This is a genomic window from Nocardia acididurans, assembly GCF_016741815.1.
Lineage (GTDB): Bacteria > Actinomycetota > Actinomycetes > Mycobacteriales > Mycobacteriaceae > Nocardia > Nocardia acididurans.
The window spans coordinates 55,918-286,603 of the sequence record NZ_JAERRJ010000011.1 but is presented as its reverse complement, the minus strand read 5'-3'; the positions used below and the strand labels follow the sequence as shown (position 1 = coordinate 286,603).

At 68.8% G+C, this 230,686-nt stretch carries 209 protein-coding genes and 1 tRNA gene (2 of these 210 running past the window's edge); 91 read left to right on the top strand and 119 right to left on the bottom strand.

The genetic code is table 11. From position 1 onward, the window contains the following. Positions 1–4 carry the 3' portion of an APA family fibronectin-binding glycoprotein gene (locus tag JK358_RS28485; protein WP_201953489.1) on the top strand. It extends 623 nt beyond the left edge of the window, so the window shows 4 of its 627 coding nt (coding positions 624–627); its start codon lies beyond the left edge, outside the window; the stop codon is at positions 2–4. A 34-nt stretch (positions 5–38) separates the two neighbouring features. Here JK358_RS28485 and JK358_RS28480 read toward each other — a convergent pair whose 3' ends face one another. Next, a complete protein-coding gene (locus JK358_RS28480) occupies positions 39–899 on the bottom strand; it encodes a GNAT family N-acetyltransferase (RefSeq protein ID WP_201953486.1) in 861 nt (286 codons plus the stop codon). Between the two features lie 138 nt (positions 900–1,037). Here JK358_RS28480 and JK358_RS28475 point away from each other — a divergent pair, with 138 nt between their 5' ends. After that, a complete protein-coding gene (locus JK358_RS28475) occupies positions 1,038–1,352 on the top strand; it encodes a hypothetical protein (RefSeq protein WP_201953483.1) in 315 nt (104 codons plus the stop codon). 39 nt (positions 1,353–1,391) lie between these two features. Continuing rightward, on the top strand, positions 1,392–2,426 hold the full coding sequence (locus JK358_RS28470; RefSeq protein WP_201953480.1) for a crotonase/enoyl-CoA hydratase family protein: 1,035 nt from the start codon (positions 1,392–1,394) through the stop codon (positions 2,424–2,426). Between the two features lie 60 nt (positions 2,427–2,486). On the opposite strand, the gene JK358_RS28465 is transcribed toward JK358_RS28470, so the two are convergent. Beyond that, positions 2,487–2,951, bottom strand: a complete 465-nt coding sequence (locus JK358_RS28465; RefSeq protein ID WP_201953477.1) for a MarR family winged helix-turn-helix transcriptional regulator — start codon at positions 2,949–2,951, stop codon at positions 2,487–2,489. Between the two features lie 79 nt (positions 2,952–3,030). Here JK358_RS28465 and JK358_RS28460 point away from each other — a divergent pair, with 79 nt between their 5' ends. Continuing rightward, positions 3,031–4,008: a pirin family protein gene (locus tag JK358_RS28460; protein WP_201953474.1), complete on the top strand. Its 978-nt coding sequence runs from the start codon at positions 3,031–3,033 to the stop codon at positions 4,006–4,008. 253 nt (positions 4,009–4,261) lie between these two features. Further along, positions 4,262–4,480, top strand: coding sequence for an excalibur calcium-binding domain-containing protein (locus JK358_RS28455; protein ID WP_307817781.1), 219 nt, complete (start codon positions 4,262–4,264; stop codon positions 4,478–4,480). Between the two features lie 61 nt (positions 4,481–4,541). Here the strand turns inward: JK358_RS28455 and JK358_RS28450 are convergent, their stop codons facing one another. Then, positions 4,542–4,766, bottom strand: a complete 225-nt coding sequence (locus JK358_RS28450; protein ID WP_201953468.1) for a DUF3618 domain-containing protein — start codon at positions 4,764–4,766, stop codon at positions 4,542–4,544. Positions 4,767–4,850: 84 nt separating this feature from the next. Between JK358_RS28450 and bcp the strand changes: the two genes are divergently transcribed. Continuing rightward, complete coding sequence (gene bcp / locus JK358_RS28445; protein ID WP_201953465.1) at positions 4,851–5,324, top strand: thioredoxin-dependent thiol peroxidase; 474 nt, start codon at positions 4,851–4,853, stop codon at positions 5,322–5,324. A gap of 107 nt (positions 5,325–5,431) precedes the next feature. Further along, positions 5,432–5,671 carry a hypothetical protein gene (locus JK358_RS28440; protein ID WP_201953461.1) on the top strand — a complete coding sequence of 80 codons (240 nt, stop codon included), beginning with the start codon at positions 5,432–5,434 and terminating at the stop codon, positions 5,669–5,671. Between the two features lie 160 nt (positions 5,672–5,831). Here JK358_RS28440 and JK358_RS28435 read toward each other — a convergent pair whose 3' ends face one another. After that, positions 5,832–7,205 (bottom strand): DUF7159 family protein, encoded by a 1,374-nt coding sequence (locus tag JK358_RS28435; RefSeq protein ID WP_201953458.1) that lies wholly within the window; start codon positions 7,203–7,205, stop codon positions 5,832–5,834. A gap of 255 nt (positions 7,206–7,460) precedes the next feature. Here JK358_RS28435 and JK358_RS28430 point away from each other — a divergent pair, with 255 nt between their 5' ends. Further along, positions 7,461–8,105 (top strand): TetR/AcrR family transcriptional regulator, encoded by a 645-nt coding sequence (locus tag JK358_RS28430; RefSeq protein WP_232852027.1) that lies wholly within the window; start codon positions 7,461–7,463, stop codon positions 8,103–8,105. Here JK358_RS28430 and acpS read toward each other — a convergent pair. Then, a complete protein-coding gene (acpS, locus tag JK358_RS28425) occupies positions 8,102–8,524 on the bottom strand; it encodes a holo-ACP synthase AcpS (RefSeq protein WP_181581643.1) in 423 nt (140 codons plus the stop codon). The genes JK358_RS28430 and acpS overlap by 4 nt on opposite strands. A gap of 170 nt (positions 8,525–8,694) precedes the next feature. Then, entirely contained in the window at positions 8,695–18,039 is a 9,345-nt protein-coding gene (locus JK358_RS28420) for a type I polyketide synthase (RefSeq protein ID WP_201953452.1), read from the bottom strand. Between the two features lie 389 nt (positions 18,040–18,428). On the opposite strand from JK358_RS28420, the gene JK358_RS28415 reads away from it, so the two are divergent. After that, a tRNA-Leu gene (locus JK358_RS28415) sits at positions 18,429–18,510 on the top strand. 197 nt (positions 18,511–18,707) lie between these two features. Further along, complete coding sequence (locus tag JK358_RS28410; protein ID WP_307817780.1) at positions 18,708–20,249, top strand: alpha/beta fold hydrolase; 1,542 nt, start codon at positions 18,708–18,710, stop codon at positions 20,247–20,249. 163 nt (positions 20,250–20,412) lie between these two features. Here the strand turns inward: JK358_RS28410 and JK358_RS28405 are convergent, their stop codons facing one another. From JK358_RS28405 to JK358_RS28395, 3 genes are all read right to left on the bottom strand, one after another. Beyond that, positions 20,413–21,207 (bottom strand): hypothetical protein, encoded by a 795-nt coding sequence (locus JK358_RS28405; RefSeq protein WP_201953449.1) that lies wholly within the window; start codon positions 21,205–21,207, stop codon positions 20,413–20,415. Between the two features lie 41 nt (positions 21,208–21,248). Further along, positions 21,249–21,719, bottom strand: coding sequence for a GtrA family protein (locus tag JK358_RS28400; RefSeq protein ID WP_201953641.1), 471 nt, complete (start codon positions 21,717–21,719; stop codon positions 21,249–21,251). A gap of 103 nt (positions 21,720–21,822) precedes the next feature. Then, a complete protein-coding gene (locus tag JK358_RS28395; RefSeq protein WP_201953446.1) occupies positions 21,823–22,005 on the bottom strand; it encodes a hypothetical protein in 183 nt (60 codons plus the stop codon). A gap of 372 nt (positions 22,006–22,377) precedes the next feature. Between JK358_RS28395 and JK358_RS28390 the strand changes: the two genes are divergently transcribed. Both JK358_RS28390 and JK358_RS28385 read left to right on the top strand, forming a co-directional pair. After that, entirely contained in the window at positions 22,378–23,403 is a 1,026-nt protein-coding gene (locus JK358_RS28390) for an AraC family transcriptional regulator (RefSeq protein WP_201953443.1), read from the top strand. Positions 23,404–23,508: 105 nt separating this feature from the next. Further along, positions 23,509–24,354: a 3-hydroxybutyryl-CoA dehydrogenase gene (locus JK358_RS28385; protein ID WP_201953439.1), complete on the top strand. Its 846-nt coding sequence runs from the start codon at positions 23,509–23,511 to the stop codon at positions 24,352–24,354. A 42-nt stretch (positions 24,355–24,396) separates the two neighbouring features. Here the strand turns inward: JK358_RS28385 and JK358_RS28380 are convergent, their stop codons facing one another. The 4 genes from JK358_RS28380 to JK358_RS28365 form a co-directional block, all read right to left on the bottom strand. Then, positions 24,397–25,686: a lipase family protein gene (locus JK358_RS28380; protein ID WP_201953436.1), complete on the bottom strand. Its 1,290-nt coding sequence runs from the start codon at positions 25,684–25,686 to the stop codon at positions 24,397–24,399. Between the two features lie 150 nt (positions 25,687–25,836). Continuing rightward, positions 25,837–26,316: a TetR/AcrR family transcriptional regulator gene (locus tag JK358_RS28375; RefSeq protein ID WP_307817779.1), complete on the bottom strand. Its 480-nt coding sequence runs from the start codon at positions 26,314–26,316 to the stop codon at positions 25,837–25,839. A gap of 11 nt (positions 26,317–26,327) precedes the next feature. Continuing rightward, positions 26,328–27,479: a DUF7802 domain-containing protein gene (locus tag JK358_RS28370; protein WP_201953431.1), complete on the bottom strand. Its 1,152-nt coding sequence runs from the start codon at positions 27,477–27,479 to the stop codon at positions 26,328–26,330. 11 nt (positions 27,480–27,490) lie between these two features. Next, positions 27,491–28,417: a metal-dependent hydrolase gene (locus JK358_RS28365; RefSeq protein WP_201953428.1), complete on the bottom strand. Its 927-nt coding sequence runs from the start codon at positions 28,415–28,417 to the stop codon at positions 27,491–27,493. Positions 28,418–28,515: 98 nt separating this feature from the next. On the opposite strand from JK358_RS28365, the gene JK358_RS28360 reads away from it, so the two are divergent. Further along, on the top strand, positions 28,516–29,118 hold the full coding sequence (locus tag JK358_RS28360; RefSeq protein WP_201953423.1) for a TetR/AcrR family transcriptional regulator: 603 nt from the start codon (positions 28,516–28,518) through the stop codon (positions 29,116–29,118). Positions 29,119–29,132: 14 nt separating this feature from the next. Here the strand turns inward: JK358_RS28360 and JK358_RS28355 are convergent, their stop codons facing one another. The 6 genes from JK358_RS28355 to JK358_RS28330 all read right to left on the bottom strand — a co-directional run bounded on the left by JK358_RS28355 (position 29,133) and on the right by JK358_RS28330 (position 36,612). Further along, positions 29,133–30,329 (bottom strand): family 2 encapsulin nanocompartment cargo protein terpene cyclase, encoded by a 1,197-nt coding sequence (locus JK358_RS28355; RefSeq protein WP_201953420.1) that lies wholly within the window; start codon positions 30,327–30,329, stop codon positions 29,133–29,135. Positions 30,330–30,423: 94 nt separating this feature from the next. Further along, a complete protein-coding gene (locus JK358_RS28350; RefSeq protein ID WP_201953416.1) occupies positions 30,424–30,741 on the bottom strand; it encodes a hypothetical protein in 318 nt (105 codons plus the stop codon). Between the two features lie 26 nt (positions 30,742–30,767). Then, entirely contained in the window at positions 30,768–32,264 is a 1,497-nt protein-coding gene (locus tag JK358_RS28345; RefSeq protein ID WP_201953413.1) for a class I adenylate-forming enzyme family protein, read from the bottom strand. Positions 32,265–32,276: 12 nt separating this feature from the next. Then, positions 32,277–33,143, bottom strand: coding sequence for an alpha/beta fold hydrolase (locus tag JK358_RS28340; RefSeq protein ID WP_201953411.1), 867 nt, complete (start codon positions 33,141–33,143; stop codon positions 32,277–32,279). Next, positions 33,143–34,252, bottom strand: coding sequence for an SDR family oxidoreductase (locus tag JK358_RS28335; RefSeq protein ID WP_201953408.1), 1,110 nt, complete (start codon positions 34,250–34,252; stop codon positions 33,143–33,145). The genes JK358_RS28340 and JK358_RS28335 overlap by 1 nt, the downstream gene beginning before the upstream one ends. A 17-nt stretch (positions 34,253–34,269) precedes the next feature. Continuing rightward, a complete protein-coding gene (locus JK358_RS28330; protein WP_201953405.1) occupies positions 34,270–36,612 on the bottom strand; it encodes an MMPL family transporter in 2,343 nt (780 codons plus the stop codon). A 350-nt stretch (positions 36,613–36,962) separates the two neighbouring features. Between JK358_RS28330 and JK358_RS28325 the strand changes: the two genes are divergently transcribed. Then, positions 36,963–37,823 (top strand): UbiA family prenyltransferase, encoded by an 861-nt coding sequence (locus JK358_RS28325; RefSeq protein ID WP_201953401.1) that lies wholly within the window; start codon positions 36,963–36,965, stop codon positions 37,821–37,823. On the opposite strand, the gene JK358_RS28320 is transcribed toward JK358_RS28325, so the two are convergent. From JK358_RS28320 to JK358_RS40450, 10 genes are all read right to left on the bottom strand, one after another. After that, on the bottom strand, positions 37,807–39,726 hold the full coding sequence (locus JK358_RS28320; RefSeq protein ID WP_201953398.1) for an FAD/NAD(P)-binding protein: 1,920 nt from the start codon (positions 39,724–39,726) through the stop codon (positions 37,807–37,809). The two genes, JK358_RS28325 and JK358_RS28320, sit on opposite strands and share 17 nt — an antisense overlap. A gap of 2 nt (positions 39,727–39,728) precedes the next feature. Further along, the gene (locus JK358_RS28315) at positions 39,729–40,457 is read right to left on the bottom strand and encodes a methyltransferase domain-containing protein (RefSeq protein ID WP_201953396.1); all 729 of its coding nucleotides are present in this window, start codon (positions 40,455–40,457) and stop codon (positions 39,729–39,731) included. After that, a complete protein-coding gene (locus JK358_RS28310; RefSeq protein ID WP_201953394.1) occupies positions 40,454–41,104 on the bottom strand; it encodes a GNAT family N-acetyltransferase in 651 nt (216 codons plus the stop codon). The genes JK358_RS28315 and JK358_RS28310 overlap by 4 nt, the downstream gene beginning before the upstream one ends. After that, positions 41,097–42,599, bottom strand: a complete 1,503-nt coding sequence (locus tag JK358_RS28305; protein WP_201953391.1) for an FAD/NAD(P)-binding protein — start codon at positions 42,597–42,599, stop codon at positions 41,097–41,099. The genes JK358_RS28310 and JK358_RS28305 overlap by 8 nt, the downstream gene beginning before the upstream one ends. Before the next feature lie 8 nt (positions 42,600–42,607). Continuing rightward, on the bottom strand, positions 42,608–43,993 hold the full coding sequence (locus tag JK358_RS28300) for a class I tRNA ligase family protein (protein WP_201953388.1): 1,386 nt from the start codon (positions 43,991–43,993) through the stop codon (positions 42,608–42,610). Next, the gene (locus JK358_RS28295; RefSeq protein ID WP_201953385.1) at positions 43,990–44,337 is read right to left on the bottom strand and encodes a cupin domain-containing protein; all 348 of its coding nucleotides are present in this window, start codon (positions 44,335–44,337) and stop codon (positions 43,990–43,992) included. The genes JK358_RS28300 and JK358_RS28295 overlap by 4 nt, the downstream gene beginning before the upstream one ends. Positions 44,338–44,399: 62 nt before the next feature. After that, positions 44,400–45,551 (bottom strand): aminotransferase class I/II-fold pyridoxal phosphate-dependent enzyme, encoded by a 1,152-nt coding sequence (locus JK358_RS28290; protein ID WP_201953383.1) that lies wholly within the window; start codon positions 45,549–45,551, stop codon positions 44,400–44,402. Positions 45,552–45,553: 2 nt separating this feature from the next. Beyond that, on the bottom strand, positions 45,554–46,522 hold the full coding sequence (locus JK358_RS28285) for a ParB/RepB/Spo0J family partition protein (protein WP_201953380.1): 969 nt from the start codon (positions 46,520–46,522) through the stop codon (positions 45,554–45,556). 120 nt (positions 46,523–46,642) lie between these two features. After that, a complete protein-coding gene (locus JK358_RS28280) occupies positions 46,643–47,287 on the bottom strand; it encodes a response regulator (protein WP_201953377.1) in 645 nt (214 codons plus the stop codon). Further along, a complete protein-coding gene (locus JK358_RS40450) occupies positions 47,284–48,333 on the bottom strand; it encodes a sensor histidine kinase (RefSeq protein WP_201953374.1) in 1,050 nt (349 codons plus the stop codon). Before JK358_RS40450 ends, JK358_RS28280 begins: the two co-directional genes overlap by 4 nt. Positions 48,334–48,650: 317 nt before the next feature. Here JK358_RS40450 and JK358_RS28270 point away from each other — a divergent pair, with 317 nt between their 5' ends. Then, a complete protein-coding gene (locus JK358_RS28270) occupies positions 48,651–48,923 on the top strand; it encodes a GlsB/YeaQ/YmgE family stress response membrane protein (protein WP_201953371.1) in 273 nt (90 codons plus the stop codon). A gap of 45 nt (positions 48,924–48,968) precedes the next feature. On the opposite strand, the gene JK358_RS28265 is transcribed toward JK358_RS28270, so the two are convergent. From JK358_RS28265 to JK358_RS28205, 13 genes are all read right to left on the bottom strand, one after another. Further along, positions 48,969–49,433, bottom strand: coding sequence for a hypothetical protein (locus JK358_RS28265; protein ID WP_201953368.1), 465 nt, complete (start codon positions 49,431–49,433; stop codon positions 48,969–48,971). A 311-nt stretch (positions 49,434–49,744) separates the two neighbouring features. Further along, entirely contained in the window at positions 49,745–51,124 is a 1,380-nt protein-coding gene (locus JK358_RS28260; protein WP_201953364.1) for a hypothetical protein, read from the bottom strand. 99 nt (positions 51,125–51,223) lie between these two features. Further along, positions 51,224–52,963, bottom strand: coding sequence for a fatty acyl-AMP ligase (locus JK358_RS28255; protein ID WP_201953361.1), 1,740 nt, complete (start codon positions 52,961–52,963; stop codon positions 51,224–51,226). Next, the gene (locus tag JK358_RS28250) at positions 52,960–54,411 is read right to left on the bottom strand and encodes a cytochrome P450 (protein WP_232852024.1); all 1,452 of its coding nucleotides are present in this window, start codon (positions 54,409–54,411) and stop codon (positions 52,960–52,962) included. Before JK358_RS28250 ends, JK358_RS28255 begins: the two co-directional genes overlap by 4 nt. Beyond that, a complete protein-coding gene (locus JK358_RS28245; protein WP_201953357.1) occupies positions 54,408–55,301 on the bottom strand; it encodes an SAM-dependent methyltransferase in 894 nt (297 codons plus the stop codon). Before JK358_RS28245 ends, JK358_RS28250 begins: the two co-directional genes overlap by 4 nt. 49 nt (positions 55,302–55,350) lie before the next feature. Beyond that, positions 55,351–55,557, bottom strand: coding sequence for an acyl carrier protein (locus tag JK358_RS28240; protein WP_232852023.1), 207 nt, complete (start codon positions 55,555–55,557; stop codon positions 55,351–55,353). A gap of 11 nt (positions 55,558–55,568) precedes the next feature. Further along, positions 55,569–56,504 (bottom strand): acyl-CoA desaturase, encoded by a 936-nt coding sequence (locus JK358_RS28235; RefSeq protein ID WP_201953353.1) that lies wholly within the window; start codon positions 56,502–56,504, stop codon positions 55,569–55,571. A 117-nt stretch (positions 56,505–56,621) separates the two neighbouring features. Beyond that, positions 56,622–57,887 carry a glycosyltransferase gene (locus JK358_RS28230; RefSeq protein WP_201953350.1) on the bottom strand — a complete coding sequence of 422 codons (1,266 nt, stop codon included), beginning with the start codon at positions 57,885–57,887 and terminating at the stop codon, positions 56,622–56,624. A gap of 55 nt (positions 57,888–57,942) precedes the next feature. After that, the gene (locus tag JK358_RS28225) at positions 57,943–59,193 is read right to left on the bottom strand and encodes a glycosyltransferase (protein ID WP_201953347.1); all 1,251 of its coding nucleotides are present in this window, start codon (positions 59,191–59,193) and stop codon (positions 57,943–57,945) included. Further along, positions 59,190–60,464, bottom strand: coding sequence for a condensation domain-containing protein (locus JK358_RS28220; RefSeq protein ID WP_201953344.1), 1,275 nt, complete (start codon positions 60,462–60,464; stop codon positions 59,190–59,192). The genes JK358_RS28225 and JK358_RS28220 overlap by 4 nt, the downstream gene beginning before the upstream one ends. 14 nt (positions 60,465–60,478) lie before the next feature. Continuing rightward, complete coding sequence (locus JK358_RS28215) at positions 60,479–61,690, bottom strand: GNAT family N-acetyltransferase (RefSeq protein ID WP_201953341.1); 1,212 nt, start codon at positions 61,688–61,690, stop codon at positions 60,479–60,481. Then, positions 61,687–62,973 (bottom strand): DegT/DnrJ/EryC1/StrS family aminotransferase, encoded by a 1,287-nt coding sequence (locus tag JK358_RS28210; protein WP_201953337.1) that lies wholly within the window; start codon positions 62,971–62,973, stop codon positions 61,687–61,689. Before JK358_RS28210 ends, JK358_RS28215 begins: the two co-directional genes overlap by 4 nt. Positions 62,974–62,979: 6 nt before the next feature. Further along, the gene (locus JK358_RS28205) at positions 62,980–64,179 is read right to left on the bottom strand and encodes a 2-deoxy-scyllo-inosose synthase (protein ID WP_201953334.1); all 1,200 of its coding nucleotides are present in this window, start codon (positions 64,177–64,179) and stop codon (positions 62,980–62,982) included. A 239-nt stretch (positions 64,180–64,418) separates the two neighbouring features. On the opposite strand from JK358_RS28205, the gene JK358_RS28200 reads away from it, so the two are divergent. After that, entirely contained in the window at positions 64,419–65,180 is a 762-nt protein-coding gene (locus tag JK358_RS28200; RefSeq protein WP_201953332.1) for a helix-turn-helix transcriptional regulator, read from the top strand. On the opposite strand, the gene JK358_RS28195 is transcribed toward JK358_RS28200, so the two are convergent. After that, positions 65,144–65,965, bottom strand: a complete 822-nt coding sequence (locus tag JK358_RS28195; protein WP_201953328.1) for an alpha/beta fold hydrolase — start codon at positions 65,963–65,965, stop codon at positions 65,144–65,146. The genes JK358_RS28200 and JK358_RS28195 overlap by 37 nt on opposite strands. A gap of 76 nt (positions 65,966–66,041) precedes the next feature. Continuing rightward, complete coding sequence (locus tag JK358_RS28190) at positions 66,042–67,100, bottom strand: alpha/beta hydrolase (protein WP_232852022.1); 1,059 nt, start codon at positions 67,098–67,100, stop codon at positions 66,042–66,044. A 183-nt stretch (positions 67,101–67,283) separates the two neighbouring features. Between JK358_RS28190 and JK358_RS28185 the strand changes: the two genes are divergently transcribed. Beyond that, complete coding sequence (locus JK358_RS28185) at positions 67,284–68,342, top strand: alpha/beta hydrolase (protein WP_201953322.1); 1,059 nt, start codon at positions 67,284–67,286, stop codon at positions 68,340–68,342. Here the strand turns inward: JK358_RS28185 and JK358_RS28180 are convergent. Further along, the gene (locus JK358_RS28180) at positions 68,339–68,824 is read right to left on the bottom strand and encodes a Dps family protein (protein WP_201953319.1); all 486 of its coding nucleotides are present in this window, start codon (positions 68,822–68,824) and stop codon (positions 68,339–68,341) included. The two genes, JK358_RS28185 and JK358_RS28180, sit on opposite strands and share 4 nt — an antisense overlap. Positions 68,825–68,969: 145 nt before the next feature. On the opposite strand from JK358_RS28180, the gene JK358_RS28175 reads away from it, so the two are divergent. The 5 genes from JK358_RS28175 to JK358_RS28155 all read left to right on the top strand — a co-directional run bounded on the left by JK358_RS28175 (position 68,970) and on the right by JK358_RS28155 (position 74,447). Beyond that, entirely contained in the window at positions 68,970–70,625 is a 1,656-nt protein-coding gene (locus JK358_RS28175; protein WP_269811924.1) for an FAD-binding protein, read from the top strand. A 356-nt stretch (positions 70,626–70,981) separates the two neighbouring features. Then, positions 70,982–71,554, top strand: a complete 573-nt coding sequence (locus JK358_RS28170; protein WP_201953316.1) for a TetR/AcrR family transcriptional regulator — start codon at positions 70,982–70,984, stop codon at positions 71,552–71,554. Continuing rightward, positions 71,551–72,768: an NADH:flavin oxidoreductase gene (locus JK358_RS28165; RefSeq protein ID WP_201953313.1), complete on the top strand. Its 1,218-nt coding sequence runs from the start codon at positions 71,551–71,553 to the stop codon at positions 72,766–72,768. Before JK358_RS28170 ends, JK358_RS28165 begins: the two co-directional genes overlap by 4 nt. Continuing rightward, positions 72,765–73,505 (top strand): SDR family oxidoreductase, encoded by a 741-nt coding sequence (locus tag JK358_RS28160; protein WP_201953310.1) that lies wholly within the window; start codon positions 72,765–72,767, stop codon positions 73,503–73,505. Before JK358_RS28165 ends, JK358_RS28160 begins: the two co-directional genes overlap by 4 nt. 105 nt (positions 73,506–73,610) lie before the next feature. Then, positions 73,611–74,447, top strand: a complete 837-nt coding sequence (locus JK358_RS28155; RefSeq protein WP_201953307.1) for an SDR family NAD(P)-dependent oxidoreductase — start codon at positions 73,611–73,613, stop codon at positions 74,445–74,447. Between the two features lie 2 nt (positions 74,448–74,449). On the opposite strand, the gene JK358_RS28150 is transcribed toward JK358_RS28155, so the two are convergent. Then, positions 74,450–75,181: a DJ-1/PfpI family protein gene (locus tag JK358_RS28150; RefSeq protein WP_201953305.1), complete on the bottom strand. Its 732-nt coding sequence runs from the start codon at positions 75,179–75,181 to the stop codon at positions 74,450–74,452. 25 nt (positions 75,182–75,206) lie between these two features. Next, complete coding sequence (locus tag JK358_RS28145; RefSeq protein WP_201953302.1) at positions 75,207–76,163, bottom strand: GlxA family transcriptional regulator; 957 nt, start codon at positions 76,161–76,163, stop codon at positions 75,207–75,209. Between the two features lie 189 nt (positions 76,164–76,352). Between JK358_RS28145 and JK358_RS28140 the strand changes: the two genes are divergently transcribed. Next, positions 76,353–76,871: a TrmH family RNA methyltransferase gene (locus JK358_RS28140; RefSeq protein WP_201953299.1), complete on the top strand. Its 519-nt coding sequence runs from the start codon at positions 76,353–76,355 to the stop codon at positions 76,869–76,871. Between the two features lie 48 nt (positions 76,872–76,919). On the opposite strand, the gene JK358_RS28135 is transcribed toward JK358_RS28140, so the two are convergent. The 3 genes from JK358_RS28135 to JK358_RS28125 form a co-directional block, all read right to left on the bottom strand. Then, complete coding sequence (locus tag JK358_RS28135; protein WP_201953296.1) at positions 76,920–78,131, bottom strand: PucR family transcriptional regulator; 1,212 nt, start codon at positions 78,129–78,131, stop codon at positions 76,920–76,922. A gap of 52 nt (positions 78,132–78,183) precedes the next feature. Next, positions 78,184–79,512 carry a lipase family protein gene (locus tag JK358_RS28130; protein ID WP_232852021.1) on the bottom strand — a complete coding sequence of 443 codons (1,329 nt, stop codon included), beginning with the start codon at positions 79,510–79,512 and terminating at the stop codon, positions 78,184–78,186. A gap of 144 nt (positions 79,513–79,656) precedes the next feature. Continuing rightward, positions 79,657–81,228: a 2OG-Fe(II) oxygenase gene (locus JK358_RS28125; RefSeq protein WP_201953293.1), complete on the bottom strand. Its 1,572-nt coding sequence runs from the start codon at positions 81,226–81,228 to the stop codon at positions 79,657–79,659. A gap of 66 nt (positions 81,229–81,294) precedes the next feature. Between JK358_RS28125 and JK358_RS28120 the strand changes: the two genes are divergently transcribed. The 3 genes from JK358_RS28120 (at position 81,295) to JK358_RS28110 (ending at position 83,798) form a co-directional block, all read left to right on the top strand. Further along, complete coding sequence (locus JK358_RS28120) at positions 81,295–81,915, top strand: phosphoribosylanthranilate isomerase (protein ID WP_201953291.1); 621 nt, start codon at positions 81,295–81,297, stop codon at positions 81,913–81,915. A 103-nt stretch (positions 81,916–82,018) separates the two neighbouring features. Beyond that, complete coding sequence (locus JK358_RS28115) at positions 82,019–83,398, top strand: cytochrome P450 (protein WP_201953288.1); 1,380 nt, start codon at positions 82,019–82,021, stop codon at positions 83,396–83,398. Between the two features lie 31 nt (positions 83,399–83,429). Beyond that, positions 83,430–83,798 (top strand): hypothetical protein, encoded by a 369-nt coding sequence (locus JK358_RS28110; RefSeq protein ID WP_201953272.1) that lies wholly within the window; start codon positions 83,430–83,432, stop codon positions 83,796–83,798. Positions 83,799–83,852: 54 nt separating this feature from the next. Here the strand turns inward: JK358_RS28110 and JK358_RS28105 are convergent, their stop codons facing one another. Then, on the bottom strand, positions 83,853–85,952 hold the full coding sequence (locus tag JK358_RS28105; RefSeq protein WP_201953269.1) for a catalase: 2,100 nt from the start codon (positions 85,950–85,952) through the stop codon (positions 83,853–83,855). Between the two features lie 137 nt (positions 85,953–86,089). Between JK358_RS28105 and rplL the strand changes: the two genes are divergently transcribed. Then, positions 86,090–86,476 carry a 50S ribosomal protein L7/L12 gene (gene rplL / locus JK358_RS28100; protein WP_201953266.1) on the top strand — a complete coding sequence of 129 codons (387 nt, stop codon included), beginning with the start codon at positions 86,090–86,092 and terminating at the stop codon, positions 86,474–86,476. A 19-nt stretch (positions 86,477–86,495) separates the two neighbouring features. Here rplL and JK358_RS28095 read toward each other — a convergent pair whose 3' ends face one another. Then, positions 86,496–87,068, bottom strand: coding sequence for a TetR/AcrR family transcriptional regulator (locus JK358_RS28095; RefSeq protein WP_201953263.1), 573 nt, complete (start codon positions 87,066–87,068; stop codon positions 86,496–86,498). Positions 87,069–87,168: 100 nt separating this feature from the next. Here JK358_RS28095 and JK358_RS28090 point away from each other — a divergent pair, with 100 nt between their 5' ends. The 3 genes from JK358_RS28090 to JK358_RS28080 all read left to right on the top strand — a co-directional run bounded on the left by JK358_RS28090 (position 87,169) and on the right by JK358_RS28080 (position 89,251). Further along, positions 87,169–87,600, top strand: coding sequence for a DoxX family protein (locus tag JK358_RS28090; RefSeq protein ID WP_201953259.1), 432 nt, complete (start codon positions 87,169–87,171; stop codon positions 87,598–87,600). 93 nt (positions 87,601–87,693) lie between these two features. Continuing rightward, a complete protein-coding gene (locus tag JK358_RS28085; protein WP_201953257.1) occupies positions 87,694–88,983 on the top strand; it encodes a KamA family radical SAM protein in 1,290 nt (429 codons plus the stop codon). 100 nt (positions 88,984–89,083) lie between these two features. After that, on the top strand, positions 89,084–89,251 hold the full coding sequence (locus tag JK358_RS28080) for a hypothetical protein (RefSeq protein ID WP_201953255.1): 168 nt from the start codon (positions 89,084–89,086) through the stop codon (positions 89,249–89,251). Positions 89,252–89,260: 9 nt separating this feature from the next. Here JK358_RS28080 and pcaD read toward each other — a convergent pair whose 3' ends face one another. The 4 genes from pcaD to JK358_RS28065 all read right to left on the bottom strand — a co-directional run bounded on the left by pcaD (position 89,261) and on the right by JK358_RS28065 (position 92,470). Further along, on the bottom strand, positions 89,261–90,034 hold the full coding sequence (gene pcaD, locus JK358_RS28075; RefSeq protein WP_307817778.1) for a 3-oxoadipate enol-lactonase: 774 nt from the start codon (positions 90,032–90,034) through the stop codon (positions 89,261–89,263). Between the two features lie 83 nt (positions 90,035–90,117). Continuing rightward, the gene (locus JK358_RS40130; RefSeq protein WP_307817777.1) at positions 90,118–90,480 is read right to left on the bottom strand and encodes a hypothetical protein; all 363 of its coding nucleotides are present in this window, start codon (positions 90,478–90,480) and stop codon (positions 90,118–90,120) included. Then, positions 90,414–91,622 (bottom strand): nicotinamide phosphoribosyltransferase domain-containing protein, encoded by a 1,209-nt coding sequence (locus tag JK358_RS28070; RefSeq protein WP_269811915.1) that lies wholly within the window; start codon positions 91,620–91,622, stop codon positions 90,414–90,416. The genes JK358_RS40130 and JK358_RS28070 overlap by 67 nt, the downstream gene beginning before the upstream one ends. Continuing rightward, positions 91,622–92,470, bottom strand: a complete 849-nt coding sequence (locus JK358_RS28065) for a phosphoribosyltransferase family protein (RefSeq protein WP_201953253.1) — start codon at positions 92,468–92,470, stop codon at positions 91,622–91,624. The genes JK358_RS28070 and JK358_RS28065 overlap by 1 nt, the downstream gene beginning before the upstream one ends. Before the next feature lie 83 nt (positions 92,471–92,553). Here JK358_RS28065 and JK358_RS28060 point away from each other — a divergent pair, with 83 nt between their 5' ends. Next, on the top strand, positions 92,554–93,915 hold the full coding sequence (locus JK358_RS28060; RefSeq protein ID WP_201953251.1) for an amidase: 1,362 nt from the start codon (positions 92,554–92,556) through the stop codon (positions 93,913–93,915). On the opposite strand, the gene JK358_RS28055 is transcribed toward JK358_RS28060, so the two are convergent. Beyond that, complete coding sequence (locus tag JK358_RS28055; RefSeq protein WP_232852020.1) at positions 93,880–94,968, bottom strand: LLM class flavin-dependent oxidoreductase; 1,089 nt, start codon at positions 94,966–94,968, stop codon at positions 93,880–93,882. The two genes, JK358_RS28060 and JK358_RS28055, sit on opposite strands and share 36 nt — an antisense overlap. An 11-nt stretch (positions 94,969–94,979) precedes the next feature. Here JK358_RS28055 and JK358_RS28050 point away from each other — a divergent pair, with 11 nt between their 5' ends. Then, positions 94,980–96,545 carry an adenylate/guanylate cyclase domain-containing protein gene (locus JK358_RS28050; RefSeq protein WP_201953249.1) on the top strand — a complete coding sequence of 522 codons (1,566 nt, stop codon included), beginning with the start codon at positions 94,980–94,982 and terminating at the stop codon, positions 96,543–96,545. Here the strand turns inward: JK358_RS28050 and JK358_RS28045 are convergent. Next, on the bottom strand, positions 96,542–97,900 hold the full coding sequence (locus tag JK358_RS28045) for a serine hydrolase domain-containing protein (protein ID WP_232852019.1): 1,359 nt from the start codon (positions 97,898–97,900) through the stop codon (positions 96,542–96,544). The genes JK358_RS28050 and JK358_RS28045 overlap by 4 nt on opposite strands. A 169-nt stretch (positions 97,901–98,069) precedes the next feature. Between JK358_RS28045 and JK358_RS28040 the strand changes: the two genes are divergently transcribed. From JK358_RS28040 to JK358_RS28025, 4 genes are read left to right on the top strand one after another with little or no spacing between them, the layout of a single operon-like run. Next, entirely contained in the window at positions 98,070–99,467 is a 1,398-nt protein-coding gene (locus tag JK358_RS28040) for a DUF8832 domain-containing protein (protein WP_201953247.1), read from the top strand. Then, the gene (locus JK358_RS28035; protein WP_201953245.1) at positions 99,464–99,868 is read left to right on the top strand and encodes a FixH family protein; all 405 of its coding nucleotides are present in this window, start codon (positions 99,464–99,466) and stop codon (positions 99,866–99,868) included. Before JK358_RS28040 ends, JK358_RS28035 begins: the two co-directional genes overlap by 4 nt. 39 nt (positions 99,869–99,907) lie before the next feature. Continuing rightward, on the top strand, positions 99,908–101,044 hold the full coding sequence (locus JK358_RS28030; protein WP_201953243.1) for a hypothetical protein: 1,137 nt from the start codon (positions 99,908–99,910) through the stop codon (positions 101,042–101,044). Next, entirely contained in the window at positions 101,041–101,574 is a 534-nt protein-coding gene (locus JK358_RS28025) for a hypothetical protein (RefSeq protein ID WP_232852018.1), read from the top strand. The genes JK358_RS28030 and JK358_RS28025 overlap by 4 nt, the downstream gene beginning before the upstream one ends. Positions 101,575–101,578: 4 nt before the next feature. Here JK358_RS28025 and JK358_RS28020 read toward each other — a convergent pair whose 3' ends face one another. Next, entirely contained in the window at positions 101,579–102,058 is a 480-nt protein-coding gene (locus tag JK358_RS28020; protein ID WP_307817776.1) for an arsenate reductase ArsC, read from the bottom strand. A 264-nt stretch (positions 102,059–102,322) separates the two neighbouring features. On the opposite strand from JK358_RS28020, the gene JK358_RS28015 reads away from it, so the two are divergent. Then, positions 102,323–103,594, top strand: a complete 1,272-nt coding sequence (locus JK358_RS28015; RefSeq protein ID WP_201953240.1) for a DUF5933 domain-containing protein — start codon at positions 102,323–102,325, stop codon at positions 103,592–103,594. Here JK358_RS28015 and JK358_RS28010 read toward each other — a convergent pair. Further along, positions 103,530–104,864 carry a putative glycoside hydrolase gene (locus JK358_RS28010; RefSeq protein ID WP_307817775.1) on the bottom strand — a complete coding sequence of 445 codons (1,335 nt, stop codon included), beginning with the start codon at positions 104,862–104,864 and terminating at the stop codon, positions 103,530–103,532. The two genes, JK358_RS28015 and JK358_RS28010, sit on opposite strands and share 65 nt — an antisense overlap. Before the next feature lie 112 nt (positions 104,865–104,976). On the opposite strand from JK358_RS28010, the gene JK358_RS28005 reads away from it, so the two are divergent. The 3 genes from JK358_RS28005 (at position 104,977) to JK358_RS27995 (ending at position 107,433) form a co-directional block, all read left to right on the top strand. Next, positions 104,977–105,975 (top strand): polysaccharide deacetylase family protein, encoded by a 999-nt coding sequence (locus JK358_RS28005; RefSeq protein WP_201953238.1) that lies wholly within the window; start codon positions 104,977–104,979, stop codon positions 105,973–105,975. Between the two features lie 69 nt (positions 105,976–106,044). After that, positions 106,045–106,914, top strand: coding sequence for an alpha/beta fold hydrolase (locus tag JK358_RS28000; protein ID WP_201953236.1), 870 nt, complete (start codon positions 106,045–106,047; stop codon positions 106,912–106,914). A gap of 81 nt (positions 106,915–106,995) precedes the next feature. Then, on the top strand, positions 106,996–107,433 hold the full coding sequence (locus tag JK358_RS27995; RefSeq protein WP_201953234.1) for a nitroreductase family deazaflavin-dependent oxidoreductase: 438 nt from the start codon (positions 106,996–106,998) through the stop codon (positions 107,431–107,433). On the opposite strand, the gene JK358_RS27990 is transcribed toward JK358_RS27995, so the two are convergent. After that, positions 107,354–108,244, bottom strand: a complete 891-nt coding sequence (locus JK358_RS27990) for a TetR/AcrR family transcriptional regulator (protein WP_201953231.1) — start codon at positions 108,242–108,244, stop codon at positions 107,354–107,356. The two genes, JK358_RS27995 and JK358_RS27990, sit on opposite strands and share 80 nt — an antisense overlap. Positions 108,245–108,335: 91 nt before the next feature. On the opposite strand from JK358_RS27990, the gene JK358_RS27985 reads away from it, so the two are divergent. The 5 genes from JK358_RS27985 to JK358_RS27965 all read left to right on the top strand — a co-directional run bounded on the left by JK358_RS27985 (position 108,336) and on the right by JK358_RS27965 (position 118,320). Then, on the top strand, positions 108,336–108,947 hold the full coding sequence (locus tag JK358_RS27985; protein ID WP_201953228.1) for a GNAT family N-acetyltransferase: 612 nt from the start codon (positions 108,336–108,338) through the stop codon (positions 108,945–108,947). 90 nt (positions 108,948–109,037) lie between these two features. Continuing rightward, entirely contained in the window at positions 109,038–109,556 is a 519-nt protein-coding gene (locus JK358_RS39480; protein WP_232852017.1) for an oxygenase MpaB family protein, read from the top strand. Positions 109,557–109,932: 376 nt separating this feature from the next. Continuing rightward, positions 109,933–110,403 carry a GNAT family N-acetyltransferase gene (locus JK358_RS27975; RefSeq protein ID WP_232852016.1) on the top strand — a complete coding sequence of 157 codons (471 nt, stop codon included), beginning with the start codon at positions 109,933–109,935 and terminating at the stop codon, positions 110,401–110,403. Between the two features lie 58 nt (positions 110,404–110,461). After that, on the top strand, positions 110,462–116,926 hold the full coding sequence (locus JK358_RS27970) for a type I polyketide synthase (RefSeq protein ID WP_201953225.1): 6,465 nt from the start codon (positions 110,462–110,464) through the stop codon (positions 116,924–116,926). Next, a complete protein-coding gene (locus JK358_RS27965) occupies positions 116,923–118,320 on the top strand; it encodes an aminotransferase class I/II-fold pyridoxal phosphate-dependent enzyme (RefSeq protein WP_201953221.1) in 1,398 nt (465 codons plus the stop codon). Before JK358_RS27970 ends, JK358_RS27965 begins: the two co-directional genes overlap by 4 nt. Here JK358_RS27965 and JK358_RS27960 read toward each other — a convergent pair. The 3 genes from JK358_RS27960 to JK358_RS27950 form a co-directional block, all read right to left on the bottom strand. Then, a complete protein-coding gene (locus JK358_RS27960) occupies positions 118,249–119,331 on the bottom strand; it encodes a PrsW family intramembrane metalloprotease (protein WP_201953218.1) in 1,083 nt (360 codons plus the stop codon). The two genes, JK358_RS27965 and JK358_RS27960, sit on opposite strands and share 72 nt — an antisense overlap. Continuing rightward, on the bottom strand, positions 119,328–119,870 hold the full coding sequence (locus JK358_RS27955) for a hypothetical protein (protein WP_201953216.1): 543 nt from the start codon (positions 119,868–119,870) through the stop codon (positions 119,328–119,330). Before JK358_RS27955 ends, JK358_RS27960 begins: the two co-directional genes overlap by 4 nt. A gap of 290 nt (positions 119,871–120,160) precedes the next feature. Then, complete coding sequence (locus tag JK358_RS27950; RefSeq protein WP_201953211.1) at positions 120,161–121,705, bottom strand: long-chain-fatty-acid--CoA ligase; 1,545 nt, start codon at positions 121,703–121,705, stop codon at positions 120,161–120,163. Here JK358_RS27950 and JK358_RS27945 point away from each other — a divergent pair. Further along, positions 121,664–122,995 carry a PucR family transcriptional regulator gene (locus tag JK358_RS27945; protein ID WP_504739725.1) on the top strand — a complete coding sequence of 444 codons (1,332 nt, stop codon included), beginning with the start codon at positions 121,664–121,666 and terminating at the stop codon, positions 122,993–122,995. The genes JK358_RS27950 and JK358_RS27945 overlap by 42 nt on opposite strands. A gap of 214 nt (positions 122,996–123,209) precedes the next feature. Here JK358_RS27945 and JK358_RS27940 read toward each other — a convergent pair whose 3' ends face one another. Next, complete coding sequence (locus tag JK358_RS27940; RefSeq protein WP_232852015.1) at positions 123,210–124,217, bottom strand: alpha/beta hydrolase; 1,008 nt, start codon at positions 124,215–124,217, stop codon at positions 123,210–123,212. Positions 124,218–124,308: 91 nt separating this feature from the next. Further along, positions 124,309–125,517 carry a lipase family protein gene (locus tag JK358_RS27935; RefSeq protein ID WP_201953206.1) on the bottom strand — a complete coding sequence of 403 codons (1,209 nt, stop codon included), beginning with the start codon at positions 125,515–125,517 and terminating at the stop codon, positions 124,309–124,311. Between the two features lie 317 nt (positions 125,518–125,834). Here JK358_RS27935 and JK358_RS27930 point away from each other — a divergent pair, with 317 nt between their 5' ends. Continuing rightward, the gene (locus JK358_RS27930) at positions 125,835–126,071 is read left to right on the top strand and encodes a hypothetical protein (RefSeq protein WP_201953203.1); all 237 of its coding nucleotides are present in this window, start codon (positions 125,835–125,837) and stop codon (positions 126,069–126,071) included. A 193-nt stretch (positions 126,072–126,264) separates the two neighbouring features. Next, the gene (locus JK358_RS27925) at positions 126,265–127,479 is read left to right on the top strand and encodes a PucR family transcriptional regulator (RefSeq protein ID WP_232852014.1); all 1,215 of its coding nucleotides are present in this window, start codon (positions 126,265–126,267) and stop codon (positions 127,477–127,479) included. On the opposite strand, the gene JK358_RS27920 is transcribed toward JK358_RS27925, so the two are convergent. Both JK358_RS27920 and JK358_RS27915 read right to left on the bottom strand, forming a co-directional pair. After that, entirely contained in the window at positions 127,464–129,551 is a 2,088-nt protein-coding gene (locus JK358_RS27920; protein WP_201953197.1) for an AMP-binding protein, read from the bottom strand. The genes JK358_RS27925 and JK358_RS27920 overlap by 16 nt on opposite strands. A gap of 100 nt (positions 129,552–129,651) precedes the next feature. Further along, complete coding sequence (locus tag JK358_RS27915) at positions 129,652–130,644, bottom strand: AraC-like ligand-binding domain-containing protein (protein WP_307817774.1); 993 nt, start codon at positions 130,642–130,644, stop codon at positions 129,652–129,654. Positions 130,645–130,752: 108 nt separating this feature from the next. On the opposite strand from JK358_RS27915, the gene JK358_RS27910 reads away from it, so the two are divergent. Together JK358_RS27910 and JK358_RS27905 are read left to right on the top strand one after the other, a co-directional pair. Continuing rightward, positions 130,753–131,394 (top strand): TetR/AcrR family transcriptional regulator, encoded by a 642-nt coding sequence (locus tag JK358_RS27910; protein ID WP_307817773.1) that lies wholly within the window; start codon positions 130,753–130,755, stop codon positions 131,392–131,394. Further along, complete coding sequence (locus JK358_RS27905; protein WP_201953188.1) at positions 131,391–132,248, top strand: 3-hydroxyacyl-CoA dehydrogenase; 858 nt, start codon at positions 131,391–131,393, stop codon at positions 132,246–132,248. The genes JK358_RS27910 and JK358_RS27905 overlap by 4 nt, the downstream gene beginning before the upstream one ends. 14 nt (positions 132,249–132,262) lie before the next feature. Here JK358_RS27905 and JK358_RS27900 read toward each other — a convergent pair whose 3' ends face one another. Next, entirely contained in the window at positions 132,263–133,426 is a 1,164-nt protein-coding gene (locus JK358_RS27900; RefSeq protein ID WP_201953185.1) for a lactate 2-monooxygenase, read from the bottom strand. 146 nt (positions 133,427–133,572) lie between these two features. On the opposite strand from JK358_RS27900, the gene JK358_RS27895 reads away from it, so the two are divergent. Beyond that, entirely contained in the window at positions 133,573–134,610 is a 1,038-nt protein-coding gene (locus JK358_RS27895) for an Lrp/AsnC family transcriptional regulator (protein WP_201953183.1), read from the top strand. Here JK358_RS27895 and JK358_RS27890 read toward each other — a convergent pair. Further along, complete coding sequence (locus JK358_RS27890; protein ID WP_201953181.1) at positions 134,563–136,116, bottom strand: MFS transporter; 1,554 nt, start codon at positions 136,114–136,116, stop codon at positions 134,563–134,565. The two genes, JK358_RS27895 and JK358_RS27890, sit on opposite strands and share 48 nt — an antisense overlap. 71 nt (positions 136,117–136,187) lie before the next feature. Between JK358_RS27890 and JK358_RS27885 the strand changes: the two genes are divergently transcribed. After that, on the top strand, positions 136,188–136,784 hold the full coding sequence (locus JK358_RS27885; protein WP_307817772.1) for a TetR/AcrR family transcriptional regulator: 597 nt from the start codon (positions 136,188–136,190) through the stop codon (positions 136,782–136,784). A 12-nt stretch (positions 136,785–136,796) separates the two neighbouring features. On the opposite strand, the gene ligD is transcribed toward JK358_RS27885, so the two are convergent. Continuing rightward, positions 136,797–137,753 carry a non-homologous end-joining DNA ligase gene (gene ligD / locus JK358_RS27880; RefSeq protein ID WP_201953179.1) on the bottom strand — a complete coding sequence of 319 codons (957 nt, stop codon included), beginning with the start codon at positions 137,751–137,753 and terminating at the stop codon, positions 136,797–136,799. Beyond that, positions 137,743–138,705, bottom strand: coding sequence for a LysR family transcriptional regulator (locus tag JK358_RS27875; RefSeq protein ID WP_232852013.1), 963 nt, complete (start codon positions 138,703–138,705; stop codon positions 137,743–137,745). Before JK358_RS27875 ends, ligD begins: the two co-directional genes overlap by 11 nt. Positions 138,706–138,825: 120 nt before the next feature. On the opposite strand from JK358_RS27875, the gene JK358_RS27870 reads away from it, so the two are divergent. From JK358_RS27870 to JK358_RS27850, 5 genes are all read left to right on the top strand, one after another. After that, positions 138,826–139,518: a type 1 glutamine amidotransferase domain-containing protein gene (locus JK358_RS27870; RefSeq protein ID WP_201953177.1), complete on the top strand. Its 693-nt coding sequence runs from the start codon at positions 138,826–138,828 to the stop codon at positions 139,516–139,518. Between the two features lie 31 nt (positions 139,519–139,549). Continuing rightward, positions 139,550–140,122: a TetR/AcrR family transcriptional regulator gene (locus JK358_RS27865; RefSeq protein WP_201953174.1), complete on the top strand. Its 573-nt coding sequence runs from the start codon at positions 139,550–139,552 to the stop codon at positions 140,120–140,122. Beyond that, positions 140,103–141,116, top strand: a complete 1,014-nt coding sequence (locus JK358_RS27860; RefSeq protein ID WP_201953171.1) for an NADP-dependent oxidoreductase — start codon at positions 140,103–140,105, stop codon at positions 141,114–141,116. Before JK358_RS27865 ends, JK358_RS27860 begins: the two co-directional genes overlap by 20 nt. Before the next feature lie 93 nt (positions 141,117–141,209). Further along, on the top strand, positions 141,210–142,013 hold the full coding sequence (locus JK358_RS27855) for an SGNH/GDSL hydrolase family protein (protein WP_307817771.1): 804 nt from the start codon (positions 141,210–141,212) through the stop codon (positions 142,011–142,013). A 102-nt stretch (positions 142,014–142,115) separates the two neighbouring features. Further along, on the top strand, positions 142,116–142,511 hold the full coding sequence (locus JK358_RS27850) for a hypothetical protein (protein ID WP_201953168.1): 396 nt from the start codon (positions 142,116–142,118) through the stop codon (positions 142,509–142,511). 36 nt (positions 142,512–142,547) lie between these two features. Here the strand turns inward: JK358_RS27850 and JK358_RS27845 are convergent, their stop codons facing one another. Next, positions 142,548–143,012, bottom strand: coding sequence for a PaaI family thioesterase (locus JK358_RS27845; protein WP_201953164.1), 465 nt, complete (start codon positions 143,010–143,012; stop codon positions 142,548–142,550). Positions 143,013–143,129: 117 nt separating this feature from the next. Between JK358_RS27845 and JK358_RS27840 the strand changes: the two genes are divergently transcribed. Both JK358_RS27840 and JK358_RS27835 read left to right on the top strand, forming a co-directional pair. Continuing rightward, positions 143,130–143,771 carry a GntR family transcriptional regulator gene (locus tag JK358_RS27840; RefSeq protein WP_201953162.1) on the top strand — a complete coding sequence of 214 codons (642 nt, stop codon included), beginning with the start codon at positions 143,130–143,132 and terminating at the stop codon, positions 143,769–143,771. Further along, a complete protein-coding gene (locus JK358_RS27835) occupies positions 143,771–145,033 on the top strand; it encodes an MFS transporter (RefSeq protein WP_201953159.1) in 1,263 nt (420 codons plus the stop codon). Before JK358_RS27840 ends, JK358_RS27835 begins: the two co-directional genes overlap by 1 nt. Here the strand turns inward: JK358_RS27835 and JK358_RS27830 are convergent. Continuing rightward, positions 144,995–145,684, bottom strand: a complete 690-nt coding sequence (locus JK358_RS27830) for a dienelactone hydrolase family protein (RefSeq protein ID WP_201953156.1) — start codon at positions 145,682–145,684, stop codon at positions 144,995–144,997. The two genes, JK358_RS27835 and JK358_RS27830, sit on opposite strands and share 39 nt — an antisense overlap. A gap of 185 nt (positions 145,685–145,869) precedes the next feature. Here JK358_RS27830 and JK358_RS27825 point away from each other — a divergent pair, with 185 nt between their 5' ends. The 3 genes from JK358_RS27825 to JK358_RS27815 all read left to right on the top strand — a co-directional run bounded on the left by JK358_RS27825 (position 145,870) and on the right by JK358_RS27815 (position 147,959). After that, complete coding sequence (locus tag JK358_RS27825; RefSeq protein WP_201953153.1) at positions 145,870–146,862, top strand: LLM class F420-dependent oxidoreductase; 993 nt, start codon at positions 145,870–145,872, stop codon at positions 146,860–146,862. An 81-nt stretch (positions 146,863–146,943) separates the two neighbouring features. After that, positions 146,944–147,447 carry a DUF3558 domain-containing protein gene (locus tag JK358_RS27820; protein ID WP_201953149.1) on the top strand — a complete coding sequence of 168 codons (504 nt, stop codon included), beginning with the start codon at positions 146,944–146,946 and terminating at the stop codon, positions 147,445–147,447. Further along, on the top strand, positions 147,444–147,959 hold the full coding sequence (locus tag JK358_RS27815; protein ID WP_201953146.1) for a DUF3558 domain-containing protein: 516 nt from the start codon (positions 147,444–147,446) through the stop codon (positions 147,957–147,959). Before JK358_RS27820 ends, JK358_RS27815 begins: the two co-directional genes overlap by 4 nt. Here JK358_RS27815 and JK358_RS27810 read toward each other — a convergent pair whose 3' ends face one another. The 5 genes from JK358_RS27810 to JK358_RS27790 are packed head-to-tail and all read right to left on the bottom strand — an operon-like array spanning position 147,960 to position 154,263. Beyond that, on the bottom strand, positions 147,960–149,492 hold the full coding sequence (locus JK358_RS27810) for a YfcC family protein (protein ID WP_201953142.1): 1,533 nt from the start codon (positions 149,490–149,492) through the stop codon (positions 147,960–147,962). Then, positions 149,489–150,838 (bottom strand): M20/M25/M40 family metallo-hydrolase, encoded by a 1,350-nt coding sequence (locus JK358_RS27805; protein ID WP_201953139.1) that lies wholly within the window; start codon positions 150,836–150,838, stop codon positions 149,489–149,491. The genes JK358_RS27810 and JK358_RS27805 overlap by 4 nt, the downstream gene beginning before the upstream one ends. Before the next feature lie 52 nt (positions 150,839–150,890). Continuing rightward, complete coding sequence (locus JK358_RS40445; RefSeq protein WP_201953137.1) at positions 150,891–151,832, bottom strand: Rossmann-fold NAD(P)-binding domain-containing protein; 942 nt, start codon at positions 151,830–151,832, stop codon at positions 150,891–150,893. Next, positions 151,829–153,253 (bottom strand): aminotransferase class I/II-fold pyridoxal phosphate-dependent enzyme, encoded by a 1,425-nt coding sequence (locus tag JK358_RS27795; protein WP_201953134.1) that lies wholly within the window; start codon positions 153,251–153,253, stop codon positions 151,829–151,831. The genes JK358_RS40445 and JK358_RS27795 overlap by 4 nt, the downstream gene beginning before the upstream one ends. Beyond that, complete coding sequence (locus JK358_RS27790) at positions 153,250–154,263, bottom strand: helix-turn-helix domain-containing protein (protein WP_201953131.1); 1,014 nt, start codon at positions 154,261–154,263, stop codon at positions 153,250–153,252. Before JK358_RS27790 ends, JK358_RS27795 begins: the two co-directional genes overlap by 4 nt. A 399-nt stretch (positions 154,264–154,662) precedes the next feature. Here JK358_RS27790 and JK358_RS27785 point away from each other — a divergent pair, with 399 nt between their 5' ends. Continuing rightward, complete coding sequence (locus tag JK358_RS27785) at positions 154,663–155,031, top strand: hypothetical protein (protein ID WP_201953128.1); 369 nt, start codon at positions 154,663–154,665, stop codon at positions 155,029–155,031. 77 nt (positions 155,032–155,108) lie between these two features. On the opposite strand, the gene JK358_RS27780 is transcribed toward JK358_RS27785, so the two are convergent. Continuing rightward, positions 155,109–156,365 (bottom strand): ROK family transcriptional regulator, encoded by a 1,257-nt coding sequence (locus tag JK358_RS27780; RefSeq protein ID WP_201953125.1) that lies wholly within the window; start codon positions 156,363–156,365, stop codon positions 155,109–155,111. 70 nt (positions 156,366–156,435) lie between these two features. On the opposite strand from JK358_RS27780, the gene JK358_RS27775 reads away from it, so the two are divergent. Together JK358_RS27775 and JK358_RS27770 are read left to right on the top strand one after the other, a co-directional pair. Beyond that, entirely contained in the window at positions 156,436–157,860 is a 1,425-nt protein-coding gene (locus JK358_RS27775) for a carboxylesterase/lipase family protein (protein WP_201953121.1), read from the top strand. 179 nt (positions 157,861–158,039) lie between these two features. Continuing rightward, positions 158,040–158,750, top strand: a complete 711-nt coding sequence (locus tag JK358_RS27770; protein ID WP_201953118.1) for a chymotrypsin family serine protease — start codon at positions 158,040–158,042, stop codon at positions 158,748–158,750. 96 nt (positions 158,751–158,846) lie between these two features. On the opposite strand, the gene JK358_RS27765 is transcribed toward JK358_RS27770, so the two are convergent. Beyond that, on the bottom strand, positions 158,847–159,488 hold the full coding sequence (locus JK358_RS27765) for a GNAT family N-acetyltransferase (RefSeq protein ID WP_201953115.1): 642 nt from the start codon (positions 159,486–159,488) through the stop codon (positions 158,847–158,849). Positions 159,489–159,492: 4 nt separating this feature from the next. Then, the gene (locus tag JK358_RS27760; protein WP_201953113.1) at positions 159,493–161,013 is read right to left on the bottom strand and encodes an HAL/PAL/TAL family ammonia-lyase; all 1,521 of its coding nucleotides are present in this window, start codon (positions 161,011–161,013) and stop codon (positions 159,493–159,495) included. Between the two features lie 95 nt (positions 161,014–161,108). Between JK358_RS27760 and JK358_RS27755 the strand changes: the two genes are divergently transcribed. Further along, a complete protein-coding gene (locus JK358_RS27755) occupies positions 161,109–163,409 on the top strand; it encodes an Rv1355c family protein (protein ID WP_201953110.1) in 2,301 nt (766 codons plus the stop codon). Positions 163,410–163,474: 65 nt separating this feature from the next. Here JK358_RS27755 and JK358_RS27750 read toward each other — a convergent pair whose 3' ends face one another. The 3 genes from JK358_RS27750 to JK358_RS27740 form a co-directional block, all read right to left on the bottom strand. Next, entirely contained in the window at positions 163,475–164,977 is a 1,503-nt protein-coding gene (locus JK358_RS27750; protein ID WP_201953107.1) for a flavin-containing monooxygenase, read from the bottom strand. A gap of 97 nt (positions 164,978–165,074) precedes the next feature. Next, the gene (locus JK358_RS27745; protein ID WP_201953105.1) at positions 165,075–166,082 is read right to left on the bottom strand and encodes an AurF N-oxygenase family protein; all 1,008 of its coding nucleotides are present in this window, start codon (positions 166,080–166,082) and stop codon (positions 165,075–165,077) included. A gap of 127 nt (positions 166,083–166,209) precedes the next feature. Continuing rightward, positions 166,210–166,410, bottom strand: a complete 201-nt coding sequence (locus JK358_RS27740; RefSeq protein ID WP_201953102.1) for a hypothetical protein — start codon at positions 166,408–166,410, stop codon at positions 166,210–166,212. A 141-nt stretch (positions 166,411–166,551) separates the two neighbouring features. Here JK358_RS27740 and JK358_RS27735 point away from each other — a divergent pair, with 141 nt between their 5' ends. Continuing rightward, a complete protein-coding gene (locus tag JK358_RS27735; protein WP_201953100.1) occupies positions 166,552–167,262 on the top strand; it encodes a Mut7-C RNAse domain-containing protein in 711 nt (236 codons plus the stop codon). On the opposite strand, the gene JK358_RS27730 is transcribed toward JK358_RS27735, so the two are convergent. The 5 genes from JK358_RS27730 to JK358_RS27710 are packed head-to-tail and all read right to left on the bottom strand — an operon-like array spanning position 167,263 to position 172,126. Beyond that, positions 167,263–167,775, bottom strand: a complete 513-nt coding sequence (locus JK358_RS27730; RefSeq protein WP_201953097.1) for a MarR family winged helix-turn-helix transcriptional regulator — start codon at positions 167,773–167,775, stop codon at positions 167,263–167,265. Then, positions 167,775–168,779, bottom strand: coding sequence for a pyridoxal phosphate-dependent aminotransferase (locus tag JK358_RS27725; RefSeq protein WP_201953080.1), 1,005 nt, complete (start codon positions 168,777–168,779; stop codon positions 167,775–167,777). The genes JK358_RS27730 and JK358_RS27725 overlap by 1 nt, the downstream gene beginning before the upstream one ends. Positions 168,780–168,783: 4 nt before the next feature. Beyond that, entirely contained in the window at positions 168,784–169,800 is a 1,017-nt protein-coding gene (locus tag JK358_RS27720) for a 3-oxoacyl-ACP synthase III family protein (protein ID WP_201953066.1), read from the bottom strand. Continuing rightward, a complete protein-coding gene (locus JK358_RS27715) occupies positions 169,800–170,459 on the bottom strand; it encodes an SRPBCC family protein (RefSeq protein ID WP_201953063.1) in 660 nt (219 codons plus the stop codon). The genes JK358_RS27720 and JK358_RS27715 overlap by 1 nt, the downstream gene beginning before the upstream one ends. Next, positions 170,456–172,126, bottom strand: a complete 1,671-nt coding sequence (locus tag JK358_RS27710) for a thiamine pyrophosphate-binding protein (RefSeq protein WP_232852010.1) — start codon at positions 172,124–172,126, stop codon at positions 170,456–170,458. Before JK358_RS27710 ends, JK358_RS27715 begins: the two co-directional genes overlap by 4 nt. Before the next feature lie 276 nt (positions 172,127–172,402). Between JK358_RS27710 and JK358_RS27705 the strand changes: the two genes are divergently transcribed. Further along, complete coding sequence (locus JK358_RS27705; protein ID WP_201953060.1) at positions 172,403–173,671, top strand: MFS transporter; 1,269 nt, start codon at positions 172,403–172,405, stop codon at positions 173,669–173,671. Here JK358_RS27705 and JK358_RS27700 read toward each other — a convergent pair. Genes JK358_RS27700 through JK358_RS27675 form a run of 6 tightly spaced genes read right to left on the bottom strand, consistent with a single transcriptional unit; the run spans position 173,563 to position 180,085 of the window. Beyond that, the gene (locus JK358_RS27700) at positions 173,563–174,774 is read right to left on the bottom strand and encodes a serine hydrolase domain-containing protein (RefSeq protein WP_201953058.1); all 1,212 of its coding nucleotides are present in this window, start codon (positions 174,772–174,774) and stop codon (positions 173,563–173,565) included. The two genes, JK358_RS27705 and JK358_RS27700, sit on opposite strands and share 109 nt — an antisense overlap. A gap of 12 nt (positions 174,775–174,786) precedes the next feature. Then, a complete protein-coding gene (locus JK358_RS27695) occupies positions 174,787–175,845 on the bottom strand; it encodes a ferredoxin--NADP reductase (protein ID WP_201953055.1) in 1,059 nt (352 codons plus the stop codon). After that, a complete protein-coding gene (locus JK358_RS27690; RefSeq protein ID WP_201953053.1) occupies positions 175,842–176,735 on the bottom strand; it encodes an SDR family NAD(P)-dependent oxidoreductase in 894 nt (297 codons plus the stop codon). Before JK358_RS27690 ends, JK358_RS27695 begins: the two co-directional genes overlap by 4 nt. Further along, a complete protein-coding gene (locus tag JK358_RS27685) occupies positions 176,732–178,303 on the bottom strand; it encodes a flavin-containing monooxygenase (protein ID WP_201953050.1) in 1,572 nt (523 codons plus the stop codon). Before JK358_RS27685 ends, JK358_RS27690 begins: the two co-directional genes overlap by 4 nt. Before the next feature lie 14 nt (positions 178,304–178,317). Then, positions 178,318–179,193 (bottom strand): metal-dependent hydrolase, encoded by an 876-nt coding sequence (locus JK358_RS27680; RefSeq protein ID WP_201953047.1) that lies wholly within the window; start codon positions 179,191–179,193, stop codon positions 178,318–178,320. A 37-nt stretch (positions 179,194–179,230) separates the two neighbouring features. Then, positions 179,231–180,085 carry a metal-dependent hydrolase gene (locus tag JK358_RS27675; protein ID WP_201953044.1) on the bottom strand — a complete coding sequence of 285 codons (855 nt, stop codon included), beginning with the start codon at positions 180,083–180,085 and terminating at the stop codon, positions 179,231–179,233. Positions 180,086–180,208: 123 nt separating this feature from the next. Here JK358_RS27675 and JK358_RS27670 point away from each other — a divergent pair, with 123 nt between their 5' ends. After that, the gene (locus JK358_RS27670; RefSeq protein ID WP_201953041.1) at positions 180,209–180,925 is read left to right on the top strand and encodes a TetR/AcrR family transcriptional regulator; all 717 of its coding nucleotides are present in this window, start codon (positions 180,209–180,211) and stop codon (positions 180,923–180,925) included. Between the two features lie 3 nt (positions 180,926–180,928). On the opposite strand, the gene JK358_RS27665 is transcribed toward JK358_RS27670, so the two are convergent. After that, a complete protein-coding gene (locus JK358_RS27665) occupies positions 180,929–181,402 on the bottom strand; it encodes a hypothetical protein (RefSeq protein ID WP_201953039.1) in 474 nt (157 codons plus the stop codon). Positions 181,403–181,607: 205 nt separating this feature from the next. Between JK358_RS27665 and JK358_RS27660 the strand changes: the two genes are divergently transcribed. Beyond that, positions 181,608–182,462, top strand: a complete 855-nt coding sequence (locus tag JK358_RS27660; protein ID WP_201953037.1) for an oxygenase MpaB family protein — start codon at positions 181,608–181,610, stop codon at positions 182,460–182,462. Positions 182,463–182,478: 16 nt separating this feature from the next. Here the strand turns inward: JK358_RS27660 and JK358_RS27655 are convergent, their stop codons facing one another. Beyond that, on the bottom strand, positions 182,479–183,147 hold the full coding sequence (locus JK358_RS27655; protein WP_201953035.1) for a TetR/AcrR family transcriptional regulator: 669 nt from the start codon (positions 183,145–183,147) through the stop codon (positions 182,479–182,481). A 106-nt stretch (positions 183,148–183,253) separates the two neighbouring features. On the opposite strand from JK358_RS27655, the gene JK358_RS27650 reads away from it, so the two are divergent. Together JK358_RS27650 and JK358_RS27645 are read left to right on the top strand one after the other, a co-directional pair. Beyond that, positions 183,254–184,507 (top strand): oxygenase MpaB family protein, encoded by a 1,254-nt coding sequence (locus JK358_RS27650; RefSeq protein WP_201953032.1) that lies wholly within the window; start codon positions 183,254–183,256, stop codon positions 184,505–184,507. Between the two features lie 87 nt (positions 184,508–184,594). After that, a complete protein-coding gene (locus JK358_RS27645; protein WP_201953030.1) occupies positions 184,595–185,566 on the top strand; it encodes an NAD(P)H-dependent flavin oxidoreductase in 972 nt (323 codons plus the stop codon). 54 nt (positions 185,567–185,620) lie between these two features. Here JK358_RS27645 and JK358_RS27640 read toward each other — a convergent pair whose 3' ends face one another. Then, positions 185,621–187,345 (bottom strand): GMC family oxidoreductase N-terminal domain-containing protein, encoded by a 1,725-nt coding sequence (locus JK358_RS27640; protein ID WP_201953028.1) that lies wholly within the window; start codon positions 187,343–187,345, stop codon positions 185,621–185,623. 10 nt (positions 187,346–187,355) lie between these two features. After that, complete coding sequence (locus JK358_RS27635; protein WP_201953025.1) at positions 187,356–188,822, bottom strand: flavin-containing monooxygenase; 1,467 nt, start codon at positions 188,820–188,822, stop codon at positions 187,356–187,358. A gap of 109 nt (positions 188,823–188,931) precedes the next feature. Between JK358_RS27635 and JK358_RS27630 the strand changes: the two genes are divergently transcribed. Then, positions 188,932–189,990, top strand: coding sequence for an AraC family transcriptional regulator (locus tag JK358_RS27630; protein WP_201953022.1), 1,059 nt, complete (start codon positions 188,932–188,934; stop codon positions 189,988–189,990). 83 nt (positions 189,991–190,073) lie between these two features. Here JK358_RS27630 and JK358_RS27625 read toward each other — a convergent pair whose 3' ends face one another. Next, on the bottom strand, positions 190,074–191,219 hold the full coding sequence (locus JK358_RS27625; RefSeq protein ID WP_232852009.1) for a lipase family protein: 1,146 nt from the start codon (positions 191,217–191,219) through the stop codon (positions 190,074–190,076). A gap of 300 nt (positions 191,220–191,519) precedes the next feature. Here JK358_RS27625 and JK358_RS27620 point away from each other — a divergent pair, with 300 nt between their 5' ends. Next, a complete protein-coding gene (locus JK358_RS27620; protein ID WP_201953019.1) occupies positions 191,520–192,953 on the top strand; it encodes an MFS transporter in 1,434 nt (477 codons plus the stop codon). A 53-nt stretch (positions 192,954–193,006) separates the two neighbouring features. On the opposite strand, the gene JK358_RS27615 is transcribed toward JK358_RS27620, so the two are convergent. Beyond that, positions 193,007–193,615 (bottom strand): TetR family transcriptional regulator, encoded by a 609-nt coding sequence (locus JK358_RS27615; protein ID WP_307817770.1) that lies wholly within the window; start codon positions 193,613–193,615, stop codon positions 193,007–193,009. 107 nt (positions 193,616–193,722) lie between these two features. On the opposite strand from JK358_RS27615, the gene JK358_RS27610 reads away from it, so the two are divergent. Genes JK358_RS27610 through JK358_RS27590 form a run of 5 tightly spaced genes read left to right on the top strand, consistent with a single transcriptional unit; the run spans position 193,723 to position 197,119 of the window. After that, positions 193,723–194,922: an alkane 1-monooxygenase gene (locus JK358_RS27610; protein WP_201953016.1), complete on the top strand. Its 1,200-nt coding sequence runs from the start codon at positions 193,723–193,725 to the stop codon at positions 194,920–194,922. After that, positions 194,922–195,101: a rubredoxin gene (locus JK358_RS27605; protein WP_201953013.1), complete on the top strand. Its 180-nt coding sequence runs from the start codon at positions 194,922–194,924 to the stop codon at positions 195,099–195,101. The genes JK358_RS27610 and JK358_RS27605 overlap by 1 nt, the downstream gene beginning before the upstream one ends. Before the next feature lie 3 nt (positions 195,102–195,104). Next, positions 195,105–195,287, top strand: coding sequence for a rubredoxin (locus JK358_RS27600; RefSeq protein ID WP_201953010.1), 183 nt, complete (start codon positions 195,105–195,107; stop codon positions 195,285–195,287). Beyond that, on the top strand, positions 195,284–196,456 hold the full coding sequence (locus tag JK358_RS27595; RefSeq protein WP_201953007.1) for an NAD(P)/FAD-dependent oxidoreductase: 1,173 nt from the start codon (positions 195,284–195,286) through the stop codon (positions 196,454–196,456). The genes JK358_RS27600 and JK358_RS27595 overlap by 4 nt, the downstream gene beginning before the upstream one ends. Before the next feature lie 54 nt (positions 196,457–196,510). Continuing rightward, on the top strand, positions 196,511–197,119 hold the full coding sequence (locus tag JK358_RS27590; protein ID WP_201953005.1) for an NADPH-dependent F420 reductase: 609 nt from the start codon (positions 196,511–196,513) through the stop codon (positions 197,117–197,119). Between the two features lie 47 nt (positions 197,120–197,166). Here the strand turns inward: JK358_RS27590 and JK358_RS27585 are convergent, their stop codons facing one another. After that, on the bottom strand, positions 197,167–197,973 hold the full coding sequence (locus JK358_RS27585; RefSeq protein WP_201953002.1) for an SAM-dependent methyltransferase: 807 nt from the start codon (positions 197,971–197,973) through the stop codon (positions 197,167–197,169). A gap of 134 nt (positions 197,974–198,107) precedes the next feature. Here JK358_RS27585 and JK358_RS27580 point away from each other — a divergent pair, with 134 nt between their 5' ends. Beyond that, positions 198,108–199,403, top strand: a complete 1,296-nt coding sequence (locus tag JK358_RS27580; RefSeq protein ID WP_201953000.1) for a GGDEF domain-containing protein — start codon at positions 198,108–198,110, stop codon at positions 199,401–199,403. A 122-nt stretch (positions 199,404–199,525) separates the two neighbouring features. Continuing rightward, positions 199,526–200,419 (top strand): STAS domain-containing protein, encoded by an 894-nt coding sequence (locus JK358_RS27575; RefSeq protein ID WP_232852008.1) that lies wholly within the window; start codon positions 199,526–199,528, stop codon positions 200,417–200,419. Between the two features lie 28 nt (positions 200,420–200,447). Here the strand turns inward: JK358_RS27575 and fadD32 are convergent, their stop codons facing one another. After that, on the bottom strand, positions 200,448–202,292 hold the full coding sequence (fadD32, locus tag JK358_RS27570) for a long-chain-fatty-acid--AMP ligase FadD32 (protein WP_201952987.1): 1,845 nt from the start codon (positions 202,290–202,292) through the stop codon (positions 200,448–200,450). Between the two features lie 121 nt (positions 202,293–202,413). Beyond that, complete coding sequence (locus tag JK358_RS27565; protein ID WP_201952984.1) at positions 202,414–203,658, bottom strand: KasA/KasB family beta-ketoacyl-ACP synthase; 1,245 nt, start codon at positions 203,656–203,658, stop codon at positions 202,414–202,416. Positions 203,659–203,971: 313 nt separating this feature from the next. On the opposite strand from JK358_RS27565, the gene JK358_RS27560 reads away from it, so the two are divergent. Next, positions 203,972–204,961: an acyl-ACP desaturase gene (locus JK358_RS27560; RefSeq protein WP_201952983.1), complete on the top strand. Its 990-nt coding sequence runs from the start codon at positions 203,972–203,974 to the stop codon at positions 204,959–204,961. Between the two features lie 40 nt (positions 204,962–205,001). Here the strand turns inward: JK358_RS27560 and JK358_RS27555 are convergent, their stop codons facing one another. The 3 genes from JK358_RS27555 to JK358_RS27545 all read right to left on the bottom strand — a co-directional run bounded on the left by JK358_RS27555 (position 205,002) and on the right by JK358_RS27545 (position 208,227). Then, the gene (locus JK358_RS27555) at positions 205,002–205,835 is read right to left on the bottom strand and encodes a DUF72 domain-containing protein (RefSeq protein WP_201952981.1); all 834 of its coding nucleotides are present in this window, start codon (positions 205,833–205,835) and stop codon (positions 205,002–205,004) included. Positions 205,836–205,919: 84 nt separating this feature from the next. Beyond that, complete coding sequence (gene glpK, locus JK358_RS27550; protein WP_201952978.1) at positions 205,920–207,434, bottom strand: glycerol kinase GlpK; 1,515 nt, start codon at positions 207,432–207,434, stop codon at positions 205,920–205,922. A 28-nt stretch (positions 207,435–207,462) separates the two neighbouring features. After that, positions 207,463–208,227 carry an IclR family transcriptional regulator gene (locus JK358_RS27545; RefSeq protein ID WP_201952975.1) on the bottom strand — a complete coding sequence of 255 codons (765 nt, stop codon included), beginning with the start codon at positions 208,225–208,227 and terminating at the stop codon, positions 207,463–207,465. Positions 208,228–208,377: 150 nt separating this feature from the next. Between JK358_RS27545 and glpK (JK358_RS27540) the strand changes: the two genes are divergently transcribed. The 6 genes from glpK (JK358_RS27540) (at position 208,378) to JK358_RS27515 (ending at position 216,146) form a co-directional block, all read left to right on the top strand. Next, positions 208,378–209,898 carry a glycerol kinase GlpK gene (glpK, locus tag JK358_RS27540; protein WP_201952970.1) on the top strand — a complete coding sequence of 507 codons (1,521 nt, stop codon included), beginning with the start codon at positions 208,378–208,380 and terminating at the stop codon, positions 209,896–209,898. A gap of 25 nt (positions 209,899–209,923) precedes the next feature. After that, positions 209,924–211,603, top strand: a complete 1,680-nt coding sequence (glpD, locus tag JK358_RS27535) for a glycerol-3-phosphate dehydrogenase (protein WP_201952967.1) — start codon at positions 209,924–209,926, stop codon at positions 211,601–211,603. Between the two features lie 179 nt (positions 211,604–211,782). After that, positions 211,783–212,604, top strand: coding sequence for an MIP/aquaporin family protein (locus tag JK358_RS27530; RefSeq protein WP_201952964.1), 822 nt, complete (start codon positions 211,783–211,785; stop codon positions 212,602–212,604). A 102-nt stretch (positions 212,605–212,706) separates the two neighbouring features. Continuing rightward, positions 212,707–213,606, top strand: a complete 900-nt coding sequence (locus JK358_RS27525; protein WP_201952960.1) for a LysR family transcriptional regulator — start codon at positions 212,707–212,709, stop codon at positions 213,604–213,606. Between the two features lie 109 nt (positions 213,607–213,715). Continuing rightward, positions 213,716–214,642 (top strand): DMT family transporter, encoded by a 927-nt coding sequence (locus JK358_RS27520; RefSeq protein WP_201952955.1) that lies wholly within the window; start codon positions 213,716–213,718, stop codon positions 214,640–214,642. Between the two features lie 79 nt (positions 214,643–214,721). Beyond that, the gene (locus tag JK358_RS27515) at positions 214,722–216,146 is read left to right on the top strand and encodes a WGR domain-containing protein (protein WP_201952954.1); all 1,425 of its coding nucleotides are present in this window, start codon (positions 214,722–214,724) and stop codon (positions 216,144–216,146) included. A gap of 4 nt (positions 216,147–216,150) precedes the next feature. Here JK358_RS27515 and JK358_RS27510 read toward each other — a convergent pair whose 3' ends face one another. The 3 genes from JK358_RS27510 to JK358_RS27500 form a co-directional block, all read right to left on the bottom strand. Next, complete coding sequence (locus JK358_RS27510; protein ID WP_201952950.1) at positions 216,151–216,654, bottom strand: PaaI family thioesterase; 504 nt, start codon at positions 216,652–216,654, stop codon at positions 216,151–216,153. A 103-nt stretch (positions 216,655–216,757) separates the two neighbouring features. Beyond that, positions 216,758–219,334: an ATP-dependent Clp protease ATP-binding subunit gene (locus JK358_RS27505; RefSeq protein WP_201952947.1), complete on the bottom strand. Its 2,577-nt coding sequence runs from the start codon at positions 219,332–219,334 to the stop codon at positions 216,758–216,760. A 102-nt stretch (positions 219,335–219,436) separates the two neighbouring features. Beyond that, entirely contained in the window at positions 219,437–219,688 is a 252-nt protein-coding gene (locus JK358_RS27500; RefSeq protein ID WP_201952944.1) for a hypothetical protein, read from the bottom strand. A gap of 263 nt (positions 219,689–219,951) precedes the next feature. On the opposite strand from JK358_RS27500, the gene JK358_RS27495 reads away from it, so the two are divergent. Further along, positions 219,952–223,464 carry an ATP-binding protein gene (locus JK358_RS27495; protein WP_201952942.1) on the top strand — a complete coding sequence of 1,171 codons (3,513 nt, stop codon included), beginning with the start codon at positions 219,952–219,954 and terminating at the stop codon, positions 223,462–223,464. Between the two features lie 89 nt (positions 223,465–223,553). Here JK358_RS27495 and JK358_RS27490 read toward each other — a convergent pair whose 3' ends face one another. From JK358_RS27490 to JK358_RS27475, 4 genes are all read right to left on the bottom strand, one after another. Next, a complete protein-coding gene (locus JK358_RS27490; RefSeq protein WP_201952938.1) occupies positions 223,554–223,901 on the bottom strand; it encodes a histone-like nucleoid-structuring protein Lsr2 in 348 nt (115 codons plus the stop codon). Between the two features lie 135 nt (positions 223,902–224,036). Then, positions 224,037–224,552 carry an Rv3235 family protein gene (locus JK358_RS39465; protein WP_232852007.1) on the bottom strand — a complete coding sequence of 172 codons (516 nt, stop codon included), beginning with the start codon at positions 224,550–224,552 and terminating at the stop codon, positions 224,037–224,039. Between the two features lie 92 nt (positions 224,553–224,644). Further along, a complete protein-coding gene (locus tag JK358_RS27480) occupies positions 224,645–225,301 on the bottom strand; it encodes a hypothetical protein (protein ID WP_232852006.1) in 657 nt (218 codons plus the stop codon). A gap of 26 nt (positions 225,302–225,327) precedes the next feature. Next, positions 225,328–226,824, bottom strand: a complete 1,497-nt coding sequence (locus tag JK358_RS27475) for a flavin-containing monooxygenase (protein ID WP_201952932.1) — start codon at positions 226,822–226,824, stop codon at positions 225,328–225,330. 70 nt (positions 226,825–226,894) lie between these two features. On the opposite strand from JK358_RS27475, the gene JK358_RS27470 reads away from it, so the two are divergent. Both JK358_RS27470 and JK358_RS40125 read left to right on the top strand, forming a co-directional pair. Next, positions 226,895–227,911: an AraC family transcriptional regulator gene (locus JK358_RS27470; RefSeq protein ID WP_201952929.1), complete on the top strand. Its 1,017-nt coding sequence runs from the start codon at positions 226,895–226,897 to the stop codon at positions 227,909–227,911. Between the two features lie 72 nt (positions 227,912–227,983). Then, positions 227,984–228,112: a hypothetical protein gene (locus JK358_RS40125; RefSeq protein WP_269811913.1), complete on the top strand. Its 129-nt coding sequence runs from the start codon at positions 227,984–227,986 to the stop codon at positions 228,110–228,112. A gap of 7 nt (positions 228,113–228,119) precedes the next feature. On the opposite strand, the gene JK358_RS40440 is transcribed toward JK358_RS40125, so the two are convergent. From JK358_RS40440 to JK358_RS27445, 4 genes are all read right to left on the bottom strand, one after another. Then, entirely contained in the window at positions 228,120–228,926 is an 807-nt protein-coding gene (locus JK358_RS40440; protein WP_201952923.1) for a nuclear transport factor 2 family protein, read from the bottom strand. Between the two features lie 82 nt (positions 228,927–229,008). Then, positions 229,009–229,617, bottom strand: coding sequence for a hypothetical protein (locus JK358_RS27455; protein WP_232852005.1), 609 nt, complete (start codon positions 229,615–229,617; stop codon positions 229,009–229,011). 25 nt (positions 229,618–229,642) lie between these two features. Further along, positions 229,643–230,599, bottom strand: coding sequence for an MlaD family protein (locus JK358_RS27450; protein ID WP_201952920.1), 957 nt, complete (start codon positions 230,597–230,599; stop codon positions 229,643–229,645). Further along, positions 230,596–230,686: the final stretch of an MlaD family protein gene (locus JK358_RS27445; RefSeq protein ID WP_201952918.1), read on the bottom strand. It continues 977 nt past the right edge of the window; only the last 91 of its 1,068 coding nucleotides appear in the window; the start codon falls outside the window, past its right edge — the gene reads right to left on this strand; it ends in the stop codon at positions 230,596–230,598. Before JK358_RS27445 ends, JK358_RS27450 begins: the two co-directional genes overlap by 4 nt.

The window sequence follows — 230,686 nt, the reverse complement described above, 5'->3', positions numbered from 1 at the left end:
GTAGTTCTCGGCCACGGTGGTTCTCGACTGCTGTGTGCTCAGCCCAGTTCCAGCGAGGTGACGCCGAAGACCTTGTCCTGGTGATGGATTCGGACGCGGCCGGTGTACATGCGGGCGGTCTCGAAACTCGGGGACAGGCCCGCCTCGGCCATGAGCTTCACGGCGGGCTCGTTGCGCAGCGGCACGTCGATGGCCAGCGGCGTGCCCGGCGCGAAATCACCCAGCGCCGAGAGCAATTGGCGGGCGTCGTCCACCTCGTCGGCGAACAGCGGACCGACCCGCAGGCCGTCGCGGGCGGGGCGCACCTGGGCGAATCCGGTGAGCTCGCCGTCGACGACGCGGACGATCGTGTGCCTGCCCGCGCCGCTGAGCCACTCGGCGAGGAATTCGGGCCGATCGGCGGGCAGGCAGGCGGAGTCGTAGCGGTAGACCGCCACAGCGTCGTCCGGGGCCATCGGGCGCACGGTGCGGTCGGCGGGCGGCAACTGCGGGACACCGGCGAATCGCGCACTGCGATAGGCGAGTTCGAAGCCGCTGCGACGATAGTTGTCCTGTTGATCGGGCACTCCGTCCAGGCCGACCACCCGGCCGCCGGCGTGCGCCAGCCCGGCCCGCCAGGTGGCCAGGCCCAGGCCGTGGCCGCGCAGATCCGCGCGCACCAGGTAGAAGCCGAGGAAGGCGTAGTCGCTGCCGTAGTTGACGACCGAGATCGCCGACACCGGCTCGCCGCCGATCCGGCCGAGGAAGAAGCCGTCGGAATCCTGGGCGAAGAAGGCGGCGGCATCGCCCGCGCCCGGGTTCCAGCCCTCCCCCGCCGCCCACTCGGTGACAGCCGACCATTCGGTGGGCGTGGCACGGTCGATGACGAGGTCCTCGGGGCGGCTCGATGCGTCCGGCATACGTTCACCGTAACCGCGGGCGGCGCGCGACTCGCGGAGTTGGCGGAGATCACGCCGCGCCCGAGCACCCGGAATTCGTGTCGGCGGCCGGGGGTAGGGTCGAGGCGAACATCGACCACTACCTGCGGAGTCAGCGATATGACCGACTACGCGCACTCCGATCACGCCAGCCGCAGCCGGGAAGAGAAGGCGCGCCGCCTGGCCGCCTACCTCTGGCAGCGCGAGATCACCGGCGCCGAACTGCTCGACATGCCCATGGCCCAGCGCCGCAAACTCGCGCGCGCCGCCGAAACCAATCCGCCGAGCACCGACGAGACCTGGCAGGCGGTCGCCCGCCTGCTCGACGAGAAGGACGCCTGGGCGGCCCGCCATCCGGCCCACCCCGCCGCACGCCGCGACCACGCCGACGAGAAGATCCTCTGGGTGAAGCCACCGGTCAAACCCTGGCAGTAACCCTTGACAGCAAGAAATGAACCGGGGTTCACTGCTTGAGTGTCTCCTGACTACGAGAACCACGCCGGAACGCGCCCCGCACCGTGGCGCGACGATCTCACCGGCGGCGACGATTCCCTCTTCAGCGGCCGACCGGAGCCGGAGAGCGAATTCACCGGTCGCACACTGACTTACGAGGTGACCGGCCGGATCGCCCGAATCACCTTCAACCGCCCCGAACAGGGCAACGCCATCACCGCCGACACCCCGATCGAGCTCGCGGCCGCCGTGGAACGCGCCGATCTGGATCCGCGCGTGCACGTGATCGTGGTGAGCGGGCGCGGCAAGGGCTTCTGCGGCGGCTACGACCTGTCGATCTTCGCCGAGAACAGCTTCGCGCCCGCCGAGGGCGCGCAACCCACCGAGGGCACCGTGCTCGACCCGGTGGTGCAGGCGCGCAACCACAACCCCTGGGGCACTTGGGATCCCGTCGTCGACTACGCCATGATGTCGCGGTTCAACCGTGGGTTCTCCAGCCTGCTGCACGCCAACAAGCCGACGGTGGCCAAGGTGCACGGGTTCGCCATCGCGGGCGGCACCGATATCGCGCTGTTCGCGGATCAGATCATCTGCGCCGAGGATGCCCGCTTCGGCTACCCGCCCACCCGTACCTGGGGCATCCCGGCGGCGGGCATGTGGGCGCATCGGGTCGGCGATCAGCGGGCCAAGCGGCTGCTGTTCACCGGTGACAGCCTCAGCGGCAAGCAGGCCGGGGAATGGGGTCTGGCCATCGAGGCGCCGCCCGCCGATCAGCTCGACGAGCGCACCGAGGATCTGCTGCACCGCATCTCGAATGTGCCGATCAATCAGCTGGTGATGGCGAAGCTGGCCCTCAACAGCGCACTGCTCGGCCAGGGTGTGGCGAACTCCGGCATGATCAGCACGGTCTTCGACGGCATCTCCCGCCACACCCGCGAGGGCTACGGCTTCCAATTGCGTGCCGCCACAGCGGGTTTCCGCGAGGCCGTGCGGGAGCGCGACGAACCCTTCGGCGACTGGAAGCGCGCACAGTTCGACCGGCCCGACAAGCCCTGAGCCGAGTCATCCCGGTGACCCGCCCCGTCATCCCGGCGCGGCATGACGGGGGTCCTCTCGTCAGATGCCGCCGGGCAGATCCGTGCGCTCGACCTCCGAGACGACCTTCGCCGACAGGCTGCGCAGCGCCCGCGCCTCGGCGTCGCTCATCTCGTCCATGAACAGCCGCCGCACCAGCTCGACGTGGTTGGGCGCGGCGGTTTCCAGCGCCTGCCGCCCCTCGTCGGTGAGCCGCACCTCACGCCCGCGCGCGTCCTCGGCGGCCTGGCAGCGGTCGACGAGTCCGCGCGCGGCCATGCGGGACAGGTGCTTGGACAGCCTGCTCTTGTCCCAGCAGATCTCCGCGCCGAGCTCTTTGGCCCGCATGGTTCCGCCCGCGGCCGAGAGCGCCACCAGCACTTCGTAGTCCGACATGGACAGTCCGTCCTCGCCCATTCCCGCGGCGAGTGCGGCATCGAGGCGCTGCCGCATGCGGATGTAGGACATCCAGGTCGTCTGTTCCTCGTCGGTCAACCAGCGCACCATGGAATACATACTAACCACTCTTGGTTGACATGGACACCAACGGCCCTCGGGAGTGTCCGAGCCCCAGCTAGGAGGAGCGATGCCCGCCATCACCGTCGACGACATCCTGGTACTACCCCGGCTGCCCCGGCCCGATGTCACCAGCGTGCAGCGGCCCGTGCGCACCGTCGTCACCGCGAACACCCAGCGCGAGGGCGCGGGTTTCGAAGTGCGGCGGCCCTTCCCGAGCGTATCGCTGCGCACGGCCGACCCGTTCATCCTCCTCGACGAGATGGGCCCGGTGACCTACCAGCCCTATGAGGCCAAGGGCGCGCCGTGGCATCCGCACCGCGGTTTCGAGACCGTCACCTACATGATGGACGGAACCGTCGAGCACCACGACTCGAACGGTGGCGGCGGCACCATCGCCGAGGGTGACACCCAGTGGATGACCGCCGGCTCCGGGATCCTGCACGACGAACTGCCCGCCGAGGAACTGGTCATGTCGGGCGGCACCTTCCACGGCATCCAGCTGTGGGTGAACCTGCCGCGGGCGCAGAAGATGGCGGCCCCGCGATACCAGGATCTGCGGGCCGGGGAGCTGACACTGGTCAGCTCGCACGACGGCGGCACGCTGGTGCGGCTCATCGCGGGCAGTGTCGGCGGCTTCGACGGCCCGGGTTCCACGCACACCCCGATCGCGTACGCCCACGCCTCGCTCACACCCGGCGGGCAGCTGGAAACCCTGTGGCCGCAACAGTTCACGGCAATGGTGTACGTGGTGTCCGGCAGCGGCACGGTCGGCCCGGAGCGCCGGCCGGTGTCCGCGGGGCAGCTGGTGGTGCTCGGCAAGGGCGATGCGCTGATGATTTCTTCGGATACGAAACAAGATTCGCGTACCGGCGATATGGAAGTGCTGCTGCTGGGCGGGCAACCCCTGCGGGAACCCGTCGTGCAGTACGGTCCGTTCGTCATGAATACGCGTCAGGAGATCATCGATGCCGTCGAAGATTTCCAAGCCGGGCGAATGGGACGTATTCCGGCGGAACACCTTTCCGGGAGACGCCTCGGCGAATAGCCTTCCACCTCGGTGGATAGCACATCCGGTTGACAATGCAACGTTCCGCCAGAACAGTAGACGCCGGACCCGGACCGGCCACCGTGTCGCGACCCCGCGGCAGCGGTGGCACTCCGCGCCGAACCGGGCCGCCGCCACCCCCACCTATTGCGCCGACATTGAGGAATACATGAACGTTCGCCGGCTTCTCGTCACCGCCAGCGTCGCGGGACTGACGACCTTCGCAGCCCCTTCTATGATCGCCCTTGCCAACGTGCCCACCGGTTCCTCCGGCACCGGCTCCTCCACCATCGACACCGGCTCGGGCGCGACCGGCTCGCAGAACCTGACCCAGACCGGGTCGGCGGGCGGCTCGTACCGCAACTGCGACGATGTGCGCAACGCCGGTAAGGCCCCGATCTTCCGCGGCGAGCCCGGCTACGGCCCGCACCTGGATCCGGACGGCGACGGATTCGCCTGCCCGACCGTCTGATTCACAGACGAACAAAAACACCCGGTGCGCCGATACGCACCGGGTGTTTTGCTGTTCGCTGCTACCGGCGGAAGATCTTGACCAGCACGAGCAGGCCGACGAGCGCGCCCGCGCCGATGAGGCTGTACTTGATCTTCGGCTCGTTCACCTTCGCTACGAACGCCTGCTTGGTGTTGTCGGCCAGCCGCTGCGGATCGGCCCGCACCGCGAGTTCGTCGAGGGTGTTCGCGAGCCGGTTACGCGCGGCCTCGATCTCCCGCTCGATCGCCTCGGTATCTCTCGCCACGTCACACTCCTGTCTAAGGGGGCATCTGCCTGCCTGGAGTGTATAGGCCGCGGGCCGTTCACCCCGTCGACTACGGTGCCATGCATGACCGAGAACCACCGACTCAGTCCCGGCGACACCGCCCCCGCCTTCACGCTCTCCGACGCCGACGGCAAGCAGGTGTCGCTGTCCGACTACCGCGGCCGCAAGGTGATCGTCTACTTCTACCCCGCCGCGAGCACCCCCGGCTGCACCAAGCAGGCCTGCGACTTCCGCGACAGCCTGGCCGAACTCAACGAGGCGGGCATCGACGTCCTGGGCATCTCCCCCGACAAGCCCGCCAAGCTGGCCAAGTTCCGCGACAACGAGAACCTCACCTTCCCGCTGCTGTCGGACCCGGACAAGGAAACCCTGTCCGCCTACGGCGCCTTCGGCGAGAAGACCATGTACGGCAAGACCGTCGTCGGCGTCATCCGCTCCACCTTCCTCATCGACGAGAAGGGGAAGATCGAAGTGGCCCAGTACAACGTCCGCGCCACAGGCCACGTCGCCAAACTCCGCCGCGAACTCTCGGTATGACCATGTCCCGGGGCCGGTGCGCCCCGGGAATTCCGGTCTGGCCCAGGCGGTCCCACTCCTGTTTCCTGATCTTCGGTCGGGGTCGCAGAGTGGAAGAGGACAGGTTTATGCGTATTCGTCAGGCGATGGCAGGTGCCCTGGTCGCCGGAGCACTCATAGCTCCGGCGCTGGCGGCCCCCGCGGCGACGGCCGACCCCGCCCCCGCAACGGGCACCACCGCCGTCGCGGACGGCCAGACTTCGGGCAGCGTCAGCCTGGGCGGCCTGGTGTGCATGTTCCACTGGGCCCTGGTGATCGGCGGCAGCTCGAACCAGCCCCCGGCGACGTGCCGCACCCCGATCGGATAGCCGGAAAACGACCGCGCCGGATGACTCGCAGGTGAGTCATCCGGCAACGGCACGATCCCGGGGCCCGGGATCGCCGGAGCGGGCCGGGTCGGTCTTCGAGGCGAAGCCCTGCCGCCCTCGGGGGTTCGGGGGCGAAGCCGCTGAGAGCTCCGAGAGTTGGTTACACCTTGGGCAGCATCTGCGCCGCCCACTGGAGCATCATGTGCCAGTGGTTGTCCCACCACTTGGCGAACTCGGGGGTGCCGAGTGGGGGTGGGGCCATCTCGCCCGGGAAGAGGCCGCCCTCGGTGGGTGCGCCGACCGGGTGGGTGGGGGCCGGGATGATGCCCGCGGGGGTGGTGCTCTCGGATTCGGTGTCGGGCTGGCTCTTGATCAGCGGCTTGGTGGGACGCCAATCGGCAAGCTGCGCATCGGAACTCGGGCCCCAGTTGTCGAGGGTGGCCGGGTCGACCGTGACCACGTCGGGTTCGGGGAGGGGCTCGGGGGCCGCTTGGCCCTCGGGCAGCTGCAGCCCCGCGTCGGTGGGGGTGGGCACGCCCTCGGGCGCGACACCGCCGGGGACGACGCCCTCCGGGAGACCTTCGGCGAGCTGACCAGCCGAGCCTGTGTCGGGCAGCGCGGGTGCCTGGTCGCCGATCTTCTGCTCGGGGTTGTTGTGCTTGTCGGCCGAGATGCGTGCGTCGGTGAGCATGGGCTCCTGCACGGTCTTGGTGTTGTTGCTCGCGGCGTAGACGCCGCCCGCCACCAGACCGCCCGCGAGCACACTGGCCGCGGCGAACAGTGCGGCCGTGCCGCGCGCCCGGCGGATGCGTTCGGCCGCCTCGCCCGCGTACTCGGTTTCCGGCAGGGCGGCCAGCGCCGCGCCCATGGCCGGGGCCACCGCCGCGATCGAGCACGGGATGACCGGTGCGCCGAAGCCCGCCTCCAGCGCCCCCACCACGGCGGATTCACTTGCGGCCGAGCCGATGAGCACCACGGCGTCGGGTTTCACCCCGGCGGCGTCGAACTGGTCCCAGGCGGCGGTGACGGCCGCGCGCATGGACTCCTCGGATTCGGTGCCGCCCGCGAGCGATACCGCCGCGAGCACCCGGCTGCGGTCGGAGTCGATGAGCGAGAACGCCTGATAGCCGGGCACCACCTCGCAGATGGCGAGATCCTCGAACTCGTCCACCCAGCTCATGGCGCGGGAGACGGCCAGATGCGCGGCCTTGGCCGACACGAGTGACGCCTCGTGCCACGGCCCGGCGGCGAGCTTGGTGACGATGGCGCGCCGTTCGGCGGCATCGCGGTAGGCGACCGCCGCGCCCACGATCTCGCGATCGGGCGCGATTTTGTCGGCGAGTTCCTCCAGCACCAGTTCGACCGCGGCGGCCAGATCCGCCTTGGTGTCGCCGGTGATCTTCTCGGTTCGTTCCATGACCACGCGGTCGGCCAGCTTGTCGCCGTCTTCGGCGAGTGCCACGGCGCGCACGGTGCCGCGTTCGGTGGCCACGCCGATGGTCACCGCGGAACGAACAACAGCAGAAGCAACCACAGATCAGCCTTCCAACGTCGTCGTACAGACAGCCCCCAGGGTGTGCAGCTGAGAAGCAGCTGCGATGAAGGTTCGGAGCCGTTCCCGGTGCGGATGGGTCGAAAGGGACGGCGAGATGGGGACACACGAAGCACCGCAGCGTGTCATCGGAGTGTCGCTACCAGTAGCCTGTTGAACGTGGAAGCGCGCACGGGAACCAGGTCGACTCGACGACCGGACCCTGCGTTGGAGCTGCAAGACGACCCGCAGGAGCTGATGCCCCGTCGCCGCCCCACGCAGGAACGGTCCAAGCGGAAATTCGACGCGCTCCTACAGTCGTCGCGAGAACTGCTGGTAGAGGTCGGTTTCGAATCCTTCACCTGTGAAGAGGTCGCGGCCCGTGCGGAAGTGCCGATCGGCACCCTGTACCAGTTCTTCGCCAACAAGTACGTGATCGTGTGCGAACTCAATCGTCAAGACCTGGTGGCGGTTTCGCAGGAGCTGTCCGACTTCCACGGCGAGATCCCGTCGATGGACTGGCTGCGGCACATGAACGCGCTCGTCGACCATCTGGCCGACCTGTGGATGACCGACCCGTCACGCCGCGAGGTGTGGCTGGCCATGCAGTCCACCCCGTCCACGCGGGCGACCGGGGCCATTCACGAGAAGGAATTCGCCGAGGCGGTGGCGCAGATGCTGCGCCCGCTGATGCCGCGCACCCCCCGCGGGCGTCGCTCCATGATGGCGCAGGTGCTGGTGCACGTCGTCTACTCGATGCTGAACTTCTCGGTGCAGGACGGCCTCAGCCACGAGGACGCGGTGGCGGAGTTGAAGCGGCTCATGGTCGCGTACCTGCTGATCGCCGAGAAGGAATCGCGTACGGGCGGCCAGCGGACGCCCGTCGAACCCGATGTGAACTAGTTCCCGATCAAGTCGGCTAGTTCACCGGGATCTTCCAGCACCACCATGGCGGCCGCCGTGTCGCCGTCGTGGGTGAGCGACAGATGCACCCGCACCCGGGGCAGGAATTCAGCTGCGAGACCGTGCAATTTGATGCTCGGCCTCCCCCACGCGTCGTTCACCACCTCGATCAGCGGGTACGGGTTGTCTCCGATCTGCGGGCTGCGTGCGAAGCGAGAGGAGGCCCACGCCTTGATGACCGCTTCTTTGGCGGCCCAGCGGGTGGCGTAACTGCGCGCCGGGTCGGTGCCCTTGCTCTGGCAGTAGCGCCGTTCTCCGGCGGTGAAACTCTCCCGGAGCATGGTGGTTCCGGTGCGTTCCAGTTGTTCGGCGAACTCGGAGATGGTGACCAAGTCCAGGCCGATACCAAGGATCGTCACTGTGCGGGACTCCTCGATTCCTCGTTGATGCGACTGAATGGCCGCAACATACCAGCGGATCCTACGACTCCGTAGCCTCCGCGGCCGTAGGTTGCGGTGCGCGCGAAAACGATTCGCCCCGCGCCGGGTACCGGCGCGGGGCGAATCGGGATCAATTCACCTGACCGCGGTTACTGGCAGGCCGGGCCCTTCGGGACCGCGACGTAGGTGGCGTCGGCGCCGAGGCGGGCCTGCTCGGACAGGAGCATGTCGGCCTCGAGCTGACGGACCTTCTTGGCCGGGGTGCCGTCGCCGCCGAGGCGGCGGTCGGCGGGGCGCTCGTAGAGCGGGGCTCCGCCGCACATGGCCTCGGCCAGGCGCTGGCGGCCGGCGAGCTGACGCTCCTCGGCCCGGCGCTGGTATTCCTCGCGCTTGTCGGCGTCGGTGATGGCCTCGACGAACGCCTGCGGGTGCACGACCGCGAGCAGACCGGACACGTGGCCGAAGCCGAGCGAGGTGACCAGACCGGCCTTGAGCGGGAAGCGATCTCCCAGTTCCAGCTTCTCGCGCAGCCACACCAGGTGCGGGTAGGCGAGCATCTTCTCGTCCACGCAGTCGAGGCTGCGGTTGGGCGGGATGACGCCGGTCTCGAGCACCTGGCACAGACCGATCAGCTGGAAGGCCGCCGCACCGCCCTTGGCGTGTCCGGTGAGGGTCTTCTGCGAGATCACGAACAGCGGTGCGCCGTCCGAGCGGCCGATGGCCGTGGCGAGGCGCTCGTGCAGCTCGGATTCGTTGGGATCGTTGGCCGCCGTGGAGGTGTCGTGCTTGGACACCACCGCGATCTCGTCGGGCGCGACACCCAGCTTGCGAAGTTCCTTGGCCAGCAGGGACTCCGGGCCGCCGCGGCCCGCGCCCAGCGCACCCAGGCCGGGGGCCGGGATGGAGGTGTGCACGCCGTCGGCGAAGGACTGCGCGTAGGCGACCACGCCCAGCACCGGCAGGCCCATCTCCAGCGCCACCGAGCCGCGAGCGAGCAGAACCGTTCCGCCGCCCTGCGATTCGACGAAGCCGCCGCGGCGGCGGTCGTTGGCGCGGGAGAAGTAGCGGTCGCTGATGCCCTTGGCGGCCATGGTGGCCGAGTCGGCGGTGGCGGACATGTCGCCGAAGCCGACGATGCCTTCGATGCCGAGGTCGTCGTAACCACCGGCGACCACGAGATCGGCCTTGCCCAAACGGATCTTGTCCACGCCCTCCTCGACGGAGACCGCCGCGGTGGCGCAGGCGGCCACCGGGTGGATCATGCCGCCGTAGGAGCCGACGTAGCTCTGAACCACATGGGCGAGAGCGACATTGGGCAGCGCCTCCTGCAGGATGTCGTTGGCGCGCGGCTCACCGAGCAGGTTGTCGATGTAGAGCGAGCGCATCGAGGACATGCCGCCCATACCGGTGCCCTGGGTGTTGGCGACCATGGCCGGGTGCACCCAGCTCATGAGCTCGGCGGGGCTGAAGCCCGACGACAGGAACGCGTCCACGGTGCAGACGATGTTCCACAGCGCGACGCGGTCGATGGAACTCGCCATATCGGCGGAGATGCCCCACCTGGTGGGATCCCAGCCGGTGGGGATCTGGCCGCCCACGAACCGCGACAGCTTGGCCTTGCGCGGAATGCGAATCTCGGTGCCCGCCTTGCGCGTCACCTGCCAATCGCCCGAACCCTCGACCGGCGTGATGACGGTCTGCTCGGGGCTGGAGGCGAAGAAGGCGCGCGCCTCGGCCTCGCTGTTCACCACGAAGGTCAGATCCTTGTCGAGGAAGACCGAGGTGAGCAGCGGGGCGGTGTTGTCGATCATCGCGCCGTCGTCGCCGTAGCGGCGCACGCCGCAGCGTTCGACCACGGTGTCGTGGTAGCGGTCCGCGACCTCGGATTCGTCGACGTAGTCACCGGTTTCGGCGTCGTACCAGCCGGGCTTGGGGTCGTTCTCCCAGGTGATCAGGCCGGTGGTCCAGGCCAGTTCCACCACGCCGGCGGCGGAGAGCTTGTCCTCGACCTCGATCTCGAAGCGGGTGCGCGCCGAACCGTAGGGGCCGAGTTCGCCCGCGCCGACGATGACGACCATGTCGTCGAGATCGGCGGTGACCGAACCCCATTCGGGGGTGGGCAGCTTGGCGGACAGGGTCGGCGGCGCGGGCAGGGCGGCAATGGTGCTGCTGTTCTTCGCCTTCGCCTCGGCTTCCTCGGCCTCGGCGTGCGCGTCCTTGGCCAGGGCGGCCAGATCCAGCTTGGCGTTGGCCAGGCCACCGGTCAGGTCGATCTGCTGCGGGCCCTGAGCCGTGACGCCGCGCGCCCGCTCGGTGCACCACTTGAGCAGTTCGTCGGCCATCTGCTGGGTGGACCAGGTCTGCACCCCGGCCTTCTCCACGGCGTCGACCAGCGGGTCGTTGTGGCCCATGAGCCCGGTGCCGCGCACCCAGCCGATGAGCGCGTGCACCAGCGTGACCCGCTGCGCCCACGACTTCTCCGCGCGCCACTTGGCGACGACGGCGTCGAGGGCGGCCTTGGACTCGCCGTAGGCGCCGTCACCGCCAAAGAGGCCGCGGTTGGGCGAACCCGGCAGCACCACATGCAGTTTCGCGTCCACGTCGTGATCCGCGCCCAGCTTGGACAGGCCGCCGATGAGGCGCTCGACCGACCACAGCAGGACCCGCATCTCCATTTCGGCGCGGGCGCCGGCGTCGGCCAGGTCGCCCGCGACGCGCGGCGCCGCGAACGGCAGCAGCAGCGTCGGGGTCATGGCCTCCTTGACGAGAACCTTCGCGCCACCGGCGTTGTCGGTCTGCTCGTTGCCGACCCAGTCGATGACGGCGTCGATATCGGTGTAGGAGGCCATATTCGCGGGGATCACCCACAGCGAGGCGCCGTGGCGGGCGTTCTCGCGGTAGAGCTTCTTGTAGAAGCCCAGGCGGGTGTCGTCCAGTTTGGAGGTGGTGACGACCACGGTCGCGCCACCCGCGAGCAGACGCCCGGCGGCGGCGGCCGCGATGGAACCCTTACTGGCGCCGGTGATCACGGCGATCTCGGCGGCCCAGGCGCCGGGTTCTTCCTGCGACAGCGCGGCCTCGGCGATGCGGCCGTACAGTCCGGCCAGCACCGAGCGGGCCTCGTGCTTGGCGCGCTCGCGCCACCAGTTGGCCTGCTGCGCAACGGCTTCGCCCGCACCCAGGTAGCCCTCGACGGACGGCTCACCGAGCGCGGCGTCGTCGCCCAGCCACAGCCGCGCGAGATCCTCACGGGCGGAAGCCCATCGGTCGTCGATCAGGACGGCCTTCTTGGCGTCGAAGGCGGGCGCGACGAGCCGCGGCCAGTCGGTGCCCAGTTCGGCCGACACCAGGTCGATGAGGGTGTTGTCGGTGGCCTCCGGCGCGGAGACCTCGTCCACGTGGCCGAGCGATTCCAGGATCACGCGGGCGGCCTGCGCGAGCACGCCGTCGCGGCCGGTGATCTGCTCGGTGAACTCGCCGAGCGCGGCGGCGTCGACGGTGGCCCCGCCACCGCCACCGCCACCGGCGGACGGCATGGAGACCGCGATGCCGCGGCGGGAGGCGACGGCCTGCACGGCGGTGTCGATCGCATTGTCCACGGCGGCACCGTCGTTCAGACCGCCGGAGACGAGCCCACCCAGGTCCCCGCCGCGCACCGAAGCGCCCTCACGGGTGCCGAGCGAGACTTCGGCGGTGACGTGGCTGGCCCAGCCGTCGCCCAGGCCCCAGACCTTCGTGACGCGTTCGGCGATGGCGGCGGGCCGCTTGCCGGACGGGCCGAACACCTTGCGCAGGTGATCGCCGATGGCGTCGGAGAGCACTGAGCCGAACGGCTTGTAGGTGCGGGCCAGGCGGTCGACAGTGCCTGCGAGAGCGCCCATGTCGGCATCGGCGGCACCGTCGATGGCGCCCAGCGAGAGTTCCGCGCCGAGGTCGACGAGCAGCTGGTTGCGGCGGGACGAGACGCCGTCGCACAGGCCCTCGATGGTGTCCACCGGGCCGATCTGGTCGAGGCGCAGCTTGGTCCACAGCGCGATGAGCACGCGGGTGGCGTCGGCGGCCACGAAGGCGATGTCGTCGGGACGCGGGCCACCGGCGGGCGCGGCCGCAGCGGCGGCGGGCGCGGCGGCAGCGACCGGAGCGGCGGCGTCTTTCGATGACTCGGTGGCGGCCGGGGTCTCCTCGGGCTCCTCCACCGGCGCGGGGTCGGTGTCGGTCGCGTAGACGATGCCGGATTCGCGCTCGATATTGAGCACCTCCACCACGGCGGTGCCGAACGCGGGCAGCTTCAGCGTGTTGGACGCCAGGTTCGCCACGGTGGGCGTTGCGGCCAAACCGATTTCGACGAACCGCTCGACGCCCAGGCCACCGTGCTCGACATCGGTGAACAGCAGGTCCTGGGTTTCGATCCAGCGCACCGGGCTGGCGAACTGCCAGGCCAGCAGTTCGACGAGCACCACGCGGCACAGTTCGACCTGGTCGGCGGAGCGCTCCTCCCAGTTCGCCAGTACGTCGGCCAGCGGCTCGGACGGCACCAGATCGGCGATCTCCTGGACGTATTCGCGTTCCAGGTTGAACAGGCGCGGCACCAGGTTCGGGATGTAGCGGCCGATGAGCAGGCTCGGGTCCAGATCCTCGGGCAGCAGTTCGAGCAGCTTGTTGCGGAACTCGGGCACACCGGCGCGCAGCACCGTCGAGTGGAACGGCACGTCGATGCCCGGGATGAGCACGAACGCCCGCTTGCCGCCGAATTCGGCACGGCGACGCTCGATTTCGGCTTCGAGCACCTCCAGGCCCTTGACCGTGCCCGCGATGGCGTACTGCGAGCCGCGCAGGTTCAGGTTGACGACCTCGAGGAATTCCCCGGCCTTCGCGCCGACGGTGGCCACGAAGTCCACGACCGCGGAGTCGGGCACGCCGATCTGCGACGGGCGGATGGCGGCCATCCGATAGTTGCTGCGGCCCTGGGCATCCCGGGGCACCAGCTCGTGCATGGCCGAGCCGCGCTGGAACACCACCTCGAGCACGGCGGGCAGCGGCAGCACCCCGGCGACGGCGGAGAGCGCGTTGTACTCACCGACGGAATGCCCGGCGAGCATGGCTCCTTCGATGAACGCTCCGGCCTCGCGCAGTTCGGCGACCTGGGCCACGCCGAGGGTCGCCATGGCGACCTGGGTGAACTGGGTCAGGTGCAGAACTCCCTGCGGGTGGCGGTATTCCACGCCGCGCGCCTTGAGGTAGGTCGGGTTGTCGCGCACCACGGCGAGGATCGAGAAGCCGAGCACCTCGCGGGTGTGCTTGTCCGCGGCGTCCCAGGCTTCCTTGGCCGCCTTGGACCGGGTGCGGGCGTCCAGACCCATCCCCTTGGCCTGAATGCCCTGTCCCGGGAAGGCGTACACGGTCTTGGGGGGCGCGACGCGGCCGGTGCCGGTCATCACCAGATCACCGTCGATGCGGCAGGAGACCTCGATGATCTCGCTGCCCTGATCCACGGCGACCCGCTCCACGCGCACATCGATCTGCGCGCCGGGGCGGACCATGCCGAGGAAGCGGGTGGTCCACGCGGTGAGGGTGCGCGGCGGCACCTTGTCGCCCGCGTCGATCGCCGAAACCGCGTGCTGGGCAGCGGCGGACAGCCACATGCCGTGCACGATCGGCTGTCCGAGGCCGGCCAGCTTGGCGGCGTTGTCGGAGGTGTGGATCGGGTTGTGGTCGCCGGACACCTGGGCGAAGGCGGCCATGGCGCGCGGCGCGGTCAGGGTGACGTCGCGGCGACGGCGGCGCGGGGTGTCGGTGGCCTGCTCGGAGAGCGTGCCCGCGGCGCGCGGCGGATCGGTGAGCTCGCCCGCGCCGGTGCGGCCGCGGATGGCGAACCGCTCGGTGAGGGTGGCGATGGTGGGCATGGACATGCCGGTTTCGGGCTTGTCCAGCATGCCGGTGATCTTCACCCGGACCTCGACGACGCGGCCGAGGTCGGTGTCGACGGTCTCGCCGGCGGTGGCGCGCACGGCGAGCACGCTTGCGCCGTCCGGCAATTGGCCGACCAGGTCGATCTGATGGTCGAGGTGGACCAGGTCCAGCATGCCCTCGATGACGCTCGCGCCGGATTCGGTGCGGGTCGCGCCGAGCACCGCGAACACGGCGGGCCAGCAGGCTCCCACCAGCACGTCGGGCACGGTGCGGCCCATGGTGGAGAGGTTGGCGGGCAGACCGGATCCGGTGACGCCGGCGTGGTCGGCGATGAGGTCGGGGCTCCAGGCCACATTGATGTGCGCGACCTTGGTGCCGTCGACGGTCTTGATCTCGGGCAGTTGCTGTCCGGCGGCGACGGCCAGCAGCGCCGACATGGCGGCCTCGGCGTCGTCCTCGGTGACGACCGGGGAGCCGCCGTTGTAGACCGACACCGGCACGGTGATGCGGATCTTGACCGCCTCGCGGCCGAGCAGCGGCACCGCCAATTCCACGTAGGCGTGGTCGGTTTCGGGGCCCTCGGTGGCGGACAGGGTGGAGCCGGTGCGGGTGTGGATCGCGCCCTTGCCGTTCATGGTCCACTCGTCGACATCGCCGAGGCGGTGGATCGGGTTGACGGTGGTGCGCCCGGCCCACTGCACATCCGGTGCGGCGAGCACGATGTCGAGCGCGCCGTTCGCGACGGCGGCGCGGCGGCGGCCGTCCACGGCGGCGGGGGTGACGCCCGCGCGCACCAGGGAGTAGGCGGTGTCCTGTTCGAAGCGGTCGAGGAGTTCACCGACCGGTTCGTCCACGCGGGTGATGCCGGCGACGGCCACGGTGCCCGGAATGATGCACACCTGATCGGCCGAATAGCGCGGATCGTGGGCCTGCCACAGCGAATCCGAACGCCACCAGCGGCGCACGTCCTGATCGACGACGGGCACGAAGTTGACCGGCTTGCCCGGGGTCTTGCACAGCGCGACGAAGAACGGCACGTCGGCCGGGTGCAGCACGGTGCTCGCGGCGGCCGGGTAGCGCTCCTTCAGCGCGCACAGGGCGCGCACGGGCTCCTCGAAGGCGGCGTCGTCGGCGAAAAGCGTTGCGATATCGCCGCGGTCGGCCTCGTTGAGGCGGGATTCGGTGCGGCGCACCATCTCCGCGAAGCGGTCGCGCCAGGTGATGTCGAGCCACACCGAGCGGGTGGCGTCGGCGATGGCGTCGGAGAAGTCGCCGCCGCAGTCGAAGTCCTTGCGGCGGTCCAGGCCGACGGCGAGTTCGACGTAGCGTTCCAGCCACTCCACGTAGGTCATGGTGGCGACGTCGCCGAAGTACGGCTTGGCGGTGCCGTCGAGCGCCTTGATGATCTCGGCGCGGCGCTCGGCCACGGCGTCGGCGTCACCGGCGACCTCGTCGAGCAGGCGGCCGGTACGAGAGGCGGCGTTGTCGATCTCGTGGATGTCCGCGCCCAATTGCGAACGGCCGGAAGCCATTCCGCCCGAGGCGGTGCCCGCGCCGACCCAGTCGGGGGTGCCGGGGGTGTCGACCAGCAGCTGCTTGACCTCGGGGGCGGTGGTGGCCTCGAGGGTGGCCATGGCGGCGGTGCCGACCAGCACGCCGTCCAGCGGCATGACCGGGAAGCCGTGCGGCTGCGACCAGGTGCCGGTGAGGTATTCGGTGGCGCGCTCGGGGGTGCCGATGCCGCCGCCGACGCAGACGATCACATTGTCGCGGTTGCGGAGTTCGGCGTAGGTCTCGAGCAGCAGGTCGTCGAGGTCCTCCCAGGAGTGGTGGCCTCCGGCCTTACCGCCCTCGATATGCATGATCACCGGGTATTCCGGTGCGGCGTCGGCGATTCGGAGCACGGCGCGGATCTGCGCGACGGTGCCCGGCTTGAACGCGACGTGGGTGATGCCGACCTCGGACAGCTCCTCGATCAGCGCGACGGCCTCTTCGAGCTCCGGGATACCGGCGGTGACGATGACGCCGTCGAAGGGCGCGCCCGCGGTGCGGGCCTTCTGCACCAGGCGCTTGCCGCCCAGCTGCAGCTTCCACAGGTAGGGGTCGAGGAACAGCGAGTTGAACTGCACAGCGCGGCCCGGGTGCAGCAGCGTCTTCAGCTCCGCCACGCGGTCGGCGAAGATCTGCTCGGTGACCTGGCCGCCACCGGCCAGCTCGGCCCAGTGGCCCGCATTGGCCGCGGCCGCAACGATTTTCGCGTCGACGGTGGTGGGGGTCATACCCGCCAGCAGGATGGGCGAGCGGCCGGTGAGGCGGGTGAAGGCGGTCTCGACCACGATGCGGCCGTTGGGCAGGCGCACCGGCTTGGGCGCGAATTCGGCCCAGGCGGGCGCGATGTCGGGGGCCGCGCCGGGGGTGAACAGGCTGCGCTGGCCGGGGCGGGTGGAGGCGGCGAGCACGCCGACGCCGGTGCCCTTGAGCGAACCGGCGGTCAGGCGGGTGAGCAGGTCGCCGGGGCCGAGGTCCAGAATCCACTGCGCGCCTTCGGCGACGGCCTCGTCGACGATGGTGACCCAGTCGATCGGATCGACCAGCACCTCCTGCGCGAGGCTCGCGGCGAGCTCGGCGTCGAGGCCGCACTGCTGAGCCCAGCCGCGCACCAGGTCGACGGTCTCGGCGAGGGCGGGGTGGTGGAAGGCGACCTCCACCGGAATGTCTTCGAACACCGGCGCGAACACGGAGCCGCCGCGCTTCTTGGCGTCCCGCTCGCGGGCCTGCTCCTCGTGGATCTCGGTGCAGCGCTGGCGAACTCGATCCATCTGCAGGACCGGTCCGGACAGCACCGCGCGGCGGCGGCCGTTGCGGATGGACAGCACGGCGGCCTTCTCCGGCTCGACGCCCTGCGACACCTGCTCGACGACGGCGCGCAGCTGTGCGGGGTCGACATTGGAGACCGCGACCATGGGCGAGCGGTCGCCGACCGGCATGAGCCCGCGGCGGCGCGCGACCAGTCCGGCGGCGGCGCCGATCAGCTGGGCGACGGCCAGCAACTCCGCGTCGCGCTGTCCGTGCACCTGCGCGGCGGTGGCGGCGATCCGCCCCTGCGAGTGGCCGATGACGGCGGCCGGGGCCTGCGCGGCGATATCCAGCCCCTGCAACCGCAGCGCCCGCAGTGCGGCGATCTGGGTCAGGAACACGCCGGGCATGGAGACGGCGGCCGAACGCAACACCTGCGCAGACGGCGCGGCCGACACCTCCCCCTGCTCGGTGTCGGTGATCTCGTCCTCGAGCATCCACGCGACCGGGTCGAATCCGACCGGGCGAACCACGAGTAGCTGTGCGGCAACCGGTTCCAGCTTCTCGGCAGCTTCGTTGACCAGGGCGGTCAGCTCCGGCTCCAGTGCGCTGTCGCGCCCGATCTCCTCGAGCTCGGACAGCCACGCAGCACCCTGACCGCCGAATGCGAGGGCGTACGGCGTCCCCGCCAGCAACCGGTCGAGCAGCGACGCCCGGACACCGGTATCCCCCTTCTTCCCCGCCAGCTTGCCCTTCGCTCCGGTCCCGGTGCTCTCGTTGATCGTCAAGACGTTCGACTTCCTTCTCTGGGCGACCCGCCCCCACAGGACTGGGCCGCGCTCACGGTGCGCAGGTGTTCCTCCGGCCAACTGGCCCTGGTGACGCCCGAGTATTGCCGAAAATCATGAGGATCTCCTCATGTTTGGTAACCGCTGCGTGGCCTACCCTCGAGTATTCCTGCACGGTGGTACCAGAACCATCAGAAACATGAGCCCTCCTCACGTTCAACCCCCCAGGTGAGCGCAGTTACACCAATGAAGGAAATGTGAGGCTCCCTCACATCCGCCTTGATCAAATCGTTATAATCCCAGGTAGGGTTACCGACCAGTACGCCACGCCAACCCGGTGCTTCGCGATCCTCGTTTCGCCCGGTAAAGTTTGGACGGTCGTACCATCAGCGCGAGTGGCGAAATTGGCAGACGCGCCAGATTTAGGTTCTGGTGTCCACGGACGTGGGGGTTCAAGTCCCCCCTCGCGCACAACCCGGGTGCACCGGCGAAGCCCCTGATCCACCACCCGGATCCCGTCGCGCAGCAGCGCATTTCACACCACAGGCAACAGCCCAGCGAACCCCCGCGCCCTCGTGCCGTATGGCAGGGTGATCCGGGCACGTGTTCTTCAGGTTCGAAAGGCTCTGGGGTTGGTTCTGCGGTTGGCGCGCAAGGGGTTTGGGTGGGTGCGGAGTTCGGTTCTGGTGGTGGGGCTGGTGGCCGGAGGGATGGGGGTGCCGGTGGCGGCGGCGGAGGGGGTGGAGGGGTATGTCGACGCGCTGGCGGAGGGGGCGACGACGCCGGTGCTGCGGTGGGCGGAGTGCGGGGACGGGTTTCAGTGCACGACGGCCGGGGTGCCGTTGGATTACCGGGCGCCGCAGGGGGATCGGATCGAGCTGGCGGTGATCAAATTGCCCGCCGCGGATCCGGGGAGTCGGATCGGGACGCTGTTCGTGAACTTCGGGGGGCCGGGGGCCTCGGGGGTGGATCGGTTACGGGAGCGAGGGCGGTGGCCGTTCTTGTTCTCGGAGGAGCTGCGGGCGCGGTTCGACATCGTGTCGTGGGATCCGCGGGCGGTGGGGCGCAGTGCGGGGGCGCGGTGCTTCGCGGACAGCGGGGAGCAACTGGCGTTTCTGGGGTCGATGCCGGATATGCCGGGGGATGCGGCGGGCGAGGGTGAATTCTTCGCGGCCAACCGGGAACTCGCCGATCGGTGCGGCGAACTGGCGGGGCCGATCCTGAATCATGCTTCGAGCGCCAACACCGCCCGGGATCTGGAGTTGCTGCGGCGGGCGGTGGGAGATTCGGCGCTGACGTATCACGGGATCTCGTATGGCACGCAGGTCGGGGCGATCTACGCGAACATGTTCCCGGGGCGGGTGCGAGCCATGACGTTCGACGGATCGATGGATTTCGAAGGTAGTGCGAACGGGCATGCGGGCCAAGGGGTTACGGTGCCGCTCGATGCGCGCCAGAATGTCGCCGGGGGGATCGCCGAGACGTTCGACGCCTTTCTGCGGCTGTGCGCGGAGGCCGGGCCGCGGTGCGCCTTCTCCGGCGGGGATCCCGTGCTGAAATGGCGGGTGATCGCCGAGCGCGCCCGTGTGGCCCCCATCCGGCTCGGCGGGGCGGAGTGGACGTACTCCGCGATAGTCAATGCGGCGGCGGACCTTTCGCAGCCCTCCACCTATCCCCGGCTGGCCGCGCTGCTGCAGGCGCTTTTCGATGCGGGAACGAATCCGGTCGGGCTGCTGCCCATCTCCGGGGCGGCGGAGTACACGGGGAACCGGACCGAAGCCTTCTTCACCATTCAGTGCAGCGACAGCGTGGTGCCCACCGATACCGCCGTGTACACGCGCACCGCGGTGTCGGAGGATGCGCGGGTGCCCTACTTCGGGCGTATCGGCGTCTTCGATGTGATGGCGTGCGCGTTCTGGAAGGGTGCGGATCCCGACCGGTATACCGGGCCGTGGAATCGGCGTACGGCCGCGCCGATTCTCGTGCTCAACAGCCGATTCGACCCCGCCACACCGCTTTCCGGCGCGTACGCGGGCGCGGCGCAGCTGGCCGCGGCGCGGGTCGTGGTCATCGAGGGAGCCGGGCACAGCAGTATGTATGTGCCCAGCACCTGCGCCGAAAAGGTGAAACGCGAATACCTCTTCACGTCCGAGCTCCCGGCCGAGGGAACGACCTGCGGAATCGACGCGTCACCGTTCCTGACGGAATGAGGTTCGGGCGGTGAACGACTGATCCGCCCTGTCAGTGCCCGTCCGGCTGTCCGGGCGCGAGGGCCACTCCTCGAAGCGGACGCAGCGCCCGGCCGAGTCGAAACGCAGGACCCACAGGTCGCGCCGGCGGGCGAATCTACCGGTTGCGCCGCTTCGATTCGGGCTACGCCCGGATATCGTTGAGGCAATAGCCTTCCGAGCCGATCGACAGCAGGAAGGTGGCCGGTTGGGTGACATTGGCCGAGTTGGTGAGGGACACCGTCACCTCGGCGTCGCCCAATCCGGTCGCGGTGGTGGTCAGCTCGCCGAAAGCGACTGTGCCGGTGAGCCTTCCGGGGTTGTTCGCCAGGGTGGAGCCGGGGCAGACGAGCGGGTAGTCGCCCTCCTTGTCGGCGGAGTTCACGGGTTTGCCGGTGAAGCGGGAGAGGTAGCGGTAGACCGCGTAGGCGGCGTCGGCGTCGTTGAACGTGGTGGTCGCGCCGGTGGGTGCGACGCGGGGGCAGGCGTAGCCGGAGGCGATCTCGGTGCGTTTCGCGCTCACCGTGACGACTGGCCCCTTCCAGAGGATCGCCCACTGACCGTCGATTCCCGGTTGCGCGAGGGTGGTCAGAATGGGGTCGCGGTCGGCGTACATGGCGCGGGCGTTGCCGGGGTCGATGGTCCAGCATTTGCGCACCAGGGCGTCGAGGTCTCCGGCGGCCAGGTCCGCAGCCCACGGGCGCAGGGCCGCGGCGGCAGCGGGAATGCCCGGAACCTCACCGACCTGGGCCGTCGTCGCGGGGGATGTCGTGCCGACTGTCGAACTCGCCTGCGGCGCACTGGATGTCGCGGGCTGTGCCGAACCGGTTGTCGCGGTGGTGTGCGCGGTGTGCTGGTCGTCGCCACCGCACGCCGTCAGCACGACGCTTCCGGCGAGCGCGGCCACGAACGACAGGGCGGCTACTCCACTCTTGGCCATGTGCACGACCCTAGCGATCACACGTGGTTTTGTGTCGAAACCTAGCGGGTGAAGACGAGCAGGCGCATCGCTATGTAGAGGTAGAGGCCCTCACCGAGGCCGCCGAGGATGCGGGCCAGGTGGTATTCGACGCCGAGGGCGGCCAGGCCGCTGGTCACGCCGAGAATGAAGACCAGGTAGTTCACCGTCACCACGACGATGTAGACGGCCAGTTGCGGTCCGACGGGTGCGTGGGAGGCGAAGTTGAGCGTGCGGTTGAGGACGTAACTCAGACCGAAGGCCGCCGCGTAGGCGAGGGTGACGGCGATGGGCAGCGGGATGCCGAACCCGCTGTGCAGCGCGCTGAGCAGCAGCAGGTCGAACAGGAAGGTGCAGGCGCTCACCATGAGATAGCCCACGAAGGTGGGCGCGACCAGCCGCCCGAGCCCGAACGGCAACCGGTCGGTCACCGCGACGCAGAGTCGGTGGAATCGCTGGACCGGTCCCGTCCGCGCGGATCCGGCGCCCGTCATGATCGGCACGAATCCACCGTGGCATCGGCACATGGCGGGCAGATGAGCAGTGGACCAACTTCATCCGCCCACCACCGTGACGCTCACCCCCGGATGCGGACCGTCACCCGAGGTTCATCGGGGTGGTCACCTCCGCCTGCGGCGTGTCGAGCCGGGGCAGTTCCATGGTCGGTGCGTCGATTTCGCGGCGGACCTGGGTGACGAAGGCGTCGAGGCTGCCGTATCGGTCCGCGATCTCCGTCCAGAGGTGCAGGGCCGTGCCGTGCCGGGTGGCCGGGGTGGTCATCGTCTCCGCCTTGTGCTCGAAACCCGGACGCGCACAGGCGTATCGGGTACAGGGTGTGCGGGCCTGCCGGCGGGCGGGACGGAGACGTAGCCGAGTATCGCGCCCGCCGGCAGGGGACTGCCGTACAGCGTCGGCCCCGGGTTCGAGGTCGGGACCGGGTGGGCCATCAGGGGCGGCGGCCCACCGGGCTCAGACTATGGCTCGCGGCGCGGCGCGGCGGGCGAAGTGGGCGGCCACGTTTCTGCGGATTTGGGCCAGCGCGACCGGCTCGATCGATCTCCTGCGAGTCGACACACCAGTACCGGCTCGAAGTTTGCTGCCAAATTGCCAACTTGCGGTCACGGCCCGCTTCCATGGGAGATCATTTGCTCCATGTCCGCCGATTCCTGGTGTGTGCGTTCGATTCACAGCGCCGCGACGCTCGTCGACTTCGCCGTTAGCCGATCCGTGACCAGAGCCGCCGCACTGGCGGACACCGGTCTGGACGACCGCGATCTGGAAGATCCGGACATCGAGATCGATCTCGCCCAGGAGTTCCGGATCATCGCCAATATCCTCGACGCCGTCGGCGACGAACCGGGAACGGGTCTGCTGGTGGGCTTTTCGGTGCGCCTGCCGATGCTGGGCACCCTCGGCATCGCCATGAGCAGTTGCTCGACCGTACGGGAGATGAGCGAGCTGTGGGTCCGCTACGTGGATCTGTCCTTCGCCTACAACCGATTCACCCTCACCGACGCCGGCAGCCGGGTCCTGGTGACCCTCGACCCCGAACCCGTGCCCGCGCCGCTGCGCCGCTTCGCCCTCGAACGAGATCTGGCCGCCCTGCGCATCATTCAGCGGGACCTGCTGAGCTGGGATGTCCCGGTGCGGCGGCTGGAACTGAGCCTGCCGTACGCGCCGGTCTACGAGGCGGTGGGCGTACTGCTCGGCGTCGACGACATCGTCTTCGACCGGCCCGTCGACACCCTGGTGATCGATGCCGCGGAGTTGGAACGCCCCATGCCGCAGGCGAACTCGATGCTGCGAAAACAGTACGAGAAGATGTGCGCCGACATCGTGGAGCGCCGCCGCGCCCGCGCCGGGCTCTCCGGCCAGGTCCGGGCGCTGCTGCTGCGCTACGGCGGTGCGGCCGACCAGCCCACGATCGCCGCCGACCTGCACACGAGCGTGCGGACGCTGCGCCGCCGCCTCGCCGAGGAGGGCACGACCTTCCGCGAACTGGCCTGTGAGACAACGGGAATCCTGGCCGAGGAGCTGCTCGCCACCGGTCTCACCGTGGATACGGTCGCCTCGCGGCTCGGCTACACCAGCGTGTCGGCCTTCGCCGCCGCCTTCCGGGACTGGAAGGGCCAGACCCCGGGCCGGTTCGCGCGCGAGAACCACGCGCGCTGGGGATAGCGGCGGCGCACCGTGGCGGGCCTCACAATGTCCGCCCAGGTGAGGGTGGGTTGGGCCGATCGAGCAAGATGACCCCGGAGACATTCGAGTTCGAGGAGAGTGCAAGTGGAACGCATCGGCGTGATCGGCGGCGGCACCATGGGTGCCGGTATCGCCGAGGTGGCGGCCCGCGCGGGCGGCTCGGTTCTGGTTCTGGAGCGCGATCAGCCCTCGGCCGACGCGGCCGCGGCGCGCATCGAGAAGTCGCTGGCCCGCGCGGTGAAGTCGGGACGGCTCGAGCAGTCGGCCGCCGACGAGGCCCGCGCCCGGGTGACCGTGACCACCTCGATCGACGATTTCGCGGACCGCGAGCTGGTCATCGAGGCCGCGCCGGAAATCGAGTCGCTGAAGGCCGATTTCTTCGCCAAGCTCGACGCCATCGTCTCGCCGGAGACCATTCTGGCCACCAACACCTCCTCCATCCCGGTGATCCGGTTGGCCAACGCCACCGTGAATCCGGGCCGCGTGGTGGGCGTGCACTTCTTCAATCCAGTGCCGGTGCTGCCGCTGGTCGAGATCGTGGTCACGCTCAAGACCGACCGCAAGGTCGTCGACGCGGTGACCGCCTACGCCCGCGACGTGCTGGGCAAGCGCACCATCGAATCCAAGGATCAGGCCGGGTTCATCGTGAACGCCCTGCTGATTCCCTACCTGTGCAATGCGATCCGCATGTTCGAGACCGGTTTCGCCAGCGCCGAGGACATCGACGAGGGCATGGTGAGCGGCTGCGCCCATCCGATGGGCCCGCTGCGCCTGACCGACACCGTCGGCCTGGACGTCACCCTCGCGGTGGCCGAGTCGCTGTTCGCCGAATTCGGTGAGCCGCAGTACGCGCCGCCGGTGCTGTTGCGCCGCATGGTGGATGCCGGTTACCTGGGCCGCAAGACCGGCCGCGGTTTCTACACCTACTGACCCGTTGGGCCCGGCCGGTGTTTCGCCGACCGGGCCACCCGGTCACAGCCCCGAGGTGAGCGAATTGCCCTCGGGGATGGCCCAGCAGTTCGATCCGGCCGGTATCCCGGCGAATCGGTCGTCGATCCAGGAGACGGCTCCGGTCATCCACGCGCCCATGGTGCCCACGTGGCTCAGCGCGTCGTACTGCACGTATTCGATCCGGGGATTGCCGGTGGCGCAGTACTGGCGGGCCAGGGTGCGCACGTCCCCGGCGACCATGACGCCGTCACCGGCGCCGATCCCGGGCAGGCTGCCGTCGGTGCCCTCGAGGAACCCGCCCCCGCCCTGGGCGATGTACAGCGGAACGGTCGGGGTGGGCGCGTAGCCGAGGTTGACCTGGTCGACCGTATCCACCAGCACCGCAACATTGTTCGGGTCGGCGTACTCCGGCTTGACCAGCTGCTGCCAGGTCAGGCCGGGATACTGGAACAGCACATTGGCGATCGACGCCGAGCGCAAGGCGGCGGCAACCTGTGCGCCGTACGGGCTCAGGTAGGGCGTGAAGTCCAGGTCGTAGGAGCGGGCCACGCCGATGATGGCCATGGGCGCGACCCCCGACCAGCCCACGCTGCCGCTGACATAGCGCAGGTTGCGGGCGGGGTTGACCAGCAGGCCGCCCTGGGTCGCGCCGACGATGCGCGCGTTGATCTCCGGCGCGTAGTCGGGGGCCAGGGCCGCGGCCCAGTTCGTGGCGATCGCGCCGCCGGAGTATCCGACCAGGCCGAACCGGGTTTCCGAATTCAGGCCCGTCGCAGGTGAATTGACGGCCGCGCGGATGGAATCCAGTGTGTTCATGCCGTATTCGGGTCCGGCGGCGAAGTTCGCCCGCTGTCCCTCGGTGTCGGCGACGATCACGGTGTAACCGCGCGCCAGGATATCGGCGAGCAGCACGGTCTCCGAGGTGTTCACCAGGCCGCCGAAGCTGACATCACCGGCGATGGCCCGCGAGGGGCCGTGCTCGGGATCGAGCGAGTCGTAGAACGACTGGTAGGCAATGGCTTTCGACGGATCGACCCCGCCCGGCGGCAGCAGGATGGAGGTGACGTTGGCGCTGGCCCGGTACTGGGCGTCGGTGGTGCGGTACAGCAGCTGGATCGCCGTGATCGGCGTCGAGATGCCGGCGACGTGGTAGGTCAGCGTCCGGGTGTCGAGGATGGTTCCCGGTTCCATGCCCGACAGTGGTGCGCCGCCCTGATAGGCGTAGAAGGAGTCGGCCGCCGCGTAGACCGGCGGCGCGGTGGCCGTGGTGGTCGCGAAGGCCATCGATAATGCCGCGATCGCCGACAGCATCGGGGCGATCGTGCGTGTTCTTTTCAACTGTTCCCCTAGAAATGTGCGCCGAGGCGCGTGCCCGACCGGTAACCGGACACTCGTATCCGGTTACCGGTGAGTAGTGTGCTGTGCACAACACGCGCCGTCAAGGGCTGTGCACCGACACGATCAGTGGCGCAGGCCCCGCAGCAGCAGCTTCCAGGACTTCTCCGCGACCGAATCCCGGTGCCGCTCCGGGGTTTTGTTCAGCAGCGCGCCCAGCATCCCGACCGCCAGGAAGATGTCCTCGGCGGTGGCATCGGCGCGAATGCTGCCCCGGCACGCCGCGTCCGAGAGCTTCTCGGTGAGTATGGCGTAGAGCCTGCCGATGATCTCCGTCAGGCGCGGATCACTGCTGTCGGCCGGTTGCAGCAGCTCGAAAAGCCCTGCGGCGGCGGTCAACTGATCGAAGATCTTCGACAGCAGTTCGTCCAGCGTGGAGTCGGCGTCGGCGACCAGTGCCTCCAGCTGCACGATGTTCTCGTCGAAGACCGCCAGAATGATCGCTTCCCGGGTCGGGAAATGCCGGTACAGACTGCCCTGCCCCACCCCCGCCGTGCGCGCGATGAGGTTCAGCGGGGCATCGAGCCCGTGCTCGGAGAAGGTCACTTTCGCCGCGGCTAGGAGAGCGGCACGGTTCCCGGCCGCTGCGGCGGGGCCTTTGTTGGCGCGGCGGGTTCCGGACACGACCTCAACGGTAGGACACACAGCACCGCGATCGCGAAACAGGCCAGCGTGTACCAGAGATTGCCGAGCGGGTCGCCGTTCGCGGTGACGCCGTCGGTGGCCCGCAGGAAGTCGGGCAGCGCCGCCGCCCAGAGCACGGCCATGACCACCAGGTAGACGATGCTGTACCGCCGGACGAACGGATTCGTGTAGCGCGCGGTGTCCGACGGCTCCCGCAGCCGCCGCCACTGCCGGTACAGCAGGACCACCGCGACGGCGCTCAGCACCACGAGTTCCAGTGCGTAGACCGTGCCGCGAACCACCGTGCTGCCCATGCCCAGCACCGTCGCCGGCAGTGGGAGCAGGAAGGTGCCCAGCGAGGCGGCCAGGCCGATGACGACTGTGCGCCAGATCAATTGGAGTCCGGTGAAGGTCTCGCCCCGGGCGACCGCCCGCCCGACGAAGTGGTACACGCACCAGGCCAGCGACATCGGCCACAGCGCCGCGAACACGACCACGCTGGGCAGCGGCACCGAGTCGAACATGGGCTGGTTCAACGGATTCGTGGTGGCCCACTCCCACCACCGCAGCTGCGGGCCGATCTGATCGAAGATCTCGTAGAACGCGTGATGCACGAATCCCACGCAGGCCGCACCCGCGAGGGCGCCGTACCGCTCGAAAACCCCGAACATGCGGACGATTTCGTAGGCGATGGTGGCCATGAACGGATAGATCGCGACGATGTAGAGCGGCAGTCGCCCCCACAGGAAGTCCACCGTGAACACATTGTGCGCGAACATGGTGTCCACGTGCTCGTCGATGCCGAAGGCCGCCGGGAAGTACAGCGGCGGTTCGATGACGAAAAGGTAGGCGGTGGCCCCGAACCAGAGCACCAGGTTGGTCGGATCGCCGTGACGGCGTAGTCGCAGGATCGCGTGGATCAGCGCCAGCACCGACCCGAGGATGATTGTCACCTCGAGGACGGGCAGCGTCCAATTCTCCAGGGCGAAGGGATTTCTCAGCTCGAGCAGCCCGCCGGCCTCCGCGCAGGAGAACCCGAGCGCGGTGGCGAGCTGTTCGAAGGTGGTCGAGCAGTGTGCAGCCATCGGTCCGCCTCCTAGACCCGGGCCGTACGCGCGGTGTACCAGTGCGTGACGTCGTAGCCCTCGTCGAACCGCTCGAACCAGATATCGGCCAGCGCGGGCAGATTCTCGTGTGCCGGATTGTGTTTGGGCAATTGGCTGCGCACGATCCCGGCCAGTGCGATGAGCTGTTCGGCCAGGGGCAGGTGGTCGAAGGCCCGCGTCATCGGCCCGAAGTCGCGCGCCCGCAGGAACGGCAGCCGCCTGCGCCAAGTCTGCGCGCGGCGGTGGGTGGCGAACATGGCCAGCGCGTCGATGCGCCGATCCTCCAGTGGCACATGCCGATTGAAGTCCTCGCAGGCGATGCGGATGACCTTCAGCACGTGCCGGAAGATCGACGGGGCCACCCGCATGCGGTAGAGATCGCTGCCCACCACCGAGTCGAAGATGATCAGCGCGGAGCTGCGGTGCTCGACCTCCTCCACGAAATGCCAGATGAACAGCGAGGCGACCCGGTCGTCACCGGGTTTGAACAGCGTCGCGTGATTGTCGAGCATGAGCTTGAACACCGGCGTGAAGGTGGCCTCCAGATCGGCCGTGTAGGCCAGGCGGTAGTCGAGAGATGTTCTGGCCGTGAGGTGATCGAATTCGGCGATCACCTTGTCGAGGGTCTCCTGCAGGCCCGGGTACGCCCGGATGAGCCCCTTCACATGCTGCCGATGTGCGGCCGAATGCTGGCCCTCCTGGCGCATGAAGGCGTCGGCCTCGGCGGCGACTTCCGGATCGCTGATCAGCGGTTTCGTCTGCAGGATCATTTTCACGATCATCTTCTCGAAACCGATGGCCAGGAACGAGACCGCGTTGGCCATGCTCGAGAACGCGGGGTTCTGCTCGTTCCAGAGGAAGGGGACGTCGTAGTCCTCGAAGGCGAAGTGCATCTTGCGGACGTGCAGGTCGGTCATGCCGAGTCACCATACACACTGAAGCTCATGTGTATGATTAGTTTGCCGTGATAGCCTCGAAAACCGGTCCGGGAGCTGGAGAAACGAGGAATCGCAGGGTGGCCAGGAGACGCGGTTGGGGCGGCAGCCCACCGGCCGACGACGCCGAGGCGGCACGCCGAATCGTCTCCGCCGCAGTCGATCTCATCGGCACGACCGGCGCGGTGGTCGGCATCGCCGACGTGGCCGAGTCACTCGGCGTCATCCGCCAGACCGTGTACCGCTACTTCCCCAGCTCCGAGGCGCTCATGCAGGCGGCCGCGCTGGCCTCGGTGGACGGCTTCCTCGATCGGCTGACCGCACAGGTCAAGGGCTTCGACGAGCCGGCCGAAGCCCTGGTCGAGGGCGTCGTCTACACCCTGGGCGAGGTGCGCCGGACCCCGCATCTGGGCCTGATCCTGTCCGGCTCCTACGCCAATACCGGCGCGCTCACCTCCGACGAGGCACAGGCCTTCGGCATGACCATGATTCGCCGCTTCGACGTCGACTGGGAACGCCACGGCTACGACGAGGCGGCGCTGCGGGAGCTGGTCGAGCACCTGCTGCGCACCATGCAGTCGTTCTTCCTCTCCCCCGGCAACCCGCCCCGCGCCGACGAGGAACTGCGACGCTACCTGCGCCGCTGGCTGGGCACCGCGATCAGCGCCCAGCCACGACAGTGACTACCCGGGAACGGCTAGCGATACCGCGGATTGGTGTTGTGCCATTCGAACGAGCCGCCCATCCAATTGCGGACGCCGTGCAGGAACATCTGCAATTCGGGTGACGGCACGGCCTTCAAGGCCCGCTGCCCCTCCTCGAAATCGCGCACCATCCGGTTGTGCAGATCCACGGTGATCTCCACGGCCTGCTCCACCGAGCAGCCGCGGTCGGCGGCGATCTGCAGCACCATATTGGCCACGGGCACCTCGTCGGCCGCGTCTTTCTTCACCGAGAACAGATCGTTGACCAGCACGCACGCCGTGCCCGCCTGGAACGCGGCCCGGCGCACACGCTCGTCGTAGAAGAGGTTGGCGGGCACCGCGAATCCGGCGACCGGATCGATCAGCGTCATGGAGGTGTAGAAGGTGTCGTGCTGGCGGGCGGCCAGGTACTCCCACGCCGTCGGCATCTCGTCGGTGTGCCGCCACGCGGCGTACGCGGTCCACGACACGAACATCGAGAAGGTCGCGTAGCAGGCGCGCTGCACCTGATCGGGTGTCGCGTGCTTGCGCAGATGCGCGATGGCCGAACCGAACGCGCGCAGCACCTTGTCCTCGCGCAGCACCGCGTCGAGCGGCTCGCTGAACTCGCCCGCGTCCGGCAGCGGGTCCAGCGCGGCCATGGCCAGCGTCAGCCGCTGCGGCAGCCGCGTCGGATCCGCGCCCAGCGCCGAATCGTCGGCGTAGTAGTCGTCGGCCATCCACCACGCGGTGTTCATCTGCGCGGCCACCAGCAGGTGATCGGGATCGTCGGAATCGGTGTGGGTCAACATGACCAGCCGCCCGTACCCTGTCTTGCGCAGCTTCTCCAGCTCCTCATCGGTGAAGCCGAGACCTTCCGCCCACGCGACCAGCCGATCGTCGATCTCCTCGGCGAGCCCGTCGTCGATCCGGGCCGCGGGCGGACAGTACAGCGGCGACGCCGAGCCGTCACCCCATTCCAGCAGTTGGCAGGGCTCGACATCCGCGGTCAACCGCCGTATCGGCAGCCGCAGCGCGCTCTCCCCCAGGCGGGGCACCCCGGGCGTGCAGTGATCGGTGGCGCCGAGTTCGGAGAAGGGCGGTTTCGCGTCCGGTGCGGGCGATTCCGGCGCAGGCACCGGCGCGAACCGCTTGGCGAGTTGAGTGCCGAGCCCGTTCGGCCCACGCAGATCGTTGTCGAGACTGGTCATCGTGCTTCTCCCGCCGTGCCGGTCATCAGGTAGAGCAACGCATAGATGGTGACTGCATCGACTATCGGACCTGCAACCCCTCCCGCGCAGCCGTTTACGCGATTCCGGTCGTGACGGCCCCGCCGCGCAGCGCCGACTCGCCCGGCCCACCCAGGAACAGTGCCCGGTAGGCGCTGCGGATGGTGAGACCGCCCAGTTCGGGCACCTCGTCGAGCTCGCGGTCACGCAGTCGCTCGATGAAACCCAGCAGCGCGATCAACTGGATCGAGTCCAGCCCCACGTCGGTGACGAGATCGCTGTCCGCCTCGACGGCGCCGTGCTCCGGACCGCGCAGGTCGTGCAGGAACGCGGTGACCGCGTCGATGAACTCGGCCTCGGAAATCCCTGCCCCGAGTGTGTTCTGGCTGTTCATTGCTTACTCCTTCGGTACGCGACAGGTCATTTCGACACGGACGCGAGGGCCGCCTCGGTTTCCCACAGTGCGGTGACCGCCCGGCGGTCGAGCTTGTTCTGTCCGGTTCGAGGCAGCGGATCGGCGATCGCGATCACGCGCCGCGGCGCGCGCTGCCGGCCGAGGTCGCGACGGATCGATTCGAGAACGTCGGCGGTGCCGACTGCGCTGGACTCGTCGAGGCGCACCAGCAGCCCGATGTCCTCGCCGTCGAGGAGCGAGAGTCCGACCGCCCCGGCCTCGAGGACATCGGGGATCGCGAGCGCGGCTTCCTCGACCTCGTTCAGGTACACGGCGAACCCGCCCTTCATGACCACGTCCTTGCTACGGCCGGCGATGCGGTAGACACCGTCGGTCTCGCGGCGCATGACGTCACCGGTGCGGAACCAGCGCCCGTCGAAGGCCGCGGCGGTGGCGGCGGGATTTCCGTAGTAGTGGTCGAGCAGCGTCGGACCCGCCAACTGCAACTCCCCCTCCCCCGCGCCGGCCACGACGACGCCGGCACTGTCGACGAGCCGCGCCTGCAGCAGCCAGGGCACACCGACGTCGTTCGTCGCCGAGCCGTCCCGGTCCCGGTGCCCGAAGAAGATGGCGCACATGGCTTCCGAGATGCCGTAGCAATTCACCAGGGGCAGGCCGAACTTCTGCGTGAAGCGCTGCTGGGTACGCGCCGGCAGCGGCGCGCTGCCGGTAAGGCACAGCGGAGCCGCGCCGCCGGCGACGCGCGGTCGAGCGACGTGATTGACGATTTCGACCAGCGAGGGAACGAGATAGGTCTGGTCGACGGCGAATTCGTCTATGCGACTCCAATAGTCGCGACCCGAGCGCAGGTCGAGCTCCGGGAGCACGACTACCGCGGCGTCGGTGAAGGCCGCCCAGACGTAGTGCATGTTCAGTGTTCCGGATCCGGAAAGCCTTGCACTACACGCAATCCGGGACGGCTCGCCGCCGCGCAGCGCCGCTCCCGCCGCCGCGGAGGCATGCATGGTCAGCGCCAGTTTCGAATGGGTGAACGGAATGCCCTTGGGGTCACCGGTGCTGCCCGAGGTGTAGCCGAGCATCGCCGTGCCGTCGGGGAGTGCGTGTGGGAACCCTTCGGAGGAGCCGATGCGCACCACCCGGAACTCGGGCAGAAGCTCCAGTCCGAAATCCGCGCCCGAGTGGCGCAATACGTTGTCCCGCAGTCGATTTCCCCATGCAGCGTCGATCAGCACGGCCGTGGCGTCGAGCCGCCACAGGGCCAGCAGGGCCGGCACCGTATCCGGATGATCGACGAGGGTCACGGCGCAGCGTGCGCCCGGCGCCATTCCCGCCAGCACGAAATGGGCCAGCAGTTTCTCACTGCGATCGGCGATATCCGCCCAGCTGAGCCGGATTCCCTCGAACGGCGCGCGCTGGAAGATCAGGGCGTCGGCGTCCGGTCGTTCCTGCGCCAATCGCAGATAGCGGTTCGCCAGTTCGCGAACCGGCAGGTCGTGTGCCACAGCGTTGGTTCCTTACTGGCGGGTCCGGCGGGCTTCCACGCCGCGGACGAAGTCGCGCAGCGATTCCTCGAATCGGTCGGTGTGTTCGAAGAAGGGCAGATGCCCGCACTCGTCGAAGATCTCGGCGGTCGCATCGGGCATGGTCTCGGCCAGCAATCGCAATCCGGAGGGGCTGATGCAGAAATCGTCGTCGCCACCGAGCAGCAGGGTCGGCGCCGCCACTCGCGTCAGCATCGCGACGTCCTCGCTGGGATCGAGGGCATCGGAGAGGTTGGCCCGCAGCTGCGCGGTGGAGTTGGTCGCCAGGAACCGCTCCCGCAGGGCCAGATACGTCGCGGTGCCGCCGATCGCCTGGGTGCGATCACCGAAGACGAGCGGATAGATCGCGTCGAACAGCGCACGGGGACCGCCGGATTCGAGTGCGGCGAGCCAGGATCGGGTGATGCGGGTGCGGCGCTTGGAGCCCCACGGGCTGATCGGCGGTCCGACCAGGATCAGACCCGAGACCCGGTCCGGATGCCGGACCGCGAAGTCGCGGCAGATGAGCGTCGAGATCGAGGATCCGACCAGGTGGGTCCGTTCGATCCCGAGGTGATCCAGCAGGGAGACGAGATCGTCCACATGCTGATCGAAGCCCTTGGGCTCCCCGGAGGACGCACCCTGGTTGCGGAGATCGTAGGTGAGGATCCGGTTCTCGGTCACCACCCGCCGGGTGAAATTGCGCCACGCCGTGCTGACCACGTAGATCGTGGAAACGAAAGTGACGCAGGGCCCTTCGCCCTCCAGCTCGTAGTAGAGCTCGCAGCCGTCGGCGGTCCGGTGCCGGGCCGTATCGCCCCGGTAGCCGAGGTCCCAGGTTTCGATGGTCGCCAGATCCATTACGCGGCCCCCCGATGCGCCAGGTACCAGGCGACGTACCGGCCGAGCTCCTGAGCCGACAGTTCGCACCGCAGTGCGCCCTCGCCGAGGATCTTCTCGACATTCGACACCGAGAAGTACTTCTCGTCGTTCATGTAGGACCGGTAGAAGTCCATCTGCTCATCGACCTTCTCGTCGATGAGCGTGAACTCGGAGCGGTCGTCGGTGAAGATCGGGTACTGCACGCCCAGCACGTCGACCGCGCCGTCCCACACCGTCTTCAACGCGGGCGGGGCGCTGTTGGCGAGGTGGTAGATCTCGCTGTCGGACGACCGCGCCGCGATGCCGACGGCGGCACGGACCACCTGGTCCACCGGGATGAAGTTGACCGGGGTGTCCCCGTTCGCCAGCAAGCGCAGGGGCCGGAACTTCAGCAGGTCGCCCAGCGAGGCGCGGACGAGATTGCGCGCGCGCTGCAGGCCGCGGACGAAACCGTACAGACCCGAGAACGTGGTGGCGGCGTAGGTCCGGCTGTGCCCGATGACGATGCTCGGCCGGAAGATCCGGATCGTGTCGAAACCCGAGTCCAGCACGGTGTTCTCGGCCGCGATCTTCGATCGTTCGTAGGCGTTGTTCGACTCCACCGACGCCGGGATCCGCGCCTCCGGAATGACTCCGTTGGTGCGTCCGGCGACATAGGCGGTGCTGATGTAGTTGAACGTCCGCACGCCCAAGCCGCGGGCCAGCTCGAGCACGTTCTCGGTGCCCTCGACATTCTGCTTCTCGATCTCGGCCGCGCGGTGCTCCTCGAAGGCCAGAGACGCTGCCGAATGCCAGAATTCGTCCACGCCGCCGGTGTGGGCGTCGAGGTCGACACCTGCCAGCGGCTCGGTGATATCACCCGCGACGGCCGTGCAGCGGGCCAGTTCCTCCGCCGACAGCGGGGTGCCGTAGGCCTGCGCGCTGAGGCGCAGCGAGTCCAGCAGACGCTGCTGGGCGGAGCTGCCCGGCCGGGTGCGGACCAGGCACAGTAGTTGTGCGTCGGTTTCTTTCAGCAATTCGATGGCGAGTGCGCCGCCGATGAGCCCCGTCACCCCTGTGAGCATTACTCGGGACGGTTTTTCCGTCATGGCAAAGCCCTCCTCTTTCAATTCTTGTCCATGGGAATCCGCAAGTGACAGGAAATTCGTCCGTCACCGGGAAGAGAATTCGTGGCGCCGATCTGCACCATTCGGATCGGTTCCGACAGTAGTAATCGCGAATCGAATTCGTCAATGGATTCGACCGCACCGGATTCACCATCGTGCTCCGTCAGGCCGACACGGCGATGCAGTGCCGCCAGCGGGCCGGGCAGCCACCAGTTCCCGGTGCTCATCAACCGCATGAGGGCCGGGGCCAGGCACAGCCGGATGATGGTGGCATCGGCCACCACCGCCAGCGCGAGACCGATTCCGAACATCTGCATCGACGACACCGCCGACGTGGCGATGGCCAGGAACACGACGGCCATCAGCGCCGCCGCCGCGGTGAAGATCCGCCCGGTCCGCGCGACGCCCATGGCGACGGCGTGGGTGTTGGCTCCGGCGCTGCGGTCGGAGGCGAGCCACTCCTCGCGGATCCGGGAGAGCAGGAAGACCTCGTAGTCCATGGACATGCCGAAGGCCAGACAGAACATCAGGGGCGGCATATTGGCGTTCAGGTATCCGGTGGCCGTGAATCCCAGCAGGCCGGACAGGTGGCCCTGCTGGAACACCCAGACCATGGCCCCGTAGGTCGCAGTGAGCGACAGCAGGTTCAGCAGCAACGCCTTGACCGGCAGTACGAGGCTCCCCGTGAACAGGAACAGCAGCACGAGACTGCTCAGCACGACGATCGCCAGCGCGATGGGCAGCCGGTCGTACATCTCGTCCAGTGCGTCCTTGTACACCGGGGCCGTACCGCCGAACAGCGGCGTAACCGGCGACGGCACCGCACGCAGGGCGGCGACGAGCTCGGCTCCCTGCTGCGACATCGGATCGATCCCGGTCCGCACGGCCAGCACCGTGCCCGCCGGCGCGGTCATCGGCAGGTGCGACGAATCGACCTGGCGGCCTTGGGAATACACGCCCTCCGGCGACAGCACCGCGGTCACCCCCGCGACGGCGGACAGCGCCGCGGCGTAGTCGCCGACCGGGCGCTGATGGTCCGGCAACGCGATGGAGACGGTCGCGGCCAGGTTCGCGTCGAAATCGTGGCGCAGGCTTTCGCCGACCTGGTAGCTGGGCGCCGCCTCCGGCATCACCCGGTAGTCGGGGTAGGCCAACTGGACGGAGAGGAACGGCAATCCGAGCAGCACCAGCACCGCGGTGGCCGTGATCGACACGGGCACAGCGCGTTTCATCACCGCCACGACCAGCCGGTACCAGCGGGTCCGTTCCGGGGCCGGGGCGGGCGCGGGTGCCCGGCGGATGAGCCGCAGCAGGGGAACGCGCAGATCCAGCGCATTCACCCGGGGCCCCAGCACCATGAGGCCGGCCGGCAGCACCAGCACCGACGCCGCGGTGGCGGCGACCACGACGGCGATACCCGCGTAGGCGAAGGAGCGCAGGAAGTAGGCGTCGAAGCAGGACAGTGCCGCGAGCGAGAGCGCCACCGTCAGCGCCGAGAACACCACGGTGCGACCGGCCGTCCGAATCGCCTTGACCACGGCGTCTTTCACCGCCGCCCCCTGGGCCAGCTCCTCGCGGTACCGGCTCACGATGAACAGGCTGTAGTCGATGGCCAGGGCCAGGCCGAGCGCGGTGGTCATGTTGAGCGCGAAGATCGAGACATCGGTGACCAGGGTCAGTGCCCGCAGGATGGCCAGGGTGGAGATGATTGAGAAGAGCCCGATCACGACCGGCAGCGCGGCGGCCACCACACTGCCGAACACGAGGATCAGCAGCAGCAGTGTCACCGGCAGCGCGATCGCCTCCGCGACGAGCAGCCCGTCCGCGATCTCGGTGCTGATGTCGTGGAATTCGGCGGCGGCTCCGCCGGTGCGGATGGTCACCCCGTCGGCGGAACCCGAGACCTGTTCCGATACCCGGCCCGCGCTGTCCTGCTGGGCGGTGTCGTCACCGGCCAGTCCGACCAGAATGAGCCCGCTGCGACCGTCCACGCTGCGCAGCGACCGGGACGGGCCGGTCTCGGAATCGGACCAGGCCTGGATACTGGTGACGTCCGCGCGGGCACGCAGCAGATCCAGCACCCGCCGGGTGGCGGCCTGCGCCGCCGGGCTGTCGATGGACTCCGAATCAGTCACCAGCACAACGACATTCGGGCTCGCGCCGGGGAAGTGCCGTTGAATGAATCGGTTCGCCGCCTCGACATCGGCCGAGGCGAAGCCGCCGGATTTCAGGGCCGCCTGCGCCGACCCGCCGAAGACACCGCACAGCAGTGCGACCAGGAGGGTTCCGACGAGCACCGGCCAGGGCCGCGCGACGGCGAACCGGGCGATTGTGGTCAACACAGCAGTACTCCATGTTCGAGAGGGTGGGTGGGGCCAGACCCCGGGATGGCGGTCGACTGCGGAAGTTCCGCACTCGAACGGGCGCTCCCGGGTGATCGCCGATATCAGATCGGCCGTCCGGATACCCGCCGATCCGGGATGTATCTTTAGAGGTAGAGGCCATTATTCGAATGGCACAACTTTCCGCGAAGTTCTACTGACGCACTGTTTCGCTCAGTAACTTCCAGAACATGCATTCAGGGAATGTCACGGCATCGGACGGCGCAACTTTCTATTTCTTCGATCGGCTCGGCCGTTCGAATTCTCGGCTCGATAACGCGGCGAATTCCGTTGCAATTCATTCTCGGTCGGTGCTGCTGTCTCTGCAAGAGGCTCGGCCCGCCGTTCAATTTCTTTTCGCGCTGCGATTCGTCGCGGGCTCCGTACTCGGCGTCGCCGCGCTCCCCGGGCCGCAGGACCTGGGCACCCTCGGCTATCTCACGAGTCTGCTCGGGTGGGTCGCGGCGATCGTGTTCGTCTATGTGCTGAACGGCGTCTGCGATATCGACAACGACTCGGTCAACGGGGTCGGCCGGCCGCTGTCCCGGGGAGCGTTGTCACGACCGGATGCCATCAGGGCGGCAATCGGTTTCGCGCTCGTCGCCATGCTGTCGGCGGTGCATCGCGGTCCGTGGATGATTCTCGCGGTCGTGGTGATCCTGGCGCTCGGCTGCGCCTACTCGCTGCCGCCGTTCCGATTCTGTGCGACACCGTTCGGATCCATCGCGGTGGTCGTCCTCGGCGGCTTCGTCACCTATATCGCGGGCATGCTCGCCGTCGGCGGTCGACCGACGCCACAGCTGCTCGCCCTCGCCCTCGCCATGTCCTGCTGGTCCGGCTTCGTCGGTGCGATCACGAAGGACTTCTCCGATATCGACGGTGATCGCGCGGCCGGGCGCGGGGTGCTGGCGGTGCGCATCGGCGAGCGCCGCCTCCGGGCGACCGTGGCGAGCGTCGCCGTCGCCATCGGCGTGCTGTTCTGCCTTGCCGCACAGGCGATCCCGCTGCTGTCCGGGGCGGCAGCGGTGGTCCTCGGCGGGGGCCTGCTGGTGGCGTACTCCGTGCTGACCACCCGGCATTCCGACCGGCGGGACACCACCAGGCTGCCCTATCGGATTCATCTCGGCGTGCAGTACCTCACCCACCTGACCGTCCTCACCGCGCCGGCGTGAGTCCCAGGATCGCGCGAGCGATCTGGTCGGACTGGGTGAGCAGCGGTGAGTTCACCCGGGGGCGCGCACCGGACGCGGTCACCCACTGCACACCCTCGAGCGGCGGGCCGAAGCAGTACACCTGCTCGTGTGCCCGCCCGTTCGCTTTGATCACCCGCAGTGTTCGCGGGTCGACATCGATGCCGCCGGACCGATAGCCGCCGCCCGCATCCGGAATGCGATAGGCCCGGCAATTGCCGCGTGCGAGAAGGTCCTTCAGGAACGGATCGGCTGCCCGCCGGATATCCGCCCCGGGCAGATAGGACTCGATGAGCGCCGGCGCGGTGCGCCGGGAGCCGTCGACCACCGCCGACTCCACGCTGAACAGCCCGATATCCGGATCGAACCGGGCCGGTGCGGCCGGTCCGACGAACTCTACCGCGCCCGCGCGCTGCAGCGCGATCAGTTCCGCGACACGGCTGTTCGGTGGGCCGGACGCCAGCATATTGTTCACCCCGTTGAACCAGAGTTCGATATCGCGGCGATAGGACTGCCCGCCGACGCCGCCGTGCGAAACGATTCTCCGCACCACACCGCGCAGATCGCGTACCGCGGCCGCCAGCGCCTTACCGGGATCTCGATCCGGCCCCCGCGCGGCGGCCGCGTAATCGTCTTCCAGCAGGCCGCGTAACCACTTTCCGAAGATCTCCGTGGAGGCGAAGCTGCGCCCGGCGCCGGGTGTCAGCAGTTCGCTCCAATCCAGGTGCCGGTTGCCGAGGCCGAGGGAACCCTCCAGCACCGCGGGCAACCGATCGATGTCGAAGCCGGGCGCGTCGAAGACCTCCCGGAGCACGGCCTCGTCGCCGGGATCCGCGTGCAGCAGGGTCCGGTAGTAGGCCCACGCCATCTCCTTGCGCAGTGTCGGCCAGACGTCGGCGCGGAAGTCGAGTCGCTCCGAGCGGGCAGCCAGCCGATCGGCGAACGCACCGGTGAAGTAGCGCGGCCGATAGGACGGCACCTCCTGCTCCCGGTACTCCGGGCGCGCCCGGTAGGGGACGCCCTGCCGGGACGCGGCATAGATCCTCGGCTCCGCGCCGGAGGGCAGATACTCGAGCTCACCGGCCCGTTCTTCGAATCTGCCGCCCCGGCCCGTGGTCAGCAGTGCCACATGGTCGAAGAAGGTCAACCCCAGCCCGTAGACGATCACCTCGGTGCCGGAACCGATCGCTCGCAGGTCGGCATCGGAGGCGTTTCCGGGCGGAACGTAGTGCCGACCGGCCCGCCGCGCGGCGTCCGCCAGCTCGCGGTTACGTTTGGAGGGCTCGAGATCGTAGTGGCCGACCGCCAGGACGACGGCTTCGGCCCGGATCCTCCTGCCGTCGCCGAGTGCGACGCGATAGCCGCCGCCGCGCTCCGCGTACGGCGTCAAATCCGTTGCCGCACTGCGGTACACCGTCACCATCACATGCTCCGGAGCCTGCCGCTCGATGCGGGTGAAGGCCCACCGCAGGTACTCCCCGTGCAGGGCGCGGCTGGGATAGGACCACGGGCGCATCGCCCGCGCCTCCGCGCGCAGCTCCATGGGCAGCACGCTGTCATTCTCCATCGCCACGGTTTTCGCCCACTCGTACTGGGTGGGACCGGTGGTGATCGGACCCGCGCACCGTACCGAGTCGTCCGGGAACGCGGTGATATCCGCCGCAACGCTGTTCATCAGCAGCTGACGCGGTTGATCCCGCCGCCAGACCCGGCCCGGGCCGTGCTCGTACGGATCGATCACATGGATGTGGATCGGGCGCTCGGGCCGCTGTGTCGCATTGGCGCACAATCGTTCCAAGGTGACCGTCCCACGCGGACCGGCGCCGATGATCGCCACGTTCAGGGCCCGCACCGGGATGCGGGCCGGGGATGTCGGACTGTTCATCGCTAGCCGAAGCTCACCGTGACGCACTGGCCGAGATGGTTCTGCGCGCTCGCCACCGCCTCGAGGCCGCAATCGTGCAGGAGGCGGTCGAAACAGGCGGCGCTGAACGACTGCGAGACGAATCCGTCGGCGCCGCGGAACCGGACGCCGCTGTACGGCGCCCGCTCCACGGCGGCGAGGGTGATTCCGCACGCCGTGTAGTAGTCCCGGCGCACCTCGGTGGTCCACACGTCGGAATTGAACGCCGAGATCAGGCCGTACCCGCCCGACCCGCGCAGGGCGTCGAAAACCGCCGCGGGGTCGGGCAGATTCCCGATGAGGTTGAACGGGAACACGTAGAGCGGCACCTCGCCGTGGACGTGCGCGCGCCACTGTTCCGGCCGCCCGGCGTCACCGGCCACAGCGTTCGCCGTGCGCTGCAGGCCCTCGCTGATGATGCGACGGCGCAGCAGTTCGACCGCGTCGTCGTTGATGTCGATCCCCAGGTAGGGGATCCCCGCCGAACGGGCGACCTCGATGGCTCGCCCGTCGTAACAACCCATTTCGACGAGCATGTCGCAGTGGAACTGCCGCACGCTCTGCAGCACCGCCAGGGATTCCAGTTGCAGGAAGGCGAGCAGGTCGTCGGGGAAGTTGGCGGCCCGCATGATCGCGGACGCCCCCCGGGCGCGATAGAAGTCGCCGCTGGTGGCGAATTCGCCCGTCTGGGTGTCGAATTCGATCGACGTCATGCTGTCTCCTGTTTCGAGAATCGGTCCGTCCCGGGCGCGGCGGCCGGAACGCGGCCGGTGGGCTCCGAGCGACGGCGCACCAGATCGGCCAGGCGCTCACGAACCACCGGCCATTCGGAGTCGACGATGGAGTAGACGATCGTCGTGCGCCACGATCCGTCACGGCGGCGGGCGTGCCGGCGCAGGCTGCCCTCTTCGGTCGCGCCGATCGCCAGGACGGCCCGCCGCGACCGGGTATTCAGATCGTCCACGTTGAATTCGGCGCGGGCGGCGCGCAATGTGCCGAAGACGTGGTCCAGCACAAGCAGTTTCGACTCCGGATTGCAGGCCGAGCCGCGCACTCCGGCCGACAGCCAGGTGTATCCCACGGTCACCCGGCGATGGTGTTCGCTCATGTTGTAGATAGAGGTCGTGCCGATCACCTCGGCACCGCGCGCGTCGACGATGGTGAGGGTCTGCCGGCCGGACTCCAGTGCGTGGGAGACGGTTTCGGCCGAGGGGGGCGCGGATTCGATGCCGTACGGGAAGTACCTGAGGGTCTCCGGATCATCGTGCGCGCGGGCCAGGCCGGCCGCGTCCGACAGCACGGTCGGCCGCAGCAGCACGAATTCGCCTCGCAGCGTGGGTATCTCGCTCCAGTCACGCATTCTCACCGGTTCCTCCCACTCGGGTCAGTACCTCGCCCGATCCCGCCCCGCCCCGGACCGCGGCGGTGGTGCGGGCGTGCTGTATCTGTGCCGCAATGCCTTTGACGTTCCACGTCGCCTGAAACAGCGATGAGGAATACAGCAGCGAACCACGGGTGGCGAAGCCGATCGCCGCTACCCGGGACGGACGCCCGTCGGGCCGGACCAGTCCGCCGGTCCGGCGATCGACGCGGACGCCGCCGTACTGCTCGGCCACCGCCCAGCCGTTCGCCACCAGGGTGTTCTCGAATCGTTCCTGCCCGGCGCTGGTCGTAGCCCCGGTCCCGTCGACGATCGCGTCGTAGGTCGCGATGCCGTCGGGTGTGCGGATGCCCGGCGCGTCCGCCGTGCGCTCGAGGGTGCCGACCAGTACCCGGACTCGCCCGGCATCGATCGCCGTCCGCAGAATCCTGGCGGTGTGCGGCGGGATCGGGCTGCATATCGCCTGCAGGAGGCGGTAATACCGGTCGTCGAAGGCTTTCCGGTCGGCCTCGGACATGCCGTACCAGTACACCGGCAGATCTCGGTTGGCCATCGAGATGGCGATGTTCTGGATCCGCCGCTGCGCCTCCGGGATCCGATCGGGGGCAACGAAGCCACCTACCCCCGCGACCAGCCGATCCAGATACTCGCGCAGGTCCTCCGGTGTGACCTGCTGCGCGGCCAGCTCCGTCAGGAAGCGGGTGCGCAATTCGGCGAGGGACGCACCTCGGTGGTCATCGCGCGCGGGCAGCGTGAGGGGTAGATCCTCCGCGAAATCCGCACGGACGTCGGGCAGGATGCCCGACCGGGAGAACATCGAGACCTCGATATCGGGATGGCCGGACAGCAGCGCCAGCGTGCAATCGACAGCGGTGAGCCCCGATCCCAGCACGGCCACTCGCCGCGCCCCACGGGTCCGCTCGACCAGTTCACGTAAGGGGTAGGGGCGCAACGGATCACCGTCGCCCGGTGGCGGCTCGTCCTGCCGCCCGTGCCCGGTGCACAGAATGAGATGGTCGGCCTCGATGACATCACCCGCGACAGTGACGAGCACCTTCCCCTCGATCTCCTCGAACCCCTCGGCATAGGACGCGTGCCGCTCCAGCAGCCGGCCCGCCTCCCGCCACCGTCGTTCGATGGCCTCGTACCGGCACTCGAGATAGCGGCCGAAGTACGCGCGGGTGAAGTACTCGCCGTCCCCGTCCGCGGGGAGGGCCCCGCCCTGTTCGGCCACCCAGTCGAGGAAATCGTGCTGGTTGTCGTATACCACCGACATGTGGCGCGCCTGCCGATTGACCAGTGCGCAGCCCAGATCGTCGCGGTACACGGTGCCCACGCCCGGGCGCTCGCCGCCGTCGATGAGGACGACATCGGGCAGGTCGGCAGCCAGTACCCGGTGCAATTCGTACAGGGCGGCCAGCCCGGACGCCCCCGCGCCGACGATGGCGATCCGCGTATTCTCGTGCGTTCTCACGTTTTCCATCAGATGTCCAAACTTGCGCACAGATAGGCGACCATCTGTGCGATCTCTTCGCTTTCGCGATATCCGGCACGGCTCGAATTCGCGAATTCCATTGCCTTGTCCAGCCGATTGAGGAGATCCCCGACGGAGAACTCCGCCGGGTCGGCGAGATCGATCAGATTGGCCCGGAACAACTTTCCGATCTCGGTGCGCGGACTCTCGAAAATATCGCGCGATTTCCCGGTGGCAGAACGCCATGAGGACCGTTCGGTCAGCATGCTCTCCCGGAAATCCGCTTCGGAGTACTCCGGACAGGCCGAGGACAACGCACCGCGCAGCACTGTCGCGGAATGCGTTCCGGCAATCTCGCGAGCCCAGATGACATTGTTCCGGCTCGACGACACCTTGCGCCCGTTGAGTTTCAGGAAACGATTGGCCTTCAGCGCCGCGGGCAGCATCGCGGTCATGCCCGTGATCCGGGCCAGCACCGGGAACAGCACGCTGTAGTAGTAGCTGTTGTCCACACCGAAGTAGTAGGTGACCCGCAGCTCGGGGTGCCGCGACAGCTCGTCGCGCACCCGATCGGGCGTCACGTCGGCGGGCAGGCCGAGCATGCGCGCCAGCGCGTAGGCGTGCGCGAAGAAGATATCGATCCACGGATTCACCACGCGCCCCGGACCGACGGCGTATCCGTAGTCGCCGCGCATGGTCAAGGTCACCGTGTGCGCGCCCAGACGGCCGGTCAGCGCGTCGATGAACCGGTTGTCGATCGCGATCGACCGGTTCCGGTCGCGCAGCCAGGTCAGATCCTGCTCGGTGATTTCGAGGACGGTGGGCGCGGGCCCGGCCGGGAGCTCGGTGAAGACCGCGGCGCCCGACGGCTCCTCGACGGGGTGGATCATGCGCGTCACATCGAGCGGCGAACCGCAGTTCTCGCACACGTTCGCGAAGGCGTGCTGGAAGCACACCGGGCAGGTTCCGGAGACGAAGGCTTCGACAGCGCTGCGGTTCTCGTCGCTGCCCACGAATTCCGCACGGGCGACGGCACGCTCGTCAAGGAACAGCTCGTCGAGGCAGGCCGCCAGATACGCCCGGTAGGCGGGTGTGGTGTTGTCGACGCGCTGATCGAATCCGATACCGAAGCAGGCGTAGTCCCGGTCTATCTGGTCGATCATGGACCGCCGGAACTCCTCGACCTCCCGGCCCACCTCCTGCGCCTTCTTGGCGACGTAGGTCTGGTAGTTGTCGATGTGCGAACTGTGCTGTGCCCGGCCGCCGAGCAGATTGAGCAGCTTCGTGTGCAGATCGGCCCGCAGGTAGGGGCCCGCGACATGGCCGATGTGCAATCCGCCGTTCGGTGTGGGCGGTGGGGTGAAGACGATGTCGCGATACTGGTCGATCGTCACTGCCGGACCCCCTCGCTCCACCAGAAGCTGAACAGCCGGAAGGGCTCACTCCCGGTATTCGACACCGAATGCAGCTTGTCGGGCTCGAGGACGACGACATCGCCCTCGGTCAGCACCTGAGTCTCGCCCTCGACCCACACCGTGGCCTCACCGTTTATCAGATAGAGGAATTCGGTCACCGGATGCTGATGCTTCTCGATCGATTCGCCGGGGCGAATGTAGGAGACCGCCGATCCGAGTTGGGTGTGCACGGGACCGGTGGCCTTCAGGAGGTCGGTGAACCTCCGGATCATCACGGTGTATTCCGGCTTGTAATCGTTCGCGGTCTGCGGCTCGTAGCGCATACCACTCCCCTTCCGAGAATTGTTCATACTTCACAAACGAGGGCTGTGAACCGAAGTCCGGTCTAGCGTCCGGAATGCACCAGACGCGCGGCTGCGGCCCGTAATGTCTCGTCGCGCTTGCAGAATGCGAAGCGCACGAATGTGTTCCAGCGAGTCGTGTCCGCGAGTGCTGCCACGGGTATCGCGGCCGTTCCGTGCGTCACCGGCAACCGCCGGCAGAATTCGATCCCGTCACCGCCGACGTCAGCGCAGACGAAATATCCTCCGGCACTGCGCTTGACGTCGTATCCGGCCTCGCGCAGCGCCGTGGACAGCAGGGAGTACTTGTGCCACAGTGCATCCCGCTGCCCGGCCACCCAGACATCCTCGTACTCCAGGGCATACGCGACCGCCGGCTGGAAAGGCGTGGCCGGGACGAAGCTCAGATACTGCTTGGTGGCCCGCAGCGCGTCGATCAGGCGCTCGGGCGCCAATGCCCAGCCGATCTTCCAGCCGGTCACGTTGAAGGTCTTGGCGGCGCCGGACACCACGATGGTGCGCTCCCGCATGCCCGGCAGCGACGCGATCGAGGTATGCGTTCCGCCCGGGAAGACCAGCCGCTCGTAGACCTCGTCCGAAAGCACCAGAAGATCGTGCTCACACGCGATGTCGGCAATGGCGGCGAGATCGCCGGTCGACAACACCAGCCCGGTCGGATTGTGCGGCGAGTTGACGACGAGCAGGCTGGTGCGCGAGGTGACGGCGGCGCGCAGCGCGTCGAGATCCACCGCGAATCCGGCGCCGTCGGGAGTCAGGGATACGGTGCGCCGCCGTGCGCCCGCGAGCGCGACCGCCGCGGCATAGGAGTCGTAGTAGGGCTCGATCAGCACCACCTCGTCGCCGGGCTCGACGAGCGCCAGGATCGCCGCGGTCAGGGCTTCGGTCGCGCCCGCGGTCACCAGCGCCTCGCCGGACGGGTCGTAATCCGACCCGAGCCGCCGTGCGCGCTCGCCGGTGACGGCCCGCAGCAGGGCGGGATGACCGTCGGCCGGCGAATACTGATTCATGCCCTCGGCGATAGCGGATCTCGCGAGATCCAGCATGGCCTCCGGACCGTCGTAGTCGGGAAAGCCCTGCCCCAGATCGATCGCGCCCCGCGCGAGCGCCACCGCCGATATCTCGCCGAACACCGAGGAGGTGAACGGCCGCATCCGTCCCACCAGTGCTGATCTCATGGTCAGGACGCCGACTTCACGCGCTGATCGAGCAGTTCGGCGAAACGGAGCCAATCCTCGGCGCAGTTCCTGGCCAGCTCGGCCAGCGCCGAGACCGCGTGCGCGGGAAGGCTTTCCGCGATCCGGTGCCACACCTGGTCATCGGCGCCGGATGCTTCCAGCCAGCGCAACAGCGTCCGACCGGATTCGGAGAACCGCAGCGAGGGATCATTTCTCACCTGCGCGAGCGATGTCGTCCGGTCGGCGCCCCGGGTCCGGCGGAACAGCACCCGCAGCGCCGCCTGCGGCACTCCGCTCGCGGCGTGTACCTGCCTGGGCCGCAACGGATCCTCACTGCGTCCGAGGCGATCCCGGACGTCCTTGGCCGTCGCCACGGAGATGCCCGCGCTGCGTGCCACCGCACGGGAGGACAGCGCCGGATTCGCACGGAACACCTCGGCCGCGCGCAGGCGCCCCGCAGCCGGATCGACCGGGCGCACACCCCCGTCGCGTCCGATCCGGCCTTCCGGCCCGGTGAGCTCGGTGGTGGACCGGCGAATCGCCGCCACGGTCTTGTCCGACACCCCGCTCAGCGCCGCGACCGCCCGATCGGATCGCTCCGGGAAATAGGACAGGATGCGCCGGGCGGCGTTCTTGCGTTCGGCCAGCGACAGCGGCAGTCCGTGGGCGCTGTTGAGCCGCACCGCCAGCAGGAAGGCCTCCTGCTCGTCACCGTCGAAGAAGCGCACCGAGATCCGCTGCGCGCCAAGCAGTTCCGCCGCGTACAACCGGTGCATCCCGTCGATGACCCGCATGCTCGCCCGGTGCACGAGCAGCGGCGGAAGCAGCTCCGCGGATTCCGCGAGCAGCCGCACGTGCTCGTCGTTGCGCCCGCTGCGCGGTGTGTCGGCGGGCCGCAGCGCGGCGATCGCGATCTCGACCGGGTCACCGGCTCCGGCCTCGGCCGGGTCGTATTCGGCAGCGGTACCCACGTGAATCCCCTTCGCTCGGCCCGTGATTCCTTCCTCTCGAATCCAAGCCGATGTGCGATGGTGCGCGGAATACGTCCATTTGCGGATCCGCATGTATCGGAAGACACATGCGGGGCCGGGCTACCCGCGCCTGGCACCCGTCGGCCGGGGCAGGGTGCGCGCTCGGTTCACCGCGTCCAGACGTGAGACCGCGCCCAGCTTGTCGAAGATATTGCGCAGGTGCCGCTTCACGGTGCCCTCGGTAATGCCGAGCTCCACCGAAATCTGCCGATTGGTCTTGGCCCCGGCGACCAGATCGATGACCTCGAACTCCCGCAGGGTCAGCACCTCCTCGGCCGCGGACCGGTGCTCCCCGACCGGCTCCGGCGCGCCCGCGACCACCACGGCATCGCCCGAATCGGTTGCGACACTTCTGATGACGGACAGCAGATCGGCCCGGGTCGCGCTCTTGTGCACATAGCCCGCCGCACCGCCGGCCAGCAGCTCCCGGATCAGCTGGCGGTCACCGTGCATGCTCAGGATCAGCACGCGGGTCGCAGGCGACGCTTCGAACAGCGCGGCCAGCGTGACGGATACGTCCTCGCCCGGGATCTCCACATCGAGCAGGACCAGATGGGGGCGATGTCGCGCGACCAGCTTGACCCCGAGCGCCCCGCTGGACGTATCGGCGACCACGCGGAGATCGTCCTCCATGAGCAGGCTTTCGCAGAGAGCTCCGCGCAGCATGGTGTGGTCGTCGATCACCACAATGTCGATGCGGTTCACCGCGAGCCCGCCACGATCGGAACACGCAGCGAGACCTGGGTACCCTTGCGGTCGCCGGAGCAGATGGCCAGCACCCCCGACATGATCTCGGCGCGTTCGGTGATCGAGCTCAATCCGTTGTTCCGCACCACCCTGCCGGGATCGAATCCCTTGCCGTCATCCTGGACCATGGCCGAGATCTCGTACGGCGCGATGTCCACATTGACGGTCACGGTGGTGGCCTCCGCGTGCGCGATCGCGTTGCGCAGACACTCCCGCAGGATGAGGAAGACCTCGTCGATGACTTCCGGATCGGCCCAGGTCTGTACCCCGTTCACCCGAATCGCCACGGAAGGTGTTGTCAGCCGCATCGATTCGACGAACGCGGCCAGGGCGGTGCGCAGACAGCCGTCCGCCACACTGCCGCGAAGTTCCGTGGTCAGCGCCGACAGCTGGAACATCGCGTCGGTCAGCGCGGACACCGCGGCCGGAACCGCTGTCACATCGTCGGGGCGGACGGCGGCCAGTTCGATACGGCGCATGGCCAGACTGATGCTGTTGCCGATGCGATCGTGGATATCGCGCGCGAGCTTGCGGCGATCGGCGTCGATCATGGCGCGGACTTCGTTCAGCAGAAACGAATCATGGCCCTTGGCACCGGCTTCGAGACGAATGTGCACACCCCGGTTCAGGGTCGCAGCCGCCAGCTCGAGCAGTTCGAACGCGCCCGGATGCCCGCGCAGCAGTGCCGCGGCCTCCGCGAGGACGATCTCGACCAGGAGCATGCCGGCGCGCACCGAGTTGTGCGGGCGGATCCCGCGATCGCTGCGGCCCTCCGACATCCGGAAGACCGCGTTCATCGGATGATCCGGATCCACCACCCGACCGCTCTCGATCGCCGTCGCACAATCCGCGATGATCCGTTCCCCCTGTAGCGAGCATTCGGTCCAGGTCCGCTCATCGGCGGTCAGCGGACTGTCGATCGCCTGCAGTTCCTTGCGATACCGTTCGAGCAGCACCCGCCGCGCGGCCCGCAGACCCGCCGCGACGGCGGGATCCGGCGCCACACCTGTGCCTGCCCCAGCCCCCGTATCCGAATCGGCCTCACACGGAGTTCCTTCCGGCCGCCGCCACAACCCCCGGCGCTCGTCCACGCACTCCCCTACATCTTGTGCGAGCCAGCACAATTCCCTCTACCAAGGCTCCGAGCGAGGCTAGCAGGGCGGGATCACAGGGTTCGCGCCGAAGTGATCCACCTAACAGCCCGCGAGCGCGTCGCGTACCGATTCGGCGCGGATGTGCATCGACCGCACGAGAGCGGGTACGCCCTGGTCGGAGCGTCGGCTTTTCGCGGCGCCGTACCTCTGGCAAAAGGAGACGGATCATGCTCGGCCTCGGCATCATCGGTTGGATCATCATCGGCGGACTGGCCGGTTGGATCGCCAGCAAGATCATGAAGACCGACGCGCAGCAGGGCATCCTGCTCAATATCGTCGTCGGCGTCGTCGGTGGGCTGCTCGGCGGATTCCTGTTGAAACTGTTCGGTGTGGACGTCGAAGGCGGCGGCCTGTGGTTCAGCTTCTTCACCTGTCTCGGCGGCGCGGTGATCCTGCTGTTCCTGGTCAACCTGGTGACCGGACGGCGCGCCGTGCGCTGACGCGGGACCGGCCACAGCGCACACCCCATTCCCGCCTGAACGGGTTCAGGCGGGAATGGGGTCGGCCCGCTGCAGGATCGAGAGGCGGGCGGCGGCCAAAACCACCGCGCGAGGCGGGAGGCGCAGTGCCCCGGATTCGGGTTCGCTGACCCAGTGCCATTCGCTCGGGTGGTCGGAGACGGGCAGCATGATGCGGCTGCCGGGCAGCGGGATCGTCACCCCGTTGGCGTGCAGGAAACGCCGGAGTCGTTGCGGGACAGGGCGATACGGCATCGGCGGAGCGAGCAGGAAGGTCCGGCGGCGATCGCGGGGATCAGCCACCGCGGGGGTGGCGGGCAGCCAGGCCAGGCGGGCGTGCAGGCCCCGCGCCAGGGGTTCGGGAACGGTCAGCGCCTCGATCGCCGCGCCGACGGTGATCAGCGGCCGGTCGGCGAACAATTCCACCGGCAGGCCGTAGCGCGCCCGCAGCAGATGCGCTGATTCGTAAGGGGAGCAGCAGGATTCGAACATCGGGACCTCCGGGCACGCGACGATGCGGGGTATCCGGCGCCAGGGGCGCCCCGGACTGTGACAGACGCGAGAGACGGAGGGTCTGACCATGCCTTGCCCGGGAGCGCCCGTAGGAGGCGGCGTCACGACTGGCGCCGGATACGGAAAGTATTCTGCGCCTGCGAGTTTGCCGGTTCGATGACGCGCGGATGGCATTCCGGTGACCGCCGGTGACGATGTCTTGCCGATCGGCGAACGACAGGTGGTGAGGACCCTCTCGGCGCACCGGGGGCAACGGTCGGATGTGCGGTGCGAGCCGTGCCGGGGCGCGGTCACTTCTCCGCGCGGTACTCCTCGGCGGCCGGGACGAGATCACCGGGCAGGACGCGGTAGCGCCGGGGCCGCGTCGACGCGGCCTGCATGCGGGCCCACGCGCCGCGGATCGCCTCCTTCGTGGTGGGGCGGATGCGGTACAGCGCCGCGATGCCGAGCGCGCATCCGGCCGTGATGGCGAGTGCGACGACTCCGGGGGCGAGGGCGCGGGCGGGTTCGGTGGGCCGATACCAGGCCTCCGAGTAGCCGACCCGCTCGAAATCCCTGCCCCACAGGGCGACCGCGGCCGACGGTACGAACAGCACCGCCACGCACAGCGGCGGAATGGTGGGGAACAGCGGGGTGGCCGCGCCGAGGCAGTACCCGCCGACGAAGGCCACCGCGGTGCCGCTCGCCACCGCGAGCAGTGCGCCGTGCGCGCCGGTGAGCACGGTCGCGAGCGAGGCCACCGCCAGCGCGCCGGTGAGCGCGGCCGCCAGCAGCGGCAGCCCGCGGCGGTATCCGGCGAACAGGCCCACGGCGACCGCGGCCAGGAAGATCAGGATGGTCCAGTCCGGGCGCGGCACGGTGATCGGTGTACTGCCCGCCGCCGCGAACGCCACCATGAGCAGCAGCAGCATGCCGTCGCGGCCGGGCAGCACCAGCGCACCGGCGAAGGCGGCCAGCACGATCAGTACCACGCCGACGACCAGGACCGGCAGCGCGCGCCCCGAGCGGGCGAACCATTCGGAGGTGAGCAGGATGGTCGGGAAGACGAGCCCGGCCACCAGTGCGGGCCGCAGCGGAACCACATCGACCAGTTTGCGCACGGTCGCCGGCTGCCGCCGGTGAGTGAACGCGCAGGCGGCGGCCAGGACGACGAGCAGTCCGGCCACCGGGAGCGTCGGCGAATCGAGGACGAAGCGCTGGACCGCCGACAGCTGTTCCCCCGGTGCGGGCGCCGGGGTGAAGTCACCGAGCAGGACCCCGCTCATCGCGCCCAGCAGGAAGGCGCTCGCGGTGGGCCGCCGATACCAGGCCAGCGTGCCGACCGCGCCCATGAGCATGCCCGCCAGCACCGAGTCGACGTAGATCAGCACCGATTGCGATCCGATCTCGCCGCTCCACAGCACCTGGTCGACGAACAGCCCGGCCGAGACCAGGGTGGCCACCGCCCATCCGGCGGAGACGCTCATCATGACCGTGAACACCGCGCCGAGCACGACGACGAAGGCGGCGGCCATGGTCGCGCGGGGTACGTCGAAGACCACGAGTTCGACCCAGCCAGGTGCCCGGACCGTCTCGCCCACGGTGGGGTCGATCGGCACCATCACGGTCAGTCCGGCGACGGCGGCCGCCAGGCACACCGTTACCACTTCGAGCGCCTCACGCAGCCGCACTCCACCACAATGGCCCACTCGCGACATTTCGGCAATTGCATGAATGACGCGACTACCAGCACAAATAGATATCAAGCGAATAACTGGTAACCATTGCGGCTAGCGGCTTCGCGGGAAGCCGTCCCCCAGGTATCGTGCGCGCGCGGCGGTGCGCATGAGTTTGCCGCTGCTGGTCTTCGGGATCTCCCCGGGCAGGGTGAGAACCAGATCGGCGAGCGCGAGATCGTGCTCGCGCAGCACGGCCGCCCGGATGGCCGCGGCGAGGGCGGCCGGGTCGGCCGTCTCGAGGTGATCGCGGTGGATCTCCTGGACGACGATCAGGCGCTCGGGAGCGTCCACGGTGAAGGCCGTGCCGCAGCCGGGCCGCAGCGCCGGGTGGGCGGTGTGCACGGTGTGCTCGATATCGTGCGGGTAGTGGTTGCGGCCGCGGACGATGATCATGTCCTTGCGGCGGCCGGTCACGTAGAGCTCGCCGTCCACCAGCGCGCCGAGGTCGCCGGTGCGCAGGTAGCGGTGGCCGGGACGGTCCGGGCAACGCGCCCCGAAGGCGTCCGCGGTCGCGGCGGGGTTCTCCCAATACCCGTGCGCGACTTGGTCTCCCGCGATCCAGATCTCGCCGACGCGGTCCGGTGCGCAGAGCCCGCCGGTATCCGGGTCGACAATGGCCACGTCCTCGTTCGGCAGGACGCGCCCGGAGCCGACGAGGGTCCGGCTCGCGGTGTTCGCCCCGGCGGACACCACCCGGCCCGCGTGCAGGGCCTCGGTATCGATCGTCAGGGTGCGCGGTCCGGCCCCCGGCACGCTGCCGGTGACGAGCAGGGTCGCCTCGGCCAGGCCGTAGCACGGGTACAGCGCGCGACCGTCGAATCCCCGCGGCGCAAAGGTTTCCGCGAATCGAGCCAGGGTGTCGGCGCGCAACGGCTCGGCCCCGTTGTAGGCGACCCGCCAGCTGCTCAGATCGATATCCGGCACCCCCGCCAGGGCCGCGTGGTTGACGCAGGCCGCGAAGGCGAAGTCGGGGCCGCCGCTGGTGTGGGCACGGTAGCGGGCGATGGCGTGCAGCCACAGCAGCGGTTTGCGGATGAAGGTGGCGGGAGCCATGAGGACGCTGGTGGCCCCGATGTACAAGGGCTGCAGCACATTCCCGATGAGGCCCTGGTCGTGGAAGAGCGGGGTCCAGCCGACGAAGGTGGAGTGCTCGTCGTGGTCGAAGGCGTGCCGGATCATCTCCTGATTGGCGGCCAGATTGCCATGGGACACCATGACGCCCTTGGGATTCGCGGTGGAACCCGAGGTGTACTGGAGGAAGGCGAGGGCCTCCGGGGTGAGCGGTTCCGCGTCGAAACCACCGTCTCCCATGGGCAGAGCGTCCACGGCCAGCCAGCGCGCGTCCGAGCAGAGCGGATCCACCGCGGGGCGCAGGGCCTCGATCCGCTCCGCGACGGTCAGCGCGGCGGCCGGGCGGCAGTCGCGCACAATGGATTTGGTGGACTCCTGCAGCTGCCCCCGGCGCGGCGGCTGCACGGGCACCGCGAGCACTCGCGCGTACAGGCAGCCGAAGTACGCGACGATGAAGTCCAGGCTCTGCGGGAAGATCAGCAGCGCGCGATCACCCGGAACACAGTGCGCCCGAAGCACTCCGGCCACGGTGTGTGCGCGCCGGTACAGCTCGCGGTAGGTCAGCGAATCCGTCTCCGCGCCCGACTCGTCCAGGAAGATGTACGCGGTCCGGTCCGGTTCGGTTTCCGCCCGCTGCCGCAGGACGTCCGGCAGCAGGGCCGGGCGCAGCAGGGCCTCCCAGCCGGGGGCGACGGGCGGGCGGGCCGGTGTGCTGGTCATCGGGTACTCCCGCGCAGGGTGACGGGCAGCCGGTTCGGGCCGCGAAGTATGAAACTGTCGTCCTGCCAGTCGATATCGGTGCCGAGGAGGTCCACGTCGGCGGGGAGCAGCAGCTCCAGGGCGATCTCGGCCTGCAGGGTGGCCAGTGCGCCGCCGAGGCAGCCGTGCATGCCGTGGCCGAAGGCCAGGTGATCACCGGCGGTCCGGGTGATGTCGAATTCGTCCGGCCGATCGAACGCCTCGGGATCGCGGTTGGCCGCGCCCAGGCACAGCAGCACCTGATCGCCCGCGCTGATCCGCGCCCCGCCGATCTCGAGCTCGCGGGTGGCGAGCCGTTTGGTCAGCTGCAGCGGGCAGTCGTACCGCAGCGCCTCGGCGACGGCGGCGGGCACGAGCGCGGGGTCCGCCCGCAGCCGCGCGGCCTGCTCCGGATGCCGCAGCAGTGCCAGCACGGCATTGCCGATCAGGTATTTCGTGGTCTCGGTACCCGCGACGAAGCACATGACGCACAGCGCCGCCACCTCGTCGTCGGTCAGGACGCCGCCGGTGGACGCGGTGGCCAGCAGGCTGATCAGGTCATCGCCCGGGGTGGCGCGGCGCGCGACGATCAGCGGGCGCAGGGTCTCGGTGAAGGCAGCCACCGCCGCGTTGGCGCGGGCCAGATCGGCGGGCTTCATGAGGCCCGGCTCGAGCAGGAAGCGAATGTCGCGGGTCCGGGGTCCGGCCTCGGCGCGGCTGTCCTCGGGCAGGGCCATCCACTCGCAGAGCACCGCGACCGGCAGCGGCGCGGCGAAATCCGCGATGAGATCGAGGGGTTCGCCACCGTCGACCCGGCCGAGTAGCTCTTCCGCCACGCGGGTGACAGTCGGCCGCAACTCCGCGATGGCACGGGCGGTGAAGGCCCGGTTGACGAGTGCGCGCAGCCGCGCGTGCTCCGGGTTGTCGGTGAAGACGAGCGAGGTGCGCCCCAGCCGTTCGATCTGCGTCTCCGCCCGCGCGATCCGTGTTTCCCCATGCGCCACCGCGTCCATGGGCCGCGCTGCCCCGCTGGCCCCTGCCGCGTCGCCGGACCGCATCGCTTCGCGCACCTCGCCGGACCGCGCCGCCTCTGCCGCGCCTCCGGCCTGCGCTGCCTCGCCCACCCCGTCGGACCGCGAACCCGACGCGAAACGCTCTGTCTGCGTACTGATCTGGCTGGGGATCAGTGCCGCGCTGAACGAGCGGTCGTGCAGGACCGCGCGTACGTCGGCGTGGTGGGTGAGCACCCACATGCCGAGGGTCTTGTGCACCGGCTGTTCCTCGCGGAGCTGGCGGTAGTGCGGGTACGGGTCACGCCGGAAGCCGGATCCGAAGGGACGGAACGTGATCGGTGCGGGCGGATCCTCACCCGCGTCGCCAGGTCGCCGGGGCTCGGCGGCCGGCCGCTGACTGTGTGCGGTGGTGCTCATCGCGTGCCCCCGCGATCGAAATGCCCACGGCCGTAGGGTGTGAGCACGAGGCGGAGCAGGCCGATCTTGCCCATCCGGAAGCCGAGCGCGGACATGCGCAGGTAGCGCAGGTAGCGGTCGACGACGTCGCCGCCGACCAGGGCGGTGGCGGCCGCGCGCTCGCGGCGCAGCCGGGCCGCCCATTGCTCGCAGGTCCAGGCGTAGTCGAGACGCCCGTTGGACAGCGCGCGCACCTCGAAGACGCCCTCGGCCGCCGCCGTGATCTCGGCGAAGGTGGGCAGGTCGGCGTCCGGGAAGATCTCCTGCTGGATGAACGAATTCGCCTGCCCCGGATCCATATCGGCGTAGCAGATGGTCTGCAGCGACAGTGCGCCGTCGTCGGTCAGCCACTCCCGGCAGCGTTCGAAGAAGTGGGTGTACACCCGGATCTTCACGGCGGGCGAGTCGTCGGGCCGGGCGAAGTGTTCGAAGGCCCCGATGGAGATGATGCCGTCGAAGCGGGTGTCCGGCTGGTAGTGCATCCAGTTCTCGGTGCGCACCTCCACGCCCGGATATGCCGCGGCCCGGATGAATTCGGCCTGCTGCGGGCTGAGGGTGAGCCCGACGGCGCGGGCCACCCGATGGTCGGCGGACAGCCGCCGCAGGATCGATCCCCACCCGCAGCCGATATCGAGTACGGCCCGCGCGCTCTCGGCTCCGATGGCGTCGCAGTGGTACCGCAGTTTGCGGTCCTGCGCGATGTCCAGTGTGTCGGTGTCGTTTTCCCGGATCGCGCACGAGTAGGTCAGCGACGGGTCCAGCCACAGCCGGTAGAACTCGGTGTCGACGTCGTAGTGGTGCCGGATCGCCGCCGCGGCCGATTCCGCGCGATCATCGGTGGCCGAGGTCATGGCCGGGCCACGGTCCCGGCGTTGGCCCGCACGTAATCCGCGACGGCGTTCAGCGTCGGATGCCGGTACAGCTCCTCGGGCGACAGTCGACCCCGTAGCGTTCCTCGACCTCCATCAGCAGGGCGACGGCCACCGCCGAATCCACGCCGAGCTTGTCGAAATCCAGGGTGGGGTCGATCTCCGCGGCCGGTACCTCGAGCAGGTTGCCCAGGTACTCCCGGCACCAGGTGGCGATGGCTTCTTTGCTGGTATCCATGGTTGTTCTCCCTATGCGTCCGGTGCAGCGCTGTACCGCTGCCGAATTCGCCTGGATTCGATGCGGGCCTCGCCGGGAACCTTGAGATCCCAGGCGAGTCCGAGCAGGGCGAGCGTCTTGATCAGCCAGTAGCCGGGGTCGAGCCGGTACCACTGCAATCCGAAGGACGGCGATTCCGGGAAGGCGTGATGGTTGTTGTGCCAGGCCTCGCCGAAGGTGAGCAGCGCGAAGATGCCGCCGTTGTGACTGTTCTCGCGGGATTCGTAGGGCCGGGTGCCGAACATGTGCAGGAACGAATTGATCGCCCACACAATGTGTTCCAGCACGAAGATGCGCACCAGGCCGCCCCAGAGCAGCCCGCTCACGGCACCGGTCCAGCTCAGCGTGACGAGGCCGCCGATGACGGCCGGAACGACGAGCCCGAGGGTGACCCACCAGTAGTACAGTCGCGAAATCCGCACCAGACTGCGGTCTTTCAGCAGATCGGGCGCGTAGTGCACGACGTTGGGATATTCGTGCCGTCGCATCCACAGGTAGTGCGAGTGCGCCAGGCCGCGCACCGCGCCCCGCCAGCCGGGTCCGTGCAGGTTGGGCGAGTGCGGATCGCCTTCGCGGTCGCTGAATTCGTGGTGCCGCCGGTGCAGCGCCACCCAGGAGATGGCGGGCCCCTGACAGGCCATGGAGCCGGCGATGGCCAGCATGCCGGTCACCCAGGGCGTCGCCTTGAAGGTGCGGTGTGTCAGCTGCCGGTGGTAGCCGGTGGTCACGCCGAGTCCGGTCACCACCCACATGCCGAACAGCAGGCCGAATTCGAGCGGGCCGAACGGCCGCACGAAGAGAAATCCGACGGCGGCGACGACCCCGAAGATCGGCAGCACGTCGAAGAGCACGAAATGCCGCATCTGCAGCCGGTGGATATAGGGATTGCTGATGGTCTTCGCGGTCATCTCACCCGAACTCCTCACGGTTTCGAAATCGAGTGCACCGCAAGGCTATCCAGGGGAAACCCCGGCCCGGCCGATCGATTGCCCATCGCAATGGGTCGATTCGGCCGGGGGCGGGGGCTAGCGTTTCGCGAGGTTCTCCAGGCGCGCCTCGATGGCCTCGACGGCGGTTCCCGCACCGTCCTCCCGCACGATCCGTGAGGCCAGGGCGGCGGCGCGGTCTCGATAGGAGTCGTCGGTGGTGAGGGCGCGCAGGGCATTCAGCAGTGCGTCCACCGACAGCTTCGCGAGCGGGATGGTGGCGGGACTGACGCCGAGGTCGCGCATGCGCCGCGCCCAGAAGCCCTGGTCGGCCTGCCCGGGTACCGCGGCGAAGGGGACGCCCGCGCGCAGACTGGCCGACGTCGTTCCGGCCCCGGCGTGGTGGATGGCCGCCGAGATGCGCGGGAACAGCCAGTCGTAGGGCACGCTGCCGATGGTGTGGACGTTGTCGCCGCCGACATCCAGCTGCATCCACCCGGCCTGCACCAGCGCGCGGCCGCCGTAGCGGCGCAGCGCCTCGTCGACGATCGCCGAGAATTCCGCCTGCCGCGAGATGCCCTCGGTGGTGCTGCCGAAGCCGATGAAAACCGGCGGCGGTCCGGCGGCGAGGAAGTCCACCAGGTCGGCGGGCGGCTCCCAGTCGTCCGGGCGCGGCGGCCACCAGTATCCGGTGACCTCCAGACCGGCCCGCCAGTCCAGCGGACGCGGTGACACGCTCGGTGAATAGCCGTGCAGCACAAGCCATTGCGAGTCGGTGCGCTGTCGGCGCAGTTCCCGGGCGGAGCGCTTGGGCAGGCCCAGATCCCGCCGGAACTCCGCGACGGGTTTGCGGTACAGGGTGTCGAAGAACCACGCGCCGAAATCGGCGGCGAGCCGGTTGCCCAGGCCGCCGAAGTCGTTGCCGCCGTAGAGGCTCGGCGGATGCTGCGCCGTCGCCGAGAGCGGGAACAGCCGCAATCCGATGGCCGGGATGCCCTTGGCCTCGGCGAGCTGGAGGCCCGCGTATTCGGTGATCGGGCTGAGCAGCAGCGCGTCGGCGGGTTCGTCGGCCAGCGCGTCCAGCAGGCCGTTGCCCAGGAACCGCTGCCCCACCGGCCAGGTGAGCTTGTCCGCCTCGACGACGTCGTGACCGCTGAGGTCGAGTCCGAAGGGATCGGACATATCACCCTGGATATCCAGGCCCATGAGCCGGAAGTCGAGACCGGCTTCGGTGACCAGGTCGCGGAAGAGGCAGTGCGCGGCCACCACCACCTCGTGCCCGGCATCCCGCAGTCGCAGGGCCACATCCAGCAGCGGCGCGACATCACCGCGCGTGCCCATGGCGGCTATGACCAGTCTGCTCACGACAACTCCTCTGCTGGACGCACTCCCGCGCATCCCGGCGCGGCACCGAACCCGGTCACGGCTGTCCTCCCGCCAGGCGGGCCTCGATCGCCTTCACGGCGTGGCCGACGCCGTCCTCGGCGGCGAGGCGCGCCGCGAGCCGGATGGCGTTGTCGCGCAACGTGGTATCGGTGACGGCGCGGTGGATCGCGGCGGCGAGGCGATCCACGGTGAGCTTGCCGTGCGGAATGGTCGCGGCGCTGACGCCGAGATCGAGCAGCCGCTGCGCCCAGAACGGCTGATCCGAATAGACGGGCGCGCCGACGGCGGGCACGCCCGCGCGCAGACCGGCGGCGACGGTTCCCGCACCGCAGTGGTGCACCACCGCGGACACCTGCGGGAACAGCCAGTCGTGCGGGACCTCGTCGACGGTCAGGACATCGTCCCCGGCGACATCCAGTCGCAGCCAACCGGATTGGACGATGCCGCGCACCCCGGCCCGGCGCAGTGCCGCGCCCACCATCGTGGACACCTCGGCGCTGCGGGCCGAGCTGTCCACGATGCTGCCGAAGCCGAGGAAGACCGGGGGCGGACCGGCGGCCAGAAATTCGACCAGTTCGGCGGACGGTTCCCAGCCGACCGGGCGGGGCGGCCACCAGTAGCCGGTCACCTCGAGACCGGGCCGCCAGTCGGCCGGACGCGGCAGGATCTCCGGTGAATAGCCGTGCAGGACCAGCCAATCCGATTCGGTGCGGCGACGGCGCAGCTCTCGCGACGAGACCTCGGGCAGCCCCAGGTCCCGCCGGAATCCGGCGACCACATCGGCGTAGATGCGGTCCACCAGCCACGTCCCGGCCTCGGCGGCGAACCGATTGCCCGCCGCACCGAACGAGCGCGCGCCCATCATGGCGGGCGGATGCGCGGCGGTGGCGGACATGGGCTGGAAGCGCAGCCCGATGGCCGGAATGTCCCGGCTCTCCGCGAGCTGGAAGCCGGCGATCTCGGTGAGCTGTCCGAGCAGCAGCGCATCGGCGGGCACCTCGCGCAGGGTGTCGATCAGCCCCTGTCCCATGGCCCGCACCCCGCGTGGCGAGGCGATGGTCCACTCGACCTTGCGCTTGTCGGTGACGTTCGGATCGGTCATGTCGATGTCGAGATTGGTGGGCATCGGCAGGAATTCGAACCCGCAGCCGGTGACCAGGTCGGCGAAGAAATCGTGCGCGGCCACGCTGACCTCGTGTCCGGCATCGCGCAGCCCGGCCCCGAGACCGAGCAGCGGGGCGAGATCGCCCCGGCTGCCGATGACGGCGATGACCAGCCGGCTCATCCGATCTCCACCGTCTCGATGACGGCCCGCCAGCGCGCCACGATCTCGCCGACGCATTCCTCACCGAGACCGCCCGTCGGCGAATGCACCGAATAGTGCACCTGCTCAACGCCTTCCGGCTTGCTGGTGCCGAGGAACAGGCTCAGGTCGAACATGGTCAGCCGGGCCTGCTCGCGCGAGTGCGCGCCCGGAATCCACACGCCCACGTCACCGAGGAAGTTGAAGTAGAACTTCGGGAAGTTGAATGTCGTGAAATGCGGCCAGCTTTCGGGATGATGCCAGCACAGCAGGGAGAAGTCCTCCGGATGGGCCGGATAGGTCGCGATGGCGTCGCGCAGGCGCGCGCCGAGCGTGCCCGCCACCGGGCGCACCAGCCAGGGGTAGTCGTCGGAGAGCCAGGCCACCGTATGCGACAGGTCGGTGCCGGGTCGCAGGCGGCTGTAGCGGCCGTGCTTCTGCACCTGGATGGGCCGGGCCACCCCGGTCACGTCCTCGATGGCCAAACCCAGTGAGACGAGCAGGATCCGGGTGTAGCTGGCATCGAAGGCGGCGGGCAGCTCCGTGAGCAGCCGGTGCGCGAGCACGCCGTCCATGACGCCGTCGAGATGCACGGAATCCGGTGTGGCCGCACGGCCGGTCAGCAGGTTCGGCTCGGAATCGCTTGCCGCCAGCCAGTAGTCGAGCTCCCCGGCGCGGCTCGGCGCGAGTCCGTCCAGGAATTCCGCCCACTCCGACCCGGTGACGGCCTCGGGTGTGAGAGAGATCGGTTCGCCCGCTTCCCACTGCCGCACATAGGTGGCGACGTCATCCCACAGCACCCACATGGCGACACCGTCGATGGCGATGTGGTGGGCGGTGAGCAGCAGGATGTTCACGTCGTAGGAGCGGGTGAGCAGGACCGCCGTCACGATTTTCCCGGCGGGCGGATCCAGCCGCAGATTGCTCTTGACCGACTCCTCCTCGATCAGCGCGGGGAACTCGTTGTGATCGAGGGTCTCGATATCGATGGCACGCACGTCGACGCGCTCCGCGTCGACGACACCGCCGGATTCGGGTTCGATGAGGCAGGCCGCCCGTTCACCGTAGGTGTACCGGCTGCGCAAGGCCTCGTGGTTGTCGATCAGGGCGTTGACCAGCCGCCTCGCGTCCTCGAGACCCATGCCGACGGGCACCGGGCAGGGGATGGTGATGCCGAAACCCGCCGGATTGGCGTCCCAGGTGAGGAATCTCTTGGCGGCGGCCGTCAGCCGTCCCGGGCGAAGCTCTGTCATGCGTGTCCTCGAAATCAGAAGGGGGTGATGTTGAACGGGCGGCGCGCCGGGGCCAGCGCGGCGTCCAGGGCGGTCAGCGCGCCGGGGGTGAGCTCCTCGACGCGTCCGGCCCGATGCAGTTCCAGCGGGGTGTGCGCACCGAAGTAGATGCTCGACAGTTCGACCGGACCGAACCGCAGATCCGGGCGAGCGCCCTCGGGCGCGGGACGCCAACTCCCCTGCCCCGCGGACACTTCGAGGGTGAACAGGCCAGGCATCAGGCCGTACGGGTCGGCGATCTCGACGACGCCGTGGAAGTCGGCCCGGTAGTCCCGTCGTTGGAAAGCATTGGCCGGGTTGAGAATCCACATCCACACGCCGGGGTCGACGGCGGTGACGGCCGCCGCGCGCGGGTCCTCCAGCAGCAGCGGCGTGGGATCGTCGGCGGCGGTGTCCAGCAGGATCTCGGTGTACTCGCCGTGGCCGAGCAGACAGCACAGCAGTTCCCGGTGCGCGGCGACGGTCACCGCGCAGAAGTCGTGCACCAGCACCGTTTTGCCGACCAGGTCGTAGAGCACGTACCCGTCCGGATGGACGATCGCGAAGGAGTCGTCGTCATAGGTGGCGGGCCAGTAGTGCTCGCCGCGACTGAGCGCACCCGGCGTCGCGTGCTGCCAGCGGTCGTAGATCTCGCGCATCAGCGGCCGCGCCGCGCCCGGCCGCATCTCCCGGGCCTGCGCCGTGTCGTCCACTCGGACAAGCAGTTTCGCGCGTGCACGATCGATGCGCAGGCGGCGGGTGTGGCCCGCGACGCCGACATAGCTGTAGGTCGCGCCCGGACCGGGCATGGCGGCGAAGACGTCCGCACCGGCCGCCATCGCGATGGTCATGCACTCGGCCTGGAGTTTGGCGTAGAGGCCGCGCTTCTGATGGGTTGTCACGACCAGGGCCTGGGCGCAGGCCGCGACCCGCAACTGTGCGCCGCCGGGGGCGGACACCGTCATGCGCAGCACCGCCATGGTGCCGGCCACAAAGGGAGCGTCGGGGTCCGAGACGTCCTCGGCCACCACGAGATCCTCGAGCAGGAACTGCCGCTTCCAGGCATCGACGTCCTTGGCGCGGACGCCGCCGAAGGCGCGCTGGTAGCAGTCGTACAGGGTGTCCCAGTCGTCCTCGCGGGCGCGGCGCAGGCGGATGTCGTCCACGGCCCGCTGCTCCCAGCGGGTCATCAGATCGGAAGTGGTCACAGGGCAACGTCTTTCGTGAGGAGGGCGGGCGAGTGGGCGCGCACTTTGTCCAGCGCGGTCAGGATGTCGTCGATATCGGCGGGCTCGCCGAGCAGCACGCTGTGGTGCAGCAGCAGGGTGTGCGCGCGGTAGTGGTCGGCTCCGCCGAAGTCGCGGCCGGTCATCCGGTCCACCGACGCGGCGGGCAGGCGCGCGAAGCGCGGTTTGGTGTGGGGCCGCAGCAGCAGGCTGCGGTGCAGGGGATCTCGCGGTGGATAGACCCGGGTGCCGAGTTCGGCGGTCAGTGCGGCCGCCACCGCTTCGATCGGCGCGGCACCGAAAGTGCCCGGCTGGAAACGGATTCCGTACTCGTATACGGCGCGCCGGTCGACCTGGCGGGGCACGGGGATCGGGGCCAGACCGGGTACGGCCGCCAATCCGGCCTCGAGTTCCTTGGCCCGGCGCTCCCGGTGCTCGTGCTGGGCATCGAGCCGGGGCAACTGGTCCAGCAGCACCGCCGCCGTCATTTCCGGCATGCAGTAGTTCGCGCCCATGATGTCGCCGCGTTCGACCAGCTCGTATTCACCCGGTCCGGGAGCGTCGGCGGTGTAGCCGCGAGAATCCGCGCGCAACAACAGCATTCGCTGATACAGGTGCTGCCGGTCGGTGATCACCGCGCCGCCCTCGCCGCCCGCCAGCGTCTTGGCCGCGCCGAGGCTGAACACCCCGGCGCATCCGACGGTGCCGACCGCACGCCCGGCCCACCGCGCCCCGTGCGCCTGTGAGCAGTCCTCGATCAGGGCGATCCCGGCCGCGTCGGCGACCGCGCCCACCTCGTCCAGATCGACCGTGGTGCAGGCCAGATGGACCGCGATCACCGCCCGCGTCCGCGCCGAGAGCCCGCCCCGCACGGATTCGCCCGTGAGACAGCCGGATTCGGGATGCACATCCACCAGCACCGGAATCGCGCCGACCCGCAGCACCGCCGTGGCGGGGGCCACCCAGGTGAGCGCGGGCACGATCACCTCGTCCCCGGGCCCGACGCCCAGGGCCTCCAGGGCGATCACCAGCGCACTGGACCCGTGGTCCACGCTCACCCCGTAGGCCGCGCCGTTGTAGCGCGCGAACGCCTCGCCGAACAGCCGCTCCCGCGATTTGCCGCCGTCGCGTCCGGGCCAGGTCACCGACCAGCGATCGGATCGCAAGGCCGCCAGCACCTCTCGTTCGGTGCGGTCGTCGTAGTGCGGCCAGCGCGGCCAGGGCGCGTCACCCCGGACCGGAGCGCCGCCGTGCAGAGCCAGCATCGCGGCCTACCTTCCGGCCCGCTGGTGGATATTCGCCGTCGCGGTCTCCGCGGATCCGCGCGCGACCACCTCGAGCGCTGCCCGCAACTCCGCTGTGGAGACCGGCACCAGGGGGAGTCCCTCGGTCATGGCCGGGCGGCCCGGCGCGCGCAGCAGCACGAAGGGCAGCGCGTCCGGGTCGGGGTCCAGATAGCCGCGTTTGTTGTCGTCGGCGGCCACGCGCAGCACGTCCTCGGGGCGTACGGTGCGCGGCAGGTACGGTTCCACGCCGAGGCCGGTCACCAGCTCGTAGTGCAGGCTCACCGCGTCGTCGGAGAGCCAGCCGCGCGCATGCGAGATATGCGCGGCCACCAGCATTCCCACCGCGATGGCGGCCCCGTGAGAGAGTCCGGCCGCACCCCGGGCGCGGTGATCGCACAGTTCGATGGCGTGCCCGGCCGTGTGCCCGTATTCGAGGACCAGGCCGCGCCGCCGTTCGTAGGTGTCGTCGCGGGTCACCTCGGTCTTGGCGGTGATGCTCGCCTCCAGCAGCCAGTGCAGGGCGGCCGGAGCGGCCAGGTCGCCGCCCGCGATCACCGCGCGCAATCCGGGTATCGCGTCGGGGCGAATGGCCAGGCAATTCTTGGCCATTTCGCAGAGGCCGGAACGTAATTCGCGCACCGGCAGGGTTCCGAAGAATCGCACATCGGTGTAGACGGCGGTCGGCGCGTAATACGTGCCGAGGCCGTTCTTTCCCACCGGGGTGTTTATCGCCTGTTTCAGCGACAGCACCGAATCCATGGCGGCGATGGTCGTGGTGGGTATGTGCACCAGGCGCGCGCCCCGGAAGAGCAGGCTCGCCATCAGCCCGGCCAGGTTCCCGGGCACGCCGCCGCCGAAGGACACCACCACCGAGCGCCGGGTCGCACCGGCCCGCAGGGCGGTATCGAGATGGCTGGTCAGGCAGGTCATCGTCTTCATGGACTCACCGACCGGATGGGTGAGCACCAGGTGCGGCGTCCGCCCGGACAACCGGGCGGGCACCTCGGGGTACAGCTCCCGGAGGCGGTCGTCGGTGACGAATATCAGGAGGTCGGCATTCAGCTGTGCGAGCCCGTCCGCGATTTCCCCGGCGCAATCGTCGCCGAATACGTACGGAAAGGCGCTGTCGCCGATTCGGATGGTGCGCGAATGCAATCTCCCATGCCCCGGCCGCGTCGAATTCACCCTGCAAATATCGAATGCGGATGTGGCGCTTGGCAACTGCTCGGATACCCCAGTCATGGGCGCGGTCCCGGGCCGCCACCACCGGGCGTATACCCGGGGTGTCCCGGTACCACCGCCGGGGGCACCGAGATGTGAAACACATACTTTCACTATCCGACCGGGCACGGACTGTCACCGCGCGTGCCTATCCTGGCGAGGCACCAGAGAAAGGACATTCGTTGGCAGACAACAGTGTTGACATGTCCACCGGCCCGCTGCGCCCGCCCACGCTGGCCGAGTTCATCCGCGAGCGCCGATCCCGCGTCACCGTCGCGCATCCGGCCGGGCTCACCCGCAAGGAGCTCGCCGAGGCCACCCACGCCAGCCTCGGCTACATCGCCAAGATCGAACAGGGCGAGGCGCTCAATCCCGGTGCGGCCATTCTGGATTCACTGGCCGAGGTGCTGGAGCTCGACACCGCGGACCGGGTGCACCTGTATCACCTTGCCCAGCAACGACCTTCGTCCCCGATCCGGACGCCGCTGCGCGAGCCGGACCCGGCGCTGCGCGCCACCCTGGACGGCCTGCTGCCGCATCTGGCCGCAGTCCTGGACGACGGCTGGCGAATCGTGGACCGCAACAGCGCTTTCGACGAGGCCCTGCCCGGCCTGGCGAGCACCGGCCACGTCCTGCGCTGGATGTTCACCGATCCGCGCGCCCGCATCGTGGTCGAGGAATGGGAGCGCGAAGCACAGCTGATGGTCGGCCGCTTCCGCGCCTACGCCACCCACACCCACGACCGCGCGGAGGTGGAATCGGTGCTGCGCGATCTCAGCGAACACTCCGACTTCCGCCGCATGTGGACCGAGGGACATGTGCGCATCGGCCGCAGCGATCCGGCCTTCCTGCTCCGGAATCCGCGCACCGCAACGATTTTCGCGGTCCGGGTGCAGCGCTACCGCAGCACCGCGCCCGGACCGTCGCATCAGTTGTTCATCGGGCTCACCGGTCCGCCGGCCTGAGCCCGCGGCAGCTGTTCGAGGAAGGTGCGCAGCAGCGCGTTGAACACCTCGGGGTGGGTCAGATTCGGCGTCATGGCCGCACCCGCGATGGTGTGCACCGGCACCCCGAAGGCCGCGGCCAGCTCGGCCGATTCCACGGCACTGGTGTCGTGGTCGCCCTCACCGCGGATCACCAGCACCGGGCAGTCGACGGCATCCAGCAGCTCGAGCACCGAATCCCGGTTGACCACGCATTCCCCGGCCGCCCGCATCCGGCTGCGATCCTCGGTCCGCCACCGGTCCCGCCACGGCTGCACCTGCGCCAGATCATTGCCGATGATCAGCGACGACACCATGCGCGCGATCGGCGTGAACGGCTCCCCGTCGGTCCACGCCGTGATCACCTCCCGATACCCGGTGCGACGCTCGGCGGTCATGGCGGTGGCCGCCGAACCCACCAGCACCAGCCCCGCCACCCGCCGCTGCGCCAGCAGCGCCATCCGCACCGCGGTGGACGCACCGTGGGACACCCCGCCCACCACCACCCGGTCCAGGCCCAGCGCGTCCACTACCGCCCACTCGTCGCGGGCCAGATCCCAGTAGCTGTACGGGGTTCCGTCGTCCGAGCCGGGGCCGTGCCCGCGCGAATCGATCCGGATGATCCGATACTCCGGCGCGAACTCCGCCACCTGCGCCTCGAACATCCCCTGATCCAGGAACATCGTGTGCGCCAGCACGATCGGCCGACCGTTTCCCCCGCTGTCGCTGTAGTGAATCCGCACGCCCCCACGCGTGACAAACGGCATGACTCGGTGAATCTCCTGTCTCACTGACCAAGCCCCACGGTAGCGAAGTCCGTGCGGGACAGGACCCGTGAGTGGATCAGGCGGGCAGGCCCAGGCCGTCGGCCAGCACCGGCCACGACCGCACCAGGGCGTCCTGCCAATAACCCCAGGAGTGCGTGCCGGTCGAGGTGAGATCCCAGGTGGCGGGGATGGCGAGGTCGGCTAGGCGGGTCTGCAGATTGCGGGTGCAGGTGTTCACGGCGGATTCGATGATGCCGCCGAGAATCAGCTGATTCGCCAGGCCGCCCACGCCGGGCTGGGTGTAGGGGCCGTCCAGGGTGTCCCACGCGCCAGGAGCTCCGGTGCCGGAGGAGATGAACAGGTTGGTGCCGCGCAGTTGATCGGCGTGCACGTACGGATCGTTGGCCGCCCACAGCGGATCACCCTGCGGGCCGTACATATTGTCGGGATCGCCGCGGCCGTTGCGGACCACCAGCGCGGCGTAGGCGTATCCGGTCGGATCGCTGATCTGCGCACAACCGCTGTAGGAGGCGACCGATCGGAACAAACCCGGTGCGGCGACGGCCAATTGGAGCACCGAGGTGCCCGACATGGACATACCCACCAGGGCGTTGCGGCCGTTCGTGCCCAGCGCCGCGTCCACCAGGGGCGGCAGTTCCCGCGTGAAGAAGGTCTTCCACATATTGACGCCGAGCACGGGATCCGGTGCGCGCCAATCGGTGTAGTAGCTGGCCATGCCGCCCACCGGTTGCACGATGTTCGCGTTCTTGTCGGCCAGCCAGTTCAGCGCGGTGGTGCGTTTGCGCCAGGTGGTCTCGTCCTGGCCGCCGCCCGCTCCGGAGAACAGATACAGCACGGGTCGCGGCTGCGAGGTGTCCGCGGGGCGCTGCACATCGATCTGGATGGCCTTGCGCATGGCCGCCGAGTAGACCAACAACCGGACATTGCGGTCATCGATCACGCGGAAGTCCTCGATCCGGGAACCGTCGGCGGTCACCGGGGTGGCGAGTGGCGCGCCCCGGGCGATGATCGGGTCGGCCGCGGCGCTCACCGGGTCAGCGTCCGCCGCGCCGCTCCCGGCGACCGCCACCCCGCACAGCATCGCCGCGATCGCGGCCGCCGCTCTCGATCTCATCCAGCTCGCCACCATGGCCCCGACCCTACCCACCGACCCCCGGGGTGTTCACCTGCGGAGACGGCGGTCAGTGAGGGTCGTCACATTCCTGGTCGCAAATTCTTAGCAACACTATTGGACGATCGAACGATAGACAGGACCAGTAAGCGCGGCAACGCCTTCCGAGCGAAAGGATCTGCGTCGATGCGATCGAATCGCAGTGCGTCCACCTCGTCCAGACCCACCGGCGGGTGGCTTCGCCGTCTCACCCTGGGGGTAACGCTGTCATTGCTGGCCTCCCTGGCAGTGGTCGTCACCGGAGGCGCGACCGCCTCCGCGGCCTTCAATCCGGCCGCCTTCGACTTCTGGGTCGACTCCCCCGCCATGGGCCCGATCAAGACCCGGGTGCTGCGCGCCGCCGACGGCAACACCAACCGCGTGGTGTACGTCCTCGACGGCATGCGCGCCCGCGAGGACCTCAGCGGCTGGGAGATCGAGACCAATGTGCCCGAGGTGCTGGCCTCCTGGAACATCAATGTGGTCATGCCGGTCGGCGGGCAGTCCAGCTGGTACGCCGACTGGAACGCGCCGAGCGAATTCTTCGGCATCCCAGCGGGAACCGGCTCGGCCAACACCGGATCCGGTGCGACCGACGCGCTGTCGGGCGGGCCGGGCAAGAGCTACCGCTACGAGTGGGAAACCTTCCTGACCAACCAGCTGCGCTGGGCGCTGCGAGATCGCCTGGGCTTCAACCCCTATCGCAACGGCGTCTTCGGCCTGTCCACCGGCGGCAGCGCGGCCCTGACGGTGGCCGCCTACCATCCGGATCAGTTCAGCTTCGCCGGATCCTTCTCCGGCTATCTCAACAATTCGGCTCCGGGCATGCGGGAGGCCATCCGCCTCGGCATGATCGACGCGGGCGGTTACAACGTGGATTCCATGGCGCCGCCGTGGGGACCGCAGTGGCTGCACATGGATCCATTCGTGTTCGCCCCCAACCTGATCGGGAACAACACCCGCGTCTACATCGCCGCCGCCAGCGGACGGCCCACCGCAAGCGACGGCCCGAACTTCGGCACGGTGAACGGCATGGCGCTGGAAGCGCTGGCCCTGGTCAACACTCGCGCCTTCCAGGTGCGCATGGCCACGCTGGGCGCGACCAATGTCACCTACTCCTTCCCCGCGTTCGGCATCCACGCCTGGAACACCTGGCAGGACGAGGCCTACCGGATGATTCCGGACCTGTCCGCGAATATCGGTTAGCCGACGAGCTGGGCCCGGAACATCCACCGGGCCTTCTCCAGCTCGGCGATGATGCCGATGAACAGGTCCTCGGTGACCGGATCGGCGGTGCCCGCGGCCACCATGTGCCCGCGCAGGCGGTCGACCACGGCGTCCAGGCGGGCCGAGATCAGCTCCACCACCTGCTGGTCGGGCAGATAGCCGGACGGGAAGGCCGCGGCGGCGGACGCCACGGTCGCGGCCCGGCCGTCGGGTGAGATACCCAGCGCGGCAGCGCGTTCGGCCACATCGTCGGAGAAGTTCCGGGCGCTGTCGACCAATTCGTCCAGCTGCAGGTGCAATTCGCGGAAGTTGCGGCCGATGACGTTCCAGTGCGCCTGTTTGGCGACGAGGGACAGATCGATCAGATCGGCCAGCGCCTCCTGCAGGACGACCCCGAGGGCGTTGGTCTGCGGCGCGGGCAGCGTGCTGGTGATGGGGCTGCCGGAAAGTGCGGTGGTCATGAGTTGGTCTCCTCTCGACCTAGGTGAACCTCTCGCTTTCTGGAATGATTCCAGTTTAGCAGCTAATCTTCGGCGACTTCCAGCGGATTCGACGAGCGGGCGATCACACCCGTCGCCGAGTGTTTTAGAACACGTTATAGTTTTGCTGCTCGGCAAGGACGCCGAGGACACCCCCGCGCGGAAGGCGGTTGCGAGAATGCGGACCTGGGACGCCTCGGCCGATGTCGTTGTAGTCGGATACGGCGGAGCGGGGGTGGCGGCGGCGCTGACCGCGCGCACCGCCGGGGCCGATGTGCTCGCCCTCGACCGGTACCTGGGCGGCGGAGCGACCGCGCTGTCCGGCGGCATCGTGTACGCGGGCGGCGGCACCTGGGTGCAGCGCGCGGCGGGCGTCGAGGACGATGCCGAGAACATGCTCGCCTATCTGCGCGCCGAGGTCGGCGACGCGGTGAGCGAACGGACGCTGCGGCAGTTCTGCGCGGACTCCCCCGCCATGATCGACTGGCTGTCCTCGCACGGGGTTCCGTTCGAGGCGTCGCTGTGCCCGTACAAGACCTCCTACCCCACCGACGACTACTACCTGTACTACTCGGGCAGCGAGAACTCCGGCGACTTCCGGGAATTGGCGACACCGAGGCAGCGCGGGCACCGCGCGCACGGGCGCGGCGTCTCCGGCAAGAAACTGTTCGGACCGCTCGCCGAATCGGCCGCCGGGCACGGGGTGCGCGTCCACACCGGTACCAGGGCAACGAAACTGATCGTCGAGGACGGCCGGGTGATCGGCGTGGAGGCGACCACGCTGGCGGACGCGCCCGCCGCGGTCCGGCGACGCTTCGCCGCACTGGCCCGCATCTCGGCGAAACCCGGTGTCTACCACAAGGGTTTGCGGCGCGCGGTGCAGGCGCTGCTGGACCGCATCGAGCGCCGCCACGGCCGGCCGACGCGCATCGAGGCGCGCTCCGGCGTCATCCTCACCACCGGCGGCTTCATCGCCAACGAGGCCATGGTGGCCCGGCACGCGCCGGACTACCCGTGGGCCGAGGGCCTGCCGCTGGGCACCGCGGGCGACGACGGCAGCGGGATCGCCATGGCCGAGGCGCTGGGCGCGGCCACCGGCAAGATGGACACCATCTCGACCTGGCGGTTCATCGCGCCGCCGAGCGCCTTCTTCGGCTCGCTCGCGGTGAACGCGCAGGGGCGGCGCATGGTCGACGAATCCCGCTACGGCGCGGCGCTGGGCGCGGCCATCGCCACCACACCCGGCAACCGGGCCTGGCTGCTCATCGACGCGGATCTGGAGGCGGAGGCGCGCAAGCAGATCGGACCGCAGTCGGTGTGGTTCCAGCGCATGCAGACCGAGATGCTGCTGCGCGCCGGGCGCACCTCGGGCCGAACCATCGAGGAACTCGCGGCACGCGCGGGCATCGATCCGGCCGCACTGCGCGAAACCGTGGACGCGCACAACCACGCCATCGACGAGAACCGCCCCGACCCCCAGGGCAAACCCGACGACATCCGCCGCCCGATCCGCACCCGCCCCTTCGCCCTGCTGGACATCTCCTTCAAAGCCCGCCTCACCTACCCGACCCCGATGCTCACCCTCGGCGGCCTGCTCGTCGACGAGGACACCGGCGCGGTGCGCACCACCGACGGCGGCACCATCCCGGGCCTGTTCGCCGCCGGCCGCGCCTCGGTCGGCATCGCCTCCAACGGATACGTCAGCGGCCTGTCCCTGGCCGATTGCATCTACTCCGGCCGCCGCGCGGGCACCCACAGCGTCCAATTGAGCCGCGCGGCATAGGAAAACCACGCCGCACACGCACCGAACCACACAGTGCGAGCGCCGGACCGTGCGCAGTGTGAGCGCCGGACCGTGCGCAGTGTGAGCGCCGGACCGTGCGCGGCGTGAGCGCCGGACCGTGCGCGGCGTGAGCGCCGGACCGTGCGCGGCGTGAGCGCCGGACCGTGCGCGGCGTGGCCGCCGGACCGTGCACGATGTGAGCGCCGGACCGTGCGGTGTCAGCACCCGCCTGAGCCGACGGCGTCGAAACCTGTTCAGCATGTGAGCCCCCGGCGGCAGCCGGGGGCTCACTCTTTTCTCACCCACTTTTCAATCACTGATTGAACAACTGATTGAAACGTGTTCTACTGGCGTGCGTGGTCGAGAAGGTGAGTACCCGCGAGCGTCTGCTGGCGGCGGCCGAGGAACTGCTGCTCTCCGAGCCGTACGACGACGTGTCGGTGCGGGCGGTCTGCGCGGCGGCGGGTGCGAATCCCGCCGCGGTGCACTATCACTTCGGTTCCAAGGAGGCGCTGGTCGGCGCACTGGTCGAGGATCGGCTCGGCCCGCGCTGGGCCGGTGGCCTGAAAGGCGCTCCCGCCGGGCGGGATTCGATCCCGGGCGTGATCGACGCGATTCTCGCGCCGTTCACCGAACTGGCCTCGGATCCGCTGGGCCGCTTACATCTTCGCCTGCTGGCCCGGCTGGTGATCGGCCGGCACCGCACCGTCTGGCAGGGCCCCTGGTTCCAGATGGACGCCTGGGCCGCCCTGCTGCCGGAACTGGACGCGCGCGCGGCCCGGCGGCGCTGGATGCTGGCCTTCGACCTGATCATCATGAGATTCGGCAGCCCCGAGATCGACGAGAACGGCATGGGCGCACGGTCATTGGAAACCCTGCGGGATTTCGTGGTGGCCGGATTGATCGCCCCGGCGGGAGAACAACCATGAACGACGTATTCACACCGGCCCGGCTCGGCCCGATCACCCTGCGCAACCGGGTGATCAAGGCCGCGACCTTCGAGGGCCGCACCCCCGACGCCCTGGCCACCGACGACCTGACCGCCTTCCACCGGGAGGTCGCCGCGGGCGGCGTGGGCATGACCACCGTCGCCTACTGCGCGGTCGCGCCGGGCGGGCGCACCGACCGCCACCAGATCTGGATGCGCCCGGAAGCCGTTGCGGGACTGCGGAAATTGACCGACGCCGTACACGCCGAGGGCGCGGCGGCGAGCGCGCAGATCGGCCATGCCGGTCCGGTGGCCAATGCCGCCTCCAATCGCGCACCCGCCCTCGCGCCCAGCCCCCTGTTCAGCCCGCTGGGTATGCGGGCGGCGAAAGTCCCCGACGCACACGACCTGCGCGAACTCGTTGCGGCACACGCGAATGCGGCCCGCCTGGCCGAGCAGGCCGGATTCGACGCCCTCGAAATCCACTTCGGGCACAACTATCTGGTGAGCTCGTTCCTGAGCCCCCTGCTGAACCGGCGCAAGGACGCCTACGGCGGCTCCCTCGCCAACCGTGCCCGCCTGGCCCGCGAAATCGCCTGCGCCGTACGGGAAGCCGTAGGCGACCGGCTCGCGGTGACCGCGAAGCTCAATATGGAGGACGGCCGTCGCGGCGGCCTGACCGTGCCGGATTCCTTGCAGGTGGCGGCCTGGCTGGAAGCCGACGGCGCACTGGACGCCCTCGAATTGACCGCGGGCAGTTCCCTGTTGAATCCGATGCTGCTGTTCCACGGCGACGCCCCGCGCCGATCCTTCGCCAATGCCCTGCCGGTCCCCGTGCGCTGGGGCTTCCGCTTGGCGGGCCGCGCCTTCCTGAAGGAATACCCGTACCGCGACGCCTACCTGCTCGAGCGCGCCCGCCACTTCCGCCGCGAGCTCACCATGCCCCTCATCCTGCTGGGCGGCATCACCGATCTCGACACCATGGTGCGCGCCCGCACCGAGGGTTTCGACTTCGTGGCCATGGGCCGCGCCCTGCTGCGGGAACCGAATCTGTTGCGCCGCATCCAGTCCGATGCCTCCACTCGCTCGGCGTGCGTGCACTGCAACGAGTGCATGCCGACCATCTACACCGGCACCCGCTGCGTGTACCGCCCCAGCCGGCCTGCCGAACCCCTCCACCTGCCCCTGCTCTCCCCGAAGGAATCCACCCGATGACCGGACGTCTGACCGACCGCGTAGCCCTGATCAGCGGCGCGGCCTCCGGCATGGGCGCCTCCCATGCCCGTGCCTTCGTCGCCGAGGGCGCGGCGGTCGTCCTCGGGGACATCGCCGACGAGGCCGGTGCGCGGCTGGCCGCGGAACTCGGCGAGCAGGCGGTGTTCACGCATCTCGACGTCACCAGCCTCGCAGACTGGGAGACCGCGGTCGCCACCGCGCTCGACACCTTCGGCAAGCTGAACGTCCTGGTCAACAATGCCGGAATCCTGGACGGCGGCCCGATCGGCAGCTACACCGAAAAGCAGTGGCAGAACGTGCTTTCCATCAATTTGACCGGCCCGTTCCTGGGCCTCACGGCGGCCAGGGACGCGCTGGTGGCCGCCCGGCCCGCCGCCGTCGTGAACATTTCCTCCGCCGCCGGAATCCAGGGCGTCCCCGGCGTGCACGCCTACACCGCCTCCAAATTCGGGCTGCGCGGCCTCACCAAATCCGCCGCCCTGGAACTGGCGGCGCACGGCGTCCGGGTGAATTCGGTGCACCCGGGCGGCATTCTGACACCCATGCTGGGCGTCAACGACCCCGTCGCGGTCGATCGCGGCGAGAACCCGCTCGCCCGGCTGGGGCTTCCCGAGGAGGTCACCCCCATGGTGGTGTTCCTGGCGAGCGAGGAGTCCAGCTACTGCAACGGCGCGGAATTCGTGGTCGACGGAGGTATGACGGCGGGTCGCGCCTGAGCACCCCTATTCGGTCCCCTACCCGTCGGACCACCGCGCACCGACGTCGGGCGACGTGGTTTCGAGAGCGGTTGGGCGGGAATGCGTCTGGCAGGGTGATGCGCCATGAAGACGATCCTGATCACGGGGGCCACATCGGGTATCGGGCTGGCGGCCGCACAGCAGATCGCCGCGGGGGGCGATCGGCTGGTGCTGGTCGGACGGAATCCGGACAAGCTCGAACATTCGGCCGAGCTGGTGCGCGCGGCGGGAGCGGGTGAAGTCGACACGCTGGAATGCGATTTCGCCTCGCAGGCCGCCGTGCGGCGACTGGCCAAGACCGTACGCGCCGACTACGACCGCCTCGACGTCCTGGCCAACAACGCGGGCGGATACTTCGACGTGCGCACCGAGACCGAGGAAGGGATCGAGGCCACCTTCGCGGTCAACCATCTCGGCGGCTTCCTGCTCACCGAACTGCTGCTGGACCTGCTGACCACCAGCGCGCCCGCCCGCATCCTGTTCACCTCCTCGGTGATGAACTACAGCGGCACCATGGATTTCGACGACCTGGGCTTCCGCGACGGGTATTCGGGCGAGAAGGCCTACAACAGGTCCAAGCTCGCGAATATCCTTTACACCCGGGCACTTTCGCGCCGACTGGCCGGAAGCGGCGTCACCGTCAACGCCTTTCACCCGGGCGCGGTGGCGACCCACATCTGGGATGCACTGCCCTGGTACGGCAAACCCCTCGCCGAGATCGCCAAACTGCTGTTCTTCATCTCCCCCGAACGCGGTGGCCGCACCCTCACCTACCTGGCCACCGCACCCGAGGTCGCGGAGATCTCCGGCTGCTACTTCCAGCACAATCGGGTCCGGACGCCTTCGCGCCGGGCGCTCGACGACGCGGTGGGACGGGAACTGTGTGAGATCAGCGCGGAACTGGTCGGGCTGCCCGGCTAGCGTCAGCGCTTCGCGGCGGCCCGGTCGCGAATGCGGTTGAGGGTGAGACGCCAAGCGACGGTGGCGACTTCGAGCGGTACGCGGGGTGTCGCGCCCCGCTTGGTCATCTCCACCCGAGCGCGCCGCAGCAGCTCGCCGGGGGCTTTGTCGGGGTGGCCGGTGTCGAACGGCGGATGCGGATCGTATTCGATGAGCAGCTGTGTCATGCGGGCCCGATCCGTGCCCGCGATCTCGCCGACCAGCCACAGCCCGAGGTCGATGCCCGCGGAAACTCCTGCGGCGGTGACGATTTTGCCGCTGCGCACGATCCGATCGTGCGGGCGCGATTCCGCGCCGAAGGCGGCGAGCGCGGGTTGCGCCATCCAGTGTGTGGTGGCGGGATGCCCGCGCAGGATGTCCGCGGCGGCCAGCACCAGCGCACCGGAGCACACCGAGGTGGTCCAGGTGGTGCCGGGATGCACCGCGCGCAGCCACTCGATGAGCTCACCGTCGGCCATGGCGGCGGTGGTCGAGGCCTCCGATCCCGGCACCAGAACCAGGTCCGGGGACGGGGTTTCGGCGAAGGTGTGCGTCGCGCCGAGGGCCAGCACACCGCTGTCCGACACGATCGGGCCGACCTCGTTGGAGACGAAGCGCAGTTCACTGTCGGGCAGGGTGCGCAGGCTCTCGTAGGGCCCGATGGCGTCCAGTACCGTCATGCCGGGATACAGCACGATCGCGATCTGAAAAGTCATGGGGGACTCTCTCTTTCAACGGCGTTCAACAGCGGGTGAACCGGGCGCGGTACTCGCCCGGCGGAATGCCCAGGTGGCGGTGGAAGATTCGATACAGGGTCTCCGGACTGCCCAGTCCCACCGCGGCGGCGACCCGGTCCATGGGCGCGTCGGTGTTCTCCAGCAGCCGCCGGGCCGCGCCGATCCGCACCTGTTCGACGTACCGCGCCGGCGTGGTGCCGGTTTCGTGGGTGAACACCCGGGAGAAGTGCCGGGTGCTCATGCCCGCGCGATCGGCGAGGGCGGGCAGCGACAGGTCGCCGGTGAGGTTCTCCTCCATCCAGACCTGCAGTGCCCGCAGCGAATCCCGCTGCACCGGCCCGGCGGACAGCGGTGCGCTGAACTGGCTCTGACCGCCCGGCCGGTGCAGGTACACCACCAGCCAGCGCGCCACCTCCCGCGCCAGCTCGGTGCCGTGGTCGGCGGCCACGATGGCCAGCGCGAGATCGATGCCCGCGGTCACCCCGGCCGAGGTCCACACCGGCCCGTCCTGCACGTAGATGCGATCCGGTTCGGTGCGCACCAGCGGGAACTGCTGCGCCATGATCTCACCGCCCGCCCAGTGCGTGGTCGCGCGGCGGCCGTCCAGCAGTCCGGCGCGGGCCAGCAGGAAACTGCCCGAGCACACCGAACCGATCCGCTCGGCACGACCGGCCGCCTCCCGGATCCCGGTCACCACGGCGTCGTCCCGGCTCGCCGCCCAGGCGGTGAGCCCGCCCGCGACCAGCAGCAGATCCACCGGTTCGGTCCACGCGCCGAGCGTGTGCGCCGCATGGACCTCGATCCCGCTCGCGGACCGCACCGGCCCGGCCGTCGCCGCGGCGATCTCCACCCGGTACCCGGGATCGGCCCCGACCATGGTGGCGGTGGTGAACACGTCGGCGGGCCCGGCGAGATCCAGCATCTGGAACCCGTCGTACACCACCATCAGCACCACTCGCATGCCCTCAGCCTGCGTCGCGCGCGCCATGTCGTCAACGACACGACTCTTGCAGATTCGGCCATGGGGCCGCCCCCGACGGCTGCGTATAGTTGTCGGCGAAGCATTTCCCGTCGATGGCCCCGATGCGCCGCCAAGCATCGTTCACATGAATTACTTTCTCCCCCTTGGGAAGGGCATTTCCCGCCCGTCATGACGGCCGCGCGGCTGCGCACCCGCACCGAATTGCGCGGGCAGCGCCGCCCCCGAGCCCACGGTTGCTGGAATCACCTGATCGCGGCCCCGCTGTGGCCCAAGCACGGCGTGAATCTGGGGACGCTGCTGCGCACCTGCGATGCCACCGGAGCCTGCCTGGCCGTCCCCCGCCTGCCCTGGGTGCCGGAGGCCCTGGCCATCGGCAATACGCTGCGGCACCGGCAGTGCGTGCACTGGGTGCAGGGCCGGGTGGACACCTGGCTGGACCGGCAGCGCGCCGGTGGGTCGGCGGTGCTGGGCGTGGAGTTGACCGACGAATCCATTCGGCTCGCGGATCTGCCCGCGGCGCGGCGGCGCACGATCATGGTGCTGGGCAACGAGGGCTACGGCATTCCGCCGGAGGGCCTGGAACGCCTGGATGTCGCCGTGGAGATACCCATGGTCGGATCGGGCGCGAGTCTCAATGTGGCGGTGGCGGGTTCGCTGGTGCTGTACAAGCTGGCGGGGCTGAGCTGAAGGGCCGCACGGGAGTTCGCCCGTTCGGGCGCGAAATGCCGCCTTGCCTCAGGCGCGAAAAGCCTTGGCGCGCAGCCTGCGGGCCACCCGGGCGGCCAGCAGGGTGGACATGCCGGTGGGATCCTGCGGATCGAATCCGGTCAGGTCGGTGATGCGGGAGAGCCGGTAGGTCACCGTGTTCCGATGGATGAACAGCGACCGGGCCACCGCGTTGTGGTTGAACTGGTTGTCGATGTAGGCGTCCAGGGTGTCGACCAGCAGCGGCTGCTCGTCGAGCGGGTCGAGGACGGCGGCCAGGGTGGGCAGGGCCGCGCCACCGGAGGCGATGGCGTACTCGAACATCATGTCCTGACGGCGGCATACGGTTTCGGGCCGGACCAGGCAGCGGGCCGTCTCGGCCACGATGCGGGCCTCGGCGTGCGCCGCGGGAACACCGGCGTGCGTCGGCGCCGCGGCGACGCCGATCCAGAACTCCGGATGAGAGCGGTTGTCGCGCAACGCCAGCCGCGACAGCAGCGCCCGGACCGGGTCGGCGGCGTCCTGCGGGCGCATGGGGACCAGCGCCGTCCAGCCGCCCGGATCCCGGTGCAGCAGGGTGCCGGCCAGCCCGCCGATGCGGGTGCGCAGCCCGGTGAGGGTGCCGGGACTGGGCTCGCCCAGCCGGATGACCGCGACCAGGAACGCGTCCGCGATGGGGATCTCGGGGTCGCGCGCCCAGCCGCCGGGATCCCGCCCGGCGAGCAGGTCGGCCGCGATCTCGCTCTGGCGCACCAGCAGATCCCAGCGCGGCTGCCGGGCATCGCCGACCAGAGCGCTCGCGATGTGGGAGATGACCAGTCCGGTGTGGTTGGTGACGCGCAGCCCGAGTTCGGGCAGCAGCGCGTACTCGTGGCGGTCGAGCATCGGAATCAGCTGGGACCAGAAGAACGCGACCCCGTGCCGATAGTTGGTGAGGATCTCCTCGATCGACATGCCGTCGCGCACCAGCCGCACCGCCCGATCGACCAGCGGACGCAGATCGTCCTCGGTGGGTTCGGTGCCGTCGGCGAGACACCGGAAGAACAGTTCGATGTTCAGCTGCACGGCCGGCATGAAGTCCGCGTCCAGCATGGAGTGGGGCAGCACGTTGTAGGGCGGAACCTCGATATTGAACTGCCCGGCCAGCTGGGTGGCCCGGGCGCGGATCCGCTCGATCACCACCGGCCACAGCCAGCGTTCGTCGTCGGTGTTGGCGCTGTCGGCCAGCGAGTAGTTCGTCATCGAAGTTCCACCTCGTTGTGGTACTGCGTGGTCAGCCCACCCTATGCGGGGTTCAGCGGCCCGGGAAACCCTCCGGCAGCAGCTGGTAGCCGGCGTTGAAGGTCGGGCCGGGGCCGAGGCCGCGCAGCAGGGCGCTGGTCCAGGCGACCGCCGGGATCCAGCCGGTGACCGCGTTGGTGATGTGCTCGGGCACGGGCACGGTGTAGAAGCGCAGGTCCGCGCCGCTGTTCCAGTACTTGTTCACGGTCGGAAGCACGGTCGAGGGCGGGATCAGCTCGTCCCACATGCCGTGCCACCACAGGATCGGGGTGTCGGGGATGTAGTGGCCGAGGCTGTTGTCCTCGAGCACCTTCATCACCTCGGGCGCGCTCTCCAGCGATTTGCCCGGTTGGAAGTACTCGCTGATGGGGCGGTACACGCCCGACATGGCGATGGTGGCGTAGCAGCGGTTCGCGAAATCCTTGACCAGGGTCTGCCCTTCCTCGGTCAGGAATTCCTCGGGTCGGAAGGCGTCCGGGTACTCGCGGGCCAGCGCCGCCCAGCCCAGCCACATGGTGAAGTTGGAGGTGCCGGCCAGACCCGGCTGTTCCTGGATGGCGTAGCGCGCGATGGCGGTCAGGTCGCCGGGGGTGCCGCCGATGGAGGTGCCCAGGATGCGCACGTCGGGCGCGTAGGTGGCGCGCAGTTCGGCGGCGCGGATGGAACCCGAGCCGCCGCCGGAGTAGCCGTACAGCGCGATACCGGAATCGGTGAGCCCCAGTCCCGCATCGTTTTTCATGGCGCGCAGGCTGTCCAGCACCATCTTGCCCTCGGCATAGGTGTTGAAGGTGTTGAACTTGCCGTCGAAGTCGGGGACGTTGATGGCGAAGCCCTGCATCAGCCAGTAGACGGCGAGCGCCGACTCCTTCATGGTGCCGACCTGCAGCGTGTAGGACGGATTGCAGGCCGAGCTGGTGGAGTCGATGGCCTCCTGGAAGGACACCACGGGCCGCGCGCTGCCCTGCCACGGAATGCCGGGGACGATGACGGTGGTGGCGGTGACGATCGGATTGTCGTGCACATCGTTGGACCGGTACAGCAGCTGCTTGGTGTAGACCGGGAACGGCAGGCCGAGCAGCCGGGTCTGCACCTCGCGCGAGCGCACGATCTGGCCGGGCGCGTAGGCGGCGATGTCGTCGGGATCGTCGTACCAGGGGTCCTCGGACGGCATCGGGATCGGCAGCAGGTCGTAGATCTGCGGCTCCGAGGGCAGCTGCGGCAGTTGGTTCTGATCGGGCGGGAAGGACGGGTATCCGGGTTCGGCCGCGGCCACTCCGGCCCCGCCGACCGCCAGGAACGCCGCCATGCTCAGCACGAACGGGCGCATCCGGGACTTGCGCATTGGTCCTCCAGCATCATTGCCCAGTGACCGGCTCCACACTGATTCGGTCATTGGGGTTCAGCTCACCGCATTTGTGCGCTGTGCACTATCGGCAGACCGCCGACTGTCCGAGACAGCGATTGTGCATATGCACTAATCCGCCGCTCACCAGACCCGGACAGTGCCATCGTAGGAGGCGCTGGCCACCCGGCCATCGGGCAAAGTAGCCAGACCGCGCACGAAATCGTCATGCCGGTGCACACCCAGCCGGCCGACGCCCCGCCACAGGCGGACCGCGCCGTCCTCGCCGCCGGAGGCCAGGCGGCCGCCGGGCAGCGGGGCGACGGCGCAGACCGCGCCGGTGTGGGCGCGCCAGGCGATGTGGTCGCGCGGGCCGGAAGTGGTTGTCTCCCACTGCCGTAACCAGCCTCCGGCGTCCCCGGTGAACACGGTGCCGTTCGCGTCGAGGGTGAGGGCGCGCAGCGGGTGCGGCGTCGCGGCCGCGCCCGTGTGGCCGGTGCGGTCGCGCCAGCGCAGGGTGCCGTCCTCACAGGCGGCGACGATGCGGCCGTTCACCGCGGCCAGACCCCACACCCAGCTGCCCACCTGCCATTCGTCGCGGAGCTCGCCCGGAGCTTCGCCCTGGCCCGCACCCGAACCGCCCGACCCGACGGGGCCGCCCACACCATCCGAGCCGCCCGACCCGACCGAGCCGCCCGACCCGACGGGGCCGCCGGAGTTCCCCGGGCCGGTCCACCAGCGCACCCGCCCGTCGGCCCCGCCGCTGAGAATTCCGTTGTCCGGCAACTCGTTCAGGCTCAGGACCGCGCCGTCGTGGCGGCCGATGACGCGGGGCGCGTCGGCACGCCAGGCGTGAATCGCGCCGTCGCGGGAACCGCTCACCAGGGTGCCGTCGGCCAGGGCCAGCAGTGCGGTGACCGAACTGTCGTGGCCGCGCAGCACCCGCCGCGTCGCATAGCCGTTCGCGGCCGGTTCCCAGATCCGGATGGTGCGATCGCGCGAGGCCGAGGCCAGCGCACCGCCGGGCAGGGCGACCACGCTCCAGACGTAGCCGTCGTGGCCGCGCAGCACCCGGCTCGAATCCGGTTCCACCGCGGCGTCTTCCCGCTCGTAGAGCACATCGGTGCGCATCACCCACTTGGTGCCGGAGGTGACCGGTTCCCCGGTGTGCCACAGGGCGTGGTCGAAGACCACGATGGTGCCGCGCTCGGGCCGCACCTCACCCAGCGTGGCCGAGCGCCGATCGCCGTTCACCAGGAATCGTGTTGCGCCCCCGGTGAATTCGGTGTCGTCGTTGAGGTACACCATGCAGGTGAGCCGGGAGACCACGGTGGCGCTGCGGGCGTGCGCGCCGTCGCGGTGGATGCCGAAGCGCTGGCCGTCACGGTAGCGGCAGTAGCGGAACCGCTCGTTGAGCCCGCGCAGCCGCCAGCGCGTGCCGTCGGCCTCGATCTCCTGCGGCAGCAGATCCGCGATGCGGGTGAACAGCAGGTGCGCCAGCGCCCGGTCGTCGCGCACCAGGCGGTCGTTGTCGCGGTACGACGGCGGGTAGTGCGCTCCGGTCGGCCCGAATCCGGCCCGGGTGGCGGTGTCGATGATGCGGGCGCACTCCCCGGCGTCCAGTGCGCCGCGCAGCAGGAAGCAGGTCCGGCCGCTCGCGGCGCCGATCCCGTTCTGCAGCTTGATGATCGGACGGATCGGTATACCAGACAACATCAATTAATTCAGCCCGGGGCGGACAGCGATGTCAACGGTCGAGTCCAGGTTGCGTAGGGTTTCGCTATGTTCGTGAAGCTGTGCGGTCTGCGCACCGAGGAGGATGTGGCCACCGCCGTCGCGGCGGGAGCCGACGCGGTGGGGTTCGTCTTCACCACCAGCCCGCGGCAGATCGAGGTCGCCGAGGTGCGGCGACTGCTGGCGGGCGTGCCGCCCACCGTGCTGTCGGTGGGCGTGGTGCACGGCATCCCGGCCGCCGAGGCGGGCGCACTGGCGCGCGCCGCCGGGGTGGACGCGCTGCAACTGCACGGCGCGTATCCGAAGGCCGCGTTCGAGGAGCTGGCGGGCTTGCGCCTGCTGCGCGCCACCGCGCTCACCGCCGAGACCGATGTGCGCACGGGCGCGTACGGCGAGGAGTGGCTGCTGCTGGACTCCCCCGTCGCCGGGTCCGGGGAGCGCTGGGACCTCGCGGGCCTGGACAGTGCGCGGCCCAGCGGGCAGTGGCTGCTGGCGGGTGGCCTGTCCCCCGGCAACGTGGCCGGAGCCATCGCGGCCGTGCGGCCCTGGGGCGTGGATGTGTCCAGCGGTGTGGAATCCAGTCGCGGCGTGAAGGATCACGGGCTCATGCGGGAGTTCGTGGCGGCGGCGCGCGGTCAGGCCGGTGTGGAACCGCTCACTCGGACGTAAACCTTTCCGGCACAGGGGTTACCGTCGAAGCGCGCGGGGTCGATACCCGTGTGAGACCGGGCGCGTTCCCGCCGCCCGGCCACGATCCACCGGCGGAGATCCCATGCCTGCACAGCCCGTCGCGACCCGCCCCGCGGTCGATCCGAACGCCACCGCGCTGGCCGCGCCGCCGCCGGGCAGCGGGCTGGATCCGGTGCTCGGCGATCCGGGAATCCTGTTCGTGGGCAAGGGTGTTCAGTTCCTGCGTGGCGGTCCGCAGGTGCACACCGAACTGCATCGCCGCTTCGGCGAGGTGAGCTGGACCCGCATGTTCGGCATCCCCGTGGTCTGCGTCAGCGGGCCGGGTGCGGCGCGAGAAGTGCTGGTCAACAAGGACAAGGCGTTCGTGAGCGCCTGGCGCGACATCATCGGGCCGTGGTTCGACGGCGGGCCGCTGGTGCGCGACGGGGCCGAGCATCTGCGGCATCGCCGCCTGCTGCAACCCGCCTACCGGCCCGAGGCCCTGCACGGATATCTGCCGGATATGGTCGCGCAGGCCCGCGAGATCGTCGCGGAATGGCCTGCCGCACAGGCGCTGCCGCTGCTGCCGCGGCTGCGGGAGCTGTCGGCCGCGATGACCTCCCGCACGCTGCTCGGCCGCGGCTACGATGCCCGCGCCCGTCGGGTCGTCGCCGATGTCGAGACCTGTATCCGTGCCGAAGGCTGGCCGCTGCGGTTGCCGGTTCCGGGAACGCCGTGGGCGGCAGCGCATTCCGCTCGCCACCGCCTGCTCGAATACTTCACCGATGCCGCGCGTCGCGCCCGGATCGAACCCGGTTCCGGTTTCCTGTCGGTGCTGTGCCGGGCCGAGAGCGCGGACGGCGATCGGTTCAGCGATACCGAGATCGCCGAGCACATGATCTTCACTCTGATTGCCGCGCACGATACTTCGGTCGCGGCCGCGACCTCCGCCGCCTACTTCCTCGGCGCGCATCCGGGGTGGCAGGAGCGGGCGCGGGCGGAATCGCTGGCGCGCGGCGAGGCCGACCTCACCGCGCACACCGCCGCGGGGCTGCGTGTTCTCGACCGTGTGGTGCGCGAGAGTATGCGCATCGTCCCGCCCTCTCCCAACTATGCGCGCCGCGCCGTCGCCGACACCGCGATCGGGAACCGTTTCGTTCCCGCGGGCACGCTCGTGGTGGTGAACAGCTGGGCCACCCACATGATCGCCGAACATTGGCCCGACCCGGGCCGCTTCGACCCGGACCGCTTCCTGGATCCGGCCGGGAGCGGGCCGCGCTCGGCATGGCTGCCGTTCGGCGCGGGCGCGCACAAGTGCGCCGGTATGGACTTCGGCATGCTGAAGACCCTCGTCATCCTCGACGCCATGCTGCGGGCCCAGGACTGGCGCGTCCCCGACGGGTACCGTCCGCGCTGGCGCTTCACCACGCTGCCGGTCCCCGCTGACGGATTGCCCGTGCGGCTGCGGCGGCGCGTCGATTGACACGCCCCGGCACGCCGAGAACCATTGCCTCATGGCAGGGTTCGATCGCACGCTCGATCAACTGATCGACACCTACTGTGCGGCATGGAGCAGTTCCGATCCGGCGCACCGCCGACTGCTGCTGAGCGAGGTGCTCACCGAGGACGCGAGCTACATCGATCCGACCGTGCACACCGTCGGGATCGGCGAACTGCTCGGTCACATCGATATCGTGCTGGCGCGGCGGCCGGGCGCGAAGGTGGAGCGCACCAGCCGAATCGACGCGCACCACGGGTTCGTCCGCTTCGCCTGGCATGTGGTGCAGGCCGACGGCACGGCGCTGCCCGACGGCCTGGATCTGGTCGAGCTCTCCGACGACGGGCGGATCCAGCGCATCGTCGGGTTCTTCGGCCCGCTGTGATCGCCGGGCGGGGCGGCACTCTCCCGGGCCGGTAAACGGGTCGGCGAACGGCGCTCAAGCCGGGACGTGGTCGGTGGCGCGCTGCCAGATGCGGTGGCGCGCAAGCAAACCGGCGAAGGTAACCACGAAGTCGTCCAGCGTGTCCGCGCCGTCGGATCCGGCCAGCACCACGCCGTCCGCCTCGGTGAGGTGACCGTAGGGCGGGATGTCGTCGGCCAGGCGCGCGCCGCGCAGCACCGCCGCGCCCGCGCCGAGCGCGCCGACGGGCTTGCCGTGCTTGTACGCCTCGAGCAGGAAGTGCAGTACGAAACCATTGGCGGACAGGGCTTTCGCGGCCTCGTCCCCGCCCGCCACGATGACGGCGTCGTAGAGCACCGACGCGGTGGTGGGCAGTGCGCGATCCACCGTCAGGTCCCCGCCCTCGGCCCCGCGCACCTGACCACCGTGGGGTGCCAGCACTTCCGCGATGGCCTCGCGTTCGCTCAGCAGCGAGCGCAGCCGCTCGACCCCGGCGGCGTCCACCCCGTCCGCGACGAGCACGGCGACCTTCCGGGTGGCGATGGTGTCCATACTCCCGGTGAGCTGCGACAGCGCCGCCGAGACCGGCCCCTGCACCGCCTCGCCGTTCGAGGGCGGCTGTGGCATACCGAGTTTCGCGGCTACCCGGGCGGCGAGCCGGGGATCGACGCGCTCCAGGTGTTCGAGCACCCGCGCCCGGATGACCGGGACCTCCACCTTGCCGAGCTCGAATCCGAAGGCGTCGACGATATGGTCGGCCTCGGGCACGGACATGCTGCGCCAGAACATGCGCGGCTGCGAGTAGTGGTCGGCGAAACTCTCGGCGCGCTTGCGGATCACGGTGCCGGACACCTCCCGCACGTAGTGCCGGAATCCGCCGTCCCCCAGCGCCGGACAGCCGCCGCCGAGGGTATTGACGATGTAGCTCGCCCGCCCCTGCGGAATCGCGTGCTGCCCGTAGCCGTCCTGCTGATGATTGCGTACGTCGGCGACCGGCCGATTGATCGGCAGCTGCGCGAAATTCGGCCCGCCGAGCCGGATCAGCTGGGTGTCGAGGTAGGAGAAGTTGCGCAGTTGCAGCAGCGGATCGTCGCTGAAGTCGATGCCCGGCACCAGATTCGCGGTGTGGAAGGCGACCTGCTCGGTCTCGGCGAAGAAGTTGTCGGGATTGCGGTCCAGCACCAGCCGCCCCACCGGCCGCACCGGAACCTGCTCCTCGGGAACGATTTTGGTGGCGTCGAGCAGATCGAAGTCGAAGTCGTGCTCGTGTTCCTCGTCGATGAGCTGTACCCCCAGCTCCCACTCCGGATACTGTCCGGCCTCGATGCTGTCCCACAGATCGCGCCGGTTGAAGTCCGGGTCGCGTCCGGCGATCTGCTGGCATTCGTCCCAGATCAGCGAGTGCACACCGAGTTTCGGCGTCCAGTGGAATTTCACGAAGGTGCTCTTGCCCGCGGCGTTCACCAGCCGGAAGGTGTGCACGCCGAAGCCCTGCATCATGCGGTAGCTGCGCGGCAGCGCCCGATCCGACATGAGCCACAGGATGGCGTGCAGCGTCTCGGGCTGCTGGGCCACGAAGTCCCACAGGGTGTCGTGGGCGGAGGCGGCCTGCGGAATCTCGTTGTGCGGCTCGGGTTTCACCGCGTGCACGAAGTCGGGGAACTTGATGCCGTCCTGAATGAAGAACACCGGGAAGTTGTTTCCGACGAGATCGTAATTCCCCTGTGCGGTATAGAACTTGGTGGCGAATCCGCGCACGTCGCGCACGGTGTCGGCGGAGCCGCGCGAGCCCGCGACGGTGGAGAAGCGAACGAACACCGGGGTGCGCACGTCCGGTTCGATCAGGAATTCCGCGACGGTGTGCGCGGCCAGCCACCCGTCGTAGGGCTGAAAATATCCGTACGCTCCCGCGCCACGGGCGTGCACCACCCGCTCCGGGATCCGCTCGTGGTCGAAATGCGTGATCTTCTCCCGCGCGTGGAAGTCGTCGAGCAGCGTGGGCCCGCGCTCCCCCACTCGCAGCGCGTTGTCGGTGTCGTCCACCCGGACGCCCTGCTGGGTGGTGAGCCGACCGTGTTCGCGGTCGACGCGATGCGCGTCCAGCTGCTCCTGCTTGGGATCGCGATCCGTGGTCATACCCTTACCTCCATCGGTCACCGGTGGCTACCTCACACCGGCCGCGTACCCGGGCAGCCGGAACCCAATCACCGCACCGACCTGGCCGGGGGCGCGTAGCCTGGAGTTATCCCGGTTCGGCTCGCAGGGGAATGATCATGGCCAAGATGACGATCGATGAGTTGCTCGATGTGTTCAAAGAGATGACCCTGCTCGAGCTATCGGAGTTCCTGAAGGCGTTCGAGGAACAGTTCGGGGTCACCGCCGCCGCGCCGGTGGCCACCACGGTGATCGCGGACGCCGGTCCCGCCACGGCGGAGGCCGAGGAGCAGTCCGAGTTCGATGTGATCCTGGAATCCTTCGGGGACAAGAAGATTCAGGTCATCAAGGCGATGCGGGAGGTCATCCCGGGCCTGGGCCTGAAGGAGGCCAAGGATCTCGTCGAATCCGCGCCCAAGGCGGTGCTGGAGAAGGTGGAGGCCGGCCCGGCCGAGACCGCCAAGCTCAAGCTGGAGGCGGCCGGGGCCCGGGTCTCGGTGAAGTAGTGCCGCTTCGGCGGGACAGCTAGTCGACGGCGGGGATCAGCTCGACCGCGTCGAGCATGCGGCGCGCGAGCTCCTCCGGATCGGCTCCGCCCAGTTCGGAGCCCTCCAGCGCGCCTTCGCGCCAGAGTGCGGCGAAGCCGTGCACCAGTGACCACGCGGCCAGCTGAGCGGACCGCGCCTCCTCGGCGGAGACGCCCAATTGCGCGATACCGCCACGCAATTCACGCCCGGACTGGGCACGGGCGGCGGTCAGCCGCGCATCGTCGGCGCGCAGCAGCTCGCGCCGGAACATGACGTCGAAGTGCCCGGGATGGCGGCGGGCGAATCGAATGTAGGCCAGCGCCACCTCGCGGAAATCGCCTGCGGCGGACTGTAGTTCGTCGGCGAGCAGGGTGTGCCCCTGGATGGCGAGCTCGGTCAGCAGGCCCTGCCGGTTGCCGAAGTGGTGCGCGGGCGCCGCGTGCGAGACGCCGGCGCGCTGCGCCAGGGCGCGCAGGGAGATGGAGTCCACCCCCTCGGCGGCCACCTGTTCGGCGGCCGCGTTCAGCAGGGTGGCTCGCAGATCGCCGTGGTGGTACGCGCTCTTCGCCATGGCCCCATCCTCGATCACAATCTAGACGTTGACAAGTTTCGCAGGTCAACCTAATCTTGCCACTGTCAAGATTCACCGAAGGGCCTCAGGAGATCCGCTCATGGCACCGCTCATCGTTCTTCTCGTCGTCACGGGATCGGCTCGCCTGGCGGGCCTGCTCGGGCTCGACTGGCTCGACTCGTGGCCGCACGCCACCCGCATCGGCCTGGCGGCCATGTTCGCGCTCACCGCGAGCGCGCACTTCCTCCCGCCGCGCCGTAACGCCCTCATCGCCATGCTGCCGCCGCGGGTTCCGGCCCCCGCCGCACTGGTCACGCTCACCGGCGTGCTCGAAACAGCCGGTGCGGTCGGGCTTTTGATCCCGTTCTTCGCTCCGGCGGCCGCGATCTGCCTGGCGGCGCTGCTGGTCACGATGTTCCCCGCCAATGTGTACGCGGCCCGTTCCGGTCAGGGCATCAAGACCATGCCGCTACCGTGGCGCACCCTTGTCCAGATCGTGTTCATCGCCGCGTGCGTCCTGGCCGCGTTCTGAGTTTTTCCGGCGGCGGGCACGCCACAATGGAGTGCGGATCGCTTCGCCGCGACCGGAATCGGCACGTGCGCAAGGGCAAAGGGGTCGATGCTCATGGCACCGGTCAGCTCCCGTCCCCGCTTCTACCATGCGGCACACCTGGACGCGCTGACCGCGCGCGCCGGACTCTCCGCCCGGGAACGGCTCAGAACCCGGGCGGTGGCCGCCGTACTCCCCTTCCACGTCAGCGATTACGTGATCGACCAACTCATCGACTGGGATTCGGCCCCGGACGACCCCATCTATCGCCTGGTCTTCCCGCAGCCCGATATGCTGCCGGACGAGTACACCGAACTGCTCGTCCGGCTGCTGCGCCGCAATGCCTCTGCCGACGAGATCCACAGCGCCGCACGGGCTATCCTGGCCAAACTGGACTCCCACCCGATCCCCCGGCCGGAACAGCACAGCCCGACGCTCGATGGCCTACGGCTGCAAGGGATCACGCACAAGTACCCGGAGACCGTCCTCTACTGCCCGAGCGGGGGCCGCAGATACGCCACCCACGACGTGGACCGCCTCACCGCCTACCTGCGCGCGCATCCGGCCGTCACCGATCTGCTGCTCACCGGCGACGACCCCCTGTTCCTCACCGCGAATGCCCTGTCCCGCAGGATAACTCCGCTGCTGTCCGCCCCCGGCCTGCGGCACATCGAGTCCATCCGCATCGCCACCGCGACACTGGCCCGCTGGCCCGCCCGCTTCCTCACCGCCCCCGACGCGGGTGAACTGCTGACCCTGTTCGAGCGCATCGTGCGCGGCGGCCGGAACCTCGCGCTCATGGCGCACTTCACCCATCCGCGGGAACTGCGCACCGACCACGCCGCACAGGCCGCCCGCCGGGTGCTGGACACCGGAGCGAGCATCCGAACCCAGGGCCCGATCATCCGGTCCGTCAACGACTCCCCCGATATCTGGGCCGAACTGTGGCGCACCCAGACCCGCATGGGCATGGTGCCCTACTACGCCTTCGTGGAACGCGAATCCGGTCCGCGCGAGTACTTCGAGGTGCCGCTGGTGCGCGCGCACCAGATCTTCACCACCGCCTACCGCGCCGTCTCCGGTCTGTGCCGCACGGTGCGCGGCCCGGTCATGTCGGCCGAGCCGGGCAAGGTTGTGCTGGACGGGATTCCGTGGATCCACGGCCACCGCTACCTGTCGCTGCGGCTGCTGCAGTGCCGCGATCCGAGTCTGGTGAACCTGCCGTTCCTGGCCCGCTACGACCCGGCCGCGCGCTGGCTCGACGACCTGGAACCCGCGCTCGGGACGGCGCATCAGCCGCCGTGGCCGCTGCTACTCGGCACGCGGCCCTCATCAGCGCGTAACAATCCGGCGGCATCGTGGTGAGTGGATGGATACATCGCGCTGAAACGCCCCCAAAAGGGGAACACAGCCCGTACGAGATGTGCGAGTGGCGTGCACAGCGTGAAGGACCGAGGAGGCCGTCATGGACGAGCGGGTATGCGTCGATTGCTGGCGACGTGAGAACCTCACTTTCGCGCAGCGCCTGGACCCGGCCTTCGTGAAGCCCGGACCGGTGCACCGCTGCGCCATCCACCAGGCCGGCCACGACGCCCTGCACGGCGGTGGCGATTCCACCCCGCAGGCGGCGTGAGCGCACCGGTCACCGATGGGCGGTGCGCAGGTGCGCCAGGATCAGCGCGTTCACCTCGTCGGCCGCCTCCACAGTGGCCAGATGCGCGGCGGGGTCCACGATGTCGAAGCGCGCCCCGGGTATCGCGGCCGCGATCAGCTTGCCGTGCGCGGGCGGCGTCCCCACGTCCTGCGCACCGGAGATCACCAGGGTCGGCGCGGTGATGCCGGGCAGCCCGGCCGCGATATCCATGGATCCGATTGCGGCGCAGCAGGACACGTAGCCCTCGACCGGCTGCCCGGCGATCATGTCGGCGTAGTGCCGTTCGAGTTCCGGGTGCGCCGTGCGCCATTCGGGGGTGAACCAGCGGCCCAGGGAGGATTCGGCGGTGGCGCGCATTCCGCCGGCCCGCACCATCCGCCCGCGTTCGTCCCAGCGCACGGCGGACAGATCCGCCGAGGTGCACACCAGCGTGAGCGAGCGCAGCCGGTCGGCAGCGTGCTGGGCCACCCACATGCCGGTCATACCGCCCAGGGACAACCCCACCCAGTGCGCGCGCTCGATGCCCAGCCGGTCGAGCAGGGCCAGCGCGTCCCCGGCGATATCGCTCAGGGTGTACGGCCCCTCCGGCACGGGTGAACCCCCGTGCCCGCGGTGGTCGTAGCGCACCACCCGGTATCCGGCGGCGGTCAACGGCCCCACCTGTGGATCCCACATGCGCAGGTCGCTGCCGATGGAACCGCTGAGCAGCACCGGCACGCCGTCCGGCGGGCCCTCGATCCGATAGTTCACCGAAACGCCCACCGCACCACTCCTGTTCGTCGTCCCGACGCCGCCTGCTCGGCCCGGCGCGCCGCGGTCATCGTGACACGCGGCGGCCTCCAGCACTACCGCTGGACTCCCGCCGTGGCGGCGATGCGGACGCGCGGCGCGGCCGCGGCCCGCAGCCGCGCCCGGATCTCCGCGAAACCCTCGCGGCGCAGGAAGGTTCCGTCGCGCCACACCTCCACCAGTTCACTGGCCGCCTCCTGCTCGGGGGTGGCCTGCTGCTGGACGTACAGTTCCCCGTCGCCGTCGCGCAGCACCGCCAGGCGGCCCCGCGCCGAACGCTTGGTGCCCGAGTCGGTGACCGGATCCTTGAAAATGTCGCGGCCCGACCCGGCCACCTCGACGTAGGTGGCCTTCACCGCCGAGGAGAAGGTGTCACGGGTGACGTACTGGTAGGTGTAGGAGCCCACCCCGAAAACCACTGTGGTGGAGGCGAATCCCATTCGCGCCAGGCGCGCGGTGATGGCGTCGGCGCGGTCGTGGTGATCGAATCCCCGTAGATCACACCGACATGCGGATCCAGCACCCGGTATCCGGCCTCGTTCACGGTGCCGCCGAAGGCCTCCCACAGCAGCCGCACCACCCCGCGCCCGGCGGGCGTGTCGTCCGCGCCGGTGCCGCACAGGATGGTCTCCGGGTCGCCGGAGTCGGGCCGGATCACCAGCGTCCCGTCCCGCCCCAGAATGCGTTCGCGCAGTGCGGGCAGGGTGGCGGTCAGCACCCGCCACAGGTCGAAGGTGTCGCTCACCACCGACACGATGCCGCTGGGGTACAGCTCGAGCAGTCGCCGGTAGGTGTCGTCCTCCGATTCCCTGGTGCCCGCGCACATGACCGAATGTTCGGTCGCCGCAACGGAAGCCAGGATCGGCTGTCCCGAGTCGTCCGGGTAGAAGTAGCGGATCCAATCCTCGGACACCAGCGAATCCGAGCCGGTGAACGACAGCAGGTGCCCCGCGCCCGAGGCCGCGGCCGCCTCGATGCCGGGCATGCCGCGGAAGGAGAAGTCGTGGCCCTGGAAGTCGACCGCCTCGATCGGCGCGCCGGTGGCCCGCGCCCGCTCCTCCAGCAGCCGGCGCAGCCGCCAGGCCGTGGTGGCCGAGGTGGACGGCTGCCAGATGGCCGCCGACAGCGCGGTCTCGATGTAGTTGGTCAGCCAGAAGAAATCCGGGTGGGTGTTCTCCACCGTCAGCACCGGCACCTTGATCGGCGCCGGGGTGCCCTCGGGCAGCGAGCGGATCGACAGTGGCAGGTAGCCCAGGGCGTGCAGCGCGCGAATGTGGTCGCTGCCGATGACATTCGGGCCGACGATGGCGGTGACGCGCCGCTCGTATTCGGCGCACACCTGCGCCACGTCGGCGGCGAAGAAGCGGCCGAAGGCGTCGGTCAGCACATCCTTCAGGAAGGCCTGCACCCCGAAGTGCACGACGTGGTCGACGCCGGGAATGCGCGAGGCGCGGTGGGTCAGGTTGGAGTACACGCGGGTGGTGCCGGGCGGGTACTGGCGGCGGTGGTCCAGCTTGTAGGCGTCGGTCAGGAACAGCGGGTCGACGGTAGTGCGAAACATCACAGGATTCCTTGCGTGAGAACGTGTTCGACGAGGTTGACGACGGTGATCCGGTCGCTGTTCGCGACGGCGGCGAGTGCGCCCGGATGCGAGTCGGTGGTGTAGACGCGCGCATAGGGCGCGAGGTTGGCGGCCAGGCGCGGACCGCCGGAGAAGACGCCGTGGGTGACCCACAGGTCCACCCGGTCGGCGGCCGAGAAGTCGGCTGCCGCAGCCAATCCGGCGAAGGTGCCGCCGCCGTCGCAGACGTCGTCGACGACGACCGCGCGCCGACCCGCCACCAGGGCCGGATCGAATTCGAAGCCGCCGAGCCGCCCGGTGGCGGGATCGCGGCGCTTGCGGCCGTAGCCGACCGGCAATCCGCCGAGCGCCGCCGCGACCGCCTCGGCCCGGTGCCGCGCACCGGCGTCCGGGGCGATCACCAGGTCGTAGTCACCGGGCAGGACGGCGGAAGCCAATGTCCCCAGCGGGATCTCGGCCGTCTTCGGACCGCTCAGCTGCCGTTCGGCCAGCGGCGAGTGGATGTCGGCGTAGACGAGTTCATCCGCGAACGCGTTGATGAGTGTGGCGTAAACCTTTGCGCCACAGGGCACATCCCGATCCGTGCGCGCGGCGGGGAGGTAGGGCATGAGGACCCGCACCGCCTGACCGTGATGGCGGACCAGGTCCGCCCACATGCCCAGGGCCAGCAGGTCGTCCGGCGTTCCCCCGCGCACCACCGCGAACCGCGCGGCGGACGGATCGAATTCCGGTCCCGGTTTCACGAACCACTCCCCACCCGGGAAGCGCATGAACTCGACCTCGTCGGGCCGGGCCCCGGAGGCGGTTCGCACCATCGCTTCGATCATGCGACCACCGTAGCATAGTTTTAGTTGATCTGACTAAAACAATTTTTCCGTGGACCGACCGGCCGGGGAGAGACACTGTAGGCGTGGATACCGCCCAGCTCGGCATCTCCGAGATCCGCCGTTCCCTGACCGCCGGACAGCTGACCGCCACCCGGCTCGCCGCCGAAACACTGGATCGGGTCGAGGCTTCGCAGCCACGGCTCAACGCCTTTCGCCGCATTCGCCGGGACGCCGCGCTCGCCGACGCGGCGGCAGCCGATCGCGGCATCGCGGCCGGCGCGTCCGGCCCCCTGCTGGGGGTACCGCTGGCCATCAAGGACGATGTCGACATCGACGGTGAGCCAACGGCTTTCGGCTGCGGCGGCGATCTGCCCCGCAAGACCGCGGACTCCGAGGTGGTGCGCAGGCTGCGGGCCGCCGGCGCCGTCATCGTCGGCAAGACCAACACCCCCGAACTCGGCGAATGGCCCTTCACGCACGGAAACGCGTTCGGGCACACCGCGAATCCGTGGCACACCGGGCACACGCCGGGCGGTTCCTCCGGTGGGAGCGCGGCGGCGGTGAGCGCGGGCCTGGTTCCGGCCGCCCTCGGCTCCGACACCGGCGGTTCCATCCGGATTCCCGCCGCCTGGACCAATCTGGTGGGCATCAAACCCGGACGCGGCGTGGTGCCCGCGCCCCCGGTCGACGCCTACGGGCTGACGGCCATCGGCCCACTGGCCCGCACGGTGCGCGATGCCGCCCGGATCCTCGACGTACTCGCCGATTCCGCCGAAACCTTCACCACCGCAGCTACTCTCGATCCGGGTCGGCGCAGGATCGCGCTCTCGCTGGCGGTTCCGTTCGTCCCCGTACCCGCCAGGCTCTCCCCGCAGGTGCGCAGCGGCGTCGAAGCCGTCGCCGACGCGCTGCGCGGCCTCGGGCACGACCTCGTCGACGCCGATCCCGCCTATGAGCCCGGCCTGATGCTGTGCTGGGCCGCGCGCTGCGGGCGCGGCGTGACCGAGGCGCTGGACAGTCTCGGCCCCGCGGCCCGCGCCGACGCGCACACCCGCTGGAACGCCCGCATCGGCCGCCCCACCGCACCGGCCGCGCGCGCGGCCCGGGACCTGCTCGAACCCGTTCTGGCCCGCCGCATCGGCCGGCTCTTCGACCGGGTCGAGGTGATCCTGGCACCCGCCACCGCGACACCCCCGCCGCCGATCGATGTCCTCGACCGGGCGGGCGCGTTCACCGCGTACCGGCTGTCCATGGCCGCCGGCCCCTACACCTATCCGTGGAATGCCCTGGGCTGGCCGACCGTCAGCGTCCCCGCCGGGTTCACTCCCGAGGGGCTACCGGTGGGCGCTCAGCTGATGGGCGGACCGGGCAGTGAGGCGCTGCTGATTTCCCTTGCCGCCCAACTGGAATCACACCTGCTGTGGCATGAGCACCGCCCCGGCTAGGCGGCGGTGCGACTCCAGTTTGGCGGCGCGGTCGTAGGTGCTGGTGTGCACCAGGATCTCATCGGCTCCGGTGCGTTCGACCAGGCTTTCCAGCGCGGGCAGCACGACGGTTTCCGGGCCGTGGAGGTGGCCGCGCAGGGATTCGCCGAAGATGCGGCGCTGCCGATCGGTCATGGTGAGCGCGTCGATGCGCTCGGGCGAGAGCAGCGGCGGGAACTCGCCCTGAGTGCGGGCGTAGGCCGCGGACCACGCCTCCGGCAGGAGCAGACGGTGCGCCTGCTCGACGGTGTCGGCGATGACCACCGAGGTGGAGACGATCACGTACGGCACCGGGGCCCAGGGGCCGGGCCGGAACTCGTCGCGGTACCGCGTGATCGAGCGAATCATCGACTCCTCGTCCGGGAACGGCGCGATCACCAGAGGCAGCCCGAAGTGGGCCGCGCGCAGCGCACCGGATGCCGTGGCCAGCAGGAAGGGCGGAATGTGCAGTCCCTCGGCGGGCCAGGCGTGTACGCCGCCGCGGCCCCGGGTGATGAAGTCCAGCAGTTCGCCCAGCCGGTCGTCGAAGTCCTCGGCATCGTCCTTGCCGTGGCCGAGGGCGCGGCGCACGCCGTCGGTGAATCCGACCGAACGGCCCAGACCCATGTCGATCCGCCCGGGGTACAGCGCTTCGAGTACGCCGAACTGTTCGGCCACCACCAGCGGCTGATGGTTCGGCAGCATCACGCCGCCGGTGCCCACCCGGATCCGGCTGGTGGCGGCGGCGACCCCGGCGGCCAGCACGGTGGGGGCCGACCCCGCCACGCCCGGCACGCTGTGATGCTCGGACACCCAGAAGCGGTGGTAGCCCCACTCCTCCGCGAGGCGAGCGAATTCCACGGTCTCGCGCAGCGCCTCCGGGTAGGGCTGATCCTGCCGGACCCGGGAGCGGTCGAGGATCGAGAACGGAATCGACTGGAGTGCCGCGGTCATGTCGAGTGCCAACGCCGCCGGGCGTGGTTGATTCCGCGCCGCGCTGACCAGGCATGCGGCGAGCCCACCCCGCCGACCCATAGGCTTCGATCATGGTCGACCGTGATGTGACGTCCGCCGCACTGGGTGCCGCCCCGTTCGGGTCGCGTCTGCTCGGGCCCGCGAACGAGGGCGCGATGACGCGGCGGGTGCGTCTGCAGCTGCTGCTGACCGTGCCGCTGCTGCTGGCGAATCTGACCGGTGTCGCGGTGGCCGCGGTGCTGATCGGCGTGGTGCTGCCCGGACCGACCATCTTCACCCGCGAGCTGGTGTGGCTGAACTTCGTGGCCACCCCGATCTACGTGAGCGCGGCCATGCTGGCCGGATTCGCGGGCGGCACCGTGTGGGGTATCCGCACGCTGCGCTGGGCCACCGATCCGGACCGGGTGCCCACCGAGGCCGAGCAGGCCGCCGCCACCAGCGTGCCCCGCAAGCTGGTGGTGCAGCAGGCGCTGCTGTGGTTCGGCGGCATGGCGGTGCTGACGCCGCTGTACGGGCTGCACGACGCGGTGTTCGTGCCGAAACTCATGCTGGGCATCGGGTTCAGCGCGATCGTGGTGTGCGCCAACAGCTATCTGATCGCCGAGTTCGCGCTGCGGCTGGTGACCGCGCGGGTGCTCACGGCGGGCGCCACGCGGCGGCGGCGCGGGCTGGGCGTGTTCGGGCGGTCGCTGCTGGTGTGGATGCTGGGGTCGGGCACCCCGATCGCGCTGCTCATGACCATCGCGGTGCTGGCGCTGTCCGGGATGGACGTGAGCATGGAACGTCTCGCGGTGTGCGTGCTGTCGCTGGGCGGGGCCACCCTCGTCTTCGGGCTGCTGCTGATGATGCAAACCCTCTCGGCGGCGGTCGCGCCGATCCGCGGCGTGCGCAATGCCATGCGGCGGGTGGAGGACGGCGATCTGGAGGTCGCCGTCACCGTGTACGACGGCACCGAATTGGGGGAACTGCAAAGCGGTTTCAACCACATGGTCACGGGATTGCGGGAGCGCGAGCGGATCCGGGACCTGTTCGGCCGCCATGTCGGCGACGAGGTGGCCGCGGCGGCGCTGGCCCGCAATCCGGAACTCGGCGGCGAAGAGGTCGAGGCCGCAGCCCTTTTCATCGACATCATCGGCTCCACCACCATGGCCGCCACCCGCCCCGCCCCCGAAATCGTAGCAACCCTCAACGAGTTCTTCGGCATCGTGGTCGACGAGGTGGAGCGACACGGCGGACTGGTCAACAAGTTCGAGGGCGACGCCGCCCTGGCCATCTTCGGCACCCCCGCTCCGCTGCCCGATTTCGCGGGCTCCGCACTGGCGGCAAGCCGCGCCATCCGCCGCCGATTGTCCACCGCGACAGTCGAATTGGACGCCGGTATCGGCATCGCGGCCGGACGGGTGGTGGCCGGGAACGTCGGCGCGCACAGCCGCTACGAGTTCACCGTCATCGGCGATGCGGTGAACGAGGCCGCACGGCTGTGCGAACTCGCCAAACGCGACGAGGGCAGGGTGCTGGCGGCCGCGGGCGCGGTGCAGACTGCCCGCGAAAAGGAAAGCGACAACTGGAAACTCGGCGAATCGGTGCTACTGCGCGGGCGGCTGCGCGAGACCAGGCTGGCCCGCCCGCGAACCTAGCGGTCGCGGATGGCGGGGGCGGTGGGGATGGCGGGGATGCAGACCTGGATGAAGCAGCCGAGTGGCCAGCCGCTCAGCGGCGCGCCGAGGGTGTGGCCCAGGCAGGCGATGACGGAGCAGCCCGGGTAGGCCGCGCGGCCGATTCCCAGTGCGCCCAGTGCGATTTCGGTATCCACCAGCTTGCCGAGGTCGGGCAGCGCGGAGGCTTCCGGGGAGGGGGCGCGGGGGGCGGTCGGGGGCAGGCCGAGGGCGTCGCCGAGCATGCGGAAGAAGGTCTGCTGGAGTTCGCCGTCGTCTTCCAGGGCGCCGGCGATGCCCTGGCTGGGGGTGCCGCCACCGAGGCCGGTCCACGAAACCATCAGGCCCAGTTCGGGAATCATGTAGTTGGTCTGGAGGAGCCAGCCGGCCATGGCGGTGATCTCACCGGGGTAGCCGTCGAAGTCGCCGGAACAGTCGTTGCCGCCGAGGGCCAGCAGGAAGCCGTAGCACTGCTGGCGGTCGGCGGTGCGGGCCATCGTCAGGTAGTCGGCGGAGATGACGGTCTCGTCGTTCCAGCTGCCGTCGTTGAGGGTGAGCAGGCCCAGTTTGGCGAAGTCGTCGGGCGGCATGAGCAGGTGCGCGTAGCCGTAGGTGTTGCCGGATCTGTCCCGCGCCCAGTGGTAGTCGCCGGCCTGGATGCCGAGCGGCCCGAAGACGCGGCGCTGCGCGTAGTCCTGGAAGTCGACGCCCACCGCCCGCTGGACGACGTAGACGAGCAGGTCCACGGCGCGCTGCGAGTAGGTGGACTTGGTGCCGGGCGGAAAGGCGAAGGGCACGGCCAGGGCCTGGGCGACGATATCCGGATCCACCGGCAGCGTCAGGCCCTCGGCGATCACCGAGTTGCGCAGCCCGGAGGTTTCGGTGAGCAGATCGCGCACGGTGATGCCGCGATGCTGGATATCGCCGAGGCCGTGCGGCAGGTACAGGTCGATGGGCGCGTCGATATCGAGCAGGCCGTCGGTGTAGGCCGCGCCCGCGACGAGGGAGACGACGCCCTTCGTGGCGCTCCACAGATTCCAGGCGGTGCCGCCGTCGCGATCGTGGGTGGGGCCCACCGCGATCAGGCAGTTGTTGCGATAGATCTGGACGTCGAGGCGCTGGCGAGCGGCGGCGAAGGCGACGGCGTCGGCCACCAGCTGTGGATTGAGGCCCACCTCCTCCGGTGTCGCGGTCTCCGGTGCGCGTCCACTGCTTACGGCACAACGCTTTTCACCGAACGGCGGATCGATCGGATCGGCGGATGCCTGCGGCGCGGCCGCGGCGACCGCGAGCAGCATGGTGACCACCGACAGCAGAACCGCGCGCATTCCCCCCATGGGTTCCCTCCCTCGCACGGTGGCAGGCTATCAGTCGTTCGCATCGAAAACATGTTGTGCGGTCGGTCGATACGCGCGGTCACGGATTTTCGGTAGGTTCGGAACAGTGCAGCCGCCGTCGACAATTCGCCTCCGGAGCAGGTGCCGCCGGGCGGGCGTGCTCGCGGCCGTGGTGTTCGCAGTATTTCTGCTGGCAGGAGTCCCGGCCCGCGCCGACGGCGTGGCGGCTGGAGCCGATCTCATGGTGGCGCAGTCCCTCGGTGATCGCGAACTGACGGTGATCATCCGCCGCGCCGAACCCGTGCCCGGCCCGCTGCGGGTGGAGATCGTCAACCATCAGGGCTCGCCACCCGGCAGGCTCACGCTGACCGCACTGCCGACCGATCGTGTCGGCGAGAGCGTCTCGGCCGCAGTCGATCTCACCGATCGCACCGGGATCTATCCGGCACTGCTGCGGGTCGACGCCGCCGGACCGTGGGAACTGACCGTCGCCGACGGCGAGCGCACCGCGCGCATCCCCTTCCTGGTCGCGGCCCCGCTCGTAATGCCTTGGGAGAAAGCCGCTTACGGTGGCTTCTTCGCGGCGGGCGTCCTGCTGGTGGTGTCGCTCGGCACCGCGTTGACCGCCAGGCGCGGCCGGATCACCCTGCTCCCGGTGGGGGCGATGGTGGCGGCGGTGGCGGTCGGCGTCACCGGGTCCGTGCTCTCCGGCCAGGCTCCCGCACCCCGCGCCGCGGGCACGCTGATCGATCCGACCTCCGGCAATATCGGCACGCCGTACCCGGAACGGGAGCTTCCTCTGACCACGGATTACTCACGCCCACCGGTGAATTGGACGGTGCGGGGCGACGGGGCCGAGGTCGCGCTGTCGCTCACCGACGCCGCCACCGGCAGACCGGTCGACGATCTGCTCGTGCACGATGACGCGCTGCTGCACCTCATGGTGGTCGGTCCCTCCGGCCGCTTCTGGCACCGGCACCCGATCCGGGTCGCGCCCGGCGAGTATCGAGTTCGACTGCCGTTCAGCGAATCCGGTGACTACGCCTTCGCCGCGGAGATCGCGCGCCGGGGTGGCGGCACCCAACTGCTGCGCTCGGCGCTGCGGGTCGCCGACACATCGGGCTCGGGCGCGCCGCCGCCCGCCACCTCCCCCATCCCCATCACCACCACCGGCACCGGCACCGGCACCGGCGAGGTGACCACCACCGATCTGATCGCGGGCAAACCCGGCACTCTCACAGCGCATTTCGGCGGCAACGCGGACCTCCAACCCTGGCTGGGCATGATCGGCCATCTCATCGCCGTCGGCCCGCTGCCCGCCGATACAGCCACCGGCACGGCGGCCGCCGCCGCTCCCATCTGGGTGCACGCGCACGCCATGCCGCCGCCGCCCGCGCCGGGCGCACAGGCACCCGACGAGACGGTCGCCGCCTACGGCCCGGATGTGTCGTTCACCCATACGTTTCCGCAGCCCGGCCGATACCTGGTCTGGGCCCAGGCCGAACGCGCATACTCCGTGCTGACTGTGCCCGCCACGGTCGAAGTCCGAGCGGAAGGATTGAAATGACCTTGCGACGAGGGGTTCTCGCGGTCGCCCTCGCCGTGATCGCGGTGATGGCGGCGTGGTGGCTGTGGCCGAACGCCACCAAGGACGCGCCACAGATGACGGCCGGGCCGTACCTGGTGCGGATGACCGTCGGCGACGGCGCGGCACGCACCGGTGACAATCCGGTCGAGCTCGAAATCACCGACCGCAGTGGCAATCCCGTCGCACCGGAGCAGGTGGTGGTCGAGCCCGCCATGCCGCAGATGGGCCATGCCGTGCCACCGGCCACCGCCGACGCCGTCGAGGTCGGGCGCTATCGCGCGACGGTCGAGTTGCCCATGCCCGGCCAGTGGGAGATCGCGGTGGACCTGTCCGGCCCGGCGGGCACCGGGCGGGCCACCTTCGCCGTTCGGGCCGGCTGAGTTCGCGGCACCGGCCGCACAGAGAAGTCAGGAGCAGCAATGGATCTCACCGCATCCGGGGACGGCGTCACCGCCCCGGTGGCCCGTTCGAACATCGTCGTGCAGCCGTGGGTGCCCGCGTCGATCCTGTTCGCCGCCAACATCATCTGGGCCGTCGGCGCGACCTGGGACATCCAGTGGCACGCCGATGTCGGACCGGACACCTTCTTCACTGTTCCCCATCTGTTCATCTACGCCAGTGCCGCCATCGCCGGATTCACCGCGCTGGCAGTCATTCTCGGCACCACGGCGGCCGGTCGGGCGGGCCGCGCCGTCGATCCGGAACTGGGCGGGCCGGGTATCGGCGTCTTCGGGCGCGCGTTCACCGCGCCGCTCGGATACCTCGTCGCGAGCCTGGGCGCGGCGGCCTTCCTGCTGTACGGGCTGTGGGATCTGTGGTGGCACACCATCTACGGCTTCGACGCGGTCATCGACTCGCCGCCGCACATCGGCCTGTTCCTGTCCAGCACGCTCACCTCGGTGGGCTCGGTGATCGTCTTCGCCTCGGCCCGCGCGCACCACTGGGGCGCGCTGGGCACACCGCTCAGCCTGGGCCTGCTGCTGGTCTCGAGCACGGTGACCGCGCTGGCGGTCTCGCAGCTCAATGCCGGGACGGTGCGCTGGACGACCGTGGTGACGGCGTTCATGGCGCTCATGCTGCTGGTCACCGGTGCGGCATTCCGCGCCTTCGGCGCGACCCTGGTGGCCATGACCGCGAGTGTCGTACAGGGCGTGTTCTGGTGGTTCGCGCCGTGGGCCGCGCACGTCTACGCCGACGCGGTCGGCCTGCCGGTGCGCGACAACCTGCGCGGGATCCCGGTGACCCCGGCCCTGGTTCCGCTGGTGCTGATCCCGCTGGGCCTTGCGCTGGACCTGCTGCTGCGCCGGGCTCGGCCCACCGCCCGCGTACTGCCCACGCTGGCAGGCGGTTTCGGTGGTGCGGTGATCGCGCTGTGCGCGCCCTTCCAGACCGATCTCATCTACGGTTCGCGGCCCCTGGTGGTGGAGGTCATCGTGAACACCGCCCTGTTCGCCACGCTGTTCGGTTGCGCCGGCGGCATTCTCGGCTGGGGATTCGGCCGCATGCTGCGCCTGGCCGCACCGGAATCCGCTGCCGCCCAGGAGGTTCGCGCATGATCGCCCGTCTTTCCGTGGTCGCCGCAGCGCTTTTCGCGGTGCTCGGACTGCTGGTGGCCTCGGCCGGTACGGCGGCGGCCTATCAGCCGGTCACCATCGTGCACACCGAGCACGTGCAGGCGGGGCCCTACGCTCTCACCGTCGGATTCAGCGAATGGCCGCTGCGGGCAATGCAATCCCTGGATTTCACGTTCACACCGGACGGGGGCATCGAGGGCAAATCCGGTGAGCTGGTGCAGATCCAGCCCGACGGCCGCGCCTACAGGGGTGAGCCGCTGTCCCGGCACCCGCGTAAACGCGAAGTGTGGGGCCTGGATGTGAGATCGCTGGAGAAGCAGGGCACCTGGACCTTCCGCTTCACCATCGACGGCCCGCAGGGCGAGGCCACCGGCGAGCTGCGCGATCTGGCGGTGCTGGAGCAGCCCGGTCCGCCGCTGGCGCTGAGCTGGGCGCTGAGCACACTGCCGCTGATCGGCCTGGTGGTGTTCCTGGGCTACGCCTGGCGGCGCACCCACCCGCTGCGGAGGTAGGCGCTCAGGCCCGATCCCGCACGGGCAGAGCGAGATTCACGACCAGTCGCCGCACCCGCTGCTCGATGTCGTCACGGATCCGCCGGATCTCGTCCATACCCTGATCCGCGGGATCCGGCAGCGGCCACATCTCGAAGCGATGCCCGAACATGAGCGGATCGGTGTCCTCGCAACCCATATCGATGACCACGTCCGCGGCCTGCAGCAGTTCATCGGTCCACTGTGTCGGCGAGGCCGCGGCGATATCTATCCCCCGCTCGGCCATGGCCGACACCACCAGCGGATTGACTTCGTCCGCCGGTTGCGAGCCACCGGAGAGCCCGATCGCCCGGTCGCCCACCAGATGGTTGAAGAACCCCACCGCCATCTGTGAGCGTCCCGCGTTGTGCGTGCACACGAACAGCACCGCCGGGCCGCTGGGCGCGAAGTCCAGCGCGTCGTCCCCTACCTCGGCCGGCACCGTGCCGACATGGTGTTCGGTCATGAGCACTCTCCGTCCACCGCCTGCGCCTGAATCGGCGTTCTCCCCCATGAGCACATCAAGGATATGCCGGTCGGCCCGATCCGGCAGGACGAGACCCGGCCTCGGTGTGTCCGATTGCGAGCCGCTGTTCATCGGCCGGTGATATCACGTTCAAGTCCTGTTTACGATGTCCGAATGCTTGTCGACGACGCGAGAGGGAGCTCGGGCCCACCGGCCGGGCCCGTGGGGAGCCAATTCGAACAACCGCGTCGGCTACCGCCCTGGATGCTCTGGACCGCTGCCGTGGCGGCGGTGTTCGCCCTGGTCGGTGGGGAGATCATGGCCGCACACCTGAATGCCCTCGGTCCGCTCACCAGCCTGTGGCGCGACTATGCGGGCGTGCCGAAATCGGCGACCACGCCGTGGGCCGGTTTCCTGCTCGCACTGGTCGGTATCACCATGCGGGAGCGAGTCATAGCCGTTTCGGCTGCTGTGGCACTGGATGTGGTGTACGTCGCTGTCCGGGCCGTCGAGGGCGAGAAGTTCACGGTCGGAAACGGTCCGGCGATCGTGCTCACCGTCATGGCCGCTCTGGTCGCGCTGCGCTGGACCGGGCAGCGGCGGCGCACCGCCCTGCACGCCATCGCACTCGGGGCGCTGTTGATCCTGGCGACCAAGGTCGGCGAGATCTGGCTGGACATCACCGCGTGGGCGCGGCCCATGGTGCTGGATCCGTATGTGCAGCTGGCCGATCGGGCGCTGGGCAATCCGTCCTGGGTGGTCGGCCACGCGCTGGAGGCGGCCGGGCCGGTGCCGCTGAACATCGTGCGCTGGGTGTATTTCGAACTGCCGGTGGCGGCGATCGTGGTGGCGGCCTATCAGCTGCGGCACGTGACGATCGCGGCGTGGCCGCGGCACTATCTGGTGCGCACCTTCCTGACCCTCGGCCTGATCGGGCCGATCTGGTACGTCTTCTTCCCCGTGGTGGGCCCGATCCTGGCGTTCGGACCGTGGGGCCAGGGCTACGAATTGGCCGATGTGTGGCCGAATGTGGTTCCGCCGGTGCCGTCCTCGGTGGAGGCCATGCCGTTCGACACCATCACGCCGCGCAATTGCATGCCGTCGCTGCACACGGCGTGGGCGCTGTCACTGTTCATCCACTCCCGGCGCGGGCCGCTGTGGCTGCGCTGGGGTGGCGCGTTCTGGCTGGTGTGCACGCTGCTGGCCACGCTGGGCCTGGGCGCGCACTACGGCGTCGACCTCATCGCGGGCGCGGCGCTGTGCCTGACGGTGGAATCCGCGCTGCGGGATCCGGATCGCGGCTGGGACACCGCCCGGATCCGGGTGGTGGCCATGGGCATCGCGGTCTTCGCGGGCGTGCTGATCGCCTCCCGCTATCTCGCCATGACCATGGCGCACAATCCGATTCCGTTCGGCATCGCCCTGCTCGGCGCGCTGGCCGTGCTGAGCTACACCTTCTATGTCACCTGGTTCACGCCGGATCCAGCGCCCCGCCGTGATACCGCACCGATGGATTCCACAGGATCCAGGAGTTGATGCCCTGCGCGGCGGCGGCGTCGATCTGGGCGCGCACCTCGGCGTCGCCGTAGCTGACGCCGAGGCTGAAGTCCTGGAGCCACGGGACGACGGTGGCTCCGGTGCCGGCCGTCTGCTTCTGGAAGTCCACCAGCGAGGCGAAGATGATGTCGTAGGGCTGGGCGTTCGGATTGGACACGTTGTACTCGCCCGAACCCCAGTGCGACGGATACAGCATGGGCGCAACGTAATCCAGATGCTTGGACATGGCCGGGATGTCCTGGGCGATCTCGTCGGGGCGGGTGGAGGCGATGCCGAACACCGCCGCGCTCTGGAACGCGCCCGCACTCCGTACGGGATCGCGGCTCTCCCTGAGGAATTCGGCGATGGACGCGCTCGGCGTATCGGTGAGGCCGGGGAAGACCATGCTCGACATCGAACCGTCGGGCCGCCGGATGTAGTCGTACATGATCTCGTCGAAGCCGAGTTTCGCGGCCTCGACGGCGAGATCGATGTTGTACTGCCGCATTTCGGGGCTGGCGAAGTTGGTGAAGGCGATGGCGCCGTACTTGCTGGAGTACGGTCCGCCGCCGGGATTCTGGATCACCCAGTCGCGGCGGCCGGTATTCCAGGCCCATTCGGCCATGGTGGCGTCGCGGAAGGCGACGATCCGGCCGATGACCCGCAATCCCATGTCGTGCAGGGTCTTCAGCGCTTCGCGGGCGTCGTAGATACCGGCGGAGGCTCCCGATTCCCGGGCCAGCGGCACCTCGGAGTCGTAGCCGACGACGCCGTCCTCGTCCTTGATGTCGAGCTGCACGGAGTCGATGCGGCCCTGGCGCGCCAGATCCAGCACGCCTTCGCGCAGCGGCTCGTAGGACCAGGCGTGCGCGGTCACGTGCACGGCCCGGATGCGCGGCACCTGCACGGTGGCGGCCAGCGGCAGCGTGGTGGCATTGCCCGCGGCGTCGGTGGCGACGATGGTCGTGCCGAGCGGCGGCGCGGGCAGTGTGAGCTCGAAGACCCCGTCCGCACCGACCTGCGCGGTGACGCCGTCGGCGGTGACGGTCGCGGCCCCGGACGCCTTGCCGCGCACCGTGACCGGACCGCGATAGGAGTGCACCGGTTGTAGCGGATCGATCTCGAGTGCGGGTGGTTCGGTATCGGGTGCGGCCACCACCTTGCCCCGCACCATTCCGACCACGACCCCGGCCACCACCAGCGCCACCACCGCGACGACCGCCACCACGATCAGGCGCAATCGACCGGCACGCGGGACCCTCTTCAGCACGCGCACACCATCTCTCGTTCGAAGTCTCCCCACTATGAACCTCCGGCACGCCCGCCGGGCGATCTTCACGACTCTTCTCCGTAACAGCTTGGACGACAGTAGAGTTCGGCGAATGGCCAAGATCGCGGTCACGACCCTGCGAACCGCCGGGTCGGTACTCCTGCTGTGTTTCGCCGCCGCCTGCGGATCCCCCGAACCCACCGCCGCCACCCCGGCCGCCGCGGTCACCACGACCACGCCGCCACCCGATCCGGCGGCCGTCGGCGCGAACGAACTGGGCCAGGTCCCGGTGCTCATGTACCACCGGGTCGACCGGACGGGACTCGGCGAATACGACCAGACGCCGGAGAAGTTCCGCGCCGAACTGGATCGGCTGTACCGCGAGAACTACCGGCCGATCACGGTGTCCCAGTACGCATCCGGCGAGTTCGACCTGCCCGCGGGCACGCATCCGGTGGTGCTCACCTTCGACGACTCCACCACCAGCCAGGTCGCCTTCACCCCCGACGGCGCGCCCGTGCCCGACACCGCCGTCGCCATCCTGGAGCAGTTCCGCGCCCAGCACCCCGATTTCGGCACCACCGCAACGTTTTTCGTCAACAACGAGCCGTTCGCGAACGACGCCCGCGCCCTGCCCTGGCTGACCGCGCACGGCTACGAGATCGGTTCGCACACCGCCACCCACGCCAACCTGGCCCGCCTGGACAGCGCCGGGGTCCAGCGCGAACTGGTCGAGAACATCCGCGCCATCACCGCCGCCACCGGGCGGCCGGTGCGCACACTGGCTCTCCCCCTTGGTATTTCGCCCGCCGACAAGGCCCTGTCCACCGCCGGAAGCTGGGACGGCACCGCCTACGCCTTCGACGCCGTCATGCTCGTCGGCTCCAATCCCGCGCCCTCCCCCTTCGGGCAGGTCGACCTCACGGCCGTGCCGCGCATCCGTTCCGGCCGCGACGACATCCCCTTCACCTCCGGCTACTGGCTCGACGCACTCGCCGCCGCCCCCGCCGACCGCTACACCTCCGACGGCGACCGCACCCGAATCTCGTTCCCGCGCGCCCGCACCGCCGAGTTGACCGCCCGCTGGACCGCGCAGGCCAACCCGTACTGATCCCGCGTTACTTCCGGCCGGGCCCGGGCACCCCGATACCGACCCGGATCCCACTCGGAGGTGAACGCCATGCACGTCAAACCACGTCATCACACCCTGGACGTGGACGGACTCGAGATCTTCTACCGCGAGACCGGCACCCCGGACCAGCCGTGCGTCCTACTGCTGCACGGTTTTCCGAGCTCGTCCCACACCTTCCGCAATGTGCTCGCTCCGCTGGGCGAGGTGAGCCGCGTCATCGCTCCCGATCTGCCCGGCTTCGGCTTCTCCTCCGCGCCCGACCCCGAGAAGTGGGAGTACACCTATGCCCATCAGGCCGACGCCATCGAAACTCTCCTGGACCGGATCGGCGTCGACAAGTTCTTCGTCTACCTGCACGACTACGGCGCTCCGGTGGGCTACCACCTCGCCACGCGGCATCCCGAACGGGTCCTGGGCCTGATCGTGCAGAACGGCAACGCCCACGAGGAGGGGCTCGGCCCGCAGTGGGACACCAGCCGCGACTTCTGGGCCGACCCGTCCGAGGAGAACCGCGCCCGCCTGCCCGAATGGCTGAATTTCGAAGGCACCCGCTACCAGTATCTGGAGGGCCTGCCCGACCGCGTCCTGCCCTACCAGTCACCCGAGCCCTGGCATCTGGACTGGGAGCGCATGACCCGCCCCGGCGTCATCGACGCCCACTTCCGGCTCTTCCAGGACTACGCCACCCACGTCGCCCGCTTCGACGAACTGGCCGACTACCACCGCACCTGGAAGCCGCCCTGTCTGGTGCTGTGGGGCCGCCACGACCCGTTCTTCGATCTCGCGGAGATCATGGGCTACGCCCGCACCGTCGACCAGCTCGAGATCCACGTCTTCGACGGCGGTCACCTGCTGCTGGAAACCCACGCCCCGGAATGCGCCGCGGCCATGCGTGAGTTCGTCGCGAACCTGAGCTGACCGATCAGGAATCGAGAAGCGCTGGCCGAGGGGCCGGACCTACCGTCGGAGGGAGAGCGGATCCAGGAAACGGAGGTTGGGATGTCGCAGAACAGGAAGCGTGGAGCCCTGTCGCTGTGGTGGCAGCGAACGATGAACGCCCGCACCACCACTCGGATCAGGCGTAAGGGCGGGCAGTTCTGGGGAATGGACATGCTCGTGCTGCACACCGTGGGCCGGCGCACCGGACAGGAGCGGGAGACGCCGCTGTCCTGGTTCGCCGACGGTGACGACTGGCTGATCGTGGCCTCGGGGGGCGGCAGCGGCTATCCGGACTGGTATCGGAATCTGGAGGCGCATCCGGATCGGACGGCGGTGGAGCTGCACGGGCAGCAGCCGGTGGCGGTGACGCCGACGACGCTCGGCGGGTCCGAGCGGGAGCAGGCGTGGAAGCAGATCATCACCGCGCAGCCGCGCTATCAGAAGTATCAGAGCAAGGCGCGTCGGGAGTATCCGGTGGTTCGGCTGGCGACGCACTGAAGTGCCGGGCGGCGATGCCGTCCAGCAGCAGGTCGACGCAGTCGGTGAGCAGGCGGTCCAGGTCCAGGTCGAAACCGGCCGCGGCGTCGGCGAAGCGCCGGGTGAGGGTCGGGTGCGCCCGCGGGCTCAGCATTTCGAGGGGATCGGTTGCGCCACTGTCGAATTGGACGCGTTCGGGGCGGTGGTCGCCGGTGTCCTCGCCGAGGTATCCGCGTTCCGCGCCCGGGAGCAGGGCCAGGCCCTGCACCAGACCGGAGACCGCGAGATAGATCGTGAGCATGGTGTCCCGGTCCAGCGCGGGATGGTCCAGCGCCGCGAAGGACCGCTCCAGGACATCGAGCAGCGCCGGGCCCAGGGGCGGGCGGGAGCGGGCCAGGACCGGCAGCATCCACGGATGTCGTTGGTAGAGCTGCCATTCCGTCCGCGCCTCCGCGCCCAGGCGGGCTCGCCAGTCGCCGGTGACCGCTGCCGGTTCATTGGCGGAGATGACGTACTCCGCCATATCGGCCAGCAGCGCGTCACGGTCGGGGAAGCGCCGGTACAGCCCGGCGGTGGCCACGCCGAGTTCGGTGGCCAGCCGCCGCATGGTGAGCCCGTCGAGGCCGGACCGATCCGCCAGGTCGACGGCGGCGCGGATGATGCCCACCGTGGTCAGGCGCTCCGGGCGGGCGGGCCGACGCGTCGGCGCGGGCTGTTTCCGGGCGCGGTAGGCGCGGGCCTGGCAGGCGCGCGAGCAGTAGCTGCGCTTGCGGCCCCGGCCGGGCTGGTCGATCGTCTCCCCGCACACCGTGCAGGGAGTTCCCGATTTCATCACACTCCCCAGTGTGACGAAATTGTCGTAAACGTGCTTTCAGGCTCCTACTTTGGCTGTCGGAACGGTGTTCACGAACAGGGAGGCAGTCATGGGTACGCAGTTGGTGGTTCGTCGCGCGGAGCTGTCGGAGGCCGCGGAGGTGGCCCGGGTGTTCACCCTCGCGGGAGCCGATGAGGTGGTGACGAACTGGGTGATGGAAGGCGATGACGAGATCGCCGAGCAGTACAAGGCGCAATACATCCCCGAGCTGATCGACAAGGCGCTGCGCGAGGACGAGATCTGGCTCGCGGGCACCGAATCGGAGATCTGGGCGGTGTCGCTGTGGCAGCAGGTGAGTTCGCTCGACCGCGCGACCGCCGAGGCCGCGCAGCTCCGCGAACTGGCCGAGCAGTTCCCGGACTCGCGCCCCTTCCGCCGGATGGCCACCGTCACGGCGGCCACCGCCGCACACCATCCGACCGAATTCCCGCACCGCTACCTGCACGTCATCGTGACACTGCCGGAGCATCGCGGGAAGGGCGCGGGCGCGGCCATCATCACCGATCGGATGAAAGCCGAACCGAGCCTGCCCGCCTACCTCGAGGCCAGCACCGAACGTTCGGCCCGCCTCTACGAACGCTGCGGTTTCGCGCACACCGGCACGCCCATCGCACTGCCCGACGGCGGCCCCACCCTGCGCCCCATGTGGTTCCGCGGCTGACCGGCAGGCCGGACACCGCGTCGGCGGGCGATGCCGAGTTCACGCTCGCCGCGAGTGAGTCCTACTACTGTTTGCGGAGGTGCGTCACCGATGGTGGCGCACACCGCCGACACCCCGGCTCCGAAAGGAGTTCCGCATGAGGAGCTGGATCCGGCGCTGGTGGCGGCGGTGGACAAGATTCACTCCAAGGCCATCGGGACCGAGCCGTACAGCGGGCAGCCCTACGACGCCAACGATCCGGCCTCGCAACTGTGGATTCATCTGACGGCCTGGCATTCGATTCTCTACGCCTACGAGAAGTACGGGCCGCTGTGGCTGAAGCTCGCCTTTCGCGTCATCCACCTGAATCGGCGCGCGGAACTGCTTTTACTGCAACTACTTTCACCCATGACCTTTCCGGTGGTGCGGCCGATTCTGCTCGAGGTGCCGCCGGTGACGCGCGAGGTCGTCTCGCCGCACGACGCCCGAGGGCGCTACGGCTTCGACAAACCCGCCGAGGCACACCTTTCGCTACGAGCGAAACAGCACAGCCGCGTCTTCGGTGAGGGCGCGGCGCCGAGCGACGTCGGATTGCTCGAATCCCAGGACATCCTGGGCTCTTTGGGCTGAGTGCACGATCGCGCAACCATAGGCGATGGTCCATCGGCAGGCAATAGTGTGGCGAATTGGCATATGCCACAAGAATCTTCGGGTGGCGAGAATGACGTCGGCGTGTAACCTACTGTCCAGTAGCCTGTTTCAGGCTAGCGTCCAGTAGGGCAGCTGGGCGACCCGGCACCGAGGCCGGGCACTCGGGTACGAATGTTTAAGAGGGACCGTTTTGGCGCAGTCGGCTGTACCGGTTATCCGGCGCGCGACCGAGCACGATATCGACGCGATTGTGAAGGTCGTCGCAGACGCTTTCGCGACGGACGATCCAATAGAGGAGTACGTTTTCCCGGACCCCGAGATCCGGCACCGCCGGTCCCGGGACATGCTGCGGATCATGATTCGCCACCGCTTCCTGCCGTCCGGCGGCGCGGCCGTGGCCGACCTCGACGGAAAGGTGGCCGGAGCCCTGCTCTGGTACCCCGCGGGCTACCGCAGAACCCTGTGGCGAGAAGCCATCTCGGGTCCACAACTGCTATGGGCCATGGGTCCGCGGGCCACCGTCCGCGGCCTGGCCATCGATGCCGCCAACGCCGAGGTCGCACCGCGGGAACCACACCATTTCCTCGTGTATCTCGGCACCGATCCCAGCCTGCAACGCACCGCGGGCGTGGGCCGGGCACTGGTCCGCTGGGTCCTCGCCCAGGGCAGTGCGCAGCAGGCTCCGGTCTGCGGAATCTGCAAGGACGCGAATGTCCCCTATTACGCGGCATTCGGTTTCGAAGTACAGCGCACGGTGCGCATCGGGCGGGACGGTCCGGAAATGAACTTCACCCTGGCTCAGCCGGTTCCGGTCGAATCGGTCTGACCTTCTTCTGCCTTCTCGGGGGGAACACCAGGTATTTCTGAGTTGCCGAGGAGTCGTCATGTCGGATATTGCCATTGTCGGCATCGGATGCCGTTACGCCGGCGGTATCGATTCCCCAGAATCGTTCTGGGACTTCATCATCAACAAGCGAGACGGCGTCGTCGACATTCCCGCGCAGCGGTGGGACTACCGCCGCTACTACGACCCCGACCGGCGCACGCCCGGTCGCATGTACACCAAACGCGCCGCGTTCCTGACCGGCGATCCGTGGGCCTTCGACCCGGACTTCTTCGGCATCTCGCCGCGCGAGGCCGCGGCCATGGATCCGCAGCAGCGACTCGTGCTCGAAGTCGCCTGGGAGGCACTGGATGACGCGGGATTCGCGGGCCGGGTGACGGGTGCGCCGATCGGCGTGTACGTGGGAGCGTTCACCCTGGATCAGCTCGCGGTGTCGACCACCAACGCGGCGCTGCCGTACGTGGACATGCACACCGCGGTGGGCGCGTCCTACACCATGCTGTCGAATCGAATCGCGTACGCGCTCAATATGGTCGGACCCGCCATGACGGTGGACACCGCCTGCTCGTCGTCGCTGGTCGCGCTGCATCTGGCCTGTCAGGCGCTCGACGCCGGGGACTGCACGGTCGCACTGGCGGGCGGGGTCACCATGCTCATGCAGCCGGAGCCGTTCGTCTCCATGTGCAAGGGCGGATTCCTCGCCGCGGACGGGCGGTCCAAGCCGTTCGACGCCTCCGCGGACGGGTACGGCCGGGGCGAGGGGTCGGGCATGGTCGTGCTCAAGAAGCTCGAGGACGCCGAGCGCGACGGGGATCGGGTCTACGCGGTCATCAAGGCGACCGGGTCCAATCAGGACGGGCGCACCACCGCGATCACCGTGCCGAACGCGGATCTGCAAGAGGCGCTTGCCAAGTCGGTGACCGAGCGGGCGGGAATCGGCGCGCACGAGGTCACCTATGTGGAGGCGCACGGCACCGGAACCCCGGTCGGCGATCCGCTGGAACTCCGCGCGATCGGGCGGGCCTACGGGCAGGTCGAGGGGCGCACCGCGCCGGTGGGCGTCGGATCGGTGAAGGCACAGCTCGGGCATACCGAGGCGGCGTCGGGCATTGCCGGGATCATCAAGTCGGCCCTTGCCATTTCGAAGCGCACCCTGGCTCCGCAGGGATGGCTGGAGACGCCCAATCCCGATATCCCGTTCGAGGAGCTGGGGATCCGGCTGCAGCTCGAGGCCGAGGAGATCGGGGCCGAGATCGAGCGAATCACCATCGCGGTCAACGGATTCGGATACGGGGGTACGAACGCGCACGCCATCCTGCAGGAGCACGTTCCCGCTGTCGGCTCACCCTTGGACCAGGGTGGGGTAGAAGGGGGGCTCCGCCCCCAGACCCCCGTGTGGGGGCAGAGCCCCCAAACCCCCATCCCCGGGCAGAGCCCCCAAGCCCCCATCCCCGGGCAGAGCACTCAGGCCGCGACTGGGTCGCGGGAGCCGAGGAATTTTGGTGTGCTGCCGCTTTCGGCGCGCAGTGAGAACGCGGCGCGGGAGATTGCGCGGGGGTATGCGGAGCTCATTGCGGCGGGGGCTGAGCCCGCGTGGCTGGCCGAGGGAGCGTGGACTCGGCGTCAGCATCATCAGTTCCGGACGGCGGTGACGTTCGCCGACGATGCCGAGCTGGTGGAGGCGCTGGTCGAATTCGCCGCTGGGAGCGGGCGGGGGGCGAGCAAGGTGGTGGCGCGGAAGGCGCCGGAGCCGGTGTTCGTGTTCACTGGGATGGGGCCGCAGTGGTGGGGTATGGGGCGGGAGCTGCTGCGGGGTGGGGGGACTTTCGCGGCGGAGGCCGAACGGATCGATGCGGTGTTCCGGGAGATCTCGGGGTGGTCGATCGTGGCGGAGCTGTTGCGGCCGGAGGAGGAGTCGCGGGTTACCTCGACGGCTGTCGCGCAGCCTGCCAACTTCCTGGTGCAGGTCGCGCTGTACGCCATGCTGGGCGAACTCGGGATTCGACCGGCGGCGGTGGTCGGGCACAGTGTGGGCGAGGTGTCGGCGGCGTATGTGACGGGGATGCTGTCGCTGCGGGACGCCCTCACCGTGAGCTACCATCGCGCCCGGTTGCAGGCGACCACCGCGGGGTCCGGCGGAATGCTGGCCGTGGGCCTGTCCCCCGCCGCCGCACTGGAATTGATCGACGGTGACGAACTGGTCGACATCGCCGCCATCAACAGCCCGAGCGCCGTCACCCTCGCCGGGGCGCAGGCGCGTCTCGACGAGATCGCCGAAACGCTCACCGCTGACGGCGTTTTCGCCAAACGGTTGTTCGTGGAGGTGCCGTATCACAGCTACCTCATGGAGCCGATCCTCGGCGAATTGCGCACGGCGCTGGCCGATCTGACGCTCGCCGAGCCGACCCTGCCGCTGTGGTCGACGGTCACCGGGCAGCGGGTCACCGCGGGTGACTGGAATGCCGAGTACTGGTGCGCCAATGTGCGGCAGCCGGTGCGGTTCGCCGACGCGCTCACCGATCTGGTCGGTGCGGGTCATCGGGTCTACCTGGAGGTGGGGCCGCATCCGGTGCTGGGCGCGAATATTCGCGAAATCCTCATCGGCGCAGGCGAATCCGGCACCAGTGTGGCCACCCTCAACCGCAAGCAGAACGACGCGGAGAGCCTGCGCCAGACCGTCGCCGGGCTGTACACGGCGGGTGCGCTCGATATCGACGCCCTGTTCGCGGATACCGTGACCCCGCATGTGGAGCTGCCGCGCTACCCGTGGCAGCGCACTCCGCTGCGCAATGCCAATCCGGTGTTCCAGCAGCGCAAGTACGGTAGCCCGGAGATCTACGCCATGCTCGGCGACCCGGATCTGGACAGCCCGTCGAACTCCTGGCGAATCCAGCTCAGCGTCGGAGCCATGCCGTGGCTGGCCGATCACGTGGTCGGCGGGGCGCGCATCCTGCCCGGAGCGGGCTACCTGGACGCCGCGCTGAGCGCGGTGGCGCTGCGCACCGAGTCGACGCGGGTAGCGGTGGAGGATGTCCGGTTCATCGCGCCGCTCATCATCGACGAGGGCAATGCGCCGCTGGCCGAACTCCAGGTCGAGGAGTCCACGGGCCGCTTCACCATCCGCTCGCGGAGTGTGGCCGACGCGCCCTGGACCACGCACGCCACCGGCCGGCTCATCGAGGGCAGCTTCGAATCCGGCAAGGTCGAGGTGCCCGACGTGGACGAGATGCATGTCATCGACCCGGCCGCCTTCTACGCCGGATTGGCCGCGCGCGGGCTCGAATACGGGCCGGCCTTCCAGCGCGCGACCGCCGTGCGCATCTCGGGTGCCACCGTGGTAGCCACCCTGGACGGCGGGATCGCCCAGGATTCCGGTCATCTCGCGCACCCCTGCGTCGTGGACGCCGCGCTGCAGAGCGTGGCGGCGCTGCTGGCCGGATCCGGGAGCGCGGACGACGGGGCCATGGTGCCCGTCGCGGTGGCCGGGGTGCGGGCGTTCGCGCCGATCCCGGAGCAGGTGACCGTGGTGGCACGGCTGTCCACCGATGGTGCGCCCACCGCCGATATCGATCTGCTCGACGCCGAACAGAATGTGGTGCTGCAGCTGATCGGCATGCGCTTCGGTTCCATCGCGCCGGGACGCGGTGCGCTGCAACGCATGACGGACATCTTCTACGAGGACCGCTGGGAGATGCGGGAACCGGTGGACCGCAGCGGCCTGCCCGCGACGGGCCCCGCCTACACGCTGGTCGTCGAATTCGGTTCGGCGGCAAGCGCTCGCGCCACCACCGTCGCGGCCACCACACCGCGCTCGGAGATCCTCGTCCTCGGCGATCCGCAGCGCACGGATCTGGAAGACGCTGTGCGCGAACGCCTCCGGGCCGCAGTGGCCGAGGAAGGTGTCGAGCGGCTGCATATCGCGCTCGTCGCCGGAACCGAATACGCGGATCTGGACAGCCTGTGGACGCTGCGCCGGCTGGCGGTGACCTTCGACGAATTCCTCGACGAATGGCTGGAGCGGCGCGGGGCCGAAATCCCCATGACCGGTGACGGATCGATGCACGTCAGCCTGATCACCGAGCACGCCTACGCCCATCCCGACGAGGATGCCGCGCCGAATCCGGCGCACGCCGCGCTGGCCGGCGCACGCCGGGTGCTGCTGAACGAGCAGCCGCGCCTGCGCTGGCGGCTGGTCGACGTCGAGGCCGACGTGGACGCCACCGATCTCGCCGCCGAACTGGCGGTTCCGGGCGCGTTCGCCTACGACAACTCCGACGAGGTGTTCCTGCGCAACGGCCTGCGCTGGGTGACCGTGGTCGAGGCCACCCTGCAGGGCCGGCTCGACGCGCTGGAACAGGCTGTGCCACTGGAGGATCCGGAGGCCAACTTCACCCTCGAACTGCCGAAGTCGCGGACGCTGTCCCGGCTGGGCTGGCGGCGCACCGCGCGGCGGGAGCCGGGCCCGAACGAGGTCGAGGTCCGGATGCGGGCGGTCGGGCTCAACTACAAGGATCCGCTCAAGGTCATCGGCGTGCTCGCCGAGGAGGAGATGGCCGGAACCTTCTTCGGCACCCTGCCGGGTATGGAGGGTGACGGCGTGGTGGTCCGGGTCGGCGCGGACGTGCACGATCTCGCCGCCGGCGACCACGTGACGCTCACCTCCAAGGGCATGATCAGCCGCTTCCACACCACCGATCGCGATCTGCTCATCAAGACGCCGGACGACTCGGAGGCCGGATTCTGCACCAGCGGAACGGCATTCTCCACCGCCGAGTACTCACTGCTGGAGCTGGCGCGGGTGCGTGCCGGGGATGTCGTGCTGGTGCACGGTGCGGCGGGCGGCGTGGGTTCGGCGGCCGTGCAGATCGCGAAACTGCGCGGGGCGAGCGTGATCGGCACCGCGAGCACCGATGAGCGGCGCGCCTACGTGCTGGAGCAGGGTGCGGATCACGTCCTCGATTCACGCTCGCTGAACTTCGCCGACGATGTGCTCGGGCTGACCGACGGGCGGGGCGCGGATGTGATCATCAGTACCGCGCCGGGTGAGATCCTGCGCCGGAACTTCAAGGCGGTGGCCGAGTTCGGGCGCATCGTGGAGATCGGCAAGGCCGATATCTACGGTGGCGGACTGCTCGATCTGCGGTACTTCGACAAGAACATCTCCTACCACTCCTTCGACCTGGACCGCATGCTGCGGCTGCGGCGGCGCGAGACCATCGAGCTCATCACCCGGGTGAACGCGGCGCTCGCCGCCGGTACCTACCGGCGGCTGCCGTTCGAGGTGTACGAGACCGATGACGTGGCACGGGCATTCGAGGATGTGGCGCGTTCGGCGCAGCTCGGCCGGATCGCGGTGAGCCTGGAATCGGCCGCACCGCTGGTGCGTCCGAGCACCCGTGCGGTGACGGTCGATCCCGCCGCGCAGTATGTGATCACCGGCGGTTTCGGCGCGTTCGGCCTGGCGGTCGGGCGCTGGCTGGTCGGTAAGGGCGCGCGCAGGCTCACCCTGCTCGGGCGCAGTGGTGCGAGCACCGACGAAGCACGGAATCTGCTGTCCGAGTGGGAAACCCAGGGTGTCACGGTCACCACCGAGCGGGTGGACGTCACCGATGCCGAGGCGATCACCGCGGTGATCGGGCGGGCGCACTCCCCCGAACATCCGCTGCGCGGGGTCTTCCACACCGCCGGCGTGGTGGACGACAAGCGCGTCTCGGTGATGGATCGGGACTCGCTCGCCTCGGTCTATCGGCCGAAGATCGAGGGCGTGCGGGCGCTGCGGCGCGGAATCGCCTCCGCCGGTGCGGAATTGGATATGTTCGTGCTGTTCTCCTCCGGTAGCGCGATCTTCGGCGGCGTCGGGCAGTACTCCTACACGGCCGCCAACCTCGCGTTGCAGGCCGTCGCGGATCAGGTGGCCCGCGACGGCGGCGAGGTCCTCGCCGTCGGGTGGGGTCATATGGCGGGCGGTATGGCCGCCGACGAGAACGTGGCACGGTACCTGCGCACCACGGGATTCGACTCCATCGATATGGATGAGGGCACCGAGTTCCTGGAGCAGGCGCTGACCCTGGACATCCACCATCAGGCGGCCATCATTCCCATCGATTGGAAGCAGGTCGCGGCCTCCGTGCCGTTCTTCACGCAGACCGGGCGGGTGCAGGAGCGCATCGCCGCCGCGGCCGAGGATGATTCGGCTGCTTCGCATCTCGTGGTCGCCCTGCGCGAACTCGAGGAGGCGCAGCGCAATGACGTGGTCGCGCATATGCTCGCCGAGCAGTTGGCGGCGGTCATGGGCGTGGACGCCGAGTCGATCGATCTGACCGTGCCGGTGACCGACCTCGGCCTCGATTCGCTCATGGCGGTGGAATTCGGTGCGCTGGTGGGCAAATCGCTCGGGGTCGATCTGTCCGCGCTGCGGCTCGGACGGTCGTTCACGCTCGCCCAGGCCGGCGCCCGAGCCGCCGAATTCCTGATCGGCGCTCCCGCCGCAGAGGTGACCGCGTGAGCGAGTCGGCGCGGGATCTGGCGCGGAAACTGCTCTCCGGCAGCGGAAATGGAGTGAAGCCGCCGGTACCCGCGACGCGGGGGGCCGGGGCCGCTGCCGCGCCGCCTCCGTCCGCCGCACGTGCCGGGCACACGCGCCCGGCACGCGGCCCGGGGCGGCAGTTCGCCGACCATCCGGAGGTGGCCTCGACGGTGGCAAAGCAGGCGGCCATCGCGGCCATCAGTGCGCAGTCCGGGTTGGCCAATCCGCTGTTCCTGCCGCGAAACAGCCCCAATGACACGGTGATTCGCGCGTTGGACAGTGAGCTGGTGAACTTCAGCGCCTACAACTATCTGGGGCTGTCGAGTCATCCCCGGGTGGTGCGCGCCGCCAAGGACGCGCTCGATCAGTACGGCGCCTCGGCGTCGGCGAGCCGGATCGTATCGGGTGAGATCCCGCTGTACGGGGAGATCGAGCAGCGGCTGGCCGGGATCTACGGGGTCGGCGATGCCATGGTCACCACCAGCGGATACCTCACCAATGCGGGGGTGATCGGGTTCCTGCTGCGGGAGGGCGATGTGGCGTTCTGCGACTCGCTCATCCACGGCAGCGTGGTGTCGGGGACGCAGTGGGCCGGATGCCGGCGGATCAACTTCCGGCACAACGATCCGGAGTCGCTGCGGTCGGTGCTGCGCATGTCGCGGTCGGGATTCGACCGCGCCATGGTGGTGCTGGAAGGGCACTACAGCATGGACGGGACCGTGGGCCGGGTGGCCGAATTAGCGGCCATCGCACGGGAATTCGACTGCGCGGTCATGGTCGACGAGGCGCATTCGTTCGGGGTGTTCGGGGCGCGCGGGCACGGGATCCGCGAGCACTACGACATGGCCGGCACGGATGTGGACATCTGGATGGGCACGCTGTCCAAGGCGCTGGGCAGTGTCGGCGGATTCATCGCCGCCGACGCCGATCTGATCGCCGCCATGAAGGCCAGTGCGCCGGGCGTCGCCATGCTCACCGGCGCTCCGGCGCCGTCCGCCATCGGGGCGGCGCTGGCCGGGCTGGATGTGCTGGAGGCCGAGCCCGAGCGGGTCTCGCGGCTGTGGGACAACGCGCGGCTGTTCGATACCGCGCTGCGGGATCGCGACCTGGATCTCGGTGAGTCCCACGGGACTCCGATCGTTCCGGTGATCGTGCCGGGTGAGATCCGGGCCGGGTTCGTCTCCGGCACGCTGCTGCGGCGCGGAGTGTATGCCGGGGCCATTTCGGCCCCGGCGGTTCCGGTGGGCAAGGAACGGTTGCGATTCTTCATCACCTCCGAACACACCGGGGCGCAACTGGTCTCAGCCGCCGACCTGCTGGCCGAAACCATAGAGCTGGCCGGGAACCTGCCCACTTCGGCCGTACCCGCCTGACCGCTGCACCACCTCGGTGAGCTGCCGTTGCCGCTGGGTGATCCAGCGCTTCGGCGGCCCACCCTGGTGGATCAGGGCGGTGCGGGCGCGGCGGCGGGACCGTCGCGTCACCAGGGTGTTCAGCTCCTCGATCGGGGCGACACCCTGGGCCGCGACAACTTTCGCCTGCTCCAGGAACCAGCCGCGCTCACTGCGCAGTACCCGGAGGTAGACGGCCAGGAACACGGCGATGTAGATGATCATCTTGCCGCCCATGCCGAACCATTCCGCACCCTGCGGCGTCGGGGAGTCCCACGCGAAATGCATGGCGGCGCCGAGCAGATAGCAGGCGGCGAAGACCGCGAACCGGCGGCCCGCGGACCAATCCCTGCGGGCGAGGGCCAGCACGATGCCGATACCCGCGAGGGCGGTGAACATCCAGTGCGAGGTGACGCCGACCGCGAAGCGCAGCAGCGCGGTGACGATGGTCGAGCCGGGGCCGCCCTGCGCGGAGGAGAGCGGGGCGTTGGCGTTGTACGTAATGTCTTCCACCACTTGGAATCCCAGGCCGGTGCAGCCGCCGAGCAGCAGACCGTGCATGGCGCGGGTCAGCAGTGGGCGGGCCAGCCAGGCGACGGTGAAGACGCCCAGGCCCTTGATGCCCTCCTCCACGATGGAGGCGGAGATGGGGGCCGCCCAGTTGGTGGCGAAGGCGTCGCCCGCGAGGTTCTGGATGGCGCGCATATTGTCGTCGTTGGCGAAGATGGCGATGCCGGGGCCGGCCAGTGCGCCCCACAGGAATCCGAGCACCAGGGGCGTCCGGATCGTGGTGCGGGCGCGCAGGCGGTCCAGGTAGATCAGCAGGCCGCCGTAGACGACCAGGGTCAGCAGGGTGACCGGCATGCCGACCAGCACGTCGGGCAGGGTGAGCGACAGGGTGCTCGCCAGCTGCGCGAGCAGGGCGATGCCGCCGCCGATCAGGAGCAGCCAGTAGACCCAGAACAGCAGGGAGCCGCCGCGGAAGCCGGTCACGAGGCGACCTCCAGGGATTCCAGGATGGGGGCGAGCTGTTCGAAGGTGGCGCGCTCGCCGCCCAGTGCGAGGGTCACCACCAGGTTCTGGTTGCCCACGATGGCGCAGACGCCGGGGTCGCTGGCGCCGCGGCAGGTGAAGCCGTGGAAGCCGTGGGGGTTGGCGACCTGGCCGCCGTCGAATTCGGCTTCGAAGCCTTGGACGTCGAGGACTTGCAGGCGCCATTCCGCGGCTTCGGTGAGGTTGTCGACACCGTTGGCCACGGTGACGATGAGGACGGTGTCTTCGGGGCTCTGGAGGACGGCGGTGGAGGGGTCGCCGGTGGGGCGCTGCTGCCAGCCGCCTACTCCTGCGAAGGAGACGGTATCCGGGGATTCGCCTGCGGCTTCGACCTCGATTCTGGTGGTGGGGGGGATCAGGGTTTCGCGGGGTGGCACCTGGCTGGCTATCAGGGCTGGGATGCCGATGATCGCCGCCGCGATGGTCAGGACCAGCGCCGCCTGCTTGCCGTCGTGCCTGGTCCGAGGCGGGGCGGTCATGAGGGTGCTCCCTTCGTTGCCGAGGTTCGGCCGTGGCTCGATCTTCTGCGACGGGTGGGATGAATACCAGCGACACACCGGCTTATTCGGTGGGCGGGGCATGAATTCACCTGGATGAGGTGAAGGGAAAAGAAGTTTGAGGCTGGGTGCGGCTGGCGCCGCACCCAGCCTCGGTGTGGGCGCCCGGCTTCGCCGCCGCATCGCTGACAGGCGGTGCCGCTCGGGCAAGCCCGAGGCGCGGCGCCGCTAGACCGGTCGCGGAGTCGCCTCGAGACCAGCGTCCGGCCGGACTAGTGGACCTGGCGGTCGGAGTCGGGCCAGTGCTGTTTGCGGAGTTCTCGTTTGAGGATTTTGCCTGCGCCGGAGAGGGGGAGGGATTCGGCTATTTCTATGGTGCGGGGGGCTTTGTAGGTGGCTATGCGGGATTTGGTGTGGGTGCGGATTTCTTCGAGGGTGACGGTGGTGCCGGGGTGGCAGACGAGGACGGCGTGGACTCGTTCGCCCCAGTCGTGGTCGGGGACACCGATTACGGCGCAGGCGGCGATGGCGGGGTGGGCTGCGAGGGCGTTTTCCACTTCGGCGGAGTAGACGTTCTCGCCGCCGGTGACGATCATGTCTTTGACGCGGTCGACTATGTGGAGGTAGCCGTCTCCGTCGAGGTAGCCGCCGTCTCCGGTGCGGAGCCAGCCGTCGGGGATGGTGGCGGCGGTTTCTTCGGGGTTGTTCCAGTAGCCGAGCATGACGTGGCCGCCTCGGACGGCCACTTCGCCCACGGTGCCGCGGGGGACCTCGACGCCTTCGGGGTCGAGGACTCGGATTTCGGAGTGGGGGACGGCGCGGCCTGCGGAGCGGAGGCGACCGGCCAGGTGGTCTTCGGGGCTGAGGAGGGTGGCGATGGGGGCTAGTTCGGTCATGCCGTAGGCCTGGACGAAACCGGCTTCGGGGAAGACCTTCATGGCGCGTTCGAGGACGGGCTGCGCGATAGGGGAGGCGCCGTACATGATGCCGCGGATGCTCGACAGGTCGTGGTTCGCCACCTCCGGGTGGTCGACGAGCATTTGGATCATGACCGGGACCAGGACCGATTCGGTGACCCGATGCGTCTCGATCGCCCGCATGGTCGCGACCGGATCGAAGGCCGGGATCATGACGTGGGTGCCGCCGAGCATGAGCTGACCGTGCCAGCCCGCCAGGTCGGCGAGGTGGAACATGGGCGCGGCGTGCAGGAAGCGCGCACCCGGGCGGAAGACGAATCCGGTGCCCAGCGCGCCGAGCGCCGAGACCGCCAGATTCGCGTGGCTGAGCATGACGCCCTTGGGATGCCCGGTGGTGCCGCCGGTGTAGAAGATGCCCGCCAGCTGGTCGCCGCCGCGCCGGGCGTCCGGCACCGGCTCCGAGGCGGCGATCAATTCCTCGTGGCCGACCGCGTGCTCGGGCGTGGGCCCGTCACCGCAGTGGACGACCGCCCGCAGTTCCGGCACGGCGGCGCGCAGGGCGGGCAGCATGGGCGCGAAGGCGTCGTCCACGAACAGCACCGAGGTGCCCGAATCCACCAGGGAGTAGGCGATTTCGGCCGGACTCCACCGAATGTTCGCCGGATTCAGCACCGCGTCCGCCCATGGCACGGCCAGCAGATATTCGTGATACCGATCGGAGTTCAACGCGAGAATCGCGACCCGATCCCCCGGCTCGACCCCGAGCCCGCGCAGCCCGCCCGCGAGCCGCGCGACCCGATCGGCCACCTCCGCGAATGTCCGCGTCCGTTCGCCACAGATGGTCATGATGCCGTCGGGATGCTGCTGCACAGCCCTGTGCAGCCCCTGCGTGAGATACATGCCGACGAGTGTTCTGCGTCACGCCCCCGATCGCCATGGAGCCCGCACCGAACTCACCGCGCCCGTTCTTGTTGGAAACTCCAACTCCTGGGCTTATGGTCGATCGCAATGAGTACGCACCCGGCCTCGCCCGATCTCGATCCGCGCCGGAACCTGTTCGAGCAAATGCACTCTGAGCTGGCAAGATTGGCCACCGCCATTGTCGACCGGACCAGGTCCGAGATCCCCGAATACAAGGACACCCGGTCGAGCTCGTTGTTACCAACAACAACGAGCATGTTGGATCAACTGGTTACCGCGCTGGCCGAGCAGCGCGCAGCCTCTGCCGCCGAACTCGCCGCGTACACCGATTACGGCCGGACCCGCGCCCGCGACGGCATCTCCCTCGAAGGCGTCATGCGGGCCTGGCGGCTGGCCACCCGCACCCTCGTCGACGAACTCGTCGCGGCCGCACCCGCTCACGGTGTCGACGACCACCTGCTTCTGAACCTCACCCGCGAGGTGCTCGACCTGGTGGACAACGCCATCCTCGCCTACTCCACCGGCCACCGTGAGGTGGAGATCGAACTCGCCGGGCGCGACAGCGAGCGGCGGGCCGACTTCATCCGCGCCCTGCTGACCGGCACCCTCCCGCCAACCGAATTGCGCCGAGCCGCACCACAGTTCGGGCTCGACACCACCACCGAATACGTCACGTTCAAAGCCCCCACCGACACCTCCGAGCAGATTCTCGAGCGCATGACCCGACCGAACCGCTGTGCCGCGATCGCCGACAGCGGTTCTCCGCTCGTGGTTTTCCTCACCACGATCGACGGCGACTCGGCCGGTTTCGCCAACAAGTCTTTCCGGCTGCCGGACGAAGGGCTGATCGCCTTCGGCCCGGCCGCCCCGCCGGACGGGTTGCATCATTCGTTCCGGGTGGCCTGCCGCACGTTGACCACCGCCGCGGTATTCGGCCGCACCGACAGCGTCTGGTTCGACGATCTGGGCTTGCTGCCCGCCGTGCTCGCCGACCCGGAGCTCGGGCAGCAATTCCACCGGCGCTTCATTGCCCCCGTCCTGCGCGCCGACAATCACTTCCTCATCAATACCGTTGCGGCGTATATCGAATCGGGCATGAATGTGGAGATCACCGCGCGCGAGGTTTTCGTCCACCCGAATACCGTCCGCTACCGCATCGACCGCTTCCACCGTATCGCCGACTGCGATCTGCGCGAGCCGCATACTGCCACCAAAGTTTGGTGGGCCATCCAGTACGCCCGCATCGCGGCACCCGACGCATCCCGCTGAGAGCGCCGCCGGAGCAGAAGACGACCGGCCGGACGCACGCTGCGGAGAATGGCGTGCGCCCGGCCGGGTTCCGCTGTGACCGGGGCAGTGCGGCGGACGGGTCGCGAGGGTGACGGCAGCCTCGTCCGGCGCGGGTGATCACAGCGGGGGTGTGCCTGGCGGGTGGCGCTGGGTGCAGGGTGCGCGACACCCGCCGGGGCACACGTTCGGGGGGTCAGTCGGCGGGCACGTTCAGGGCCGGGGCGAGGGTGCGCCAGGCGGGGCCCAGGGCGTCGGCGAAGTCGGGCCAGGTGTGCATGCCGGTGGGGGTCAGGTGGACGGTGGCGGGGATGCCCAGTTGGGTGAGGCGCTGGGCGAAACGTTCTGTGCAGGTGCGGGTTCCGGCCTCGAGCGACGAGCCGCCGCCTGCCATGCGGGCGGCGTCGAAGATATTGGGGGCCTGGGTGATGGCGGCCAGGTCGGCGGGTGTGGGCAGGCCGGTACCCGCGGAGAGGTGGATCACTGTGCCGCGCAGGTGATCCGCGCCCAGGAAACTGTCGTGGGCGGCCCATTCCGGGGAACCCGGTGGGCCCCAGAGGTTCACCACGTCGCCGCCGCGGGAGCCGACCGTCATGCGGGTGACGGTGTGGCCGAATTCGTCTGCGGTGGAATAGCATCCGCTCATTCCGGCCACCGCGGCGTAGCGGCCGGGATGCCGCTGGGCGAGCATCATCGCGCCCTGCGCGCCCATGGAGACGCCCGCGATGGCGCGCCGCCCGCTGGACTCCAGATACGCCTCCACGACCGGCGGCAGTTCATCGGTCAGGAAGGTCTCCCAGCGGTTGAGCCCGAGCATGGCGTCGTAGCGCTGCCAGTCGGTGTACATGCTGCCGACACCGCCGCTGGTGAGCACCACGTCCACCGGTTTGCCGGTGAAGTATTCGGCGGCACGGCCTTTGGTGAGCCAGCCGGAGGTGTCCTCGGCCTCGACGCCGTCGAGCAGGTACAGCGTCGGTCGCGGTTCGGAACCGCTGCCACGTAGCACATCCACCGGGACGATCCGGTGCATCGACGCCGAGGCCACATAGAGCCGCTCCCAGTTCCCGAGCCGAATCTCACTGGCCACCAGCTCCGTTCGATCGATACTCGGATCGATGACCGGGGCCGGATTGCCCGCCTCTTCGGCGTGGGCGCTCGCCGTCGCGACGGCGAGCGCCACGATCGACGCTGCGGCGCAGAACAATTCGACGCACCGGTGCGGAGCGCGGCGCCGACCGCGCACTGTCCGGCGCCGCGCCTCCGTCTCCACTCGGATCACCTCCTACATACCGCGATCAGCAGTTTCCGGACGCGGTCTCGCCGCGGAAACGTGCTTCGATCCACTGGAGCGCCAGCGGAAGTCCGAGAACGGCGGCCGTCAGATGGTCGGGCACGCCGATGGTCGCCGACTGCACCTCGACCCCCGCCTGACACCAGCGTTGCGTGGTGTTCACGATGGCGTCCACCGGAACTAGCCCGTCGATGGGCGAATGCCATTCGAACACCGGCATATTGGGTGTTCCGTCGAACAGTTCGAGACTGTTCTCCTCCACCACGGCGCGCGCGTCGGCATCGTTCATCATGGTGGTGGATTTGGCGAAGTCCAGGGCCCCGCGGCCCGCGCCGGTGGCGATCAGGTCGTTGGTGCAGCTGTTGGCCATGTTCTGCCGGGCGACCAGCCCGCGGTCGTTGAGCTGCTCGCTGAGCGGGAACCGGTCCGGGTACTCGCGCTCGAGCCCGAGCCCGGCGGCCAGTGCCAGCCCGAACACCGGATGCGATCCGAGGCCCAGGCTTTCGAGCATCTTCACCAGGTTCATGGGCACCCCGCCCGCCGCCGCGCCGGCGATCTTCAGCTCGGGCGCGTAGCTGTCGGCCAGGGCGGCCGCCCAGGCGGTGGCCATGCCGCCGCCGGAGTATCCGGCCATCACCACCGGGCTCTCGGCGAGCCGCAGGTCGTCCAGCCGCTGCACGGCGCGTATGCCGTCGAGGGTGATCTGTCCGCCCAATTTGGCTGCGCCGTACGCGAATTGCGGCCCGAGGTGGTCGGGCATGGCGAGGCTCCAGCCGCGCTGCAAGGCCACGTTGTAGGCGGGGGCCTCGCGCACCATGAGGTTCGGGTCGCTGGTGTAGAGCACATGCGACACCGAGCACTGCGCGCCGAGCCCGTTGATGATGTGCTGGTAGGACAGCAGCGGCCCGTTCGGCTGCCGGTTGCGCGGGGTGAGCACCGTGGTGGTGGCCGCGATCGCCTTGCCCTGCGAGTTGGTGGACCGGAATTTCACGAGGGTGACGTCGGTGTCCGGGAAGATGGCCAGGGCGGGCATCGCCTTGTGCGCCAGCACGTCTCCGGGTGCGTAGGACGCGATGTCCTCCGGCGCGGCGTAGAAGGGATCCGGATCGGCGGCCGGGTACATGGGTAGCGCGTGCGCGCCGGGTACGGCCGCCAGCGCCATCAGGCACCCGGCGAACAGGCTCGCCGCGCGCCACAAAGAACGTCGATACATGATCCCGTCGGCCTCCAGTTCTGCGGTTGCAGAGGAGGTTAGGGAGATCGGCGGCGAAAGTTACCCCAGAGTTCGCAATCCCTGATATCTCACAGTGCCGAATGGGCCCGCGCTGTCGCAGCTCCAATCCGGCCTGCGCGAACCGCATTCCACCACCGTGAATCATCCACAGGTGTTACCGGGGGTTACTGTGAGATCTCCAGTCCCGTCCTGAAACCTGTTCTGACGAGTATCCGAAACCTACTGTCGGGTAATCCTCGCGGCCCATCCCACCGGCCCGGAGCGGCCCGGGGAGCCAGGAAAGGAGTTCGGGCGATATGACCCCTCTCGCCGACACCGCGCACCACGACCGCGGTGAGACACCGACTCGCAGGGTGACCGTCTACTTCGAAGGCCCAGGGCCGGGCGACGAGGTGGTTCTCGAATACGCCGCGACCAATGCCGAAGCCTGGGAATTCGCCACCGCCGCGGTGCATTCCGGTCTGGCGGTGACGGTCGACGGAAAGGTGCGGCCGGACCTCCGCCGGCTGCCCTGCCGGAGCCTGTGGCGGTAACCAGTGTTGTGAACTGTCACAGGCAGTTTCGGGTCGTTCTGTCGCCACTGCACAGAACGACCCGAAACCGGCCACCCGGTGCGGCAACCTGACTACCGTGGTCCGTCCGCAGAAATCGTTTCTCAGACGGAAGGAGTAGTTCATGGCCGTCGAGAACACCGCGAGGTCCGGCCTCACATTCTCAGGTCAGCCGATGTCGTCTCCGCTCAAGGATGTCTGGGCCCTGTCCCGGCAGATGGTCGGGCATTTCGTCGAGAACGTCGCCCCCTGCGGCACGTTGCCGGGCGATGCCATCTACGGCGATATCACCGCCATCACCCGCACCTGCCTGGAGATCGCGGTCAGCATGCTCGACGGCGAGGACATCCCCGCCAAGATCGGGCGCTTGCAGGAGGCTTCGGCCCAGTGGGCGCGCGAGGGCGTTCCCATCGACACCATCCATCACGCCATCCACGAGGGCTTCCAGATCGGCTTCGATCTCGTGGTCGACACCGCCACCGCCAAATACGGGATGCCGGGCGGCGCGCCCCAGCTCGTCGTGAGCCCCGACGACTACGACAATCTCATCGACGCGGTGAAACTCGTGGTCGCCATGCTCGACCGGATGACCACCGCGGTCTCGCTGGCCTATGTGCGCGAATTGCGCTCGGTGGTGGGCGAACACCACACCGCCGTGCACACGCTCACCTCCGCCCTGCTGGGCGGGCATCCCACCTCCACCATGGCCCGCGAATGCGGGATCGAGATCGCGGACTCGTATGTCGTTGTGGCGCTGTCGATTCCACAGCACGCCGAGGAATCCGATCCGGGCCTGGACGGCAAGGTGGTGGCCCGGCGCAAACTGCGGCGGGTACAGGCCGAACTCGCCACCCGCTGCGGCGACGCGGCGCTCTCGCTGCTCAGCGTGGACGGCGGCACCGTGCTGATCCCCTGCACCACAGCGGCTTCCGGCGCACTGGAGGAACTGATCACCCAGCTGTCGCGCGCGGCCCGGGTGCCGGTCACCGCCACCGCGGTCACCACCACGCCCGAGGGTGTGCCCAATGCCGCCGATCAGGCGCACGAACTGCTCGATATGGTGCACCGGCTCGACAGCCTGCCCGGCCTCTACCGCTTCGACGATCTCGCCCTCGAATTCCAGCTCACCCGGCCCGGACCCGGCCGCGAGTATCTCGGCTCGCTGCTCGATCCGCTCGACGAACATCCCGAACTCCTGGAAACCCTGCAGCGCCATATCAGCAACAACCTCAATCGCCAGCGCACCGCGCGCGTCCTGCACGTGCACACCAATACCGTGGACTACCGGCTCAAACGCATCGGCCAGCTGACCGGCTTCGATCCGGCGCAGTCCTCGGGCCTGTGGTACCTGCGGTCGGCCCTGGTGGCGCGCACCTATCGCGCCTCCTGACGGTGCGCGCCCAGCAGGCGCTTGAGGATCTTGCCGGTCTCACCGCGCGGCAGGTCGTCGATGAAGGCCACGTCGCGCGGTACCGACACCCGGCCCAGCCGATGCCGGATGTAGGTGCGCACCATCTCCGAATCCAGCCCGGCTCCTTCACGTTTCACCACGAAGGCGGCCAGGCGCTGGCCGAACTCGTGATCGGGGACGCCGACCACGGCCACCTCGCTCACCTGCGGCAGCTGGGCGAGGGCCTCCTCCACCGGACGCGGGAAGACGTTCTCGCCGCCGGAGATGATCATCTCGTCGTCGCGGCCGGCGATGAACAGCCGTCCGGTGGCGTCCAGGTAGCCGACATCGCCGGTGTCCAGCATGCCGTCGGCCTCGTCCGGCGGCGCGGCGTTGACGTACCCGTCGAACAGCATCTGATTGCCGACGAAGATCCGGCCGGTGGCGCCGACCGGCACCGGCCGCCGATCCGGGCCCAGCACAGCCAGTTTCGTACCCAGCGGCGGCCGTCCCGCCGTGGTCGGCGAGATCCGCAGATCGTCCGGGGTGGCGATGGTCGCCCAGGACACCTCGGTGGAGCCGTACACGTTGTAGAGGATGTCACCGAAGGCGTCGAAGAAGCGCAGCACGGTCGCACCGGCCAGGGGCGCACCGCAACTGGCCACCACCCGCAGGCTCGAGGTGTCGTAGCGGGTGCGCACGGCGACCGGCAGATCCAGGATGCGCTGCACCATGGTCGGCACGGCGAGCAGCGTGGTGATCCGGTGCTCGGCGATCAGCCGCAGCGTGTCCTCGGCGTCGAACTGTTCGGGCAGGACGGTCGTGGCGCGCAGCGCGGTGCCCAGCTGCAGACCCGCCAGCCCCCAGGTGTGGAACAGCGGGCACGGGATGAGCACGATCTCGTTGATGCGCAACGGTATTCGGGAGAGCAGTGCGGCCGCCGCGCCGAATCCGCGCGGCTGCGGGCGGCGCGCGCCCTTGGGCGTTCCGGTGGTGCCGGAGGTGAGCACGACCAGTCGTCCGGGGCGGGACGGCCGGCGAAAGTCGGTGGCCTCCAGTGCGATCAGATCGTCGACGGCGATCCGCGCCGGTGCGGCGAGGCGGCCGTCCGCAGGCGCGGCGACCGGCTTCCCGATGTGAATGCGCGGTATGCCGTCGTGCAGGTACTGGACCAGATCCTCCAGATCGCTGTCCACGAACAGCGCCGACAGCCGGTCCCGCTGCACGATCTCCTCGAGATTGCGCCCGGACAGTCCCGCGTTGAGCAGCACCACGTCGAGCCCGAGTTTGCCTGCGGCGACCATGGTTTCGACGGTGCCGGCGTGATTGCGCGCCAGCAGCCCGACGGTGTCCCCGTGTGCCAGGCCGAGGGTGGCCATCCCACCCGCCAGCGCGGTCGTACGCGCGTCGATCTCCGCGAAACTGCGGCTGATCCGGTCGTCCACCACGGCGGTGCGGTCCGGTGAGTGCGCGGCCCCGGCCGCGTACCCGCCCGCGAGATTGAAGCCCCACCGCACCACCCCGCGCAGCTGCCGCACTCCGACGGCGGGCCGCGTGGTGATCACGCCGCTGGACAGGATCTGCCGCGCCACTCCGACGCCGTGCCGCACCGGTGACCCCTCCGCGTTCACCGCGACCGAATTCCGCGCTCCCCGAGCGATATCCGCCGCCCGCCCGAGCCCGTTCTCCACCCACCGCACCACCGCGGATTTGGGCAGCCCGGCCACCATCGGGTGCACCCGGCCCACCGCGAAGCAGGTGACCGTGACGACGGTGCGTTCCTCGGCCCCGCGCAGGCGGATGGAGGCGAACGCGCCCACCGCGCCGCAGTGCAGTTCCAGTCGTTCGTACCAGCGCCCCACGATCATTCGGACATCGAGCACCTGGATGCCGGTCTGCGGTGTGCCGATCCGGAAGCGCACCAGCGGACGGTCGTCGAGGGATTCCAGCGGGTCGCAGGCGCCTATGCCGGGGAAGATGCGCGGATAGGTCTGCGGATCGAGGAGCAGCGCCCACAGCGCGTTTCGCGAGATCGCCAGATCGGCGACCACATCGATGACATCGGAAACCAACTCAGTGCCAAATCTCTCACGGGCCGGTTCGAAACACTCGGGTCGGCGGATGTCATCGTTTTAGTCGCCCGCCCAGTGCTGAGCATGGGAAATCGTACGATCAGGGTTGGTTCACCAACGGCGGTCGTACAGTGTTATGAAGCGCCACAGCAGCCTTTCGGAAAGCCGAAGGCGTGGTGCCCTTCTCGTGCCGGAACGACCGATAGAACTGCCGTTCGGTGGCGAACCCGCTGGCATGCGCCACCGCCGACACCGGCAGCAGCGGATCGCGCAGCAACAGCTCGGCGGCGATGTTCACCCGCATCCGCCGCAGCACCGCGGCCGGGCCCTCCTCGAAGTCGTCGAAGATCCGATACAGCGCGCGCCGGGACATCTTGCAGCCCAGGGCGATTCGCTGGGCGGTGAGAGCCGGGTCGGTGCAGTGCCTGCGCATGTAGACCAGCACTCGCTCCCGTGCGAACGCGTCGGCGGAGCGCGGCGGCGGGCCCTGTCCGGCGGCCAGCCGCACCGCGGAGGCGAGCAGATCCAGCGCGGGGGCGGCCAGCAGCCGGGCCTGTTCGGGGTTGGTGTGCTGCAGCCGGGTCAGGTCCCGGAAGAACCGGGTCACCACGCCGACCGCGCCCTGCTCGGGGATGGCGATGGCGGTCGGCAGGTCCGCCCCGGTGAGCCCGGTCCGCTCGCGCAGCCGGCTCAGCGGCACCTGCACCACCGACATGCCCCAGTCGTCGTCGAGGTCGAAGGCGTAGGGCCGGGTGCTGTCGTAGAACACCAGCGTGCCCGGAACCACCTCGGCCACCCGGTCGTCCTGGTACAGCCGACCCCGGCCCTTGGTCTGGATGGTGGCGGTCAGGAACTCGTCGTCGGTGCGGGCGATGAGGCTCTTGGTCCGGCGGACATGCTGCGCGCCCGAACCGAGGGCCGACACCTCGACGTCACCGTAGCTCCCGCGGCGGATCCAGCCGTGGAAACTCTCCTGCGGCACCGGCGAAACCGCCAGTGGCACATAGAAATCGCTCAGATGCGCTTCCCACTGATCGAATCTCTCGGATGCCGGCACCTCGGCTCCGGACTGCAACTCGACCTGCTCGACCACCGGACAAGTCTTCCAGATTCCCGCTCGACAGGGGTTGCGTTTCCAGTAGCCAGGAGTACGCTCAGAAATGAGCCCACTCATTTTCATGAGCAGCGGAGGTGTCCTGCGGTGAGCCGTCGAGTACAGAAGGTGGTCGACAAACAGGCCCGCATCTTCGACGCCGCCGCGACCCTCTTCGCAGCGCACGGGTTCGCCACCGTCACCACCCAGCAGATCTCCGATCGCGCGGAAATTGCTGCGGGAACATTGTTTCGGTACGCGTCCTCCAAGGGCGAACTACTGCTCATGATCTACAACGAGGACCTGCGCGCCGCGCTCGCACTCGGCGCACGGCAGGCGGCCGCACACGCCGACCCGGTGGAATCGATCTGGGCCCTGCTCGAACCCATTGCCGCGGCCGCCGAGCGCAGCACCGAGAACACCGTGGCCTACCAGCGTGAACTGCTGTTCGGCGCACCCACCGAGAAGTACCGGGCCGAGGGCCTCGCCCTGGTCGAACAGCTCGAGGACCTGATCGCGCGACTGCTGGCCGGCGCCGCCCGCGAACGCGGCCGCACCTGCGCCCACCTGGACGCCCACGCCCGGCTGGCCGGCCGCAGCATCTTCGCGGTGCTGCACCTGGCCCTGGCCCAGCCCGCCACCGGAGCGCATCCGGGCCACGACGCCCGCGATGATCTACGCGGCCAGACCGCACAGATCATCGCCGGGTTCTTCGCCACCCTCACCGCACAACCGGAAGGAAATCCATGACCATCGACATCCGCAAGGTGACGGTGCTCGGCACCGGCGTGCTGGGATCGCAGATCGCGTTCCAGACCGCCTTCCGCGGCTTCGACGTCATCGCCTACGACATCGACGACGACGCGCTGACCGCCGCCAAGGGCCGCTTCGACAAGCTCGCGGCCGTCTACCGCGACGAGGTGCCCGGCGGCGGCGACGGCAAGGCCGAGCGGGTGGCCGAGGCCATCGGCCTGAGTTCGGATCTGGCGCAGGCGGTCTCGGACGCCGACCTGGTGATCGAGGCCATTCCCGAGGTGCTGTCCCTCAAACAGGAGACCTACGAGAAGCTCGGCGCGCTCGCCCCCGAACGCACCGTCTTCGCCACCAACTCCTCCACCCTGCTGCCCAGCGCCATCAAGGATTTCACCGGCCGCCCGGACCGATTCCTGGCCCTGCACTTCGCGAATCAGGTGTGGCACTACAACACCGCCGAGATCATGGGCACCGCCGACACCGACCCCGCCGTCTACCAGGCCGTGGTGGATTTCGCCTCCGCCATCGGCATGGTGCCCATCGAATTGCGCAAGGAGAAGGCCGGCTACGTCCTCAACTCACTCCTGGTGCCCCTGCTGAACGCCGGAATGGCGCTCGCCGCAGGCGGTTACGCCGAACCCGAGGCCGTGGACAAGACCTGGCGCATCGGCACCGGCGCGCCCGCGGGCCCGTTCCAGATTCTCGATGTCGTCGGCCTCACCACCCCCTACAACATCCTCGTCAACGGCGACGAGAACGCCCAGCGGCTCGCGAAATGGCTGAAGGAGAACTACATCGACCAGGGCAAGCTCGGAATCGCCACCGGCGAGGGCTTCTACAAGTACTCCTGACGCACCCGCACGGGTTACACCCGCACCTGCCGAAGAGCCTCAGCGGTAAGGTCTTTCAGCGTCGGATAGCCGTCCACGGCCATGATCAGATCCGCCTCGGCGAGCAGTGAGCGCAGCACATGCACGATGCCGTCCACGCCGCCGAGGGCCAGACCGTAGGCGTAGGGCCGCCCGATGCCGACGGCCGAAGCGCCCAGGGCGAGCGCCTTGATGATGTCGGCGCCACTGCGCACGCCGGAATCGAAGAGCACCGGCACGCCCTGGGACGCCGCCACGACCTCCGGCAGCACATCGAGCGCGGGCAGTCCCCCATTGGCTTGGCGGCCACCGTGATTCGAGCAGTAGATGCCGTTCACACCCAGATCCACCGCCCGCCGAGCGTCATCGGGATGCTGGATGCCCTTCACGATCAGGGGCAGATCGGTGAGCGACCGCAGCCACGGCAGGTCGTCCCAGGTGAGCGGGTTTCCGAAGACACCGATCCACTTCAGCACCGCCATCTGCGGATCCTCTTCCGGCGACTTCGCCAGTCCCGCACGGAAAACCGGATCGCTGAAGTAGTTGGCCAGACAGTGGCCGCGCAGCTGCGGGAAATTGCCCGTGGACAGATCGCGCGGTCGCCACCCGGTGATCCAGGTGTCGAGCGTGACGACGATGCCCTTGTATCCGGCCCGCTCGGCGCGCTGCACCAGGCTGGCGGCCAGATCTCGATCGGTCGGCGTGTACAGCTGGAAAAACCCTGGCGTATCGCCGAATTCGGCCGCCACCTCCTCCAGCGGATCCACCATGAGCGTCGAGGCCACCATCGGCACCCCGGTCCGCGCCGCCGCCTTCGCCGTCGCCAGATCCCCGTGCCCGTCCTGCGCGCAGAGCCCGATCACACCGATGGGCGACAGGAAAACCGGTGCGGGCAGCCGCATTCCGAACAGCTCGGTCGAGAGATCCCGCTCCTTGGCGCCCACGAACATGCGCGGCACCAGCCCCCACTGCTCGAACGCCGTCACGTTGGCATCCTGCGTGCGCTCATCGCCCGCACCACCCGCGACATACGACCAGATCGAGGGCGGCATGGCGGCCTGCGCCCGCTCCTTCAACTCCGCGAAGGCCACCGGGTACGCGGGCACCACGCCCCGCAACCCGTTGAAGTAGATCTCGTTCTGGAAGTCGCCGAACGGCATGACTCGCACCTCCTGGTTTCCGGGGGTTCGGGAGCGTAGCCCCTGAGAGCCTCCCCTCGCGCGTGGAGGCACCCCGCCTCTCGCTAGAGTGCAGGATCAACCGATCACTCCCGAAGATTTGCAGGAAACGAGCACAGGAAGCCGCCGTGGTGCAGGATCATGCCGAACTGCTGAGCGAAGACGAACTGGTGCTCATCCACGCCCTGCAGCTCCGGCCCCGCGCCTCCTGGGCCGAACTCGGCCATGCCCTGGGCGTAGACCCCGTCACCGCGGCCCGGCGCTGGCAGCGGCTGCGCGCCCGCGACGAAGCCTGGGTCGGCATCTCCCCCGGCCCGAAACTCTTCGACCACCTCTGCGCCGCCTACCTGCACATCGATTGCACCGCGGGCCGAACCGGTTCCGTCGCACAGGAACTGGCGGAGCACCCGCATATGCTCACCATCGAGCGCGCCGCCGGCGCCCACCAGATCCTCGCCACCGTCGCCACCCGCGACCTGGCCGCCATGTCCCGCTACACCCTCGACATCCTGCCCGCCCTCCCCCACATCACCGGCGTCCATAGCCGCCTGATCACGCATATGTTCACCGAGGGCGGTGACTGGCGCATCGACGCCCTGGCCCCCGGTCAGCGCACCCGCCTCGCCGCCCCGCCCGCCGCACCCACTCCGCCCCGCGACCGCACCCGGGTCACCGACGCCGATCGCGCCCTGCTCGGCCTGCTGGCGCGGGACGGCCGCGCCACCCACGCCGCCCTGGCCGCCGCGCTGGGCGTCAGCGCCGCCACGGTGAAGCGCCGTATGGACGAACTGACCCGGCTCGGCCTGCTGCGCTTCCGCTGCGACTTCGCCCGCCCGCTCGGTGGGTGGCCGGTGGCGGTCACCTTCTGGGCGACCGCCCCCGCCGTCGATCTGCGGCGCATCGGCCACGCCCTGGTTGCCCTGCCGCAGACCCGCAACTGCGCCGCCGTCAGCGGCACCCACAACCTCGCACTCCAGGCCAGCCTGCATTCCGTGGCCGATGTGCTGCGCTTCGAAACCCAGCTCGCCACAGACCATCCCGAACTACGCATCACCGAGCGGGCCGTCACCCTGCGGCACGACAAACTGCTCGGCCGCGTGCTGGATCCGCTGGGCCGCTCACTCGCCGTCGTCGCGCCCGACGTCTGGAGCGACCCCGCCCGCTGACCGCCCGGGAGCCCACGCCGCGATCAGCACCGCTCCGGCCAGCGCGGCACTGCCCAGCGCGACCGACGACTGGTGGAACCCGTGCATGAAAGCCGCTTCGGCGAAATCCACCAGCGGCTGCCCCTGCGGCCCCGCCCGCTCGGCCACCTGCAGCGCGGCGGCCGCCGAATCCGAGACGGGTCCGCGCGCGGCCTCGGGAAGGTGTGGCAGGGCCGGGGCGATCCGGTCCGCGTACCCGGCCGCCAGCACACTGCCGCCGATCGCTATCCCCAGCGCAGCACCGACTTCCCGCGCGGCATCGTTCACGGCCGCCGCCACGCCGTGCTTCTCGACCGGTGTCCCCGCCACGATCGCCGCCGTGGCCGGGGCACTGCACAGTCCCATGCCGGTGCTCATGATCAGCAAGGCCCACAGCAGATTCCAGTAGCCGGAGGAGACCTCCAGCCGCGCCACCAGCAGCAGTCCGGCGCCGACGATCACCAGCCCACCGAACGTCACCACCCGCAACCCGAAACGCGTCGCGAGCCACGGCGAGAACAGCGACACCACCACCAGCGGCAGCACCATCGGCCCGATCGCCAGCGACGAGGCCAGCGGACCGAGCCCCACGATCAGTTGCAGGTACTGCACGAGCAGCATGAAAACGCCGAAGGTGACCAGGAATTGGACCATCAGCGACAGCGTGCCGCTTCCGAACCCACGATCCAGCAGCAGTCGCACATCCAGCAGCGGATGCGCGGCCCGCAGCTCGACCACGGTGAACGCCGCCGCGGCGGCCACACCGCCGGCCAACGCGCCGATCGTCCACGGCGACAACCACCCTCGCGTCGGCGCTTCCATGGCCGCCACCACGATCAGTCCCACTGCGGCCGCACCCGTCACCGCCCCCAGCACGTCGAAGGCGGGCCGCTCCCCGTCCACGGATTCCGACACGGTGCACCCGGCGGCCAGCAGCAGCGCACCGGCGACGGACATCCCGATGAACACGGTCTGCCAGGAATACCACTGCAGCAGCAGCCCGGACCCCAGAATGCCCAGCGCCCCACCGGATCCCGCGACTCCGGCCCACACGCCGACGGCCTGCCCGCGTCGATGCTCCGGGAAACTCGCGGTCAGCAGCGACAGTGTCGAGGGCATGACCAGGGCGGCGCCCACGCCCGACACGGCGCGCGCGCCGATCAGCCAGAGCGGACCGTCGACGATCAGCGGCACCAGCGAACCCGCGGTGAAGATGCTCAGCCCGACGATCAGCACCAGCCGCCGCCCGAGCCGGTCCCCCAGCGCACCGCCGGGCAGCACCAGACAGGCCAGCGCGAGCGTGTACCCGTCCACTACCCAGGTCAATTGCTGTTGTGTCGCACCGGTTTCGGCGGCGATCTGCGGCAGCGCCGAGTACAGCGCCGCCATGGCCGCGACCACCAGCGCAACCGCCAGGCAGGACACGGCGAGCATCCACCCCTGCGCGCGGGAGAGCCGCGATGCCGCGACCTGTTCGGTGGACACCATCGGACCTCCCGATGAAACGAAACCAAAGGTAGCGCAACGCTACCATCAGTATTGTTTGTAGAATAGAGTCCGTGCCCGACGACATCGACCCCCGGAAGCAGCGCTCGCGCACCCGCCTGCTCGATGCCGCCACCACCCTGCTGAAATCCGGTGGGGTGCAGGCGGTCACGATCGATGCGGTGACCCGGATGTCGAAGGTTGCCCGCACCACCCTGTACCGCAATTTCGAGAACTCCGCGGACCTGCTAACCGCGACCTTCGAGCGCCTGGTGCCGCCCGTCGAATCGCCGCCGCCGGGCGGGGAGCTCCGGGATCGGCTGATCGAACTGCTGGCCCGTCAATCCGCCCGAATCGACGAGGCCCCGCTCCAACTGGCCACGCTGGCCTGGCTGGCCATGAGCACCCAGCACCCCACCGATCAGTCACGCACCGTGGCCGACCTGCGCGAGCGGGTGATCGAGCACTACCGCGAACCCTTCGACCGGCTCCTGGACGAGGCCGAAATCCACGAGGAGCTGGGCGATTTCGACACCGGGCTCGCCATGGCGCAGCTCGTCGGGCCGATGGTGTTCGCCAAGCTGGCGGGGTTGCCCTCCATCACCCGCACCGAATGCGCACAGCTGGCGGACGATTGGCTGACCGCACGGCGCTCGAGCCGCGAAACCTGAAGCCAGGCAGAGCTATTCGGAATCCCTTTTGGCCCGCGCCCGGCGCTTGCCCTCGTGCATGGCCTGCACCCGGGCAACGGGAATGGTGTGACCGTGTTCGAGGAGATCGGCCGGAATCTTCTGCGCGGCGGGCATTTCCGCCGCCCACGGATCCCCGGCGCCGATCAGCCCCGGCACGGTGCGAATGGTGAAGTCCCGCAACTCGACCGAGCCCAGATCGGACCAGGCGACCGGATAGGACACGGTCGCCCCGGGCCGGATCCGCGGGCTGTAGGCGGCCACCACCGTGGTCCCGCCCGAGCGGGTGGAATCGAGAAAGATCTTGCCGCCCCGGTCTTCTCGAATGAACGCCGTGGTCGCCAGCTCCGGATCCAGCCGCTCCGCCCGCACCGCGATGGCGCGCGTGGCAGCGGCGGCATCCTCCATCGAATAGCCCTGCTCGATGGGGATGAAGATGTGCAGGCCCTTCGAACCGCTGGTCTTCACCGCTCCGGCGAGCCCGTCCGCGCGCAGGGCCTCGCGCACGAGTTCGGCGGCGCGCACCACCAGCCGGAAATCCTCCCCCGCCGGGGGATCCAGATCGATCACCAGATGTGTCTGCCCGAGTGCGTAATCCGCGAGCAGCAGCGGCACGTGGTATTCGATGGCCCGCTGATTCCCGAACCACAGCAGCGTCCGCACATCGTCGCAGAGCGCGTAGGTGACCTCGCGTTTGGAGGCATCCGCCCAGATGGCTACGCGCCGTACCCATTCCGGGGTGTACTTGGGCAGGTTCTTCTGCATGAACGGCTCCTGGCCGGGCCGCACCCGCACCACCGACAGCGGCCGGCCGCGCAGATGGGCCACCATCCGCTCCCCGACCGCCGCCAGATAGTCGATCAGATCCCGTTTGGTCGCGTCCGCGCCGTCGAACAGCGGGCCGTCCAGATTGGTCAGCTTGACGCCTTCGCGCAGTTCTTCACCGCCCATCGCCCAACCATACGTGCTCGCAGGCCCGCCACACCCGGGCCTCGTCGAGCAGCCTGGCCCGTACCCGGTCGACGTGCGGCCGGGCGGGTCCACCGACCCGCCGCGCCAGGAACACCGTGTTGATCGGCGCGTCCTCGGGATCCAGCAGGGTGACCACCCCGCCCGCGGCCAGCTCCCGCGCGCACAGGTAGCGCGGGAGCACGCTGATCCCGGCCCCGGCGACCACCGCGGCGAGCACCGCCCGCAGATCTCCGACCACCACCGCGGGCTCGGCCTCCAGCCGGGTCTCGAAGACGTGCCGCCAATACCGCCGCAGGATGGGCAGATCCGCCGCGTAGCTGACGATCGGGATACCGGCCAGCGCCGTGAGATCGTGGTCGCGCAGTCGCTCCCGATCGATCCGGGCAGCCACGGCAGGAGCCGCGACCAGCACGAATTCCTCATCGGCCAGCGGTTCGGCCAGCACGGTCCGTCCCCGCGGGCGGATCGTGGACACCACCAGATCCAGCTTGCCGACCCGCAGATCGGCCAGCAGATCATCGGCCAGCCCGGTGGCCACGGTGAGCCGGACGCCCTCGTCCACCAGTCCGGCCAGCGCCGGAAGTGTCAGCGCCGCAAGCATTTCGGCCGGACCGCCGAGGAGCACGGGCGGTTCGGCCACCGGCACGCCGTCGCTGCGCGCGCCACCGGTGACGGCGGCCAGACTGTCCAGCGGTCCCGCCACCCGCGCGGCCAGATCGTGTGCGGCGGGCGTCGGCGCGACCCCGCGCGGCAGCCGTTCGAACAGCGGCCCGCCGAGCTGCCGCTCCAGGGTCTGCAGCTGCGTCGTCACCGTCGGCTGCGACAGTCCGGCCTGCGCCGCACCCGCGGTGATCGAGCCCGCGCGGTAGACGGCCAGAAATGTGCGCAGCTGGGCCAGATCCATGGACCCATCGGCCTGCCTATAGCTCATATAGGCGATTCTATTGGTCATTCGATGACCGCGTCCCTAGCGTAGTCCCCGTGACGAACTGACGAATCGCATACGGAACGTCAGGCCGCCGAAGCATCCGACTCACGCGAGGAGCACACGATGGCGAAAATCCTGTTCGTCATGACCGGCGTCGACCACTGGACCCTGGCCGACGGCAGCAAGCACCCCACCGGCTACTGGGCCGAGGAGTTCGCCGCGCCGTACGAGGCGTTCCGGGCCGCGGGTCATGAGATCGTCGTCGCCACCCCCGGCGCGGCGGTCCCCACCGTCGACGGCGGCAGCCTGGCCCCCGACGTCAACGGCGGCCCCGCGGGCGCGGAGCGGATCGCCGCTCTGCTGAAGCGGGCCACCGAGCTCACCCACCCGATCCGGCTCGAGGACGTCGCGCTCACCGACTACGACGCCGTCTACTACCCCGGCGGCCACGGCCCCATGGAAGACCTTGCCGTGAACGCGGATTCGGGCCGGCTGCTCGATGCCGCCCTCGCCTCCGGCAAGCCGCTCGGCATCGTCTGCCATGCTCCCGCCGCCCTGCTCGCCACCGCCGACGCCGACGGCAGGTCCCCCTTCGCGGGCTACCGCGCCACCGGCTTCACCAATGCCGAGGAAACCCAGGCGGGTTTCGCCGACAAGGCGAAATGGCTGCTCCAGGACCGCCTGGTAGCGCTGGGCGTCGACTTCCGCGCGGGCGAGCCCTGGGCCCCGCACCTCGAGATCGACCGCAATCTCTACACCGGCCAGAACCCGGCTTCCTCGGCCCCGCTGGCGGCCGAACTCCTGAAAGCGTTGTGACCCAGCGCGATCCACTTCACCGGGAGACACCGTGAACCGCACCGCCGACGTCCTGGACGCGACCCTGCGCTGCCTGCGGCGCTACGGTGCGCGGCGCACCACCATGGACGACATCGCCGCCGAGATGGGCGTCTCCCGGTCCGCGGTCTATCAGTACGTCCGCAACAAGGACGATGCCGTGCGCAGGCTCGCCGACCGCCTGCACGATCAGGCTCTCGCGCACGCCCGCACGGCGGCGGCCTCCGACGCGCCGTTGCTCGACCGCGTGCACGGCATCCTCGCCGCCAAGGTCGAACTGGTGCGCGGCCCGTTCGCCGAATCCCCGCACGCCGCAGAACTTCTCGACGAGCAGGCCCGGGTCAGCGGCGATATCTGCCGCGCCTACACCGCCGACCTGCACGCCCTGCTCACCGCGACCCTCACCGGGGCGGTCCGCGACAGCCCCGCCGACGCTGCCCAGGTGCTGCTGGCCCTGGCCGTCGGACTGCTCGCCGCCGATCGCACCGACCTGTTGCGCCCGGCCACCGAGACCGTACTCACCGGCCTCACCCCCACATCCCCGAAACCCCTGGAGGACAACGACAATGACCGTCACCAGCCGTGAATGGCGTCTGATCGCCCGCCCCGTCGGCGAGCCGAAGACCACCGATTTCGAACTCGCCACCGTCACCGTCGCCGATCCCGGTCCGGGGCAGGTGCTGGTGCGCAACGACTGGCTGTCGGTGGATCCGTACATGCGCGGCCGCATGAACGACGTCGAGTCCTACATTCCGCCGTTCGTCCTGCGCGAGGCCATGACCGGCAGCGCCGTCGGCACCGTGATCGCCTCCGGTGATGCGCGAATCCCGGTGGGCGCGAACGTCTCCCACTTCGCGGGCTGGCGGGAGTACGCACTGTTGGACGCCGGCGCCGTACAGCTCGTGGACACCGCGCTCGCCCCCGCACAGGCCTACCTCGGCGTACTCGGCACCACCGGTCTGACCGCCTACGCGGGCCTCACCGAGGTCGCCCCCGTACGCGCGGGTGATGTCGTCTTCATCTCCGGCGCGGCGGGCGCGGTCGGCTCGGTCGCGGGCCAGATCGCCAAGCAGCTGGGCGCGTCCCGCGTCATCGGCTCCGCGGGCGGACCCGAGAAGACCGCCCGCCTGCTCGGCGAATTCGGGTTCGACGCCGCCATCGACTACCGGCAGGGCGATATCCACGCCCAGCTCGCCGCCGCCGCGCCGGACGGCATCGACGTCTACTTCGACAATGTCGGCGGCGATCACCTCGACGCCGCCATCGTCGCCATGAACCGCTTCGGCCGGATCGCACTGTGCGGGGCCATCTCCGTCTACAACGACATCGAACTCCCGGCGGGACCCCGCCACCTGCCGCTCGCGATCGGCAAGCGAATCACCCTGCGCGGCATGAATGTCAGCGATCACCTGCACCAGGCGCCCGAATGGATCGGCAAGGCGGCCGGGATGCTCGCCGAGGGCACGCTGCGCACCGAGGAGACCGTCGAGCACGGCATCGAGCGCGCCCTCGACGCTTTCGGGGCCATGATGAACGGCGCCAACACCGGAAAGATGCTGGTTCGTCTCCTGCACGTCTGACAATGGTCACCGGGTAGCGCTGGCCGAGTCCGCCCCTGCCGCGAGACAATTCGGGCTTACCGGTACGGGCCGAGCCATGTGGAGACAAGCGCTGTGACAACCCGAACTGTGCCCACCCGATACGGGCGCTACGTCGCCCTGGGCGACAGCCAGACCGAAGGCGTCGGCGACGGCGACGATCTCACCGGCCTGCGGGGCTGGGCGGATCGGCTCGCCGAACACCTGGCCCGCGCCAATCCGCGACTGGAGTACGCGAATCTGGCGGTGCGCGGCAAACTCGCCCGCCAGATCCGCGCCCAGCAACTCGATCCCGCGCTCGCGCTGCGCCCGGATTTCGCCACGGTGGTGGCGGGCATGAATGATCTGCTGCGGCCCACATTCGACGCCGACGAGGTGATCGAACACGTGGAGGCCATGTTCGCGGCGCTCACCGCGCAGGGCACGGCGGTGGCCACGCTGACATTTCCCGATGTGGCACGGGTCATTCCGATCACGCGGCCGATCCGCGGGCGGATCACCGCGTTCAACGCGCGGGTGCGGGCAGCGGCCGAGCGGCACGGGGTGCTGATCGCCGAGGTCGGGCATCATCCGGTGGTCGCCGATCCCCGGCTGTGGAGTCCGGATCGGCTGCACTGCAGTCCGCTCGGGCACGAGCGCATCGCCGATGCCTTCGCGCACGCGCTGGGCCTGCCCGGCAGCAACGACACCTGGACGCTGCCGCTGATTCCGGCGCTGCCCGATCGCGGCATCGTGGGAATGGCGCTGGCCGAGGTGAATTGGGTGGCGACCGCGTTGGTGCCGTGGGCCATGCACCGATTGCAGGGCAAGTCCTCGGGCGACCGGCGGGTTCCGAAACGCCCGCATCCGCTGCCGGTCGGGGACGTCATCTCGAGTTAGGTCCCGAATCCCTCGTGTCGCGCGGGCGGAAAGTCGCTGGTAACGGCATTATCTTCGACGTTCTCGCGCAATGCCATCGACTCATCGAGAGGGGTTTCGCCCGTGCACACCGGTTCGACGCGCTCCATCCGCACGGTAGTCCTGGCCACCGCTGTCCTGGGCCTGTGCGGCGCGGTCGCCGCGCCGTCGGCCTCGGCCGATTCGCAGCGGATCGTGCTGGACTATTCGAAAGGCAAGTGCAGCAAGACGACTCTGCTGGCACGCTCCGGCATGCCGACCACGCTGGAGATCACCACCTCGTCGAATTTCACCGACGACGCCAATTTCGACATGCCCTCGCACGGCACGCACACCGCGCTGCCCGACACCTATGTACCGGTGACCACCAAGGTGGACCTCGGTACGCCGGGGCCGGGGGTGCACCGGTTCAAGGTGACCGGCTCGCAGTGGCCGGGCAGCCTCGGCACCGGCTGTGAGGGCGTGCTGGTCATCGCCTGACCGGGAGGCCCGGAGCGCGGGCCTCCCCCGGCGCGGCTACCTGCCGTGGGCGCGAAGCTGATAGAGGCCCTCGGTCTCGGCCACGACGACGCCGTTGGCGTCCTTGACCACGGCCTTGAGCGTGAAGTCCGACTTGCCCTTCAGGTCGGCCTCCTCCGCGATCCGGGCGATCTCGTCCTCGGACAGCTCGGCCTCGGCCACCACATCGGTCTTGCCGGGCTTGCGGAAGAAGATGTGCAGGTCCTTGACCAGCGGGTAGTACTTCGCGGTGTCGAAGCTGGCAATGGCGATGGCACCGCCCAGGATCTCGGCCACGGTGAACAGCACACCGGCGTAGATGACGCCGAAGTGATTGCCGTTGCCCTCGGCCGGGACCTTGGCGGACGCGAAGCCGCGGCGTACCTCGACCGCCTCGACGCCCATCTTGTGCGCGATCGGGATGGTGTGTTCCAGGGCGCCGTTCACGATCACGTTCAACGGCGGGGTGGCGTCGTTCGCCATGCGGACCTCCTCGTCCAACTTACTGACAGCACGCCAATAGTGTCATACCCGTGGCCGCCGAGTGAATCCAGCCACATCCCGGCAAATCCACCGGCGGCCGGGCCTAGGGTACAACTTGTGTCTAAGACGTATTCATCCGCCGAGCGCGCCTATCGCGAGGTCAAGGAACGCATCCTGAGCGGGGAGATCCCCGGGGGCGAACTGATCAGCGAGGGCGAGATCGCCACCGCGCTCGGCACCTCCCGCACCCCGGTGCGGGAGGCCTTCCTCCGGTTGGAGACCGAGGGCTGGATGAAGCTCTACCCCAAACGCGGCGCACTGGTCGTACCGGTGCCCTCGCACGAGGCCGAGCACGTGACCCAGGCGCGGTACCTCGTCGAGACGGGCGCGGTGCGCGCCCTCGCGGGCGTCGATCGCACCGCGCTCATGGCACGGCTGCGCGCCCTGCTGGACCGCCAGCGCGACCTCGTGGCCACCGCCGACCTCGACGAATTCGCGGTCGTGGACGCCGATTTCCATCGCGAGTTCGTGATCGCCGCCGGAAACCCGCTGCTCGCAGGCTTTTACGACTCCCTGCGCGAACGCCAGCGGCGAATGAACAGCGACGCGCTGCGCCGGGGAGCCAAGGACGCCACCCGCATCATCGAACAGCACACGCGCCTGGCCGAACTCATCGAGGCCGGCGACAGCGACGGGTTCGCCACCGCCCTGGCCGAGCACCTGACCGACGTGCACGGCGTGGAATTGCGAGGACTGTGATGGCGACCCTGACCACCGCCGCCCCGGCGCGCGGGATCCGCGGCTCCACCGGAGCCTGGTGGGGCGTGGCCGCGGCGATGGTCGCGATCGCCTGGGGCGGAAACGAATTCACGCCGCTGCTGGTCATGTACAAGCGCGACGGCCTGCCCGTCACCACCGTGGACCTGCTGCTGTTCGAGTACGTGCTCGGCATCGTCCCGGCGCTGGTGATCGGCGGGCCGCTCTCCGACCGCTACGGGCGGCGGCCGCTCATGCGGCCCGCGCCGCTCGTCGCGGCGCTGGGTTCGCTGCTGCTGGCCTTCGGATCCGATTCCGTGCCGATGCTTTCCGCCGGGCGCGTGCTTTCCGGCGTCGCGCTGGGCCTGGCCATGGCGGTGGGCAGCAGCTGGCTCAAGGAGCTCTCGCAGCCGCCGTTCGCACCGGAAACCTTGCCCGGCACCGGGGCTCGCCGCTCGGCCATGTGCCTCACCGGCGGCTTCGCCATCGGCGCGGGCGTGGCGGGCGTGCTGGCGCAGTGGGCGCCCTGGCCGGACTCACTGTCCTACCTGATCAATGTCGCGCTGTGCCTGGCCGCCGCGGCGTGGGTGCTGCGCGCACCGGAAACCGCTGTGCCACAAGAGACCTCACAGCGACTACTGGACGATCTGAAGGTGCCCGCCGCCGGGCACCGGCGTTTCCTGATGGTGGCGCTGCCCATCGCGATCTGGCTGTTCACCTCCGCCGCAACGGCGTACGCCATTATGCCGACGCTCATGATGCCGCAGGTGCAGGGCGCGCCCATCGCGTTCTCGGCGCTGATCACCGTCATCACCCTGGGCTGCGGTTTCGGCATGCAGACCGTGGCGCGGCGCATCGACCGGCCCGGAACGGTGCGGATCGCCGCGCTCGGCGTGGCCCTGGTGATCGCCGGAATGGCCCTGGCCGCCACAGCTTCCGCCGCCCTGACGCTCTGGCTGACCATCGCCACCGCCGTGGTGCTGGGCGCGGGATTCGGCATCGGCCTGGTGGCCGGGCTACTCGAGATCGAGCGCATCGCCCGTCCCGACGACCTGGCCGGCCTGACCGCCGTCTTCTACGCGGTCGCCTACCTCGGCTTCGGCGTACCCGCCGTGATGGCCGTGCTGCACGACGGCCTCGGCCTGACCTACCCGATCATGTTCGCAGCCTTGGCGATTGCCGCCACGGCCAGCCTCACCGCGATCCTGCGAGTATCGAGAGTGGCTTCACCTCAGGTGGCGGTCGAAGAACGCGAAGATGCGTGACCAGGCGTCCTGCGCCGCATCCTCGCTGTAGCCCAGACCGGTCACCTTGATCACCGAGTCGCCGGGAAGCACATTGGCGAAGCCGTGCGTGACACCCGGATAGACCTTCACGTCATTGTCGATCCCGTACCCGTTCAGCACCCGTTCGAGTTTCGGGCCGCGCCCGACATTGATCGGATCGAGCGCACCGTAACTGGCCACCACCGGGCACGCGCCGCGCAGAATCTGCTCGTAATTCCCGCGCCCCGAGGGATAGAACGGCGCCGCCGCGTCGAACCCCTGGGGCGCTACCAGCAGTGCGAAACCGCCACCGAGGCAGAAGCCGACCACCGCGACCTTGCCGGTGCAGCGCTCGTCCGCCGCCAGATATTCGCGCGCCGCGTGAATATCGCGGGTGGTGACCCCTGCCCGGTTCGCCATGACATCCCGCAGGACGGTCGGCACACAGCGGACCCGGCCGCGGGAGAACAGATCCGGCGCGAGTGCGAGATAGCCCCGATCCGCGATCTTGCGGGCGACCCGCCGGGTATCGGCTCCGACACCGGTGATGTCGTGCAGGACGATCACCCCCGGCCACGGTCCATCCCCTCGCGGGGTTTCCTCGAAGGCGTCGATCGCCCCGTCGGGCGCGGTCAGTTCGATCGTGCTCATCGTTGAGCGTTCCCGTTCGTCCGAGACGCAGCCCCACCGCTGCTGGAATTATGGTAGCCCGTCTCAGACAATCAGTCAGGCCGCGCCGGACCGGAATTCGACGCGCCGGGCGCACAAAGGTTGCCACCGCCGCGCAGGCCGACGACAGTGCTTGCGGATCGTTCCTCGAACCGAAGGAGACAGTGGTGCGTTTCGGCATCTTCATCCCCCAGGGCTGGCGTCTGGACCTGGTCGGCATCGACCCGGCGGCACAGTGGGGCGTGATGCGCGACCTGGCCCAGCGCGCCGACGCCGACGCGGCATGGGAATCGCTGTGGGTCTACGACCACTTCCACACCGTCCCCATCCCCACCGACGAAGCCACCCACGAGGCGTGGACCCTGATGTCCGCCTTCGCCGCGACCACCTCGCGCATCCGCCTCGGCCAGATGTGCACCGCCATCAGCTACCGCAACCCCGCCTACCTGGCCAAGGTCGCCGCCACCGTGGACCTCATCTCCGGCGGCCGCGTCGAGATGGGCATCGGCGCGGGCTGGTACGAGCACGAATGGCGCGCCTACGGTTACGGTTTCCCGCGCGCCGGTGAACGCCTGGCCCGCCTCGACGAGGGCGTGCAGATCTTCAAACAGGCGTGGACCACCGGCACAGCCACCCTGGACGGCAAGCACTATCAGGTGGACGGCGCGATCGTGCGCCCACTTCCGCTGCAGGAGGGCGGAATTCCGATCTGGGTCGCGGGCGGCGGCGAGAAGGTGACGCTGCGCATCGCCGCGAAGTACGCGCAGTACACCAACTTCTCCCCCGACCCCGAGGAGTTCGCCCGCAAGTCCGAGCTGCTGCGCGCCCACTGCGCCGATGCCGGAACGGATTTCGACGCGATCACCCGCTCCGCCAACTTCAATACCGTGATCGGCGCCGGTGCGGCCGACCTGGAGGACCGGCTGACCGCCCTCGAGCAGCGCCTGACCCCCTACCTCGGCGCGGAGGCCGCCGCAACCCATGTGAAGGATCTGTTCCGCTCCAGCCCGGCGGTGGGCACCCCCGCGCAGGTGCTCGAAAACCTCACCCGCCTGCGCGATCTGGGGCTCGGCTACGGCATCTTCAACTTCCCCGAATCCGCGTACGACACCTCCGGCATCGAATTGTTCGAACGCGAGGTCATCCCCGCCCTCCGCTGACCGCGACACCGGGCTCGCACCGTAGAATCTGGGGGAATTCTGCGGCACAACCGATTCGAGCCCGAAACGGGGGGATCGTTGGTGAAGAGGATCGTGCATGCGGCCGGGCTGACGCTCGTCGCCGCCCTGCTGGCGACCGCCTGCTCCGGTGACGACGGAGCGGGCGAGGCCACCACCACCCGCTCCGCGCCCGCCGCGTCCGGCGCGTTCCTCGGCGAATGCGGCGGCCTCACCGACGACGAGGTCCGGCAGATCACCGGCTTCCCGAACCTGGTCGCCTACGCGCGCAACGGAATCAAATGCCGGTGGGAATCGCAGAGCGGCGAACTGCGGGTCATGTTCACCTGGTACCGCGGCAGCCCGATCGAACGCGAACGCACCGTGGCCAAGGTGTCCGGCAAGGATATGGGCGACCTCGAGATCGACGGCCACCCCGGCTTCACCGCCAACGACACCCAGCTCTGTCAGGGCGCGGTGCAGGACGGCGCGGACTTCTTCCACTGGCTGATCGCCGGTCCGGGCGCGGAACCCTGTGACGCCCTGCGTACCCTGGCCGGCCTCACCCTCGAACGGTCCCGCGGATGAGGGCCCGTCCGCTCGGCCTCGCCGCCCTCCTCGCGGCGAGCGCCCTCATCGGCGGCTGCTCCGCGAAGCTCCCGGACGCCTCCGACGGCACGAACGTATCGCCCTCCGCGGCAGCGCAATTCGACCGACTGCTGCGCGAATGCGAAACCGTCACCGAAACCCAGATCAAGGAGGCGGTAGGCGGCGACGGCTACCCGGAATCGTATTTCCATGGGGCGGTGTGCATGTGGAAGGTTCCCGCCACCGGCGGCATGGTCGACGTCACCTTCGCCTGGTTCGAGAACGGCTCCCTCGGCCACGAACAACAAACCGCCCGCGAACTCGGCTACGAACTCACCCCCATGACGGTGCAGGGGGCGACGGCCTTCTCCCAGCGCCGCCCCGGCACCCCACCCGCCTGCGGTGTCGCCGCCGCCTGGGACGGCGCCATCACCTGGTGGGTCCAGGGCACCGCCGATCCCTGCGAAACCGCCCGCACCCTCATGGAATTCACCCTGGAACGCACCGTCTGATCAGCCCAGCCACGCGCCGACCGCGACGAAGGCGCAGGTGAGCACGAGCAGCATGCCCATGAGCGGGGCGACGAAGCGGACGTAGCGGTCGTAGCGCACCTTGGCCAGGGCGATGCCGCCGGTGACCACGGCGGTGGTAGGGGTGACCAGGTTCGCCCAGCCGGAGGCGGACTGCCAGGCCGTAACCACCAGGGAGCGGGGCACATTCGCGAAATCGGCGAGGGGGGCCATGATCGGCATGGCGAGGGTGGCGTGGCCGGAGGTGGACGGGATGAGGAAGGCGAGGGGGATGTTCACCAGGTAGACGGCGATGGCGAAACCGGCCGAGGAGGTGCCGGTGACCAGACCCTCCAGGGCGTGCAGCACCGTGCTGGTGATGTCGGTGTTGTTCATGATGACGGTGACGCCGCGGGCCAGCACGATGACGAAGCCCGCGCCCACGAAATCACCGAAGCCCTTGCCGATGGCCTCGGACATGCGGCCTTCACCGAGTCCGCCGACCAGGCCGATGAACACCGCGCCGAACAGGAACAGGGCGGTGAGTTCCGGGAAGTACCAGCCCAGCTCCCAGGTGTAGGGCCGCGCCTCGGGGCCCTCGAGGACCTCGGACCACGGGATGATGGCGAAGATCATGAAGGCGAAGGTCGCGCCGACCAGCCACAGCACCAGGGATTGGCGGCGGGTGAGCGGATCCGGTTCGTGGTCTTCGGCTTTCACGTCGCGGTCACCGGGCTGCCAGCCGGACAGCGAGCGGTCCGGGTCGGCTTTGACGCGGCGGGCGTACCAGAGCACATAGGCGACCGTGACCGCCGTGCAGACGATGAGCATGGCCACGCGCAGCACGATGCCGTCGCCGATGGGTATGCCCGCCGCCGAGGAGGCGGTGCCGGTGGCGAACGGGTCCACGGTGGCGCACATGACGCCCACGCCCGCGCCCAGGATGATGGTGCCCACCGCCGTCATCCGGTCGTAGCCGAGCGCCAGGGTCAGCGGGACCAGCAGGGCGTAGAAGCCGAGGGTCTCCTCCGCGAAGCCCTCGATCGTGCCGGCCGTCGCGAACACCACCATGATGCCGACGATCAGCAGTGCCGACCGATTGCGCAGCCGATAGGCCAGCCGGCCGATGCCGCTGTCGAGCGCACCCGTGGCGAAGGCGACGGTGATGAACGCGCCCACCGCCAGCACGAACAGGAAAACCGCTGCCGCGCCGTACAATTCGCCGGACAGATCCGGTCCTACCCGCCCCTTGTCATCCTGGATGCCGTAGAGGCCGTTGACCGGGGCCAGGAACAGATCCCGCAGCCGCTCGCCGAAGCTCTGGGTCTCCACCAGCCGGTGATAGGTCCCCGCGATGGGCCGCCCGTCCGCATCGGTGTCGTAGCGGCCCGGCGGAATCACGAAGGCGGCCAGCCACACCAGCAGCGTGACCCCGAACAGGATCGTGTAGGTGGACGGAAACGACCATTTCCGTTCGGGTTTCGTCGATTCGGTTTTCGGCGCCTGCGTGGGTTCCGCTGCCTTGGCGTCGCTCAACTGCGCATCCTGTCCGCGAAGAGTTGGAAGAATTCGGCCTCGGCGAGCGCGGTGGCGGCGAGTTCGCTCACCAGCACGCGCTCGTTGTAGCCGTGGATATTGGCCTTGCCGTCCTCCGCGCCGAGCATGAGCACCTCCGCGCCCGGATTGGCCTGTGCCATGGCGTTGGTCAGCGGGATGGAGCCGCCCATGGCGGAATCCACCACATCCGCACCCCAGGCCTTGGCCATGGCCTCGCGCATGGCGGCGTAGGCGGGACCGCTTGTGCCGGCGGCGAATCCGGACCCGACATCGCCGCCGGTGACGGTCAGCTCGATACCGAAGGGCCGCACCTTGCGCAGGTGCTCGATCACCGCCTGCTGCCCCTGCGCCGGATCCTGCTCGGGATGCACCCGCACGTTCAGATAGGCCCGCGCGTACGGAACCACCGCGGAGGCAGCGGTTTTCACCGGCGGGGCGTCCAGCCCGATGATCGTGATCGCGGGCCCGTACCAGATGCGCTCCCCGATCGGCCCGCTGCCCAGCAGCGGCATTCCCGGTGCCATCCCCGTGATTTCGGCGAACTCGGCGTCGGTGTAGTTCGCCCCCGCCCATTTGTCCCGGCGCAATCCCCGCACCGCCACATCGCCTTTGGCATCGTGCAGGGTGGCCAGCCCCGCCATCAGCGCCAGCAGCGCGTCGGGGGCCGCGCCGCCGAACTGCCCCGAGTGCACCGGCGCGGCCAGCGTCCGCACCTCCACGAACACATCCGCCACCCCGCGCAGGGCGGTCACCAGTGTGGGCGTGCCCGCCCGGATATTGCCCGCGTCGCAGATGAGCAGCGCGTCGGCCTGGAACAGGTCCGGATGCTCGGCCGGATAGTCGTCGAAGGCCGAGCCGTATTCCTCCTGCCCCTCGATCACGATGGTCACCCCGACCGGCGGCTTCCCGCCGTAGGCCCGCAGCGCCCCGATATGGGCGACCACATTGGCCTTGCAGTCCGCCGCGCCGCGCCCGTAGATCGCGCCGTCCTGCTCCGTGGGCGTGAACGGCGGTGTGTTCCACAGACTTTCGTCCCCCGACGGCTGCACGTCGTAGTGCCCGTACAGCAGCACGGTGGGCGCGCCCTCCGGAGCCGGGATCCGGCCGTAGATCACCGGCGCGGTCTCCGGCAGGGTCAAAACCTGAAGGTCGGCTACGCCGGATTTGCGCAACTCATCAGCAACAAGATCGTGCGCCCGCTGCACATGCTCCCTCGGATAATCCGGGAAGGCGATCGAGGGTATGGAAACCAGCTGCTCGAGCAGTGCTTTCAGCTCGGGTAGCAGCCCATCGACAGTGCCACGCAGATCCTGGCGCAGAGACATAGCCCCATCGAACCACCTCGCACCAAGAAATCAGCGAATCTTCAGCGATCCTTTATGCAACGGACATGGACAGCGTCCGCAACAGGACGCCGGCCGCCGCGGCCCCGTACGCCCGGCTGGCCGCGTGCGGACGCGCGGAGGGATAGTTCGACCGATGCGTGACGATCACCCCGTCGCCCACGACCACGGTGGCGTTCGCGACGGTGGCGACGGTATTGCCGCCCGCCTTGGCGGTGAGGTCCACGACCACCGAACCGGCGGCGAGCGCGCCGAGCCCGGCCCGGTCCAACAGCACCGGAGCCCGGCCCCCGCGCCCGGCGGCACAGATGACCAGGTGCGGACGCAGTCCGGCGATGACCTCGGCCAAGGCCCGGGGCTCCGGATTCGCGAGATACCCCGCCGCCCCGCATCCGGTGGCGGCCCGCTCCCGCTCCGCCCTGCGTCCGACCACGAGCGGCGGGTCGTCCCCGGCCGCCACGGCCGCCGTCACCGCCGCCAACCCGGCCTGCCCGCACCCCAGCACCAGCGAACGGATCCGGCCGCGCGCCGCGAGCAACGCCCGGCCCTCCGCGTAGGCGACCTCGCCCGCGATCCGGCTCATGGCCGACAGCGGGTCCGAGGTGCCCGGCGAAATCTGTTCGAACGCAATGGTTTCGACGCCACGAGCCCGCAGGCGCTCGATCCGGTCCGCCCGCTGCACCGGATCCTGGAAGCCGAACAGCCTCGCCGAATCGCGCAGCGGCATCGAATCCAGTTCGTAGACAGGCGGTTTCACCCACACCACCGCAGCCGACGCCGCGAAGACGGCCGCGGCGTCGGGCAGCACCCGCGCGCCCGCGCGCCGATAGGCGGCGTCGGCGAAGTCGGCTCGGTGGCCCGCCGTCTGCTCGACGACCACCCGCAGGCCGTGCGCCGACAGCATGGCCGCGTCGGCGGGCGTGAGAGCGACGCGGCGTTCGCCCGCCGCCGTCTCCCTGGGCACGCCGACGATCACGAGGCCACCGCCATGGCCGGAATCTCCCTCTCCAGCAGGGCATTCGGATAGGTCATACCGCCGCGCAAGCGGTCGAGCAGATGATCGAGGCGGTCGAAGAGCTCCGCCAGCAGATGTGGTTGTTCCGCGCCCGCGGCCAGACGCGGTGCGACCACATTGAATCGCACGCCCAGGCGCGCGGATCCGGTGCGATCGAGTCCGACGGTGTCGATGCCCGCCACGGTCAGCAGCAGGTCCTCGAGTTCGGAACCGGTGCGCACACCCGCCGCGGCCAGGAGGTCGGCGTCGAAGTCGACGGTGAGGAACATGCCGTCCGAACTGCCCAGCGGGCGAAGCAGATTCGCACCGTGGCGGGCGTTGACCCCGTGCAGCAGTTCGACCGCCCGCACCACTCGCGCGCGCAGCAGCCTCCGGTTGGCGGCCAGGTATTCCTCGGAGGTGTGCTCGAGGACCGCGCGCACCAGATGCGTCGTCTCCCGTTGGAACGCCACCCGCAGCCGATCCCGGACCGACTCCAGCCACCGGGCGTCGCCGCTGCACGCCGCGCCCAGCTTGCACGGCCCGAATGCGTTGTACGCCTTGGAGTTCCCGGTGATGGTGAGCACCCGATCGTGCAGCCGGACCGGACCGTCGGCCGTGGGCACGGTGATCGCCGCGATCGGCACATGGCCCTCGACCAGCAGATCGAAGGACATATCGCAGATGACCGGAACCCCGGCCCGCACCAGCACCCGGCCGATCTCGGTCAGCTCGCCCACGGTGTAGTCCCCGACGACCGGATTGCCCGGCAGGGTCAGCATCACCCCGCACAGGGTGCCCTGGCGCGCGTATTCGTCCAGGCACAGCTCCAGCGCCTTGGGATCGATCTTGAACTCGTCGTCGCCGGTCGCGGGGCTGGACACCATGCGCAGCCCGTACTTGGCCACGTGCACGCTGGCGCTCTTGTAGTAGCCCTCCGGGCAGACCAGCACCCCGCCCGGCCGGGCCAGTGTCGCGACGGCCTCCTCCAGCAGCACGGTGCTGGAGTACGGGCACACGATGATCTCGTCCACCGTGAGCGGCACGCCGGGCAGCTCGCACCCCGGATCGACGACTCGCCGAAACAGCGTGTCCGCGGCGAGGGTTCGCAGAATCAACGGCTGCCGCTTGTCGTACAGGCGGCCGTCGCGATACTCCTCCGGCAGGGTCCGCGCGGTGAGTTCGAGCCAGGCCGCGTTCAGCGCGGTGGTCGCCGCCGCGTCCATGGGCAATCCGGTCTCACCGTGATAGGCGTCGATGACACCCTGATACCCGCGACCGGCCGTGCCCGGGAACCACGGATCCGGTCCGAGGAATCCGCGGGCGAACTTCTTGCGCTCGTCCGAGCGATTCGCCAGGCTTACCGGGTCCGGCAAGCTCAGCAGCCCCGAACGGTCGGTCACCGGCGTGCGCCTTCGACGGGCGACTCCCCGGCCCGCGCCCATGCCTGCCGCAGTGCGGCCCGGAACCCGTTCCGGCAGTCGTCCTGCGCGAGACTGTGATACCGCGTCAGGCTCGCATCCGCGATGACGTCGTTGACCGCGATGGCCATTCCGGCGCTCCTGAGTTTGTAAAGTTGCTCGAATCGTCGGATCGCGAACTGGATGTCGTGCTTGAGCGACGAGAATCTGGTCACGATCCGCTCCCGGCGGGAGTAGGCGTATTCGCCCGTCGCGACATAACTCTCGTCCACGACGAGCATGCTCTGCGCATTGGGGGCCAACTCGCGCGGAACGAGCACGGTCTCCACCCCGGTGCGCGCCTGCTGCCAGAGCTTGTCCTCGTAGGGGAACACATCGTCGATCTTGTCGATGACATAGAGTCGGCGCACCTCGACGGCGTCACCGGCCAGTTGCAGGATGCGCTCGTGATAGTCGTCGCCGACATCGCCGCTGATGGTGCCCAGGTCGGCGGTGTGGATGGCGCACACGGAATCCCGCGCCCGGCCCAGCACGGTGAGCCAGTCGTGGATAGTGTTCCACTCCCACACCTGGGCGCTGCCCGACGGGATCTGGGTGAGCACCTCCTCGGCGCGCTCGAGCTGCCGTTCGGCGATCTCGCGCAGGGGTTCCACGGTGTCGCGTGCCGAGGCCGCGTCGACCAGGCTCTGGGCGATGTCGAGCACGCGCTCGACCGTCTGCGGATCCTTGCCGAGCAGGATATTGAAGCGCATCCGCAGATCGCTGCCCACGTCACCGGCCTCCTGACCGGTCAGCAACTGCTCACCGAGGGCGGCGCTGAGTCGTTCCCGCAGCGCGAGAGGCGGTATCCGCTTGCCGTTTTCGATCTGCTGCACGAGGCTGCGCGAGACCGCGACCAGGTCGGCCAGCTGCTGCTGGGTGAGGTCGCGATCTTTGCGGAGTCTGCGGACGCGCTCACCGACCGGCTCGCCGTCCGAGGCCGAGCGCGACATAGTGCGTCTCCCCTCTTGTTTGTGCAGTGGTACGACCACAAGGTGTCATGCGGCACCCATACTAAGCACGATGTGTCAAGCATGCCAGGGACTGGAAAGAGTTTTCCGATCGTGGCTTGCGGGGGCCTCGAATCCACTGCCCTGTAAGAGAAAACTGCCCCTCTCGCAGTATTCATACGGCATGCATCAGCTACTCCAGCGCCCCAATTCCGCACCCGCTCGCTTGAATTGGCGCACATTCGAGATATTTCATCAGCAGAATGATACTTTCGAGTCTTTTCGCTTACTTCAATCGCTTTACAGCGCACAACATCTCGATAGTTATCATGAGTGTCATGACCTAGCATTGATGTCACAGCCACCCCCAACGGTGGCCCGGCCTCAGAGGAGGTGCTCCCCATGGCCCTCTACATCACCCCGTGGTCCATCGGCAGCGATGTGACACCCGAAATAGCCACCTGCGCGGCCACTTCCGGCGACTTCTGGGTGCTGAGCTGGCTGCCCGGCCGCGTGCTCACCTACGAGCAGGCCGTCAGCGGCATGGTGCTCGACGAGATCCTCAGCGATCCCGAACCCGTCGATGGAGACACGGCGCTGGAACTGGCCGAGATCCGTGCGGCGGAGCTCGGCTTGACGCTCGCGGAAGTCGTTGTGCGGCTGGCTGTCCGGATCGCGCAACGCGACGAGCACCGCCGGAGTCCGGGCCGACGGCAGGCTCCGGTGGTGCGCAGCCACCTTCGGGACGCCAGACCGCGCACCCGGCAATGAATCCCAGCTGCCACCGCGTACCGTCATGGCGGCGACATCGGCGGGGATCGCCGCCATGGCGGTCGCGGTGCAGGTCCTCACCCGGGCACGGCTGCGGCCGCTCGCCCGGGTGGCACGGGCCCTCGTGCCACGGGCACCACCGCGGGGTCCGAAAGCACCGCGTGCCTGGCGAATTCGATCGCCCCGGCCACCATGGCATCGGCCCCGAGCACTGCCGGGACTATTGCCGGCTCCATCGCGGGGGCCAGCCGCCGCCGCCCGGCCAGAGCCTCCGCCACGATCGGGCCCAGCCACGGAAACCACTGTGCGAGAGTGCCTCCCAGCACGATCTCATCCACGTCCAGCAGCGCCGAGATCGACAGCACCGCCGCGCCGAGCGCCCGCCCCGCCCGCCCCACCGCCGCGACCGCCGCCGCCTCGCCGTTCTCCAGGGCGCCCACCAGCCGATCGGAAGCGACCCGAACTCCCTCCCGCCGCAACACCTCTCCGAGACCGGCCGCCGTCAACACCGCCTCCGGCCCGGCGAAACACACCAGGCACCCCCGCGCCCCGCACACACAATCCGGCCCGTCCCACGCCACCGGCACATGTCCCGGCTCCCCCGCCACCCCATGACCACCCGCCCATATCCGCCCGTCGACGACAATCCCGCCACCGATCCCGGTCCCGGCCTCGATCAGCACCAGCCCACGCGTCGCCGGGCGCGCGTGGAACTCCGCCAGCGCCGCCGCGTTCCCGTCATTGATCACGTCCACCGGACAGCCGATGCCCGGGAGTCGCCGAGATACCATCTCCCCCAACCGAACCGGCCGCATCCACCCGAAATCCGGTGCCACCACCACAGTCTGCGCCTGATCGTCGCGCACCGGCCCCGCCATGGCGATGACCACCCGCACCAGCACATCCCCGGCCCGCACAGCGGCGCCCCCGCGCCGCACCACCGCCGCGACGGCATCGGCCATGGCGTCGGGATCCCCCGTCGCGCATCGATGCGCCACCGCGTCCCGCCACACCACCTCCCCCGCCAGATCGGCCAGAACCGCCCGTAACTCCTCCGACGTGATCTGCACCGCCAGTGACATCGCACGCCGCGCCAGCACCCGCAGCGGCCGCCCAGGCCGTCCGCGCCCTCCACTGCGCTGCGCATCGTCCTCGCCGACCAGCCCACGGTCGATCAGATCCGCCACGAGCGCGGTCACCGACCCGTGCGCCAAACCCGTCGCCGCCGCGATCTCGGTACGCGCACACGGACCATGCTCGGCGATATGCCGCAGCACCGAACCAAGGTTGCGCCGCCGCACAGCTGCGGCGTCTTCGGGTTGTTTGCGCTCCACGGGGTGAACATTATGCTGGTGTCAATTTTTTTCAACTGTTGACGTAAATATGTGAACCAGAGGTTTCGCTATGCCCGCTGTACCGATCGGCCGCCGGACACTGCTGCTCGGAGCAGGCGCCCTGGCCCTTGCCACCGCCTGTTCGCCCGGTCGCTCCGACACGACCGGCAGCCCGGAAACGGTCGGCACCACCTACGGCCCGGTGCGCGGCCTCCGGCGCGACACCGGTTTCGCCTACCTGGGCATCCCGTTCGCGCAACCACCCATCGGCGACCTCCGCTTCGCCGCCCCGGTCCCGCCCATCCCCTGGCAGGAGCCCCGCGACTGCACGGCGTACGGCCCGACGGCACAGCGCAAACCGCTCGCCGAGGTCACCGCGATCCCCGAGCCCACCATCCCGGGCGACGGCATCCTCAACCTGAACGTCTTCACCCCGGACCCGTCGACATCCGCGAAACTCCCGGTGCTGGTGTGGATTCACGGCGGCGGCTTCGTCGCGGGATGCTCGGCCAGCCCCTGGTACGACGGCGCGTCCTTCAACCGCGACGGCGTGGTCGTGGTCTCGCTCGGCTACCGCCTCGGCGTCGAAGGCTTCCTGCACCTCGACGGCGCACCCGACAATCGCGCGGTCCTGGACTGGATCGCCGGTCTGACCTGGGTCCGCGACAATATCGCGGCCTTCGGCGGCGACCCGGACCGCGTGACCGTCGCGGGCCAGTCCGCGGGCGGCGGCGCGGTGTGGGCGCTCATGGGCACCCCGTCGGCGAAAGGTCTTTTCCGCGCGGGTATTTCGGCCTCCGGCGCGCTCTCGCAGCCCAACGACCGCGCCACCGGCCAGGCCGCGGCCGAATTCTTCACCCGCCGCACCGGACTCTCCGCCACGGTGGCCGCCCTGAACGGCCTGGGCAGCATGCAGATCCAGGATCTGCAGGACCGGATGCGCGCCCCGGGAGCCGACAGCGCGAGCATCTCACCGCTGGCCCTGGCGCCCTTCGCCGACGGCGCACTGATTCCGGAATCCAGCTCCGAAATGCTGAAATCCACTGCCGCCATGGATATTCCGCTACTGCTCGGATTCACGAAGGACGAGTTCGGCGACGCCATGGGCCCCGGCGTGAGCGACGCGCTGCTGCGCGCCCCCTCCTACCGGGTGGCCGAAGCCCGTGCGGCCCGCGGGATCCCGACCTGGCTGTACGAATTCACCTGGGCGTCCACCGCTCCCGACTACCCCGGCATGTCCTTTCACTGCCTGGACATCCCGTTCGCCTTCGACCTGCTCGCGGCCTCGGGCGTGACGGCGGTGACCGGACCGAATCCGCCGCAGACACTCGCCGACGCCGTGCACAGATCCTGGGTGTCATTCGTCACCAGCACCGATCCGGGCGCGAACTGGCCGCGCTACGCCCTCGACCGGCGCGAGACCATGGTCTGGTCGGATACACCCCGGGTGACGTCCGATCCGTTCGCTGCGCAACGGCCGAACTGGCTCGGTTGAGCCACCACGTGGATCCCCGCAGGGCCGCGTGACGTCGTAGGATGATGCGTCGCCCGGCTCTCGTCCCCTGCGAGCACGCCGCCCGCCACTACCTCGGTGGCAAACTGGAAGCTACATTTTTATTTCCGCAGATTCCGAGAGAACGAGACGGGTGGTGCTGAATGTTCGGATTCCGCCGCATGGCTGCGCGCGCCTCGGCGGTCGCCGCACTGGGAATGCTCGCCGCCGCCCCCGGGGCCGCCTACGCCGCGCCGGACGACACCCCGGCCGAGGCCACCGGTAACCGCGCCGAACTGGGTGGCGGCTCCGGAATCGTGCTGGGTTCGCGCACCAAGTGCACGCTCACCACTATCGGCCACGACAATGCCGGGCGGCTGGTCGGCTTCACCGCCGGGCACTGCGCCGAAGCCGGCACCCCGGTGCGCGGCGAACAGTTCCCGGACGTCGGCGTGGTCGGCGTGGTGGTGAGCGCCGACGAGCAGCTCGACTACGGCGTCATCGAATTCGACCCGAACGTGGTGACCCCGCTGCGCTCGGTGGGCGGCACCACCATCACCGGCATCGGCCCGTCACCCGCGCCGTGGAGCGTGGTGTGCCAGAACGGCCGCACCACCGGCAACTCGTGCGGTGTCGTATGGACCTCCAGCCCAATGGCTTTCATGGAGCAGGCGTGCTCCAGCTACGGCGATTCCGGCGGCCCGCTGACCGTCGGCGACCGGCTGGTGGGCCTGGTCTCCGGGCCGCTCATCAACGACACGACCGCCGTCCGCTTCAGCTGCTCCTCCCCCGCGAACCCGATACACACCCCCGTGATCGCCATCGCCTTCGACACCGTCCGCGCGGCGGTCGACGCGGGCAAGGGCGTGGGCGCGGGCTTCCAGCCCATCTGACCCGCCGGCACCGCCGGCATCATCCCGGGGATGCTCGCAGCCGCAAGCCACGGGGTTGGCGCGCGGTGCAGGGATAACGCGCGGTCTCCGGACGGCTCACCGGCTGTCCGCGAGGAGTACGGACAGGCGGGTGGTGAATTCCGCGATTCGCGGTTCGGTACCGGCGGGGACCTCGTCCGGTTCGCACACGATGACGCGCAGGTCGTCGGCATAGTGCGGTGCGGGTATCAGTGGCGCGTCGGCGCAGCGGTATCCGAGCCGCAGGAAGATGTGCTCCTGCCCCTGCCGCACGCCCGCCGTCCCCCAGATAGCCCGCCGCCGCAGCACCCGCGCCAGTGCGGTTCCGGCCAGCAGCAGATCGGAGGCGAGGCCGTGCCGCCGCCATTCCGGTGCGACCAGCAGCCGCCCGCCCTCCAGCAGCTCGCTGTCGGCACAGCCGAGTTCGCCCTGCAGGCGGACCGCGAGCGCCGGATCCAGCTCGCGAATCCTGCTGCACGGCAATGCTTCCAGTGGCGCGTACCGGCAGCAGCCGATGATCTCGCCGTCCGGCCGCCGCAGGATCAGGTGGTGTGCGGTGAGATCGTGCGGATCGGCATCGTCGAAACTGCCGTCCGGCAGCCGGAAGTCGGGCCGCTCCCCGTTCGCCCAGGCGACCCGGGCTCGGAACTCCCGCAGCTCCGACACCGCCGCACCCGCGAAATTCCCTTCGCACCAGAGGTATTCGAGTTCCACCGCCATGACCTCACCCCTGCGCCGGTTCGAGGCAGGACGCGCACAGCCCGTCGAGCAGATCCGCCGCCGCGCGGATATCGGCATCGAGCGGACGATCGGGATCCACGGGATCGACAGCGGCGCACAGCCTTCCGATGAATTCCGCACCCGCCGCCGAGGTGGGTAATCGCCCGCCCAGGTGGACGGCCTGCCGCAACCCCACCGCGAGCGAGCCGTGCACCCACCGCAGTTTGCGCGTCTGCTCGTACGCGGTGAGCGCGGCCTGCGTCCCGAAGGGCACGATGTCCTGATTGCTCTGGTTGGTGGGAATGCTCTGCATGGCAGCCGGTATCGCCGCCCGCCGCATGGCGACCACGAGGGCGGTCGCCGCGATCTGCACGCCCGTCAGCCCGTGCTCGCGCCCCGGCGCGGCCGACAGTGACGGCGGCAATCCGGTGTTGCGATGCGGATCCATGAGCAGATCCAGTTGCCGCTCGGCCAGATTGGCCAGCTGGGTGAGCGCACTGGAGAGCAGGTCCGCAGCGAAGGCCACCGGCTGGCCGAAGAAGTTGCCGCCGTGCACCACCCCACCGGTGTCCGGGAAGAAGACCGGATTGTCGCTGACCCCATTGAGATCGGCGACGACGACCTCCTCGGCATGCCGGACCGAGGTGAGCACCGCACCCGCCAGCTGCGGTACACAGCGCAGACTGTAGGGCTCCTGCAGCGGCCGCAGCCCGGACGGCCGCGCCCCCGACAGGCGGGTGCGCAACAACCGGGCGGCCTCGACCGCACCCGGATGCCCGGAGGCGCGGGCGAGCGCGTCGGAGGCGAATTCCGTTTCCACGCCGAGTATTTCGGCGAGCAGGGCGGTGAGGGCGAGTCCGGCCGTCACCGAGCGCACCGCCTGTGCGCAGGCGAGCCCGGCGGCGGCGCTGGTCAGGGCTGTGCCGTTGACGAGGGCCAGGCCGTCGCGCCCCGCGAGCGTGAGCGGTCGCAGGCCGGCCGCGGCCAGGGCGTGTACGGCGGGCAGGCGGATACCGCCGGCGAAGATCTCGCCCCGGCCCATGAGCGCGGCGGTGGCGTGCGCGAGCGGCACCAGATCGCCGCTGGCGCCGACCGAACCGTATTCGGGGACGACGGGTGCGAGCCCGGTGCCCAGCACCTCGACCAGTGCGGTGACGACCTCCGGCGATACGCCCGAATTGCCCTGCGCCAGGCTCCACACGCGGGCGAGCAGCATGGCGCGCACCAGTTCCGGGGCCAGTGGCGGGCCCTGGCCGACCGACAGGAAATCGACCAGTCCCTGGGAGTGCCGGGTGAGGTCGGCCCCCGCGCTGAATCCGACCAGCGCCCCGTATCCGGTGGTGGCACCGTAAACCGGTCTGCCGGAACGCAGTAACTCGTCGACGAAGTCCCGGCATTGTCGGACTCGCGCCAGCGCCGGTTCGGATATCTCCACCCGAATCGGACCGTGCGCGGCTTCGAGATCTCGTGGCGTCAGCGTGCAGGGAAATCGCAGTGCGCACGTCAAAGCCGATGACACCGTCATGACCGTGTTCCCTCTCCCCCGAGCACCAGGCACAACCAGTGATCAACTAGCTCAATCATAGCCAGTCGCAGGCGATCCGGGTGTAAACCTGAGAGATGACGGCCACGCAGATCACCGATAATTCTGAATGGCAACCGATTCATTTCGATTCCACGTGCGCGGACGACCGTGCGGCGGTCGCCGCACTGCGCACATCAATTCCGGCAATCCACGTATTCGACACAATTGCGGAGCAATTGCGCGAACTGCTGGTGACCCGCGATCCGGCCGCCGACCGCACACCCCGCGGCCTGGATCGGCGGGTACACGCCCACCTCGACGGGAGACCACCGGACGACCACGGGGAGTGGATCTGGTATCCGTGGTCCCGCGATCTGGTACATGTCCTGCCCGAGAACGAATTTCGCGAAGTCCGCACCGACCGCAACCGCTACCTGATCACCCCCGCCGAACAGCGGGTGCTGGCCGGAAAACGCATCGGCGTGATCGGCCTCTCGGTCGGCAAGGCCGCCGCGCTCACCCTCGCGCAGGAGGGTGTCGGCGGCTCCTTCAAACTCGCCGACCACGACCGTCTCGGCCTGTCCAACCTCAACCGCCTGCATGCCCGTGTCGCCGACCTCGGCATCGAGAAAACCGTGGTGGCTGCCCGGCAGCTCTTCGAACTCGACCCGTACCTCCGGATCGACCTGTGCCGCACCGGAATCCGCCCCGATGACATCGACGAATTCCTGCTCGGCGGCGGTCGCCTGGACCTCGTCGTCGAGGAGTGCGACGATCTGCGCGCCAAAGTTCTGATCAGGGAACACGCACGGCTGCACGGGATTCCGGTACTCATGCAGACCAGCGACCGCGGCCTGCTCGATATCGAGCGCTTCGATCTCGAACCGGACCGCCCCGTCCTGCACGGCCTGCTCGGCGACACCCGCGCCGACGATCTGCGCGATCTCACCGCCCGCGACAAGATCCCGCACATCCTGGCGATCATGAACGACCTCAGCCCCCGCGCGGCCGCCTCCCTTCCGGAAGTGGGCCACACCATCGGCAGCTGGCCCCAGCTCGCCTCGGGCATCACCCTGGGCGGCGCGATCATCGCCGACGCCGCCCGTCGGCTGCTGCTGGGCGCACCGCTGCAGTCGGGTCGCTACTATGTCGATCCGGCGCACCTCGTCGGCAATGCGGGGAGCACCGAAGCACACTCCGCCGCAGCGGCACTCGCGAACACGCCGAGCCGAGCCGAAACCGCGCCTTCCGGCGGAGTGCTCATCCTGCCCGCCGAGCCCACCGCGCGCGGGCGGGTTACCGATGCCGCCATCCGCTGGATCGCCGCCATGGGCACCCTGGCCCCCTCCGCGCACAATGCCCAGCCGTGGGCGCTGATCTGGCGACGGGCAGCCGAAACCCTGGAGTGCCACCATGATCCGGCCCGCGACCTGCCCGCCCTGGACTTCGAGCACACCGCGACCTGGGTGGCCTTCGGCGCACTGCTCGAGAACATCGCCTTGGCCGCCACCCATCTCGGACTGCGCGCCGAACCACGCCCATGGCCGGACCCGGAAGCTCCGAACCTGGTGTGCGCCATCACCTTCGGCACTGCACCCACTCCGCTCCCGGAATCGACCTGCCTGCGGCAGTGGAATCTGTTCCCCTACCTCACCACGCGGGCCACGAATCGCACCCGGGGCATCCGCCGCCGCCTCGACGAGGATGTAGCCGAAGTGCTCACCGCCGTCTGCGCCGAACACGGCGGCCACCTCCAATTGCTGCGCACCGCTCCGGAATTGGTCGAGATCGGTGCGCTGATCGGCGCGGGCGACCGCCTGAGCCTGCTCAATCGGTCGATGCACCACGACCTGATCGACGGCTACCGCTGGACCCCGCGGGAGGCCCAGGCCCGCCCGTACGGAATCGACCTCGCCACCGCCGAACTCACCGCCTCCGAACGCGCGGCCTTCACCCTGATCCGGGAGTGGCCGGTCATGGCGCACCTCGCCGAGATCGGCGGCGGCCGCGCCCTGGAGGACATCTCCCGCGAAGCGGTCGCGAGCGCCGCCGCCGTCGGCCTGCTCACCGTCCCCGGCGCCACCCGAGAAAGCTATCTGCACGGCGGCCGCCTCATGCAGCGCATGTGGCTCACCGCCACCGCGGAAGGCATTGCCCTGCAACCGATGACAGCCCTGCCCTACCTCTTCGCCCGCCTGGACGGCGACACCGGCGACGACATCCTGTCCACCACCGAGCGCCACCGCCTGCACGACCTGCGAGCCCGCTACCGCACACTCTTCGCCACGCCGCCGGCCACCGCCGAGATCCTGCTCTTCCGCCTCGCCTACACCGACCAGCCCAGCGCGCGATCGGTCCGACTGCCACTGGAGCAGGTCCTCACCTTCGCCCGATAGCCAGCCCTCGAGGTACCGGCGTCAGCAGGCACTGCGCTCATCACCGAAGCGCGAGGGAAACTCACTCAGGCCGAACGGGATTCGGCCTCGACGGGCTTCGCCGCACGCACCTTGCGGGTGAACTGGAGGATGCCGTCCTCCAGGGCGCCCTTGCGGAGCATGGCGCGGTCGCGGAAGTAGTTGTTGATGACCTGCCAGGGGCCGTTGGTGCCCTGGCGGGGCATGACGCCGTCGCCGCGCTGGATGTAGCCGGAGGTCAGGGCGCCGCCCATGAGGGAGTGCTCGGAGCGGTCACCGGGCTTGGGTTCGGCGACAACGTGATTGGTGCCGGTGGCCTTCATGTGGTTGAGGACGCGGCTCAGGTATTCGCCCGCCAGGTCGGCCTTGAGCGTCCAGGAGGCGTTGGTGTAGCCGAGCACGACGGCCAGGTTGGGCACATTGCCGAGCAGGATTCCCTTGTACGCCACCAGATCCCGGGTGGCGACGGTTTCGCCGTCCACCTTGAGCTGTGCGCCGCCCAGCATCTGCACGGTCAGCCCGGTGGCGCTGATGACGATGTCGGCGGCGATCTCCTCGCCGGACCGCAGCCGGATCCCGTTCTCGGTGAACGTCTCGATGTGGTCGGTGACGATGGACGCCTTGCCGCTGCGCAGCACCCGGAACAGATCTCCGTTGGGTACCACGCACAGCCGCTGATCCCACGGGTTGTAGGTGGGCGTGAAGTGCTTCATGTCGATCTTGGATCCGACCTGCGCGCGCACCGCGGCCAGCATGAGCTTGCGCGAGAGCTTCGGATTGGTGCGCGAGAGCTGGTAGCTGGCCCGCTGCAGCGCGATATTGCGCGCCCGCCCCGCCTTGTAGGCGACGGTCGCGGGCACCTTGGCCAGCTTGAACCCGACCGCGACCGGATCGTCGGCGGGCAGCGCGGCGATGTAGGTGGGCGAGCGCTGCAGCATGGTCACATGCGCGGCGTCCCCGCTCATGGCCGGGATCAGCGTGATGGCGGTGGCGCCGGAGCCGATGACCACGACCCGCTTGCCGGTGTAGTCCAGATCCTCGGGCCAGTGCTGCGGGTGCACGATCCGCCCGGCGAAGTCCGCCTCGCCCGGGAAGCTGGGCCGGTATCCGTTGTCGTAGTCGTAGTAGCCGGTGCACCCGACCACGAAGTCCGCCGTGTACTGCTCGGCCTCCCCCGTGGTCTCGTTGTGCACGTCGACGGTCCACAGGTTGCGCTCGCTGGACCAGCTCGCGCGAGTCACCTTGCGCCCGAAGCGAATATGGTCGGTGACGCCGTATTCGGCGGCGGTGTCCTCGATGTACTGCCGGATGTGCGGCCCGTCGGCGAGCACCTTGGTGCCGTGCCAGGGCCGGAAGCCGTACCCGAAGGTGTACATATCGGAGTCCGAGCGGATGCCCGGGTAGCGGAACAGGTCCCAGGTGCCGCCGATGGCGGTGCGACGCTCGAGAATCAGGTAGCTGCGCCCGGTCTTCTCCCGGGTCAGGTGGCAGGCCATGCCGATGCCGGACAGGCCCGCTCCGATGATCAGTACGTCGACATGCCGCGTCATTGAGGTACTCGTTTCGCTCTGTTCCCGCCCGGGCATCGTCGCCGAGGGCGCAACCGCATAGTACGTGTTATTCCGAGTAACGTCTACTCGGACACGCTCACGCGGCGCGCACCTGCCCCGGACGCTCGGGCTCGGACCGGTAGCGCGTGGTCGGCCCGTCGATGCCCAGCACCTTCCACACCTGCTTGGCGATGGGATTCATCAGCCCGATCCGCTTGGCCAGCGTGCGCACGTCGCCGTAGTACGACGCGAAGGTTTCCTTGGAATCCGGCAGCCCGAACCACACGTCCTTGCGCACCGACCGCGGAATCCCGAACTCGGTGAAGAACGCGCGCGGCGGCACCAGGATGGCCCGCCCGCCGATCCACATCACGATCGGGAAGGCCAGCGACAGTACGAACTTGTCGATCGGATTGGACCGCGGCACATGATGTTCCAGGAACTCGTGCGCGAAGGAGATGTGCCGCGCCTCCTCGGCGATGTGAATCGCCATGACGCCGCGCATGATCGGATGCACATCCTCGTCGGCGCGCAGGATGGCCTTCTGGATGTGGTCGATGGGCTCCTCGCCCGAGAGCACCGCGGTGAAGAACAGATTCGGGAACAGCGCGGCCAGCGGCGGCACCACGTAGGTCAGCGACTTGAGCAGCGGGTTCATCCCCGGCACATCGCGCCCGATGCGGTTGACCATCTCCTGGAACATGAGGGTGTGATTGCACTCCTCGATGACCTCGTGGGTGCAGTACCGGAATTCGGGATCGCCATTGGGCAGCTTGAAGGTGTGCTGCACCATGCCGCCGATGAGCAGGGTCTCGAACTGCAGGCCCACCTTGGCGATATTGGCCTGCCGCCACAGCCCGATCTCGATCTTGCGGTCCTGGGTGAGCCCGATGTACCAGGGGTGACGACCGAGCATGTCACCGGATTTCGGCAGAATCCAGCGCGGGTCGTCGTCGCGGACCTCGAAATCGGGGTGATCCCAGTCGATGTCGGTGAATGGGTCGAAGTGCTTGTCCACCGATCCCTGCGACAGCAGCAGCAGCCGTTCGGCATACTGCCGGGCGAGCGTGAGGACGGGATCGATCTGCACGGGTGCTGACACCATTGTCAGAGCCTCTCCGGGAGTGACCTACCTTACTGTATCCCATGGTTACACTAACCTGAGACATCGTCAATAGGAATCTCTCAGAGCGGGAGGGGCCGGAATTCCGGCCCCTCCCAAGGGAATCCCGCTACTTGCCCTGATGGCTGCGCTGGCCGCCCCGGGACTTGGCCTCGGTCGGCTGCGCCTTGGCGCCCTTGCGCCCGGCCTCGCGCGGATCGGCGCCGTGCTCGCTGCCGAAGCTGCCGCTGCTGGCCTTACCACCCTTGCTCGCCTGTTCCACGGTGTCGGCACGGTTGCCGAACTGCCCCGGGTTCTTGGGGTTTGGCATGGCGATCATTCCTTTCGCAGTAGCTGATCGTTGCCACGGATCACGGAGTGGACCCATACCGTCGACCTACCCGTCTGCCGGAGCGCTAATCGCCGGGAAACGAGTTGCCCGCCGGGCCGGTGTTTTTGGCATGCTGACCGGGTGGACGCCGACGAGATCACGGTGCGTTTCGCGCCGGAACTAGATGTGTTCGTGGGAGCGCGCGGGCGCGGGCCGATTCGGATCGACGGCGTGTCGACGCTCGGGCATGTCGTGGAATCACTCGGTGTACCGCTCACCGAGGTGGGTGCGCTCCTGGTCGACGGCCACCCGGCCCGCCCCTCGCACACACCCGCCGCGGGCGAGACCGTCCAGGTGGAGGCCGTCGCGCGACCCCAGCCGCTGGCCGAACCCCCGCGCTTCCTGCTCGACATCCACCTGGGCACCCTGGCCCGGCGGCTGCGCCTGCTCGGCGTGGACGCCGCCTACGAGAATCCCGATATCGGCGACGCGGCCCTGGCGGCCCGCTCGGCCGCCGAACGCCGCATCATGCTCTCCCGCGACCGCGGCCTGCTGCGCCGGCGCGAAATCTACTCCGGCGCATACATCTACAGCCACCGCCCGGCCGAACAGCTCGACGACGTGCTCTCCCGCTTCACCCCACCGCTCGCGCCCTACACCCGCTGCACCTCCTGCAACGGCATGCTGCGCGCCGCCGAGCACGCCGACGTGCGCGACCGTCTCCCCGACGGCGACGGCCAGACCTACGACTCCCTGGCCCGCTGCGAGGAATGCGGCCAAACCTATTGGAAGGGCGCGCATCACGCCCGCCTGGACGCCATCGTCACCGCGGCGCTGGCCAAATTCAGCTGATCAGCGCCCGCGCTGGTGTGCCACAACGGCATCCAGGCGCGCACCCAGCGCCTTGACCTGATCCCGCAGCGCCTCGATGCCGTCCACCGGAATGCCCACCACGTCCAGCACGGTCTGGATCATGTGCTGTGCGCCGTGCCGCAGTTCGAGGCTGGCGGGCGTGGCATGCAGCACCACCGCGCGCCCGTCCGCGGGGCTGCGGGCGCTGTCCACCAGCCCGCGCGCCTGCAGCCGCTGCACCAGCGGCGAGACCGTCCCGTAGTCGAGGTGGATCTGTTCGCCCAGCTCCTTCATGGTGATGCCCGGCCGCTCCCACAGCGCCAGCAGCACCAGGTACTGCGGGTAGGTCAGGCGCATGTCCTCCAGGAACGGCCGGTACGCCGCGGTCATGGACCGCGACGTCGAATACAGCGCGAAGCACAGCTGTGCGTTCAGCGAGAGCAGTTCACAGTCGATCGCCTCGTCCGCTCCGGACCCGTGCCCCTCGGGTTCGGATGGGCGAAAATCTCCCATTACTGCACTGTACTGCGCACGGTCGCGAGGACCGCATCGGTGGCGGACCTGTCCCCCACCGTGATCCGGATTCCGGTCGGATAGCGTTTGACGTGGATGTCGTCGCCCGCCAAAGCCGTTGCCACCCGGTCGATATCGGGTTCGGGCAGGATCAGATACGAGAAGTTCGCGTAGCTGTCGGTGACGGGCAGGCCCAGTGCGCGCAGCCCGTCCGTGAGCCGGTCGCGTTCGGCGCCGATCTCGGCCACCCGCTGCCGGATCTCCGGTTCCGCCTCGTAGCAGGCCCGCACCGCCACCTCGGCGAGCGCGTTCATGCCGAAGGGGAGCTGCCGGCGGGCGATGCGCGCGATGATGCCCGGCGCCCCGAGCGCGTACCCCACGCGCAGCGCGGCCAGCCCGTACGCCTTCGAAAATGTGCGCAGCACAATCAGATTCGAGTGAGCGCCCAGGAGTTCGCGAACATCCGCGCGGTCCTGGGGCCGAGCGAAATCCATGTACGCCTCGTCCAGCACGACCGCGACGGAGGGATCGACGCGCCGCAGGAAGGCTTCGAAATCGCCTGGGCGGACCACGGTTCCGGTCGGATTGTGCGGACTGCACACCACCACGAGACGGGTCCGCTCGTCGACCGCACGGGCCATGGCGTCCAGATCCTGCCGCCCACAACCGGTGAGCGGCACCGGAATCGGCTGCCCGCCCGCCATCGAGGTCAGGATCGGGAAGCCGTCGAAGGTCGGCACCGCCATCACCACCCGGGATCCAGCGGCGCCGAACTCCTGCACGATATTCATGATCACGCCGGTCGCGCCGGACCCGACGACCACCTGCTCGGGCGAGGTCCCCAGCCGCTCCGCGATGAGGGACGGCAGCCGCCGCGGCAGGAATTCCGGGTACCGGTTGGCCGAGGCCAGCGCCGAGGTCAGCGCCTCGTGCACGGAAGCCGGTGGCCCGAAAGGGTTCTCGTTGAGCTGGAGCCGATGCCCGGCGCGAACTGTGGGCGTCATGTCCTCAGCGCCCGCCCCACCGCACGGCCGCGGCGGCGGCGAAATCGCCCGCGTGCGCGAAGCCGGCCAGCATGATCAGGGATCCGGTGTGGACGCGGCCCTCGTCGATGGCACGGTCCAGGGTGACGGGCATACCCGCGGCGAACAGGTTGCCGCAGTCGTCGAAGGTGTCGGGGTGGCGTTCCACCGGCAGCTGCAGTGCGTCCCGCCAATTGCGCAGGAAGGCGCGGTTGGGCTGATTGGTGATCAGCACATCCAGCTCCTGGGATTTCACGCCGATGCGCTTGCACACCGCGTGCGCCACCTCCGGCACGATCCGATTGCCGCGCGAGAGCACCTTGGCGATCTTGGAGTCGGTGAAGCCGATATGCAGTTCACCTTCGCCCGCCTCCCAGTAGCGCCGGGGCGGTTCGGCCACCATGGTCATCTGCCCGGCGAACTCCGGGAGATGCCGGGTCTCGATGTCGAGGATGGGCGAGACCGCGGACTTCACCAGCAGTCCGGCCCCGGCCCCGTCACCGGGCACCGCCGCCTGCGCCTTACCGCGCACATGCTCCTGCGTCATGATCGGGCCCGCGGCGTTCTGCACGGTCACGATGAGCGCCGACCGCGCGTCCGTGCTCAGCATCAGCTGCCGCGCCAGCTTCATCCCGTGCACGAAGGCCGCGCAGCCGCCATTGTGCAGATCGATCATCCATTCCGGATTGATGCCCAGGCGCGCGGCCACCTCCCCGCCGTTGCCGAAGATCGGCATCTCGGGCAGCTGGGTGTGCACGATCAGAATGTCCACCTCGCGCAGCGCGTCCCGGCCCTGTCGCTCCAGAATGGGGGCGACGGCCCGCTCGGCCATATCGGCGGCGGTCTCACCGGGCGCGATGTGGTGGCGGAACTTGGGAGCCTTGAACATCAGATGGGAGATGTCCTCCTCCGGATCCAGGAACTGCGCGAAATAGTCTGCGGGGACCCGGTTCTCGGGCAGATACCCGGCGACGTCGAGCAGGCTGATCGTCTCGGCGCTCATCAGTTCATCCACTCCGGCTTGATGGGCAGGCCGTTGGCGTGCCGGTGCTCGCAGATGGCCTTGAGGTTCTTCAACTCCAGCAGGTGACCGGCGGCGAAGATGTTCCAGAAGTCGCCCACCCACACCGGACGGTCGGCGGGCGCGGTCTCGGGGTAGCCGTTGTTCTCGTAGAACGGGTGGTGGCAATTGGTCCACAGCACCACCGAACCCGGCTTGTGGAACACCTTCTGGGCGTCCACGACGCGCATGAGGTAGATCATCCACAGGTGTTCGCCCTGATCCCAGGCACAGTGGTAGTCGACGGTGCGGGCCTGCGGGTTGGCCTCGGTGCGGGTGTAGATGCGGGTCTCGGTGCCGATGCGGTCGTCGGACACCCACAGGTCCGGGGTGTCGGTGCGTTCGAATCCCCGCATGCTGTAGGTCCATTCGGCCAGGCTGCGGGTATCGGAGAGATAGTCGTAGACCTCGTCCGGCGGGGCGGCGATGTAATCGTGGACGGTGCAGTACTCGCCGAAGATCTCGTCGTGCGGGTAGACGGCGCGGGTCATGTCCAGGACGGTGGGCATGAGCTCCTTGAGGGCGTAGTCCTCGATCCGGTGCACGCCCGGAACGCCCACGTCGGGGACCTCGATGGGCGCGGCCTTGATTGCCTCGGTCATGCGGTGAACTCCTTCAGGAAGGGGAGGAAGGGAGGGACTTCGTCTGGGTCGCAGTGCAATTCGATGAAGGCGGGGCCCGCTTCGGCATTCGCCTTGTCCAGGGCCGAGGTGAATTCACCCAGGGTGCGGGCCGACCAGGCCGGCAGGCCGGGCAGCAGGGCCGCGACGCCCGCGCCGATATCGGCGGGACGGAACCTGTTGAAGGTGTAATCGCCTGTGTAGTAGAGCTGTTCGCGGGTGACGCACATGGCGTGCGCGTTGTTGTTGAAGACGATGAAGGTGACCGGGGCCTGATATTCGACGGCGGTGTGCACCTCGTGGCCGTGCATGAAATACGAACCGTCACCGGCGATGACGACGGTTCTGCGGTTGCGGCCCAGGGCCATGCCGATACCCGCGCCGAAGGAGTAGCCCATGCCGCCCATACCCAGGGCGATGAGGAAGCGGCCGCCCTCGGGGATCGGAAGATGGTGCACCACAGCGGCTCCGGTGTTGCCGGCGTCGGCGACAATGCCGGTGCCGGGTTCGAGCCGGGCGGCGAGGGCGGCGACGGCTTCCCGGTAGCGGACGCCGGGTCCGGTGGCCCGCGGCGGCGTCAGCGCCGGGAGCTCCACGGCGAGGTGGCCGGTGGTCCGGCCGCCGGAACGAGCTGTGCGGAAGGCTGTTTCGCGCAGGAGTGTGGCGAGGTCACCGGGTACGCGGGCGTGCACGGGCACGAACGGTTCGTCGATTCCGAGGTGCACGACGCGGGGGCAGGCGGCCAGGCCGGCGAGTCCGGCCGAGGCGGTGTGCGACATGGCGGCTCCGGCGAGGATCACCAGTTCGGCGCGCGCGACCAGCTCCGGCACGTTCGGATGCCCCATGACGCCGGTGACGCCGGCGAATCGCGGGTGCGCGTTGGGGAACACGTCCTTGGCGTCCGGGGTGACGGCCACCCGGGCGTCCAGGGCCACCGCCAGCGCGGCCAGCTCCGCGCGGGCGTCGGCGGCGGCGATCTCCGGTCCGGCGATGATCAGCGCGGTCCCGTGATCGGGGGCGGTGGCGATCAGTGCGAGCGCGCGGTCGAGCGAATCCGACTGAGACGGATTCGGTTCGCGGGCCGGGCGGCGCGGTTCCGGGGGCGCGGCAACCGCTGCCTGCTGAATATCCTTGGGCAGCAACAGTACAGCGGGGCCGCCGGCCAGGGCCGCGGTGATCGCGCGATCCAGTTCTTCGTGGATGTCTTGCGCCCGGCGCACTTTCGCGCAGTATCTGGACACCGCGCCGAAGATCAGTTCGGCGTCCATCCGGCCGGGCGCGCCGCTGGTGTCCTGGAAGGCGCCCTTGCCTTCGAGGGCGAGCGGGGGCTGCCCGATCAGGGCCAGGACAGGCACCCGGGAATCGAATGATTCTCCCAGCGCCGCAAGCGTATTCAACGCTCCGCCGCCCGAGGTGGCGGCGACGACGCCGAGACGGTTGGTGGCCCGCGCGTATCCGTCGGCCATGGTGGCCGCGCCGAACTCGTGCTTGGCCACGATCCCGGTGACGGGTGCGGTGCCGCGATGAACGGCGTCGTAGATGTCTTCGATATTGGCCCCGCCGACCCCGAAGAGGTGGTCGGTGTGGTGCGCGATGCGCGCTACGACCAGGTCCGCGACGGTCGGCGCAACAATCCCCTGATCGGCCAAGATTTCCGCTCCGATTTACATTGTGCACGATGTATCGGACACAACGTAACTGGATGGGACAGTCCCGGACAATGTGTCTCAGGTCACACGTTTGCCTCAAAGATGCTGGTCTGCAACGTGTTTCAGTTTTCAGACACCGGCGTCCAGGACAGCGTAGCCGGATTATGCCCACAAGATCAGGGGCACGATCGCGGCCCGCGGGACCGGCCGGTTCGCCATATCCTCGAAAGCGGGGTGTGGCAGTCCGCCACGCCCTTCGTTGTGAAGGGGCAGCGGATGCCACGAACCACTCGCATCACCGTCATGCTGCTGTTCGCGGCGTGGGTCGTGGACTACATCGACCGGACCGTCATCAATTTCGCGCTGTCCCGGATCGGCGAGGATCTGCACCTCGACCACACCCAGCAGGGCCTGCTCATCTCGACCTTCTTCGTGGCGTACGCCGCGGTGCAACTACCGGCCGGTCTGCTCGCCGACCGCTACGGCGCCATGCGGATGGCGGTCATCGGCCTGTTCGCTTGGTCGATCTTCACCGGACTCACCGCCATCGCCTGGTCGTTCACCGTCATGCTGGCCATGCGCTTCCTGTTCGGCCTGGTCCAGGGGGTTTTCCCGGCCGCCGCCATCAAGGCCCTCGCCGAGCGCAGCCACCCCGAACACCGCACCACGGCCACCGGCTGGACCAATGCCTCCAATGCCGTCGGCATACTCCTGGCAGCCGTCATCGCCGGGATCCTCATCCCCACCGTCGGCTGGCGAATCATGTTCGCCGTCATCTCGATCCTCGGCGTAGCGGTGATCCTGGCCTGGAAACGCTGGATGCCCGACCCCCTCCCCCAGCCCGAAATCCAGGTCGCCGACGCCCCACCCGCCGCCGAACGCCGAGCCGTCCTCCGCTCCCCCGCCCTCCTCGGTTTCGCCGTCATCTTCTTCGGCTACGACGCCCTGATCTGGGGCGTGACCGCCTGGACCCCCACCTTCCTGCAGGAGGAACGCGGCATCACGGTAGCCATGGTCGCCGTAGCCGCCGCCCCCTCCACCCTCGCCGCCGCCGTCGGCGTAGTCCTCGGCGCCCGCCTCTCCGACCGCCTCGGCGGCCACCCCCGCATCATCGTCATCCCCTCCATGGCCGCCACCGCCGTCCTCCTCTTCGCCCTCCCCCGCGTCGACGCCTTCCCCCTCTTCGTAATCCTGGGCACCACAATGACTTTCATAGCCGGCCTCACCCTCATGCCCGCCTTCTCCGTCCCCCTCCGAGCCCTCCCCACCACCTACATAGGCGCAGCCTCCGGCATCATCCTCTTCGGCGGCCAGCTGGCCGGCGTCCTCAGCCCCCTCGCCTTCGGCGCCATCACCGACCACGCTTCCTACACAAGAGCTTTCGAGCTCATGGCAGTAGGACCCCTCCTCGCCATCATCGCCGCCGCCCTCGTCCCTCAGACCGCCGAAGCCTTCCACGCCTCGGTAGCACCCCGCATCAAGGCCGCGCTCCCGGCGATCGAGGGAAGCAGCAACGACAGCAGGGACATGTCGACGGGGAGGTAGGCCAGGGCCATGCGGTTGTGCACGAAGCCGACCGCGAGGCCGGAGTCGGGGTCGGCCCAGCCGCCGGAGCCGCCCATGCCCATGTGGCCGAAAGCGTGGGGAGCGCCGCGGGTGGGGAAGTAGTGGTAGCCGAGGTGCCAGGGGGTGAAGCGGTGGGGGTCGGGGCTCGTGCGGGTGAAACGGTTGAGGGCCCTGGCTGATTCGGGGGTCAGGAGCCGGATTCCGTCGTGGGCTCCCTCGTTCGCCAGGACGGAATAGCTGCGGGCGATGGCGTCCGCGGTGAAGATGCCTGTGGCTGCGCCGTTTTCGGAGTAGAGGATGCGGGGGTCGGGGCCCATGAGAATGTCCTGGACGCCGCTGACGTGGATGGCGGTCACCGCTTTGCCCAGGACGGGGACTCGGGCGACGGCGGCCGTGAGAGGTGCGCCCAGGCGGGTGCCGGTGAAGGAGAGGTTGGATCCGACCAGCTCGGCCACCGGTGCGTCCGGACCCGGATGGCCGAGGTACAGGCCCGAAAGACCCAGGGGGCCTGCGAGTTCGGTCCGGTAGAGGGTGGACATGGTTTCGCCGGTGACGGCGCGGGCCAGACCGCCGAGGAGCCAGCCGAAGGTGGCCGCGTGGTAGATGGGCAGGCCGCGGGTCCAGTCGGGGGTGGCGGCGGCGAGGCGGTATTCCATGAGTTCGTGATCGAGGATGTCGGCGGGGGCGGACAGCAGGCGGCGGAGGTCGGCGAGGCCGGAGCGGTGGGCCAGCAGATCACGAACGGTGAGGGAATGCTTTCCGCCGGTGGCGAATTCGGGCCAGTATTCGGCGACCGGGGTGTCGTAGTCGAGTAGGCCGCGGTCGGCGAGGCGGTGGATGACCAGGGAGGTGATGCCCTTGGTGGTGGAGAAGGTGAGGGCGGCGGTGTCGGCGGTCCAGGGGATCTCTCCTGCGGCGTCGGCGGTGCCGGTCCAGATGTGCACCACCTGTTCGCCGCGCAGGTAGACCGAGAGCGCGCCACCGGTGCGCAGGTAGCGGGCGAACAGGCGGCGGAAGGCACGTGCGGCGGGAGCGAAGCGGGGGTCGGCGTAACCGTTGATTCCGGAGGGGAGAGCGGACATTACGAGAACCACCTACTGGTCGAAGGAGACGTGGACGTCGTCGGATTCGGGGAGGGTTTGGCAGGCCAGGGTCAGCCCCTGGGAGAGTTCCTCGTCGATGAGCGCTTCATTCATGAGCATGCGGGTGCGACCGGATTTCACGGCGCAGACGCAGGTGCCGCAGGCGGATTCGCGGCAGACGTAGGGGGCGTCCAGGCCGTGGGCCAGCAGGACGTCGAGGAGTTTCTCGGTGCGGGGCCACGGGAGGCGGTGGGTTTCGCCGTCCAGGTCGACGGTGACGGTGGCGGTGGTGAGCGACGGTTGTATGGGCTCCGCGACCGTCGCGAGGACCGCGAGAGCCGGTGTGTGGTGTTCGAAGGGGTTGTCGGTCAGGGAGCGGTACTCCTCCTGGTGGATGGCGCGCTCCGGGATTCGCAGGTGCGCCAGGCCATGTTTGACGGTGGTGGCGAAACCCTGTGGACCGCAGAGGTATACATCGTGGTGGCGGTGGGGCTTCGCCCAGCCCGCGATACCGCGCGGGGTCGGGAGGCCGCGCTCGGATTCGAGCCAGTGCGTAACCGTCAGGCGGCGTGGGTATGCGCGGAACAGGTCCTGGAGTCGGCGGGCGAAGATGATGGAGTCGCGGTCCCGGTTCGCGTAGAACAGGGCTACTTTGCCGCGCCCGGTGGCGAGGGCCGATTTCAGGATCGAGATGACCGGGGTGATGCCGCTGCCCGCCGCGAACAGCACGAAGTCGCGATTCCAGTTGCGGGGGACGAAGTTTCCGGCCGGTTCCAGGACGGTGACGAGGGAGCCGGGTGTCAGGTTGTCGCAGATCCAGTGGGAGGCATAGCCGCCCGGTGTGCGTTTCACCGTCACCGTCGGGCGGTCGTCGCAGTGCGGACTGCTGGACAGGGAGTAGCAGCGCGCCACCGACCCGGTGCGATCGCTGGGTATCTGGAGGGTCAGGAATTGACCCGGGGAGTACTGGAATCTTCTGGTCAGATCGCTGGGAATATCGAAGATCAGCGAGACCGCCTCGGCGGTCTCGCTGACTACTTCGCGCACCTTGATCTGGTGGACGCGGGTCATGCAGTTCCTCCCCTGCCGGCGAGCCAGGCTCCGGCCGACTGGATGCGATCCATCGAGAAGGGTTGTGTCATGCGGCGATTCACGCCCGGGGCGAGCCGGAGCAGGAAGTAGCCCAGCCAGGCTTCGGTGCGCACCGGCACCACCGCCAGGTCGTAGCGCACGGCCCGCACCACGGCCCGCGCCACCAGATCCGGGCTCATGGGCGAGAACGGCAGTTGCGCGGCCAGTTCCTGCAATTGCGCGGCGATCTGCTTGCCGCGCTCCACCAGCGCCGGATCCACGCCCACGGTGATGGCGTGCTCACCGATATTCGTGTTGATCACGCCGGGACAGACCGCGCTGACACCGACCCCTTTCGGCGCGAGCTCCAGCCGCAGGCATTCGGTGAGCATCTTGACGCCCGCCTTGGACACCGAATACGCCGACATGACCGGTGTCGGCGTGAAGGCGGCCGCCGAGGCGATGTTCACGATGTGCCCGCGTCTGCCCTCGTCGATCATCTGCCGCCCGAAGACCCGGCAGCCGTGCACGACACCCATGAGGTTGACGCTCAGCTGCCGATCCCAGTCCTCGGGTTCCAGGTCCAGGAAGGAGCCGCTGACCAGGATCCCGGCATTGTTGACCAGCACGTCCGGCACGCCGTGGTCGGCGTGCACGTCCCGGGCGAAGGCGGCCCAGGCGCGCGGATCGGTGACATCCAACTGCAGTGCCACCGCGCGTTTTCCGGCCGCCTGGATGATGGCGACCGTGGCCAGTGCGGCATCCTTGTCGATATCGGAGACCACGACCTCGGCCCCGCCGCGGGCGTACCGCAGCGCCACCGCCCGCCCGATCCCGCTGCCCGCCCCGGTGACCACCACGAGCCGGGGTTCGAGGGTGTTGAGTTTCACGACGACTCCTCGGAGTAGACCACCGGCTGCGCGGGCACCGGAGCGCCCTGGGTGTAGCGGTACACGTCGAGATCGAAATGCCGGTTCTGCCAGTACATCTCGCCGTGTGTGGACGGCCGGAACGGGGAATCCCCGTGATTGTCGATGTAGTAGGTGTTGGAGCCCTCGCACACCGGGGTGAACAGGAAGTTCTTCTCCTGTCGCGCCAGGCACTTGCGGAAGTACTCCTCGTGCACCTCCTGCCGGATCTCGATCTCGGTGGCGCCACGCCGTTTCGACTCCGCGATGGCCCGGCTCAGATGCGCGGCGGTGGCCTCGATCATCCAGATGTAGGAGCCGAGCACGAACCCGTACGGGCCGGTGATGGTGAAGGCATTGGGGAACCCGGGCACCGAAACACCCTGGTACGCCTGATACCGCTGCTCGTCCCAGAAGGTCTCCAGGTCGAGGCCGCCGCGCCCGCGCACCGGGAAGGGCGGGATCGCGCCCTTGTCCCACAGCTTGAATCCGGTCGCGCAGATGAGCACGTCGATGCGATGCTCGTGCCCGTCCGCGGTGACCACACCGTGTTCGGTGACGCGGTCGATGGATTCGGTGACCAGGCTGACGTCCGTGCGGTTGAACGTCTTCAGGTAGTCGTTGGACATGGACGGCCGCTTGCAGCCCAATCCGTAACGGGGCGTGAGCTTGTCCCGCAGTTCCGGATCGTGCACCTGGGCGCGCATCCAGCGCCGCACCGGCACCTCGGCGAGTGTGCGGCCCGCGCTGGTGAGCCAGGCGGGACCGGCCACCATGCCGCTCATGGCCATTTCGGTGCCGATATTGCCGACCAGCCGCAGTGCGGAGCGAATCCGCTTGCGCCCCAGGATCTGCCGTCCGAGCCACCCGATTTCGGCGTCGTTCTTCGGGAACACCCAGATGGGCGTGCGCTGGAAGACCGTGAGATGCGCGGTCTCCTCGACGATCGCCGGAATCAGCTGGAGCGCCGTGGCGCCCGTGCCGATCACCGCCACCCGCTGACCGCGCAGCGCCACATCGTGATCCCACATGGCGGTGTGCACGAGCGTGCCGCCGAAGTTCTGCAGGCCCTCGATAGCGGGCATTTTGGGCCGCTCCAGCCCGCCGATGGCCAGCACCACGTACCGCCCGGTCATCTCTTGTCCGCCGTCGGTCCGCAAGCGCCACAGGCTGTTCCGCTCGTCGAATTCGGCGCCGATGATGGTGGTGTTCAACCGCAGCCGCGGGCGCAGCCCGTACTTGTCGACCATGCTCTCCGCGTAGTCGCGCAGTTCGGCCCCGGGCGCGAACACCCGCGACCAGTCCCCGCGCTGCTCGTAGGAGAAGCTGTAGATGAACGACGGGATGTCGACCGCCACACCGGGATAGGTGTTGGCATGCCAGGTGCCGCCCACCCGATCCCATTTGTCGACGATGAGGAAGTCGTGAATACCTTTGCGCTGTAGGGCGATTCCGGTGCCGATGCCGCCGAACCCGGCCCCGATCACGATGACCTCGTGATCGGGGCGGGCCTCGGCCGGCGCACCCCGCCCGTCCAAGACATTGTTCATGTGTGATTCCCGAATCAGCCGATGCGGTCCAGTAGTTCGCCGTCGGAGCCGAACAGCTCACGCCGCCACTGCTCGAGCAGGTCGTCGGTGTCGATATCGTCGGGGTGGAAGCCCGGTCGCATATACGGCCGCATTTCCTTGAGCAGCCCCTTCACGATCGGACCGCGGGCCAGCGCCACGGACTGCCGCAGCACCTTGAACGGCCGCCAGCTGCGCGGATCGCTCAGAATCGAGGCGAGCACGCCGACCGACACCGCCGGAATCGTGAAGTAGTACATCCCCGCCATCACGCCGATGCGCACGAATTCCGGTGCGCCGCTGTTGCGATAGACGTCGAAGGCCACCGACTTGTGTTCGAGTTCCTCGAACGCATGCCAGTTGAGCAGATGCCATACCTCCGGATCACCCGGAATGGCTTGAATCTCCTCGGTGCCCAGCACCCGCTTGGCCAGGGTGGCCGTGTAGTGCTCGGCCGCGGCCGTGAAGGCCAGGTGCACCTGTTTGGGCACGAAGTTCTCGACCGTGATCACGGCCTTCTCGCGCAGTGCGCCGGGCCCGAAGGTGAACAGCCGCACCAGCGGAAAACCGTTCTCGATCAGCTGTTCGTTGAGCCTGCGATGCTGTTGCCCGTGCACGGCCTCCTGGCCGATGAATCCGGCGACCCGCTTCTTGAGCACCGGATCGGTGATGCCGCCGGAGAATTTGCGCACCGAGCGGATGAACGATTCCTCGCCGGGCGGGAACGCCCCGGACAGCACCGCGATGAGATGCGTGAGTGGAATATCGCCCTGGACGAAGTGGTGCGCCATCGGCTCGGGGTCACCGAACCGGAATCGCATGCGCCGCACCTTCGGATAGGGGGACATGGTTTCCTGCCGACCGATCGTCATTGGTCGGTCCTTTCTCGAATACTCGAATTGAGTTGTGTTACTTCAGGTGATCGACCAGTACGCCGTTCTCGCCGAAGAGCTCGTCCTGCCAGTGCGCGAGCAGCGCCTCGGTGTCGATGTGGTCAGGATGGAAGCCGGGCCGCATGTACTTGGCCAGTTCCGGCATGAGTCCACGGAAGATGGGGCCGCGGAACAGCGAGTACGCCTCGCGCGCCACCCGCAGCGGCCGCCGCCGGGCCTGCGGATCGCGCCAGAGCGAAACCGCCAGGGAGCCATAGGTTAACGGCACGGTGAGCGCGAACATGGCCAGCATGACGCCGATCCGGGTGGCCTCGGTGCCGCCGACGGCGCGGAAGACGTCGAAGGCCACCGACTTGTGCTCCAGCTCTTCCAGCGCGTGCCAGTTGAGCAGGTTCCAGAACTCGGGTTCGGCTGGGATGGACTGGATTTCGTCGCTGGTCAGCACCCGCTGCGCGAGCACCGCCGTGTAGTGCTCGGCGGCCGCCGTCATGGCCAGGTGCACCAGGGCGGGCAGTCGCTGCTCGAGAGCGAGCATGCGCTGCTGCTGCTCGGGTGAGTCGAGCCATTCGATGGGATAACCCATGTCGACGAGTTTGTCGTTGAGCCGCCGGTGTTCCTGGCCGTGCATGGCCTCCTGGCCGACGAACCCGGTGACGCGTTTCTTGAGCAGCGGATCGGTGACCTTGTCGGCGACGCGGCGCACCGAGCGGATGAAGGATTCCTCCCCGGGCGGGAAGCCTCCGGAGAGGCCGGCGACGAAGTGACTGAACACCATGTCCCCGTCCACGAAGTACTTGTCTCGCGAATCATGTTGCTCGACACGGAATTTGATGCGTCGCGCCTTGGGATAGCTGGAAGTCGTGACTGTCATTGGGACCATCCTTGTGGAACACTCAGTACCTAGTACTGGCTGTTCGATGTACCGCTAGTGTAGGAGTGTCCCAGACACAGAGCAAGGGGGTGGGTCATAACGGATCGAATTACAATCGGCCGCATGGCCTCGCACCCGCCCAACGACCGCCCGGCCGTCCACAAGGGTGACGCCCGCTACGACCGCTGGCATTCGCATCGCGAGGCCGTCCGGGCCGAGCTCATCGAGGCCACGATCAGGGCCATCGACACGCACGGGCCCGAACTGTCCATCGACGACGTGGTGAAGACCGCGGGCATCCCGCGGCCCAAGCTGTACCGGTTCTTCGGCGACAAGGTCGAACTGCTGGCCGCGGTGAGCGGCCGGGTCCAGCAGCTGATCATGGAGCGGGTGACGCCGCATTTCGATCCCGCCGCCACCGCGCGCGAGGCGGTGCACACGGCGCTGTCGGCCTATATCGATCTGGTTGCCGAGCGGCCCAACCTGTTTCGCTTCATCGTCAGCTCACATGTGATCACGGCCTTCGGCGCGGCCCGGCTGATCGAGGACGGGCGGCCACTGTCCGATACGGTCGCGGACTTCCTCTCCGGCATCCTGCGCCTGCGCGGCGCGGACGGCGAGCACACCGAATACGTCACCGACGCGCTGCTCGGCGCGATCGGGCTGGGCGTGCTGCGCTGGCTCAACAATCCGGTGATCACGGCCAAGGAACTGACCGAGCAGCTGACCGCCTTCGCCTGGGGAGCCATCTCGGCGACGGCCGAATCCCGCGGTCTCACACTGAATCCCGATCAGCCGCTGGCGGCGCTGGCCGACCTGTCGGACCGGCCCACCAGCTGAGCGCTACTTCAGCGGCGCGGCATCGCCACCGGCATCGGAGACCAGGTAGCCGCGTGGACCGTCCACGGTGATGTAGTAGGTGACCGTGCTGTGCGTCCAGTCCGGATTCTGGGTATTGCGGGTGGTCACATCCAGCACGACCTCGACCTGATAGACCCCGTCCTTCTCGGAGGTGGTCCGCGCGCTGACCGGCGTGGCGGTCGACTCCCACTTCAGCGGGATCATGATCTGCTCGAGTTTGGCCCGGGTGCCTTCGTACTTGGCGGCCAGCTCCGGCGTGGCGTTGTGCTGGAGCCGCTTCATCCAGCTGTCGGTGTCGCGGTAGTCCACGGTCGCCGCTCCGACCGCGTAGTCGGTCGCCACCTTCTCGGCCTTCGCGGTATCGGCTCGCGCCACCCCGGCAACCCCGGTGACCACGCACAGCAGCAGCATCAGCGCGGCCAGTGCCGCACTCCGCAGAACCGTCGAAATCCGCATCCGTCCCCCATCCGGTCACCACTCGAAAGAGCATGATCATCATCCCACGCACCGAAATTCAGTCCGCCGTCAGCAGGGGCTGAAGGTAGCGCACGAGGGTCGCCGTGCGACAAAGAAGCAGTTATTGTCTCATCATCTTGCAACAATGCGAGAGTTCATGTTGCATTGTCCGAAGATCGGCCCGCAACGGAGTGGAGGCACAGACATGACCAACGCCGCGCATGTCGAACCCCGGGAAGCGCATACCGGCGCGCCCCTGGGACCGGGATCGCTGACCTGGAAGTACTTCGGCGACAGGCGTTCGAAGCTGTTCTTCGGGCGCTCGGGCACCCTGCAGAACATGCATCCGGCCGTGGGCGCGGCGCTGCAGCAGCATTCGAATTTCTTCGACGATCCCTGGGATCGCCTGCTGCGCTCCATCCCCAGAATCGAGGACTCGATCTACGATTCGCCGGAATCCGGTGCGGCACAGCGGGTTCGCGACTACCACCGGGATATCAAAGGGATCGATCACCACGGGAAGCGCTATCACGCACTGAATCCCGACGTGTACTGGTGGACCCACGCGGTCTTCGTGGAGACCATGATCGCGCTGAACGAGCACTTCGGCACGCCGCTGACCTGGGCGGAGAAGGATCAGCTCATCGCCGAGGGGGTGACCTGGTGGCAGCGGTACGGGCTGTCGGAGCAACCGGTGATCACGAATTACGCCGACTTCCAGGCATATTGGAATCGAATGCTGGCCGCGGAGTTGGAGGCCAATGCGACCACCGACTTCGCCCTGAACGCGGCGCGCCTGGAGATTCCGCCGGTTCCGGGAATCCCGCGGCCGGTCTGGACAGTGATCCGCAAGCCGTTCATGCAGTTCAATGTCTGGCTGATCGCCGCGCTCATGCCCGAACGCGGGCGCGAGATCCTCGGGTTGCGCTGGAATTCCTTGGACGCGTTGGGGTTTCAGGTGTTCAGCACGTTGGTGCGCACGACGTGGCCGCTGGTGCCGCGGCGGCTGCGCTATGAGAAGAGCGTGTACGAGCGCATCGTCGCTGCCGAAAAGGACTGAGCGGCGGCGCTTCCGATCAGGCGGGGCGTTCGGCCCCGCCCGCGCCGGCCATTTCCCGGCGCACGGTGGTGGTGATCTCCGAGGAGGTCAGGATCATGGCCACCAGGAAGTCGATCAGCTGTGTGCGGTCGATGTCGAGGTCGCCGGCCAGCCATTCGGTGAGGATGTCGAGGCCGCCGTAGGCGACCGTGCGGGCGGCGAGTTCGGCGTGGATGCCGGTGACGGCCTCCGCGCCGAGCAGTTCACGTCCCTGATCGAGCATGATGTTCATCGCCATATTGACGAGTTCGGTTCGGCGGCTGCGCAATTCGTCGGTGGACTGCATGTCGAGGAAGAGGCGGCGACGGGCGGGGTGGTCCGCGACCGCGGCGACCACGGTCTCGACCACGGCCCGCAGGCGAATACGGGTGTCGGCCGGCTCGGCGGCGATCACCACCAGCAGCTCGGCCAGGATCTGCGCCTGCTGCTCCTCGACCACCTCCATGATCAGCCGGTCGATATGGGAGTAGCTCTCGTAGAAGTAGCGGTCGTTGAGGCCCGCGCGGGTGCACAGGGCGCGCACCTTGAGGCCGAGCAGACCCTGCTCGGCCAGCACGTCGAGCGCGGCCGTGCGCAGTTTCTCGCGGCGCTGGGCGCGACGTTCGCCGACGCTCTGACCCGCATACCGGCCCCGGGGTTCTGACATGCGCCACCTCGTCTATTGCCATGCCGTCAACTTTGGTGAAGACTATCACCAAATCTTCTGGTGAAGACCTTCACCAGAGAGTGAACCGCATAACAGGAGGCACGCAATGGCGCGTTCCAGCCAGTTGGCCGACCCCGGATTCTTCGCGGAGTTCCCGCACAACCTGGGCATCAAGTTCCTGGCGCCGGGTGAGATCCGGCCGACCGCAGAACAGCGCGAGGACTACCGCCGGTTCACCCAGCTGGGCGATCCACTCGCCGATGCCGTGGTGGAGATGTTCCGCCGCCTGCCCACCGGCCAGGGCCGCCGCCTGTTCGAGATCGCCCTGGAACGCGGGATCGACGCCGTGCCGGACGCGCCCGAAGAGCTGAAAACCTTCTTCGCCCATGTGGATTCGATGCCGTACTGGCTGGATCAGGACAAGCTCGAGCACGCCTCGCGGGTATCCGGGCGGATCGGGCCGTGGGCGCTGAGCCTGGTGCTGTCGATGATGTCGCTCAACGGCGGATACCTGGCCTCCCGCGCGGACAAGGTGCTGGTCGGCACCGGCGGACTGTCGGCCGAATCCATGGCGCCGCGGCGGGTCGCCGAGACCTCCGGCTGGTGGTACGACGTGACCAGCCCCGGCGGGATGGGGCGATTCGAATCCGGCTTCAAGAACACACTGCGGGTGCGGATCATGCACGCCCAGGTACGCGCGGGCATGAACCGGCGACCGGACTGGAACTACGCCGACTGGGATCAGCCGGTCAACCAGTCACTGCTGTCGGGCACCCTGCTGCTGTTCTCGTGGGCGAGCATCATCGGCTGCCAGGTGCTCGGACTGCAATTCTCCAAGCGGGAGAAGGAATCGGTGTACCACCTGTGGCGGTACGTCGGACATCTGATCGGACTGGATCCGGAACTGCTGCCCGCCCAGGAGGCCGACGCATGGCGGCTCATGTGGCTGCAGGCCGACTACGAGTTCCTGCCCGACGAGGATTCGCGCACGCTGTCCAAGGCTTTGATCGCCTCCTTCGGGCCGGTGTACGGAATCGACGGCGCCGATCTGCGCACCCGGGCGCTGCGCTACGCCGTCACCCAGTACTCCACCTCGTACGGGCGGATCATGCTGGGGCGCAAGAACTCCGACTATCTCGGGATGCCGCACAGCCGGGTGTTCATGGGGCTGGTCATGGCGACCGCCGTGGTGAACACCATGATCGAGGTGCCGCGGCGGATCATCCCGGGCGCGACGGGCGTCAGCGAGCGGGCCGGGCGGCGGGTCACCACCTGGGTCATCGAGCGGGTCACGCGGGCCAACAATCCGGATCGCAGCTACGCGCGGCACGATCGGCTGGCCGCCACCCACGCCGCCTGACCGGGCGCGGCGACTGACAGCTGCAACTGGCAGTATGTGAACCGCGTCTCGCACGCGACGTCCACACCTGATCGAAGGAAAGCACCGATGAGCCTGCCGCCCATCCTGTCCGAGCGACTGCGGCTGCCCGCCGTCGCCTCGCCCATGTTCATCGTGTCCGGACCGGAACTGGTGATCGCGCAGTGCAAGGCGGGGGTGGTGGGGTCGTTCCCCTCGCTGAACGCCCGCCCGCACGCGCAGTTCCGGGAATGGCTGATCCGGATCACCGAGGAACTGGCCAAGCACGACGCCGACAATCCGGAGCGGCCGTCCGCGCCGTTCGCGGTGAACCTCATCGTGCACAAGAGCAACGACCGGCTCGAACAGGACCTCGCGACCGTCGTCGAATTCCAGGTGCCGATCGTCATCACCTCGCTCGGCGCGCGCGCCGATGTGAACGAGGCCGTGCACTCCTACGGCGGCATCGTGCTGCACGACGTGATCAACAATGTGTTCGCGCGCAAGGCGGTCGAGCGCGGGGCCGACGGGCTCATCGCGGTGGCGGCGGGCGCGGGCGGGCATGCGGGAGCGCAGTCGCCGTTCGCGCTGCTCCAGGAGATCCGCGCCTGGTTCGACGGGCCGCTGCTGCTCTCGGGGGCCATCGGCCACGGGCGTTCGGTGCTGGCCGCGCAGGCCGCCGGGGCGGACCTGGCCTACATCGGCTCGGCGTTCATCGCCACCGACGAGGCCAACGCGGTCCCCGGCTACAAGCAGATGATCGTGGACTCCAGCGCCGCCGATATCGTCTACTCCAGCCGCTTCACCGGCGTGCACGGAAACTACCTGCGCCCCAGTATCTCCGCCGCCGGCCTGGACCCCGACAACCTCGGTGACCGCGATCCGTCGGTCATGGATTTCGGCACCGACGAGTCCACCGGCACCGAAGCCAAGCCGTGGCGCGATATCTGGGGCTCGGGCCAGGGCATCGGCACCATCGACGCCGTGCGCCCGGTCGCCGATGTGGTCGACCGGCTCGCGGCCGAATACGTCGAAGCGAAGTCCCGCCTGCTCCAGCTGTAGCCCCGGTCATCCCGGCCGCAACCCGTCACCCCAACGCACCCCGTGCCTGCGGGTTCACGTGTCCGCGTTCACCTTTCGGCTCTCGCCGAAGCCGACGATCGGCAGTCGCAGCGCCGCGGGGGCGGTGGGCGGCACCATCGGATACCGCGGGGCGACGGGGGCGATGCGCCGGTAGTCCGCGCCCGGTGCCGGGCGCTGGTCGGGCTCACCCCTGTTGGGCCACAGCGAGATCGCGCGTTCGGCCTGGGCGGTGATCGTCAGGGACGGGTTCACGCCGAGGTTGGCGGAGATGGTGGAGCCGTCGATGATGTGCAGGCCGGGGTGGCCGTAGAGGCGGTGGTAGGGGTCGACCACGCCGGTTTCGGGGGAATCGCCGATGACGCAGCCGCCGATGAAGTGGCCGGTCATGGGGATGTTGAAGATGCTGCTGGAGGTGGCGGCGGTGGGGACGCCGTCGATCTTCTCGGCAATGCGTTCGGCGACCGCGTGACCGGCCGGGATCCAATCCGGATTCGGTTGTCCCTCACCCTGTCTGGTGGTCATGGTGCGACCGAAGAAGCCGCGTTTGGTGTAGGTCGTGATGGAGTTGTCCACCGACTGCATGACCAGCAGGCCGACCGACTGCTCGGACCAGCGCGCTGGAGTGTGCACCCGCAGCACATCGCGCCGATTGCGCACCATCTCGCGCAGCCAGCCGCGCCAGCGCGGGCCGTCACCGCCGACCATCATGGTGGTCATGGGCGACATGGCATTGCTGCCCTTGCCGTAGCGGACCGGTTCGATATGGGTGTCGTGATCCGGGTGGATCGAGGAGGTGATCGCGACGCCCCTGGTGTAGTCGCTGCCCTTCACCCGGCTCCGAACCGCCAGCAGCTCTTCGGAATTGGTGCGGGACAGGTAGCCGAGCCGGGGTGAGAGGCCGGGCAGCGAGCCCTTGTCCCGCAGGCGGTGCAGCAGCTTCTGGGTGCCCAGCGATGCCGCCGCGAAAATCACCTGCTCGGCGGTGAATTCGCGGCGCTGCCTGCGCACCCAGCGGCCGGTGCGCACGGTCTCCACCGCGAACCCGCCGCCGCCGAGCGGGCGCACATCGGTGACCGTGGTCAGCGGATGCACTGCGGCCCCGGCCTTCTCGGCCAGGTACAGGTAGTTCTTCACCAGGGTGTTCTTGGCGTTGTGGCGGCAGCCGGTCATGCATTCGCCGCAGTGGGTGCACGAGCGCCGGTCCGGTCCCACGCCGCCGAAGAACGGATCAGGCACATCCTCGCCGGGCCGTCGTCCGGGTCCGCCGAAGAACACGCCCACCGGGGTGCGCTGATAGGTGTCGGCGATGCCCATCTCCTCGGCCACCTCGAGCAGCACCCGGTCGGTGGGTGTGGTGGCCGGGTTGATCGTCACGCCCAGCATGCGTTTGGCCTGGTCGTAGTGCGGTGCGAGTTCGGCCTTCCAGTCGGTGATGTGACCCCACTGGCGGTCGGCGTAGAACTTGTCCGGCGGCTCGTAGAGGGTGTTGGCGTATACGAGCGAACCGCCGCCGACGCCCGCGCCCGCCATGATGAAGGTGTCCTTCAGCAGACTCAATCGCTGAATTCCGAAGCAGCCCAGGGCCGGCGCCCACAGGTACTGGCGCATCCGCCAGGAGGTGGCGGCGAACTCGTGGTCCTCGAAGCGGCGGCCCGCCTCCAGAACGCCTACGCGGTAACCCTTCTCGGTGAGCCGCAGCGCGCTCACGCTGCCGCCGAAACCGGAGCCGATGACGAGGACGTCGTAGTCGAAACGCATGGGAACTCCCTCAGCCGACGCGGGTCAGGCGGTAGTCGGACGGGTTCAGGCGGCGCGTGTTCAGGCGGTAGCCGGTGACGGTGCCGGGCCAGTTGTTGGTGATGCGCCCGGCCGTGTTCCGGTACCAGCTGGTGCAGAAGCTCCAGACCGAACGATCCAGGCGGGCTTGAATTCTCGCGTCGTAGTCGGCCTCCACCTCGGCACGCACGTCGAGGACATGACCGGGGCGGCCGGCGAGCAGTTCGACGGCCTGGCGGATGTAGCGGGTCTGGGATTCGATGATGTGCACGATGGAACCCGCGCCCAGATTCGTGTTCGGGCCGTACAGCAGGAACAGATTCGGGAAGCCGGTCACGGTGATGCCCTTGAAAGCCCGTGCGCCGCCGGCCCATTCGTCGTGCAGTTTGCGGCCCTGGCTGCCGGTGACGGTCATGGGCCACAGGAATTCGGTGCCCTTGAAGCCGGTGCCGTAGATGATGACGTCCGCCTCGTGCAGTACGCCGTCGGCGCTGCGCACGCCGGTGGGCGTGATCTCGGTGATGCCGCCGGTCTCGACGTGCACATTGGGCTGGGCCAGCGCCGGGAACCAGTCGTTGGAGAACAGGCCGCGTTTGCAGCCGGGCGGGGCGTCGGGCAGCAGTTTGGCGCGCAGGGCCGGATCGCTGACCTGCTTGTCCAGGTGGGTGGTGCCGATCCACTCCACGATCGGGCGGATGGCGGGGATGTCGACGATGCTCAGCGAGGTGGTCTCGCACACCGCCCACCAGCCGACGCGCTCCACCAGCTGGGTGGGCGGCAGGTAGCGGAACAGTGTGCGCAGGCGCGGACCGTAATCGGTGTCCGGCTTGGGGAGGATCCAGGTGGCCGAGCGCTGGAATACGGTCATGTGCTCGACGTGCGGCTGGATGGCGGGCACGAATTGGATTGCGCTGGCGCCGGTTCCGATGACGGCGACGCGTTTGCCGGTGAGGTCGACCGCGTGGTTCCACTCGGCGGAGTGGAAGGTCTCACCCGCGAAACTGTCACTGCCCGGGATGTTCGGCACGGCCGGGCGCGAGAGCTGCCCGACGGCCGAGATGAGCACGTCCGCGGTCAGGCTCGCGCCGTCGGCGGTGCGGATGGTCCAGGTGCCGGTGGCGTCGTCGTATTCGGACTCGGTGACCTCGCTGCCGAACCGGATCTTCGACAGCAGTCCGTGCTTCTCGGCCAGTCCGCGCAGGTAGGCGTGGATCTCCGCCTGCGGCGCGCAGCGTTTGCTCCAGTCCGGATTGGGCTCGTAGGAGAACGAGTACAGCGGCGACGGCACATCGCAGGCCGCGCCCGGGTAGGTGTTCTCCCGCCAGACTCCGCCGACATCGCCGCCGCGTTCCAGGATCGTGAAGTTCTCGAATCCGGCCCGCCGCAGTTCCATGGCCATGCCCAGGCCGCCGAAGCCGGTTCCGATGATCACGATCGACGGGCTCGTCCGAGTGCCCATATGCCGCTCTCCTCACCTCGTTGTGCTGCGATCAACGCTACGAGCTGCGGTTATGCGGACATGAAAGACCGACGGCCAATAAATCCATACTTTCGGCCATAATCGGAGTATGAGTACGGTCGAGGAACCGGAAGTCCGGACCTGGAACTTTCCGCGCGGCACGGCCAGCGTGGCGGTCATGGTCGAGTTCGCCGCCGATCACGGCGTCACCGCCGCACGCATGCTCGCCGGCACCGGTCTGACCGCTCAGCAGCTGATCGACCCCGAGGCCCAGATCCCCGCCGAGACCGAGCTGACCGTGGTGCGCAATCTGCTCCGCGAACTACCCGAGGCGCCCGCCCTGGGCGTGGAGGTGGGCCGCCGCTACCGCATCAGTACCTTCGGCATCTTCGGCTACGCCTGCGTCACCAGTCCCACACTGCGCGAAGCGATTTCCCTCGCCCTGCGCTACTACCGCCTCGGATTCGCCTTCTGCACACCGATAGTCGAGACCCGCCCGCGCGAGGTGGTCACCTGGATCCACCACGACACTATCCCCGCCGACGTCCAGCAGTTCCTGGCCGAACGCGACATCATCGCCATGCACCGCGTCATGAGCGACCTGCTCGGCTCCCGCGTCGACTTCACCCGCGCCGAATTCGCCTACCCCGCAACCGATCAGGCCGAACTCCTGGAGTCCCTGTTCGGCGTCCGCCCGGCCTTCGACCGCCCGCACACCGTCTTCGGCATCGACCCCGACCTGCTGGCCCAGCCCCTCCCCCAGGCCAACCAGCCCACCTGGGCCGTCTGCGTCGCCCAGTGCCGCGACCTGCTGCACCGCCGCAGCGCCCGCACCGGCATCGCCGCCGAGGTCCGCGACCGCCTCCTACCCGGCACCGCCGCAACAGGTTTCGCCACACCCCCGTCCTTCGAAGCAGTCGCCCGCGACCTCAACCTGAGCCCCCGCACCCTCCGCCGCCACCTCGACGCCGCCGGCACCTCCTACCGAGCCCTCCTCGACGAGGTCCGCCACACCCTCGCCGAGGAAATGCTCACCGCCACCCCACTCTCCGTGGACGACATAGCCATCCGCCTCGGCTACGCCGAAGCCACCCCCTTCATCCACGCCTTCAAAAGATGGACCTCCACCACCCCCGCCGCCTACCGCCGGACGCACCGGCGGGATTGACCGCGGTCCGCGGCCGCCCGTAACTCCTCCATGCCCGTCAGCCTGCGGGAACAGGGGTGACGGGTCGAACGGGTTGACGGTGGTCAGGCTCCGCGCTGGAGGAGGGTGGTGTGGGATTCGGTGAAGCGGTCGGCGAGGAAGCGCATGGCGGGGCCCGCGAAGGAGAGGGCGCCGAGGATGTGGTCGCGGCGGGGCATGGAGAGCCAGGTGACGTCTACGCCGAGGGACTGCCAGTCCTTGGCGAGGGCCTCGGACTGGTGGTGCGGGATGATCTGCTCCCAGGTGCCGCCCGCCACCAGGACGGGGGTGGCGGGGGCGATGTGGCCGAGTTTGTTCTCGCGGAGGCGCACCTGCACTTCGGGGACGTGGAAGGGCATTGTGGTGCAGTAGGTTTCGACCTTGGTGGGGATGACGGTCGCGCCGCCCGCGATGCCGACGACGGCTGCCGCGCCGGCGTGGGTGCGGCGGAAGACGGCGGCCAGGGCGCGGCCGGTGGGCTTGAGGTACTGCAGGGCGTTCAGTTCGGGGTAGGCCGCGTCCAGACCGAGTACGCCGTAGAAGAGCAGGAAGGCGTAGGGGGTGCCGTCGAGGAAGGCGATCATGTCCTCGAGGTCGGCGGGCGGGGAACCCACGACACCGCCGGACAGTTCGAGTTCGGGGGCGTAGGAGGGCTGGAGTTGCAGGGCCCAGCCCGCGGCGCAGCCGCCTTCGGAGTAGCCGTAGATGCCGAGCGGGCCTTCGGGGTCCAGGCCCGCGGCCGGGAGCCGGCGGGCGGCGCGGATGGAGTCGAGGACCGAGGGGCCGAGAGCGCGGCCCATGACGTACGGGTGGGTGCCGGGGTTGCCGAGGCCGGGATAGTCGGTGATGGCCAGCGCCCAGCCGCGGCGCAGGGCCGACCTGATGAACAGGGATTCGTATTCGACACCGCGGCGCAGCTGCCAGGAGGCGGCGGCGATCTTGTCGGCGAGGCCCTGGGTGCCCACGGCGTAGCCGATGAGCGGGCGGGGGCCGTCGCCGCGCCAGGGGGCGCGAGGGACCAGGACGGTACCGGTGACCTCGATGGATTCACCGTGGGCGTCGGTAGAGGTGTAGCGGATTCGCCAGGCGCGGGCGGGGTGTCGCAGTCCGGGCAGCAGGTATGCCGTCATGGGCTCGGCCGACAACAGTCGTCCCGGAGCCAGAGCACCTACCGCCGCTTCGTCGAAGCGGTTGGCGTTCGCAGTCATCATTGCCTGCCCTTCATACACAACACTGTCTATCCAGTTGTCGCGCAATCGAATCCGGATGTTGACAACTGTCCGGGACAGCCGCGCTTGTTGGCTACACTACCCAAAATGAGAGAAAGCGACACCTGGCGTCACAGCCAATCCCGCAGAGTGAGATCAACCGGACCGAAAACCGAACCATAGGAACCAGGTCCGAACATACCCCCTAGGGGTATGATGCGAATCACTCGCGAGAACCATTCCTTCAAGATACCCCCCATGGGTATACAAATGGGACCGAATTCCCCCGAAGGAGTGAGTCCCATGTCCACACGTACGCAGGCGCCACCGGCCTCCCGCCGGTGGATCGCCCTGTCGCTCATCGCACTTGCCCAGTTCATGGTCATCATGGACACCTCGATCATCGGCGTGGCGCTGCCGAAAATGCAGGAGTCCCTTGGCTTCTCGCAGGAGAACCTGTCCTGGGTGTTCAATGCCTACGTCGTCGTCTTCGGCGGCCTGCTGCTGCTCGGCGGCAAGCTCTCCGACATCGTCGGAGCGCGCAGGATCTTCCAGCTGGGCTGGGCCGTCCTCGGCGCGGGATCGCTGGTGGCGGGCATCGCCTCCTCGGCCACAGTGGAACTCATCGGACGCGGCGTGCAGGGCGCGGGCGCGGCTCTCATCGCGCCGTCCGCGTTGACGCTGCTCATGATGCTGTTCGGCGGTAATCCGAAGGAGCTCACCAAGGCGTTCGCCGTCTACGGCGCGGCCGCTCCCGCCGGTGGCACCGCCGGTGTCTTCCTCGGTGGCGTGATCACCGAATATGCCTCGTGGCCATGGGTTTTCTATATCAATATCCCGATCGCCGTGCTGGCGCTCATCGCCGCCCCGGCCCTGCTGCCGGAGGGTGCGCTCGCCCCGCACGCCTCGGTCGACATCGTCGGCGGCATCACCGCCACCCTGGGCTTGGGCGCGGCCGTCTTCGCCGTGGTCCGCGCACCGGAGGCGGGCTGGCTCTCGGCCGAGACCTGGGGCGTATTCGCCCTGGCCGCAATCCTTCTCGCCGCCTTCCTGGCGATCCAGGCCAAGCGCCGCGAACCCCTGATGCCGCCGGCCATCTTCCGCTCCCCCAACCTGGGCGCGGCCAACCTGGCACAGGTCCTGCTGGGCGCGGCGTGGGTGCCGATGTGGTTCTTCCTCAACCTCTACCTGCAGCAGGTGCTCGGCTACTCGGCGTTCCCGTCGGGTGCGGCGCTGCTGCCCATGACGGCGCTGATCATGGTCGGCATGGTCGCCGTGTCCCCGAAGTTGTTCGCCCGCTTCGGCGCTCGCACCATGATCGTGTCCGGGCTGCTGGTGCTGGCCGCCGGTCTGGCGTGGCTGTCGTTCATCCGCCCGGACGGCAATTTCTGGGTCGACGTGCTGCCCGGCTCCCTGATCGCCGCGCTCGGCATGTCGCTGGCGTTCGTGCCGTCGCTGCAGACCGCGATCTCGTCCGCGCCGCCGGAGGAGGGCGGGCTGGCCTCGGGCATCGTGAACACCGGCTACCAGATCGGCTCGGCGCTCGGCCTGGCCGTGGTGACGGCCATCGCCTCCGCCGCCGGAGCCGAAAAGCTGGGTGACACAGCGGCTCTCACCGATGGGTTCGCCGCCGCGTTCCTCTCCGCCGCCGCCGTCGCCGTGATCGCCGCGGCCCTGGCCGTGGCGACCTTCCGCCGCGCGACGTCGACCGCCGAGGAGGTGCCCGCCGGCGTGTAGTCGCCCCGCTCCCCCGCCCGCTGCCCGATTCCCCTCGGGCGGCGGGCTTTTCGCTATTCGGCGGTCACGGCCGAGAACACCGACCGGATCACCAGTCCGATCTGGTCGACGGCCGGGTCGGTCGGGCCCAAGGGCTGGAAGAGGTGGCTCAGGCACAGCCGGGCGAAGATCTCCAGCACCGAGGCCAGCTCGGCATCACCGATGGCGACATGCCCGTACCGCACCCGGAAGATGACCGTCAGCGCCTGAATCGCCCTGCCCAGCACCGGTTCCGGTTCGGTCATCAGCGCGGGCAGCAGGGTCGTGTCACCACTGTGCCGCCCGGACAGCACCGCCTTCAGCAGGACGTTGTCCGCGCCGGTGCGCAGCACGTACTCGGCGGCGGCCGTCATCCCCGCGATCGGATCATCGTGCGCCTGCAGGGTTTCCGCGATACCCGCCAGAAAAGCGCTGAGCTCGCGCTCGATCAGCACGTCCGCGAGCGCCTGCCGGGTGCCGATCTCCTTGTAGAGCACCGGCCGGCTGACGCCCACATCCTTGGCCACTCGCGACATGTTCACCGCGCCCCAGCCCTCGGTACACACGATCACGCGTGCCGCGTCGAGGATCCGTTCGCGCAGCAGCTGCCGCACCTCGGTCTGAAAATTCGCCACGTCAGCCACCCGGCCGATCTTACATGTGCACTGATTGTGCTCGACTGTTGACACTTTAGACCTATGTGTATTCAATGAATACAGATTTGCTCGAAGTGTAAACAAGGAGTTCGACCGTGACCACGGCAAAGACGCCACAGTGGCAGGATCGCAAGCGCTACCTGTGGCTTTTCGGTCTCGTACCGCCCACCGCACTGTTCCTGGCAGCGGCTCTCGTCTGGATCTTCAACTCCCTCGGCTGGCAGGCGCTAGCCCCGGTCTGGTGGTGGATCGGCCCGCTGCTGGTGTACGTCCTGCTGCCCATCCTCGACCGCTTCTTCGGCCCGGACGGCCAGAACGCGCCCGACGAGGTCATGGAGATGCTGGAGAACGACAAGTACTACCGGTACTGCACCTACGCCTACATCCCGTTCCAGCTGCTGAGCCTGGTCTTCGCCTGCTACCTGTGGACGGCGAGCGACCTGTCCTGGCTGGGCGTGGACGGCGGGCTGGGCGTGGCCTCCAAGATCGGCCTGGCGCTGAGCATGGGCGTCATGGGCGGCGTGGGCATCAATACCGCGCACGAACTCGGCCACAAGAAGGACGAACTCGAGCGCTGGCTCTCGAAGATCACCCTCGCACAGACCTTTTACGGTCACTTCTACATCGAGCACAACCGCGGCCACCACGTACGGGTCGCCACCCCGGAGGATCCGGCCAGCGCCCGCTTCGGCGAGACCTTCTGGGCCTTCCTGCCGCGCAGCGTGTGGGGCAGCCTGCGCTCGTCGTGGGAACTGGAGAAGGCGCGACTCGAACGCATGGGCAAGAGCCCGTGGACGATCCACAACGACGTGCTCAATGCCTGGCTGATGTCGATCGTGCTGTGGGGCGCGCTGACCGCCGTCTTCGGCCCGGCCGTGCTGCCGTACCTGGTGATCCAGGCCGTGTACGGATTCTCGCTGCTGGAGACCGTCAACTACCTCGAGCACTACGGCCTGCTGCGGCAGAAGACCGCGTCGGGCCGCTACGAGCGCTGCACGCCGGAGCACTCGTGGAACTCCGACCACATCGTCACCAATATCTTCCTGTACCACCTGCAGCGGCACAGCGACCATCACGCCAATCCGACCCGGCGCTATCAGACGCTGCGCAGCATGGACGGCGCGCCCAACCTGCCCAGCGGCTACGCCAGCATGATCGGCCTGGCCTACCTGCCGCCGGTCTGGCGCAGGGTGATGGACCACCGCGTGCTGAACCACTACGACGGCGACATCTCGCGGGTGAACATCCAGCCCGGTAAGCGCGCCAAGGTGCTGGCACAGTACGGAGCCCGCTGATGTCGGTCTACCGCTGCCCCGTCTGCGACTACCGCTACGACGATGTCAAAGGCGCACCGCGTGAAGGCTTTCCGGCCGGAACGCCCTGGTCCGCCATCCCCGACGACTGGTGCTGCCCGGACTGCGGCGTACGCGAGAAGGTCGATTTCGAACCCGTCGAATCCAGGCAAGGACGCTGAATCATGAACGACTACAAACTCTTCCGCTGTATCCAGTGTGGCTTCGAATACGACGAGGCGCTGGGCTGGCCCGAGGACGGCATCGAACCCGGCACCCGCTGGGACGACATCCCGGACGACTGGTCCTGCCCGGATTGCGGTGCGGCCAAAGCCGATTTCGCCATGGTCGAGGTCAGCCGGCCGTGACCGAACGGATCGTCATCGTCGGCGCGGGCGTCACCGGAGCGACGGCCGCGCAGACGCTGCGCAAGGAGGGCTTCGAGGGGTCGATCACGCTGATCGGCTCCGAGCCGATCGCGCCGTATCGGCGGCCGGTGGTGTCCAAAGACCTGCTGGCGGGGACGATCGCCCTGGAGAAATGCCTGATCGACACCGAATCCTCCTGGGCGGCACAGGATATCGCGCTGCTCACCGGCACCACCGTGGTCGCCGTCGAGGACGGGCGGGTGCGGCTGCGCACGGGCGAGGCCCTCGCCTACGACAGCCTGCTGCTGGCCACGGGTGCGCGCGCCAACACCCTGCACCCCACCCCGGAGGCCCGGACCCACACCCTGCGCGGTATCGAAGACATTGCCGCGCTGCGGGATTCGATTCTGTCCACCGGCTCGCTGCTGGTGATCGGCGCGGGCCTGATCGGCTGCGAGGTGGCCGCCACCGCCCGCGCGCTGGGAGCGGATGTCCGCATCCTGCACGCGGGGACGGCTCCGCTCGAGCGCATCCTCCCCGAGGCGGTCTCGGAGGTCGTGCGCGATCTGCACGCCGCGCACGACGTGCCCATCGAGAACGATGTGCTGCTGTCGGAGATCGCCGACGATCCCGGGGGCACCATCACCGCCACCGCCATCGACGGCCGGACCTGGACCGCCGGAACGGTTCTGGTGGCCATCGGCTCCAGCCCCAGCGACGAGCTCGCCCGCTCGGCCGGACTCGACGTGGACAACGGCATCCTGGTGGACGAGCGCTACCGCACGTCCCGGCCCGGCGTCTTCGCCGCGGGCGATGTGGCCAACCGGTTCCTGCCGCAGCTCGGGCAGCACGAGCGCAGCGAGCACTGGAACAGCGCCCGCTACGACGGCGCGGCGGCGGCGAAATCCATGCTGGGACAACCGGCTCCGGATTTCGAGACGCCGTGGGGCTGGTCCAGCCAATACGGCGTGAACATCCAGTTCGCGGGCTGGATGCATCCGCACGACGAGCTGGTGGTGCAGGGTTCGCTGCCCGATCGGGATTTCGCGGCGCTGGCGCTGCGGCACGGTGAACTGGTCGGCGCGGCCGCCATCGGCCGCCCGAAGGAGCTGCGCACGGTCCGGCAGACCATGGAATCGGCCCGGCCGTTTCCCTCCGTGCGACGTTAGCGCGATAATTGCCGGGTACCTGCGTTCCAGACGTGTACTCAAGGAGAGTGCGAGATGGATGTGGGAATCTTCGGCGCCGGCCATATCGGGCTGAGCCTGGCGGGGCTCTTCGACCGCGCCGGGCACACCGTGCACATCGCCAGCCGCCACCTCGAACAGCTGTCGAAGCTGTTGCTGGACAGGGAATTACACCGTACCCGGGCGGAATCGGTGGAGAAGGTGGCGGCGGCGGCCGAACTGCTGGTCGGCGCGGTGCAGTGGACCCAGCTGGAGGATCTCACCGCCGAACTGCCGCCCATCGACGGCAAGATCTGGATCGATCCGGCCAATCCCATCGCCCGCGAGGCCGACGGGACCGTCACCATGGTGGACACCGGCACCCGGCCGACCAGCGCGATCGTGGCCGATCTGGTACCGAAGGCGCAGGTGGTTAAGGCTTTCAACAGTTTCACCACACCCATGTACCGGTCCGGTCCGCTGACCTCGCTGGGGCGCATCGTGGCCCCGATCGCCGGGGATCATCCGGCGGCCCTGAGCCGGGTGGGCGAGCTGATCAAATCCACCGGGTTCGTGCCGATCGTCATCGGCAATATCGAGGACAGCGTGGTGTTGCAGCCGGGCGGCGCGCTGCGCCGCCTCAGTATCCCGATGATCGCGCCGTAGCCGGGAGCCGGCGTGCGGCCCGACGCATTCCCGGTGGACGACCCGGCTCAGTCCTTGCGCGCGAGTCCGCCGTAGGCGCCCGACGCCTCCGGGTGCTCGCCGATGTCCTCCGGATTGTCCGGCCGCCACAGCGGCAGGTGCACCAGGCCGGGTTCGAGGAGCGTCCAGTCGTGGAAGTACTTCGCGATCTCGTCCTTGCCGCGCAGCACGATCTCGGTGGACGTGCGTCCCGAAAGCTTCTGCGCGTCAAGCACTTCCTGGGGCTGGCCGTCCAGCGTGGCGTGCGTGATCGCCACATAGCTGCCCGGCGCGCACACCTCGAGCAGGGTGCGGACGGCGCCCAGCGGGTCGGCGTCGTCGGGCACGAAATGCAGGACGCCCAAGAGCAATACGGCGATCGGCCGGTCGAAATCGAGCAGTGCGGCCACGGCCGGATCGGCGAGGATGGCTTCCGGATCGGCCACATCCGCGTGTACGACGACCGCGCGCTCGTTCCCGTCCAGGATGGCCTGGCTGTGCGCCACCGCCACCGGGTCGATATCGACGTAAACCACTCGGGCTTCGGGGTTTCGGGCCTGTGCGACCTCGTGCACATTGCCGACGGTGGGGATGCCCGAGCCCAGGTCCAGGAACTGGTCGATGCCCTCGTCGATCAGGAATCGGACGCAGCGCCGCAGCAGATCCCGGTTGGCGCGCATGGTCTCGGCGACGTTGGGGGTGAACTTCTCGATCATGAGCGCGAGTTCGCGGTCGATCTCGAAGTTGTGCATGCCGCCGACGAAGTAGTCGTACACGCGGGAGGCGCTGGGGCGATCCAAATCGATGCCCTCGGGAGCCCAACTCGGTCTGGTCATCGGATCCACAGCCCCTCTCGAACCACAAACATCCACCCTCGCCCCACCAATGGTGAAGCGCCGCAATGGTATCCCAAATCGTGATATCGGGGTGGTGTTCGCAGCACCAACCGGTCGGGCTACCATCGACCCTCATGGCGTCGGATCCCGGGGGTGGGCCGGATCGGGCTGGCCCGCACGCCGACCTGGTAGAGCAGTGGGCCGCCGCGCTCGGCAGCGGGACCCGCGATCATGTGGTGCCCATGAGCCGGTCGGAGGCGTACGCCCTGCTGTCCCGGCTGGCGGCGCGGTTCGCGCAGGCGGCGGCCGATGGAGAACCAGCCGGTCGGGTGGCGGAACTCGGCGCGGAACTGGCGCGCGCGCACTTCGTCGGGAACGAGGTGCTGGGCCGCACCATCGCGGTGCTGGACGCGTATTTCGCACAGAACGGGACGATTCCGGCCGAACGCGGCGCGGAACTGCTGGGGGCGTTCGCCTCCGGCTATGTGCGCGCGTTCCGGCAGTGGCTGCTGGCCGAGCAGGAGAGCGTCCGCAAGGCCGATATCGAGGCCCGGCAGCGCGTGCAGGAGCAGTTGCGGGCCAGTGAGGCGCGCTTCCGGGCGGTGTTCGCGCAGGCCGGGATCGGGACCGGGTTATCCGATATGTCCGGCCGCATCATCGAGGTGAACGCCGCCTTCGCGGAGATGCTGGGCTACACGCCCGCCGAGATGTGCGAGTTATCGGTCACCGATCTGACCCATCCCGAGGACGATCCGGCCATGTGGCCGCTCTACGGCGCGGTACTGCGCGGCGATCACGACAATGTGCAGTTGGAGAAGGCCTATCCGCACCGGGACGGGCACACCGTGTGGACCAAGATCAATGTCTCCCTCATTCGGGACGACCACGGCAAACCGCAGTACACCCTCATTCTGGTGGAAGACATTTCGGAGCAGCGCGCCCTGCGCGAACATCTGCACTTCCGCGCCCACCACGACCAGCTCACCGGCCTGGCCAATCGCTCCCGCTTCTTCGACGCCCTCACTGCCGCCTTCGCCGATCCCGAGGCCCGCATCGGCCTGTGCTACCTGGATCTCGACAACTTCAAGTCGGTGAACGACACCTACGGGCACGCCGCCGGCGACGAACTGCTCGTCCAGGCCGCGGCCCGGCTGGAAGCCTGCGCCACCGGACCGGGGCAGCTCGCCGCCCGCATCGGCGGCGACGAATTCGTCATCCTGGTGCCGGATTCCGCCACCGATGTCGAGGAGCTGGCCCACCACGTGCGCGCGGCCTTCGCGCTGCCGTTCGATGCGGACGGGCATCGGCTGACGGTCACCGCCAGCGTGGGCATCGCGGAGGAGCGGGCGGGCGACACCACGGCCGACGCGCTGGTGCAGGCGGCGGACTACAGCATGTACTGGGCCAAGGCGGCTGGGCGCGCGGGCTGAGGGTTCACGCGGATTGTGTCAGGGGGACTTGGCGTCGAATTCATGGCCGTTCGCGCATAAGGGGGCTAGTGTCACCCATTTGTCAGAGCAAACTTCCCGCAGTGCCACCGGTGGAGGACGACATGGCCCCGAGCTCGCTCGGCCCGAGCGACGACATCCTGCTCCTGGACAGACCCGGCGAGGGCTTGCTGCCCGAACTCGTCGAACACCTACGCCAGAACCGCACCGTGCTGCGCGAGGAATGGGCCCGGCGCATCACCGATGCCAAGCTGCTCACCGCCATGAGCCCGGACGAGATCTTCTCCGAGGCCACCTCGCTCTACGACAACTACGTCGAGGTGCTCGAGACCGGCAGCGTCGAGGCGCTGCAGAACTACGCGCGCAATCTCTCCGAACGCATCATCCCGCGCGGCGTCGAGACCGACGAGGTGCTCGGCATCGTGCTGCTGCTGCGAGATGTGCTGGCGCGCTCGCTGTTCGAGAAGTACCAGAACGACTTCGAATTCCTGAACCAGGTGCTGGACGCCTACGAACCGGCCGCCAACCGGATCGCCAACACCGTGGGCGTGTCCTTCGTGGAGGAGCGCGAACGCATCATCCGGCAGCAGCAGGAGGCCATTCGCGAGCTGTCGACGCCGGTGCTGCAGGTGCGTGAGCAACTGCTGATCCTGCCCATCATCGGCGTGCTGGACTCGCAGCGCGCCCGGCAGCTGACCGAACAGCTCCTGGGGGCGATCCGCGCCAATCGCGCGAAAGTGGTGGTCATCGATATCACCGGTGTGCCGACCATCGACTCCACGGTGGCCAACCACCTGGTGCAGACGGTGGACGCGTCGGGGCTCATGGGCGCGAGCGTGATCATCACCGGGCTGTCCTCGGAGATCGCGCTGACGCTGGTGGCCATCGGCCTGGACCTGTCCAAGATGAACGCGGTCGGCGATCTCCAGGGCGGCATCGAGGAGGCCGAGCGCCTACTCGGCTACGAGGTGAGCCGCACCGCCGCCGACAATTCCTGAGCGACGGTGCGGCACAACGTCGTTCGAACTAGCTCTGGTCGACGGCGTCGGGGAACGCCTGCTGGCGGTAGCCGCCGCGCAGTGTGCCCTCCACATACGCCGTCTTGCAGGCCCGCCGGGCGATCTTGCCGCTGGAGGTGCGCGGAATCGATCCGGCGGGCACCAGCAGCAGATCCCCGACGTTCACCCCGTGCCGCTTGGCGATGGCGGCGCGGACCGTCTCCGCGATCGGCTCCGGATCCAATTTCGCTGCGCCCGTGCCCCGTTCGGCCACTATCACCAGCTTCTCGGAGTTGTCGTCGTCGGCGACCGAGAAGGCCGCGACGAAGCCGGGCCGCAGCGCCGTGCTGGACTCCTGCGCCGAGTACTCGAGATCCTGCGGATAGTGGTTGCGGCCGTCCACGATCACCAGATCCTTGACGCGGCCGGTGATGTAGAGCTCGCCGTCGTAGTAGGAGCCGAAGTCGCCGGTGCGCATCCACCGGGCGTCGGCGGCCGCGCCCTCGGCGTGACTGCCCTGCGGCAGACGGGACTCGAGCCGGTTCTCGAACGTCGCGACGCTCTCCTCCGGCCGTCCCCAGTAGCCGATGCCCATGTTCCCGCCGTGCAGCCAGATCTCGCCGACCTCGCCGTCGGCCTTCTCCGCGCCGGTGGCCGGATCCACGATGACCGCCCACTGCGACAGCGCCACGTACCCGCAGGACACCTGTGCCACAGCGTTTTCCGCGTCCGGAGCCACCTCGGTCATGCGGCCCGCGTTGAGCTCGGTGCGGTCCACGTAGACCGTGCGCGCCTCGTCGTCCCGCTTGGTGGCGGAGACGAACAGGGTGGCCTCGGCCATGCCGTAGCAGGGCTTGATGGCGGTCTTGGGCAGACCGTAGGGCTCGAAGGCGTCGTTGAACTTCTTCATCGACGTCACCGACACCGGTTCGCTGCCGTTGATCAGGCCGATCACATTGGACAGATCCAGCGACTCCCCCGGCTTCGGCAGACCGCGCACCGCCGCGTGCTCGAAGGCGAAATTCGGTGCGGCGGCGAAGATCTCGGCACCGTCCTCCTGCGCCGCGAGCTCCTTGATCCAGCGGTAGGGCCGCCGCACGAAGGCGCTCGGCGACATGATGGTGATGTACTTGCCGCCGATCGTCGGCAGGATCACCGTCAGCAGGCCCATATCGTGGAACAGCGGCAGCCAGGTGACGCCGCGGGCCTTCTCGGTGATGCCGATGGCATCGATCATCTGCAGCAGGTTGGTGCCCACCGCGCGGTGCGTGATCTCCACGCCGGCCGGGGTGCGGGTGGAACCCGAGGTGTACTGCAGGTAGGCGATGGAGTCGATGTGGATGTCCGGGCGCACCCAGGACACCCCCACGCTGTCCGGAATCGCCTCCACCGCGATGATGCGCGGCCGCTGCGGCGCGGGCCGATCCTTGAACAGATCGCGCACCCCGGCCGCGGCGGGAGCCACCGTGAGGATCGCGGAGGGCTGACAGTCCTCGAGCACGGCGTGCAGCCGATCGGAGTGGCCCTGTTCGTCCGGATCGAACAGCGGCACGGCGATATTGCCCGCGTACACCGCGGCGTACATGGCCACGATGTAGTCGAGTCCCTGCGGAGCCAGGATTGCCACCCGGTCGCCCGGCTGCGTCACCTGCTGCAGCCGGGCGGCCACCGCGCGCAGCCGGACGCCGAACTGGTTCCACGTGATGTCGTGGTACTCGCCGTCCCGTTCGCGCGAATAGTCGATAAAGCGGTAGGCGAGCTCGTCCCCATTGGCCTGACTGTGCTTGTCGACCAGGTCGATCATGGTCAGGCCGTCAGGAATCCTGATGTTGCCGTGCTCGTCCAGATAGTCATCGAAGGTCTCGCCGATCATTCCCTATCCTTTTTCAACTCACAGCAGCCATGGCTGTGCAGTGACACCGAACAAAGATCGACACCGAAGGGCCCCAGAAGCGGGCTGCCAGAGATTAGCAGGTGTCGTAATCCCGCGTCACTCAGTACCGGCCGAAGGCCAGCGCGACATTGTGCCCGCCGAATCCGAACGAGTTGTTGAGGGCATATTCGTACCGACCGGTACGGGCTTGGCCGTGCACCACGTCCAGATCGATTTCGGGGTCCAGATTGTCCAAATTCAAGGTGGGCGGGACGATTCCGTCGCGGACGCTCAGGACCGTGATGACCGATTCGAGCGCACCCACCGCGCCGATGGAGTGCCCCAGCGCCGACTTGGGCGCGTACACCGCGGCATGGTTGCCGACCGCTTGCGCGATGGCGTTCGCCTCCGCCGTGTCGCCGATCGGGGTGGCCGTCGCGTGCGCATTGATATGGGACACATCGGATTTCGCCAATCCGGCGTGCTCCATGGCGCGGGCCATGGCGCGCGCCGCGCCGGTGCCCTCGGGATCCGGGGCGACGAGGTGGAAGCCGTCGGATGTGATGCCCGCGCCCATGATCCGCGCGTGGATGGTCGCGCCGCGCGCCCGCGCGTGCTCCTCGGTTTCGATGACCATGAGCGCGCCGGCCTCACCGAAGACGAAGCCGTCGCGGTCCTTGTCGAAGGGGCGGGAGGCGCCCTTCGGATCGTGGTTGCGGGTGCTCATGGCGCGCATCATGGAGAATCCGGCGATCGGGAGGGCCTGGATAGACCCCTCGACACCGCCGGTCACCATCATGTCCGCCTCGCCCATGACGATGCGCTGCCAGGCATTGGCGATCGCCTCGGAACCGGACGAACAGGCTGAAACCGGCGTCGTAATGCCTGCCCGCGCACCGAGTTCGGTGCCCACGATGGCCGCCGGGCCGTTCGGCATGGTGGTCTGCACGGTCAGCGGCGACACCTTGCGGTACCCGCCGTGCGCCAGCTTGTCGCGCGCGATGATGAGCATCTCCGCGCCGCCCAGGCCGGTGCCGATGGAGACGCCCAGCCGATCCCGATCCACCTCCGGATTGCCGGCATTGCGCCAGACCTCGCGGCCGAGCACGGTGGCCATCTGCTCCACGTAGGACATGCGGCGGCATTCCGCCTGGGTGAGCTGGGATGTCGGCGTCACCTTGAGGTGCCCGCCGATGCGGACCGGCAGTTCGAAATCGTCGAGGAAGCTGTCCTCCAGGACGTCGATCCCGCTCTCGCCGTTGAGTAGTCCCTTCCAGGTCGAATCGACGTCACCGGCGATCGACGTGGTGGCGGCCAGCGAGGTGACCACGACGTCGGGGAACTTCCTGCGGTTGGGCGTCTGCATGTTCCACTCTCCGTAGCAATGCTCCGGCGAACCAGATTTCGATCCGCGTGGGCTGTCAAGGACTGTTTTGCAGCTAGCGAACGCACCCGGCCGTGAAAGACTTCGGCGGGGGATGAGCCAATATCCGGCGAACTGGGCTAGATTATCCGAGGCGAAGCCGACCAGTCTCCTCGGACGACACGCGGGCTTCCGGGATCACTTCAACGGGCCGTCGGCCGACCAGCATTCCCCTGCACTATGCCAGGCAGTGTTCTGCACAGTTCTGCACCATCATTCCGCAGCGCCGAGCCATTTCGAGGGAGGGCACACCACAGTGGCCAGGAGTCTCACGCAGTTGGAACTGCTCATGGAGCTGGAACCGATTGCCGAGCAGAATGTGAACAGGCATCTATCCATGGCCAAGGACTGGCATCCGCACGACTATGTGCCGTGGGATGAGGGTCGCAACTTCGCAGCTATGGACGGCGATGATTGGGAACTCGGACAATCGCGACTCAGCGAGGTCGCCCGCGCGGCCATGATCACCAATCTTCTCACCGAGGACAATCTGCCCAGTTATCACCGGGAGATCGCGGAGAACTTCTCCCAGGACGGCGCGTGGGGCACCTGGGTGGGACGCTGGACCGCCGAGGAGAACCGGCACGGCATCGTCATCCGCGACTATCTCGTGGTGACCCGGGGCGTGGATCCGGTGGCGCTGGAACGGGATCGCATGGTGCATATGACCAATGGCTATTCGGCCATGAACCTGGTGCAGCGGGGCACGGGCAATCAGGCAATTCGGGCAGATGCCGGATTTATGCACTCCGTCGTCTATGTGACATTTCAGGAATTGGCCACTCGCGTTTCTCATCGCAATACCGGCAAGGTGTGCAACGACCCCATCGCGGACCGCATGCTGCAGCGCATCGCCGCCGACGAGAACCTGCACATGATCTTCTATCGCAACATCTGCGAAGCGGCGCTGGACGTCTCGCCGGATCAGGCACTGGAAGCCATCTGCAATGTGGTCCAGAACTTCCAGATGCCGGGCGCGGGCATGCCCAATTTCCGGCGCAACGGGGTGCTCATGGCCAAGCACGGCATCTACGATCTGCGCCAGCACCTCGAGGAAGTGGTCATGCCGGTGCTGAAGAAGTGGAATGTCATGGAGCGCAACGATTTCGGGGCGCGCGGTGAGCAGCTGCGCAACGATCTCGGCGAATTCATCGAGCGGCTGCGCAAGGACGTGGTGCGATTCGAGGAACAGCGCGACAAGGCGCTCGCCCGCGAGGCCGCCCGGCGCGAACACGCGATGGCCTAGTCGCGACACCGACGCTGCGGCGTCGACGTCACGGCGGCGGCTAGAACAGCGTCATCGGATCGGTCGGCACCGGATCCGGGAGCGGCTCCAACTCGGGCACGCGCGCTCGCACCTCACCGTGGAAACGGCGGGCGAGCGTGCGTGCCTTCGCATTGTCGGGGGTGTGCACGAACACCGTCGGCGAACGGCCCTCGCGCAGCCAGGCACTGACCGTATCCACCCAGGGCTGCCAGCCCGCCACCGTGCGATCCACATCGTCACGGCCGTGATAGCGGATGATCGGGAATTCGGTCAGCGCCCGCATCCGCCGCGGCACCCGCGGCTTCTTCGCGTACGCCTCCTGCTCGGCCGTACTCTGCGGCGGACCCGAGAACAGCGCGGTGGTGTCGAAGGGCACCCACTCCGCGCCCGTCTTCGCCAGCACCGACTCCAATTGGGTTATGGCCCTCTGGTTCTCGAAGAAGGCCGGATGCCGCACCTCCACCGCCACCCGATGGCGCACCGGCAGGCCCTCCAGCAGATCCGCCAGCGCGGGCAGGTCGGTGAACGAGCCGGGAAGCTGCACCCACAGCGCGTGCAGCCGACGCCCCAGCGGCTCCACCGCCTCCAGGAAGGCATTCATCTCGTCGTCGATACCGGTCAGCCTGCGATCGTGAGTCACGGTGCGCGGCAACTTCATCACGAACCGGAAGCCCGGATCCGTTTGCCGCGCCCACGATTCCACCGTCCGCCGCTGCGGAGTCGCATAGAACGTCGTATTCCCCTCCACCGCATTGCACCACGACGAATACGACCGAAGCCGCTCCGCCGGGGGTAGTGGTCTCTCCTGCCAATCCGGGTGTTGCCACATCGCACATCCCACGTGAAGCCGCATACCTGCACGTTATCGGACGCCGGTTGCGGTACTGCGTCGTTAGACTTCCCGGGATATGACGGCAGGGCCTGCTTACGGTTTCGTCTATCGGACAGATTTCCGGGGCCGCACCCAGCCGAAGGTGAGTTCGACGGCACGTTTCCAGTTGTCGTACTCGGCCTCGCGGTGACCGGGATCCATCCGAGGGATCCACTGGGCGGCGAGCCGCCAGTTGTGCCGCAGGCCCTCCAGGTCCGGCCAGTAGCCGACGGCCAGGCCGGCCGCGTAGGCCGCGCCCAGCGAGACGGTCTCGGCGACGATCGGGCGCATGACGGGGATGTCGAGGACATCGGCGATGGTCTGCATCAACAGGTTGTCGGAGGTCATGCCGCCTGCCACGCGGAGGGCTTCGGCGTGCAGGCCGGAGTCGGCGTTCATGGCCTCGACCACGTCTCGGGTCTGCCAGGCCGTGGCCTCGAGGACCGCTCGCGCTATGTGGCCCTTGGTGATGTAGGAGGTGAGGCCGATGAGCAGGCCGCGGGCGTCACTGCGCCAGTGCGGGGCGTAGAGGCCGGAGAAGGCGGGGACGAGGTAGCAGCCGCCGTTGTCTTCGACTGTGGCGGCGAGGGTTTCGATTTCGGGGGCGCTGGCGATGAGGCCGATGTTGTCGCGGAGCCATTGGACCAGGGAGCCGGTGACGGCGATCGGGCCTTCGAGGGCGTACACCGGGTCCGGGCCCACCTGGTAGCCGATGGTGGTCAGCAGGCCGTGCGTGGAGCGGATGAGTTCGGTTCCGGTGTTCATGAGCATGAAACCACCTGTGCCGTAGGTGCATTCGGTTTCACCGGGGGCGAAGCAGGTTTGGCCGAAGAGGGCGGCGTGCTGGTCGCCCAGGGCGGCGGCGATGCGGACGCCGGGCAGGACGCGGCGGGCGGTGCCGAAATCGCCCGTGGAGGGCTCGATGCGGGGGAGCATGGCGCGCGGGATGCCGAAGAAGTCCAGGAGTTCGGCGTCCCAGTCCAGGGTTTCGAGGTTCATGAGCAGGGTGCGGCCGGCGTTGGTGACGTCGGTGACGTGGACGCCGTGGTCCGCGCCGCCGGTGAGATTCCAGATGAGCCAGGTTTCCATGGTGCCGAACAGGACTTCGCCGCGTTCGGCGCGGGCGCGCAGGCCGGAGATGTTGTCGAGCAGCCAGCGCAGGCGGGGGGCGGCGAAGTAGGTGGCCAGCGGAAGGCCGCAGAGATCTCGGATGCGTTGCGCACCAGGTGTTTCGGCGAAGGCGCGGACGAGATCCTCGGTGCGGACGTCCTGCCAGACGATGGCGCGGGTGAGGGGGGTGCCGGTGCGGCGGTCCCAGACGACCGTGGTCTCGCGCTGGTTGGCGATGCCCACGGCGGCCACCTGATCGGCGGTGATGCCCGAATCCCGCAGTGCGGCAGGGACTATGCGCTCGACGTTCTTCCAGATCTCCAACGCGTCCTGCTCCACCCAGCCGGGACGCGGATAGTGCTGGCGGTGCTCGCGCTGCGCGACCCCGGCCAGGCGGGCGCGCTGGTCGAAGAGGATGCAGCGGGTGGAGGTGGTGCCCTGGTCGATGGCGAGCACATAGCGTTGCGTCATCCGAGCCTGCTCCTAGCGTGCGTGAAAGTCATTGTGCGCCACCGAGATCCCGCGAGACCGCGTGGGCGGCATCGCGTACCTGAGCGACGAGCGCCGGGCGGAAACGCAACTGGGCGTCGCAGAGGCGGTCGACGGGGCCGGTGATGGCGATGGCTCCGACCACCAGGCCGCCGCGGCCGCGAATGGGGGCGGCGATACTCGCTTCGGCGGCGCGGTATTCGCCGATATCCCCGGCCCAGCCGGTGCGGCGCACCTCGGTGAGGGCGCGGCCCAGGGCGGGGCCGGTGGTGAGAGTGCGGTGGGTGAGGGCGGGCAGGTCGTGGCCGCGGACGGCGGCGGCGAGTTCGGCGTCGTAGGCCAGCAGCACCTTGCCGAGGGCGGTGGCGTGCGCGGGCAGGATCTCTCCCACTTCGAGGGCCTGTTCGGTGTTGTCGGGGCGAAAGACGTGGTGCACCACGGCCACTCCCCCGTCGTGCGGGGTCGCGATGCGCACGGATTCACCACTGCGGGCGGCCAGCGCGTCGGCGCGGTTGATGGCACGGGACCGCAACTCGTTGGCATCCAGTAGTCCGCCGCCGAGTCCGCTCAGGTCGGAGCCGAGCTGATACTTGCCGCTCACCGGGTCCTGGTCGACGAAGCCGACGCCCTGCAGCGTGCGCAGAATGCCGTGTGCGGTGGGTTTGGCCAGGCCGAGCGCGGCGGCGATCTCGCCCACGCCCATCCGCCCGGATCCGCGTGCGAGCAGGCGCAGCACGGCCGCCGCACGCTCGATCGACTGAATCGGACCCGGCATGGCCGTAACCTACCAGCAAACCGTTCGGCATTGTCGAACGGCAGTGCTGTGCGCACGGGTAATAGCTTCGTAAAGTTGCGGTCGGGTGCAGTGGGAGCACCGCCCACCAGGGCAAACGGACTCAATGACGAGTTTCCGGAAAGGACCGCGATGCCGCAGTACGTCGGAGCCATCGACCAAGGCACGACCTCCACGCGATTCATGGTGTTCGACCACGGGGGCAATGTGGTTGCCCGGCATCAACTCGAACACGAGCAGATCATGCCGCACGCCGGATGGGTCGAACACAATCCGGACGAGATCTGGGAACGTACCCGCACCGTCATCAAAACGGCGCTCGCCGTGGCCGATCTCACGGCCGCCGATCTGGCCGCCGTCGGCGTCACCAATCAGCGTGAGACCACCATCGTGTGGAACCGCCGCACCGGACGCCCCTACTACAACGCCATCGTCTGGCAGGACACCCGCACCGACCGCATCATCGCCGAGGTCGAGAAGGCGGGCCACACCGAACTCATTCGCGAGCGCGCTGGATTGCCGCCCGCCCCTTACTTTTCCGGCGGCAAGCTGAAGTGGATCCTCGACAACGTCCCGGGCGTACGGGAGGACGCGGAGCGCGGTGACGCGCTGTTCGGCACCCCCGACTCCTGGCTCATCTGGAATCTGACCGGCGGTGCGCGCGGCGGCGAGCACGTCACCGATGTCACCAACGCCTCGCGCACCATGCTCATGAACCTCGAAACCCTGGACTGGGACGAGGAATTGCTCGACGTGTTCGGGGTGCCGCGCGCCATGCTGCCGCGGATCTCGCCGTCGGCGAATCCGGAGGGCTTCGGAAACACCAACCCGGACGGGCCTTTCAAGGGTTCGGTGCTGGTGGCCGGTGTGCTCGGCGATCAGCAGGCCGCCACCGTCGGCCAGGTCTGCTTCCGGCCCGGCGAGGCCAAGAACACCTACGGCACAGGGAACTTCCTGATGCTGAACACCGGTACCGAGATCGTGCACTCCAAGCACGGCCTGCTCACCACCGTCGCCTACCAGTTCGGCGCCGACAAGCCGGTGTACGCGCTGGAGGGCTCCATCGCCGTCACCGGCTCCGCGGTGCAGTGGTTGCGGGATCAGCTCGGAATCATCTCGGGTGCGTCGCAGGTGGAGGACTTGGCGCGCACTGTTACCGATACAGGTGGTGTGTACTTCGTTCCCGCCTTCTCCGGACTGTTCGCGCCCTACTGGCGCGCGGACGCCCGCGGCGTGATCGTGGGCCTGTCCCGCTACAGCAACAATGCCCACTTGGCCAGGGCCACACTGGAATCCATCTGCTACCAGACCCGCGACGTGGTCGAGGCCATGCAGCAGGACTCCGGCGTCAAGCTCGACACCCTGCGCGTGGACGGCGGCGTCACCGCCAACGAACTGGCCATGCAGATCCAGGCCGATTTCCTCGGCGTCCCCGTGTCGCGCCCCGTGGTGGCCGAAACCACCGCGCTCGGAGCGGCTTACGCGGCCGGGCTCGCCGTCGGCTTCTGGAAGAACACCGACGAACTCGTCGCCAACTGGCACGAGAGCAAACGCTGGCAGCCCGCGTCGAGCGTGGAGCAGCGCGAAAAGGGTTACACCCGTTGGCTCAAAGCCGTATCGCGCACCCTCGACTGGGTTGACCTGGACGACTGACAACACCGATTACAAGGAGTAACTCGTGTCCGCTCAATTGGATGCCGCCTACCGTGCCCGGGCCATCGATGCCCTGGGCGACACCGAGATCGACGTCCTGGTGATCGGTGGTGGCGTGACCGGCGCCGGCGCCGCACTGGATGCCGCCTCGCGTGGCCTGTCCGTCGCGCTCGTGGAGGCCCGCGATTTCGCCGCGGGCACCTCGAGCCGGTCCTCCAAGCTCATCCACGGCGGCCTGCGCTACCTGGAGCAGCTCGACTTCGCCCTGGTGCGTGAGGCTTTGAAGGAACGCGGCCTGCTGCTGAACAAGCTGGCCCCGCACCTGGTGCACCCGGTGTCATTCCTGTTCCCGCTGCAGCACAAGGTGTGGGAGCGCGCCTACATCGGCGCGGGCGTGGCCCTGTACGACACCCTCGGCGGTGCGCGCTCGGTGCCCATGCACAAGCACCTGAGCCGTTCCGGCGCACTGGAATTGGCGCCCGCGCTCAAGGACGACGCCATGATCGGCGCGATCCGCTACTACGACGCGCAGGTCGACGACGCCCGCCACACCATGATGATCGCGCGCACCGCCGCCCAGCACGGCGCGACCGTGCTGACCCGCACCAAGGTCACCGGCCTGCTGCGCGAGGGTGAGCGGGTCGTCGGCGCGAAGGTGCTCGACCTGGAGACCGGCCTCGAGCACACCGTGCGCGCCCGCACCGTCATCTCGGCCACCGGCGTGTGGACCGACGACATGATCAAGATGACCGGCGTGGAATTCCCCTTCCACGTGCGCATGTCGAAGGGCGTGCACATCATGGTCCCGCGCGAGCGGCTGAACATGGACACCGGCCTGATCATGCGCACCGAGAAGTCCGTGCTGTTCGTGATCCCGTGGGCCGAGCACTGGATCATCGGCACGACCGACACCGACTGGTCGCTGGACAAGAACCATCCGACCGCCAGTGCCGCCGATGTGCAGTACATCCTCGATCACGTGAATTCGCTGCTGCGCGAACCGCTCACCCGCGCCGACATCGTCGGCACCTACGCGGGCCTGCGGCCGCTCATGACCGGCGCGAACAAGGAGACCGCCAAGCTGTCGCGCGAGCACGCGGTGGCCGAGCCGGCCGAGGGGCTGTTCGTCATCGCGGGCGGCAAGTACACCACCTACCGGGTGATGGCCTCCGATGTCGTCGACGCCGCCGCCGAGCGCCTGGGCAGCGATGTCGCGCCGTCGGTGACCGAGAACCTGCCCATCCTGGGCGCGGTCGGCTACGCCGACATGCTGGCCGACGTCGCCGGTGTCGCGGCGCGGGCACAGTTGCCGATCGAGGTCGTGGAGCATCTGCTGGGCCGCTACGGTTCGCTGGCCAACGAGATCTTCGATCTCATCGCGGCGGCTCCCGAACTGCGCCGGCCGATTGCGGGCGCGGAGGACTACATCGGCGCGGAGGCGGTGTACGCCGTCACCCACGAGGGCGCGCTGCACCTCGACGATCTGCTGACCCGGCGCACCCGCATCTCCATCGAGGTGCCCGATCGCGGCCTGAAGGCGGCCCCGGAAATCGCCGCCCTGATCGCACCGCACCTGGGCTGGGATGCCGAGCGCACCAATGCCGAGATCAACAAGTACTTCGATCGCGTGCATGCCGAACTGGCCGCCAACGAGGCCCGTGACGACGAGGCCGCGAACGCGGCGCGCATGGTCGCGGTGAGCTAGTACCTCCTGATTCGACGAGCGCCGCGCCGGAAATGCTTCCGGCACGGCGCTATTCGTCGTGCCCGCATATCGGAATTGCTGGAAATTATCTCCGTATTGCGTGTTTCTGAGGGTTTGCTGTACGAAAGACCTTAGAGTTTTTCTCGCATCTCAGCGACCGCCGATCGGAGGCGCATTTCATGGACTTCAGCTCGATTTTCGTCAGTGAGGCACTGGGCACGGGCATCCTCATCCTGCTGGGCGCGGGTGTCGTCGCCAATGTTTTGCTGGCCAAGTCGAAAGGGTTCGAGGGCGGCTGGCTGCTCATCACCTTCGGCTGGGGTCTGGGCGTCTTCGCGGGCGTCTATGTCGCCTACAAAACCGGCGGCGCGCTCAACCCGGCCGTCACCATCGGAACCCTCTTCTCCGGGGCCGACGAATACGCGCCCGGCATCGAGGTGAACTTCACCAATACCGTCGCCTACATTCTCGGGCAGCTGGTCGGTGCGTTCCTCGGTGCGTGTGCCGCCTATCTGGCCTACAAGCGGCACTTCGACGCGGAAACCGATGAGGAGAAGAAGCTCGGCGTCTTCGCCACCGTGCCCGCGATCCGGTCCTACCGGTGGAACTTCCTCACCGAGGTGATCGCCACCTTCGTGCTGGTGTTCGTGATCATCGCCTTCGGCAGGACCCCGTCGGGACTGGGACCGCTGGCCGCCGCGCTGCTCGTCGTCGCCATCGGCGCGTCACTGGGCGGCCCGACCGGGTACGCCATCAACCCGGCCCGCGACCTCGGCCCGCGCATCGCGTACGCCCTGCTGCCGACCCATCATTCGGCCGCCGTCGCGGCGAAGAACGTCTCCACCAACCTCACCGTCGGCGTCGGCGGCCATCGCGAACTTCCCGACAAGCCCGCCGAAACCCATCGCAAGAATCCCGACTGGGCCTACGCCTGGGTGCCGGTCCTCGGCCCGCTGCTGGGCGGCGCGCTCGCCGGATTGGCCGCACAGGCGTTCCTGTAACCGATACCGGCCCCTATTTTCTCGGGCATTCGCCCTATACCGCTCCGATCGTTTCGCCCGGTTGAATGATCCGGACCACGAAACTGGATGATGCGGGGGGCAATGCTCGAACGACTGGAGCTGGAGGCATTCCTCACGCTGGCCGAGGAACTGCATTTCGGGCGCACCGCCGAACGGCTCGGCATGAGCACCAGCAGGATCAGCCAGACCATCAAGAATGTGGAACGGCGGATCGGCGCACCGCTTTTCGAGCGCACCAGCCGGACGGTGCGCATGACGCCCATCGGGCTGCGACTGCACGCCGACATCCGGCCCGGCTACGACCAGATCGATGCCGGTCTGCGGCGGGCGACCGCCTCCGCGCGCGGCATCGGCGGCACGCTGACGGTCGGATTCCTCGGCGCGGCGGCGGGATCGCTGACGCTGCGGGCCGCGCACCTGTTCAGCACCCGGCATCCGGAATGCGAGGTGGCGTTCCGGGAGGTGCAGCTGTACGAGGCGCTGGGCGCACTGCGGTCGGGCGAGGTCGAGATCATGATCTTCATCGGGCCCATCGAGCAGCCCGACATCACCGTGGGGCCGCCGCTCATCACCGAGCAGAAGGTGCTCGCGGTTCCGGCGGATCATCCCTTCGCGCAGCGTGATTCGATCACGCTGGAGGATCTGGCCGAGGTGCGGCTGATCCGGATGCCGCCGAACGCCGACTTTCCGCGGGAGCTGGTGGAGCGGCACATTCCCGAGCGCACGCCGTCGGGCCGCCCCATCGCGGCCGGGCCGGTCGGGGAGACCTGGCAGGAACTGCTCTCGCTGGTCGGCACCGGGCAGGCGTGTGCGCAGTGCGATGCCTCGGTGTTCCACTACTACCGGCATCGCGGCGTCGAGTACATCCCGATCGAGGACGCCCTGCCCATGGAGTATCTGCCGATGTGGTTGGCGGGCAAGACAACCGGGCGCATTCTCGCCTTCGTCCAGGCGGCGCTCGAACTGCCCGGCGGCGACTGAGCGATCGTTGCGCCGGGCTCAACGGCGCGTCCCGCAATCGGATCTTGTTGCGGCGCTTCGATTCCCCGGAGGGTGAAGAGGACATTCATCCACGACGAGGAGATTCGAAGTGAACGCACCGCTGTTCGCGGCGGCCCTGCTGATCGGCGGGCTGCTCGCCGTGCAGGCATCGGTCAACCTGCAGCTGAATCGAGCGGTCGGCACGCCGTACGGGGCGTCGACGCTGCAACTGGGGCTGGCGGCTGTGCTGCTGGCCGTCATCGCCGGGCTCGCCGGCGGCTGGGCGGTCCTGGGCGGACTGCCGGATGTGCCCGCCTGGACGCTGATCGGCGGCATCGCCAGTCCGATCTACATCACCAGTGCGATCCTGCTGTTCCCGCGGCTGGGGGCGCTGGCCTCCACCGGATTGTTCGTGACCGGGCAGGTGGTGGCCTCACTGGCGCTCGATGTCGGCGGCTACCTGGGCGTACAGCAGCGGTCACTGAGCCCGGGCATGGCACTGGGCGCGCTGGCCGTGGTTGCGGGGATCGTGGTGGTCATCCGCGCCCAGCCCGCCGGCGCGGCAGCGCCGACCGGTCGGAGCCAGATCCCTTGGCTGGCATTGGGTTTGGTCGCGGGAGCGGTGCTGCCGGTGCAGGGAGCGATCAATGCGGCGCTGCGCGGCGAGCTGCACGATGCGTTCGCGGTGGCGATGATCAGTTTCATCGTCGCCACCGCCGCCATCGCCGTCGTGCTCGCGATGCTGCTGGCGCTGCGGCGCACGCCCGCGCCGCGCACCGCCGAACTGCACACGGTGCCGTGGTGGGGCTGGCTCGGCGGCATCTGTGCCGCCACGTATGTCACCGTCACCTTCCTGCTGATCCCGCGGATCGGCGCGGCCACCACCATCGCGCTCACCGTCACCGGGCAGCAGCTGGCCTCGGCGGCCATCGACCACTTCGGCTGGTTCCGGCTGCCGGAGCGCGCCGTGAGCGTCGCCAGGATCGGCGGGCTGGCCGCGCTGGGCGTGGGGTGCGCGCTGGTGCAGCTGGCGTGATCCGGCCCGCTCTTCCGAATGTCGGTGGCGCTTGCTAGCTTTCGCGGCATATCTGGTCGATCGACGCACGGAGCAAGGCATGAGCAGCGGGGAAACCACCTACCTCGAGCTGTCCGAGGACAGCGGTTCGGCGCACAAGTTCTACGAGGTCATCGTGGCGGGCACACAGGTGACCATCCGGTACGGCCGGATCGGGGATTCCGGTACGACCAAGGTGAGCTCGTTCGCCACCGCGGACAAGGCGAAGGCCGCTGCCGCCAAGAAGATCGCCGAGAAGGCCCGCAAGGGGTACGCGGCGGCCGTGATGGGTGCGCGTGCCCCGCGCGCGGTCACCCGCCGCGCCATCGTGAGCCAGCGGTCCACCGCGAAATCCGCTCCCGTGCTGTGGACTTTCGACTCCGGGGCCGCCGCGTTCGGCATCTTCGTGGACGAGAACCGCTGCTGGGTGGGCAATGAGAGCGGTGACGTGTTCACGCTCACGCCCGGCGGCGACGTGACCGGCCGCTTCCGGCTGCCGGACGCGGTGAAATGCATTGTGGCCGATGACTTCTGGATCTACGCCGGATGTGACGACGGGCGCGTGTACGACCTGTCCGGCAAGGTGCCGCGCGCGGCCTACGATATCGCCGCCAATGTGGACATCTACTGGCTCGACATCCACGACGGCACCCTCGGCGTCTCCGATCGGCAGGGCGGGCTCACCGTCATCGACCACGAGGACGAGTCGCTGTGGTCGGTGCGCAGCACCGGCGATTCCGGGTGGATGGTGCGGATCGATGAAAACGGTGTGTACCACGGGCATTCGAACGGCGTCACGGCCTACGACCTGAACACCGGCAACCACCGCTGGCATGTGCGCACCGGCGGCGCGGTGCTGTTCGGCTGGCAGGAGAGCGACGCCGTGTACGCGGGCACCTCGCACAATCAGGTGCGCATGGTGGCCAAGGACGGGCAGGCCGAGCGCTCCTACCAGTGCGACGCCTCCGTATTCTCCTGCGCCACTTCACCGGACGGCCGCTACGTCTTCGCCGGGGACAACTACTCCTCGGTGTACTGCTTCGATTCGGCCGGGCAGCGGCTGTGGAAGCTGGCCACCGGCTGCGGTTCCGCGTACTCCATGCAGTACCACGACGAGAAGCTGTACCTGGTCACCACCAGCGGCGCGCTGGCCTGCCTGGACGTGAGCGAGGCCGCCATCCGCGACGCCGAGCAGGGCGTGCTGCCGCAGACGGTGTCGGTGAAGGCTCCGGAGATCTCGGCCGTGATCCCCAGTGCCACGGTCGAAGTCACCGCCGACGCGGGTGACGGCATCGTGGTCGAATGCGTGCAGGAGGGCGGGAACCTGCGGGTGCACGTGGTCTCCCCCGGCTACCAGCGCGGCTGGAATGTGCAGTTCCCCCGCGAGATTCGCGAGGCGGGCGTGCGCTACGTGGTGGACTCGATCAGCGAGTCGGCGCGCGGCGGGTTCTACCGCGTGCGCGGTGACATCCGCCGCCTGAGCTGACGGGTCAGACTCCGACGCTGTCCAGTTCGCCGGGGTTCGCGCCGAACTGGAGGAAGTGTTCCGGCGCGACCTCGACGAAGATCGCGCGGCCGGTGGCGATGACGGTGTCGCCATCGGTCAGCTCGGTGTCGATGAACAGTTTGCGGCCCTCGCGGGCACTCAGCACCGAAGTGACGACGAGTTCTCGGTGCAGGCGAGCGGGCGAGCGGAAGGTGACGTCCAGTTTCACGGTGACCGCGGGCAGCCGCAGCGGCATGAGCACGGTGCCGGACGCCTCGTCCAGGGCCGCGGAGATGATGCCGCCGTGTGCCACGCCCGGCGCGCCCTGATGACGCTCGTCCATGGTGAATGTCCCGTATACCACGTCACCCCGCCGTTCGAAGGCGATGCGCGGCGAGGCCGGATTGGACGGGCCGCAGCCGTAGCAGTGGTCGTGATGCGGCGGGAAGGGGCCCTCCGCGAAGCGCTCGCCGAGGGGCAGCGGGGCCTGATCACGATGTCCGTCCATACCAAGAAGTTAACTCACATTCACAGCCGGGGCGAGAGCGGCCCGATCGGGGCGAGCGAACGCCGCGCCGGAGGGGTTCGGCGCGGCGTTCGTATTCGGGTGGTCAGTTCTTGCCCGCCGCCGCCTTTCCGCTCGCGGCCTTGCCGTTCGTGCTCTTGCCGGCGGCCTTGCCCTTGCCGCCCTTACCGGTGGTCATGATCGACTTCTCGGTGATCTTCTCGTCGGTGCCCTTGATCTCGCTGCGGTGCAGCGCCGAGATGGTCAGGCCGGCGTCGTCGGCGTCGATGCGGACGGTGTCGCCGGGGGTCAGAGCGCCGTTGAGCAACTGCTTGGAGAGTTTGTTGTCGAGCTCGCGCTGCACGCTGCGGCGCAGTGGCCGCGCGCCGAACTCGGGCTGATATCCGTTGTCCGCCAGCCAGTCCATGGCCTTGTCGGAGACGTCCAGGCCGATGTCCTGCGCCTTCAGGCGGCGGCGGGTGCCGTCCAGGACCAGGTCCACGATAGTGCGGAGCTGGGCCTTGTCGAGGCGGTGGAAGATGATCTGCTCGTCGAGGCGATTGAGGAACTCGGGGCGGAACTGCTTGCGCAGCCGTTCCTCCAGCTGCGGCGTAATCGATTCCAGGTCACCGTCTTTCGCCGACAGGATGAGATCGGAGCCGATATTGCTGGTGAGGATGACGATGGTGTTCTTGAAATCGACGGTGCGGCCCTTGGAGTCGGTGACGCGGCCGTCGTCGAGCAGTTGCAGCAGCACGTTGAAGACGTCCGGGTGCGCCTTCTCCACCTCGTCGAACAGGATCACCGAATACGGTTGGCGGCGAACCTTGTCGGTGAGCTGAGCGGCATCGTCGTAGCCGACGTATCCGGGCGGTGCGCCGACCAGCCTGGAAACCGTGTGCTTCTCCTGGAATTCGCTCATATCGAAGCGGATGAGGCGGTCCTCGTCGCCGAACACCTGCTCCGCCAGGGCTTTCGCGAGTTCGGTCTTGCCGACGCCGGTGGGGCCGAGGAACAGAAATGAGCCGATGGGCCGGCCGGGATCCTTGAGCCCGGCGCGGGCGCGGCGCACCGCCTCGGCGACGGCGACGATGGCCTCCTCCTGGCCGACCACCCGCTTGTGCAGTGCCTCTTCGAGTTTCAGCAGCTTCTGCCGTTCCTCGGTGGTGAGATCGGCGACCGGGATGCCGGTCTGGCGCGACACCACCTCGGCGATATCGGTGATCTCGACGGTGGGAATCTCGGTGCGGTCGAACTCGTCTCCGGCCTTCTGCTCGGTCTCGGCGATCTGCGTCTTGAGCTTGTTCGCCTTCCCGTAGTCCTCGGCGGCGACGGCGGCGTCCTTCTCGCGGTTGAGCCTGCGCAGTTCCTCGTCGAGTTCGCGGACCTTGGGATCCGGTGTGCGCGTGCGCAATCGGACGCGCGCCCCGGCCTGGTCCACCAGGTCGATGGCCTTGTCCGGCATGAACCGGTCGGTGAGGTAGCGGTCGGAGAGCTCGGCGGCGGCGATCAGCGCCTCGTCGAGGTAGCGGACCTGATGGTGCTCCTCGTAGACGTCCACGAGCCCGCGCAGGATCTCGATGGTGTCGGTGACCGACGGCTCGGACACCATGACCGGCTGGAAGCGGCGTTCCAGCGCGGCGTCCTTCTCGATGTATTTGCGGTACTCGTCGATGGTGGTCGCGCCGATGGCGTGCAGTTCACCGCGGGCCAGTGCGGGTTTGAGCATATTGCTCGCGTCCATGGAACCCTCGCCACCGCCGCCCGCGCCGACGATGGTGTGCAGTTCGTCGATGAACACCACGAGTTCGTCGGAGTGCGCGCGCACCTCGTCGAGCACCTTGGTGAGCCGCTCCTCGAATTCGCCGCGATACTTGCTGCCCGCCACCATCGAGCTCACGTCCAAGGCGATGACACGGCGGTCGGCCAGCGTGCTGGGTACGTCGCCGTTCACGATGCGCTGGGCCAGGCCCTCCACGATGGCGGTCTTGCCGACGCCCGGGTCGCCGATGAGGACGGGGTTGTTCTTGCGGCGGCGCGACAGGATCTCGATGGTCTGCTCGATCTCGGCGGCCCGGCCCACGACCGGATCGACCCGGCCCGCGCGGGCCTCGGCGGTGAGGTCGCGGCCGTACTCCTCCAGCGTGGGGGTGTCGCTGGGTTCCTTGTGGCCGGGCGCGGCGGGCAGCTTCGCACCGGAGAGGGCCTGTGCGGCGGCGGTTTCCGGGATGGCGGCGATGCCGAGGAGGATGTGCTCGGGGCCGATGTAGCTGCTGCCGGCCTCGGCGGCGCTGCGCTGGGCATTGCGCAGGGCGGCCTTCGCGGCGGGGCTCAATTGCAGCGCGTGCCCGCTGCCCGTCGCGCCGACGCCGCTGCCCGCGGCGGCCTTCATCTGTTTGCGCAGTTCCTTGGGGTCGCGGCCGATCTCGGCGATGATGCTGTGTGCGGGCTCGACGTCGGCGGCGGCCCAGAGCAGATGTTCCGGGGTGATCTCGGCATTGCCCCACTCGTGCGCGGCGGATCGGGCGGCGGACACCACCTCTTTCGCGCTTTCACTCAGCAAACGACTCAGGTCGATGCGCTGCACCGGCGGCTGCGCACTCATCCCCGAGCCGAAGAAGCGCTGGAAGATGTCGTCGAAGGAGTCGAACGGGTCTCGTGATGCGGGCCAACCCTGGGTCATCTGGTCACCTCGTGGCGTCAGGCGACACGGCGAATCCTGTTGACTGGTCGGGTTCGACGCGTCAGCAAACGAATGGCGAACTCGTCGACCACACTAGTTGGCTCAGCGGCTCCCCGCACCCATGGGAATGACCTGTGCGCCCATCGGCGTGAACGGGGCGTAATCGCAGACATGGCCCTCGGTCCAGTTCCACAGCGACTCGGGATCGACGGCGACGCCGCGCTGCAGCAGCAGCCGCCAACCGGCCTCCTGCTTCTCCCAGATGTCGCCGTCGCGGTCGACGTAGTAGCCGTCGCCTTCGGGCTCGATTCCGGTGTCGTTGAATACCCGGGGGAAATCGCGTCGCTGCAACACGTTTCACCACCCCTTTCTCGAGTTGCTTCCACTCGAAATTATCGAGGGTGCCTCTTCCGATTCACTTCCGGTGCAGTTGTCCGGGCGGCAAATGCTGTTAGCATTGCAAACCAGATCGCGTAGCACAGGATTCGGACGAGTTCCCATGCCGCATATAACTATTCGACAACTCTTCGGCAACATTTTGGCGTCTTCGAGTTTTTGCGGGATAGTGCTCTTCTTGCGGCAAACGTCCAGTTTGCTTTCGGTGCGAGGAGGGCGACATGGCAGGTCCCGAGATCAGGGTCCTCGGTCCCCTGCACCTGATGCTGGACGGCCGCGAGATTCCGCTCGGAACCCCCATGCAGCGGGCCGTCCTCGGCCGGCTCGTCGTCGCCCGCGGGCAGACCGTGAGCACCGAACGCCTGGTAGACGACCTGTGGGCGGGTAACCCGCCGCCCAAGGCGGCCTCGGTGCTGCAGGTGCACATCCACAACCTGCGACGGCTCTTCGAACCGGATCGCGCGCGGCGGGCGCCCTCACGATTCATCCTGTCCGAATCGTCCGGTTATGCGCTGCGGATCGCCGAGGAGGCGGTCGACGCATGGCATTTCGAACATCGGCTACGCAGCTATCAGGAACTTCTCAGCAATCCGGAGACCAGGCCGGATACGGCGGAACGCAATTCACTGCTGGAGGCGCTCCAGGCGCAATGGCACGGCCCGGCGCTGGAGGCATTCGCCGACACCGAATGGGCTGCCGCCGAAGCCGATCGGCTCACCGATCTGCATCTGACCGCCGTCGAACTCGACGCCCAGGTCAAACTCGAACTGGGGCGCTCCGGCGAAGTCGTCATCACACTGCGGCAGCTGTTCGAGGAGCATCCCGGGCGCGAAGAACTCGTGCGACTCCTGGCGCTCGCGCAATATAGGCTCGGCCGCCAATTGGAGGCGCTCACCACAATTCGGCGCTCCCGTGATTTCCTCGGCGACGAATTCGGCATCGATCCGGGGCCCGCGCTGCGGCAGCTGGAAACCGCGATCCTGAACCACTCCGTAGACCTGGAACCGGCCCGCGACGAACCGGCCGCGCCCATCACGCCGCTGGCAACCATCGGCGTCACCGGCCTCGCACCAACCGCACAGCCCTGCGTCACCGGCTACACCGCCGAACTCTCGTCGCTGCTGACCGCGGCCGAGACCGCGCGCGGCGGGCGGCTGCGCCTGGCCTGGGTGTGCGGGGAGGCCGGAATCGGGAAGACCACGCTGGCCGAAACCGCGCTCGGCGCACTGACATCCGCGGGCTGGACGGTCGCGGCGGGCACCTGCCCCGATATCGAGGGCGCGCCGCCCGCCTGGGCCTGGTCGGAGATCCTCGCCGGACTCGACACCGCCCTCGCCGCCGCGCCGCCGCACGCTGCCGCGACCGCGTCGCCCGGGGGCGGCGGCGCGGCCTCGCCCGGCAGTTCCGCCGCCCTGCCGCCGGGAGGCTCCGCCGGTGCGCCACCGGGGATCCTCGCCTTCGCACCGCTGCCCGATACGACCGCGGATCCGACGCCGGTTGGCGCGGACCCGTTCACGATCTCCCGCATGGCCGCTGAAAGATGCTGGCGGGCAGTCGAATCCGGCCCTGTGGCATTACTGCTGGAGGACGCGCACCGGGCCGACACCGCGACGCTGCAGGTGCTGCGGCAGCTGGCGAACTGGTTGCGGGACGAGCCGGTGCTGATCCTGGTGACCGCGCGGCGCACCGAGACCGGGCCGGGGGCCAATGCCAGTGCGGCGGCGCTCGCGCAGTACACCGCGATCTGGATGGAGCTGAGCGGGCTCGACCAGGAGGGCACCCGGCAGGTCGCGCGGAGCGCCGGGCTGACGGCCATCGATGACGAGCAGCTCGCGCAGTTGCATCGGCGCAGTGGCGGAAACCCGTTGTTCATCAGGGAATTGGCGAAGCTGGTGGCGGCGCAGGACAGTCTGGACGGGGTACCGGACTCCATTCGCGAGCTCATCGACGACCGGCTGGCGCAACTGCCCGACGGGGTGGCCGAGGTGCTGCGGCAGATCTCGATCTGGGGCGACGGGGCCGAGCTGGGACTGCTCGGCCTGTCCTGCGGGCTGCCGGAGGACAGGCTCATCGACCTTGTCACCGTCGCCGAGACAGCGGGCCTGGTGGGCACCGGGCGGCGCGGAAGTATCGCGTTCGAGCACGGAATCATCAGGGATGCGGTCTATCTCGGAATTCCGACGCTGCGGCGCGGCCGGATGCACTGGGCCGCACTGGAACTGCTGATCGAGCACGCCGATGACTATCCGGTGGTGGCGCGTGACCCCGAGGTGCTCGCCCGGCACGCCATGCTCGGGGCGAGTGCCGAAACCGCCTCGCAGGCCATCTTTTTCGTGCGTGACGCCGCCGAGCACCGCATGCAGCGGGGTATGCGGCGGGAAACGGCGCGGCTCATGCGGGCGGCGGTGGAACTGCACGAACTGGCCGGGCACGACACCGCGCATGCCGCACGGGAGGATCGGATCGCGCTGCTCGACGCCCGCTGCACGCTCGTCACCGCGCTCGCCTACGACAATCGGGACCGCGACGCCCGCGCCGAACGGGTGCTGGCGGTGCGGCTGGCCGAACAGCTGGGCGGTGACGAGCTGCTCGCGCGGGCGCTGACCTGCTGGCGGGCGCCCGTGATCTGGCCGATCCGCCCCTACAGCGAACCCAACCATGTTGTCCGGCAGGGTATTTCGGGGCTGCTGTCGCGCAACCTGCCGACTTCGACCGGCCGCGCGGCCGCCGAGACCTCACCGTCCGAGCAGCGGCGGACCGTGTCGCCCGAACTGCTGGTGCGGCTGCTGGTCACCGCCACCTTCGAAACCGGCCTGGACGAATGGGCGACCGCGGAGCAGCTGAGCAGGCTGGCGCTGGATCTGGCCCGGCCACTGGGCGATCCGGAATTGCTGTGCGCGGCCATCAACGCGGTCACCTACCTCCGATCCGACTACGGCGCGGAGTTCACCCAGCTCGTCTCGCAACTGGAACTGACCGCGCGGCGGGCCGGGCTCCCCGAATACCGCGCGCTGGCACACTTTCTCGGCTATCGCGCGGCCGTGGTGAACGTGGACATGCGCGAGGCCGGACAGCAGGCGGCGCAGGCGATGGAGTGCGCCGGGGAGGGCCAGCTGCAACCGCTGCTGGACTGGGTGAGCTGTTTCGCCGCCACCATGGAGCTGCTGCGCGGCGACATCGATCTGGCCGAGCGGCTCTACGACCGGTTCGCGGTGCGAATCACCCTGGCGGGTATGGCGAACGAGACCGAGAACCGGCTGTTCTGCGCGCTCGCGCTGGGCTGGGCCCGCGGGGATCTGTCCCGCCTGGTGGATGTGCTCGGCGCGAACTACGCGGTGCTGCCGGGCGCGGCGGCCGAACCGTACGCGCTGGCCCTGCTGCACGCCGGGAAGCGGGAGCGGGCGCGCACGATCGCCGCGCGGTTCGCGCCCATCGGCAGCGGCGTGTATCCGATACTCACGGCCGCGCTGCGCACGCGGGTGGCCATCGAATTCGGCGATCGGGACAGCATGCGGGACCTCTACGAATACCTGGTCCCGCACTCCGGCACGCTCATCGGCATCGAAACCGGTATGACCGAGTTCGGGCCGATGGATTCCGTACTGGCCGTCCTCGCCGATGCCCTGGGCGATACCGCCGCGGCGAGCGCCTATCACGAACGAGCCAGGCAGTTGCTGGAGCGCGTGCGGGCGGAGCTGCCCGACACCGAGCACGCCCTGCTGCGGGCGGCGTAGCGAGAAATAAAAAGACGGGCAGCGGCATCCCCACATGGTTGCCGATACCCGCCCTTTTTCTCCGCCTTCCGGCGGGGAATTACGGCCCGCTATTTCTTGGCGCGCTGGTACGCCTCGACGATCTCGGCCGGGATACGACCCCGCGACGAGACCTGGTGCCCCTGGGCGCGCGCCCATTCGCGGATCGCGGTGCTCTCCTCACGGTCGACAGCCGGACGGGTACGGCCGCCGGCGACCGCACCCACCTTGCGCTTGGAACGCCCGACCTTGCGCGCCTTGTCGGTCCACGGCTCGAGCGACTCCCGCAGCTTGCCGGCGTTCTTGATCGACAGGTCGATCTCGTAATCGGAACCGTCGATCGAGAAAAAGACGGTTTCGTCGGCCTTCGATTCGCCGTCGTAGTCGTCAACCAGAGTTACGGTGACTTTCTTCGCCATGGACTGCCCTTCCACGTAGGTGGTGCCGCTATTCGCCGAAATGCTAATCGCGCGGCTGTTAGGTTTCAAACCAGGCGCGAATCGAATTCGACGAGGTAAGACTATTCTGCTATTACCGCAGAGACCAGACGGTCTTCAGCACACCCGGAATGCGGTCAACCGCCACCCGGAACGACCGCGCTGAATGCGTGCGGCGAGTGCGAAATGCCGAGTTCCCCGGTCGTATCCGGCGCAAACCTCCGCGACCGCGAAACCGGACATGATCACATCGACCCTGGTGAGCGTGGCGACGCCGATTTCCCCGCCGGGGACCGTACCGGAGATCACCAGAGTTCGCACACACGCCAGCACAGCGGTTTCGGCGAGCGGGCTCAACTGCGCCACCGAGCGGCGGCCGTCGAGAACCTCGAGTACCACCCGCAGCACCGCACGCGCGAATTGTCCTGCCGCTGCGGCGAGTTCAGCCGACCCCTGGGTTTTCGCAGGCTGCGAAGGCGTTAACCGGGGCGATATTCGGGCCACCCGATTCCGGCAAGACGGTGATTGCGTGGGCCGCGACGGGCGGAGGGCGTGGCCGCGCGAGCCGATCACGGGCTCCGACTCCGGTGCGGGCCGCAGGAATCCGGTCCGGAATCGCACGGGATGATCCATGGCCGCGAGCGTGCCACCGCTCCGGGCCGCGGAATCAGCGGCACGGGAACTCGCACCCGGGGTCGCGGTGGAGCCCGCCCGCCGCCGGGGCGCTACTTCAGCAGCGCCAGCCGTCCCGCGTAATCGGTGGGCAGGTACAACACCGGGCTGGTGGTCCACAGCTGCCCGGATTGCGGATCGTATTCGCCGGGCATGGTCACTCCCGCGGGCGCGAAAGCCTGGAAGCCGCGCTTGGCGGTGGTCCGGGTGGCCCGCCAGAGATGATCCCGGAATGCCACCACGGCGGCGGTATCGGAGGCCGCGGCGGCACCGCGCAATTCGGCGACTTTCGCGGCGACGCCGTCGGTGGACAGATAGACGAGCGTGCCGTCGGCATTGCGTTCCGGATCGATGGACACCACATCGGTGAGCCCGTAGCGGGTCCGCAACACCTCGGCAATTTCGGTTTGCGCGTAGACCGGAACGGTCCGATCACCGCGTGCGGCGATCACCGCCGCCGCGAGCGCCTCGTTCACCGGGCCCGGTTCGCCGATCACGCGGGTGGCGTCCACGCCCGCCGGAATGCGGTTGCCGAAGCTGTACGCGACGATCAGCGAGGCCGAGTCGGCCGGTGCGGTGGGGACGGTCCACAGATCCACCGGCGCGGGCGCGGCGGGCGGATCCGCCACCGCCGTGCCGGTGCCCTGACAGACCGTCCAACCCATGAGCGCGACGGCCGCGGCCGCCACCACTTTCCGCGAGGAACCCATGCCGCCGATAGTAGGCACGGCCGCTCTCAGACGCGCTGCAGGGTCTTGGCGGCCCGCACCGGGCGCAGCGTCCGGCTCAGTCCCCGGCGCATGGTGGTGGCCGAATCCAGCAGATAGTTCTGCCGGACCGTCCACGGCTGCCGATCGCCCTGACGCGGGAACTCACCGATGCTGCGCTGGATGTAGCCCGAGGCCAGTTCCAGCAGCGGACGCTGCGCCAGGTCCCGATCCGGTTGCGGGACAACGGCGGAGTATCCGTTGCGGTCCATGTAGCGCAGCACCCGGCAGACCAGGCGCGAGGTCAGATCGGCGCGCAGGGTCCAGGAGGCATTCGTGTAGCCGATGCAGACCGCGAAATTGGGGACGCCGGTGAGCATGGTGCCCTGCCAGACGAACTGGTCGGACAGCCGCACCGGCGCGCCGTCCACGGTCAGCGTGATGCCGCCGAAGGCGAGCAGCTGCAGACCGGTCGCGGTGATCACGACATCGGCCTCCAGCACCCGGCCGGACTTCAGCCGAATACCTTCCGGCACAAAGGTTTCGATGTGATCGGTGACCACCTGGGCCCGGCCCTTGCGCATGGCCTTGAAGAAGTCCGCGTCCGGCACCGCGCACAGCCGCTGATCCCACGGGTCGTAGTCCGGCGTGAAGTGCTCGGCCACCAGCTCGCGGTCCTTCAGGATGCGGGTGGTGAGCCCGAGGAGCATCTTGCGCGCGGCCTCGGGGCGGCGTCGGCAGTACTGGTAGAAGCCCACGTTGAACAGGATGTTCTTGGTGCGGATCACGCGGTGCGCCAGCTTCGGCGGCAGGGTCTCGCGGATGCGGTCGGCGAGTTTGTCGCGGCCGGGCACCGCGGAGATCCAGGTGGGGCTGCGCTGCAGCATGGTCACCAGTTCGGCGTCGGCGGCCATGGCGGGCACCAGGGTGACGGCGGTCGCGCCGCTGCCGATGACCACGACCTTCTTGCCGGCGTAATCCAGGTTCTCGGGCCAGAACTGGGGGTGCACGACCTGGCCGGCGAAATCTTCCAGACCCGGGAACTCGGGGGCGTGGCCCCGGTCGTAGTCGTAGTAGCCGGAGCAGGCGTACAGGAAGTTCGCGGTCAGGCTGCTGTGCGCGACGCCCTCGGCGGTCTTGTGCTCGAGGGTCAGCGTCCAGTGCGATCGCGTGCTGTCCCATTCCGCGGCAATCACTTTGGTGCCGAAGCGGATGTGGCGGTCGATGCCGTTCTCGGCGGCCGTCTCGGTGATGTAGCGCAGGATCGACGGGCCGTCGGCGATGGACTTGGCGTCACGCCACGGCTTGAACGGGTAGCCGAGGGTGAACATGTCCGAGTCCGAGCGGATGCCGGGATAGCGGAACAGGTCCCAGGTGCCACCGAGCGAATCGCGGGCCTCGAGGATCGCGTAGCTGCGGCCCGGGTGTTCGGTCTGCAGCCGATAGGCGGCGCCGATGCCGGACAGTCCGGCTCCGACGATCACGACATCGAGGTGCTCGGCGTTGAGAGAAGGCGCGGCGCTCATGGTCTCCAGTCTGTGGTGGTCCCGGAGCCGGGACTTGACTCTGCACGACAATCATTTGATTCTGAACGACATGTCAGTCATCCGGTCGGCCGGGTTGCGCGGATTCCGTGCCACCGTGGCCGAGCTGGGCGGGAACGCCGAAGAGTACGCCACCGCGTGCGGTCTGCCGATCGCGGCGCTGGACACCGATGAGCTGCTGGTCCCGGATCAGGCGGTGGCCGCGGTGCTGGAACTGGCGGCCCACCGGCTGCGCTGCCCCGATCTCGGCCTGCGCATGGCGCACCGGCAGGATCTGGACATGCTGGGGCCGCTGGCGCTGGCCATCCGGAATTCGCCGACGCTGGCCGGCGTACTGGCGTGCACCTCGCGCTATCTGTTCGTGCACGCGCGCTCACTGAGCCTGACCATGGAACCCGATCCGTACGGCGACCGCGGGGTGATCGCACTGCGCTACGGCGTCGCCGCACCGGGGCAGCCGATTCCGGTGCAGGGGGCCGATCTCGGATTGGCGTTCGTGCACCGCACAATTCAGCGTCTGACCGAGGAGAAGTACGGGCTGCGTTCGGTGGAGCTGCCGTATCGGCCGCTCGCGCCGCTGTCCGCGTATGAGGAATTCTTCGGTGCGCCAGTGCGAATCGAGCGACCGGCGGCATTGTTGCGGGTGCCGAGCAGTCTGGCCAATCGTCCGCTTTCCGGCGGTGACGAGAATCTGCATCGGCTCGCGCTGGCATTTCTGGCCGAACAATCCGGCGGCGCGCACGACACCCTCGCACCCCGGGTGAGCACCGCACTGCAGAAACTGCTCGGCACCACCGCACCCGAAATCGGTTCCGTGGCACGACTGCTCACCGTGCATCCGCGAACCCTGCAGCGCCGGTTGGCCGCCGAGGGCACCTGTTTCGCGACGCTGCTGGACGAGGTGCGGCGCACCGAAGCCCGGCGCTATCTCACCACCACGAATATGCCCATGAGCCAGGTCGCCTCACTCATCGGACTTTCCGAGCAGGCGACGCTGACCCGATGTTGCAAACGCTGGTGGGGAGCCACGCCGTCCGATATCCGCAAGGGCAGGGCGAATTCGGGATAGGTTCGCCGGGTGATCGCCGAATGCCCTTCCTGCGCTTGGCCCTCCCCCACTCCTGTGTCCAACCACCGTTCGGTGCAGTATTTACGGTGCGTCTGCGGCGAGTGGATGATCACCGTGCACGGAAAGGTGGTCGGCACCGCCGGTGGCGGTAATTTCAGCCGCACCGATGCCGTGGCCGTGATCGCCGGACACCGGGACTGATCCGGGATCAGCGGGGCTGCACGAAAATTCGCGCCGCCTGGATCCGCGTTCCGCGCTCCGGGAAATCGAGCTGCGCGATACCCCTGCCCTCCCGGGTTTCCACGGTGGCCGTCACATGACGTCCCGCCGCGATGGGCTTGCTCCAGCGCAGGCCCTTGGCGCGAGTCGTGAAGTCCTCCAGGGACATCGCCTCGTCACCGGCCCAGTCCAGGCGGGGCACCGACACCAGTGCCGTTCGGGCACCGGCGATATCGGCGCGCCCGAGGGCGTCCAGCAGCTGCCCTGCGGCCTGCTTGCCCTTGCCGCCGACCCCGCGCATACCCCGCATGAATCCCACCGCGCCGCCGACACCCTGGTTAGACAGCAGCTGCGGGCCGAGTTTCGCACCGGCCAGCAGGCCCTGCGCGCCCGAGCCCATGAGTTGCGCGATCATCCCGGGCAGTTCCCAATGTGCCCGCAGCGCACGGATTTTCAGCTCCCCGCCGACCTCGGCCAGGTCGTAGCGCAGATGCATGGGCACGTGCAGGGTGACGCCGGTGGACATGGTGGTGGCGATGGTCAGATCGCGGAACACCGTGCTGCCGCACACCACATCGTTGGTCACATCGAAGGCGATGCCGTTGGGGCCGATGAAGGTGTCGTAGAAGCGGTCGATGGCCGCGCGGCCGATATGCGGACGCGAGCCGACCGGATCCTCCACACTGGCGTTCTCGGCGAAAAGACCGACCCAGGAAGCCTTGTCGTGCACGCCGACCGCACGGGGCGAGGCTTCGACGGTCGCCAGCAGTTCGGCGGCAGTGGGATTCGCGGGCACGGTTCCTCCAGAAGGTCAGTAGCGCCGCGATGATACCGGCCGCTCCGTACCCCGGTCACGGGAACGGAACGGCCCGCGCGGGCTACTGCTTCTTGCCCGGCAGGTCGATGCCGGAGACCTCGGTGACCTTCCAGTCGCCCGGGTTCACCGAAACCGTGTAGTAGATGGTGGTCAGGACGCCGTCGGGGTTCTGCGCGTTGGTGGAGGTGACGTTCAGATAGACGTTCACCTTGTACGCGCCGTTGGACCGATCGATCACCTGCGCGCCCAGGGGGGTCGGGCTCGACGTCCACTTCAGCGGCACCAGGATCTCCTGGAGCTTGGTGGCGCTGGAGTCGAACTTCTGCGCCAGGCTGTCGGTGGTGTTGGCCTTGAGGCGGTTGGTCCAGGAGGTGAAGTCCGCGTAGTTGAGGGTGGCCGCGCCGACCGCGTAGTCGGTGGCGACCTGCTCGGCGTGCCGGTCGTCGGCGGCCTGAGCCTGCTCGTCGGCGAGGTCGCCACGCGCCGACAGCCACAGCGTGGTCGTGGTGACCAGCGCGGCGATCAGCACCACGGCGGCCGCGGCGACGGCCAGGGTGGACAGCTTCAGCGAAACCGTCCTGCCCTGCTCGGCCTGCTGCGGCTTCGGCTCCGGCGTCTTCTCGATGGAGACGGCGGAAGTCTCTGTGTCACGCCCGGTGTCCTCGGACATCCGCGTTCCTCCTTGGTCGGTACTGCTATTTGACGTTCACCTGCACCCGCACCGCACCGTCACCGGTGCTCGCGAGCGCCTGCGAGATCAGGCTGCTGATATTGATCTGTGGCCCGGCCGTGCGCGCCGCATCCACCAGCGGTTGGAGCTGGGGCGCCAGGGTCTGCAATTCGGGTCCGGCTTGCTGCAACCAGTCGGTGAGCTTCGCCAGGAAGGGAGCCAGCCCGTCACCGTCCACATAGACCTGCGGACCGGGCGCTCGATCCACGAGTCTACCGACCGCGTCGATCAGCTCCTCCAGAGACTGCTCGAAGCGGACGAAAGCCGGGGCCGCGGCGGCGGTGGCCTCGGGGATGCCAGCCATATCGAAGGCGGCGGCCTGGAAGCTGTTGAGCAGCTGCGCGATCTTGGGCTCACGGCTCATGATGGCGGCGGCCAGCAGGTCACCGGCCCGGGTCAGCGACGGCATGGCCGATTCGGTGTCGTCGAAGGCCGCGCCCAGGGTGCTCGCCAGCGAGGCGGCGACCTTGGGGTCGAGCTGGTTCATGACCTTGTTGACCAGCCGGGCCACCTCGGGGATGGACAGCGGGGACCGCACCGCGGCGGTATCCAGGCGCTGGCCGTTCGCGAGGTACGGGCCGCCGCCGGTCTTGGGACGAAACTCCACGTACGGTTCGCCCAGGGCCGAGAGCTGCTCGATGGTGATCACGCTGTCGGTGGGCACCCGCCGGTCGGCGTCGACCCGGAAGCCGACCTCGATGCCCTGCGCGGTGCCCTCGATGGAGGTGACCTTGCCGATCTTCATACCGGTCAGCAGGATCGGCGAGCCGACGCTCAGGCCGCCCGAATTCTTCAGCACCATCGAGGCGCTGGTGTACTCCGCGAACGGATCCGCCTTGACCACACCGAAGGTCAGATAGCTCGCACCGACCACGGTGACGGCGGCGATACCGCCCAGCGACGCCAGCGAACCCCACTTCATCGCACCGCTCCGATCATGCGCAGGCCCGCGACGATGCTGTCGGCCTGTTCGTCACGCGACACCGAATCCGTGGACACCGCGGTCACA

Coding starts and splice junctions, on each gene's coding strand:
- JK358_RS28480 (WP_201953486.1), bottom strand. CDS start 899: ATGCCGGACGCATCGAGCCGCCCCGAGGACCTCGTCATCGACCGTGCC.
- JK358_RS28475 (WP_201953483.1), top strand. CDS start 1,038: ATGACCGACTACGCGCACTCCGATCACGCCAGCCGCAGCCGGGAAGAG.
- JK358_RS28465 (WP_201953477.1), bottom strand. CDS start 2,951: ATGGTGCGCTGGTTGACCGACGAGGAACAGACGACCTGGATGTCCTAC.
- JK358_RS28460 (WP_201953474.1), top strand. CDS start 3,031: ATGCCCGCCATCACCGTCGACGACATCCTGGTACTACCCCGGCTGCCC.
- bcp (WP_201953465.1), top strand. CDS start 4,851: ATGACCGAGAACCACCGACTCAGTCCCGGCGACACCGCCCCCGCCTTC.
- JK358_RS28440 (WP_201953461.1), top strand. CDS start 5,432: ATGCGTATTCGTCAGGCGATGGCAGGTGCCCTGGTCGCCGGAGCACTC.
- JK358_RS28430 (WP_232852027.1), top strand. CDS start 7,461: ATGCCCCGTCGCCGCCCCACGCAGGAACGGTCCAAGCGGAAATTCGAC.
- JK358_RS28405 (WP_201953449.1), bottom strand. CDS start 21,207: ATGGCCAAGAGTGGAGTAGCCGCCCTGTCGTTCGTGGCCGCGCTCGCC.
- JK358_RS28400 (WP_201953641.1), bottom strand. CDS start 21,719: ATGACGGGCGCCGGATCCGCGCGGACGGGACCGGTCCAGCGATTCCAC.
- JK358_RS28395 (WP_201953446.1), bottom strand. CDS start 22,005: ATGACCACCCCGGCCACCCGGCACGGCACGGCCCTGCACCTCTGGACG.
- JK358_RS28390 (WP_201953443.1), top strand. CDS start 22,378: ATGTCCGCCGATTCCTGGTGTGTGCGTTCGATTCACAGCGCCGCGACG.
- JK358_RS28380 (WP_201953436.1), bottom strand. CDS start 25,686: ATGCTGTCGGCGATCGCGGCATTATCGATGGCCTTCGCGACCACCACG.
- JK358_RS28370 (WP_201953431.1), bottom strand. CDS start 27,479: ATGGCTGCACACTGCTCGACCACCTTCGAACAGCTCGCCACCGCGCTC.
- JK358_RS28365 (WP_201953428.1), bottom strand. CDS start 28,417: ATGACCGACCTGCACGTCCGCAAGATGCACTTCGCCTTCGAGGACTAC.
- JK358_RS28355 (WP_201953420.1), bottom strand. CDS start 30,329: ATGACCAGTCTCGACAACGATCTGCGTGGGCCGAACGGGCTCGGCACT.
- JK358_RS28350 (WP_201953416.1), bottom strand. CDS start 30,741: ATGAACAGCCAGAACACACTCGGGGCAGGGATTTCCGAGGCCGAGTTC.
- JK358_RS28340 (WP_201953411.1), bottom strand. CDS start 33,143: ATGGATCTGGCGACCATCGAAACCTGGGACCTCGGCTACCGGGGCGAT.
- JK358_RS28335 (WP_201953408.1), bottom strand. CDS start 34,252: ATGACGGAAAAACCGTCCCGAGTAATGCTCACAGGGGTGACGGGGCTC.
- JK358_RS28320 (WP_201953398.1), bottom strand. CDS start 39,726: ATGAACAGTCCGACATCCCCGGCCCGCATCCCGGTGCGGGCCCTGAAC.
- JK358_RS28315 (WP_201953396.1), bottom strand. CDS start 40,457: ATGACGTCGATCGAATTCGACACCCAGACGGGCGAATTCGCCACCAGC.
- JK358_RS28310 (WP_201953394.1), bottom strand. CDS start 41,104: ATGCGTGACTGGAGCGAGATACCCACGCTGCGAGGCGAATTCGTGCTG.
- JK358_RS28295 (WP_201953385.1), bottom strand. CDS start 44,337: ATGCGCTACGAGCCGCAGACCGCGAACGATTACAAGCCGGAATACACC.
- JK358_RS28290 (WP_201953383.1), bottom strand. CDS start 45,551: ATGAGATCAGCACTGGTGGGACGGATGCGGCCGTTCACCTCCTCGGTG.
- JK358_RS28270 (WP_201953371.1), top strand. CDS start 48,651: ATGCTCGGCCTCGGCATCATCGGTTGGATCATCATCGGCGGACTGGCC.
- JK358_RS28265 (WP_201953368.1), bottom strand. CDS start 49,433: ATGTTCGAATCCTGCTGCTCCCCTTACGAATCAGCGCATCTGCTGCGG.
- JK358_RS28255 (WP_201953361.1), bottom strand. CDS start 52,963: ATGACCAGCACACCGGCCCGCCCGCCCGTCGCCCCCGGCTGGGAGGCC.
- JK358_RS28250 (WP_232852024.1), bottom strand. CDS start 54,411: ATGAGCACCACCGCACACAGTCAGCGGCCGGCCGCCGAGCCCCGGCGA.
- JK358_RS28245 (WP_201953357.1), bottom strand. CDS start 55,301: ATGACCTCGGCCACCGATGATCGCGCGGAATCGGCCGCGGCGGCGATC.
- JK358_RS28240 (WP_232852023.1), bottom strand. CDS start 55,557: ATGGATACCAGCAAAGAAGCCATCGCCACCTGGTGCCGGGAGTACCTG.
- JK358_RS28235 (WP_201953353.1), bottom strand. CDS start 56,504: ATGACCGCGAAGACCATCAGCAATCCCTATATCCACCGGCTGCAGATG.
- JK358_RS28225 (WP_201953347.1), bottom strand. CDS start 59,193: ATGAGCCGGCTGGTCATCGCCGTCATCGGCAGCCGGGGCGATCTCGCC.
- JK358_RS28220 (WP_201953344.1), bottom strand. CDS start 60,464: ATGACAGAGCTTCGCCCGGGACGGCTGACGGCCGCCGCCAAGAGATTC.
- JK358_RS28210 (WP_201953337.1), bottom strand. CDS start 62,973: ATGCTGGCTCTGCACGGCGGCGCTCCGGTCCGGGGTGACGCGCCCTGG.
- JK358_RS28200 (WP_201953332.1), top strand. CDS start 64,419: ATGTCCACCGGCCCGCTGCGCCCGCCCACGCTGGCCGAGTTCATCCGC.
- JK358_RS28195 (WP_201953328.1), bottom strand. CDS start 65,965: ATGCCGTTTGTCACGCGTGGGGGCGTGCGGATTCACTACAGCGACAGC.
- JK358_RS28190 (WP_232852022.1), bottom strand. CDS start 67,100: ATGAGATCGAGAGCGGCGGCCGCGATCGCGGCGATGCTGTGCGGGGTG.
- JK358_RS28185 (WP_201953322.1), top strand. CDS start 67,284: ATGCGATCGAATCGCAGTGCGTCCACCTCGTCCAGACCCACCGGCGGG.
- JK358_RS28180 (WP_201953319.1), bottom strand. CDS start 68,824: ATGACCACCGCACTTTCCGGCAGCCCCATCACCAGCACGCTGCCCGCG.
- JK358_RS28165 (WP_201953313.1), top strand. CDS start 71,551: ATGAACGACGTATTCACACCGGCCCGGCTCGGCCCGATCACCCTGCGC.
- JK358_RS28160 (WP_201953310.1), top strand. CDS start 72,765: ATGACCGGACGTCTGACCGACCGCGTAGCCCTGATCAGCGGCGCGGCC.
- JK358_RS28155 (WP_201953307.1), top strand. CDS start 73,611: ATGAAGACGATCCTGATCACGGGGGCCACATCGGGTATCGGGCTGGCG.
- JK358_RS28150 (WP_201953305.1), bottom strand. CDS start 75,181: ATGACTTTTCAGATCGCGATCGTGCTGTATCCCGGCATGACGGTACTG.
- JK358_RS28145 (WP_201953302.1), bottom strand. CDS start 76,163: ATGCGAGTGGTGCTGATGGTGGTGTACGACGGGTTCCAGATGCTGGAT.
- JK358_RS28140 (WP_201953299.1), top strand. CDS start 76,353: ATGACGGCCGCGCGGCTGCGCACCCGCACCGAATTGCGCGGGCAGCGC.
- JK358_RS28135 (WP_201953296.1), bottom strand. CDS start 78,131: ATGACGAACTACTCGCTGGCCGACAGCGCCAACACCGACGACGAACGC.
- JK358_RS28130 (WP_232852021.1), bottom strand. CDS start 79,512: ATGCGCAAGTCCCGGATGCGCCCGTTCGTGCTGAGCATGGCGGCGTTC.
- JK358_RS28125 (WP_201953293.1), bottom strand. CDS start 81,228: ATGTTGTCTGGTATACCGATCCGTCCGATCATCAAGCTGCAGAACGGG.
- JK358_RS28120 (WP_201953291.1), top strand. CDS start 81,295: ATGTTCGTGAAGCTGTGCGGTCTGCGCACCGAGGAGGATGTGGCCACC.
- JK358_RS28115 (WP_201953288.1), top strand. CDS start 82,019: ATGCCTGCACAGCCCGTCGCGACCCGCCCCGCGGTCGATCCGAACGCC.
- JK358_RS28110 (WP_201953272.1), top strand. CDS start 83,430: ATGGCAGGGTTCGATCGCACGCTCGATCAACTGATCGACACCTACTGT.
- JK358_RS28105 (WP_201953269.1), bottom strand. CDS start 85,952: ATGACCACGGATCGCGATCCCAAGCAGGAGCAGCTGGACGCGCATCGC.
- rplL (WP_201953266.1), top strand. CDS start 86,090: ATGGCCAAGATGACGATCGATGAGTTGCTCGATGTGTTCAAAGAGATG.
- JK358_RS28095 (WP_201953263.1), bottom strand. CDS start 87,068: ATGGCGAAGAGCGCGTACCACCACGGCGATCTGCGAGCCACCCTGCTG.
- JK358_RS28090 (WP_201953259.1), top strand. CDS start 87,169: ATGGCACCGCTCATCGTTCTTCTCGTCGTCACGGGATCGGCTCGCCTG.
- JK358_RS28085 (WP_201953257.1), top strand. CDS start 87,694: ATGGCACCGGTCAGCTCCCGTCCCCGCTTCTACCATGCGGCACACCTG.
- JK358_RS28080 (WP_201953255.1), top strand. CDS start 89,084: ATGGACGAGCGGGTATGCGTCGATTGCTGGCGACGTGAGAACCTCACT.
- JK358_RS28070 (WP_269811915.1), bottom strand. CDS start 91,622: ATGTTTCGCACTACCGTCGACCCGCTGTTCCTGACCGACGCCTACAAG.
- JK358_RS28065 (WP_201953253.1), bottom strand. CDS start 92,470: ATGATCGAAGCGATGGTGCGAACCGCCTCCGGGGCCCGGCCCGACGAG.
- JK358_RS28055 (WP_232852020.1), bottom strand. CDS start 94,968: ATGGGTCGGCGGGGTGGGCTCGCCGCATGCCTGGTCAGCGCGGCGCGG.
- JK358_RS28050 (WP_201953249.1), top strand. CDS start 94,980: ATGGTCGACCGTGATGTGACGTCCGCCGCACTGGGTGCCGCCCCGTTC.
- JK358_RS28045 (WP_232852019.1), bottom strand. CDS start 97,900: ATGGGGGGAATGCGCGCGGTTCTGCTGTCGGTGGTCACCATGCTGCTC.
- JK358_RS28035 (WP_201953245.1), top strand. CDS start 99,464: ATGACCTTGCGACGAGGGGTTCTCGCGGTCGCCCTCGCCGTGATCGCG.
- JK358_RS28030 (WP_201953243.1), top strand. CDS start 99,908: ATGGATCTCACCGCATCCGGGGACGGCGTCACCGCCCCGGTGGCCCGT.
- JK358_RS28025 (WP_232852018.1), top strand. CDS start 101,041: ATGATCGCCCGTCTTTCCGTGGTCGCCGCAGCGCTTTTCGCGGTGCTC.
- JK358_RS28020 (WP_307817776.1), bottom strand. CDS start 102,058: ATGACCGAACACCATGTCGGCACGGTGCCGGCCGAGGTAGGGGACGAC.
- JK358_RS28015 (WP_201953240.1), top strand. CDS start 102,323: ATGCTCTGGACCGCTGCCGTGGCGGCGGTGTTCGCCCTGGTCGGTGGG.
- JK358_RS28005 (WP_201953238.1), top strand. CDS start 104,977: ATGGCCAAGATCGCGGTCACGACCCTGCGAACCGCCGGGTCGGTACTC.
- JK358_RS28000 (WP_201953236.1), top strand. CDS start 106,045: ATGCACGTCAAACCACGTCATCACACCCTGGACGTGGACGGACTCGAG.
- JK358_RS27995 (WP_201953234.1), top strand. CDS start 106,996: ATGTCGCAGAACAGGAAGCGTGGAGCCCTGTCGCTGTGGTGGCAGCGA.
- JK358_RS27990 (WP_201953231.1), bottom strand. CDS start 108,244: ATGAAATCGGGAACTCCCTGCACGGTGTGCGGGGAGACGATCGACCAG.
- JK358_RS27985 (WP_201953228.1), top strand. CDS start 108,336: ATGGGTACGCAGTTGGTGGTTCGTCGCGCGGAGCTGTCGGAGGCCGCG.
- JK358_RS39480 (WP_232852017.1), top strand. CDS start 109,038: ATGGTGGCGCACACCGCCGACACCCCGGCTCCGAAAGGAGTTCCGCAT.
- JK358_RS27975 (WP_232852016.1), top strand. CDS start 109,933: ATGATTCGCCACCGCTTCCTGCCGTCCGGCGGCGCGGCCGTGGCCGAC.
- JK358_RS27970 (WP_201953225.1), top strand. CDS start 110,462: ATGTCGGATATTGCCATTGTCGGCATCGGATGCCGTTACGCCGGCGGT.
- JK358_RS27955 (WP_201953216.1), bottom strand. CDS start 119,870: ATGACCGCCCCGCCTCGGACCAGGCACGACGGCAAGCAGGCGGCGCTG.
- JK358_RS27945 (WP_504739725.1), top strand. CDS start 121,664: ATGCTGCTGCACAGCCCTGTGCAGCCCCTGCGTGAGATACATGCCGAC.
- JK358_RS27950 (WP_201953211.1), bottom strand. CDS start 121,705: ATGTATCTCACGCAGGGGCTGCACAGGGCTGTGCAGCAGCATCCCGAC.
- JK358_RS27935 (WP_201953206.1), bottom strand. CDS start 125,517: ATGTATCGACGTTCTTTGTGGCGCGCGGCGAGCCTGTTCGCCGGGTGC.
- JK358_RS27930 (WP_201953203.1), top strand. CDS start 125,835: ATGACCCCTCTCGCCGACACCGCGCACCACGACCGCGGTGAGACACCG.
- JK358_RS27925 (WP_232852014.1), top strand. CDS start 126,265: ATGTCGTCTCCGCTCAAGGATGTCTGGGCCCTGTCCCGGCAGATGGTC.
- JK358_RS27905 (WP_201953188.1), top strand. CDS start 131,391: ATGACCATCGACATCCGCAAGGTGACGGTGCTCGGCACCGGCGTGCTG.
- JK358_RS27900 (WP_201953185.1), bottom strand. CDS start 133,426: ATGCCGTTCGGCGACTTCCAGAACGAGATCTACTTCAACGGGTTGCGG.
- JK358_RS27890 (WP_201953181.1), bottom strand. CDS start 136,116: ATGGTGTCCACCGAACAGGTCGCGGCATCGCGGCTCTCCCGCGCGCAG.
- ligD (WP_201953179.1), bottom strand. CDS start 137,753: ATGGGCGGTGAAGAACTGCGCGAAGGCGTCAAGCTGACCAATCTGGAC.
- JK358_RS27875 (WP_232852013.1), bottom strand. CDS start 138,705: ATGAGCTATAGGCAGGCCGATGGGTCCATGGATCTGGCCCAGCTGCGC.
- JK358_RS27870 (WP_201953177.1), top strand. CDS start 138,826: ATGGCGAAAATCCTGTTCGTCATGACCGGCGTCGACCACTGGACCCTG.
- JK358_RS27860 (WP_201953171.1), top strand. CDS start 140,103: ATGACCGTCACCAGCCGTGAATGGCGTCTGATCGCCCGCCCCGTCGGC.
- JK358_RS27845 (WP_201953164.1), bottom strand. CDS start 143,012: ATGGCGAACGACGCCACCCCGCCGTTGAACGTGATCGTGAACGGCGCC.
- JK358_RS27835 (WP_201953159.1), top strand. CDS start 143,771: ATGGCGACCCTGACCACCGCCGCCCCGGCGCGCGGGATCCGCGGCTCC.
- JK358_RS27830 (WP_201953156.1), bottom strand. CDS start 145,684: ATGAGCACGATCGAACTGACCGCGCCCGACGGGGCGATCGACGCCTTC.
- JK358_RS27815 (WP_201953146.1), top strand. CDS start 147,444: ATGAGGGCCCGTCCGCTCGGCCTCGCCGCCCTCCTCGCGGCGAGCGCC.
- JK358_RS27805 (WP_201953139.1), bottom strand. CDS start 150,838: ATGTCTCTGCGCCAGGATCTGCGTGGCACTGTCGATGGGCTGCTACCC.
- JK358_RS27790 (WP_201953131.1), bottom strand. CDS start 154,263: ATGTCGCGCTCGGCCTCGGACGGCGAGCCGGTCGGTGAGCGCGTCCGC.
- JK358_RS27785 (WP_201953128.1), top strand. CDS start 154,663: ATGGCCCTCTACATCACCCCGTGGTCCATCGGCAGCGATGTGACACCC.
- JK358_RS27775 (WP_201953121.1), top strand. CDS start 156,436: ATGCCCGCTGTACCGATCGGCCGCCGGACACTGCTGCTCGGAGCAGGC.
- JK358_RS27770 (WP_201953118.1), top strand. CDS start 158,040: ATGGCTGCGCGCGCCTCGGCGGTCGCCGCACTGGGAATGCTCGCCGCC.
- JK358_RS27765 (WP_201953115.1), bottom strand. CDS start 159,488: ATGGCGGTGGAACTCGAATACCTCTGGTGCGAAGGGAATTTCGCGGGT.
- JK358_RS27760 (WP_201953113.1), bottom strand. CDS start 161,013: ATGACGGTGTCATCGGCTTTGACGTGCGCACTGCGATTTCCCTGCACG.
- JK358_RS27755 (WP_201953110.1), top strand. CDS start 161,109: ATGACGGCCACGCAGATCACCGATAATTCTGAATGGCAACCGATTCAT.
- JK358_RS27750 (WP_201953107.1), bottom strand. CDS start 164,977: ATGACGCGGCATGTCGACGTACTGATCATCGGAGCGGGCCTGTCCGGC.
- JK358_RS27745 (WP_201953105.1), bottom strand. CDS start 166,082: ATGGTGTCAGCACCCGTGCAGATCGATCCCGTCCTCACGCTCGCCCGG.
- JK358_RS27740 (WP_201953102.1), bottom strand. CDS start 166,410: ATGCCAAACCCCAAGAACCCGGGGCAGTTCGGCAACCGTGCCGACACC.
- JK358_RS27730 (WP_201953097.1), bottom strand. CDS start 167,775: ATGGGAGATTTTCGCCCATCCGAACCCGAGGGGCACGGGTCCGGAGCG.
- JK358_RS27725 (WP_201953080.1), bottom strand. CDS start 168,779: ATGACGCCCACAGTTCGCGCCGGGCATCGGCTCCAGCTCAACGAGAAC.
- JK358_RS27720 (WP_201953066.1), bottom strand. CDS start 169,800: ATGAGCGCCGAGACGATCAGCCTGCTCGACGTCGCCGGGTATCTGCCC.
- JK358_RS27715 (WP_201953063.1), bottom strand. CDS start 170,459: ATGACCGAGGCAATCAAGGCCGCGCCCATCGAGGTCCCCGACGTGGGC.
- JK358_RS27705 (WP_201953060.1), top strand. CDS start 172,403: ATGCCACGAACCACTCGCATCACCGTCATGCTGCTGTTCGCGGCGTGG.
- JK358_RS27700 (WP_201953058.1), bottom strand. CDS start 174,774: ATGTCCGCTCTCCCCTCCGGAATCAACGGTTACGCCGACCCCCGCTTC.
- JK358_RS27695 (WP_201953055.1), bottom strand. CDS start 175,845: ATGACCCGCGTCCACCAGATCAAGGTGCGCGAAGTAGTCAGCGAGACC.
- JK358_RS27685 (WP_201953050.1), bottom strand. CDS start 178,303: ATGAACAATGTCTTGGACGGGCGGGGTGCGCCGGCCGAGGCCCGCCCC.
- JK358_RS27680 (WP_201953047.1), bottom strand. CDS start 179,193: ATGACGATCGGTCGGCAGGAAACCATGTCCCCCTATCCGAAGGTGCGG.
- JK358_RS27675 (WP_201953044.1), bottom strand. CDS start 180,085: ATGACAGTCACGACTTCCAGCTATCCCAAGGCGCGACGCATCAAATTC.
- JK358_RS27670 (WP_201953041.1), top strand. CDS start 180,209: ATGGCCTCGCACCCGCCCAACGACCGCCCGGCCGTCCACAAGGGTGAC.
- JK358_RS27665 (WP_201953039.1), bottom strand. CDS start 181,402: ATGCGGATTTCGACGGTTCTGCGGAGTGCGGCACTGGCCGCGCTGATG.
- JK358_RS27660 (WP_201953037.1), top strand. CDS start 181,608: ATGACCAACGCCGCGCATGTCGAACCCCGGGAAGCGCATACCGGCGCG.
- JK358_RS27655 (WP_201953035.1), bottom strand. CDS start 183,147: ATGTCAGAACCCCGGGGCCGGTATGCGGGTCAGAGCGTCGGCGAACGT.
- JK358_RS27650 (WP_201953032.1), top strand. CDS start 183,254: ATGGCGCGTTCCAGCCAGTTGGCCGACCCCGGATTCTTCGCGGAGTTC.
- JK358_RS27645 (WP_201953030.1), top strand. CDS start 184,595: ATGAGCCTGCCGCCCATCCTGTCCGAGCGACTGCGGCTGCCCGCCGTC.
- JK358_RS27640 (WP_201953028.1), bottom strand. CDS start 187,345: ATGCGTTTCGACTACGACGTCCTCGTCATCGGCTCCGGTTTCGGCGGC.
- JK358_RS27635 (WP_201953025.1), bottom strand. CDS start 188,822: ATGGGCACTCGGACGAGCCCGTCGATCGTGATCATCGGAACCGGCTTC.
- JK358_RS27630 (WP_201953022.1), top strand. CDS start 188,932: ATGAGTACGGTCGAGGAACCGGAAGTCCGGACCTGGAACTTTCCGCGC.
- JK358_RS27625 (WP_232852009.1), bottom strand. CDS start 191,219: ATGATGACTGCGAACGCCAACCGCTTCGACGAAGCGGCGGTAGGTGCT.
- JK358_RS27620 (WP_201953019.1), top strand. CDS start 191,520: ATGTCCACACGTACGCAGGCGCCACCGGCCTCCCGCCGGTGGATCGCC.
- JK358_RS27605 (WP_201953013.1), top strand. CDS start 194,922: ATGTCGGTCTACCGCTGCCCCGTCTGCGACTACCGCTACGACGATGTC.
- JK358_RS27600 (WP_201953010.1), top strand. CDS start 195,105: ATGAACGACTACAAACTCTTCCGCTGTATCCAGTGTGGCTTCGAATAC.
- JK358_RS27590 (WP_201953005.1), top strand. CDS start 196,511: ATGGATGTGGGAATCTTCGGCGCCGGCCATATCGGGCTGAGCCTGGCG.
- JK358_RS27585 (WP_201953002.1), bottom strand. CDS start 197,973: ATGACCAGACCGAGTTGGGCTCCCGAGGGCATCGATTTGGATCGCCCC.
- JK358_RS27580 (WP_201953000.1), top strand. CDS start 198,108: ATGGCGTCGGATCCCGGGGGTGGGCCGGATCGGGCTGGCCCGCACGCC.
- JK358_RS27575 (WP_232852008.1), top strand. CDS start 199,526: ATGGCCCCGAGCTCGCTCGGCCCGAGCGACGACATCCTGCTCCTGGAC.
- fadD32 (WP_201952987.1), bottom strand. CDS start 202,292: ATGATCGGCGAGACCTTCGATGACTATCTGGACGAGCACGGCAACATC.
- JK358_RS27565 (WP_201952984.1), bottom strand. CDS start 203,658: ATGCAGACGCCCAACCGCAGGAAGTTCCCCGACGTCGTGGTCACCTCG.
- JK358_RS27555 (WP_201952981.1), bottom strand. CDS start 205,835: ATGCGGCTTCACGTGGGATGTGCGATGTGGCAACACCCGGATTGGCAG.
- glpK (WP_201952978.1), bottom strand. CDS start 207,434: ATGACGCAACGCTATGTGCTCGCCATCGACCAGGGCACCACCTCCACC.
- JK358_RS27545 (WP_201952975.1), bottom strand. CDS start 208,227: ATGCCGGGTCCGATTCAGTCGATCGAGCGTGCGGCGGCCGTGCTGCGC.
- glpK (WP_201952970.1), top strand. CDS start 208,378: ATGCCGCAGTACGTCGGAGCCATCGACCAAGGCACGACCTCCACGCGA.
- JK358_RS27530 (WP_201952964.1), top strand. CDS start 211,783: ATGGACTTCAGCTCGATTTTCGTCAGTGAGGCACTGGGCACGGGCATC.
- JK358_RS27525 (WP_201952960.1), top strand. CDS start 212,707: ATGCTCGAACGACTGGAGCTGGAGGCATTCCTCACGCTGGCCGAGGAA.
- JK358_RS27515 (WP_201952954.1), top strand. CDS start 214,722: ATGAGCAGCGGGGAAACCACCTACCTCGAGCTGTCCGAGGACAGCGGT.
- JK358_RS27510 (WP_201952950.1), bottom strand. CDS start 216,654: ATGGACGGACATCGTGATCAGGCCCCGCTGCCCCTCGGCGAGCGCTTC.
- JK358_RS27505 (WP_201952947.1), bottom strand. CDS start 219,334: ATGACCCAGGGTTGGCCCGCATCACGAGACCCGTTCGACTCCTTCGAC.
- JK358_RS27495 (WP_201952942.1), top strand. CDS start 219,952: ATGGCAGGTCCCGAGATCAGGGTCCTCGGTCCCCTGCACCTGATGCTG.
- JK358_RS27490 (WP_201952938.1), bottom strand. CDS start 223,901: ATGGCGAAGAAAGTCACCGTAACTCTGGTTGACGACTACGACGGCGAA.
- JK358_RS39465 (WP_232852007.1), bottom strand. CDS start 224,552: ATGGATCATCCCGTGCGATTCCGGACCGGATTCCTGCGGCCCGCACCG.
- JK358_RS27480 (WP_232852006.1), bottom strand. CDS start 225,301: ATGGGTTCCTCGCGGAAAGTGGTGGCGGCCGCGGCCGTCGCGCTCATG.
- JK358_RS27475 (WP_201952932.1), bottom strand. CDS start 226,824: ATGAGCGCCGCGCCTTCTCTCAACGCCGAGCACCTCGATGTCGTGATC.
- JK358_RS27470 (WP_201952929.1), top strand. CDS start 226,895: ATGTCAGTCATCCGGTCGGCCGGGTTGCGCGGATTCCGTGCCACCGTG.
- JK358_RS27455 (WP_232852005.1), bottom strand. CDS start 229,617: ATGTCCGAGGACACCGGGCGTGACACAGAGACTTCCGCCGTCTCCATC.
- JK358_RS27450 (WP_201952920.1), bottom strand. CDS start 230,599: ATGAAGTGGGGTTCGCTGGCGTCGCTGGGCGGTATCGCCGCCGTCACC.